Raw genomic sequence first — 230,686 nt, 5'->3', positions numbered from 1 at the left:
GGGCAGACCGCGATGATGCTTGTTCCGGAGATTTCCTTGACGCCTCAAACCGTTACCCGTTTTAAACGCCGTTTCGGCTCGCAGGTGGCTGTTTTACACAGTGGGTTATCACAGGGTGAAAAGTATGATGAATGGCGTAAGATAGAGCGGAAAGAGGCTCGTGTTGTCGTTGGGGCACGATCGGCTGTTTTTGCTCCATTAGAGAATATTGGTTTGATTATCGTAGATGAAGAGCATGAATCAAGTTATAAACAGGATGAGAGTCCACGCTATCACGCACGCGATATTGCCATTTGGCGTGCAAATTATCATCATTGTCCAGTAATTTTGGGAAGTGCAACACCTTCCTTAGAATCACGGGCACGCGCGCAAAAAAAGGTCTATCAGTTATTGTTACTTAAAGAACGAGCAGTTAAAAATGCTGTTTTACCAACAGTCGAGATTATCGATATGAAAAAAGCAGGGCAACACTCTTTAACTTTTTCTGATTCGTTACTTGAAAAACTGAACTCACGGTTAGAAAAAGGGGAGCAGTCCGTCTTAATGTTAAATCGTCGAGGTTTTTCTTCTTTTATTATGTGTCGGGATTGTGGCTTTGTTTTGCCTTGTCCTAATTGTGATATTTCTCTGACGCTTCATATGGATACTAAAACAATGAAGTGTCACTATTGCGGGCATGAAGAACGAATTCCTTATCGTTGCCCTAGTTGTGATGGGGATAAAATTAGATATTATGGCACAGGGACACAAAAAGTAGAAATGGAATTGCAAGAATTATTACCGGAAGCTAGAGTGTTGAGAATGGATGTTGATACAACGAGGCGTAAAGGAAGTCATCAAGGATTACTTGAAAAATTTGAAACACAGCAAGCGGATATTTTATTAGGAACACAAATGATAGCTAAAGGTTTGGATTTTCCTAATGTCACATTAGTGGGCGTTTTGAATGCTGATACGGCTTTAAACTTGCCTGATTTCCGTTCAAGTGAACGAACCTTTCAGTTATTAACTCAAGTTAGTGGTCGTGCTGGTCGAGGAGATAAGCCTGGGGAAGTGATAATTCAAACGTTTAATCCTGATCATTATTCTATTGAGCTAGTCAAAGAACAAAATTATGAAGCCTTTTATCAAAAAGAGATGCAACTTCGTCATCGAGGGGGCTATCCACCCTATTTCTTTACCATTCAAATTGTAGTGAGTCATGAAGATGAATATTTAGCAGCTAAAAAAATATTTGAAATCGTAACGGAATTAAAGCGTTATTTGACACCAAACGCTATTGTTTTAGGGCCGACCCCAAAATCAATTGCCCGAGTGAATAAACGTTACTTTTATCAAGTCGTGATAAAATACCGATGGGAACCGAAGTTAGAAGAAGCTTTAAATCAATTATTATTTGATTCTCAGAAAGAGATGCGTCAAGGACTAAAAATTATCATTGATGTGGAACCACAACATTTTATTTAAGAAAGGCTTTTTATGCAGAAAATAAGAATTTACCCAGATCCTATTTTAACAACTCCGACTAAGAAAGCGACACGCCTTTCGCAAGAAGTATTACAATTAATAGACGATTTGGTCGAAGTGATGGACGCTTCTGATGGAATAGGACTCGCTGCGAATCAATTAGGTTCTACTTGGCGAGTTGCTGTTGTTGAAGTAGATGAAGAAACAGGTCTTTTTGAGATGATTAATCCAGAGATTGTTACTGTTGGTTCTAAAAAGAACAGTAAAGTAGAAGGCTGTCTCAGTTTTCCAGATATTTATGGAAAAGTTGAACGGTTCGATGAAGTGACGGTTCGTTATGTTGACCGAGAGGGTTACGAAGTCGAAGTGGATACATCTGCTGAATTAGCTCGTGCGATGCAACACGAAATCGATCATTTAGATGGTATACTATTTATTGATAAAATAATCGAAAGAATAAAACCAGAAGAGTTAGAACTGTATAGGGAGGAAGAAAGTAATGACTAAAATTGTATTCATGGGAACACCCGCTTTTTCTGTTCCGATTTTGGAAAGTTTAGTGGCAAAAGGTTATGATGTTCAAGCGGTAGTGACACAACCTGATCGCCCTGTAGGTCGAAAAAAACTCTTAACGCCTCCTCCTGTCAAAGAAGCGGCGGTAAGGTTAGGGTTACCCGTTTTACAACCCGAAAAAATCACCGGTTCTCAAGAGATGGAGAAAATTATAGAATTAAAGCCTGATTTAATTGTTACAGCAGCGTTTGGTCAGTTTTTACCAGATAATTTATTAGAGGCACCCAGTTTAGGAGCGATAAATGTTCATGCCTCATTGTTGCCTAAATATCGTGGAGGGGCTCCTGTTCATTACGCAGTGATGAATGGAGATGAACGGGCTGGAGTGACAATCATGGAAATGGTTAGTCGGATGGATGCCGGGGATATGTTGGCTCAAGTCGACCTCCCGATTGAAAAAACAGATGATGTGGGTTCGATGTTTGATAAATTAAGTTTCGCTGGTCGTGACTTATTGTTAGAAACGATACCAAAACTAATAGCTAACGAGTTAAAGGCGATACCTCAAGATGAGAACTTAGTTAGTTATTCACCGAATATTTCTCGTGAGGAAGAAGAAATTGATTGGCAAAAAACGGCAGTGCAAGTGGATTGTAAAATTCGTGGTTTAAGACCGTGGCCAGTAGCGTACACTATGTATCATGGCATCCGTTGGAAACTATGGGATGTTGAGGCTAGTGATGAAAAAACGCAAGAAGTACCAGGCACAATTGTTGGAATCAATAAAAAAGATTTTTTAGTTGCATGTGGTGAAGGAACGGTTTTAAAAATAAAAGAATTACAACCTGCAGGTAAAGGAAAATTAAAAGCCGTTGAGTTTTTAAATGGAATTGGCCGCAAATTAGGAGTGGGAGATCAAGTTGGATAAAATAAAAAGTAAGAAAATACCCCAAAAGATTAGTCAAATGCCTCGTTTTGTTGCATTGGAATTATTAGAAAAGGTAACAAATCAACAAAGTTATTCCAATCTTTTAGTTAATGATGGAATAAAAAAACACAAATTAGATAGTAAAGATGCTGGTTTAATGACAGAAATTGTTTATGGAACGATAAGTCGTCGTTTAACCTTGGAATTTTATTTAGCCCCGTTTATTAAAAAAGCCAAAAAAGTTGAAGCATGGGTGAAAGAGTTATTGTTACTTTCTATTTACCAAATGGAATATCTGGATAAAGTTCCAGCTTACGGAATTTTAAATGATGCCGTTGAAATTGCTAAAGCGAAAGGAAATCCAGGGACAGGTAAGTTTGTGAACGGTGTTTTAAGAACGATTCAGCGTCAAGGAGTTCCGGATTTTAATGATATTTCAGATGAAGTCGCTCGTTTGTCGGTTGAAATTAGTTTGCCTTTATGGTTAACAGAAAAGTTAATCGGACAAATTGGTTTAGCTGAGACTAGAAAACTAGGTTTATCTGTATTGAAACCAAGTAAAGCCAGTGCTAGAATCGATACTCGTTTTATGGCAATATCGGACGCTTTGGATGAATTATCTGCTCAAGGAATTAAGGCTCATGAGAGTAAAGTTTCTCGTTTTGGCGTTGTTGCGGGCAAAGGCTTTTTAGCAGGAACAAAACTTTTTAAACAAGGACACTTAACGGTTCAAGATGAAACGTCGATGCTGGTAGCGCCAAGCATGCAAATCAAACCAGATCATCTGGTTCTAGATGCTTGTGCTGCACCTGGCGGTAAGACAACACACATTGCGACTTTTTTACAGGCTTCTCAAGGTGGAAAAGTTGTAGCGTTGGATATTCATCCTCATAAAATAAAATTAATTGAAGAAAATGCTAAACGATTACATGTGGAGGATGTTATTGAAACAAAAGTTTTAGATGCTCGCCAAGTAGCTGCCGTTTTTCCTGATGAGGTCTTTGATCGTGTTTTAGTGGATGCTCCTTGTTCAGGATTAGGTTTATTACGTCGTAAACCTGATATAAAATATCATAAAACAGAAGAAGATTTCATGAAATTACAACAAATCCAATTAGAAATTTTAGAAAGTATTGTTCAAAAAGTTAAAGTATGGGGTATAATAACCTATAGTACTTGTACAATTACACCAGAAGAGAATCAAGAAGTTGTGCGTTTGTTCTTAGAAAGAAATCCTAATTACGAGTTGATTGATATTAAAGGTGTCTCTCATTTAACTAAAAGCTATCATGATAAACAATTACAAATTTATCCTCATCAATATCAGACCGATGGATTTTTTATCAGTTGCCTAAGAAGAAAAGCGTGAATAGAAGCGTAAGGGAGTGTAACCAATGCAAATAGAATTTCAAACAAATGTTGGACGTAAACGTAAAAGTAACCAAGATACCGTAGGGGTTTTTACAAATCAAGCTGGTATCGTACTAGCACTTGTTGCAGATGGAATGGGGGGACATCTCGCTGGAGATAAAGCGAGTCAAATCGCTGTCGCTGGAATAGGGGAAGTTTGGCAGGCAACTCATCTAGTAAATTTAGAAGAAATTGCACGCTGGTTAACTGAAAAAATCCAAGAGGAAAATGATGTGATTTATGCAGAGGGAAATCGCAATCCTGAGATGTTTGGAATGGGAACAACGATTGTAGCTGCTGCGTTTGTTGCCCACCAAATGCTTTTGGCACATGTGGGTGATAGTCGTGCGTATTTGGTTAAAGATAATCGTATTAAACAGTTAACAGATGATCATTCATTAGTGAATGAATTAGTGAAAACAGGGGAAATTACAACTGAGATGGCTGAAAACCATCCGAAAAAAAATATATTAATCCGTTCAGTGGGTGTCCCAGGTCAAATAAGTATCGATCGTACGATTATTGATTTATCAATAAATGATTATGTTTTATTGTGTTCAGATGGATTAACCAATATGTTGTCAGATGTTCATATTGGTCAGATTATCAATTCCGAACGACCGTTATTCGACAAAGTCACACAATTAATTGAAGATGCAAATTTAGCTGGAGGTACAGATAATATTACTGTTTTGTTGATTAAGTTAACGAAAGATAGAGAGGGGGGAATGATGGATGATCGGAGTGGGGAGTAAAATTGGTGAACGTTATGAAGTGATTGGAAATATTGGTAGCGGGGGAATGGCTAATGTATATTTAGCTCAAGATTTAATCCTTAATCGTGAGGTAGCGATTAAGGTCTTGCGCTTTGACTTTCAAGATGATCAAGATGCGATCCGTCGTTTTCAAAGAGAAGCATTAGCAGCAACTGAAATGGTTCATCCAAATATCGTAACTGTTTATGATGTGGGTGAAGAAAATGGCATGCAATATATTGTGATGGAATATGTCAAAGGAACGGATTTAAAAAAATACATCCGTGACCATTCGCCGATTCCGTTGGAAACGGTTGTTAATATTATGGAGCAGGTACTGGCTGCGATTTCAGTGGCACATCAACACCGTATTATTCACCGTGATTTAAAGCCACAAAATATTTTGGTGGATGAGGATGGGACGGTAAAGATTACGGATTTTGGGATTGCCATTGCTTTGTCAGAAACATCGATTACGCAAACCAATACGTTGTTGGGATCTGTCCATTACTTATCACCTGAACAAGCACGTGGAGGAATGGCTACACGTCAATCGGATATCTATGCACTAGGAATAATTTTATATGAATTATTAACAGGTGTGGTTCCTTTTGAAGGTGAATCGGCAGTGTCTATTGCTTTAAAACATTTTCAAAATGATATGCCTTCTGTCCGTCGAATTAATCCGAATATTCCACAATCCTTGGAGAATGTTATTCTTCATGCGACAGCAAAAGAGGTCGCTGATCGCTATCAAACGGTCGAAGAAATGTATGCTGATTTGAGAACTTGTCTAGATCCGGGTCGAGCAAATGAGGCTCGATTTGAACCGACCGTTATGTTAGATGAAACGAAACGTTTAAATCCGATTCCGGACGATTATTATCAAGCGGATATGGCATCTCCTGAATCTTCTTTAGATTTAATGGAGGAAGAGGACGAAGACGAGGACGAGGAGCACAAAAAACCGAAAAGCAAGAAAAAATTAATTGCGATTGCAGCTGTTGTTTTGATTGTTATTGTTGGTGCATTGTATGCTCTTGGTGTTGGCAAGGGAGAAGTTGTAATACCTGAAGATATTAAAGGTAAAACTCCTTTTGAAGCAGCTGAAATTTTAAAAGGTAAAAAAATAAAGATAGATAGTAAAGTTGAAGAAATAGCTGACGACTCTATTGAAAAAGGCAGAATTGTTAAAACAAGTCCACCTATCGGAACAAAAGTGAAAGAAAATGGTTCGATTAAACTTTATGTGAGCTCAGGTAGCAAGTCGCAGGTAATGAAAGACTATACTGACATGGATGTGACCGATGCTAAAGATGATTTACTCAGCAAGGGTTTTTTAGATGAGAACATTGAAGTGGTTAAACAATTTTCTGATTCAATCACTGAAAATAATGTCATCAAGCAAACGCCAAAATCTGGTCGTAAAGTATTAGCTGAGGAAACAAAAGTAACGTTAACGATAAGTAAAGGTGGTAAAGCTTTTCGTTTAGAAAATATGTATGGTTATTCACGTAATCGGGCCATGAGTTATTTAGACAGTGTTGGCTTGGTTTATCGTGAAGGAAGTGCTGAATATAGTAATAGCGTAGCTGCTGGTCAAGTTCTTTATACCGTTCCAAGTGGCGGGACAGAAATATCTAAAGGAACCGACGTCACGGTGGTGTTATCAGCAGGTAAGGATCCAAGCACGATACCATCTTCAAGCAGTTCGGTTTCATCTGCTTCAAGTGAAGAAGAAACAAGTGAAACAAGTACAGCGAGCGAAACTGAAACAACAGATGCACAAGAAAATGAAAAACCGAAAGAAGAAATAAAAGAGTAAGCTATCTTAAAATAAAAAAAGATTTATTCGTTTTTTTAAATGAATAAATTTTTTTTGTTTTAATAAGGAAAGTGAGTCTTAGCAAAAGTCTAAAATATGATACAATAAAAGAGTGTATTTTCAATTAAAAAGAACAGGAGGCAGTGTATGTGGCAAGGACAGATTATTAAAGCGCTAAGTGGTTTTTATTACATCGATTATAAAGGCAGTATTTATCAAACACGTGCACGAGGCAATTTTAGAAATAGAAAGATAACGCCTCTTGTAGGTGATTTTGTTGCGTTTGAGAGTACGAACAAAACAGATGGCTATGTTTTAGAAATGTTACCACGTAAAAATGAATTGATTCGCCCTGCGGTAGCTAATATTGATTTAGGTGTGGTGGTTACTAGTTGTGTTGAACCGCTCTTTTCTTTCAACTTACTCGATCGTTTTTTAGTTACATTAGAATCAAAAAAAATAAAACCAGTGATCTATATTACAAAATTGGATTTAGCATCAGCTGAAGTGATAGAAAAAATGGAAAAGATGCGAAGCTATTATGAAAAAATAGGTTATCCTGTTTATTTTTCAAATGAAGAAGGTTCAGAAAAAATACGACGTCTTTTTAAAAATCAACTCACCGTTTTTATGGGACAGTCTGGAGCAGGGAAATCAACCCTTTTAAATGAAATCTTGCCAGAACTTGACTTAGAAGTAGGCGTGATTTCAAATGCTTTGGGACGAGGAAAGCATACGACGCGTCATGTTGAATTACTGACAATTGATGGTGGCTTAGTTGCAGATACTCCAGGGTTTAGCTCGATTGAATTTTTAGAGATGTCGGTGGAAGAACTACCCAAGCAATTTCCAGAATTCGTAAGGGCTGCTGAACACTGTAAATTTAGAGAATGTCAACACCGTAAAGAGCCTAAGTGTCAAGTGAAAGAAGAGGTTTCAACGGGTGAAATATTGGCTAATCGATACGATAATTATCTTCAGTTTTATGAAGAAATATCTAATCGGAAACCAATGTATAATAAAAAAAATAAGTGAGGTAAGAAAAAATGGTAAAAATAGCTCCTTCAATTTTAAGTGCTGATTTTGCAAATTTAGCTCGTGATATCCAATTAGTTGAGAAAAGTGGTGCTGATTATTTACATATTGATGTGATGGATGGCCAGTTTGTCCCGAATATTACCTTTGGACCAAGCATGGTTTCAGCAATTCGCCCAGTGACGGAATTAGTTTTAGATGTCCACTTAATGATCGAGGAACCAGAACGTTTTATTTCAGATTTTATTGAAGCGGGATCTGATATCATAACCATTCATGTTGAAAGTACTCAGCATATCCATCGTGCGTTACAATTGATTAACCAAGGTGGTGCTAAGGCTGGAATTGTGATTAATCCAGGAACACCAGTAACTCATATTGAATCGGTATTGGAATTGGTTGATTTAGTGTTAGTGATGACTGTAAATCCAGGATTTGGTGGTCAAAAATTTATCCCAAGTTGTTTGAAAAAAGTGGAAGAATTAGTAAAATTAAGAGAAATAAATGGGGACACGTTTGAAATTGAAATCGATGGTGGCGTTGATGATCAAACTGCGGTAGCTTGCGTAGCTGCGGGTGCTGATGTTTTAGTCGCAGGTTCTTATGTTTATAATTCGACCAATGTTGCTGAACGAATAGAAAAATTAAAAAAGGCAGCAGCTAATGGTTGATCGAGTCGTTATTATTGCAGGGGGAAATCCGGAATTATGGCCGGATTTGACCAGCTATCAATCGTCAAAAACGGTTTGGATTGGTGTAGATCGTGGTTGTTACTATGGGTTGTCAGCTAAGCTACCTTTGACCTATGCCGTTGGTGATTTTGATTCCGTATCAGCTAGTGAATGGGAATTTATATCAGAACGCATTAAAGATGCGGAGAAATATTTACCTGAAAAAGATAAAACGGATACACAATTAGGATTAGAATTAGCGATTGAACGATATCCTGAAGCGCAAGAGTATCTCTTAATTGGCGTAACAGGAGGCAGATTAGATCATTTTTTAGCTAATTTATGGTTACCTTTTCAAGAAGAAATACAGTCTAATTTAGAAAAAATTGTGTTGCAAGATTGCCAAAATACAATAACGTATTTTAAAAAAGGCGAGTATACAATAAAAAAAGAAAAAGATAAAAAATATCTTGCTTTTGTTTGTTTAACTCCCGTTACTGGGTTAACACTTTATGATGCTAAATATCATCTTGATGATGTGAAAAATGAATTACCTGTTTCTTGGGCCAGTAATGAATTTATTGGTGAAACAAGTCGTTTTTCATTTGATACTGGCTACATGTGTGTGATTCAATCAAAAGATTAGAAAAGCAGTGGTAATTGCTAAGGAGGTCAGTTGATGAAAAAAATGAATTGGAAACGATTAATTAGTTTAGGGCTCTTAAGTGGATATTTTCTGTTTCTTCCAAGTGTTATCCAAGCAGAAGAAGCTGAATCAGAGAACACAACGATACAAAGTGAAGAAGTCAGTTCAACGCTTATCACGACGAGTCAAGAAGTTGGAAAGACAGGAACAATGGTAACGACCGATGAGACAACGAGTCTTCCGAGTTCAACGGTTGAAGAAAAAAAGATATTAGTGAGTTAGAAGCCGCTTTCGTCACTATCACAACTAAAAATCCGGAAATTTGGAAAGATGCTGAAGGAGGGGAGCTTTTAAATTCTTCAATTGATTTTTATTATGGAACTTATCAAGCGAAAGAAAAGTTAGTTTTAACGGATGGTCGTGTTTTATACTCCCTTTATGATTCTAAAAACGAATGCTTAGGTTACGTGGATGAAACTGACGTGACACGTTCAACAGAACAAGGGTTGTGGCAACGAACGAATCAATATTTAGAGATTGGTCATTCTGAAGGTGTGATTTATAATCAAATAGGTCAGAATGTGCGTAAAAAAACCGAAGAGGTACTTTATCAAGTGTATCATGCGACAGGATATTATCGTCATTTTGATGGTCATATCTATTACTCTCTTTATGATGCTAGTGGGGTATGGCAAGGGTACGTTGCTGAGGAATTAGTGAATCACGTTTCATCTACACAGGGGCGTTGGCACTCAGAAAATTTGACAGTTAAGGTAACTAGTAGAAATTATGATGTGTATCGTAATTTTGATTGGCAGAAAAAAGCCTCGGGTTCATCAGTTTTAGGTAAAATTTTTAATGTTAGAGGGTTTTATAAACCAACGGATGGTCAAACGTATTATTCAATTTATGATAATCAAGGGCATTGGCAAGGATATTTAGATGCCCGTGCGGTGACTGAAACGACCGAAGGACAAGGTCCTTGGCGTGCGAAAAAAGCGTATATTAGTATTGTGAATACAGAAGCTAAGTTGTATCAAGGGTTTGATTGGAAGGTCCGTCAACAGGCATCACAAATAGAAAATGAAACGTTAATGGTGAATGGTTATTATCAACACATCAATGGCCAAACCTACTACTCTATTTACAACGAAGCAGGAGCGTGGCAAGGCTATCTGGATAAGAAGGAGACGAAAGAGCTACCACCTCAAGGTAAATACTATTCAGATAAACAAACGGTCATGGTGCGTAATGACTCAGTATCACTGTGGCGAAATTTTAATTGGCAATTAAAAACAAAAGGTAGTCAATTACGAAATGAAAGATTAGAAGTGAGAGGCTATTATCAGCATATCAATGGTTCGAAGTATTATACTGTTTATGATCGAAAAGGGATGTGGCAAGGCTATGTCAATGCGACTAATGTAAAAAAAGCTAATGAAGAAGGTCCGTGGCTAACTAAAAAAGCCTATATCAAACTGAAACGTTCAGAAGCACAATTTTATCGTGGGTTTGATTGGACGATTAAACAAACGGCTCAAAATTTGATGGGTCAAGAGTTAGTAGTGAATGGTTATTATCAACATATCAATGGGCATAATTATTATTCGGTATACGATAAAAATAAGGTGTGGCAAGGTTATCTGAATGCAGCTGATGCAATACTAACCAGTGGTCAAGGTCCGTACCATGCAACCAATCAATATGTGACGATTACTAAGGGTGGTTATAAGATTTGGCAAAACTTTGATTGGAAAGAAAAAAATACGACAAACAAAGTTTTAGAAACGACCTATCAGGTCAAAGGTTATTATGATCATATCAATGGTGAACGATACTATTCACTTTATGATGGTAAGGGAAACTGGCAAGGTTATCTGAACGCTACGGGTGCGACCGTGGCTAGTGGCCCCCAAGGAACGTGGTTGAGTGATTATCGTCAAGTGACCGTTAATAAACGAGGGTATACTTTTTATCAAGGATTCGATTGGCAAGTGAGAGGAACTTCTGATAATAAGGTGAATCAAACCTTCCAATTACGAGGACGTTATCATCATTTGAATGGCTCTGTTTATTATTCACTCTATGATGGTAAAGGAAATTGGCAAGGGTATGTTAATTCAGGTGCAACGGCACCTACGCGAAGTGTTTCTAGCTTTATGGGAGTTTCGCGCGCGAATTTAGTTCAAGATTTAAAAAATCATGAACATGACCGTTTTTACATAGGAACACCTTATAAGAGTTTAACAACTTCAGTTAATCCGAATAGCAGTCAATTTATGAGTCCTAATGGAGCACCTAATTATTTTGGTCCAGGATTTAATTGTACCGGGTTTGTCGCTTATGTCGTTAGAAAAGCAGGTGGAGATCTGAATAGAATTACTCAGACTGCGAATGCTTATGGTGGCGTTACGAATGTTTATAATTGGCGCGATGCGTTAAAAACGCATACGAATTATAAAACGTATTCTTCGGTGAATGCTTTATTATCAAGTGGGCAAGCTAAAAAAGGCGATTTAATTTATTTTGAACCTGATTATAGCAAACCCGTTTATGATGGTCATATTGGAGTTTTCTGGGGAAATACAGGGCGTGAGAATAAAATTTATCATACGGTTTATCCGTCAACGAAGATTAGTCAATTATATGCTTACTATGGCTATTCTAAAGTTTACTTATTTTCATTAGATTAAATGATATTAAACAAATGACAAAGGAAAACTAAAAAGAGGTAAAACCGAATTTTTTCGGTTTTACCTCTTTTTCTTTGAAAAAAATTGAGTATAAAAAAAACCAACGCACAAATATAAGTTGTAAGTTAGTTTGATTTATTATTTAATTAAACGCGCTCAACTTTTCCAGATTTCAAAGCACGAGCAGAAACCCAAACTTTTTTAGGCTTTCCGTCAACTAAAATACGGACTTTTTGCAAGTTTGCTTTCCAAGTACGTTTAGATGCGTTCATTGCGTGTGAGCGATTGTTTCCTGATCTTGCTTTACGCCCAGTTATATAACATTCTTTTGCCATGATATTCCCTCCTTTGCTTTGAATAAATCATCTGATTTTCTGTAATCATACCAGATTAATTTAACACATCACGAAAAAAAAAGCAAGGGAAAAATGAAAAGAGTCAGAAAGATAATCTTTAGAATGGGGAGGAAACAATTTTTCTTTTATATTAAAGTGGTGTATGATAAACTTAAGAATGATAATGGATGATACTGACTTTAAGGAGGTAAAAAAATGGCTGTAACAATTAAAACACAAGCAGGAACCATTGAGATTTCAAATGAGGTTATTGCAACCGTAGTAGGTGGAGCTGCAACAGACATCTATGGCATTATCGGTATGGCAAGTAAAAATCAAATTAAAGACAATTTAAATGACATTTTGCGTAAGGAAAATTATTCTCGTGGTGTTGTCGTGAGACAAGAAGAAGAGGGTGTCGCCGTAGATGTTTATATTATTGTAAGCTATGGGACAAAAATTTCAGAAGTAAGTCGTAATGTCCAAGAAAAAGTAAAATATAACTTAGAGACAATGCTTGGCGTGGTGGCTAACTCTGTTAATATCTTTATCCAAGGAGTTCGGGTACAACCAGAATAAAAGAGACGAGAAACAAGGAGGAACTTTTTAGTGGAAGTAAAAGCAATTAACGGAGGGCAGTTTCAAGCGATGGTTCAAGCAGGAACCAATCGTTTGAATCAAAATGCTGAATTTGTCAATTCATTGAATGTCTTTCCTGTGCCAGATGGCGATACAGGAACAAATATGGATTTGTCAATGACAAGTGGTGCCAAAGCCGTCAGAGAAGCAACAACGCAACACGTCGGTGAATTAGCCGGTATTTTATCTAAAGGTTTATTGATGGGAGCTCGCGGAAATTCGGGAGTGATCCTTTCACAAATTTTTCGTGGTTTTTCAAAAAATATTGTCGCTGAAGAAACGCTATCTGCTCAAAACTTAGCAGATGCTTTTAAAAATGGTGTGGAGACTGCTTATAAAGCGGTAATGAAGCCTGTTGAAGGAACTATTTTGACTGTTTCTCGTGGAGCTGCAATTGCTGCAGAGAAAAAAGCGAAAGAAACAGAGGATTGTATTGAAGTATTAGAAGCGGCTTTAAATGGTGCAAACAAAGCACTAGCTAAAACACCTGATCTGTTACCAGTACTGAAAGAAGTTGGTGTTGTCGATAGTGGTGGTCAAGGTTTAGTTTATATTTACGAAGGTTTTTATGAATCACTATCTGGTAAAGTCGTTGAAAGTGAAGTACACCAACCATCAATTGCACAAATGGATGAAATGGTGAATGCAGAGCATCATCGTAGTGTTCAAAGTCAGTTAGCGACAGAAGATATCACTTTTGGTTATTGTACTGAAATTATGGTTCGTATAGGTGAAGGTCCAACGGTTGATAGTGAATTTGATTATGACGTATTTCGTAATTACTTAGATGGCATTGGTGACTCATTATTAGTTGTTGCTGATGAAGAAATCATTAAAGTCCATGTTCATACAGAACGACCAGGAGAAGTTATGAATTATGGTCAAAAATTTGGGGCTTTAATTAAAGTCAAAGTTGATAACATGCGTTTACAACATGAAACGATTTTAGGTCATGATCATCAAGCAGTCGTACCAAGCCAACCGAAAGAAAAAGTGCCTTATGGTGTGATTTCAGTAGCGGCAGGCCAAGGTGTTCAAAACTTGTTCAAGAGTATGGGGGCTAACTACGTGATTAGTGGTGGCCAAACAATGAATCCAAGTACAGAGGATATTGTTAAGGCGATTGAGGCTGTGAATGCTGAAAAAGTTATCATTTTACCAAACAATAAAAATATTTTCATGGCAGCTGATCAAGCAGCTGAGGTTAGTGATGTCCCTGCGATTGTGATTCCGACTAAAACTGTTTCACAAGGAATGACGGCATTGTTAGGCTTCAATGATCAAGCGACTTTAGAAGAGAATAAAGAAAGCATGATGGATATGATTGCTGATGTTGTTAGTGGTCAAGTAACGACAGCGGTAAGAGATACTTCGATTGATGGTATTGAAATACATAAAGATGAGTTTATTGGGATGGTAGAAGGAAAGATTATTGTTTCAAAACCCTCTTGCTTAGATGCATCGATTGCTATTTTAGAAAAAATGATTCAAGAAGATACTGAAATTGTGACGATTCTCATTGGTGAAGATGGTTCCAAAGAAGAAGCAAGTCAATTTGAAGCTATTTTACTTGAATGGAATGACGAATTAGAAGTTGAAATCCATCAAGGAGACCAACCCGTTTATCCTTATTTATTCGCAACTGAATAATTAAGGGATTTATAAATAAAGAAAGAGTGGCCTGTAATAAAACGATGGCGTTTTATTATGGGCCTTTTTAAAATAGGCAGGCTGAAAAAGGAAAAGGAGTGGTTTGATTGTATCCAATCGAACAACCGGTTTCGGTATTAAAAGGGGTCGGGCCGAAACGAGTTGACGTTTTAAATGGATTAGGCATTAAAACAATAAGTGATTTATTAACCTATTATCCTTTTCGCTATGACGATATTAGTGAAAAAAATCTGATGGAGATTAATGATCAAGAAAAAGTTGTTTTAAAGGGTTTTCCATTATCAGAAGCCATCGTCAATTATTATGGCTTTAAAAAAAATCGTCTCACCTTTCGAATGATGGTTGATCAAGCGGTGGTGAGTGTGACGTTTTTTAATCAAGCTTTTTTAAAAGATAAAATAAAGACATCGGAAGAATTAGCAATTTATGGTAAATGGGATGCTAAACGAAAAGCATTAACAGGTTTAAAAATTATCGCAACAAGCGAAGGAGAACAAGACTTTTCTCCAATTTATCATGTCAATAAACAAATACGGCAGACCACATTAGTTGATTTAATCCGGCAAGCTTGGGAACTTTATGGTCAGGAATTTTCAGAAACACTTCCGGATTGGTTACTCACAAAATATCGTTTAATGCCCCTAAGACAGGCCGTTAAAGCGATGCATTTTCCAGCTTCGGTCGAAGAGAGTCGTTTAGCTCGCCGTCGAATAGCCTTTGAAGAGTTTTTTATTTTTCAAATGAAAATGATTGAGTTGAAACGTTCTGAACAAAAAGAAGAGGTTGGTTTAGCGATTAATTATGATTTGGTTCAACTTAAACAGTTTATCAAAACACTCCCCTTTGAATTAACAAAGGCTCAAAAAAAAGTGGTGAATGAAATTTGTGCGGATTTAAAAAGTCCTAAACACATGCACCGTTTGCTTCAAGGAGATGTTGGGAGTGGGAAGACGATTGTTGCAGCCATCGCCTTGTATGCGGCAGTAACGGCAGGTTTTCAAGGAGCTTTGATGGTACCTACAGAAATCTTAGCTGAACAGCATCTGGAAAGCTTTCAAACGCTCTTTGAACCATTTGATGTCAAAGTTGCTTTATTGACAAGTTCGATTAAAACGGTAGCAAAACGCCAGATTTTAGCTGACTTAGCAACTGGAGAGTTACAGATAATTGTTGGAACCCATTCGCTTATTCAAGAAGATGTTCATTTTCATAAATTAGGTTTCGTGATTACGGACGAGCAACACCGTTTTGGTGTGAACCAACGTAAAATTCTACGAGAAAAAGGTATGAATCCGGATGTTCTCTTCATGACAGCTACCCCAATACCACGAACGTTAGCGATTACGGCATATGGTGAAATGGATGTCTCTGTGATTGATGAGTTACCAAGTGGGCGGATTCCGATTGAAACGATGTGGATTTTACCTAAACAAGTGGATCAAGTTTTAATAAAATTACAAGGATTAATGCGCCAAGGCCAGCAAGTTTATGTGATTTGTCCTTTAATAGAAGAATCAGAAACATTAGCCGTTAAGAATGCGACAGAAATCTATGAACATTTAAGTGCTTTTTTTGCTCCAGAATTTGCTGTTGGGTTGCTCCATGGTAAAATGAAAGCACAAGAGAAAGAACAAGTGATGACCGCTTTTAAAGAAAATAAAATTCAAGCCTTAGTTTCAACTACTGTTATTGAAGTTGGGGTTAATGTTCCCAATGCAACGGCGATGATGATTATGGATGCTGATCGTTTCGGTCTAGCGCAATTACATCAGTTACGCGGACGTGTAGGTCGTGGTAGTCTAGCATCTTATTGTATTTTAGTCGCTAATCCTAAAAGTGAGCAGGGGAAAGAGCGAATGAAAATAATGACAGAGACGACAGATGGGTTTAAACTAAGTGAGAAAGATTTAGAGATGCGTGGTCCAGGTGATTTCTTCGGAGCTAAGCAGTCAGGATTACCAGAATTTAAAGTGGCTGATATGATGGCTGATAGTCAAATGCTTGAAATAGCTAGAATAGAAGCTATTTTATTGTGGAGTCAATCGGGGTGGGAAACGTTAGAAGAAAACAAGCCACTACTAGAGGTTTTAAAGCAAGATAAAAAGCAGATGGATTATTTTGATTGAGTGCGTTAGAATAGAAACAGTTTTTTGAAAATGAAAGTGAGGAATAGAAATGAAAATAGCTGTAGATGCTATGGGCGGCGATAATGCACCAAGAGCAATGGTTGAAGGTGTGATGTTAGCTAAACAAGACTTTCCTGAAATTGAATTTATATTATATGGTAAAGAAACAGAAATTAAAAAATATATGACGGATGCAAAGAACGTCACGATTGTTCATACGGATGAAAAAATTACGGGTGATGATGAACCAGTTCGCTCGATTCGTCGTAAAAAACAGGCTTCAATGGTTTTAGCAGCTCAAGCAGTAAAAAAGGGCGAAGCGGATGCGGTGTTTTCTGCTGGGAATACTGGTGCTCTCTTAGCAGCAGGTCTCCTAATAGTCGGGCGTATTAAAAAAATTGAACGACCAGGCTTGATGTCGACGTTACCGACCTTTAATGAAACAGGCCAAACGGGTTTTGATTTTATTGATATGGGAGCGAATGCGGATAATAAACCAGAACATTTGGTAACGTATGCTGTTTTAGCAAGTTATTATGCTAAAAATGTCCGTCAAGTGAAAGAGCCGCGTGTTGCTCTGTTAAATAATGGATCAGAAGAAAGTAAAGGAAGCGAATTAACGAAAGAAGCCTTTAAACGCTTAGCAACAGAACCAAGTATTCATTTTATTGGAAATGTTGAAGCTCGTGATTTATTTAATGGTGTCGCTGATGTTGTTGTTACGGATGGCTTCACAGGTAATGCTGTCTTAAAATCAATTGAAGGTACAGCGGGAGCTTTGATGTCACAATTAAAGCAAAGTATTTTAAGTAGTGGTATTAAAGGTAAATTAGGCGCTGTTTTTATGAAAGACAGTTTAAAAGAGTTAAAAGAGAAGATGGATTATTCAAATCATGGAGGCGCAGTCCTTTTTGGCTTGAGAGCACCTGTAGTTAAAACGCATGGGTCGGCTGAAAAAGAGGCAGTCAGAGCGACCATTCGTCAAATCCATACGATGCTTGAAACGAATGTGGTTGGGGATTTAACAGATTATCTTGAGAAAAATGAAACGTCTGAAGAATAAGAGAGTAAAAAAAGATAGACAAATCTTATGAAAATCAGTAAAATTATAAATATATATGAAATGGTGAAACGTTTTATTTGAAATGGAGGTGCTTATTTTGACACGTGAAGAGGCATTTGAAACAATTAAAGAAATCGTATTAGGACGATTTGAAATTGAAGAAGATAAAGTGACGGAAACAATTAGAATAAAAGAAGATTTAGAAGCTGATTCGATTGCGATTATGGAATTTGTTTTAGAATTAGAAGACGCGTTTGATTCTGAAATTTCAGATGAAGATGCAGAAAAAATTGAAACAATTGGAGCTGCAGTTGATTATGTAATGGCTCATCAATAGTTGAAAGCGGATCGAGAGGATGCTCAAAGTGAGTGTCCTTATTTTTTTTACAAAAGTTTAATGAGAGCATTCTAATAATGCTGTTTTTTTATTTATACATTTAGTGAAAAATGATAAAAAAGATAGAGTCAGAGCGTAACGTTGGTACATTAGGGTTATCTGTTGTTTTAAGTGGAGGTTTAAAAAACGTTAATGGAATTTCAATGTGAAATAACAAATAATTATCATGCTAAATTCATTTTAATAGTGGGTCAACTATTGCGTAATTCTAATTTTTCTAATATAATTATAAGATATATTATAGATATATTGAATGATGAATATAAAAAAAATATGAAGTGTCTGTAAAAAATAAAAAATAAATCAGTATGGGATTAGAAAAGAAAGGAGAATTCGATTGTTTGATGACAAAAAATTGCTAGAAGTAAGAGACCTCCACACAGGTTTTCGTATTAAAGATAATTATTACGATGCGGTCGATGATGTGTCTATTACTTTAGATAAAAATGAAATATTGGCGATTGTTGGTGAATCGGGCTGTGGTAAAAGTACCTTGGCCATGACAATCATGGGGTTACAAGATCCAATTAACACTAAAATCACTGGAGATATTATTTACAATGATTTAAATTTAGTAGGCTTATCTGAAACGCTTTACAATAAAATACGAGGAAATGATATCGGGATGATTTTCCAAGATCCATTGTCAGCGTTAAATCCACTGATGAAAATAGGAGATCAAATTGCCGAAGCCCTCTTTTATCACACAGAAATGTCTGAATCAGAGCGAAACAAACGAGCAGTTGATCTATTGGATCAAGTTGGAATTGTTAACCCAGAACGGGTAGCTAAACAGTTTCCTCATGAGTTATCAGGAGGAATGCGTCAACGTGTCATCATTGCAATTGCGATTTCTTGTAAACCGCCCATCATTATTGCAGATGAGCCGACAACGGCTTTAGATGTGACTATTCAAGCACAGATATTAGATTTGTTGAATGAGTTACAAAAAGAAACAGAAGCAGGGATTATTCTAATCACCCATGATTTAGGTGTGGTTGCAGAAACAGCAGACCGAGTGGCAGTTATGTATGGTGGACAAATCGTCGAAGAAGCAACGGTTGAAGAATTATTCAATAATCCTCAACATCCTTACACGCGTTCATTGCTTAACTCTATTCCACAGGAAGATGCGCATGATTCAGAGCTACATGTTATTGAGGGGGTTGTTCCTTCACTTAAAAATATGAAACGAACAGGTTGTCGTTTTGCAGAACGGATCCCATGGATTACTGAAGATCAACATGAGGAAAATCCAAAACTACATGAAGTTGCACCTGGTCATTTGGTTCGTTGTACATGCTATAAGCATTTTCATTTTAGAGAAGAAGGAGAAGCGTAAATGGGATTAATAGAAATTAAAGACTTAAAAGTACACTATCCTATTCGTGGAGGTTTCTTCAATAAGGTAGTAGACTATGTTTATGCAGTCGATGGTGTTAATTTTGAAATTCAAGCAGGAACAACATATGGCCTAGTAGGTGAATCGGGTTCAGGTAAATCAACGATTGGTAAAACAATTGTTGGTTTAGAAAAAGCAACATCTGGAGAAGTTGTTTTTGAAGGACGTAATGTAAATAAGCGTCGAGCTCGTAAGCAAATTGGCTACAATAAAGATGTTCAAATGATTTTCCAAGATTCAATGTCTAGTTTAAATCCTAAAAAACGTGTCCTGGATATTATCGCGGAACCGATTCGTAACTTTGAACGATTATCGGATCAAGAAGAAAAGAAAAAAGTCCAAGGGTTACTCGATATTGTTGGCATGCCAACAGATGCGTTGTATAAATATCCTCATGAGTTTTCGGGGGGACAGCGTCAGCGTTTAGGTGTAGCTCGAGCAGTTGCAACGAGTCCAAAACTAATTATTGCGGATGAGCCAGTTTCAGCATTGGATTTATCAGTCCAAGCTCAGGTCCTAAACTTTATGAAACATATTCAAGAAGAATATAATTTGAGTTATTTATTTATTTCTCATGATTTAGGTGTGGTTAAACACATGTGTGATAATATAGCGATTATGAATAAAGGCCGCTTTGTTGAAATTGGGACGAGGGAAGATATTTACAATAACCCACAGCATATCTATACGAAACGTCTACTGTCAGCTATTCCTAAGATTGATGTTAACAATCGTGAAAAGCACAAAGAAGAACGTCGTAAGGTCGATCAAGAATTTGAAAAATTATATCATCAGTTTTACGATGATAATGGTCGTGTTTATGATCTACAAACTATTAGTCCGACTCATCAAGCGGCAATTAAGCCTAATGAAAAAGGAGGAGAATAGTTATGTGGAAAACAATATTACGCCGAGTTCTTTTAATGATTCCGCAAATTATAGTGTTAAGTTTATTTATCTTTATTTTAGCGAAAGCGATGCCAGGGGATCCTTTTACAGGTATGATTAATCCAAATACAGATCCTGAGACGATTGAGAAAATGCGCCAAGCAGCTGGCTTAAATGATCCATGGTACGAACAGTATGTACGTTGGGTAACCAATGCTTTCCAAGGCGATTTTGGACAAAGTTTCTTATTTAAACTTCCAGTAACGGATATCATTGGACAACGTGTAGGTAATACAATTTGGTTATCTATTTTAACAGTTATTTTAACGTATGCGATTGCACTACCACTGGGTCTATTCTCAGGTCGTTATCAAAATTCATTATTTGATAAAAGTGTGGTTATCTATAACTTTGTTAGTTTCGCGATTCCAATTTTTATCTTTGCATTGTTAATGCTCTTTATTTTTGGTTATCGTTTAGCATGGTTTCCAACGACAGGTTCAGTTTCTAGTTCAGTAGAACCAGGGACCATTGGCTATGTCGGCAGTCGTTTTTATCACATGATTTTACCGGCAATTTCACAAGCACTTCTTGCGACAACTGTGACGGTTCAATATTTACGTAATGAAGTAATTGATGCAAAACAGCTTGATTTTGTCCGAACGGCTCGTGCTAAAGGTGTTCCAACCAATCGAGTATTTACTCGACATATCTTTAGAAACGCATCATTACCAATTGCCGCTCAATTAAGTTATGAAATTACAGCATTGATTAGTGGTTCTGTTGTTATTGAACAAACCTTTGCTTATCTTGGGATTGGTAAATTGTTCATCGATGCGATTAATGGTCGTGACTACTCCGTTATTACAGCTCTTGTTTTAATTTTAGGGATTGTAACGATTATGGGGAATCTTATCTCAGACATTGTCATGAGTATTGTTGATCCACGTATTCGTATTCAGTAAAACCTAAACTTAAAAGAAAGGAGAATAATAAATGAGTAAAGAAAAACAAAATCAACCAGAAGTAGTTAGTATTCCACCGACTGGTTTTAAGATGATTGCTAGAGAGTTTAAAAAAGATAAAGCAGCGATGTTTTCATTAATATTATTAGTGGTGTTGTTATTAGGTATTTTTATTACTGCTTTGCTTTTAGATAAAGAATCAGTGATGAAGGTCAGTATTTTAGATAAATATAATTCGCCAGGGAATGGTTGGTTATTGGGAGCAGATGAGGGTGGTCGAGATGTTTTCGGTCAGTTAATCATCGGTGCACGTAACTCAATTGTCATTGGGTTTTCAATTACCATTATTACCTCGATTATTGGTGTTGGGTTAGGAATTATAACGGGTTACTATGGTGGTATCATTGATGCAACCATTATGCGAATTGTCGATTTTATTATGATTTTACCAATCATGATGATTATTATCGTATTTGTAACGATTATTCCTAACTATAACGTGTTTAACTTTGTGATGATCATGAGTGCTTTTTATTGGGTAGCTAAAGCACGTCTCTTTAGAGGGAAAACATTATCAGAAGTTCGTCGTGACTATATTAGTGCTTCTAAAACATTAGGAACCAGTGATTTTAAAATTATGTTTGGTGAATTAATGCCAAACCTAAGCTCTTTAATTATCACTAACTTAACAATAAACTTTGCGGGAAACATCGGGATTGAGACAACCATGTCTTACTTAGGATTTGGTTTACCTCCAACAACGCCAAGTTTGGGAACGTTAATCGGATATGCATCCAATGGTGATGTACTATCTAATAAATTATGGATTTGGGCACCAGCGTCAATTCTTATTTTAGTATTGATGTTAAGTATAAATTATGTCGGCCAAGCATTTAAGCGTTCGGCAGATGCACGCCAACGTTTAGGCTAAAAAAAATAGGAGGATTGATTGAAGGATGAAGTATAAAAAACTAATGAGTGTAGTAGCACTCGGAGCCGTTGCAACAGTTGGATTAGCAGCTTGTGGCAACAAAGATAGTGGGAAAAAAGGTGGCAACGACAAGGAGACAGCAACAGAAGACATTAGTAAATTTCCAATTAAAGCTTCTAACGATAAGAAGTCAATTGAAGGCGGAACGCTTGATGTAGCTGTTGTTATGTCAACGCAATTCCCTGGATTATTCAGTGAAATTTTCTATGAAGATGAGAATGATAATCGTTTTATGGAACCATCTCATGAATCATTATTTATGGCTGATGACAACTTTGAAGTGAATGACAAAGGAGTAGCTAAACAAGATCTAGACGTAGATGGTAAAAAAGCTACGATTACTTTAATCAAAGATGCAAAATGGTCAGACGGTAAACCGGTTGTTGCAGATGATATTATTCAACCATACTTAATTGTTGGTAATAAAGATTATGCAGGTATTCGTTATGGTGAAAACTTCCGTAATATCGTAGGTATGGACGAGTATCATGAAGGCAAAGCGGATTCGATTTCAGGAATTAAAAAAATAGACGACAAAACAGTTGAAATTACGTTTAAAGAGATGAACCCAGGAATGACTCAAAATGGTGAAGAAATCTGGCGTTCAGCAGTACCAGCGCATATCTTTAAAGATATTCCGGTAAAAGGAATGGAATCAAGTGATGCTGTTCGTAAAAACATTGTGACATTTGGACCTTATAAGATGAATAAAATTACTCAAGGTGAGAGTGTTGAGTATGTTCCTAACGAACATTATTATGGTGAAAAACCAAAATTAGATAAATTAGTTTTAAAAGTAACACCTGATAAATCAGTAGTAGAAGGTTTGAAATCTAAAAATTATGATATGGTTATTGCAATGCCAACAGATAACTACCCGAACTACAAAGATGTTGAAGGCTATGAAATTTTAGGCCGTCAAGAATTATCTTATAGTTATATTGGTTTCCACATGGGTAAAATGGGCAAAGATAATCAAATTGAATACAACCCAGATTCAAAAATGGCAAATAAACCATTGCGTCAAGCGATGTCATATGCTGTAAATAATAAAACAGTGGCTGATAAATTCTACAATGGTTTACGTTCTGAAGGAACAACTTTAATTCCACCAGTATTTGCTAAGTTCCATGATAAAGACGTTAAAGGTTATTCAGAAGATTTAGATAAAGCAAATAAATTATTAGATGAAGCTGGCTATAAGAAAAAATCAGGCGAAGATTTCCGTCGTGATCCTAAAGGCGAAAAACTAGAAATTAAATTTGCTTCAATGTCAGGTGGCGATACGGCACAACCGTTAGCAGAATACTATATGAATCAATGGAAAGAGATTGGTTTAAATGTAACACTAACAACGGGTCGATTAATTGATCAAAATGCCTTCTATGATAAATTACAAAATGATGATCCAGAAGTAGATGTATACCAAGCGGTATGGGTTACAGGTTCTAATCCATCACCAACTGGACTTTATGGACCTAAAGCTCCCTTTAACTTTACACGTTTTGTGAGTGAAAAAAATACAGAACTACTAAAAAACATCGATTCTAAAGAATCATTTGATGCAGATTATCGTACAAAAGCATTCAAAGAATGGCAAGAATATGCTAAAGAAGAAGCTTTTGCAGTTCCAACACTTTACAGAAATGAAGTTCGTCCGATTAGTGACCGTGTCACAGGATTTGATTGGGCGTATGATACAGCAACTAACCCTTGGGCAGAAATTGGTGTATCTGCAGATTCAAGAAAATAAGTCTTAAATTAAGCTATCAATTTGGGTGACTCTACTCAAATTGATAGTTTTTGTTTTAAATCAGTGGAAAACAAAGTATAATAAAGAGAGTTCGTTTGAATGAAAGGATGAGAGCAAGTGACTCATGAACTACAACAATTAATAAAAGAAAAATATCAAATTGTCTTTAAAAATATCGACCTTTTAAAACAAGCTTTTACCCATTCATCCTATGTGAATGAGCATCGACATTTGGAATTATCAGATAATGAACGTTTAGAATTTTTAGGCGACGCAGTGTTAGAGTTGATTGTTTCAGAATATCTGTATCAACATAATACAAACCTACCTGAAGGAAAATTAACAAAACTTAGAGCAACAATTGTCTGTGAAGATAGTCTGGCAAGTTTTGCTAAGGAATGTGGTTTTGATCAATTTATTCGCTTAGGAAAAGGTGAAGAAAATTCAAACGGTCGCTCCCGTTCATCATTACTCTGTGACCTATTTGAATCTTTTTTAGGGGCATTGTATTTAGACCAAGGGGCAAATGCTGCCCGTGCGTTTATTAATCAAGTGATTATTCCAAAAATTGAAGCAGGTGCTTTTTCACATGAGATGGATCACAAAACAGCTTTGCAAGAAGTGCTCCAAAAAAATGGTGATATTGTCATTTCTTATGAGTTAGTGAAAGAAGAAGGTCCCGCTCATGAGCGTATTTTTTATGTTGAAGTGAGTGCGGATCAACAAGTTTTAGGAACGGGTTCTGGTAAATCTAAAAAAAATGCAGAACAAAAAGCAGCACAAGTTGCTTTGGTAAATTTAAATCAAAAAAAGAAGGTTGTAGATAGAAAGGAGACTTAAATTTCGTGTATTTAAAACGCATAGAAATTGCAGGGTTTAAGTCTTTTGCTGATCGGACAGTAATTGAATTTAATCAGGGATTGACGGCTGTCGTTGGTCCAAATGGTAGTGGGAAAAGTAATATTATTGAAGCCATTCGTTGGGTTTTAGGAGAGCAGTCAGCTAAAAATTTACGTGGAGGAAAGATGCCAGACGTGATTTTTGCTGGCTCTTCTTCACGTTCACCCTTAAATATTGCAGAGGTAACAATGGTTTTGGATAATGAGGATCAATTTTTACCAATTGATTTTAATGAAGTGAGTATCAAAAGACGGTTATCTCGTTCAGGAGATAGTGATTTTTTTATTAATCAATCGGCTTGTCGCTTGAAAGATATTATTCAATTATTTATGGATTCTGGTTTGGGGAAAGAATCGTTTTCGATTATTTCTCAAGGAAAAGTAGAGTCGATTTTTAATAGCAAGCCTGAAGAGCGTCGTGGTATTTTTGAAGAAGCCGCAGGTGTTTTAAAATATAAGACGAAAAAGAAAGAAGCCGAACGTCGTTTATTTGAAACAGAAGATAATTTAAATCGTCTGCAAGATATTATTTTAGAGTTAGAGGGCCAATTAACTCCTTTAAAAGCACAAAGTGACGTCGCGCAAAAATATCTTAATTTAAAAGAGCAGTTAACCACGGTTGATGTAGGGGTAACCGTAGAAGAAATTAAACGGTTTAAGAGTGTTTGGGAAGAGCAGAACACATCGTTATTTAAAGTGAATCAAGAAATAACAAAACTCCAAAACGAAGCGGAATGTCTTGAACTAGAGGCGAAACAATTAAAGGAAAAAAGAGAGCAGTTGAATGAACAAGTTGATGAAGAGCAAACGCGATTGCTTGCCTTAACGACAGATTATGAACAATTAGAAGGTCAAAAAAAGGTATATGATGAACGTCAAAAACATTCGAGTGCAACAAAAGAGCAACATGAAGAAACGTTATTCCGATTAGAAGAGACGATTGCTCAATTAACTGGAGAGATAAAAGAAAGCCGTCATGAACAGCATGAAAAATTGACGATGATTAAAGCGTTAGAAAAACGCTTGGCTCAATTAGAATTTGAATTATCAAAAGTTAGTCGTTCTGTTAAAGAGCAAATGGATGACTTGAGAAGTGACTATGTTGAAGTCATGCAACAGCAATCAAATATCAACAATGATTTACGCTATTTAAATCGTCAATATGAGCAAGAATTAGCACGTAATCAAAAAGACGTTCAACAGCTAGATGCGATTGTTAGTTTAGAAGAAACGAGTGCAAAGGAACAAACGAAACTAGTGAAAGAACAAGAACAGTTATCGTTAGAGCTGGAAGAATTATTAGTTGTTTATCAAAAAAATCAACATTTGATGCAGGAAGTGGAGCAACAAGCTCAAATAACGGAACGACAAATGTATGAGGCTTTAAAAATTTTGCAACAAGCGCAAGCTCGTGAGAAAAGTTTAAAAGAAGTTCAAGAGAATTACGCTCATTTTTATCAAGGAGTTCGTGCAATTTTAAAAGCACGCGAGCAATTTGAAGGCATCGTAGGTGCTGTTGCTGAAGTGATCGCCGTTCCTAAAGATTTAAGTACAGCCATTGAAATAGCTTTAGGTGGGGCAGCACAATCGATTATTGTTGAAAATGAAACAACTGCTCGTTCGGCGATTACATATTTGACACAAAAAAGGGCCGGCCGTGCGACTTTCTTACCTTTGACGGTTATTAAAGGTCGTAAAGTCGCAGCTGCAACTCTAGCGAAAGTAGAAAATGAAGAAGGTTTCTTAGGAGTTGCAAGTGATTTAATCACATATGACACTCGTTATTCTCAAGTGGTAACGAATCTTCTAGGCCTAACGTTGTTAGCCAAAGATTTGAAAACAGCGAATCAATTAGCAAAACAGATTAATTATCAGTATCGTGTCGTATCTTTACAGGGAGATATTATGAATCCTGGTGGCTCCATGACTGGTGGGGCGAATAAACGTGGGACAGGGTCTAATCTTTTTTCACAGGCAAGTGAATTAAAAGAATTAGTTCAACAGATTGCTCAGATGCAACGTTTGTATCAAACGAAAGAACAAGCAGTTGCTAAACTTAAAGCTGAAAGTATGCAGTTAAAAGAAAAGTTAGAAACTGATCGTTCTCATGGCGAGCAACTACGTTTACAGCTACAAACAGTATCCAATCGTTTAGAACAATTAACTGTCGTTTTAAATCAACAGTCGAAAGAGCGTCAAGCTTTTGAGTATGAGAAAAAAGAACTCCAACGCTTTTTAGAGAATTATACCGAAGAAAAAGAACAGCTCGAAGAAGCACTATCAGAATTAACAAAACGTCGGGTTGATTTAGATGAATTGATGAGCCAAACAGGTAATTTAGAAGAAACAAATCAAAAGCGTAAAGAGTTGTTACAAGTTGAAAAATCAGAAAAACAAGCACAGTTAGCGGTGGTCAATGAACAACAACAACACTTACAAGGACGTATTTCTGAAACAGAAATACGCTTAAAAGATGCGCAAGCACAGTATGAACGTTTGACGGAACAAGTGACCAGTGTTAACGATCAACAGTCAATGACGCATACCTATGCGAAAGAGATTATTGATAAAATGATGACCGAACGAAATGAATTAGCTCGTATCAAAGAAAAACTCTTGGTGTTAAAAGAAAACCGAGAAGAACGGTATGCACAGGTTAAGCAATGTGACCAGCAGTTGCTTGAAAAAAACCGGGAATTGCAATTTCTGATTGATAATAAAACATCAATGGAAGTAATGAAGAATCGGGCAAGTGTATCGTTGGATCATTCGTTAGACTATTTAAAAACCGAATACCAACTGACGTATGAAGCAGCAGCCGTTACCTATTCGTTAGACGCGTCATTTGATGAGTCTAAGCAAAAAATTCAGGCGTTGAAAGATGAAATTAGCCAATTAGGGGCAGTCAATACTCAAGCAATCGCTCAATATAGTGAAGTAGCTGAAAGATATGATTTCTTGAAAGCGCAGCGTGATGATTTATTGACAGCGAAAGAAGAACTATTTACGACGATGGATGAAATGGATGCTCTTGTAATTGAGAAATTCCATGATGTTTTTTGTGATATTCGAGAGGAATTTCGTCACGTTTTCCCGGATATGTTTGGTGGAGGCTACGCAGATTTAGAATTAACGGATCCGAGTGATTTACTTAATACGGGTATTGAGATTATTGCTCAACCTCCAGGTAAAAAATTACAACAACTTAGTTTACTTTCTGGGGGCGAACGAGCTTTAACAGCGATTGCTTTATTATTTGCAATCATTCAAGCACGTCCTGTTCCATTTTGTATTTTAGATGAGGTTGAAGCGGCTTTAGACGATGCTAATGTGACTCGTTTTGGTGCTTACTTGAAGAATTTTGGTGAGGAGCGACAGTTTATCGTGATTACCCATCGGAAGGGGACTATGGAAGCAGCAGATCGGTTATACGGGGTAACAATGCAAGAGTCAGGAGTCTCTAAGATGGTTTCTGTTCGTTTAGATGATTTTGTTGAAAAAACTAATTAATTGAGGGAGAACAAGAGAATGATTAAATTAATTGCGATTGATTTAGATGGTACCTTGTTGAAAAATGACAAAACCTTATCTAAGAAAAATATCGACGTTTTACGCCAAGCAAAAGAAAAAGGGGTAAAAATTGTCATTTGTACAGGTCGTCCATTGTTAGCGATACAATCGATACTAGATGAAATTGGTTTAAGAGATGAAGGCGATTATAGTATTACTTTTAATGGAGGCGCTGTTCAAGCCAATCAAACGAAAGATGAATTATTAGCCATTGAATTAACTCGTGAACAGGTTGTAGAAATGCATGACCTGATGACGACGCTAGATTTACCGTTGGATGTGATTTCTAATGAGACTTGCTATCATCTGAAGACTTCTAGTCCTGCTCATGCTTCTATTTATGAATCACTTAATCCTTTGTTAAGTTATCAAACGGTAGAATTGTCAGAATTACCTCAGGATATCGTGTATAATAAAATGGTAGTAGGAATTGAAGCGAATTACCTGGATCAACAAATTGCTAAAATACCAGATGTTTTTTTTGAGAAATTTAATCTGATGAAATCAAGAACTTGCTTGTTAGAGATTCTTCACTTAGAGGTTAGTAAGGCTAATGGGATTCAAAAGTTAGCTAACTATTTAGGGATTAATCAAAAAGAAGTGATGGCTATCGGAGATGAAGAAAATGACCGTTCCATGATTGAGTACGCAGGTCTTGGTGTTGTTATGGAAAATGGAAATACTGAGCTAAAGAAGAAGGCTCAATTTGTAACTAAAGCAAATGAAGAAGATGGCGTTGCTTATGCGATTGAGAAATTTGTTTTAAATATTAATGATTAGGGAGGAGATGAACACATGGGTATTTTTGATAAGATAAAAAAAGCAGTTTTTGGTAATAAGACAGCTGAAGAAGAACTGAAAAAAGATCAGAAGACAGAAGACCAATTACCCAAGCAACCTGAAGAACCAGCGGTCCCAGAACAGATAGAAATACCAAAAGAAGAGCCTAGGACACCTGAGGTTGAAGAAATTAAAGAACCATTGGAGGAAGTAGCTCCGCTTGAGGTCGAAGAAATCAAAGAACCATTGGAGGAAGTAGCTCCGCTTGAGGTTGAAGAAATCAAAGAACCGTTGGAGGAAGTAGCTCCGCTTGAGGTCGAAGAAATCAAAGAACCATTGGAAGAACCAGGGACTCCAGTCGAAGAAGTTTCACCTCTAAAGGTTGAGGTGGTTGAAAAGCCAAAAGAAGAATTGACACCACTTGAGGTTGAGGCGACAGAAGAAATAGTAGAAGTTATTCCTGTTGAAGTTAAGGAAGAGGTCATTGAAACAACAACAGAAAAATACGATAAAGGATTAGCAAAATCTCGTCGAACATTTGGACAATTCATGAATGAATTATTTTCTAATTTTCGTATGGTCGATGATGAATTCTTTGAAGAACTAGAAGAAGCTTTAATTAGTTCAGATGTGGGTTTTGATATGGCGATGTCAATTTCTGATGAATTACAAGAAGAAGTTAAATTACGTAATGTGAAAAAAGCAAAGGATATTGAACGCACTATTGTTGAAAAGTTAGTTGAAAGATATGATGCTGACGGAGAAAATGAAAATAATGAAATTAACCTACAAGCCGACGGACCAACGATTATTCTTTTTGTTGGGGTTAATGGTGTAGGGAAAACAACGAGTATTGGTAAGATGGCTCATCAATATCGCCAAGCTGGGAAAAAAGTATTATTAGCAGCCGCAGATACGTTTAGAGCAGGAGCAATTGATCAGTTAGTTGTTTGGGGAGAACGTGCTGGTGTTGAAGTGGTCTGTCATGCAGCGGGCAGTGATCCGGCAGCTGTTGTTTATGATGCAGTGGAAAAAACTAAAAAAGAAGGATATGATGTTCTTTTAGTGGACACGGCCGGACGACTTCAAAATAAAGTTAATTTGATGAAAGAATTAGAAAAAATGAAGCGTGTGATTGAACGTGAGTACCCATCAGCACCACACGAAGTTTTATTAGTGGTTGATGCAACGACAGGTCAAAATGCTTTAATTCAAGCCAAACAATTTAAAGAAACAACCGATGTAACGGGAATCGTTTTATCGAAATTAGATGGAACGGCTAAGGGGGGAATTGTCTTAGCCATTCGTCATGAGTTAAAACTACCTGTTAAATTAGTTGGAATGGGTGAGGGAATAAATGATTTACATCCCTTTGATCCAGATCAATTTGTTTATGGTCTCTTTAAGGATGTTATTGAAAATTATGAATAAAAATCGTTTTTTAGGGTAGAATGTGAATATGAAATCGAAGAGGCTAACTAAGAAGTAATTTTTTGAATTTAATTACTTAATTAATAAAATTAAATGACCGTGAAATCAATGTTTTGACAAATTGGTTTCACGTTTTTTTGTTTTGATCTTTTCGAAACGGTCTCTTTTTATCTCCTGTTGACTGTTTTTGAATGTTATGTTTTATTTTTGAGTGTTTTTGATTGATTTTTAGAGAGGGATGATTGTATAATGAGTAATAAGAGGGGGATGACCATGTTAACAGAAGAACGTCAAAAGATTATTCTAGATTTGTTAAGAGAGAAAGAAATTGTTAAAAATAGAGAACTCATTCAACTTATGAATGTTTCAGAATCTACCATACGTCGTGATTTACAAGAAATGGAAGAAGACAGTTTGCTTCAGCGGGTTCATGGGGGCGCTCGTCGAATTATTAAACTCGAAGCTGAGCCAACGATGATTGAAAAAGCAAGTAAAAATATAGCAGAAAAAAAACGGATTGCCACTTATGCCGCTTCTTTAGTAAAAGAAGGTGACTATATTTATCTTGATGCTGGAACGACAACTTTTGAAATGCTTTCTTTCTTACAAGGAAAAAAATGTTATATTGTTACGAATTCAGTTGAGCATGCGGTTAAGAGTATTAATCTTGGCCTAACCACCATTATTATTGGTGGTGAAATCAGAGAAAAGACAAAGGCAACGGTGAGTCACTCTAGTGTGGAACAAATCAAACAATATTATTTTGACAAAGCATTCATGGGAACAAATGGTATTCATCCAAAGTATGGTTACACAACGGTTGATTCTTACGAAGCAATCACTAAAAGAGAAGCAATGAATCAAGCCCAAACAGTTTATATGTTAGCTGATTTTGAAAAGTTTGATAAAGTAAATTTTTCAAAAATTGCAGCAATTGAGGCTGCGACGATAATTACAGATAAATTTGAAACACAGTTTAAAAAGGAATTAGAGGATCAAACGATTATTAAGGAGGTTAATTAGATGATTTATACAGTGACTTTAAATCCAGCAGTTGATTATGTTGTTTTTGTTTCAAATTTTCAAGAAGATCAATTAAATAAAACAGAAGCAGAATATCAATTTCCAGGTGGAAAAGGGATTAATGTTTCTCGAATATTAAAAAATTTGGGAACCCCTTCGGTTAATTTAGGCTTTATCGGTGGTTTTACAGGTGAGTTTATAAACAATAATTTAGCAGCGCTTGATTTAAAAACTGATTTTATTTCAGTTGGGGAAGCGACACGGATTAATATTAAGCTAAAAAGCCAAGTCGAAACTGAAATTAATGGGCAAGGACCAACCATTCAACCTAATGAATTACTAGCCTTAAAAAAACAATTAGAAATATTAACATCGACTGATATGGTTGTTTTTTCAGGAAGTGTGCCTAAAGGTTTACCAGCAACGATTTATCAGGAACTGATTGCGACTATTAAGCCAGCAAAAGTTCCCTTTGCAATAGATATCAGTAGCCAGTCACTTTTAGATGTTTTAGCAGATCAACCTCTTTTAATTAAACCAAATCATCACGAATTAGCTGAAATTTTTTCAACTACTTTTTCATCTTTTAAAGAAATGATTCCATATGGAGAAAAATTGGTTGCATTAGGGGCTAAAAATGTTTTAATTTCGATGGGAAAAGAAGGTGCGGCTCTTTTCAATAAGACTGGTGTTTATCGTGCACCAGGACTAAAAGGTCAATTGAAAAACTCTGTTGGCTCTGGAGATTCGATGGTCGCAGGATTTATCTCACAATTAAAAGAAACACAAGATCCTTTAGAAGCTTTTAAATATGGTGTTGCAGCGGGAAGTGCGACAGCTTTTAGTGAAGATTTGGCAAGTGGTGAAGAGATTCAATCATTAGTCGAACAAGTCATTATTGAACAAGTAAAATAGTTGAAGTCAAAGGAGGAACTCAAAAATGAAAATTATTGATTTATTAGATCCCAAAGCAATGATTTTAGAGCTAGAAGCAACAGAAAAAAAAGAAGCAATCACTGAGATGGTACAAAAATTATATGATTCAGGCCGAATAAATAATATAGGACAATTTGAAGAGGGAATACTCGCTCGTGAAGCTCAAACAACAACTGGGTTAGGTGATGGAATTGCGATGCCTCATGCTAAAAATGCTGCCGTCGTAAAACCAACCGTTCTTTTTGCTAAGAGTTCAACGGGTGTTGAATACGAAGCGCTTGATGGTCAGCCAACCTTTTTATTTTTCATGATTGCTGCTCCAGAAGGGGCAAACGATACGCATTTACAAGCTTTAGCAAGTTTATCCCGTTTATTATTAAATCCAGATTTAATTGCAGCCTTAAAAACAGCAGAAACAGCAGAGAACGTGATTCAATTATTTGATGAAGCTGAGCAGGCTTATGAGAAACAGGAGGCTCTAGATCAAGCTAAAGAAGTCGAACTTGAAGAAACAGAAGTTCCTTTTGTGATAGCGGTAACGGCTTGTCCAACGGGGATTGCTCATACTTATATGGCTGAGGATGCCTTGAAAAACAAGGCAAAAGAAATGGGTGTGGCTATTAAGGTTGAAACAAATGGTTCAGAAGGTATCAAGCATCGATTAACAGCAGAGGATATTGCTCGAGCAGATGGTGTAATTATCGCTGCAGACAAAATGGTTGAGATGGCTCGTTTTGATGGAAAGCCTTTAATTAATCGTCCCGTCAGTGATGGCATCAAAAAAGCAGAAGAATTAATTAATTTAGCTAAAGAAGGTAACGCTCCAATTTATCACAGTACAGGAAAAATGACGGATGAAGAAGAGACCAGTGCTTCTGGAAATGTTGGGTCTCAAATTTATAAACATTTGATGAATGGTGTCAGCCACATGTTGCCTTTTGTTATTGGTGGCGGGATTGCCATTGCGTTGGCCTTTCTGATTGACCAGTGGTTAGGAGTTCCCAAAGCCGAGTTAGTAAACTTAGGAAGTTATCACCCAGCTGCCGCTTATTTTAAAGCAATTGGTGGAACGGCTTTTGAATTTATGTTACCTGTACTAGCAGGATTTATTGCCTCAAGTATTGCTGATCGACCGGGCTTAATTGTCGGATTTGCAGCAGGAGCAATGGCTTCCAGTGGATTAGCCTTTGGTCACTTAGAAGATAGCGTGTCTTCTGGTTTCTTAGGCGCTTTAGTAGGTGGTTTCTTAGCAGGTTACGTTATTTTATTCTTAAGAAAAATCTTTAAAAACTTACCTAAATCATTAGATGGTATCAAAACCATTCTTTTCTATCCTGTTTTTGGTTTATTGATTACTGGCTTTTTAATGTTGTTAGTTAATATTCCAATGGGAGCTATTAACAGTGGCTTAAATAACTTTTTAAATAATTTATCGGGTGCAAATGCGGCCCTTTTAGGGGCTTTATTAGGGGGCATGATGTCAGTTGACTTAGGGGGACCGATTAATAAAACAGCGTATGTTTTTGGAACAGGGACGTTAGCAGCCACAGTTGCGACAGGAGGAAGTGTTGTCATGGCTTCCGTCATGGCAGGTGGGATGGTTCCGCCATTAGCAATTGCTATTGCGACATTCTTATATAAAAATAAATTTACCAAAAAAGAACGAGAAGCAGGTTTAACTAACTTGATTATGGGGTTCTCATTTATTACGGAAGGGGCAATTCCATTTGCTGCATCCGATCCACTACGTATGATACCGAGCTTTGTAGTTGGTTCTGCATTAACAGGTGGACTTGTTGGAGCCTTAGGGATTAAACTAATGGCACCACATGGGGGCATATTTGTAATTATGCTAGTTAGTCGACCATTGCTTTATCTATTGTTTATTATTTTGGGCTCAGTTGTGAGTGCGTTGGTACTTGGTATGTTAAAAAAAACACCGGTGGAAAATGAAAAATAAAAAAATAGGAAACTATGATTTGTGCGATTTAGCAACTCATAGTTTTTTTGTATATTGAAACAGGAAAATAGAGATTGCTTTCGGTCAATGCTATAATGAAGCATGAAGTTTTTAATTTAGATAGAAGAGGGAAATAAAAAATGATGGATTTACAAAAACAGTTACAATCAGAAGCAGTAAAACCTTATCTTTATAAAAAACGTATCGGTATTGAAAAAGAAAGTCAGCGTGTGTCGTTGTCAGGTGAGTTGGCAGTCACTGACCATCCTTCTATCTTGGGAAATCGAAGCTTCCATCCGTATATTCAAACAGATTTTAGTGAAACACAGACGGAATTGATTACGCCAGTTTTTGAAGAAGAAGAAGAAGCTATCCGCTTTTTAGATGCGTTGCAGGATGTTACCTTACGTTCAATGAATCGCACGGAAATGCTATGGCCTTTGAGCATGCCGCCAGCATTACCCGATGATGAGTGTAAAATAAAAATAGCGAAGTTAGATAATCAAAATGATGTAAGTTATCGTCGATATTTAGCCAAAGTTTATGGAAAAAGGAAACAAATGGTTAGTGGTATTCACTATAATTTTGAATTCTCCAAAGAACTCATTGAGGCCCTTTATCGAGAACAAACTGAGATTGAAACAATGCAGGAGCTACAAACAGAAGTTTATTTAAAAGTTTCACGCCAATATTTACGTTATCGTTGGTTGGTTACTTATTTATTTGGGGCTTCTCCCTACGCAGAACCTGGGTATTTCACTGATAAAAATACAGAGTTAGAGATGCCTGTTCGTAGTATTCGTAACAGTCATTTTGGTTATACTAATCGTCCAGAAATCCAAGTATCTTATGAGAGTTTAGAAACGTATATTAAGGGAATTGAGCATTTGGTTGATACAGGAGATTTAATCGAGCCTAAGGAGTTTTATTCAGCTGTTCGCTTGCGAGGAAGTAATGATTTGAAACAGTTAAAAGAAAAAGGGATTCGTTATGTTGAATTAAGAAACATTGATTTAGATCCTTTTTCTCCTTATGGAATTTCTGAGAAAACATTAGAAAGCTTGCATCTTTTTGTTTTACTTATGCTTTGGCTACCTGAAGAGAAAAAAGCCTTGTTAGAACGTGAGGCTTTGGGAAATCAAAAAAACGATCAAGTTGCCTTAGAACATCCTTTAGCAAAGACCGAACTTTATGCGGAAGGGCAATGGCTATTAACTGAGATGAAAAAAATGATTGAAACATTGGGCTTATCTAAAAACGCTCAGGATTTAGTTGTAGAAATGTTATATCAGTTAGACCATCCAGAAGCAACGTTATCGGGCCGTTTTGTGACCTATCAAAAAGAAAAAAAATTAACAAATCATGACTTAGCTGTTGAGTTAGGCAATGAATATTGGGAAAAAGCCCATAAAAAACCTTATCAATTAGCAGGCTATCGTCATATGGAATTATCAACTCAGGCGTTGATGTTCGATGCACTTCAACGTGGATTTGAGTTGGAAGTTTTAGATGAGGCGGACCAATTTTTAAAATTAACGTATCAAGACCATTCAGAATATGTAAAAAATGGGAACATGACGAGTCGAGATAATTATATTGTTCCGTTACTAATGGAAAATAAAGTAGTGACTAAAAAAGTTTTAGCCGAAGCTGGTTTTAGTGTGCCAAGAGGGCATGAGTATTTGAATCAAGAAGCTGCATTGGTTGCTTATCCTGAATTTGAGAAAAAAGCATTTGTGGTTAAACCTAAATCGACTAATTTTGGATTAGGAATCTCGATTTTTAGAACAGGAGCCACTTTCGAAATCTACAAACAAGCTGTAACTATGGCTTTTGCAGAAGATAAACAAATTATTGTGGAAGAATTTATTGATGGAACGGAGTATCGCTTCTTTACTTTAAATGGGCAAACGAAAGCTGTTTTATTGAGAGTCCCTGCAAATGTTACTGGGGATGGTCAAAAAACAATCCGTGAATTAGTAGCGCTTAAAAATAAGGACTCCTTAAGAGGCGAAAATCATCGGTCACCACTTGAAAAAATTCAATTAGGCGAAGCCGAGAGACAGGTCTTATCAGAAGAAGGACTAACATTTGAAAGTATTCCTTTAAAAGATCAAGTGATCTATTTAAGAGAAAATTCTAATGTCAGTACGGGTGGTGATTCGGTTGATGTGACTGATTTGATGGATGATAGCTATAAACGGATTGCGGAAGCGGCCGTTGAGGAGTTAGGTGCGGTCGTTTGTGGTTTGGATTTAATTATTCCAGATTTACAAAAAGAAGCGACTCAAGATTCCTCTGCTTATAGCATGATAGAAGCTAATTTTAATCCGATGATGCACATGCACATTTATCCGTTTTCAGGAAAAGGCTATCGTTTAACCCAAGATATTTTATCTCTTTTGTTTCCAGAATATTAAAGGAAAGAGAGAATGAACTGAGAGTTATCAATTTAATAAAAAAGAGGCCATCAATTCAAGTCTAGCGTCTTGAATTGATGGCCTCTTTTTTATTGTACTTAAAGCCATTTACCGAAGAAGGATGGCTTTTTTTTCTTTTCTACTGTTTTTGGCGCTTTTGTTAGATTTTCTTTTTTTAATGAAGTGTTCTCTTCAGGAGTAATCTTATCAAGGTGAACAGCGTCGTCTAGTGCATAAACGACTCCAATAGCGTCACTTGCTTGTTGACTAGAGATGGTCGTATCAACCAATCGAAAAGGAAGATTAGTTTTTTGTGAAAGTGTAATGAAATGTTGTTGACTAGTGGCATCACTACTGACATTGATTAAAAGTTGTCCTCCAGGATAGGTGTTAATTTTTTCTAAGCAAAAAGGATAAAATTTAGTGTTTTTCATTTGTTGCACAGTTAAGGCAAAAACGACACGCTCGCGGAATGTCCCTAAGTATTTGTTTTGTTCATCAGGTTTTAACTGGGGAGAACCGTACATTCCTTTGTCTAAATAGTCATTAATGTCTTTCGATGTCATAGTTTCCCTCCTTAATTATGGAATTAGTTAAAGTATATCATATATTTAAAAAAAGAATTTGTGAAAAAAATCTTGATTAAAAGTGAAACATTCGTTACTATTGTAATTGTGAATGAAAATCATTCTCAATACAAAAATAATTGGAGTGAGTCCAATGAAGAAAATAATACCAATCACTTTATTAGTTTTTGTAGCGGTACTCTCGCTTTTTGTGGGTGTCAAAAGTATTCCAATAAATCACCTTTTTCATTTGACTGAGATGGAAACTCTTGTTCTATGGAGTACAAGAGTACCAAGAACAGTAAGTTTAATTGTTGCAGGGGCAACAAGTAGCGTTTGTGGGTTAATCATGCAGCAGTTAACCCAAAATAAATTTGTGTCACCTTCAACGGCAGGTACAACAGACAGTGCTCGATTAGGGATGTTGGTTGTGATGCTTTTCTTACCAAATGCTTCTTTATTCAGTCGAACATTCGTCGCTTTTATCTTTGCCTTTTTTGGAACTTTTATCTTTTTGAAATTAATTCAAAAAATTCCCGGTAGAAATCAAGTGATGGTTCCCTTAATTGGAGTGATGTTTGGAAATATTGTCGGGTCGATTGTGACTTTTTTCGCTTATCAATTTGACCTCATTCAAAATATGACCTCTTGGTTACAAGGAAACTTTGCAACAGTCATGCGAGGTGACTATGAACTAATCTATTTATCGGTTCCTGTCTTGATAGGGTGTTATTTTTTCGCCTATCAATTCACGGTTGTTGGATTAGGTGAGAGTCTTGCAACAACGATTGGTTTGAATTATGAGCGTACACAACGTTTAGGTTTATTACTGGTTTCACTAGCGAGTAGCGTTGTTTTAGTTACGGTTGGGAGTTTACCTTTCTTAGGCGTTATTGTTCCTAATATTATTTCTTATTATTTTGGTGATCAGTTAAAGAAAACATTAGGAATAACAGCGATTGCAGGAAGTTTATTTTTAGTGATTTGTGATATTTTAGCACGAGTTATTATTAAACCTTATGAGGTGCCTGTCAGTCTAATTGTCGGAATTGTTGGAAGTGTTATTTTTATTTACTTATTAGTGAGGGGGAAGCGATATGAAACTAGTTAATCAGGTTAAGACAAAACTAGTGATTCTTAGTTTCCTAACACTTGCAGCGTTGTTTTTATTTATGACGTATCAGACGTATGGTAATTGGTCTTTTGCTTTAGAAATCCGAGGGAAAAAAGTATTAGCTTTTATGGTTGTCAGTCTTTTAACAGCGACTTCGACGATCAGTTTTCAAACATTAACTCAAAATCAGTTTTTAACACCTAGTATTTTGGGTTTTGATTCGTTGTATGTTTTAATCCAAACCTTACTTTATTTTTTCTTCGGAACATTTTTAGGCCAGTTAGTTGAATTAAAACAACAAATTTTTATTCTGACCGTTATTTTAATGGTTGGTGTTAGCTTAGTTTTATTTAAGTTGTTGTTAACAAAAGAACATCAGAATTTATTTTTACTTTTGATGATTGGTATGATTTTAGGAACCTTATTTAGGAGTTTAAGTACCTTTTTACAAGTAATTATGGATCCTAATGAATATGATAAATTACAAGGAAAATTATTTGCAAATTTTGCAAATATTGATGTTGGTTTGGTTTTAAAAGTGTTACCTATTGTTTTGACACTCGTGGTTCTTTATTTTTGGGCAGCTACCTATCTAGATGTTTTTCATTTGGGTCAAGATCAAGCGTTAAATTTAGGAATCTCTGTTTACCGTTTTCGTTTTTTTATTTTTTTTATTATAAGTGTTTCAGTGGCTGTTTCAACGGCTTTGATTGGTCCAGTTACATTTCTAGGGTTTATTGTTGCTAACGTAACTTATCAGTGGCTAGGAACCTATAAACACAGGGAGCTGTTTTTAGGTGGTACCTTACTTAGCTTTTTCATTTTATTGTTAGGTCAATTTTTAGTTGAACAAGTTTTTCATATGAAAACGACATTAAGTGTCATTATTGAATTCAGTGGCGGTCTTTATTTTGTTTGGAAAGTTTTAAAAGAACGAGGGATAAACTAATGAAAATAGAAAAAGTAACAAAGAATTATGGTCAAAAACAAGTCGTTAAAGAGGTTTCAGGTCAAATTAAAGAAGGTAAATTAACGGCTTTTATTGGGCCAAATGGAGCTGGTAAAAGTACGCTACTCTCAATGATGAGCCGATTGTTAGCGAAAGATCAAGGTGAAATTATTATCGGGAACCAAGAAGTTAGTTTATGGAATCAGACAGAGTTGGCTAAAAAGATATCTATTTTAAAACAAGCTAATGCGGTTCAATTAAAAATAACGGTCCGTGAATTAGTTAGCTTTGGACGATTTCCGTATAGTAAGGGAAGATTAACACGAGAAGATGAAGTTAAAATATCAGAAGCGATTGAGTATTTGAATTTGGGTGAACTATCTGATTTAGAAATAGATACCTTATCTGGAGGGCAATTACAACGCGTTTATATTGCGATGGTATTAGCCCAAGATACCGATTATATCTTTTTAGATGAACCGTTAAATAATCTTGATATGAATCATGCGGTAAGTTTGATGCAAACGATGCAGCGCTTGGTTCAAGAAGAAGGTAAAACCATCGTGATTGTGTTACATGACATTAATTTTGCTGCGAGTTATGCAGATGAGATTATCGCGATGAAAGCTGGTGAAATTTTTAAAGCAGGACCTACAGAAGATGTGATTACGAAAGAAGTTTTAGATGAGCTTTATGAAATGAATATAAAAATTTGTGAATTAGAAGGTAAGCGATTTTGCTTATACTTTAATGGATAAAAGGGGAAAAGAAAATGAAAAAGAAATTTAGTTTTTTAGTTATTTTTGTTGCAATGATGGGCTTGTTAGCCGCGTGTGGAAAGACTGAAAATAAAGTTAGTTCTACAAAAGAAACAAAAGAGACAACAAAAAAAATGGTGAAGGTAACCGATGGTGAAGGGAAAGAAGTTGAAGTTCCTAACCAACCTAAAAAAGTTATTGTTTTTGATTTAGGGTCACTCGATACAATAAGTGCATTAGGCGGAAAAGAAAGTATTGTTGCTTTACCTGAAATCAAGATGCCTGCTTATTTAGAAAAAGAGTTTAAAAAAACTGAAAAAGCCGGAGGGATTAAAGAGCCAGACTTGGAAAAAATTAATGCTCTACAACCCGATTTAATTATTATTTCTGGGCGTCAGCAAGAAGCTCAAGCATCATTAGCAAAAATTGCACCAACGCTATATTTAGGAATTGATAGTGCCAATGCTTGGACATCAACAAAACAAAATATTGAAACATTAGGCACCATTTATGGGAAAGAAGCAGAAGCTAAACAAGCAGTGAATAAGTTAGATAAAAAAGTATTAGAAATCAAAGAAATCGCAGAAAAAAGTGATAAAAAAGCTTTGATGACTTTAGTTAATGAAGGTTCATTATCTGCTTATGGAGCCGGTTCACGTTTTGGGATGGTCTTTTCAGATTTTGGTGTCAAAGCAGCGGATGAAAACATCGAAGTTTCAACACATGGACAAGAAGTATCCTATGAATATGTTTTAGAAAAAAATCCAGATATTTTATATGTTATTGATCGTACGAAAGCGATTGGTGGCGACACAAGTAAAAATAATGTGAATGATAATGAGTTGGTTCAACAAACTAAAGCAGGTAAAACAGATAAAGTTATTTCACTAACACCGGATGTATGGTATTTAGCAAGTGGTGGAATTACGTCAACTCAATTAATGATTGAAGATATTCAAAAAGGTTATAAATAAGTAAAATAGAAAAGTAGAGTTAACTTATTTCTTTAAAAGTTAATTCTATTTTTTATTTATTTTTATTGACAAGTTATGTAAGAATAGTGACAATTTATGAAGATTATAATGAAAATAGGGAGGGGTTCGAATATGATAATATTAATAAATGAAATCCTTTTCATTTTAAAATAATTTAGGGGGAGACAAATGGATAAGAAGAAAAGAATTAAAATAATTGCGCTTTCTATCCTTGGTGTTGTGTTAGTAGGCGGACTTATTGTTGGAAATTATTATGCATCTAAATATTCTCATATTATCACGACGTATTTAGACCATAAGACAACTAAAGTAGTTAAGTCGAAAGATAGTAAGAAATCAAAAGATTATCAGCAAAAATTTAAAACAGAAGCGGCGAGAAAAGAGAATGCAACTAAAATTGGTGCTCAAATTGAAGAAGAAGGCTCTGTTCTTTTAAAGAATACAGGGAAAGCTCTACCTTTAGATGGAAAAGCTAAAGTAAGTTTGTTTAGCCAGTCTTCGATTGATTTTGTATATGGAGGAACGGGAGCAGGTTCTGTAGAATCAAAAGATTTTTCAACGTTGAAAACATCATTTGAAAAATCAGGATTTAAAATCAATCCAACATTGTGGGATTTCTATGAAACAGGCGCAGGTAAAAAATATCGTAAAACACAACCTGATGTTTACGGTAAGGGAGCATTCTCAGTTAATGAAGTTCCTGAAAGCGTTTATACGGATGAAGTCAAAGCTAGTTTTTCAGATTATAATGATGCTGGTATCGTAGTGATCAGTCGTGCTGGTGGGGAAAGCTCGGATTTATCGATGAAAAAACTAGAAAGTGGTTCACACTATTTAGAGCTAGATCGAGATGAAAAAGATATGTTGAAAATGGTGAAGTCGAATTTTAATAAAGTCATTGTTTTGCTAAATACAGTTAATCCAATTGAGTTAGATTTTGTTGACAGCGAAGATGTTGACGCAGCACTTTGGATTGGAGCAGGTGGGGAATCGGGTATCTATAGTATTCCATTATTACTGAATGGAGAAGTTAATCCTTCAGGTAAGTTAGTAGATACTTATGCTTATGATGTTTTAGGAGCTCCAGCAATTAAAAATGCTGGTGATTATACAATTACTAATAGTCAAGAAGTTATGGGCACTAAATTTATGAATTATAGTGAAGGAATTTATGTTGGTTACCGTTATTATGAAACACGTTATGAAGATGTTGTTTTAGGTAATGAAACGAAAGAAAAATTTAACTATGATCAAGAAGTTCAGTATCCATTTGGTTATGGTTTGTCTTATTCAGACTTTAAATTCACAAAATTTGAAAAAACTTCAGATAAAGAAAACTTTATTTTTAAAGTAAAAGTTACAAATACAGGTGATGTTGCTGGTAAAGAAGTCGTACCAATTTATATGCAATCACCTTATACTGATTATGATAAAAAACATGGAATTGAAAAAGCAGCAGTTGAATTAGTTGGTTTTGAGAAGACAAAAGTTTTAAAACCAGGTGAAACAGAAGACATTTCAGTTAGTGTACCGAAAGAAGTAATGAAGAGTTATGATGCAAACAACAAAAAAACATATATTCTTGATTCAGGTGATTATTATTTCACTGTTGGTAAGGATGCACATGATGCTTTAAATAATATTTTAAGTAAAAAAGGTAAGACTGTTAAAGATGGTATGGATTATGATGGAAATGAGAAACTTGTTTCAACAGAAGTTGTGAAATCATTGGATGATTCAATCTACGCTTCTTCGTTATCAACTGGAGTTAAAATAACTAACCAATTTGAGACAGCAAACTTAAACCATTATGAAAAGGATGTCACTTATTTATCTCGAAAAGATTGGCAAGGGACTTATCCAGAAACTTATAAAGAGGGTAACCTTGAAGCTTCAAAAGAAATGTTGGACGATTTAAAAATTCATACTATTAATAAAAAAGATACTTCATTAAAAATGCCGATAATGGGAGCTGAAAATGATCAAAAAATAACAGCTCCAATGTTAAAAGGTATTCCTTATGATGATGAGCGATGGGACACATTATTAGATCAATTGACTTTTGAAGAAATGGAAAAATTGGTGAGAATGGGTGGTTATGCTACAACAGAAATGGCCTCTATTAGTTTGCCAGCAACAGTTAATAAAGATGGTTCTGCTGGTATATCTGGGACATTAGTTGGTGGTAAAAACGGGGCAGCTTTCCCAGTTCCCGTATTATTATCTTCAACATGGAATAAAAAATTGATTGAAGAAATGGGCGAAGCTGTCGGTGAAGATAGTTTAGCATTAGGAGTAGCAGGTTGGTACGCTCCAGGGATCAATTTACACCGAACGCCATTTGGTGGACGTAACTTTGAGTATTTCTCTGAAGATCCATTTTTATCTGGTGCGGTAGCGGCTAATCAGATTAAAGGGGCTCAAAGTAAGGGAACATTTGTTTTTATGAAGCACTATGCTTTAAATGATGTTGAAACAAATCGTATGGGTGGAAGTATCTTCTCAAACGAGCAAGCAATTCGTGAGTTATACTTAAAACCTTTTGAGATGGCAACCAGAGAAGGACAAGCTAAAGGGGTTATGGCCGGAATGAACCGTGTTGGAACTCGTTGGACAGGTGGGCATGAAGGTTTAATGACCAAAACGCTGCGCGACGAATGGGGCTTTAAAGGTATCGCAGTTACAGACCAAGCCTCATTTGATGTTTTTGCTTATGAAGATATTTATGAAGGATTAGAAGCAGGAACAGATCTATGGTTAAATACAGATGCTAAATTATGGGAAATACCAAAAGAAAAATTAACTCCAGAATTAGCAACACAACTTAGAAATGCAAGTCATAATATTATCTATACAGTAGTTAATAGTAATGCAATGAACGGTATTTCAGCGGGTGATAAAGTTGTTAAGATCATGCCTTTATGGAAAAAAGGGCTGCTGGCACTGACGGTCATTTTAGGACTTTTAGTTGTTGGACTGTTTACTTGGGTGATTAAGGAAATTGTTGTTGTTAAAAAAAATAAATAATTTTGATTTCGAGACTGACCTTTTAGGGCAGTCTCGCTTTTTTTAGTTAAAATTTATGGTTGATTAAGCTATTATAAATTTATTTTTTTAATTTTAAAAGGTTAGGCTAGTTTTTCATTAGCACCTTAGAACATCAATTGAAATTGACAAGGTGTCTTCTTTAAACTATATTAAGTTGAGCGTGAAACATTAGGGAGGAGTTTTTTTATGGCGACAATTGAAGATGTTGCAAAACAAGCAGGCGTATCCGTTACGACTGTTTCAAGAGCATTAAATGGTCATCCTTATGTATCTGATAAAACAAAAGAACTTATTTTTGATACAATGAAAGTGATGAATTATACACCAAATATTATTGCACAGCAGTTAAGAGGGAAAAAAACAAAAATGATAGGCGTCATTATTTCAAGAGTGACGAATCCATTTTTTGCTTATTTGGTAGATGCGATTGAACAAATAGCTTTTCAAAAGGGGTACCAAGTAGTTATTCTACAAACCTCAGAAGACTCAGCTCGAGAACTGAATTTTTTGAAATTATTAGATGCGAAGCAGATTGATGGTTTGATTATGACCAATACCGAAAATGATTATCGGACATTAAAAAAATACATAGAAAACAATCAATTGGTGATTTGTAACCGTTATATTTATGAAGATGAAATGCCTGTCATTCGAATAAATGAAGAAAAGGCAGCTTATGAAGGCGTCATTCACTTATTGGAAAAAGGCTATCGTAAGATTGGTTATTGTACAGGCTATGAGATTCATCCTTACGATTATCGTTTAGACGGCTACAAGAAAGCATTGAAAGAATATGAGATTCCTTTTGAAAATGATTTGATTTTTACGAATATTCTGTCTATCGAAGATGGAAAAAATTTAATTAAACAATGGGATAGCTTAAAAATTCAACCAGATGCTATTTTTTCTAATGGTGATGAAGTTGGGGCAGGACTTATCTCTCAAGCAAATGAACAAAAAATTGAAGTACCAAATGAATTAGCTGTTATTGGGTTTGATGATCAACCCTTAGCATCGTTAACATTTCCTAAAATGACGACAATTCATCAACCTATTGATGAGTTAGGTGCCTATGCTGCAGAATTATTAATCTCTAAGCTAGAAAAGGCAGCAGAACCGAAATTACGTGATTTTACAACAGAAGTTATCGTACGACAGTCAACTTAACGGATAGTTTTCTTTTAAAAGAGAGAACTATTTTTTTATATTTTCGTATGAAAACGATTGACATATGAAAACGATTGACATATACTTTATTTATCAAATGAAGACGGTTTCTAATAACGAATAAGGAGAGAGTCAGTGATGAAAAAAAGAATTTTGGGAGCAACTTTGGGGATTTTAGCAATCACAGCTTTGATTAGTGGATGTTCGAGTAAAGGTGCAAAAAAAAGTGACGAGCTTTATATTTTTAACACAAAGAGTGAAATTAGTGAACCTTTAAAAGAATTAGCCAAAGATTATGAGAAAGAAACAGGGATTAAAGTTAAAACATTTTCACCTGGTTCAGGAGCAGATGTTACAGAAACTATGAATACTGAAATGACATCAAAAAATGCACCGGCTATTTTTGCAACAAACAGTTTAATTACATGGGGACCTAAAGAAGGAGACTTCATGTATAATCTTAACGACTCATCGAATGATAAGTTAAAAAAATTAGCTAGTGAAGTACCAGAAAATATGCGATTGAATGTAGATGAAAAAACGAATTTTGGTATCCCCTACACTGTTGAAGGTTATGGATATGTTGTAGATACAAAGGTTTTATCGGATCTTTTCTCAGCAGCAGAAACCCCTGCATTATTAGCTGATTTAAAGAAAACAAATTATGAAGAATTTATAAAATTTACTGATAGTATCAATGCTTTTATTCACGATGGAAAAGCAGCAGAAGTTCAAGTGAATGGCAATAAGTATCAATTAGCGAGTGAAAAAACAGAATTAACAAAAGAATTAACGGGTGTCTTTGTCGAAGCAGGTGCTGAAAAATGGACGTATTCAGATCATATGATTAATGTTCCAATGAATACTGTCTATAGTAGCTATTCAGATGCATTGTATGCTAAGCCGAATAAATTTAAAGAAACCAAAGATTCATTAATTAAGTACATGGAAGTTCTTGAATATAATACAGCACATGCTGCAGGGGAAAAAGAAGGACTGAAACGTGGAACAAACTTTATTAATGGGACAACGGGTAGTTATGATAATTCATTGCAGCTGTTTGCAGATCACAAAGGATTATTTATTAAACAGGGAAATTGGATTTATCCAACGTTAACAAAATTAAATGAACCGATGTTAGCAACGCTAGATATGATACCAATCAAAATGCCTTTTGAGGAAAAAGATATTAAGTTAAAAGGTTGGACACCAGAGGATTATAATCAAACCATTCCGACATTTGTACCTAACTATTGGGTTATTAATAAACAAGCGAATGAAGAACAAATTAAACAAGCCGAAGATTTTATTGTATGGTTATACACCTCTGATCGTGGGTTGAAGTTCTTGACAGATGAAAGTGGTTTTATTCTATTTAATGATTTAGAAAATGCAACATCAACGAATACTCTAAACCGTGCCATTCAATCTTACTTAGGAACAGGTAAAACAATGTCTAATCCATTCAATGCATCACCAGGAAACTTTTTAGAATTTGTCGGTAACGAATTGAAAGAAAATTATATGACAAAAGAGAAGTGGGATGCAGCGAGCTATCCAGATTTTGCGGATGAAATCATCAACAAATGGATTGAACTAAAAAAAGATAGTCAATAAAATTTAGGAATCCTCTGACACCTCTGTGGTAGAGGGTTCCTTCATCTCATTATAGGAGGAAAACCGATGAAAAATGTTTATAAAAAATGGTTCTTACCATTTACGATTCCTGCCCTTGTCTTATTTTCATGTGTTGTTGTGATTCCGTTCATTATTGGTGTGGTCTATTCTTTTTCAGCTTGGCGAGGTGTTTACTTTGCTGGAGGAGACAATGCTTTTGAAGCCTGGGTTGGCTTTGATAATTACATAAAAGCTTTTCAAAATGAAAGTTTTAGATCTGCTTTTATTTATACACTCAAGTTTACGGTTTTAGCAGTTGTTGCTGTTAATGTCGTTGCCCTTGGTTTAGCATTATTAGTTAATAGCATTGCTAAGGCGGTAGGTTTTTTCAGGGCAACCTTCTTTTTACCTAATTTATTAGGGGGGCTTGCATTAGGTTTTATTTGGCTATTTATTTTCGAAAATATTTTTTCAACTATTTTATTTGGACCAGAAGGACTATTACCTATTTCCTTTTTAACGAATATGACTCAAGATAATACCAAGAATCTCTTTGCAATGCTTCTAGTGGTTGTTTGGCAGATGTCGGGTTATATGATGATTATTTATATTACAGGTTTAAATAACATTCCTAGTGAGCTTTATGAAGCAGCTGATATAGATGGTGCGAATGCTTGGCAAAAATTTAAAAATGTAACGGTTCCAATGTTGATGCCATCATTTACGATTGTTTTCTTTTTAGTTTTATCAAATTGTTTTAAATTATTAGATCCAAACGTGGCGTTAACCAATGGTGAATTCAACACACGAATGCTTGCTTTACAAATTTTAAGAGCACCAAAAGATAGCTCCAATAATTATGGACTAGCACAGGCCGAAGCAGTAATCTTCTTTGTTTTAATAGCAATTGTTTCACTGACACAAGTAATGATTACGAAAAGAAAAGAGGTTGAGATGTAATGAAGAATATGATGAAGCGAATGAAAACATGGGGCTTAATTAAATACATTATTTTAACAGTACTCGCATTATATACTTTATTTCCAATCAGCTTCTTGATTATCAATTCATTTAAATCTCAAAGTGAGATTGTTAAAACACCATTAGCATTACCGAAAAGTTTGGATTTTAGTTACATAAAAAATGCAATTGAACAAATCGATTTAATTAAATCAGGTTTATTAACTATTTTTATTACGGTTGTTTCGGTTGGTTTGATTGTTTTAATTTCATCAAGTGTGGCTTGGATGATGGTTCGTTACAAAGGAAAAGTATCTTCGATAATGCTTCTTTTCTTTACCTCTTCAATGTTAATTCCTTTTCAGGCCGTAATGTATCCGTTAATCAGTTTATTTGATAGTGCCGGCTTAAAAAATATGTTTGGTTTAATTTTGATGTACGGTGGCTTTGGTTTAAGCATGTCAATTTTCTTATATCATGGTTTTATGAAGAATGTTCCACTTGCTTTAGAAGAAGCAGCTATTATTGATGGCGCTTCAGTTTTTCAGGTTTATTTTAAAGTGATTATGCCATTGGTACGTCCAACGACGATGACCGTGATTATTTTAAATTCAATGTGGGTTTGGAATGATTATTTATTACCTTTCTTAGTGATTGGAAATGGGGAAGTTAAGACGTTGACGTTATCTGTTTATTTTGCCAAAATTCAATCGGGACAATATGGAAATGCTTGGGATTTAATTTTCCCAGCCGTATTAATAACAATTACACCAATTATTATACTTTTCTTGTTTTTACAAAAAAATATTATTAGTGGTATCTCAGATGGGGCCGTTAAATAGGGGGATATAGAAATGAAAAAGTGGTGGAAAGAGTCTGTCTTTTATCAGATTTATCCTAAAAGTTTTAAAGATAGTAACCAAGACGGGGTTGGGGACTTGCGTGGGATTATTAGTAAATTAGATTATTTAGAAGATTTAGGAATCGACGTTATCTGGATTAGTCCATTTTTCGAATCACCAATGGTTGATAATGGTTACGATATTTCAAACTATTATAAAGTCGATCCAATTTTTGGTAATAATGCCGATTTAGAAGAACTAATTGCAGAAGCGAAAAAGCGTAAGATTAAACTTATTTTTGATTTAGTTGTTAACCATTGTTCCGATCAACATGAGTGGTTTCAAAAAGCCATCACCGATCCAAATTCTGAAGAACGTGATTATTTTGTGATTAAGAAAAAGGAAGAAATCACTAACTGGCGTGCTATTTTTGGTGGTAATAGTTGGACACCATTACCAGGCTCTGAGGAAGACTATTATTTCCATGTTTTCGCGAAAGAACAACCTGACTTAAATTGGGAAAACCCTAAATTAAGAAAAAAAATCTATGAGATGATTAATTATTGGCTGGATAAAGGCGTGGCTGGTTTTAGAGTGGATGCTATTTCTTATCTTAAAAAGAATCAAGAGTTCCCTAACTTTGAACCAGATGGTTTAGATGGTCTTGCCCATGTAGATAAAGGGAGTATCAATCAACCGGGCATCAATGCCTTTTTATCAGAATTAAGAAAAGAAACATTTGATAAATATGATTGCGTCACTGTTGGAGAAGCTTTTGGGGTTCCATTTGAAGACTTAGGTATTTATGTAGGAGATCAGGGCTGTTTCTCGATGATTTTTGAGTTTTCATATGATCACCCCTCTGTTCCAAAAGGTGGCGATTGGCATGAGTATCAAGCGTGGACCGTTGATGAGTGGAAACAACAAATCTTTGAAGCTCAAGCTCAAATTGCTAAGATTGGTTGGTCTCCGAGTCATATCGAAAATCATGATAGTCCAAGAGCTTTAAATAAATTTATTGAAAAAGTTGACCAAGGTTACGGTTCGGCGACCATGTTAGCGACCCTTTATTTCTATTTACGAAGTTCTCCTTTTATTTATCAAGGCCAAGAAATTGGGATGACAAATGTTGACTATGAATCGATTGATGTTTTTGATGATTTATCAACGCACGATCACTTCCAACGAGCGCTTGCTTATGGCCATGAAGAGGCTAAAGCTTTTGAATTAATTTCACCAAGAAGTCGTGACAATGCACGCTCGCCAATGCAATGGAATAATGAGCAATATGCTGGGTTTTCAACGGTTGAACCGTGGTTACCTGTAAAAAAAGATTATCCAGAAATTAATGTCGCTAAGGAATTGAAAACTGAAAATTCAATTTTAAATTTTTATAAAAAAATGATTCGCTTAAGAAAAGAAACAATGTATCAAGAAACATTAGTTTACGGTGAATTTAAACCTCTCTTTGAAACGATTTCTAACTTAGTTGCGTATGAAAGAGTGACCGACAATCAAAAAATATGGGTTTTAAATAACTTCCAAAATGTCCCTCTTGAAGTTGAACTGACTAAGAATTATGAGGTTCTTTTATCAAACTTTGAAGTGTTTGAAACACAGGGCCTTTTCAAATTACAACCTTATCAAAGTTTGGTATTAAAAATCAACGACAAATAAGCTAAGGAGTAAAGAATATGAAAATAAAAAATGAAGTAATGCTGATTACTTATGCCGATAGTCTAGGGAATAATTTGACCGATTTGAATGAAGTCTTAACTAAACATTTAGACCAAGTCATTGGTGGCATTCATCTATTACCTTTTTTCCCTTCAACTGGAGATCGTGGTTTTGCTCCTAGTGATTATACAAAGGTCGATCCTGCTTTTGGCGATTGGTCAGATGTTAAAAAGTTATCAGAAAACTATTATTTAATGTTTGATTTTATGGTGAATCATATATCAAGAGAATCTCTTTATTTTCAAGATTATCAGCAAAATTATTTAGCGTCACCATATAAGGATATGTTTCTTTCGATTGCTGACTTTTATCCTGAAAATCGTCCAACGGAAGAAGACATTGATATTATTTATAAGCGGAAAGACAAAGCTCCTTTTCAAAAAGTGAACTTTGCAACTGGAGAAGAAGGCCTTGTTTGGAATACGTTTGGTGAAGAACAAATTGACTTAGATGTTACTAAAGAAGTCACGAAGCAATTTATCAGACAGACAATCAAAGAAATGGCCGCGGAAGGTTGTTCATTGATCCGTTTAGATGCTTTTGCCTATGCGATAAAAAAACTGGATTCTAATTGTTTTTTTGTAGAACCAGATATTTGGGAATTATTAGACGAGATTCGTTTAGAAGCAGCAAAATATGAGGTTGAATTATTACCAGAAATTCATGAACATTATTCGATTCAAATGAAAATAGCAGAGCATGATTATTATATTTATGATTTTGCTTTGCCGATGGTTCTTTTATATTCACTATATAGCGGGAAAAGTAATCGATTAGTCGATTGGTTAAAAATGAGCCCAATGAAGCAATTTACGACATTAGACACGCATGATGGAATTGGAGTTGTTGATGCTAAAGATTTATTAGCAGAAGCTGAAACAGCGTATACTACGGAAAAATTATATGAAATTGGGGCAAATGTGAAAAAAATCTATTCTTCCGAAGCGTATAATAATTTAGATATTTATCAAATCAATAGTACTTATTATAGTGCATTAGGAGATGATGACCAAAGTTATCTATTAGCACGGGCGATCCAATGTTTTGCTCCTGGTATCCCACAAGTATATTATGTTGGCTTATTAGCAGGTAAGAATGATTTAGATTTGTTAGAGCAAACAAAAGAAGGACGGAATATTAATCGACATTACTATTCACTTGACGAAATTGAGGGTGAGGTTAAGCGTCCTGTTGTTAAACGATTATTTGAAATTTTAACGTATCGAAACGAATCACTTAGTTTTGATTTAGATGGAAAAATAACAGTGGAGGCTCCGAGTGATAATTTATTAGTTATTACTAGGGAAAGTCGAGATGGGGTATATCGCTCCGTATTGGAAGCAAACTTAGTGACAAAAGACTTTGTTATTGCCGATAATGTAGGAAAGCAAATAACGCAGCTCAGAAATAAATAAAAGACTTGGCTTAAAACAATTCTGTTTTAAGCCAAGTCTTTTTATTTAATGACATAGTCTAAAATAGTATCTAAATTTTTGATAAATATTTTTCGGTCTCTGATTTGAATAGCATCCATATCTTTTAATTGTTGGAACATTCGGTTAACACTACTAGCAGAAGTAATGCCACAGAAATGAGCAATTTCCTCATTAGTAATAATGAAGTCAATTAAGTAGCCATTATCCATCGGAATACCAAACAACTCATATAATTCAAAGATTTGAGTACAGACAGCACCAAATTTACCATTCATTAGCATCTGTTGCATTTTTTTGATCGACGTTAACAGACAAACACGATAATAATCTTTGACATACATTTGTAAATCTTTGCTTTTATTGATATCTTGCCAAAATTTGACACGATCAATTTTATAGAGTTCAGCTGTTTCAGATTCAATCCGAATGTTGAAGGGATAGTCTGTAAATTGTGAGTATTCATCACGTAATAAGGAAACAATTTCTAAATCTTTAATATATCGTAAGTTAAATTCACGGCCATCGTGAGAAATAATACTAGTTTTAATAATTCCATTTTTTAAAATATAGGCGTGACAATCTTTTAAACCTTCATAAGTTAAATAACTTTTTCTCTTTTTAGTAATCACGGGAAAAGTATTTTGATTCAAATAGTCTTGTAAAATAGAATGATCCAATGAAATTCCTCCTCAACGGCGTAAATAGTCCTTAGTTTAAAGTGATTATCATTTGTTTACTACCTAATACTAAACTAAAAAATAGATAAAAGTCAATAACAAATGTTAATGATATTTGGTATTACCATATTTTGAAAACAAATCCCTTTTTTTTTATGTTCGATTTCGCTTATAGTAAGGGATGCAGAAAGTTTTCAGAAAAAATAATCTTTAAGCAATTAAAGTTTGCAGGTTCAGAAAGGAAGAACAAAGTAGAATGCAAGAAAAAGAAGTAGAAAAATTATTTAATAAAGGCTTTATCAGTATTACGCTAATTAATTTTGTTGTCTATCTCGTTTATTATTTATTAATGGTTATTATTGCTGTGATTGCAAAGGATGAATTGAATGCAACGATGAGTCAAGCGGGACTGGCTTCAGGTATTTATATTATCGGGACCTTATTGGCTCGTTTATTCATGGGAAAATGGTTAGAGTTAATTGGCAGAAAAGCGGTGTTGCGTTATGGGGCTATTTTTTACTTGATTACAACCATTGCTTACCTACACATGCCTAGTATTGCTATTCTTTTTTTGGTTCGTCTTGTTAATGGTTTTGCCTACGGGACAGTTTCAACAGCGACGAATGCTATCGTGACGTCTTATATACCAAAATCAAAACATGGTGAAGGAATCAACTATTATGGTTTAAGTACCAGTTTAGCAGCAGCTATTGGTCCTTTTATCGGGATGATATTACTGAATAATACAAGCTTCCATACGATTGCTTGGTTCTCAATTATTTTGATTTTATTAACAACGATTGCTTGCTTTATTTTTCCAGTTAAAAATTTAGTTTTAACGAAAGAACATAAAGCGGAGCTATCTAAATGGACTTTTGATAGTTTTATTGAAAAAAAAGTGGGTTTCATTTCATTTATTGGTTTTTTGATGGGCTTATCTTATTCTAGTGTTCTATCATTCTTATCATCTTATGCTAAAGAAATTGATTTAGTCAGTGTGAGCCAATATTTCTTTGTTGTTTATGCACTTGTCGTGACTCTTACTCGTCCAATGACCGGTCGTATTTTTGATAATAAAGGTGAAAACTATGTAATGTATCCAAGCTATATATTTTTAACATTAGGTTTGTTTGCTTTAGGCATGACGAATAGTGCAGGTATGTTATTATTTGCAGGTGCTTTAGTCGGTTTAGGCTATGGAACCTTCATGTCAAATGGTCAAGCTGTTTGTTTGAAAACAGTGGAAACTAAAAGAATAGGTGTGGCTTTATCAACTTATTTTATTGGACTTGATTTAGGTCTAGGTGTCGGTCCTTACGTTTTAGGTGAACTACATGAATTTATCTCGTTCCCAGCTTTATATATGGTCGCTGGAGTGATCCCAATTATTTGTACCATCCTCTATGCTATTTTTTATCGTTCTAATCCAATGGTGAAAAAAATAGTCGTAGATGAAAAAATTTAAGATAAATTAAAAAGACTTGAGAAATCAATGTATTATATTGATTTCTCGAGTCTTTTCTTTGTGCTTCTTCCTTGGTGAAGATAAAGATTTAAATCTTTTAATTCTGTAATGGTGGGGTGCTCAGGTTGATTAGGTAGCATTTCAAAAAGTAAATAAATTAAATTATTTGCAATCTTGTCCAGTGGTTGTACAATTGTCGAAAGTGAGGGTAAAAATTTGCGAATCACTTGTGTCCCGTCGTAGCCAATAATTTTTAAATCGTTAGGAACCTCTCGCCCCATTTGTGCTGAAAGGTCATTACAAAGTAAAGCAATGAGGTCGTTTGTACAAAAGACTCCATCTAATTGCTTGTTTTGTAAGATTGATTTGATGATGGTTTGATCATCATTATTAAAATAAAAATTAGAATGATACTCAAAATAATGAGGTTTTAAATTTTTTTCAGCTAAGGCGCTTAAATAGCCTTCTTTTTTGTGAGAAAGTTGAAAAATAGCATTATTTTTTGGATTGATGAAGCCGATATTTTGACAACCTTGTTCTATAAGATGTTGAGTTGCCATTTTTGCTCCCGAAAAATCATCTACTTTGACTGTTGGAATATCATTTGATAAAAAACGACCAAAAGAGACGATGGGAAGTTTGATTGATTGGTAAGCCAGTATTTTTTTATAATTGGGAGTACAGGTGATAATCCCGTCGACTTGATTCGCTTCAAGCATTTTCAAGTAGTCTTTTTCTTTTTCGATGTTTTCATAGCAATTACAGAGTATCACTTTAAACCCATTTTTGAATAAATCGTCTTCAAGATATCTGACGAGTTCACTAAAAAAAGGATGCTGAATACTGGGAACTAAAAGCCCAATCAAACGAATGCTTTTTCCTTGTAATGCACGTGCAGCTTGATTGGGAATATAATTAAGTTCGAGCATTGCTTTCTTTACTTTTTTAATGGTTTTCTCACTTAGTGAGCCATAATTATTGATAACTCGTGAGACCGTAGTAGAGGATACACCGGCCTTTTTAGCAACATCGGTTAGTTTAACAGCCATATTGATGCTCCTTGTCATTTCTTCTTAGCTTCACAATAGTGTACTTAAATTGAATTGTCAATAATATGAGAATAATTATTAAAGATATTGTTAAACGTTTGACAATTTTTATAAATGCAAGTATTATGATGTTGTAGTTATTACCCAGAATTTTAATTTCTGCTAACTACTAAAATTTAGATATCGTTTGATAAATAATATTTAAAGAGATTTTCCCCCCCCCCAATACCTTAATGAAATCCCCGTTTCATTAAGGTTTTTAAAAAAATAAACCGCAAAGTTTTTATTTTGTGGTTTAATCTTGAGTTTTGGTATACTGGATAAGAAAAATGAATTGGAGTGTTGAAAATGAAGTATTTAGTAGTTGGTAGTGGTTTGTTTGGTTCTGTCTTTGCTCATGAAGCAGCTAAAAAGGGACACCACGTGACCGTAATCGAAAAGCGAGATCACGTTGCTGGAAATATTTATACAAGAAATGAAGACGGAATCAATGTTCATCAGTACGGTGCTCATATCTTCCATACTTCTAACCGTGAAATTTGGGATTATGTGCAACAGTTTACTGAATTTAACCAATTTATCAATGCACCATTAGCCATCAGTCAAGGTGAGTTATATCACTTACCGTTCAATATGAATACGTTCCATGCTTTATGGGGAGTGAAAACACCAAAAGAAGCAGCTAAAAAAATTGCTGAACAACGTTTAACTTTGACGAGATCAGCTGAAAATTTAGAAGAGCAAGCCTTATCACTTGTTGGATCCGATATTTATGAAACTTTGATTAAAGGGTATACTGAAAAGCAATGGGGCCGACCATGTACGGAACTGCCTTCATTTATTATTAATCGATTACCGGTTCGCTTAACTTATGATAATAATTATTTTAATGATCGCTATCAAGGAATTCCAATGGGAGGATATACTCCCATCATCGAAAAAATGTTAACGCATGAAAAGATTCAACTCCATTTAAATACTGATTTTTTTAAAAAGAAAGAAGAGTACTTAGCCAACTATGACAAAATTATCTATACTGGAATGATCGATGAATTTTTCGATTATTGTTATGGAGAATTAGAGTACCGTTCATTAGAATTTGTACATGAGCGTTTAGAAGAAGCGAACTATCAAGGAAATGCTGTGGTGAATTATATTGATAGTGAAATTCCTTATACGCGAATTATTGAACATAAACACTTTGAGTTTGGTAAGGAAAAACATACGGTAATAACTAAAGAATACCCTTGTGAGTGGACAAAAGGTAAAGAACCTTATTATCCAGTAAATAATGCAGATAACAACCGTTTGTATAAGAAATATAAAACATTATCCCAAGAAAAAAGCAACGTTATTTTTGGTGGTCGCTTAGGAATGTATCGCTATTTTGATATGCACCAAGTCATTGAAGCTGCTTTGCAATTGGTTGCTCGTGAAATAAAATAAATCTACAAACTGATGTTAATTAAAAACATCAGTTTGTAGGTTTTTTTGGAATTAAGACCGTTAAAATAAACCAGTTATCTTGATAATTGATTGTCATTGAGCCATTATATTTTTCAGCAAAATACGCGATACTTTTTAAGCCATAGCCATGATAGTCTGTATTTTCTTTCGTTGATTGCGGAAGACCGTCAATCATTTCAGGCTGATTTTCAGTATAATTTTTAACTTGATAAATGATAAAGTTACCTTTTTCAACTGTTTTTAATTGAATTAAGCGTTTTTCTTTTTCAGGTGTTTTTAAAATAGATTCAATCGCATTATCAAGTGAATTTCCGAGGAGGCTACATAAATCCATTGTTTCAATAGGATCAAGAAGTTTTCCATTTGTAAAGCAGGTGAGTGTAATATCATTTTGAATACAAAACATATTTTTTCTCGTGAGAATCGTATCCATAATGGCATTTCCTGTTTTTATTGGGGACTGAAAAAGACGGAGGTCTTCTTTCAAATTTTCAATATAATTTTTTTGTTTTTCTTGGTTGGTTTCTAATTGAATCATCTCTATTTGATGTTTTAAATCGTGAAATTTTCGATGAATTAATTCATTTCCTTCACGGTAATTTTCATATTGTTCATATTGCGATTGAAACATATGTTGAATGGCATTTAATTCTTCTTTGAGCATCATTTCGGAACGAAAATTCTCTTGCATTAAGATAATAAGAAGTCCTGCCAAATTGATTAATGCTCGGAAAGTATAAATCGTTAAACTATCTCCAATCGGAAAATCAGTGTTAGATAAAATAAACCCAACATTACTAACAAAGAAAATCATTAAGGCAGTCAAACAGGAAATAAAGACGTCTCTATGTTGAATTTGTTGAATAAAATGGGCATTAATGGTGAGGCGATTTGAAAAAAAGTAGTAGATTGTAAATAGTAGAAGGTAACAAAAAATGGCGAATAAATAAATAAAAAGAGTCGAGAATTGCCCTAAATTTATCGCCAAATAACAATACAGTTGCCAAGTGAGTGAAGCGGTTAATTCAGCTAAAATGAAACCCTTTGCTACGAGGTAAAGGGTTTGATTGCTCGAATAGTGGGTCGTCCATTTTAAGGTTAAAAACATCCAACCTAAATTGAGCAACATTCCAGGTAACCAAAAAAGTAAAGACCAAGTACCAACGAGTAGTTGTAAAAAAAGTTGCCCGATTCCCATTATGATTAAGTAAAAGGGAATGTTTTTTTTGTGCTGGTTTTTTGGTAATTGTAAAATTAAAATAACGCAAGCAAGCCACTCAGCTAGAGCGGTTAATTCACGCGGAATATTTGGAAGTACCAGCATTTAAAGCACCTCGTTCCCCAAGTAGTTTGTTAAAGCTTGGAGAAACTCTTTTTTTCGAGGTCGACTAATTACAAGTTCATACTTATCAATAAAAACAATGTTTTTATCAATCGCTTTGACATATTTTAAATTAACCAAGTAGCAATTATTACACCTGAAAAAATGGTGTTCTTGTAATCTTTTTTCCATATTCTTCATTGAATCGAGGAGGGTAAAAGAATTTTGTAGAGTATGAAAATGAAGATAATGCCCCTCACTCTCAACATAGACTAAATCATCCAATCTGATTTTACGAAGGCCATTGTTAACTTTAAGCGTTAGTGTGTTACTAGGTGTTGAAGTTAGTTTAGGAACTATTTTTTTAAAGTGTTCAAAAAAATTAAAATAAGTAATGGGCTTCAATAAAAAATCAGTCGCGTGAACGGAGTAACCCTCGATGGCCCATTGAACATAGTTTGTAATAAAAACAATTAAGACATCTGAATCAACATCTCTAATTTTTTTAGCAGCGGTCATTCCATCCATAATTGGCATTTCTACATCAAAATAAATAACATCAAATTGTCCAGAATACTGGTCAACGATTTCAAGACCATCTGTAAAAAGAGAAAGGTGGATCGCCACGTTTTGTTCTTTTTGATATCGTTCAAAACAACGTTTTAAGCGCTCTCTTTCTTCGAGATTATCTTCAACAATCGCAATATTCATAGATGATCGACTTCCTTTCCTTATTTCACTCTTATTATAAAGTTATTTAAAAAAAAAGCAAAAAAGAGAAATGACAGTTTATGATAAAAAAAGCTCAGAATATGAAAGAAAGATATTATACCGCTTACATAGATGATAATCTAATAAAAAAGAGAGTATAGGAGGACACTAGAAATGCTAAAAAATTATAATATTCTTCGCAATCTTTCATTAAAAGAGAAAGCTACCTTACTTTCTGGAAAGAACACATGGGAAACACAAGAGATTAAGGATAGCGTTCCGTCTATTTTTTTATCAGATGGACCACATGGTTTAAGAAAACAGGTTGGAGCCTCAGATCATTTAGGTCTGAATGCTAGTCAACCAGCGACTTGTTTTCCAACAGCTGCAACATTAGCGAATAGTTGGGATGAGCACCTTGTTGAAGAGATTGGGCAAGCACTAGGCAAGGAAGCGGAGGATTTGGATGTTCAAGTTATTTTAGGTCCAGGACTAAATATTAAACGGAATCCAAAATGTGGTCGTAATTTTGAATATTACAGTGAAGATCCTTACTTATCGGGTAAAATGGCAGGAGCCAGTATTCGAGGAATTCAAGCGAATGGCACGATTGCTTGTCCGAAACACTTTGCGGTGAATAGCCAAGAATATCGAAGGATGGCATCCGATTCAATCGTCGATGAACGAACGATGCGTGAAATTTATTTAACAGGGTTTGAAATTGCCATCAAAGAAGGACAGCCAAGAGCGATCATGTCTGCTTATAATAAGATTAATGGAATTTATGCAAATGAACACCCGAAATTATTGCAAGAAATATTAGTGGATGAGTGGGGATTTGAAGGGTTTGTTGTTTCTGATTGGGGAGGAGATAACAATCATGTTGAAGCGATTAAGGCGGGGAGTCATCTAGCAATGCCTTCCTTAGGTGCAGAAGGTGCGCGCGAGGTCGTTAAAGCTGTTCAAGAAGGCAATCTATCAGAAGAAACACTCAATCAACGTGTTGATGAGATTCTCACGGTTATTCTCGATGTACCTGTAAAAAAAGAGGAAAGCCCAACAGATTGGAAAAAACACCATCAATTAGCTAAAGAAGCAGCGATGAAAAGTGCGGTGCTTTTAAAAAATGAAGCGGCTGTTTTACCAATCCAGTCCACACAAAAAGTTGGTTTTATTGGTGAGTTTGCAGAAAGGCCACGTTACCAAGGGGCAGGGTCATCTATGGTTAACGCTCATCAATTAGAGAATGTGGTGGATTTATTAGCCGATTATCCTCTAAATGTTTCTGGTTTTGAATTAGGTTATCGTCGAGGAGCTAATACGGATGATAACTTAATAAAAAAAGCAGTTGAGTTAGCCAATAAAAGTGAAGTAGTAGTTGTCTATGCAGGATTAGACGAAAGTTATGAAAGTGAGGGGATGGATCGAACCCATCTAAGTTTACCTCAAAGTCAGCTTGAGCTGTTAGAAGCTTTAGCAACAACTGAAACAAAAATTGTCGTAGTATTATCAGCAGGTTCGGTCGTAGAGATGCCATGGTTAAAAAATATTTCTGGTTTGATTCATCTCTATTTATCGGGTGAAGCAGGGGCAAGTGCGAGTTTAGAAGTTCTAACAGGCCGTTATAATCCGAGTGGAAAGCTAAGTGAAACTTATCCATTAAGTTATCAAGAGGTTCCTTTTGGTGAAGAGTATCCAGCGATGGGGCCTTATGCTTATTATAAAGAAGGTCCTTTTGTAGGTTATCGCTATTATAATACTAAAAAAAATGAAGTTTTATTTCCTTTTGGCTATGGACTAAGTTATACCGATTTTAAATATAGTCAGTTGCATTTAATGGATGATGGAATTTGTTTTACCTTAACTAATACTGGGCATGTCGCTGGTGAAGAAATTGTTCAAATGTATGTTACTGCGCCGAAAGAAACGAATCTGAGACCCGTTCATGAATTAAAAGGATTTAAAAAAGTTAGTCTGCAGGCACAGGAAAGTTGTAATGTTTTTTTACCATTCGATGATTATACTTTCCGTACTTACAATGTGAAAGAAAAAGAATGGCAGGTTAACACTGGTCTTTATATCATCAATGTTGGTGGTCATTCTCGAGAACTACCACTATCACTAGAAGTGTTTAAAGAAGGTGTAGCCAAAGAAGTTCACGTTCTTTTAAGTGAAAATTATCAAACATTGTCATTGAATCAAATAACAATGAAAGATTTTGAGACTTTATATCAGGAGCCCGTGCCAGTATTTCAAGAACATAAAAGGCAATTATTGCATGAAAATAGTACGCTATCAGACTTACAATATGCACCTGGGTTTTTGGGACGTCAAGTTTATCGAGTCCTTCATCGGTTATTAAAAAGAAGTCAACGAAAAGGAACACCAAATTTAAATTTATTATTTATTTATAATATGCCCTTTCGTGCGATTGGAAAGATGACCAATGGTTTAATTAGTTCTGAAATGAGTCATGAACTTGTACGAATGGGAAATGGTCATGTTATTAAAGGCGGTATACGGTTCATCCAACAATTTTTTGTTAATAAAAAAGAAAATAAACGTTGGAGAAGTAAAGAAGAGGTAATGAAATAATGACAAATTTAATAAAAAACAAAAGCTGGCTCTCAAAATTTAAAGAAAAACATCCAGATATTTATGAATTTATTTTATTTAATCTGATGAGTAATGTTGCAACTATAGTTAACTTTGTAGTATTGTGGATAGGTACAGGTTTTGTTTTTAAAAACTTGAGTACGACCGATTTTCACTGGTTCATTTTTAACTATGATAATAATGAAGGTGGTTTGGGAGGCTTTTTAAGTTTTTTATTGGCTTATATTTGCGCTCAAATTGTTAATTTTATTGTGCAACGAAAAGTAGTTTTTAGTGCAACTGTTGATATAAAAAGTGTTTTACCTTGGTATATTGCAACGGTTACTTTTGCGGGTATCCTATCAATCTGGCTTCCCCCTTATTTAATTAAAGGGTTATCACCATTTGTAGGAGGTTTTGCTGCAACACTGGCTAATATGATTAACATAGTTATTCAAGTAGTTATTAATTATCCAATGATGAAATTTAAAATTATGAGGAAAGAGTAAATAATGAAAAAACTATTAAGTATTATTGTTCCTTGTTATAATTCTGAAGATTATATGGAACATTGTATTGAATCACTATTAATTGGTGGAGAAGCCGTAGAGATTTTATTAGTCAATGATGGATCGAAAGATGGTACACGTAGTATCGCAGATCATTATCAAGAGAAATATCCAACGATTGTTAAAACAATTCATCAAGAAAATGGTGGTCACGGTCAAGCGATTAATTCGGGCCTTTTAGCAGCAACGGGTCTTTATTTGAAAGTTGTGGATAGTGATGACTGGGTGGATGAAGGAGCGTATCGAAAGATATTAACTTTTTTAGATGAACATCAAAAAGAAAATTTAATGGATATGATTATTAGCAATTATGTTTATGAAAAACAAGGAGTTAAACATAAAAAAGTAATGGAATACCGTTCAATATTACCGATAGAAGAAGTTTTTAATTGGTCAGATGTCCACTTTCCAATTGGTAAATATTTGCTAATGCATTCGGTTATTTACCGAACAGAGTTATTAAAAGACATTGGTTTAAAACTACCCAAACATACTTTTTATGTGGATAACTTATATGTTTTCCAACCCTTACCTTTAGTTAAAAAGATGTATTATTTAGATGTTGATTTTTATCGTTATTATATTGGTCGCGAAGATCAATCAGTGAATGAGGCAATTATGATTAGCCGGATTGATCAGCAAATTTTTGTTAATAAAGAGTTAATTCGCTACTTTTCAACGCTCGATCATTCTGATGAGCATTTGACCCTTTATATGCGTCGTTTTTTAGAGATTATTACCGCGGTATCTTCAATACTCTTGCTTAAAGAAGGTTCGCATGAAAATTTAGTTAAAAAAGAAGAATTATGGAATTATATTGAGCAAGAGAATCCTGAACTTTATGGTAAATTAAGGCGTGGAGCTTTTGGTCATGCTTTGCATTTACCAGGTAAGCTTGGTCGTAAAACCGCTGTTCGTATCTATCAAACGGCTCAAAAAATCTATGGTTTTAATTAGGAGTAACTGTAAGCTGAGTTAATTAACTCGCCTTACAGTTGTTTTTTTAGTCTGAATTTGTATATAATGTTAATAAGAAAGCGATTTGAGGTGACTATTTGGTTTGAGAGAAAGAAAAAATCGACCTAGAAAAATAAATCAAAAGAAAATAATGAATCATCAGTCAAAACAAACAAAGAAACAACGTTGGCTAATTTTAGGAGGTAGCCTGTTGTTACTGATTGTATTATTTTTCACGTTTACCAATCGCTATGTCTGGCGCATTGAGGGGACCTCAATGACACCAACACTTTCACCTGGAGAACTCGCATTAGTTCGCCATCAAAAAAAAATTAATCGTTATGACATGGTCGCTTTTAAAGTTAATGAACCGTCTTTAAAAAATATTTATGTTGTTAAACGTGTGATTGGTATGCCGGGTGATTTGGTAGAAATTAATGAGCAACAGGTATTAATTCGGTTTGCTGCACCAGGTGTGAAGAATGATGAAGAAATGTTTAAGAGTCAAGGTCAAATTGAATTTCCGATGACTATCAATACGAAGAAAGTAGAACCAAAAGAATTAATTATTCCTGAGAATAAATATTTTATGGTTGGAGATAATGTAAATGGTTCTTATGATAGTCGTATTTTTGGATTGATTGATAGAGAACAAATAGAGGGGACACTTTTATTTAAATAAGTGTCCTCGAAGCTGAAAATAGAACCAACCAAACCGATTGAAAATGATGGTTTGGTTGGTTCTATTTATTTTGGCTTGTTTTTATCTTTTTCAGTTTCACGAATAATGAAAATAGGTCTTTTTTTAGTTTCTAAAAATATTTTTCCAATATATTTTCCAATAATGCCTAGGCTTAGTAACTGTAACCCTCCCACAAATAGAATAATCACAACTAGTGATGGCCATCCAGATGTTGGATCTCCAAAAATTAAGGCACGAATAATGATGAAAATTAAAGCAATCGCAGATAAAAGGCATGAAAACAAGCCTGTAAAGGCAGCTAAATTGAGAGGAGTATCAGAAAAATTAACAATTCCGTCGATTGAATAACCTAAAAGTTTCCAAAAAGACCATGATGTCTCACCTGCAACACGTTCAACATTTTCATAAGCAAGATAATGCGTATTAAAGCCAACCCAACTAAAGATACCTTTAGAGAAGCGGTTATATTCAGAGAGTTCAAGAATCGCATCAACCATTTGACGTGTCATTAAACGGAAGTCACGTGCGCCATCAACCATTTCAGTATCACTAATTCGATTAATAATGGAATAGAATTTTTTTGAGAAAAAGCTACGAATGACAGGTTCTCCTTTACGTGTCGAACGTCTCGTACCAACGCAATCAATTTCCGGGGACTGAATAATGGTGACCATGTCGGGTAATAATTCTGGAGGATCTTGTAAATCTACATCCATAACAGTAATTAAATCACCAGTGGTATGTTTTAATCCAGCATAAAGAGCCGCTTCTTTACCAAAATTACGCGAAAAAGATAAAAAACGGACAAAATCATAGTGATTAGCAAGATCACGCATTTTTTCTAAACTCGCATCAGTCGAGCCATCATTTACAAAGATATATTCAAAATTATAATGATGTTTTACTCTTATTTTTTCCATTTCTTGAAAAAAGATTGGAATCATTTCTTCCTCATTAAAACAAGGGATAACAATTGAAATAAGCATTTTAAGTCCTACCTACCTTCCTGCATACAGTTACAGCATAAAAGATTATTATAATCATTATCTGTTTCTTTATTATAACAAAAAAGTATCTTTAGATAAATGAGCTGTTTTTTTATCCTTGTTTATTTTGTTTATAAAATATTAGCGGTGTTTAAATAGGTTTGAAAAGATTTATTTGATGAGGGTTTTGTTTTGAGATATGAATTGAAAATGTTAAAATTATTTTGATTAGAGCAAACACTTATGTTTAAAAAATAATAGATAAGGGAGAGGATGAATCATTAAACTAGGAATGGTTGGTATTATTGTGTCAAACATGGAGGCTTCGCTTGATTTTTATGATTGTTTAGGTTTTAAAGTAAAGGAACGCTATAGTGAAAATTATGTTGAACTTGTCAATCAAACCTTAAATCTGTCTTTAAATACTCAAGAGCTGGTTGCTGATGTTTATGGTTTTAAGCCAGAGTTTACGGGTCAGCGAATAGAATTAGCTTTTGTGGTTGATGATTATCATGAATTAGAGAGTATTTGTGCTCGGATTGAAGAACAAGGATATGAATTAATAAAAAAACCGTGGAAGGCAGAATGGGGACAATACTATGCGATTATTAGAGATATCAATGGTCATGTCCTTAGTTTATACACGGAAAATTAAATAACTCTGCTTGGATAATTGTTGGTTGTTATTTAAAAAGGAGTGAATTGGGTGAGGAATTGTTGGTTCGCTGACCTTAGTTAGTTGTTTGTTTTTGGTATAGTCTTAAAGAAAAAGAGTCTTCAAAAAAATAAAACGACTAGCGAGCTTTTTAATCCACTCGCTGGTCGTTATTTTTTTAGTAAGCAGTCCAACCACCATCAGCGACAAGAACATCTCCATTGATGAAACTAGAATCATCTGAAGCTAAGAAAAGTGCCGCTTTGGCTAGTTCTTCAGGTTGCCCTGAGCGAGGCATAATACTCATTCCGAGACCTTGACGAGCCATCCCAAATTCACTGATATTCTTCATGCTACTCGCAATATTAGTTTCAACGCCACCAGGAGCGATTGCATTACAACGAATATTTTTGTCCGCGTACATGAAAGCTGTGTTTAAAGTTAGGCCAACAACGGCAAATTTGCTGGCAGCATAAGCAGCACCGGCACGAGCCCCATGTAAACCACCTACTGAAACAATGTTGACGATAACGCCACCCTCTTTGTTTAAGTATAAGTTAGTTGCTTCGCGCATTGTATGCATGACAGAAGTTGTATTAATCGCAATGATTGAGTCCCAACGGTCATCTTGAATTTCATGAATGGGTTCCATTCCATCCATGATCCCAGCATTATTAATTAAAATATCTAGTGTTTTAAAGTGTTCAATTGTTTGTTTGAACATTTCAATAATTTCCTCTTTGTTTGCTAAATTTATTTGAAAAGCAAAAGCTTGTCCACCTTTTTTTTCAATCGTTTGAGCGACTTCTTGAGCGCCTTCACCATTGATATCAGCAACAACAACTTTAGCTCCTTCTTGAGCGAATAATTCAGCCGTAGAACGACCAATTCCTGAGGCAGCACCTGTTACAATCGCAACTTTATCCTTTAATTTCATATAAAAAAGACCTCCTATTCATTTTGTATAATAACTGTACCATAAAATAATAGCGGTTACAATTGGATTAGCTTTCTTCCTTTTTTTAATCATTTTCTTTCTGTGTGTTTATAAAAAAGAACATTCAATAAAAGTAACCCCTTTCTTTTAGAACTATCCTTTTTGAGGTTCTTGCTTTAGAATGAAGGTATCAGTTATTTTTAGTTAAAATTAGAACGGAGAAAGAAATATGAAAAAACACAAAACGATGGAAGTACTAGCGATTCTATCCTTATCGTTAGTTTTAACATCAACTTTATCAATATCAGGAATCATTCCTGATTTATTGGTTCATTTTGAAAATTATTCACGTTCATCTGTTGAATTGATCGTGTCTGTGACGTCAATTGCAACAACGATTATGGTAGGACTTAACCCGTTTGTCTCAAAATTTTTATCAGAACGAGCGACCATTATTTTAGGATTACTGGTTATTGGTTTCGCAGGAATTATTCCTTTCTTTTTTATGAGTTATCCGATTATTTTACTTTCTCGGATATTTGTAGGGATTGGCGTTGGTTTACTTAATACTCGGGCGATTAGTATTATTGGTGAACGTTTTACCGGAAGTGTCCGGTCCAAGTTGCTTGGTTTTAGAGGGTCTGCGGAGACGTTAGGGCAAACCGTTCTAAATATGATAGCAGGTCAATTGATGGTGATTTCATGGAACAGTTCTTTTTTAATTTATGCAATCGCATTTTTTATTTTAATGATGTATCTTTTATTTGTTCCGAAAGTTGAAACTGAAGAAGCAAAGGAAAGTGAAAAAGAAAGTAAAAAGGGAATCAAGCTGAATGGAAAGCAGTTAGTTATCGTATTGCTACACGCTTTGTTTATTTGTCTTCTGATTTCTATCACAGTTTCAAGTATGTTAAGAATACCAAGTTTAATGGTTGAAACAGGTGTTGGAACAACGCTCCAAGCCAACCGAGTATTGAGTGTTTATATGTTTTCAGGCTTTATTTCAGGCGTTTTATTTGGTCATTTTATTCAAATTTTTAAAGAATATATTTTACCACTTTTTTTGGTTATTACTTCTGTTGGTTTGGCGATGATTGCTTTATCAGCAACGGCATTTTTATTAGGAATAGGGGCCTTTTTAGTTGGTTTTTCTTTAACAATTTGCGTTGTTTGGGTTTTTAATAATTTATCGAATACACTTCCTAGAGAAATATTGAATACCGCTAATTCATTTGTTTTAGTTGGCTCTAATTTAGGAGCAGCAACCGCACCTTTAGTCTTAGGAGGAATTGGTTTAATTAATCCGAGTTTAAAAACGAGTTTTTTAGTTCATGCTTTTCTTTTAATAGTTGTAGCAATAGGCTTATTCTTATTTTATAAAAATGAAAAATAAAGTAAAAAAACGCTCTTAGTTAAAGGGCTGTTTTTTTAGCCTTAAAATTGCTTTTTTTTATAAACAATCGTAAAATGAACATACATTGACCATTTGTTTTGCAAAAAAGGAGGCTATCTTGTGAAAAAATTAAAGTTTAGAAATTTTAATGAACCCGTCTTACTTGATGAAAATGATGATGCTATTTTAGAATTTGCTCCAAGAGCAACGTTACCGACTCGTATCGGTTTCAATATTTATAATCAAGCACAAGAAAAAATTGGAAAAGTTGAACGGATTAGAAGTGATTTTGGTTATTTAAATTTACCACGTTTTCATATTCATATTGGACCAGAAGTAATTGGGATAAAAAAAGAACAAAAAAATTATTCTGATAGATATGAATTTTTTAAGAGTGAGTATGATATTAAAGGGGAGTGGAGCGGACCAGCATTTGAAATCTTAAAAGAAGGTGAAATTGCAGCTTCTGTTAAAGTTAATACTATTGGTGAACCAAATAGATATCATCTTGATTTATTTGACTTAACGTTAGAAGCTCAAATTGCTGGTATTTTATTTGTTATTTGTTGGATTATGGAGGACGAAAGTAATCGTGTTGACCAGACTAAATAAAAAGTAGCCAATGTATCTGCCTCAAAAGCTAAATACATTGGCTGTTTTTTATTCTTTATCAATAAAATAGTGGCTATCTTCTTTATATTTTATAAGCGCTTTTTCCCAAACAGCTTTAGCATTCATGACACAACAGGGGCCATTTAACACGGTGCCACATTTGAAGTCCTCTTCATCTAAAATATCTAGAATGCGGTCATAACGTTGAACATAACCATCGAAATCATGACGTAGAACGTTCATCATGATTTTTTCTTTATTCGATAAGGTAATTTCGTAATCATAATTTGTCGTAAAGAGATAATCAGGTAATATCATTTCTTCAACGCCATGAAGACTGGTATTTCGTGCTAATGGAGCTCCTAACATCACAATCTTACCATTGCGACGATAGACTTCACGAAAGGGTGAATTTGCGCCAACAGGTGTGAAATCTTTATAGTGATCTTGTGTCATCGCATGAGCATCTTTTCCCCAAGCCGTTACACTATGAGTTGGATGGACACTGCGGACTACATTTTCAGATAAGCGCATGAATTCAGGCAAGACACCGATACAGACTGGTGTTTTTTCAACATCGAAAAAGCGGTGATCAAGATCAACGTTTCGATAGCTTAAAGTTGGAAATAACAAGTTCCCTTTTTTTACCGTCTCTTTAAGAGCTGCGATGACAGCAGCCGGTCCCCCCTCAATCTCTTGATCCCCTTTTAAAGCATTGTAAGAAGAATGAACAATAATGGTATCTTCTTCAGTTACCCCCAACTTGCGTAAATCTTCAATGATTTGTTTGGCTTTCATAAATTTAACCCCTTTAACTATTATTTTATCTTTAAGTTTAGCTAGTTTGGTTGAGATATGCAAAGAAAGTAAAAAATAGTGATCCATATTTTAGGCTGGCGTGTTTTTTTTAGGATCTGTTCAAATATATAATAATTGACTTCTGTTATAAGATAGCTGAAAATTAGTAGAGAACGAGGATGGAAGAGGTGAGGAAGATCGAAGATTTAAGACGAAAAAAAATTTATGTTGCGATTATGTTTTTACTTGTTATTGTCACAATGGTTGTTAATGTTTTAGAAGAAAATATGAATAATCTCATTAACTATGTTATTTTATTTCTTTTTTCTTTGGATACTTTTCATGCCTTATGGAAAAGTAAAAATAAAAAGGAATATTTTAAGTATCATTTTCTCGATTTCGTAGCTTTAATTCCGTTTTATCATGGTTTCAGAATGTTAAAATTTATTCCTCTAACCTTACAGCTGATTCGAATTACTTCAATTGGTCAAAGATATTTTTTGCCAGTTGTTTTACGATTACGTGAGATTGGTACGGGTCGACTATTAAATGCTTTTCTACTCATTTTTATATTTTTACCTCTGCCTTTGCTTTGGTTGGAACCTAATATTAAGGATTATGGTGACTTAATTTGGTGGGAGATGCAGACAGTGACGACTGTTGGGTATGGGGATATTGTCATTGAGACTAGTTTTGGTAGAGCAATTGGGATTGTTTTAATGGTTTTAGGTGTTGGTATCATCACGACGTTTACTAGTAGTGTCACTCGGGCGTTAAGTAATCCGAAATCAGTCATTCCAAATAAAAAAACAGAAGAATTAGATGAATTATTAAAAACTAAAAATTTCTCAATGGAAGATTTAGAAATTATTGAAGCCTGGGTTAATTTAGAGAAAAAGAAACGCTTAAAAAAATAAGCACTCATTGAATTTTAACTTTTATCATTGACATCTCATTTTCTTGTTGTTATACTATTTTCAATCAATAAAAAACACGTTGATAAAGAAAGTAAAATAAAGAAAACTTCTAAAGAAACTCTCGGTAGCTGAAAAGAGAGGCTGTTTATTTATTTGAAAATGACTTTTGAGTGGGTAGTTCGACAAGAGAATTTTCTTTAGAATTACACGGCTATTCCCGTTAACAGAATCTCGATATCACATGTTTCGATGATGTTGTATTGAGTTAGAGATAGTTATTTTTATTTAACTATGAATCAAGGTGGTACCATGTATGCTTATACATCCTTAAGAGATATTAATCTCTTGAGGATTTTTTTTATGATTATCATTCAATTAATAATAAGGAGGAATTAGTATGTGTCAAACAGTAACAGCGCATTATGATATTGTAGGTAGTTTTTTACGTCCGGGAAAATTAAAGGACACTCGAGAAAAATGGTTGAGAGGAGAGGTTAGTGAACTTGAATTAAAAAAGATTGAAGACCAAGCGATTCGAGAAGTGATTACGAAACAAATCGGGTTAGGATTACCAATTGTTAGTGATGGTGAATTTCGACGGAGTTATTGGCATCTAGACTTCTTTTGGGGATTTAAAGGAGTTGAACATACTATCATGAAGCAAGGTTATTTATTTCATGGTGAGGAAACAAGAGCCGATTCAGCTAAACTTATCGGTCGAGTTGCTTTTAATCCGGAACATGCCGTTTTTCAAGAATTTACATTTGCTCAGGAGATAGCGAAAGAAGTTGACGTTCGTCAAAGTATACCAGCACCAGCACAATTTTTTGCTGAATTAGTTCGTGATACCAATGCTGATGCCGTCTCTAAAATTTATCCTAAGCTTAATGATTTGTATTTAGATATTGCATCGGCATACCACGAAACCATTTTAAAATTGTATGATTTAGGCTGCCGTCATCTAAAATTAGATGATTGTACTTGGGGAATGCTAGTAGATAGGAACTTTTTGAAAACAATGACTGGGGGTGCTTATCAGCCAGAAGAATTAAAAGAGTTGTACCTGTCACTCAATAATGCAGCAATTCAAAATTTGCCTAGTGATTTATCTTTAACGACGCATATTTGTCGTGGAAACTATCATTCAACATGGGCATCTTCAGGGGGATATGAACCGATTGCAGAAACATTATTTGGTAAAGAAGAAGTTGAATCTTTCTTTTTAGAGTTTGATGATGAACGTTCAGGTGATTTTTCACCTTTACGTTTTGTACCTGAAAATAAAACCGTCGTTTTAGGATTAATCACAAGTAAAGATGGCAAATTGGAGGCGAAAGAGGAAATAATAAAGCGAATTAAAGAGGCCAATCAGTATATTCCCTTAGAGCGACTGCGTCTGAGCCCGCAATGTGGCTTTGCATCAACAGAAGAGGGAAATATTTTAACGGAAGAAGATCAGTGGAATAAAATAAAGTTAATGACAGAGATTGCGAAAGAAGTCTGGGGCTAGTAAATTAATTCGATAAATAAAATAGTTTAAAAAGCACATGTCAACAATAGTAACCTATTGATGATATGTGCTTTTTATCTATTGATGATCTCCATTAATTACCATATCGGAGGAGAATAAGTTTGTTGTGTTAACTTGTTTGTTTGCAATGACAATTCCAATACCAAAAAAACGATAACTTGAATCAAGCATATTTTTATTATGAGGTGGACTGTTTTTCCAACCATTAAAGAGCGCATGACCTACTAATACTCCAGTGTTTAAACTGCTTACACGAGCTAAGTTTTCGCCAGCAGAGCCATAATAAATCCACTTTCCGTTGTTAGCTTGACGAATAGCGGTGTCAAAGTATAAGTTGTTAGGACGAGTATGGCCAAACTTAGTAACGATTTCTTTAGATCTAAGTTTAGAAGCGAGAGTTAATTCATTGTTCCATTTTAAAGTATTTAAATTATGTTCCCTACGATAGTTATTCAACAGTGTAAAGAAAGTTTGTTCGGCGATAGGTATTTGTGCTGGGTCATCGAGGATCAAGGGTGTGCTATCAGAGACCTCAAGGCGTATTTCTTTATTTTCTCCAGGTTGTACGTTACCAGTAAGGATAGACAAGTCTTTCAAGGAATACTGATCACCCAAGCCTAAAGCTGAAAAATCAATCTTATAAAAACCATCCCTAGCATCTACTGTTAATGTGATACTTTTTATAAATCTTGGACTGTAATTAGGTAGATGAACATTTCTGGTATAAATATTAATCGTTAGGGTAGCTTCATTTTTTTGTTGGTCTTTTTTATCGTTTTCTTTTGATAAAATCTTAGCATTTTCAATAATTTTTTGAACTTGTTCTATAGAAGTTGCTAAAGTGATTTCTTTTTCAAAAACATTTTTTTGTTCTTTAAGATTTAAGCTTGCCATTGTTATTAAAGCATGGCTTTTAGCATTTTTTAATTGCTTTTCAGCGTTATCGAGTGCATTATTTTTCTCACTTTCTTTATAAGCTTCAGATAAAACATTTTGAACTTCGTTTTTTGAAATAGCTTTTTTTATTTGATCTAAGAAAGTCGTATTATCCTTTAAGTTAAGTGAATTTAGTTGTTCGATGGCTTCGTTTTTTATCAAAAGTAATTCTTTTTTTTCATTTTCAATCGTTAGAGTGTGTTCTTTTTTAGCTTCATTTAAAAGCTGTTCAACGGCACTTATCGAGGCAGCTTTTTTTATTTTTTCTAAATAATCAGCTGGTTTTTTAAGTTTAAGTTGATTTAATTGCGCACGTGCTTTTTCTTTTGCAAGAAGTAGTTTCTTTTCCTCTTCCTCCTGATTAGTTGAGGTGTTGTTTAAACTTTCTTCTTTAGCTTCATTTAAGATAACTTCTACATTAGCAATGGTTCTGGCTTGTAAGATACGTGTGACATAAGAAATTTTGTCTTTAAGTGTTAATTTTTCCAGTTGCTCAATCGCACTATTTTTCGCTTGTTCTAGTTTTTTACTCGCTTCTAATTCATTGTCTTCCAGTTCATTCTGGAGACTTTCATTTTTGGCTTGTTTTAAAATATCTTGAATGTCTTCTTTTGACTGAGCGGTTAAAATCTGAGAAATATAAAGATGACTATCTTTTAAATTCAAGCGATCAAGTTGAGCGATGGCATCTTCTTTGGCTAAAGCTAAAAGTTTTTCTTCCTCATTATCTCCTTCGTTGGGTTGGTTGATGAGATGTTCTTCCTTCGCAGAGTTAAGAAGCGCCTCAATTTCAGCCAACGATTTGGCTTGTTTGATTTGAGCAACGTAACTTGATTTGTCTTTAAGTGTTAATTTTTCCAGTTGCTCAATCGCGCTGTTTTTCGCTTGTTCCAGTTTTTTACTCGCTTCTAATTCATTGTCTTCCAGTTCATTCTGGAGACTTTCATTTTTGGCTTGTTTTAAAATGTCTTGAATGTCTTCTTTTGACTGAGCAGTTAAAATCTGAGAAATATAAAATTGACTATCTTTTAAATTTAAATTTTTAAGTTGAGCGAATGCGTCGTTTTTCACAAGCGCTAATTGATGCTCTTCTTCATTAATCCCCTCATTCGGTTTATTTGTTGTTTCGTCATCAGAAGGCTTTTCAATTGGCGGTATCACTTCAGGTTTATGATTGTTTTGTAGATTCATTTCATGAATTTCCAAAGCTTCTTGAAGGACTAATTTGATTTCATTAAGTGTATTTGCTTGTCTGATTTTAAGACTAAGTCGTTCTTGTTCTTCACCTAAAATTAAGGTAGTTAACTGTTCTTGAGCTGTTTCTTTTGCTTCAGTTAACTCATCGATATCAGGTTTTTCAGTTTCAAGATCGTCATTAGTTGTGTTTTTAGCCTCATTTAAAAACCCGTCAATTTCTTCAAGGGTAGATGCGGCTGTAATATTAGCGATAAAGGTCTCTTTTTGTTGAAGTGAAAGATCAAGCTGTTGAATCGTAAGGATTGCTTGTTCTTTGGCCTCTTCAAATTGACTGGACGTTTCAAGTAAATCATTATTTTTTTGATGGGCCTCTTTTGCTTGTTCTAGATAAGCTTCAATTTCACTGACGAGAGTCGCATTTGAAATCGCATTTGAGAATAAATCAACCTCATCAGCTAGCAAATGTAAAGTGGTTAACATTTCAAGAGCGGCTAAACGTGTGTCTTCAAGAGTACGTGTATCTTCTGAAACATTATTTTCAAGTTGAGCAATCTTTAGCTTTAGAGCTTCAATTTTTTGTTCTAATTCAGCAATTCTTAGTTCTAACTTCGCAATTTCAGAGACAATTGGATCGGTCGCTTTTTTTGGAATTGCTTGGGTTTGTAATAAAAAAGTATTCGACTGATTAAAGGTTTCAATGGCTTGCTCATATTGCGTTTGTAAAACTAAAACACTTTGTTGAGCGTGTTCGAATTGAAGCTGAAGGCCTTCCGGTAAAACAGGGGTGTCTTCAGAAGGCTCCCATTGCTTGATTTCTAATTGAATAGTATCTAAATCAGCTCGAGAACCTGTTAAGTTTGTTTCAACATTGATCACAGTCTCAGAAGCTGCGGTGACTTGATTTTGAGCAGATAAAATTTTAGTATCTATTTCCAAGTTAAATTGATTGGTTTCATTTAAAGCCTCATTTTTTTCTTCCAAAGTAACCACCGCAAGGGCATGTTCTTCCTCTAATGCCACTAATTCTTCTTTCAAATGAATCAGTTCTTCATCAACTGAAGGTAATGTCGGATAAACAGGTTTGACTGGCTGTTTGATAGTTGGTTTTGTTTGTTTGGGTTTGTGGGGTGTTTGTTCTGGATAGTGACTATTTTGCACGACATTTCCCTCAAAGGCCTCTGGTTCACTTTCTTTGGAAGTATCATCAGAAAGTTGATTCATAAAAGTTTTACTAGGGTCAACTTTTGCTCGATCAGTTAAGACATTTTCATTTTTTATTTCACCATTTGCGTCAGTTACTGTTACTTTACGACCATCAAATTTGATGGTTGTTCCAATAGGGATAGTGTATTCATCGCCTGGGTTAAAACCGTTTAATTTCATGAGGACATTTGCTTTAACGTTAATCGCTCGGCCAATTTCATAGAAAGTATCACCTTCTATAAAAGTGTAGGAGGCATCTTCTTTTTTTATTCTAGCCTTGATGGTTTCAGCACTGTTTGCAATCCAATCAGCTGCTTGGACATCTTGATTAAGAGAGGTTACAGCTCCGGTACCAATTAGAGTTGTATAAATCATACCTTTGACAATCCAACCTTTTTTACCTTTAACCATTCTTGGTTTGTAATCGGTTTGTATTTCTGAGGTTTTTCCATTCATTTATGACTACCTACCTTTTTTCTTTGTGTTGTCTATTAATTATTTATTATAGCAAAAATAATGAATAAAATCTCTGTTTTAGTACATTAAGTGATAAATTAATGAGACTGTTAACGTTATTTTAAAAGATTTTTATTTGATAATAAGACCAATGAGGAAAAAGATAACTAAAGTTATCGATAAATGAATTGTTTGTTTAAAATTAAAAGGATATATTAATGAAATCAGAAATTTAGAAAACCATCGAAAGTATCTAGACCATGATTTTTAAGATGAGCTATCAAAAAAGACAAAAAGGTTTTTTGATAAAAGAAATGGTTGTTAGAAAAAATAAAATCTAAAAAACTTTAGAGCTTAGTGTTTTTTATTATAATACCAGTAATATTTAGAACATTTTAAAAAACAACCAACTATAATTATATAACGGTTGTCATAAAAAAAGTGTGAAGCTATAATGAAAGGATCACTTTGTTTTTTTTAGAAAAAGAAGAAAATTTAATCAAGTGATAAAATAAGGAGGGAAATTTGTGGGGAAAGTAAAACTATTTTTATTAAGTCTTATAATGACATTCGGAATATTTTTATCATTTAATCCTGTTGGTTATGCACAAGATAAAACGATTTCAATTCAAGTCAAAGATGGACAAGACAATCAATTGATGCTTGAAGTTACTAATAATGGCAAGCAGTCATTAGAAAAAATCAAAGGAACAACCATCGTTCCAACTAAACTGAAAGAGGACTTTGAAACGTCTGATTTAAACTGGGAACTTGATTCATTAGAAGCGAGTAAAACAGAGAAACTGTATTTTCAAAAGAAAGGACCGGCTACTGGAGAGCAACAGTTGGTCAATGAAACAAATCAAAAAAATAATAAAAAGCAATCGATTATTCCACAGTTGGGTGAAAAAACACAAAAAGTAATCCTTCAAGTGATGGGGGTAATTCTGCTAACGTTGATGATTTTTTTACTGTATAAAAAGAAACAATCTAGCCTATTATTATTAGTGCTCATTTTTAACTTATTTGGATCTAATGTTGTACAGGCTGTAGAAGACAATATCGAATCTAAGTACTTAGCTAAGAATGGTGAAACGTATCTCTTTAAAACAAAACTAAGTTATTCTGTAAAAAAAGAGTCTGAGGTCACAGAAAAAGATCAAGAAATTCGTATATCAGGGACTGCCAAAGATAATACCGGCAACCTTTTAAAAAATAGTTTACTTATTTTTGAAAATGAAGCAAGTCATATCGAAGTAGAAACAAACCAAGACGGCTATTTTTTCACACATATTAATCAAAATCAAGACTATGCAGTAACAAGTCATGAGAAACTGAAAAGTTCGGTTATGATTAGAGAAATGTTAGATTATACGGTTACGGATGAAGTAGGAACGCTTGATTTGGGGAGAAAGATTGTTAATCCTGAAAATGAAGAGGCTTATGTTAAGTTAGGGGTTAACAGTATTTACTTAGATCCATCAGAAGCAAAATTACTTACGGATGGATCAGTTGAAGTTTTAAAAACTGGGTTTGAACAAGGGGATATCATCGTTGTGGATGCATCCGCAGACCATCCTAACGGTTATCTCTTAAAAGTAGAAAATGTGAAAATAATGGCAGATAAAACAATCCTAACAGGGAGTGAACCGAGTTTAGGGACGGTCTTTGAAGAAATACACACACCTACAACGGGTCCTGTTTTTAACGAACCTGAAGTGACATTCAATGAGGCGCTTGATTGGGAACAAGCACCGAAACGAAGAAGACATCGAGCAATGATGGCACCAAGAGCAATGGACGCTACTCAAAATGAATTCAAAAAAATGGCGAAATTTAAATGGCCTAAGGAAGAGGATAGTCATGCATCTTTAGGGATTGAGCCAACGATTTCTGGTGAAGTTGGGGTTACAGGTGTCTTTACGATGGATTATGCTCCAATGAAAAACAAACAAAATGTAGAGTTTTACGTTTCACCTTATACCAAAATAGATTTAGGCTTACATGGAAAAGGCGTTTTACAGAAGGAATGGGATCATGAGCTAATGAGGGTTAAGGTTCCAACGAGCGTTCCTTTGATTACGTTGAATATTCCAATTAGTTTCAACGTGAACCCAAAAGTTGAAGCAACAATCGGCATGAGTACCGAGTTTAAAGTGGAGCCAAAGCTTGGTTTTAGAGCAGATGAGAACGGTTTTGAAAATCTATCTGGAATCAATAAAGATATATTTTCAATTAATGGAGTTGAATTGAATGGTAAAGCTTCATTGGATGCGACCTTAAAAGCAGAACCTAATCTATACGCTGGTGAAAAAAATCAGTACTTTTCCTTAGGTGCAACTTTGGTTGAAGTGAGTGGAGGTCTTGGTGGAGGTGTATCAAGTGAATTTGGAAAAACACCAACAAGTATAACAAAAGCAGAATCAAGAATTGATGCTAAAACAAATGTAACCATTACCCCCTTCAAAGAGTTAACTGATTTATTTGAAAAAGCAGGATTTACTACAGAAACAGGCCTTGAATCAACGATGAATCTTTTTAAAACAGGTCAATTATCTGTAAATAGAGATGTGGCTGAAGCCAATGGAAATCAAGAAATTGAGGTCCGTAAAGGTGAAACAGTAGTTTTAAAAGTTTTAAATAATGAAGGTCAGCCAGTAACTCCGAAAACTCTCTTTTTATCAGATCATCAAACCGCAACCTTAGATAAAGCAACAATGGAATTAAAAATTAAAGAGGATGCTAAAGTTGGTGATAGCTTTGAAATTACTATGTTGGATTTTGATCAGCCTGTTTGGTTTAAAAATGCGCAAAAAGTGAAAGTGAAAGTAACGAATTTAACTTCTGGTTCACTCGAAGGTTTGATTACGGAAGCTTTAAATGATATGCCCATTGAAAAAGCACATTTAGTTTTCTTTAATGAAAAAAATGAAAAATCAGCTGAAACGATAACGGATGAAAAAGGTAACTATAAAGTCGATTTATCTGCGGGTAAGTATACTGCAGAGGTGACGGCTAAAGGATATATTACCGATAAAAAATATAATATTTTTATAAATAAAAATCAAACGAAGTATAATGCAAAACTTAAATTAGTGGGCTTAGATTATTCTGACGTCGGTGAGGTCTCAGGAATAATTAGGAATGATGTCTCAGGCGAAGGAATTAAAGAAGCCACACTGGTCTTTAGAAGAGGTAGTGACAACCGTGAAGGTGAGGTTATCACTAAAACACTAACTGATTCGTATGGGAATTATGAAGCTAACTTACCTGGTGGAAACTACACGATAGAGATGATTAAAAAAGGTTTTGTTACAGGTTATGCGGATATCATTTCACTAGGTAAAAGAGGAAATACGGATCAAAATGGTTCAATGACACCAGATTTTACCAATTCAGAAAAAGTTAGAATTGTTTTAACTTGGGGAGCTAATCCACGAGATTTAGATTCTCATTTAACTGGAGAAAAAGCGGATGGTAATGGTCGTTTTCATATTTTTTATCAATATCAGCAGTTTAAAGATAGTGAAAATAGTGTGAATTTGGACGTAGATGATCGTTTTTCATATGGTCCAGAAACAGTGACTATTTTAGATAAATTAAATAATGGAACGTATACCTATGCAGTTCACAAATATGCTGGTGAAAGTGAAATTCACTTGTCAGATGCACTAGTGAAAGTCTATATTGATAACCAATTGGTCAATACTTTTGCAGCACCAAATCAAGAAGGTAACTTATGGAAAGTCTTTGAGTTAAAAGATGGCAAAGTGGTACCTGTTAATCAAATGGTGACTACAGATAACACTTCACCTAATACCGATGAATTATTGCCCCAAAGTAATTAGGGGGAGCCGATAATATTTTAAAGACATTAAATTTGAGAGGATTTTCAAATTTAATGTCTTTTTGTTTTTTATAATGTCTAAAGTCAAAAGGAATATCTCTCATAGCCTCAATTTAGGAAGGCTTGACAATTTAAAGTTTCTTATTTACAATGTAAATAAAACCTTACAAAATGAAACGAGTTGATTACATTGATTCGCAATCGTATCAAAGTATTGAGAGCTGAAAAAGAGTGGACTCAAGCTGAGTTGGCCGAACGTATCGGTGTTTCAAGGCAAGCGGTTATTTCAATTGAAAAATATAAATATTTACCATCATTGGAACTAGCTTTTAAAATTGCCTATGTTTTTAACTTGCCGTTAACAGAAGTTTTTTACCCAGAAGAGGAGGAATAAAAAATGACCAGAGAAATAGTGATGATTTTTGTTTTTTTAAGTCTTTCATTGATAGCGAGTTTTTCTGCTTACTTTGAAGATAAAAAAAGAAAAGAATATCAAAATGATGAACGGTGGCAACAAATTACAATGAAAGCTAACACGTTTACTTTATATTTTATTATGTGTCTTTCGTTGGTTATGTTTTTATTGGGGTTATTCGCTTATTTTGGTTTAACAAGTAATTCAAATTTGATTAATCAATGGAATGGTAGTCAATTTGGTGCAACTTTTATGTTAGGTTGGTTAATTAGTCAGCCCTTTATTATTTTTATTACCCGAATTTACCTGTTATTCAAGTACGATAAAGAATTATAAAATAGCAAAACCAAAAATAAAGTGAAAATACAAAGGATAAAAAATTAGATTTTTTTGGAGTAGAGAAGTCTGCTCTATTTTTTTTGTAAAAATGAATCTAATCTTTGATTGAATTTTTTAATGAAGGTATTTGCTTCATTTTAGCTAGAGTTTCTTAATCTTTTTATCTAAGGAAATATAGACTTATAAATCTTTTTAAGATACAATAAAAAACGGAGGTTACGCAAAAAAATGGTTGGGAGGAAAGCAAATGAAAAAGAAAAGAATACTCATAGCTATTATTGGACTCATTCTTATTGTTGGTCTCTCATTTGGCATCATCCATCAAAAAAAAGTTGAAGCAAAACGCATTGCTCAAGAAGAACAGGATGCTAAACTTAAAGAAGAGAAAAAAGTTTTAAATGAAGCTAAAAAAGAGGTAGAGGAAGCTTATAAAACGAGAAAAAAAGAGGATATCAAAGTAGCAGAAATAGCGATTTCTAAATTAAGTGCTACTCAGCAGAAAGATAAGATATCATTAACAGATAGGTTAACTAAATTAACTAAGCTATTAAACCAGCTTGATGACGTCAACAAACAATTATCTAAAATCGAAAAATCAAAATCTCAAGCAGATATTGACGCTACGCAACAACTTATCGACAAACTAACAGATGACTATTTAAAAAAAGATAAAGAGTCGGCACAAAAGAAACTTAACGAGATTAAAACAAAACTGTCAAAAGAAAAAGAACAGGTTGAAAAGGCAAAGAAAGAAGCCCAAATAGCTCAAGAACGTAATGAAGCGACAACCCAAGTGGAAGCGTACGAGTCGGCACAACCACAGTCTCAAGAGCAGTCAGAGTCAGCTTACACACCGCCTGTAAATAGTGGCGCATCAACGGATACACCTCCAGCAACGGGTGGTAGCAACACTGGAAGCGGGACGTCTTCAAATGGAGGTTCACAAGGTGGAGGAGGTAAGGTTCAAACACCACCACCAGTAACAGGACAAGATAATGATATATCTGGTAATGATGCTCCAAATGGTGGGGAAATGGAACCAGGGGGCTGGTAATTATTCGTGATTAGAGGAATTAAAACTATACAAAATAAAAAGTACCAAGTAGTCTATAAAAAACTACTTGGTACTTTTTTTAGTACTCGACTACTCATTTTAACTCAGTTGTGCTTAAGCCAATTTAGCGCATTTCATTACTTTACATTTTGTTTGACTTTGTTCATTTTATTCCCACTCAACTGTTGCAGGTGGTTTACTTGTAATATCATACACGATACGGTTGACATGATCGACTTCATTGACGATGCGGACAGAGATTTTTTGTAGTAAATCCCAATCAATTCGAGCAAAGTCTGCAGTCATTCCGTCAATAGAAGTAATCGCACGGATACCAATTGTGTAGTCATACGTACGACCATCTCCCATAACACCGACAGAACGGATACCAGGTAAGACAGTAAAGTATTGCCAAATATCGCGGTCAAGCCCAGCGTTAGCAATTTCTTCACGTAAAATCGCATCACTTTCACGCACGATTTCTAGTTTATCTTCGGTAATTTCACCAAGGACACGAATCCCTAAACCAGGACCTGGGAAAGGTTGACGCCAGACGATTGAATCAGGCATCCCAAGTTCAGTTCCAACGGCACGGACTTCGTCTTTAAATAAAGTGTTTAAAGGCTCGATTAGAGTAAAGTCCATATCATCAGGTAAGCCTCCCACGTTATGGTGAGATTTGATGACCTCAGCAGTATCTGTTCCACTTTCGATAACATCAGTGTAAAGAGTTCCTTGTGCTAAGAAATCAATACCATCTAATTTAGCGGCTTCATCATCAAACAGATAGATAAATTCATTTCCAATAATTTTACGTTTTTGTTCTGGATCAGAGACGCCTTTTAGTTTATCTAAGAAGCGTTTTTTAGCGTCGACTTTAATGATATTTAAGCCGAATTTTCCGCCTAAACTTTCCATCACTTGTTCCGCTTCTCCTTTGCGTAGTAACCCATGGTCAACGAAAACGCAAGTTAATTGATCACCAATCGCTTTTTGTAACAAGACACCAACCACGCTCGAATCAACCCCACCAGATAAAGCAAGCAGGACTTTTTTATCGCCAACGAGTTGACGGATCTTATTGATTTCAATATCAATGAAGCTTCCCATTGACCAATCACCTGTACAATGACAAATATCAAAGGCAAAGTGACGTAAGACATCATTACCATATTCAGAATGACGGACCTCTGGGTGGAATTGAACAGCGTACATTTTTTTAGCTGTATTTTCCATTGCTGAGATTGGGCAGTTTGGACTTGTCGCTACGACATCAAAGCCAGCAGGGACTTCAGTTACTAAATCACCATGACTCATCCAGACTTGTTGGTGCTCAGGTAAAGCTTTAAATAAATCAGTTTTGCCTGTCACGTCAATCATCGCTTTGCCATATTCTTTTTGGTTAGCGCTAGAAACAGTTCCGCCTAAGTGGTGGGTCATTAATTGCATCCCGTAACAAATTCCTAAGATTGGAATTCCAAGCTCAAAGATTTCAGGGTCAACTGAAAAGCTATCTTCAGCATAAACGCTGTTTGGTCCACCAGAAAAAATAATTCCTTTAGGTGCAATTTCCTTAATTTCTGCAGCGGTAATTTTATGACTGAGTAATTCTGAGAAAACACCAAGTTCTCTGATGCGGCGTGTAATCAATTGGTTATACTGGCTACCAAAATCAAGTACAATAATTTTTTCTAAATCTGTAAAGTCTGACGTTTTAGTCAATGGTTTCACCCTATCTTTCTGTATTTTTAGAACTTACGCAAGAAAATTTCATCGAAGACATGCTGCTCTGTTTTGTGTAAAATCACATCGGCTCTGCTACGAGTTGGTAAAATAAACCGAGTTAAATTTTTAGCATTTACTTTTTGCCAAATGTGTTTAGCGAAATCTTGAGCTTCTTCTTGCGGTCCGTTTGCATAGTTATAATAATAATTAGTTTTATCTTCTTTTGCAAGGTTTAATAAAGAAGAAAAACGTTCTAAGTACCAAGTTTCAATCAAATCTGGATCAGCATCGACATAAATTAAAAAATCGAAAAAGTCACTAATATAGATTTGTTGGTTTTCAGGTAATTGTAACACATTAATCCCTTCAACAATTAAAATATCGGGTTGTGAGATGGTTTCAAATTCATCGGGAACGATATCATACGTTTCATGTGAGTAAACAGGGATTTTGATATTGTCTTCACCATTTTTTACGGCATTGAGAAAGGTCAGTAAGTGTTCCATATCATAACTCTCTGGAAACCCTTTTCGATCTAAAATATCTCGTTCAATTAATTGTTGTGTCGGATAAAGAAAACCATCCGTAGTAATCATTTGAACATGCCGTCTTTTGAGATTGCGAGAAAGCATCATCTGTAATAAACGAGCCGTAGTACTTTTGCCAACAGCGACACTTCCTGCGACGCCGATGATAAAAGGTGCGGGTGGAACAAAACGTTGCATAAAAAGTCCTTTACTGAGATGAAGCGATTCGTATTCTTTCATATAAATGTGAATTAAATGCGTTAAAGGAATATAAATATCCTGGACATCTTGTAGTGAGATTTGATCGTTGACACTTTTTATTTCTTGTAATTCTTTATTGGTTAGTGGAGGGACACCGTTACGATAGAAATTACGCCATTCCTCACGGCTTAGCCGATAAAAATTTGTTTTTTCATCCATTGTTTAACTCCTAAATTAAAATCCTTTTTCATCCATCCAAGGGATAGAAAGTGAAAGGTGTGCGGCCAGCTTTTTGTTTTTATTGAAAGCTGCCAATCGTTCTTTTCGACGGTCCTGATAGCCGTTGGTAATCATTATTTCTTCATGTGTTTCGGGAATAACGTGCGGAACTCCTTGATAATTTTCTTCTGCCTCAACGACAACAAAGGTCATAAAGCAGGTAGCTGCTAGATAACGGTCTCCCGTATCTAAATCTTCACCAATAACTTTAGTAAAAATTTCCATTGATTTTTTGCCAGTCCCCGTAACATAAGCTTCCACGCAAACGGAATGGTTTTCGTACAAAGGATGTAAAAAGTTAAGTTCATCGGTTGAAGCAGTCATAACGGGTCGACGAGCATGACGAGCGGCTGAAATCGATGTTGTATCGTCAATAAATGACATTAATTTGCCTCCGTAAAGGGCTTGAAAAGAATTCAAATCTGCCGGAAAAATACGATGAGTCTGAATAATCCGTGATTCTCGGCATTTTTTTTCTTTAGGTGTTGTAATAAACATATTCAAAACGCTCCAATTCATGATATGATAAATAAGTTGTAACGATTATAGCACATTACAAGCTAAAGTACGAAGGATGGAAAATACAATGAAACGATTGATTTTATTTGGGGATAGTATTACAGCGGGGTATTCTGAAGGTGAAATCACCTTAAAGTTAAATGAACGAATTGCGGCACGTGAACCGAATATTGAAATTATTAATGCAGGCATTCCAGGAGATTCGACAGCGGGTGGGCTTGAACGGGTACAAAACCATGTGATTAGACATCAACCAGACTGGGTCACCGTTTTTTTTGGTGCCAATGATGCTTCGATTGTTTATGATATGCCGATTGAAAAATTTATAAAAAATGTGATTGAAATAGTTTTAGAAATAGGACCAGAACGTGTTATTTTGATTGGGGCGCCCTATGTTTGTCAAACCTTACATGCCATCGATCGACCACTAGTACGGTTAGAACGTTATGCAGAAGCTACTAAAAAAATTGCGGCTAAATTAAAGATACCGTACATTTCCTTGTTAGTGGAAATGCAAAAAAGTGTGAAACCAACGGATTATTTACAAAAGGATGGTTTGCATTTTTCAGATAAGGGCTATGATTTATTGAGTGAATTAATCGTGAAAGAATTAAGAAAGCAGGGGTAGAAACAAATGGGAGAACAACATTATTTTAGTGAACAGCCAGAGATTGCACATGACCGTCATCAATGGTTATTTGAACTTGTCGGTCGAAATTTTAAATTTATAACAGATACCAATGTTTTTTCTAAAAAGACGGTCGACTATGGTTCGCGTGTGTTGATTGAACACTTTGATGATACATCATTACCTGCAGGAGCAATTTTAGATGTGGGGTGTGGTTATGGACCAATTGGCTTGGCACTAGCCGTGAAAACCAATCGTGAGGTTCATATGATTGATGTTAATCAACGAGCATTAGACTTGGCTAAGGAAAATGCCAAATTAAATCAAATTTCAGGGACGACCATTTATCAATCAAATATATACGAATCGGTCATGAAAAAAGATTTTTCAGCCGTGGTGAGTAATCCACCGATACGTGCCGGAAAAGAGGTCGTGCATGCGATTATTTCAGAAGCCTATGATCATTTGAAAAGTGGTGGTAGCTTGACGATTGTCATTCAGAAAAAACAAGGTGCACCGAGTGCTCAGAAAAAAATGACTGAGATTTTTGGGGCAGCGACAATTGTTGCCAAGGACAAAGGCTACTATATTATTGTAAGTGAAAAAGAATAATTGAATAACGAAGAAAAGGGAGACCATTTTGGTTTAATCTTTTCTTTTTTTTTGGACTCTTTTAAAGAGAGGACGCTTCTTTTAGGTTCTGTTTTTGTTGCTAAGTAAAAAAAGCTAGAAATGCTATTGACAAAGTAGTTGTCATACGTTAAAATGATTAGTTGCAGAATGCTTTATGTTTCGGAAGTTAAAGGTTATGAAATATTGTCCATAATCCTTTGATTGATAGGGAAAACAAAAATAGAAAGGTCATAATTAGGAGATCTGGTTCTATTTTTGGTTTTTTTTTACTTAAAAACGACCTTGTAACAAGATTGTAATTTAAGTTTAATATTTGTAACGTAGAGGCTTTTGGAAAAAACTCAGAGGGGTGACTAATTTGGTTGGACACGTAGTAAAATACGGAAAACACCGAGAAAGACGCAGTTATTCTAGGATTAGTGAAGTGCTAGAATTACCAAATTTAATTGAAATTCAGACAGATTCTTACAAGTGGTTTTTAGACGAAGGTTTACGTGAAATGTTTGAAGACATTTTACCAATCACTGATTTTAGTGACAAATTATCTTTAGAATTTGTTGACTATGAAATGAAGACACCAAAGTACACGGTTGAAGAAGCCCGTGCACATGATTCTAACTATTCAGCACCGATTCATGTCACATTACGCTTAGATAACCAAGTTACAGGTGAAATTAAGTCTCAAGAAGTGTTTTTCGGCGATTTTCCTTTAATGACAGAAATGGGAACATTTATTATCAATGGTGCCGAACGAGTGGTTGTATCACAGTTAGTTCGTTCTCCTGGAGTTTACTTTAATCCGAAAAAAGAGAAAAATGGCCAAGAAGGTTTTGGTACAACGATTATTCCTAACCGTGGTGCTTGGTTAGAGCTTGAAACCGATGCAAAAGGATTTTCATATGCTCGTATCGACCGCACACGTAAATTACCTTTAACGGTTGTTGTTAGAGCGTTAGGTTTTGGTTCAGATAGTACAATTTTAGAAATCTTTGGTGAAAGCGAAAGCTTACAAGCTACCATTGAAAAAGATATTCATAAAAACTCCGGTGATTCTCGTACAGAGGAAGGGTTGAAAGATATTTATGACCGTCTTCGTCCGGGTGAACCTAAGACAGCAGAAAGTTCAAGAAACTTATTAAACTCAAGATTCTTTGATCCAAAACGTTATGATTTAGCAGCTGTTGGACGTTATAAAGTCAACAAAAAATTAAATTTAAAAACACGTTTGTTAAATCAAACGTTAGCTGAAACGTTAGTTGACCCTGAAACAGGTGAAATTATCGTTGAAAAAGGAACAGTGATTACACATGCTGTGATGGAAAATCTAAAAGATTATCTTGATGCAGGCATTAATTGTGAAACATTCTATCCAACAGAGGATGGGGTTGTTACCGAACCGATGACAATTCAAGTTATTCGTGTCTTCTCACCTAAAGATCCTGAACGTGTAGTTAATATGATTGGCAATGCCAACTTAGATGCTTCCGTTCGTACCGTTCGCCCAGCTGATATTATTTCAACAATGGGTTACTTCTTCAACTTGCAAGAAGGAATTGGTAAAGTGGATGATATCGACCATTTAGGAAATCGTCGTATCCGTTCAGTTGGTGAGTTGCTACAAAATCAATTCCGTATTGGTTTATCTCGTATGGAACGTGTGGTTCGTGAACGTATGTCTATTCAAGATACGGAAACATTAACGCCACAACAATTAATTAATATTCGTCCTGTTGTTGCTTCAATGAAAGAATTCTTTGGTTCTTCTCAGTTGTCACAATTCATGGACCAAACAAACCCATTAGGTGAGTTGACACACAAACGTCGTCTATCTGCCTTAGGACCTGGTGGTTTGACACGTGACCGTGCCGGTTATGAAGTTCGTGACGTTCACTATTCGCATTATGGTCGTATGTGTCCGATTGAAACGCCTGAGGGCCCGAATATTGGATTAATTAATAGTTTATCAAGTTATGCTAAAGTTAACCGTTATGGTTTTATTGAAACACCTTACCGTCGTGTGGATCGTGCAACGGGTCGTGTGACTGAGCATATTGATTACTTAACAGCTGATGAAGAAGATCATTACATGGTAGCGCAAGCAAACTCTCCTCTTAATGAAGATGGAACATTTGCAGAGGACGTTGTAATGGCTCGTTTGACAAGTGAAAACTTAGAAGTATCAGTATCTAAAGTTGACTACATGGATGTTTCACCTAAACAGGTAGTAGCGGTAGCCACTTCTTGTATTCCTTTCCTGGAAAATGATGACTCTAACCGTGCGTTGATGGGTGCCAACATGCAACGTCAAGCCGTACCGTTAATTCAACCTCGTTCTCCAATTGTAGGAACTGGTATGGAATTCAAGGCAGCCCATGACTCTGGAGCCGCTTTATTATGTAAACATGATGGTATTGTTGAATTTGTTGATGCCAAACAAATCCGTGTTCGTCGTGAAGACGGCACATTGGATAAATATAATGTAATTAAATTCCATCGTTCAAATGCAGGGACAAGTTATAATCAACGCCCAATCGTTCGCAAAAACGAACGTGTTGAAGTTGGTGATACTTTAGCGGATGGCCCATCGATGGAAGAAGGCGAATTAGCTTTAGGTCAAAACGTCTTGGTTGCGTTCATGACTTGGGAAGGTTACAACTATGAAGATGCGATTATCATGAGTCGCCGTCTGGTTAAAGATGATGTTTATACTTCTGTCCATATTGAAGAGTATGAATCAGAAGCTCGTGATACTAAATTAGGACCTGAGGAAATTACCCGTGAATTACCAAACGTTGGTGAAGATGCGCTTAAAGATCTTGACGAAATGGGAATTATTCGAATTGGTGCTGAAGTTAAAGATGGTGATCTTTTAGTTGGTAAAGTGACGCCTAAAGGGGTTACTGAATTATCAGCAGAAGAACGTTTACTCCATGCTATTTTTGGAGAAAAAGCGCGTGAAGTACGTGATACTTCTCTACGTGTCCCACATGGTGGCGGCGGGATTGTTCATGATGTGAAAATCTTTACTCGTGAAGCTGGTGATGAGTTAGCACCCGGCGTTAATATGCTAGTTCGTGTTTATATTGTACAAAAACGTAAAATCAACGAAGGCGATAAGATGGCTGGACGCCATGGTAATAAAGGGGTTGTTTCCCGTATTATGCCTGAGGAAGATATGCCATTCTTACCAGATGGAACACCTGTGGACATCATGTTAAACCCATTAGGGGTACCTTCTCGTATGAACATTGGACAAGTATTAGAGTTACATCTTGGAATGGCTGCTCGTTCATTAAATATTCATGTAGCAACGCCTGTTTTTGACGGTGCTGATGAAGATGATGTGTGGAGTACAGTTGAAGAAGCTGGATTAGCACAAGATGCTAAGACAATTCTTTATGATGGCCGTACAGGAGAACCATTTGATAATCGTGTTTCAGTGGGTGTGATGTACATGCTGAAACTTGCTCACATGGTTGATGACAAACTACATGCTCGTTCAATTGGACCTTACTCATTAGTAACACAACAACCACTAGGTGGTAAAGCTCAATTTGGTGGACAACGTTTCGGTGAGATGGAAGTTTGGGCGCTAGAAGCTTATGGTGCTGCTTATACTTTACAAGAAATCTTGACTTATAAATCAGATGACGTTGTTGGTCGTGTGAAAACTTACGAATCAATCGTTAAGGGTGAACCAATTCAAAAACCTGGTGTGCCTGAATCATTCCGTGTATTAGTTAAAGAATTACAAGCTCTAGGTTTAGATATGCGTGTTCTTGATGCAGAAAACAAAGAAATTGAATTACGCGATATGGATGATGAAGATGATGATTTAATCACAGTAGATGCTTTAGCGAAATTTGCGAAAGAGCAAGCTGAAAAAGAAGCAGAACAATCGTTGAAAGATGCACAAGACAAGTAAAGAATAATTAACGACAAAGCCTGTTATTCTGATAGATAAAGAAACGGAGGGACATCTTTTGATCGATGTAAATAAATTTGAAAGTATGCAAATTGGATTAGCTTCTTCTGAAAAAATTAGAAGCTGGTCGTATGGTGAAGTGAAAAAACCGGAAACTATCAATTACCGTACACTAAAACCTGAACGTGATGGTCTTTTCTGCGAGCGTATTTTCGGTCCTACTAAGGACTGGGAATGCTCTTGTGGTAAATATAAACGTATTCGCTATAAAGGAATCGTATGTGACCGTTGTGGAGTTGAAGTGACTCGTTCTAAAGTTCGTCGTGAACGTATGGGACATATCGAGTTAGCTGCTCCAGTAACTCATATTTGGTATTTTAAAGGGATTCCTAGTCGTATGGGGCTTGTATTAGATATGAGTCCACGTGCACTAGAGGAGATAATCTATTTTGCTTCTTATGTTGTAACGGAAGCAGGAGATACTTCTTTAGAAAAAAAACAATTACTAACAGAACGTGAATATCGTGAAAAACGTCTTCAATATGGTCAAGGTTTCCAAGCGAGTATGGGAGCCGAAGCGATCAAACGCTTATTAGAAGATGTTGAGTTAGAAAAAGAAGTTGCTGGACTTAAAGAAGATTTAAAAACAGCACAAGGTCAAAAAAGAACGCGTGCGATTCGTCGTCTTGATATTTTAGAAGCCTTTAGAACCTCTGGAAATAATCCTGAGTGGATGGTTATGGACGTTGTTCCAATCATTCCTCCTGACTTACGTCCTATGGTTCAATTAGAAGGTGGTCGTTTCGCAACAAGTGATTTGAATGACTTATATCGTCGTGTCATTAACCGTAATAATCGTTTGAAACGTTTATTAGATTTAAATGCACCAGGGATTATTGTTCAAAATGAAAAGCGTATGCTTCAAGAAGCAGTGGATGCGTTAATTGATAATGGTCGTCGTGGCCGTCCAGTTACTGGACCTGGTAACCGTCCGTTGAAATCTCTATCTCATATGTTGAAAGGGAAACAAGGTCGTTTCCGTCAAAACTTATTAGGTAAACGTGTGGATTACTCTGGTCGTTCAGTAATCGTTGTTGGACCTTTCTTAAAAATGTACCAATGTGGTCTGCCAAAAGAAATGGCCATTGAATTATTCAAACCTTTTGTGATGCATGAATTAGTTAAACGCGAAATTGCGAATAACATTAAAAATGCAAAACGCCAAATTGAACGTCAAGAAGATGCAGTTTGGGATGTCTTAGAAGATGTAATCAAAGAACATCCAGTATTACTTAACCGAGCACCTACATTGCATAGACTTGGTATTCAAGCGTTTGAGCCTGTCTTAGTTGAAGGACGCGCGATTCGTCTTCACCCATTAGTTTGTGAGGCTTATAATGCCGATTTTGATGGGGACCAAATGGCCGTTCACGTTCCTTTAAATGAAGAAGCTCAAGCTGAAGCTCGTATGCTAATGCTTGCAGCACAAAATATCCTAAACCCTAAAGATGGAAAACCAGTAGTTACGCCATCTCAAGATATGGTTTTAGGAAACTATTATTTGACAATGGAAGAACCTGGACAAGTTGGCGAAGGAATGATTTTCCGTAATTTAGATGAGATTGTCTTAGCATGGCGTAATGGCTATGTTCACTTACATTCACGTATTGGTCTTTCAACGAGTTCAATGCCTGAAAAACCATTTACAGAATGGCAAAGAGAACGTATGCTCATTACTACAGCTGGTAAAGCAATTTTTAATGAAATTATGCCACCAGAATTCCCATATTTAAATGAACCAACAGATGAAAACTTAACAATTAAAACACCAGATAAATACTTTGTAGAAGCAGGAACAGATATTCCAGCTTATATTAAAGAACAAACACCAATTGGACCATTCAAGAAGAAAAATCTTGGTAATATCATTGCTGAAGTCTTCAAACGATTTAAAATTACAGAAACTTCAAAAATGTTAGATAGAATGAAGGACTTAGGTTATAAGCACTCAACTTATGCAGGGATGACAGTTGGGATTGCGGATATCGTAGTCTTACATGAGAAAAAAGATTTAATTGATAAAGCCCATGAACAAGTGGAAAAAATTACAAAACAGTTCCGTCGTGGTTTAATTACTGATGACGAACGATATGAACGTGTTATTGCTGTTTGGAATTCAACAAAAGATGCTATCCAAATTAAACTGATGGAAAGTTTAGATGATCGTAACCCAATCTTCATGATGAGTGATTCTGGAGCGCGTGGTAACATCTCAAACTTTACTCAATTAGCAGGTATGCGTGGTTTGATGGCAGCTCCAAATGGACGTATCATGGAGTTACCGATTGTTTCTAACTTTCGTGAAGGTTTAACGGTCTTAGAAATGTTCATCTCAACTCACGGTGCGCGTAAAGGTATGACGGATACGGCCCTTAAAACAGCCGATTCAGGTTACTTAACTCGTCGTCTAGTAGACGTTGCTCAAGATGTTATCATTCGTGAAACAGATTGTGGAACAGACCGTGGTTTAGATATTCGTGCGATCAAAGAGGGCAATGAAATCATTGAAACTCTTGAAGAACGTATTTTAGGTCGTTATACTCGTCGATCAATTCTTCACCCTGAAACAGGTGAAATAATCATTGGAAGAAATGAACTCATTACTGAAGATATTTCAAAACAAATTATTGAAGCAGGAATTGAAGAAATAACAATCCGTTCAGTCTTTACATGTAATACAAAACATGGTGTCTGTAAACATTGTTATGGTCGTAACTTAGCGACTGGTTCTGAAGTTGAAGTTGGAGAGGCAGTTGGTACGATTGCTGCTCAATCGATTGGTGAACCAGGTACTCAGTTAACAATGCGTACTTTCCATACGGGTGGGGTTGCCGGAGATGATATTACTCAAGGTTTACCTCGTATCCAAGAAATCTTTGAAGCTCGTAATCCTAAAGGGGTTGCTGTTATTTCTGAAGTAGCGGGAGAAGTTATTGAAGTGACAGAAGATCCAGCAGATCGTACAAAACAAGTGATTGTTAAAGGGAATACCGATACAAGAACTTACGACGTACCATTTACTGCCCGTTTGAAGGTAGCTGAAGGAGATTTGATTGATCGTGGGGCTCCATTAACAGAAGGTTCAATCGATCCAAAACAATTATTAACAGTTAAAGATGTTTTAACAGTTGAGAACTATCTACTGAAAGAAGTCCAAAAAGTATACCGTATGCAAGGGGTAGAAATTGGAGATAAACATATTGAAGTAATGGTTCGTCAAATGTTACGTAAAGTTCGTGTCATGGATCCAGGTGATTCTGATATTTTACCAGGGACGTTAATGGATATTGGAGCCTTTACAGATCGTAACTATGATACATTAGTAAGTGGAGGCTCTCCTGCAACAAGTCGCCCGGTATTATTAGGAATTACAAAAGCATCACTTGAAACAAATAGTTTCTTATCTGCCGCTTCTTTCCAAGAAACAACACGTGTGTTAACGGATGCGGCAATCAGAGGCAAAAAAGACCACTTATTGGGTCTTAAAGAAAATGTTATTATCGGTAAGATTATACCTGCCGGTACGGGTATGCCAAAATACCGTAACATGGAACCTAAAGAAGTTGGCGTGGCGAGTGAAAATGTTTATAGCATTAGTGACATTGAAGCTCAAATGGCTGCAGCCGATGCTTTAAAAGGACAATAAAATAAGATAACTAAAGGTCATGTAATAATGAAAATTATTACATGACTTTTTTTTTCTAAAATAAATAGAAACAAGTACAGATAAACCCAAAAGTCAAAAAAGGAATAAATGGGATTGAATGGGGCATTTTGTGTTGGAATAGTAAAAGAGCAATACTAAAAAGTAAAGCAGTTAATGAGGCGATAAAAGTTATCCACAGTGTTTGTGTAAAACCAAGGATAAAAGCGAAAAAAAGAAGCAATCGAATGTCGCCACCTCCAATTTTTTGTGGATAAAAATAACAATAGATAGAAAAAAATAAAGTCATCAACAAAGGTGGTAAAAAAATGATTAATTTGAAGGGGGAATTCCAAAAGAAAAGAATAGTTATCAACAAGCTAAAAGAATAAAATATTTTGGGTTCAACAAGACCGTAGAGGTAATCAGTTAAACTAAGAGTTAAAAGCATTAAAGTCATTAAAAAATGGAGAAAACTATACCAAGTAAGTATTTGATAATAAAAATAGCAAAAAGTAAGACCAGTAGCTACTTCAAAAAGGGAATGCTCGAGAGAAATCGGTGTTTGGCAATAGCGACATTTGTTTTTATTGTGGATAAGTGAAACTAAAGGAAGTAAATCAAAAAAAGTTAAAAGATGTCCACAGTGATTACAATGTGAACGAGTTAAAAAAATTGGTTGTTTTAACGGAAGGTGTTGGGCTAAAAAAGCTAAAAATGAGCCTAATAAACAGCCAAGATAAAAAATGATAACAGCCATGATGATATCTCTTCTTTCTGTTGTTTTATAATAAACTACGCAAAAAAATAATAATTTTCGTTAAAAAAGAACATAAATTGTTAATTTGTGTTAAATTTAATATATGAAGATAATAGGGAGACAGAGCATGAAAAAATTTAAATCGATAGTTTTAGCATTAGTGTTATTTTTATTGTTTATTTTGGGGGGCTGTCAATCAAAAGAATTAACACCAGAAAAAATTGGGGAAACATTTGTTAATAACTTTATTTATTATGAAGATAGTGGGGAATTTAGAGATTATTTTGTTGATGGTAAAATTTTGGAAAAACAATTACGAGTGAAAATTAATTCTTTTCAAACTCATTTTTCGGATGTGTTTGATCCTGTTGTAGGTGAATTATCAGAAAAAGATAAAGAAAAACTTGCGAGTAGTTTAATGGAAGCAGTCCAAAAAAAATCAGAATATGAATTGCGGATTCAGGAAGAAACAGAAAATGAAATGACTGTTGTTTATGAAATTAGAGGGTTAGATTATGCAAAAGTCATTGAGAATACGCTTGGAAATATTATTGAATTAATGACGGTCAATGAAGGAATTGAAAAAGAGAATAAAGAATCTGAGGAAGCTGTTATAAGTGGGTTCTTATCTGCGTTAAATAAAGCAGAAACTAAAAAAACGGCAGTCACTGTTGAATTGAGTTTTGTTAAACAAAAAGATAAGTGGATGTTAAAATCAAATCAAGATCAAGCAGTTAATGAATTAATGTTGTCTTTCATTTCAGGTGTTAATGATGATGCGTCTTATGATCGAGAAACTGAACAAGCAATCGAACAAGCGATAAAGACAGCTGAAAAAAACTATAGTTGTTTTTGTTTCTTTTTTGAGTGAAAAAGTGTTACTATAAGATTAGAAATCAAAGGAGGAATTGTTAATGAGTAATGTAAAAACTAAAGCAATTTTGAATCAAGCGGTCGCAGATTTGAGCCAATTTTCTGTTGTGATTCACCAAACTCATTGGTTTATGAGAGGACAAGGCTTCTTAGTAATGCATCCCAAAATGGATGAGTATATGGATGGAATCAATGATCAGCTAGATGTTGTAGCAGAGCGTTTGATTACATTAGGTGGTAGTCCGTTTTCAACATTGAAGGAATTCATGGAAAACACTAAAATTGAAGACGCACCTGGAACATATGACAAAACAATGGAAGAACATCTAAATATTTTAATTAGTGGATACCAATATTTACGTGAATTAAGTGCGAAAGCAATCGAAGTGACTGACGAAGAAACAGATCATGTCACACAAGATATCTTTATTGGTATGAAGGGTGAATTCGAAAAAATCTTATGGATGTTATATGCTGAATTGGGTCAAGAACCTAAATTAGGCTAATCATAAATTTAAATTAAAAAAGAGAGCAATCAAATAGTTGATTGCTCTCTTTTTTAATTTAAATCAATACTTTTATCAAACTTTAGTTGGATTGATTGGTCTAATTTTTTAAGACTAAAGTTGAATGGTTGTTAGCTAATAAAATAATTATACTAAGAATAGATTAGAGAATAGGAAAAAGTGAGGAGATTACCCTGGTTTATTTAATTAGTTTATTGACTGTTTTTATTTATTTATTTATTTTTAAAAAAAGGTACGTTTCAGCCGTTGTATTATTTATGGAGTTGTTTGTTAGTCTTTTATCTAACAATGGCTTTATCAGAAATTGTAGGTTTTCCAACTTTATCGGAGCTTCACCGACTCACTCAATTAGGTCAACCATTGTACCAACCTAAACTTAACTTGATTCCTTTCAGTGCGGGCGTTGATTTATCAAGTTTTCAAAATATTTTATTCTTTGTTCCACTGGGGGTTAGTTTACCAGTGATGTGGCAACGATTTCAGCACTTGTTTCCAACGATTATCGCAGGGTTGAGTTTTTCTTTATTCATCGAAGGAGGTCAGTTATTTACACCATATCGCTATACCGATATCAATGATTTGATAATGAATACTTTAGGCGTTATTATTGGTTGGCTATTAGCACGTTTTATTTTTAAATGGCAAATCCAACGAAAACAAGGTGAGAATTTAGATTGGTTATTGTATTTTTTGATTTCACTGGTTGCTAGCTTCTCCTTAAATTAAGGGCGCCAAAAAGTTTGACACTCTTTTTTATCTTCTAAATTATAGTCGATTAGTTCAGTTAGTAGTTCAAATGGAAGTTCTGAGGTTAAGGGGACACGAATCAGTTGTTGTGTGTATGAAAAATGATAGTTTTTAATTTGTTCTTCAAAAAGAAGTATTGTTTTTTTCTCAGGAGCAATGGCTAAATGTTTTTTAGCCACGCTAAACCCGATAATATAGGTTTCATGATGAGTAAACATTGGTTGTTTCCAAGCGATGCGTGGCTCTAACTGCGGAAAATTTAGTGAAATCCATTGTAATAATGTTTCCATTTTTTCTTTTTGCAAAGAATCTGTTAATGTATCAAGATAATTATTAAAAAAACTCAAATTTAAAACCTCCTTTAGTTAATCGTATTATAAAGTAGAAACACATTCTATGCTAAATATAAGCCCTTAAAGCATCAAATTTTATAAAAAAGTAGAAACGCAGAAGTTCAATTAAAACTTCTGCGTTTCTAATTATACTCGTCGTGAACGACGTTGATTTTGAGAGTGTGAAAGAAGCTGATTTTTTCTTTGTTTTTCAGTGTAGTACAGATAAACAATAAAGCTTGTGAGGCCTCCGAAGAAACAAACAACACCGATAATAAAACCAGGCGGTAAATAAGAAAGTTTGATATCATGTTTGCCTTTAGGAACTTCAAAAGTTAAGAAACCATCATGAAAATCTTTTGTTGCGATTTTTTTACCATCAATTGAAACAGACCAGCCTTTGTCAAAAGGAATAGTAGTGAAGAGAACCTGTTTTTCTGGAAGGTTAACATGAGCCGTTGCTTTTCGATTACTTACTTCAAAATCGATTCCTTTATTCTGAATTTGTTTAATAGAAGAAGTGTAACGATTCACATCCATTGTTACCACAGTGGGTTCGATGAGATTAATTTCTTTTGTACCATAGAATTCAAGAGAAAAGCGCACCGTCGAATCTTTTTCAAAATAGCCTAAATCATAATATTGACCCGTGATGCTAAGTTGCGATTTTTGTGTTCGGCCTTGAGTCGTGACACTCACGCTAGAACTTTCAAGCTTTCCAAAATCAGTTGGAAAGATACTGATATAGGCTTGCTGTCCACCAGGGACGAAAACATCAAAAGTTAATGTCTTTCCGATATTGGCTTTTTCTTCTTGATACATTACTTTATTTTTGCCATCAGGAATAATTTTGGTGTTTTCTGTTTTTATCAGATTTGGCTTAATAAAATTATAGTAAGAAGTATTAAAATCAGAGAGTTGATTTAGTAAATTTGTTTGAGCTGTTAAATTATCAGTTTCCGGTAAAGCAACTTTATAAATACCTTTATCGGTTAACATGCCTAAAGGAAGGGCTAACTGATTTTCATAAAGTTTATAATCACCTTTACTTTCAACTAAATCGAATCCATATTTATTAATTTTTTCCTTAGTAATATTATGTTTGATTCCTAGAAGACTGTCCATTAAAAGCATATTATTTTGATAACGGATATTTAAATTTGTTCCTCGAGAGCGAAAACCGAGAGTGCTTAATAATGAGGAAGAGTGTCGATTTCGGATGGATGAAAACATACTAACGCCACTATAGCCATAATTAAAGCCATCGTTAGCTGAGACACCATCAATTGAATCCATTCGATAAAACTTTTCGTTATTTTGCTTTTCAGCACGAGTAACAAGAGCATCGATACTTGGATAAGGTCCAGAATAAAGGCTTCTAGAAGCATAGTTCCAATCATCTAAAATACCATTGAGCATAAAATTAGTATTTAAAAAAGCTTCACCACTCATTAAAAAGAAAAGGAGAATGGCTAGATGTCGAGTTAAAAATTTGTTTTGTTGATATAAACTCATAATTAAGATATAGAGAACTAAGAATAAGATAGAAAGTAAGACCGCTTCATATTTGACGTAATCATAGTTCTCAGGTGGTGTCGTTACTTTAGCAAGGACAAATAAAACGCCTAGAATGACACCGATTCCTATAAAATAAATACCATCTTCTTTAGTAAACTGTTCCCAACCGTAACCAGCAAGCATCAGAACTAAAAAAGAAAATAAAAAGCTGAAACGGAAAAGGAACATGTTAGGAAAATGGAATCCATGCCAGAATAAATTTAATGGATTTAAATAAAAGCTAGCAATAAAGAGTCCTAAAAAAGCACCATAGGCTATTTTATTTTTTAAAGGTATTTTTTTAGTAATGAAATAAAAAATACAAAAAATTAAAGGTAATAATCCAACATAGATAAAGGGAATTGAACCATATTTTGTCGTGTCATAAACACCAATCATATTTTTAATCACTAAATCCCAAAAACCAGTTCCTTCGGTTTTTAGTTTAGCAAGATTACTGAGTGTTTCACCATTGCTTCTTAAATCCAAAACAGAAGGTAGTATCATAATCATTGAACTAATCCCAGCAGCAAAGGCTGTGAAGAAGTAAGGAAAGACGACTTTTTTGAAACTCCCTTTTTCTAATAAACATTTAATGAAGAAGTAGATGACTGAAAAGACACCAATCATAAAACCAAAGTAAAAATTAGAAATGAAAAGAATTAAATAAGAAATAAATAAAACGATTGGTTTTTTTCCTTCAAAAATGCGATTAATCCCTAAAATAATCAAAGGTAGGTAGATAAAAGCGTCCAGCCACATGATGAGTTCAGATTGTGTAGTAATGAAAGACATTAAAGCGTAGCAAATACTTAGTGCTAAAACACTCCATTGTTGGATTTTAAAAGTACTTTTTCCGTAGAACCAAAAAGCAAGTCCTGCTGAACCGATTTTTAAAAGCGTTAATAAATAAAGTACATCGGGTATGTTTTCATTATTGAAAAAGAAAACAATGGGCGTGAAGATACCTCCTAAATAATAAGAAATTAGAGACCAAAAATTAAGTCCTAATGAAGCATTCCAAGAATAAAGAAAGCTTTGTTTTCCATGCATCGCATTGTTGAAAGAGGCATGGAAATTTGAAAATTGGGAAAATGCATCACTGGCTAGAATACTTCGAGCGCTTCCCCAGTAGATTCCTAAACTTAAATAAACAAAGAACATAATAAGTACTGGAATTAAAAAGGCGGCGAGGCCAAATCCCCAAATGGGTTTTTTCTTTTTTCTCCTTGCTTGTCGCATCATAAAATTCCTCCTATAGTAATTAACGTCATTTATTATAACACATTGTATTATTCAAAAGAGACAAGATATTGTTTAAAATGAGTAGCTGTGTTTATGATGTCAATAAAAAGACTAAGACAAATTTATAAATAAGGTGTCGTAGTCTTTTTATTGTCAATATCTTGATGGAAAAAATTAACGTCTGATTTGTCCGTTACCAAGAATAACGTATTTAGTTGAAGTTAATTCATTTAACCCCATAGGTCCGCGAGCATGGAGTTTTTGCGTGCTAATCCCAATTTCTCCGCCAAAACCAAAAACACTTCCATCGGTAAAGCGAGAAGAAGCATTGACATAAACAGCAGCTGCATCCACTTGATTTACAAAGTTCTGCGAAGTGAAGTAGTTATCAGTAACGATGACTTCTGAATGACCAGAACTAAACAATTCAATATGGTTAATCGCTTCATCAAGTGAACCAACCGTTTTAATTGCTAAAATAAAATCTAAAAATTCAGTTTCAAAATCTTCAGTCGTTGCTAAACGACTTGTTTTTAAGTGTTTTTGGGCAGCAACATCAGCTCTGAGTTCCACTTGATAAGAAGTTAAACGTTCTTCTAATAAAGGTAAGAAAGTAGGGGCTATTTTTTCGTGAATAATAAGGGTCTCGATGGCGTTACAGACACTCGGCCGTTGGCATTTTCCATTTTCAACAATCGCTAAAGCCATTTCGATTTGAGCTTCTTGGTCAACGTAAACATGGCAATTACCTGTTCCTGTTTGAATTATCGGCACAGTGGCAGTTTGGACCACTGTTTTAATGAGGTTACCGCCGCCGCGTGGGATAAGAACATCAAGGTATCCGTTGAGTTGCATAAACTCGCGAGCGGTTTCTCTTGAAGTGTCCTGGATTAATTGGATAGCATCGATTGGAAAATCAATACTAGCTAAAGCTTGTTGCATCACAGAAACAAGTGCTTGATTTGAATGAAGTGCTTCTTTTCCACCGCGTAAAATAATAGCATTTCCTGATTTAAAGCAGAGACAAGCTGCATCAGTTGTAACGTTAGGTCGTGACTCATAAATAATTCCAACGACACCAAGAGGTACTCTTTGTTTTCCAATGGTTAAATCATCTTCATTTTTCCAAACCTTATCCATGTTACCAATTGGATCTTCTAAATCAATAATCGTTTGAATGTCTTGTTGCATAGCTTGCAAACGTTCTTTAGTCAGGACCAAGCGGTCAATCATAGGCTCTGTTAGGCCATTTTCTTTTGCTGCATGGATATCTTTCTTGTTAGCTGAGAGGATCATTGCTTCTTCTTTGGCTAAATAGGTAACCATTGTTTGAAGTGCTTTATTTTTTTCTTTAGTGGTGGCAAGACTTAAAAAACGAGCGGCTTTCTTTGCTTTTTTTCCTAAAATAATTAATGGTGACATTTAAATGCTCCTTTTCATTTTATTTTATTTGAAAAAAGTGATCCTATAGTTTTACCTTCAATAATATCAAAGATAATACTTGGTTCTTCCCCATTGGCAAGAACCATTTGACCAGAGTAGTCAAGTATTCGTTGAGCGGCTTTTAGCTTACTAGCCATTCCGCCAGTCCCAAAACGACTCCCTTCACCTCCAGCTGCTTTTTTCAAATCAGCTGTGATTTTGTTAATCTGCGTATAAAGTTTAGCGTCTGGATCAGTTTGAGGGTTATTAGTATAAAAACCATCAATATCTGATAACATAATCAATAAATCCGCTTTGGTCAGCTGTGAAACGATAGCAGAGAGCTGATCGTTGTCACCAAATTTAGTTTGGTGATCTAATTCTTCAACGGCAACACTATCATTTTCATTGACAATGGGAATAATTCCCATCTTTAAAAGTTCATCGAGTGTGTTGATGACATTTTTCCGACTTTCAGGAAAATCGACAACATCCCTTGTCATTAAAACTTGTGCAATTTGTTGATTATAATTTTCAAAGCGTTGTGAATAAGTTTTGATAAGCTCAGATTGTCCAATGGCAGCGATGGCTTGTTGTTTTGCAATCGTTGAGGGGCGACTTGTTAAACCTAGCGACTGTAATCCAGCTCCAATGGCTCCAGAAGAAACTAGAATTACCTCGTAGTCTTGATTAACCAAAGCCGTTAAAACGAAAGCTAATTGGTCGATTGATTTTAAATTAAGTTTGCCATTTTTTAGAACGAGAGAACTTGTTCCAACTTTGACAACAACCCGTTTAACAGTTGATAATGTTTTTCTCACAGTAGTCATCCTTTTTATAAAATTTCTGATAAAGTTCAGCTAGTTCTCATTCTATCATGTTGTGTGAAGCTAATCGATACCTAGATTAGAATGAATGAAAAATCTCTTTTTAAAGGTAAAACCCAAAATATAAAAAAGTTAACTGGATAATATAATAACAAAAGCAATAGCCCTATTATAAAAATAAGCATTTATTAAATAACTGTTTAGTTTGTAATCAAACTGTATTCTTTAAATGACTAGTATTTTTATTGAATCGTTGTATAATTGCTCTTAGCTTTTAGATATCATAAAAAAAAATTAAATATTTTTATGGTCCCTTGTTTTTTATGGTTAAAAAGAGTAGTTGGAGAAAGTGAGAGGGAAGTTATTGTGGAAAGTACAGTAAAAAAATCAAATTTGGATAAATTTACATTAGGGGGAGCACTAATTGCCATGGGGGTTGTCTATGGTGATATAGGAACGAGTCCTCTTTATGTTATGAAAGCGATAATTGAAGGAAATGGTGGCCTAGATCAAATATCGGAAGAATTTATTTTAGGAGCAGTTTCACTGATTTTTTGGACACTGACATTACTCACAACAGTCAAGTATGTGATGATTGCATTAAGCGCAGATAATCATGGTGAAGGTGGTATTTTTTCGCTGTATACTTTGGTAAAAAAAACAAGTAAGTTTTTAGTCTTCCCAGCAATGATTGGTGGAGCAGCCCTTTTGGCAGATGGAGTTTTAACTCCAGCCGTGACTGTGACAACGGCTATCGAAGGCTTACGAGGAATTCCGGCCTTTTATCAACGTTTTGGTAGTAATCAAGAGGTCATTGTTATTATTACGATGATAATTATATTCTCCTTGTTTATGATTCAGCGTTTTGGAACTCAAAAAGTAGGGACTGCATTTGGCCCTATTATGTTTGCTTGGTTTACCTTTTTAGGCGCGGTTGGTTTATTTAATTTTGTGCAAGATATTACCGTTTTACGTGCTCTAAATCCAATCTATGCTTTAAAAATTTTGCTATCAGATGAAAATAAAATGGGTGTTTTTATTTTAGGAAGTGTTTTTTTAGCGACAACTGGAGCAGAGGCCCTCTACTCAGATTTAGGGCATGCCGGTCGAAAAAATATTCGTTTTAGTTGGCCTTACATAAAAATTTGTTTGACTCTTAATTATTTTGGACAAGCGGCTTGGATTATTCGAGTGAAAGGGGATTCTTTTTATCAAGAAATTGAAATGTTGAATCCTTTTTTTAGAATGATGCCTAAATCATTAACCGTTGTTGGTGTTGTTTTTGCGACTGCGGCGGCAGTGATTGCCTCTCAGTCTTTAATTTCAGGTTCGTATACTTTAGTTTCAGAAGCCATCAAATTACGTTTATTACCACGTTTAAGGATTGTTTATCCAACCGATCAAAAGGGACAACTTTATATCCCTGTTGTGAATACTTTGCTTTTAATAGGATGTTTAAGTATAGTAGTGACTTTTAGAACCTCAGCACATATGGAAGCTGCTTATGGTTTAGCGATTACGATTACTATGTTAATGACCACGGTTTTATTACTTTTCTACCTATTACAAAATAAAGCACCAAAAATCGTAGCTTTTGGCATTTTTGTTTTCTTTGCAAGTATTGAAACAATCTTTTTTATTTCGAGTGCGACTAAATTTATGCATGGTGGTTATGTAGCGATTTTAATGGCAGTTATCATTCTGTTGATTATGTTAATTTGGCATCGAGGAAGTATTATTCAAGAAAAAAGTTCTGATCGAGTGTCACTTTGCGATTATGTAGAGCAATTAGGTGCTTTAAGTCAAGATCATAATATTCCACAATACCAAACCAATATCGTTTTTTTAACTTCTAAAATTAAAGGGCATCAAGTAGGCCGAGATATTGTTTATTCTATTCTTGATAAACGACCAAAACGAGCAAAAGTTTATTGGTTTGTGAATGTTTTTGTTACCGATCAACCGTATACGAAAGACTACTATGTCGATATGATGGGGACGGATTACATCGTCAATGTTCAACTGCGTTTAGGTTTTAGAGTAAATCAAGAAGTGAATGTTTATTTAAGGCAAATTGTTCATGATTTAATGGAATCAGGTCAATTACCAAAACAACCTCAACAATACACCATTACACCTGGACGTGAGGTGGGTGATTTTGCATTTGTCCTCATTAAAGAAGAGTTAACTCGAGTGACATCATTAAGTACGTTAGATACTTTGGTCATGCAAATTAAATTAGGGATAAAAAAAATTGCCTTCGATCCTGCAAGATGGTTCGGATTGGAATATAGTGATGTTATCTTTGAACATGTTCCATTGATTGTAGGTAAGGAAAAACGGTTATCTAAATTGACTAAAATTCAAGTGGATAATTTTGAAGAAGACGATGATGATGAAGATGAATAAAGTTAGATTTTGATTACTAAAACAAGATTTTTTGGGTAAGTTTGTTTGAATTAGACAGACTTACTCTTTTTATTTTGCTATAATTAATAAGCTATTACTAAAAAGTAGGGAGACAAAAAAATGTCGAAAATTCGTGGTTTCGAACAAGTAACAACGTTCGATAAAATTAATTTACCGCAGCGTGCAACACATGATGCTGCTGGTTATGATTTTGAAGCAGCTGATGAGGTTGTTATTCCAAGTATTTGGAAAAAAGGGATTGCACTGAGTTTAAAAGCTGTTTTAAAAGGTGAGAAAAGCTTAGTCGATGAGGAATTAAAAAAAGAATTAAAACCGGTTCTTGTCCCAACAGGCGTTAAAGCATATATGCAACCCGAAGAATTTTTACAGTTATGTAATCGTTCTAGTAATCCTTTAAAACGTTTTTTATTACTAGGAAATGGTGTTGGGATTATTGATAGTGACTATTATAATAATGCCTCAAATGAAGGACACATCATGTTTCAATTTATCAACTTCGGTTTAACAGATGTGACGATAAAAAAAGGTGAACGAATTGGTCAGGGGATTTTTCTGCCTTTCTTAAAAGCAGATAATGATGGACCTACAAAGCAAAGAGACGGTGGGTTTGGCTCCTCTGGCAACTAGAAAACGAACATTTATGTTAGAATAAAAGTGTCTTAAACAAAGTGAGGAGATTTTATGGCAAAAAAAGTTAAATCAGAATTTCTTTGTCAATCGTGTGGCTATGTCTCGCCGATGTACTTAGGGAGATGCCCCAACTGTGGTGAATGGAATACATTAGTTGAAGAACTAATTCAAGAGAAAACAACCAGACATAGTCGCGTGAGTTTAAAGGGAGAACGGACGAAACCAGAAAAATTAGGTCAAGTCATTCAGCAGAAAGAAACACGAATTAAAACCGAGCTTGGTGAATTAAACCGAGTCCTTGGTGGTGGGGTTGTTCCAGGTTCACTAGTTTTAATTGGTGGAGATCCTGGGATAGGGAAATCGACCTTGCTCCTGCAAGTTTCGCAACAGTTGAGTAAGCTTGAAGGAACCGTATTATATGTCTCTGGAGAAGAAAGTGCGCAACAAATTAAAATGCGAGCGGAACGTTTGAGCGATAGTGATAATGATTTTTATGTGTATGCAGAAACAGATATGTCGGCAATTAAACAAACGATAGAAAATTTGGCCCCAGACTATGTGATTATTGATTCAATTCAAACGATGATTAATCCAGATTTAAATAGTGCAGCAGGAAGTGTCAGTCAAGTTAGAGAAACAACGGCCGAATTGATGCAAGTCGCTAAGTCAAACCAAGTTGCCATCTTTATTGTGGGGCATGTGACAAAGGAAGGCTCGTTAGCGGGACCGAGGATGTTAGAGCACATGGTGGACACTGTTCTTTATTTTGAAGGTGAACGTCATCATACTTTTAGAATTTTGCGTGCGGTGAAAAATCGCTTTGGTTCGACGAATGAGATTGGGATTTTTGAAATGCGTGAACAAGGTTTAGTTGAAGTTTTAAACCCTTCTGAAGCTTTTTTAGAAGAACGATTAGATGGAGCGACGGGGTCTGCGATTGTCTGTTCAATGGAAGGTACGCGACCGATTTTGGCGGAGGTTCAAGCGTTGATTACGCCATCAATCTTTGGTAATGCTAAACGAACAGCGACAGGATTAGATTATAATCGGGTTTCATTGATTATGGCTGTTTTAGAAAAACGAGCAGGTCTATTATTGCAAAATCAAGATGCATATTTAAAAGCAGCGGGTGGTGTCAAATTAGATGAACCTGCTATTGATTTAGCAATTGCGGTAAGTATCGCTTCTAGCTATAAGGAAAAAGAGACCTCTGTTCATGAATGTTTTGTCGGTGAAATTGGTTTAACAGGAGAAATTAGACGCGTGAATCGAATTGAACAGCGTGTGTCAGAAGCTAAAAAGTTAGGGTTTAAAAAGATGTATGTTCCAAAGAATAATTTACAAGGATGGAACGTGCCGACAGATATTAAAATCATCGGTGTTACTACCGTTTCTGAAGTATTAAAGAAGGTTTTCAAGTAGAAGAGAGGAGGAAAAAGATTGAAAAAAATATATACAATTGTCTTAATGGCTTTAGGATTTAGTTTAGGAGTGGGCTTTTTACCTGTTTTTTTAGAATTAGCTGGATTAGATGACCACTCATTTTTAAGCAATGAAGTTGTCATGGGTATTATCGGTGCCATTATTTTTCTTATTCTATCAAGCCTAACTTACGACTATTTTGCTAAAATATTAAAAAAAATAGAAAAATTTATTAACGAACAGAGTTTATCAGACTTAATTTTTGGTAGTTTGAGTGCTATTGTAGGTTTATTATTGGGTGCGTTGTTATCAATCCCATTATATTCTATTAAGGTTGCTTATTTAAATATTATCTTACCAAGTTTGATGATGGTTGTTTTAGGTTTTATTGGAGCACGAGTTGGAACAACCAAAACAGAGGAGTTTAAAAAAATGTTTGCTCCACGTCCTAAAAAAGGGACTGAGGAAATATTAGAGCGAAAAGCAGGGGAACATTTTAGAAAATATAAAATATTAGATACAAGTGTCATTATTGATGGTCGAATCTATGATGTTGCTCGAACTGGTTTTATTGAAGGAACGCTACTAATCCCTAAATTTGTATTATATGAACTACAATATATTGCGGATTCTGGCGACAGTATGAAACGCGTGAGAGGGCGACGAGGTTTAGATATTTTAAATGAACTTCAAAAAGAACCCTCAATAAGTGTTGAGATGTATGAAGGTGATTTTGATGATATTCAAGAAGTGGATACGAAGTTGGTTAAATTAGCAAAAGTTTTAGATGGGATTGTTGTTACCAATGATTTTAATTTAAATAAAGTTTGTGAGTTCCAAAATGTGCCTGTTTTTAATATTAATGCTCTAGCTAATGCGATTAAACCTGTTGTTATTCCAGGGGAAACGATGGATGTTATTGTAATGAAGGACGGGACGGAACGTCAACAGGGCGTTGCTTATCTTGATGACGGAACCATGGTTGTCGTCGAAGATGGAAAACATTTTATGAATGAAAAAATCAATGTGATTGTGACAAGTGCGCTTCAAACGGCAGCAGGCCGAATGATATTTGCGAAACCGTCCCACTCACAAACAACAATAAATCAATAAAACCAATGACAACCCTTTACTATTCAACAAAATGAATGTAAAATTTAGGATGATACATTAACAACTAGACTATTATATATAAGGAAGGTAATCTCATGACAAAAAAAGTACGTGTTAGATATGCACCAAGTCCAACGGGTCATCTACATATTGGAAATGCCCGGACAGCATTATTCAACTATTTGTTTGCAAGACATCATGGTGGTGACTTCATTATTCGTATTGAAGACACTGATTTAAAACGTAATATCGAAGGCGGAGAAAGAAGCCAGTTAGAAAATTTAGAATGGTTAAATATTGATTGGGATGAGTCTCCAGCTAAACCAGGAAAATATGGCCCTTATCGTCAATCAGAACGTAAAGAAATTTATCAACCCTTGATTGATCAATTATTAGCAAGTAACTTAGCATACAAATGTTACTGTACGGAAGAAGAATTAGAAGCAGATCGTGAAGTTCAACAGGGACGTGGCGAAATCCCTCGTTACTCTGGCAAATGTGCGCATCTTACTCCTGCAGAACAAGCAGAAAAAGAAGCAGCCGGTCTAGTACCAGTTGTTCGCTTCCGAGTTCCAAGAGCAACAGAATATAGTTTTGATGATTTAGTTAAAGGGAAAATAACCTTTGAATCAGACAGTGTTGGTGGCGATTTTGTTATTCAAAAACGTGACGGCATGCCAACGTACAACTTTGCTGTTTCAGTGGATGACCATTTAATGGAAATTACCCATGTTTTACGTGGAGATGATCATATTGCCAATACACCAAAACAATTGATGATTTATGAAGCATTAGGTTGGGTTCCCCCAATTTTTGGTCACATGACGTTGATTATTAACAGTGCAACGGGTAAAAAATTAAGTAAACGTGATGAAACGATTTTACAATTTATTGAACAGTACCGTGATTTAGGTTATCTTCCTGAAGGAATGTTTAACTTTATTTCATTACTTGGTTGGTCTCCAGTAGGAGAAGATGAAATTTTTACTCAACAAGAATTAATCGAGATGTTTGATGCTGATCGTCTAAGCAAGTCACCAGCTGCTTTTGACAGCAAAAAATTAGAATGGGTAAGTAACCAATACCTTAAAAAAATTGAATTGAAAGATTTTACTGAAATGTGTATTCCACATTTAGTTGAAGCTAATTTAATTGAGAAAAACTTGTCGCCAGAGCGTCATACTTGGGTGGAAGAGTTAGTGAGTTTATATCAACCACAAATGAGTTATGCAGCAGAAATTGTTGAATTATCACAACTATTCTTTAACGATACATTAACACTTGATGAAGCAGCTAAAGAAGTCTTGGCAGGTGAAACAGTGCCTGTTGTTTTAGCAGCTTTCACAGAACAAATTAAAGCAATGGAAGATCTAGATGTTCCTAGTATTAAAGCAGCCATTAAAGCGGTTCAGAAAGAAACTGGCGTAAAAGGTAAAAACTTATTTATGCCAATTCGTGTGGCTGTTAGTGGTCAAATGCATGGTCCTGAATTAGCAGAAACCATTTTATTATTAGGAAAAGAAAAAGTCTTAGATCATTTAAATCAATCGAACCAATAAATACATTGATAAGAAAAGTAAGTAAAAAATTAGTTTAAGAGAGTTTACATTTGGTGCAAGTAGACCTAATTTTTTTCTGAAAATGCCTCTTTGAGTAGTTTTGATGAAAGTGGAGTAATCAAAAACGAGTGATAGCCGTTAGACTATCGAAAGGTAACAGATTCTCTGTTATAAACTAAAGTGGAACCACGTAAAGACGTCTTTTGAATTTTATTCAAAGACGCCTTTTTTTATTTTAAATTTTAGGAGGAAACAAGTTATGCAAATTTATAACACATTAACGCGTCGCAAAGAAACATTTCAAACTTTAGAGCCTAATAAAGTTAAAATGTATGTTTGTGGACCGACTGTTTATAATTATATTCATATTGGTAATGCTCGAAGTACGGTGTCATTTGATACTGTTCGTCGTTATTTAGAATTTAGGGGTTATCAAGTTGATTATGTCTCTAACTTTACCGACGTAGATGATAAAATTATTCGAACAGCGAATGAAGAAGGAATTACAACAAAGGAATTAGCAGATAAATATATTGCGGCATTTGAAGAAGATACAGGTAAGTTGAATGTGAAGCCGGCGTGTGTTCATCCAAGAGTCATTGATCACATCGAAGATATTATAAAATTTGTTGCAGATTTAATTGAAAAGGGCTATGCTTATGAGTCGCAAGGTGATGTTTACTACCGTGCTCGAAAATTTAAAAAGTATGGTGAATTGAGTAACAAAAGTTTAGATGAATTAGAAGTAGGTGCTAGCCAACGAACTGGCGCGGAACAAGTAAAAAAAGAAGATCCTTTGGACTTTGCTTTATGGAAAGAAGCTAAGGAAGGTGAGGTTTCGTGGAAGTCACCGTGGGGAATGGGACGCCCAGGTTGGCATATTGAGTGCTCTGTCATGGCAACAAAGCATTTAGGATCAACAATCGACATTCATGGTGGAGGTCAAGATTTGGAATTTCCACATCATGAGAATGAGATTGCTCAAAGTGAGGCGCATACAGGCCAAACTTTTGCAAAGTATTGGATGCATAATGCTTATTTGACAGTAGGTGAGAGTGGTGAAAAAATGAGTAAGTCACTCGGTAATTTTGTGACCGCTCATGATGTGATGCAAAACTTTGAACCAGAAGTCGTTCGTTATGCCTTAGCGACTACTCATTATCGTCGTCCGATGCCATTTAATGAAGTGGTTTTAAAAGAAGCAGAAACGAATCTTTCTAAAATTAAACATAGTTATAAAAATGCTGGTTTTCGATTAGGACAGGCTCAGGATGGCTTAGAAGATGATCGAGAGTATCTTCAAGAAATTACAGAATTTTATGATGAATTTGTGTTAGGAATGGATGATGATTTTAATACAGCGAATGGAATTACCGTGGTTTATCAAATGGTTAAATGGTTAAATTCATATCTGGAAAAAATTCATGTTTCAAAAGTTATTCTTGAAAAAATTCAAAGTCAGTTATTTGAATTTATGCAAGTTTTCGGGATTATTTTAGAGGATGAAACAGATCTGTTAGATGAAGTAATTGAACAATTAATCGAAGAACGAAAACAGGCACGAGAGGCAAAAGACTTTGCTCGTAGCGATGAAATTCGTGACCAATTAAAAGAACAAGGAATTATTCTTGAGGATACTGCTCAAGGGATTAGATGGAGTCGAATTTAATGACAGAAGAAATAAAAGATTATTCATTATTGAGTGGGTTAACACTAGCATATATTGGAGATGCCGTCTATGAAGTTTATATTCGTGATTTTCTAATCCGCTCGGGTCATACAAGACCGAACCAATTACATCATTTAGCGACGCGCTATGTTTCGGCAAAGGCACAACATTACTTAATTGAACAAATGCAAGACCAAGAGATATTAACAGAGGCTGAACTAAGTATTTATAAACGTGGACGTAATGCTAAAAGCCATACGAGTGCTAAAAACACATCAGTAGCTATATATCGCTCGTCTACAGGGTTTGAAGCGTTAATGGGTTATCTCCATATGATGAAGCAAACAGAACGCTTAGAAGAGCTTATTCGATGGTCAATAAAAAGGATAGGTGAAAAAAATGAGACAAGATAAAAGAGAAAAACGTAAACCATTTGACCCTCAAAATGGTCAAGAAGAAGTAAGTTTAGAAGACGTTGCTTTTGGACGTCATGCAACGATTGAAGCGTTGAAAGCCAAACGTGGTAATAAATTATTTTTACAAGAAGATTTAAAAAGTGCCAATATTGAAGAACTAAAACAATTAGCAGCAGAGTATACAGTGGCGGTAAAATGGGTGAAGAAACAGAAACTAGATGAAATGACGAATCATGAAAATCATCAAGGGATTGTGCTAAGAACAACTCCTTTTGAATATTTAACATTGGATGAATTACTTGCGAAAACGGATAAAGAGTCAGAGCGCTTCTTTTTAATGTTAGATAGTGTAATGGATCCTCATAACTTAGGGTCCATGTTTAGAACAGCTGATGCTACTGGAGTTGCTGGAATTATTATTCCAAAACATCGTGCGGTAGGGATTACACCAGTTGTTGTTAAAACGTCAACAGGAGCGGTAGAACATATTCCAGTTGCGAGGGTAACAAACCTTTCGCAAGCAGCTAAAAAATTAAAAGAACATGATTTTTGGTTATTTGGTACAGATATGACTGGAACGAGCTATGAAAAATGGAATGTCGCAGGAAATATTGCTTTAGTTATTGGTAATGAAGGTAAAGGAATGAGTCCTTCTCTTAAAAAAGAAATGGATGAACTAATTACGATCCCCATGACGGGGCATGTCCAAAGTCTGAATGCAAGTGTAGCCGCTGGTTTATTGATGTATGAAGTCTTTAGAAAGCGTCTGACTTAACCATGAAACGCAAAAAGCGCTTAAAGCATCAAGTGTTATTCGTTGACGGTTACAATATGATTGGGTTTTGGCCAGAATTAGCTCAATTGAAAAAACAAGAGAAATTAGCAGATGCGCGTGATTTGTTATTATTTATGCTTTCAGAATTTGCTAAGTACAAGGGAATTGAAGTGATTGTTGTTTTTGATGCTCAATTTGTACCTGGAATCCAAAATAAGTATGATGAATTTGGGCTGACAGTTATCTTTACTAAAGTAGATGAAACAGCAGATACTTATATTGAGCGTGAGGCAAGTTTGAAAATTAATCCATTGACACACGTTAGAGTAGCAACGAGTGATTTAGCTGAACAGTGGATTATTTTTTCAAAAGGAGCCTTACGAGTATCTGCTCGTGAATTATATAAAGCAATTAAAGAATCAGAAAAAAATATTTTAGCCGATACAAAAGAGTATCATTATTCTAATTTCAGGCGTAATTCTCCATGGACAGAAGGTCAGCTTGAAGATTTACAGTTATTTTTTGAAGAAATGGAAGATGAAAAGATGCATTAAGAACAACTGTTCTCTTTTGCGTTTTTTAATTTAGTGGTAATCTATTAACGTAAAGCAAAAGAAAACGCTGCCACCCTCCTTAAAAGGGAGTCAAGTAATGGAAAATAAAGACCTAATAGAAAAAGCGAAAACTGGGGATCCTGAAGCAATGGAGTTGTTATTTAAAAAATATCAACCAATCGTTTTGAAAATGAAGAAAACATTCTTTGTTCGAGATTTAGAACTGGACGATTGGCTACAGGAAGGTCGAATAATCTGTCATAAATCATTACAAAATTATCATTTAGATCAAGGCGTAACCTTTGGAAAATTTTTCAAAATAAATTTTGAACGTCATATTATTGGTTTAATTCGCAAGCAGGAAGCGTTAAAACGGAGAAGTTATCGTTATGCGGAATCATTAGAGGGGCAAGGGGAGCTTACTCTAAATGTACGTGAAGACCGTTCATCAATGATAAGTTTAGATTATGTTTTAATCCGTGATAGCATGCAAGATTTTGGTGAGCAACTGTCTCAGACTGAAAAGGATGTTTTTTCTGATTATGCACGAGGAAAAAGTGAAACAGAAATAGCAACAACCTATCAGTTGGCGAGAAAACAGGTTGTCGGGGCATTAGCACGAGCTAGGCAAAAATTAAAAAGACAATTAAATGATTAATAAATAATCAGGATGGTAGCTTTCTTTTACTTTTTGAATGAGTAAACTATAAAAAAACTATGGTTTCCCTTGAATTGAGTTCTAAATTGTGGTAAAATTTTATTTTTTCTTAATAATGTGATAGAATGATAATGAGGTGAATAAAATGGCCCATAATATTGCATCAATTAAAGAGGGACTTAAGGAACGGGTTGGCAGTCGATTGACACTTACGTCTCAAGTAGGTCGAAAGCGTCAAAGTGAGCATAGCGGTGTTTTAACTGAAACGTATCCAGCAGTTTTTGTGGTGGATCTTGATCAAAGTGATCATGCTGTTGAACGTGTTTCTTATAGTTATGCAGACGTTTTAACACATTCTATCGAACTGGCTTTCGTCGATGAAGAAGAACCATTATTTGGATAATGTAAGAAAGAATTAATCTAAACATAGCGTTAGATTTTTTTCTTTTCTAGGAGGTAAACGAATGAAAAAAGTTTTATTTGTATGTCTAGGAAATATCTGCCGATCGCCAATGGCTGAGGCATTATTTAATCGAAAGATTCAAGAACAAAATTTATCCAAACAGATTTCTTGTGCTTCTGTGGCATTAGGAACGTGGAATTTGGGGAAAGAACCTCATAAAGAAACAAAACAAATTTTGGCACGACATGGCATCAATAGTTCTGGCATGATCTCAACGAAAATAACGCAGAATGACTTTATTGAATTTGATTATATTTTTGGAATGGATGAACAAAATATTAAAGATTTAAAAGAACGGGCTAAAACGCCAGAAGAAGAAGCAAAAATATCTTTTTTACTCGAAGGAGTTCCTAATATAACCAATCAAGAAGTACCTGATCCTTATTATACGGGTAATTTTGAGTTGACATATGAATTGATTGATTCAGCAACAAGTTATTGGCTGGAAAAGATCAAAGCCACACTTTAAAAAAGTTGGACTATTTGAGGTCGTTGAGGAGACAGCTAAATTTTAAAGCTTTACTTTTTTTAATACATCAACAAAAAAATAGGACGGATGAGAATTTTAAATTCTCATCCGTCCTATTTTTAATTATTTAGTTGATTCAGTTGTTTCTTTTTTGTCTTCTTTTTTGCTGTCTTTAGTATCCGCTTTTTTGTCCTCTTTTTTCTCTTCTTTTTGAGGTAAATAAGGAGTTAAGATATCTTTAAATTCAGGGTCATCAATTTTAACTTTTGCTTTTTCTAACTCTTCACCTAATACTTTTTGTTGGAAAGTTGGATCAGCAAGTTTCGTTTCTTTTGTAATTTCAGTTAATTCTTTTTTGAAAGGTTTGTAATCATTACCTTTTTTACTGTTTTTGACCATTTTAACAATATAGAAGCTGTCTGCACCAGTCATTGGGTTTTGAGCTGTAATGACTTCAGAAACTTTACCATCTTCTAATTTATAAGCGGCATCTTTCACTGCATCAGGAAGCATAACGTTTTCTGGTTTCGTTGTTTGAGTTGAGTTGAAAGTTAACTTACCATCGTTATTTTTTGTTGTTTGTTCGACTGATTTTTCTTTTGCAATTTTAGAAAAATCACCACCATCGTTGATTGATTTTAAAATTTCTTTTGCTTCGTCTTCTTTATCAACAGAAATGATTTGAACGTCAACATCTGGGTGGAAAGTTTTCCATGTTTCTTTTAAATCAGCATCTGTAATTTTGATATGAGATTCCATCATTGCTTTTTGAGCTAGATTAGTTTTAATATTTTCTTTGAATGTTTTAACATCCATCCCATATTGTTTTAGAGTTTCTTCTAAAACTTTTTTCCCGCCATATTGTTTTTCTGCTGCTTTATATTCTTTGTCAATTTCTTTTTCACTGACATCTTTACCATAACCATCCAAAGCCACGCGTTTTAAAATCATTCCTGTTAACACTTGTTTTGATTGATCGTCTTTTTTCAACTCGTTGTAAAATTCTTCTTGAGTTACTTTGCCACCTTTCATAGTGACGACATCTTTTCCACCAGCAGATGAACAACCAGTTAAAATTAAGGCACTTAATAAAGTGATGCTAGCTAATTTCCATACTTTTTTCTTCATTTTTTAAAGACACTTCCATTCTATACATTTTTTTAATTTTTATTAAATAAAAATTAATCACGCCTAATACTATAACATAAAAGTAGGTTAAAAAAAATAAGGTTATGCTTTAATTCGATAATTAGTAACAAAATCGCCACATTTATAAATGATAAAAGTATCAACCTCTAGGTTCTGTCGCGTTCATTTTGTCTTTGAAATTCGATAATTCTGAATTTATTTTTACTAATTGTTCTTTAATAATATCAACACGAGGGGTATTGATAAATTGAAATTGCTTGATTTCCTTTTGAACCTCTTCGATAGTGCTAGGAAGTAAATCAGTTGATTGTTGTTTGACATTTTGAAAATTACTTTCAACAGCAGTTAAATTATTTTTAAGTTCAAAGAATAGATCAATCGTTTCATCCAGACGATTATTAATTTTTTGTTGTGTTTCTTTGCCAGAGCGTGGAGCTAGTAAAAGGGCTGCACCGCCACCAATAAAGCTACCAACGATGAATCCTTTTGCAAATTGTTTTCCTGAGAATTTTTTCTTTTTCATGATGTTATTCCTCGTTCTTTCTGATGGCTTCAGCAATTAGGTTCATTTCTTCAGTCGAGTAATTTTTTCCGTTATCCGCAAAAACCAGTTTAAAATCGTCCTCCTTAGAATAACGTGGAATTAAATGAATGTGAGTATGGAAAACAGATTGATAGGCAATTTCTTTATTGTTGTTAATAATATTGAGACCTTGCATCTCGGGAAAAGCTTTTTCCATCGCACGCGCAATTTTGGGAACACGAGAAAAGAGAGACTCAGCTAAACCTTCTTCATATTCAAAAATATCTTGCACATGTTTCTTAGGGATAACTAAGGTATGACCTTTCGTCGTTTGTGTAATATCTAAGAAGGCATAAACCTCATTGTCTTCATAAACAGGATAGCTAGGAATTTCTTTATTGATAATTTTACAAAAAATACAGTCTTTCATAAGTAGAGCCTCCTAAAAGTTTTGTTTTCTCTTCTTTAACATTACCATATAATGATGTAAAAATGGTAGAATATCTTTATGATTATTAAATAGAAGTTGTTTTGTGTATGTTATAATTGAAATAGAGAATAACGGAGGTTTAAAAACAGATGAGTTTAAAAGTTATGCATGTCACGGGCGGTTATGGACACGTGTCGGTGTTAAAAGATGTTAGTTTTGAAGTGAAACCTGGTGAGTTAGTAGGGTTAATTGGCTTAAATGGAGCTGGAAAAAGCACATCAATTAAGCACATTATTGGTTTATTAAATCAAAAAGAGGGTCAGATTACGATTGATGACTTGTCTTTAAAAAAAGAACCAGAGGCCTATCGTAAGAAAATAGGCTATATTCCTGAAAGTCCAGTTCTATATGATGAATTAACATTGAGAGAGCATATTGAAATTACGGCAATGGCTTATGATATTCCATTAGATGAGGCTTTCAAGCGGGCTGACAAATTGTTAAAGACGTTTCGTTTAGAAAATAAATTAGATTGGTTTCCGATTCATTTTTCAAAAGGTATGAAGCAGAAAGTGATGGTACTCTGTGCTTTTTTAGTCCAACCTAGTCTATATATTATTGACGAGCCCTTTTTAGGTTTAGATCCATTAGCTATTAATGCTTTATTAGAGTTAATGCAAGAGATGTGCCGTAATGGGGCGGCGATCTTAATGTCCACTCATATTTTGGCAACAGCTGAAAAATTCTGTGATCGTTTTATCGTTTTACATGATGGTAGAGTCCGAGCGGATGGCTCTATTGAAGAATTACGTACCGATTTTCAATTACCTGAATCGTCCCTGGATGATATTTACATCGCGTTAACGAAAGAAAAGGTGGTTGATTAAATTGATGGCCACTATTTATCAAAAACGTTTAGCTCGATATCAAAAAAAAATGATGAAATATATGAAATATATTTTGAATGATCATTTTCTGATTGTCTGTATGTTTGGGATAGGAGGATTTGGGCTTTATTATTCAGAGTTTATTAAAAACCTCCAACCAACACATTATTTTTGGATTAGGCCTGTTATCTTAGGAATTTGGCTGAGTGCCCTTTTTTTTGGAAATTTCGTAAGTTTGTTATCAGAAGCTGATGAGGTATTTCTATTGGCAAAAGAACGTCAAATGCCAAGCTATTTTAAAAAGGCATTTCGCCATTCTTTACTTTTTCCATGTGCAATGCTTGTTTTAGTAATGGGGATGACGGTTCCAGCTCTTTTGGCAGTCCATCCGATAAAGGGATATGAGTTTCTCTTTTTTCTAGTGGCAGGTTTTTTATTGAAAGCTAGTGAGCTTTTACTTCAATTAAATGGACTATATGCACAGGAAAAAAGAGAAAAAACGTTACTGAAGTTCGGGTGGTTTGTTTTGGCCATTCTTGTTTTTGGGATGGTCTTGTATCTTTCGGCAATAGGTGGTATGATACTTTCTCTTTTGGTATTTCTCTTTTTTCTTCAAAAAAGTAAACGTTCATTTGAAGAAGAACCGTTAAATTGGCATCGTGCGTTACTTTTAGAAAAACGTCGGTTGAAAAATTTGTATCGTTTTATTAATTTATTTGTTGATGTGCCAGATATAACGAGCGAAGTTAAACGTCGTAAATATTTGGATCCCTATTTACAAAGACTACCTAAAACACATGGCAATACTTATAGCTATCTCTATCAGCGTGTTTTTTTTAGAGGGACAGAATATTTAGGCTTGGTTATTCGTTTAACTCTTGTCGGGGCGGTATTGATCGCTTTTACTCACTATTTTTGGTTGAAATTACTGTTTTCACTATTGTTCATTTATTTAATTGCGTTTCAGTTAATTCCGCTTTATCATTCTTTTGATTATATGGTAATGACCAATTTGTACCCAATAAAAGAGAAGGATAAGGAAATCGCAGTTAAAAAATTGATTAGCAAAATGTTAATGGTTGTTGGTACTATTTTTATGCTTGTTGCTATTATTGCTCAACCAAATGTTGTTGAAAATGGTCTTTTACTTATAGCCCTGCTTGTTTTCGGGGGAATTCTTTCGGTGTACTATTTACCGAAACGTATAAAAAAAATCAAAAATTAATCAATTTGAAACGTTGTGAGATACTAGAATATGATATACTAGAATGCGAATCTCGATTGTGAGGTTTTAGGGAAATATTTATAAAGTTTGAGTGTGGCGGAGGAGAAACAAGTGATATTTAAATTTGATAAAAACTGGAATCTCCAACCGTTAAAAGGAGATACAGGTAAGGCTTATAAGGGAGTTAAAGATCAAGAAAAAGTTTTTTTGAAACGTAACTCAACTCCTTTTTTAGCGGCTTTGTCTCGTGAAGGGTTAACGCCAAAGCTATTATGGACACGACGAACAGGAAATGGGGATATTGTTACCGCACAAGAGTGGTTAGATTGTCGTCAGTTATCAGCTGATGAGATGGTAAATAATCAAGATGTGATACGAATTTTATATCACCTCCATCACTCAGAGTCATTAAAATCAATGTTAGAAAGAATGGAAGGTAGTGAAAAATCAGCTTTTGATTTTTTAAGCGAGTATGTTCGCCATTTACCTCAAGAATTAAAAGAAAATCCAACCTTATTAAAAGTTTTTAAATATTTAGAAGATCATTTACCAGCCTATCTTTCACAGCACTATGTGGCTTGTCATGGCGATGTTATTCGTCAAAATTGGCTGATTTCAAATGATGATCATCTCTTTTTAGTTGATTGGGATTATTCGGTACTTTGTGATCCTGCGTTAGATTTAGGAACTATTTTAGGACAATATGTTCCGCTTGATCAATGGTCTGTCTGGCTAGATCATTATAAGGCTGAGATGGCAGAGCATTTGCACGAACGAGTTTACTGGTATGCTGGGATGAGTTTATTAATGCAGACGAAACGCAGCTTTTTAAAAGAAGAGCATAATGAAGTTGCTCGATGTATCAATCGCTTGAACTATGTTTATCAAGATAGATAAAGAATAATGAAAAAGCTCTTTGGCTTCTAAACCCAAGGGGCTTTTTTAAGAGGAGATTAAAGATGAGATTACGGAACAAACCAGGTGCAATGGCAACGATTGAAAATTCACCACAATATATTTTAACTGACGGTAGTGAATGGCGCGGAAAATGGCATGAGCGTTTTGAAAAGCAACAACCGCTTCATATTGAAGTCGGAAGTGGGAAGGGACAATTTATTGTGGGAATGGCTAAGGCAAATCCTACAATAAATTATATTGCGATTGAACTTCAAACAAATGCGATTATTTCTATTTTAGAAAAACAATTACTTGAACCATTACCTAATTTACAATTGTTATTAGTAAATGGGGCTGATTTGGATGATTATTTTGCTGAAGGAGAAGTTGATCAAATTTATTTGAACTTTTCTGACCCTTGGCCTAAAACGCGCCATGAAAAGCGTCGCTTAACGCATCCAAATTTTTTGGCAATTTATGAGAAAATAGCTAAGTCAGAAGCAGAACTGCATTTTAAAACAGATAATCGTGGGTTGTTTGAATACTCATTAGCAAGCCTTTCGCAATATGGAATGCTTCTTCAAGAAGTCTGGTTAGATTTGCATGCGAGTGATTTTGAGGACAATGTGATGACAGAGTATGAAGAAAAATTTTCTCAAAAGGGGCATCCTATTTATCGCTTAGAAGCCCACTTTGTTACAAAAAAATAAAAAGAGTTTGCTTGCCCGAATTTTTGGGTAAGTCAACTCTTTTATTTTCTAAATTTTTAAAGGCGATAAATATCGATAATTGATCCAGTATAGGCATCTGCAATAAATTCGTATTGAACAAGATCACCATCTTCAATTCTAGAAATACCACCTGTGTAGACTTTAGACTTGATTGCGAATTTTTGGGCAGGTTCTTTTTTAAAGTGAATCCAAGAACCTTCAATTGGGCCTTCTTGTAAAAAGTCATTTTTAACTTGTTCTAAAATATCATCTGCTGATAGTGTTTTATTTTTATTATACCAATAAGAAGCAAGGGCACCTCCAGCCAGACCAATGACTAAGCCAATTCCAACACCAGTTGTTAGTCCATCTTGAAAATAAGTTTGTTTTTTTTGTTTGTTTTGAAACATTTTACTTGCCCTCCTTTAGATGTTAATCATCATCATTGTAGCATAAAAAGTCAGAAGGAACATTAAAAAGGAAAGGCTCAATCGAATAAAAAAACAAGGAAGCAAAGAATATGATTTTAAGAGTAAAGGCATCTTGTGTTATAATTAAGATGTAGAAAGTGAGGTGTGTCCACCCTAGGCAAAAAGGGTAGGTAAATATGGACGATAAATTATTTAAACGCATTAAACAATTAACAGAAATTCAAAGTACAAGTGGCAATGAGGACAATATTCGCCAATTGTTAACAAAAGAGATGACACCGCTAGTTGATAAGGTAGAATATGATGGGTTAGGTGGTATTTTTGGAACGAAAAAAAGTTCTGTCGAAGATGCACCTCGTATCATGTTAGCTGCACATATGGATGAGGTTGGCTTTATGGTTTCTCAAATCAAGAAGAATGGTTTGTTTAGCGTGGTCCCGTTAGGAGGTTGGAACCCTTATGTAGTTTCAGCGCAACGTTTTACGCTTCAAACAAAGCAAGGAGATTACCCAATTATCTCTTCCTCAGTTCCTCCACATCTATTGAGAGGAAAATCTGGAGGAGCTTCTTTAAAAGTTACAGATATTCTTTTTGATGCCGGATTTGTTTCAAAAGAAGAAGCTGAAAGTTTTGGTGTTCGTCCAGGCGACACGATTGTACCGGATGTTGAAACAATCGTCACAGCTAACGGAAAACGTATCATTAGTAAAGCGTGGGATAATCGTTACGGCTGCACTTTATTACTCGATGTTTTAGAGCAATTAAAAGAAGTGGAACTACCCAATACTTTAATCGCTGGAGCTAATGTTCAAGAAGAAGTTGGACTTCGTGGAGCTAAGGTATCAACGACTAAATTTAAACCTGATTTATTTTTTGCGATTGATTGTTCACCAGCTAATGATTTAGATGGGAAAGAAGATGCTAACGGACGTTTGGATGGTGGCTTCTTATTAAGGATTTTTGATCCTGGGATGATTATGTTACCTCGCATGCGAGAGTATATTGTTCAAACTGCAGAAGATCATGATATTCCTTATCAAACGTTTATTTCACAAGGTGGAACAGATGCAGGGGCAGCTCATTTAGCTAATAATGGTGTTCCAAGTGCCGTGATTGGTGTTCCGGGCCGTTATATCCATACACACCAAACGATGTTTAGTATTAAAGATTATGAAGCAGCACGTGAAATGATTTTGAAATTAGTGACATCTTTAGATAAAGCAACGGTAGATACAATTATTTATGGAAAGTAGGTTAAAAAAATGATTATTCCGAAAACACTTGAAGAATTAACTCCTTTTATCGAAAAAGGAAGGAGTATCTTATTCTTTACAGCAGATTGGTGTCCTGATTGTGTGGTTATAAAACCTCATATGGCAGTAATTGAAGCTGAATTTCCAGACTATCAATTTATTCAGGTTGATCGTGATGAATTTATGGAGGTCTGTCAAAAATGGGATGTTTTTGGAATCCCGAGTTTTATTATCTTGGATGATGGGAAAGAACTAGGTCGTTTTGTCAGCAAAGACCGTAAGACAAAAGAAGAAATTATTTCATTTATACAATCTGTTTAGAGGAGGATTATTATGTTAGAGACACAAGAATATCAAACAATATTAGTAGGTACAGATGGAAGTGAACAAGCAAAATTAGCATTTGAAAAAGCAGTTGCTGTAGCTAAGCGTAACAATGCAAAAATTATCGTTGCTCACATTATTGAAAACCGTGTATATGGGGGTACTATGGCTTTCTCTACATTTAGTCCAGATATCGTACAAGAAGAAACAGATCATTCAAAAGAATTATTGGAAAAATATAAAAAAGATGCGCATGAATTAGGGTATGATAATGTTGAAGCTGTTTTAGAATTTGGTTCGCCAAAAGTTTTGATGGCAAAAGAATTACCAGAAAAATATCAAGCAGACTTGATTATGGTGGGTCAATCAGGACTGAATGCTGTTGAGCGTTTGGTGATGGGAAGTGTGAGTGACCATATTATAAGAACAGCTCCTTGTGATGTTTTGGTTGTTCGTCCAAACTAACGAACATTGGACATTATTGACAATAGAATGAGAAGATAATTCTGTTTCTTCTTTTTTCATGCTAATATAGAAAGGAAATTTTAAAATGATTGTAAGTTATAATTTAGAAGCAGTTGGAGACGTATTAATTTGTGTCGTGGCCAATGGTGAAGGAAAAGAGGTAACGGCTGAGAGAAAAGGGCAGGTTACTAAAATATCAGATAGTGAATCAAAAGAAGTGCTAGGCTGGAATTTTTTCCAAGCTTCTAATTTAGTTAAAGACTTAGACGGTAAAGGACAAATTTTCCTTTCAGAACAACAGCAAGAAGAGTTACAACAAGCAGTAAAATTAGCGGGATTTAAAGAAGAGTTAACCTTCGATCATGCACCTAAATTTGTTGTTGGTCATGTTAAAACATGTAAAAAGCATCCAGATTCAGACCACTTGCATCTGACTGAAATAGAAGTAGACAATGGTGAAATCATACCGATTGTTTGTGGAGCACCAAATATAAAAGCAGGTTTAAAAGTCGTGGTTGCCAAGGTAGGTGCTATGATGCCAGATGGTTTGATTATTTGGCCAGGTGAGTTACGTGGCGAAAAAAGTTTTGGAATGGTTTGTTCCGCTCGAGAATTAAATTTACCCAACGCACCTGCCAAACGTGGTATTCTAGAATTAGCATTTGATAGTCTTGTTGGTGAGTCTTTTAAATTTTAATGAATAATTAAAATTAATTAGCTATCAATTGTTGTTTATTAAAGATTGCTGTAAAATAAGATTAATTAATAAAAATAGATGGAGGCGATATGCATGAGTTTTACAGATGAAACAGTTCGTTTTGATTTTAACGATAATAATAAAAAAGAAGTCAGTGAAACATTGACGATTGTTTATCAAGCGTTGAAAGAAAAAGGATATAATCCAATCAATCAAATTGTGGGTTATCTTCTATCTGGTGACCCAGCCTATATTCCACGTTATCAAGATGCGCGTAATTTAATTCGCCGTCATGAACGCGATGAAATTATGGAAGAATTAGTGAAAGAATATCTTTCTCATTATGGTATTAATACACTATGAGAAAAATGGGATTAGATGTCGGTTCACGAACCGTTGGCGTCGCTGTTAGTGATCCTTTGGGGTGGACGGCGCAAGGTCTTGAAATAATTAAAATAAATGAAGATTTTGAAGAATTTGGCTTAGACCGTATCGGAGAACTGGTTAAAGATTATAGTGTTACTGAGTTTATTGTAGGATTACCTAAGAATATGAACAATACGATTGGCCCCCGTGCAGAAGCTTCAATGGTTTATGGTGAAATGTTAAAAGAACGTTTCAATCTACCAGTTGTTTATGAAGATGAGCGATTGACAACAGTTCAGGCAGAAAGAATGTTGATAGAGCAGGCTAATGCTTCGCGTGCTAAACGAAAAAAAGTGATTGATAAATTAGCAGCAGTGATGATTTTACAAAACTATCTAGACAAGAAACTTTAATAGCCTTTTTGATAGTTAAACTGTATAATAATAGCAAATACTATTAAAACGCTAAAGAAAAGAGGAAATTGAGATGACTGATAACCATAACCATGATCATGAACACGATCAAGAGGATTTAATCACATTGATTGACGAAGAAGGAAATGAAGTTTTATTCCGCATTCATATGACAATTGATGGACAAGAACAATTTAATAAAGATTATGTTTTATTATATGATGCAAGTACGCCTGAAGGCGAAGAAGTTGAACTTTTAGCTTATGCTTACGTTCAAGAAGAAGGCGAAGCGGAAGGAAACTTATTAGAAGTTGAAACTGAAGCTGAGTGGGACATGATTGAAGAAGTATTTAATGCATTTGAAGCAGAAGAAGAAGAAGAATAGTTTAAATACGAGAGGCTGACCAGAAAAGGTGAGTCTCTTTTTTTTAAATAATTTTTTTATGTAAAATTAGACGAAAGAGATTGTTAAGTTTTCAAGTGGAGTGTACAATAGTGATTATCAACTTTAGATGAGGAGCTTGGCAGATGTTATCGAAAAAAAAACCAAAGGGGATAAAGGTAAGTACAGTTCAATTTATCACTTTGATGTTTTTAGGGATTATTTTATTGGGAGCTTTTTTATTTTGGTTGCCAATCACGCATCAGGAAGGACAAGATGTTAGTTTTATTGATGCGTTATTTGTATCGACGTCATCAGTTTGCGTAACGGGACTGACACCTGTTAATGTTTCTGAAGTCTTTAATCCTTTGGGACACATAATAATGATGCTATTAATTGAAGTCGGTGGCTTAGGGTTTATGACTGTTTTTTTAATGATAGCGATTATGTTAAAAAAACGCCTCTCTTTTCAAGCTCGGTTAATTATGAAAGATATGTTAAATATGGAGAGTCATGGTGGTGTTGTACGATTACTTAGTTTTATATTGAGATTTTCACTTTCAGTTCAATTGATTGGTGCTATTCTTTTAAGTTTTGAGTTTATCCCAGAGTATGGTGTTGCAACGGGGACTTTTTATAGCATCTTTCATGCGATATCAGCTTTTTGTAACGCTGGATTTGATTTGTTTGGTAATAGTTTAATAAGTTACCAAAATAATCCCTATGTTTTAGTCGTTATTTCTTTATTGATTATTTCAGGTGGTTTTGGTTTTATTGTCTGGTATGATTTACTGAACTATCGTAAACATAAAAAATTAACTTTTCATACTCAAGTGGCTTTAACTGTGACTGGTGGCTTGCTTTTGTTAGGAATGGTTGTCTTTTATTTTACAGATGCTCATTTAGCGTCAACCAGTAAACTATCACAATTAGCGAATAGTTTTTTTCTAAGTGTTACGCCGCGTACAGCTGGGTTTGTTTCAATTGACTATAATCAGTTTAGTTATGCAGGTATTTTATTGACCATTGTTTTAATGTTTGTCGGTGGAACTTCTGGTTCAACTGCAGGAGGGATAAAAACGACGACGTTAGGTGTTTTATTTATTCAAGCATTTAGTTTATTTAAAGGTCGTGAAGAGGCCGAAGGGTTTGAAAGAACGGTGCCTAAGGAAACCGTCATTCGTTCATTTGTTTTTGTTTCTTCAGCGACATTGATTTGTTTTGTTAGTTCACTTTTATTGATGATTACTGAAAAAATACCGACGAATTCTGGAATTGAGTATGTGCTATTTGAAGTTGTTTCAGCATTTGCCACAGTTGGGTTAACGATGGGACTGACTCCTGATTTAACGGTATTTGGAAAATTGTTGATTACTTTACTGATGTTTGTTGGTCGAGTCGGTTTATATACAGTAAGCTTTGCATTATTAAAAGGTGAAACCACGCAAATTCATCATTTTAATTATCCTAAAGAAAATATTGTGATCGGTTAATAAGAATAGACAGTTTATCAGTAACCGTATTTATCGGCTGCTGATAAACTTTTTTATTTTTTTATAGCAAATGAATAAACAAATTAAATAAAATATGTTATAATTCTTTTGTGATACAGTTCTATTAACTGTACTATAAGATTTGGCTTTTATCTTTTAATAACAAGGTTATAACAATTTGAAAAAAGGAGTGATACAGATGGGAAAAGAGAATAAAAAAGGTGCTAATATTATAGTGGAAAGTCTAATTAATCATCACGTGGATTATGTTTTTGGAATTCCAGGAGCGAAAATAGATGGTGTTTTTGATGCATTAGAAGACGGAGGCCCAGAATTAATCGTGACGCGACATGAACAAAATGCAGCGTTTATGGCGCAAGCGATTGGTCGTATTACTGGTAATCCGGGTGTTGTCATTGCAACCAGTGGTCCAGGAGCGAGTAATTTAGCAACAGGTTTAGTTACAGCTACTGCTGAAGGTGATCCTGTTTTAGCGATAGCTGGGCAAGTCAAACGCAGTGATTTATTAAAACTAACTCATCAAAGCATGGATAATGCAGCACTTTTTAAACCAATTACAAAATATAGTGTAGAAATTCATGATCCTGAAACAATATCAGAAGTAATGGCTAATGCTTACCGATTGACTAAAAGTGGTAAAAAAGGGGCAAGCTTTATTAGTATTCCTCAAGATGTTGTTGATGCTAATGTGTTTCAAGCAGCAATCAAGCCTTTGAATGAACCTAAATTAGGGTCTGCATCTGTGGATGATATTCGCTACCTTGTTGAGAAAATTAATGAAGCAAAATTACCTGTTTTACTTGTTGGAATGCATGCCTCTGGCACAGCTGAAGTTCAAGCGATACGCAACCTTGTAGCTAAAACTGATTTGCCTGTGGTTGAAACTTTTCAAGCAGCGGGTGTGATTTCTAGGAAATTGGAAAATCATTTTTATGGACGGGTAGGTTTGTTTAGAAATCAACCAGGAGATATGTTATTGAAACGCAGTGATTTAGTTATTACTGTGGGCTATGATCCCATTGAATATGAGGCTAGAAATTGGAATAAAGAAAAAAGTGCCCGCATTATTGTGATGGATAAAATACCTGCAGAAATCGACCCTTTTATGCAGCCGGAGCGTGAATTAATCGGTGATATAGCGGCAACTTTAAATTTATTAACTAGTGCTTTAGAGAAAATAAAGTTAACGTCAGAAGTTGAAACTTACTTAACAACACTGAGAAAGCAATTAACTAGTAGGGATCAAGCGAAAAAAATAACGAAACTAGGGTTACTACATCCGTTAGAAGTTATTAATACATTGCAAGAAAATGTAAATGATAGTATGACAGTAACGGTCGACGTGGGAAGTCATTATATCTGGATGGCACGTCATTTTCGTAGCTATGAGCCTCGCCATTTGTTGTTTAGCAATGGAATGCAAACATTGGGAGTGGCATTACCATGGGCGATAGGTGCGGCTTTAGTGAGACCTAACACACAAATTATTTCGGTTTCAGGTGATGGTGGTTTTCTGTTTTCGGCACAAGATCTAGAAACAGCAGTTAGAAAAAAATTAAAAATTGTTCACTTAATCTGGAACGACGGTCATTATAATATGGTAGAATTTCAAGAGAAAATGAAATATCAACGTTCTTCAGGAGTTGATTTTGGACCAGTTGACTTTGTTAAATATGCAGAAGCTTTTGGAGCTAAGGGTTTACGAGTGACTTCAAAAGAAGGTTTAGCACAAGCTTTAGCTGTGGCTTTTACAATAGATGGTCCTGTTATTATAGATATTCCGATAGATTATCAAGACAATGAAGCGTTGGGTAAAACTATATTACCGGATCAGTTTTATTAAAAGGGAGTGGGAAAAAATGAAAAAATTGTATCAACATGGGACTTTAGGAGCGTTAATGGCAGGACTAATGCATGGAACCACTCAAATAAAAGAAATCTTAAAACAGGGCGATTTGGGAATTGGGACTTTACATGGTCTTGATGGTGAGGTGATTGTTTTAAATGGTGAGGCTTATCAAGGACGTTCGGATGGAGCGTTATTAAAATTAACAGGTGAAGAATGGACCCCATATGCGGCAGTTACGTCATTTAAAGCAGATGAAACTTTTTACATTAGTCATTTAAGTAGTGATTATCAAGTTAAAGAAAAAATAATTCAAACAGCTCAAAGTGAAAATATTTTTTTAGCCATTAAAATGACGGGGATTTTTAAGAACATGCATTTCAGGATTATGCCTAAACAACAAGCGCCATATCGACGATTAGTAGAGGTTTCAAAAGAACAACCTGAATTTTTTAATCAAGAGATTGAAGGAACGATTGTTGGTTTTTATACACCAACGATTTTTCAAGGTGTTTCGGCGGCTGGTTTTCACTGGCATTTTATATCTTCTGATAAAAAACAGGGAGGGCATATATTAGATTTTGAACTATCACATGGTAGTTGTGACATTAGTTATATCGATGAGTTGATTCAAAATTTACCTTTGAATGATCCTGATTTTAGAAAAAAGAAAATAGATTATCAAAATGTTGCGCAAGAAATTGAAATCGCAGAATAATCATAAATCTTAACTTGTTATTTTTAATAAGTTGAGATTTTTTTTATAAATCACGCAAACGGTTGTTTTTGTTGTTAAGATGAGTATTTTGCTAAGATTACAATTTATTAAATTTGAAAATGCGATAGGAATTTATATGAAAATATGTTAAAGTTATTTCGGTAAGTTTTCTGAAAAACTTTATTTTTTTTCGGGGATTGTATGTTTCAATAAGTTTATGGGAGGTTTTTTTTGAAAGGGAAATCATTTGAAGTCTTACAGAAGATAGGTAAGACGTTTATGCTACCGATTGCACTATTACCGGTGGCGGGGCTATTGTTAGGTGTTGGAGCGACGTTTACGGGTGATAATTTTATTAAAATGTATCATTTAGAAAATGTTTTAAATGAACAGACATTTTTATTTAAATTATTATCTGTTTTAAAAGATTGTGGAGATGTTGTTTTTGCTAATTTACCTTTGTTATTTGCCGTTTCGGTTGCTTTAGGAATGGCAAAAGCAGTTAAAGAAGTGGCGGCTTTATCTGCTGTCGTTGGTTATGTGATGATGTATGCATCATTGACTAGTGTGATTCAAAACTTTTTAGATATCAATAAACTACAAGAAACAAATGGTTTAATTGGAAAAGTTTTAGGGTTTGAACAAACGATGAATACAGGTGTATTTGGCGGTATTATCGTAGGTTTGATGGTTGCTTGGCTACATAATAAGTTTTATAAAGTCCAATTTCCAGATGCGCTTTCGTTTTTTAGCGGGACGCGTTTTGTGCCTATTATTTCAGCGCTAGCGGCGGTTGTCTTAGGTTTTGCATTAGCGTTTATCTGGCCAATCGTAGGCGGTGGTATTGCAGCTCTTGGTGTGATGGTTGCTAAGATGGGTGTGGTAGGAACTTTTATTTATGGTTTCCTTTATCGAGCGCTTATTCCATTAGGTTTACACCATGTCTTTTACTTACCTTTTTGGCAAACGTCTCTCGGTGGCGTCGCTGAAATTGGAGGACAGACGGTTGAAGGCGCTCAAAACATTTTATTTGCTCAGTTAGGTGCAGGAATTCCGATTAGTCCAGAATATTCAAAATTCTTTTCTGGAATGTTTCCATTTATGATTTTTGGTTATCCAGCAGCAGCTTATGCGATGTATCGTCAAGCAAAACCTGAGAAGAAAAAGAAAACAAAAGGTTTACTATTCTCGGCTTCATTAACTTCGATTTTTACAGGAATTACTGAGCCTTTAGAATTTTCATTTCTTTTCGCCTCACCATTTCTTTATTTTGGTGTCCATTGTGTGTTAGCGGCACTTTCGTTTGCAATTATGAATTTATTGAAAGTTGGAGTAGGGCTAACGTTTTCTGGAGGATTGCTTGATTTTGTTTTATATGGTGTGCTACCAGGCCAGGAAATGACAAATTGGGTACCCGTTATTTTTGTTGGAATTATCTATGCTTTTGTTTATTATTTTGTATTTACTTTCTTCATTAAAAAGTTTGACATAAAAACACCGGGTCGTGAAGACGATGATCAAGAAACACGATTGCATTCGAAGAAAGATTATCAAGAGAGTAAAACAGGAGTGAAATTAACAAAAGATGAAGAACTTTCATATGATATTGTTCTCGGACTAGGTGGTACAGAAAATTTAGTTGAGATTGATAATTGTGCTACTCGGTTACGAGTGAATGTAAAAGAAGGTTCAAAAGTAGAAAAAGGATTATTAAAAGCGACCGGAGCAGCTGGAGTTGTTGTGAATGGGAATGGTGTTCAGGTAGTTTATGGTCCCAAAGTAGCGAATATTAAAACAAATATAGATGAGTTTTTGGCAAAAGGAATTAAGGTTAAAGCGGTAACTTTGGATGAAACGATGAGTGACGCGGAAGAAGTTGCTATTACTATTGAAAAACAATTGTCTGAAAAAGAAGCGACAGAAAAATTATATGCAGTGTCAGCAGGGCGTGTTATTCCGTTAGCGGCTGTTTGCGATCAAGTTTTTTCTCAAAAAATGATGGGAGACGGATATGCTGTTCTACCAACCTCTGGTGAAATTTATTCACCAGCAAAGGGTGAGATTATGAGTATATTCCCAACGAAGCATGCATTGGGAATTAAGACCGAAACGGGCCTTGAGTTATTACTTCATATGGGATTAGATACGGTCCAACTAGAAGGAAAACCATTTGAAGTGCTAGTAGAAGAAGGTCAAAAAGTTACGCCAGAAACGCAATTGGCGAAAGTAGATTTAGAAGCTATTACAAAAGCTGGAAAAGGGCTGGATATGATTGTTGTTGTGACGAATATGTCAGATAAGATGACAATTGAGTTGACCGGCTTGGGTAGTCAGGCGCCAAGCACTGAAATTGGTCTAGTCGATATTTTCAAATAAAAAGCTTAAAAGACACGTTCTTTGTGAAAAAGAACGTGTCTTTTTTTGATAGTTTTAAAAATGGGCAACAAAAAAAAGCAATCAATTCAAAAAATTGATTGCTTTACGTCGCAGGAGGGATTCGAACCCCCGACCGTTCGCTTAGAAGGCGAATGCTCTATCCAGCTGAGCTACTGCGACTCCTTAATAAAAAATTAAGATGTCTTACTGGAACAACTAATATCATAACTAAAATTTAAACAATAGTCAATACTTTTATTTTAAAAAAATTAAGATTATATAAAATGTTCGAAAATATAACAAAACGAAATTCTCTTTTACTAGACAAAAACATATATATGGTATATAATCCTACGTGTGTGTTCGTGAAATCAGTGTGGGGGATTTCGTGAACAAAAACAAAATTTTTAACATATTATTCCAAGGGGGAAATAGAAAATGGGGAAAATAGATCCTAGAGTCGTAAAAACTCGTAAAAAATTAAGACAGGCATTCTTAGAATTATTAATGTCAAGAACGTTAGGTGAAATGAACATCAAAGATTTAACAAATCAAGCAGGTGTGACTCGGGGGACGTTCTATCTGCATTATAAAGATAAAGAAACTTTTATTGAAACAATTATGGAAGAAATTATAGAAGACTTCTTCACAGATGTTGTTGAATATACTGCTGTTAGTGGCAGCGATGGTAGACAGGTGCCGTATATTGTTTTAGATAAAGTGTTTGAAAATATCGGAAACTCACCAGAATTCTTTATTACGTTATTAAAAGAAAGTGATGCAGAAGATTACCGCATATTGTTCAGTGATAAGTTATATGACTATTTATTAGAACATACTTCATTTAATAATCCAAATCCAGTTCGTAAATTACCTAAAGAGCTGCTAACAAACTATTTAGTATACTCATTATTAGGAATTGCTGAATCTTGGGTATCTGAAGGTAAAATTTATGCTAATCACTATATGGCATCGATCTTCTCGAAATTGATGAAGTCAGAATTATTTGCTGAAGTAGGGCTGAACAGTTTTTTTATTGATATGGCGGGTCAAAGTAAAATCGCCAGTGTAAATTAAATCGATTTACCGAATTGACTTTAGTCATGAAAACTGATAATATAGTAATGTTGTATTTGTGTGCACCACAACTACAACCGCTCGAAGTAAGTTCAAGTACAATTATTGTCGCTTATGCCGGCGAGTCTAAGTAAAGAATAGGAGGTGCGGAAAAGAATGTATGCTATTGTTAAAACAGGTGGAAAACAATTAAAAGTTGAAGTAGGCCAAGCAATCTACGTTGAAAAATTAAACGCAGAAGCTGGTGAAAAAGTTGTCTTTGACGAAGTGATTTTAGTAGGTGGCGAATCAACAAAAGTTGGCTCACCATTCGTTGAAGGAGCAACTGTTGAAGGAATTGTTGAAAAACAAGGAAAACAAAAGAAAGTTGTTACTTACAAATACAAACCTAAAAAAGACTCACATCGTAAACAAGGTCATCGTCAACCTTATACTAAGGTAATGATCGAAGCCATTAACGCTTAAAAAATTAGAAAGTAGGAATTCAAGTGATAGAGGCCTCTTTTAAAAAAAGAGCAGAGGATTTTTTATCTTTTGAGCTCAGCGGTCACGCTGGTTCAGGTCCTTATGGATTTGATATCGTTTGTGCGGCTTGCTCAGTTCTAGCTATCAATACGGTTAATAGCATTGAAGAAATAGCACATTTTACTCCATTAGTGGATGTAGAGGATGGTTACTTATTCATGACATTTCCGGATGATATTGATGAAAAGCAATTTGAAATTACTCAATTGTTAATCCGAAGTTTAGAAATCGGTTTAGACTCTATTGCAGAAGAATATCCTAAGTTTGTGAAAATTAGTTGATAAATTGAGGAGGTGGAACTCATGATGAAAATGAATTTACAATTATTTGCCCATAAAAAAGGTGGCGGTTCAACAACAAACGGCCGTGACTCTCAATCAAAACGTTTAGGAGCTAAACGTGCTGATGGTCAAACTGTATCAGGTGGTTCAATTTTATATCGTCAACGCGGTACTAAAATTTATCCAGGAACTAACGTTGGCCGTGGGGGAGACGATACTTTATATGCTAAAGTAGAAGGTGTGGTTCGTTTCGAACGTAAAGGTCGCGACAAAACACAAGTATCAGTTTACCCAATTGCTAAATAATAAATGAAACTCGGTGCAATTTTGCATCGGGTTTTTTTATTTCAGTTTGAGATATTGTTTTAAATGATAAGACACTTTGTTATAATAGGTACTATATTGTAAATGAAGAGGGGTAATTGTATGATTCAACGTGTTGAAAAATTACGAGTTAAAATGAAAGAGCAAGAAGTATCAGCTATTTTGATTACTAATCCATATAGCTTACGTTATCTTACTGGTTTTACTGGTACAACTGGTTTAGCTGTTATTACGTTAGATGATGCTTTTTTTGTAACGGATTTTAGATATACAGAACAAGCTGCAACTCAATGTGAAGGCTATAAAGTTGTGAAAAATATTGGACCTATTTTTGAAACAGTCGCTGATATTGTTGAAAATGAAGAAATAAGTAACTTAGCGTTTGAGGAAGTCGTAGTCTCATTCAAACAATATGCTGATTTAGAACGATTAATTGAAGTTGATTTGATTCCGATATCAGGGATGGTTGAAGAATTACGAGAAGTTAAAGATTCTTCTGAGGTTGAAATTATTAAAGAAGCTTGTCGAATTGCTGATGCGGCATTCAAACATATTTTAACATTCATTAAACCAGGTGTGACGGAGTTACAAGTTGCCAACGAGTTAGATTTCTATATGCGCTCTCTTGGAGCGAGTGGGGTTTCTTTTGATACGATCGTAGCGAGTGGGTTGCGTTCAGCTATGCCGCATGGTGTTGCTAGTAGTAAAGTGATTGAAACTGGTGATTTTGTAACCATTGATTTTGGTTGTTACTATGAAGGATATGTTTCAGATATGACTCGTACTATTTCGGTTGGCGAGCCTAGCGAGAAATTAAAAGAAATTTATCAAGTAGTATTAGAAGCACAGGAAAAAGTGTTGCTAGAAGCGAAACCTGGGATGACAGGTATCGAGTTGGATGCCGTTGCTCGTGAACATATTGCATCTAAGGGTTACGGAGAAGCTTTTGGTCATTCAACAGGACATGGCATCGGATTGGAAATCCATGAAGGACCAAATGTATCGAAAGTTTCTGAAAAAGCTTTTGTACCTGGAAATGTGATAACTAATGAACCGGGAATATATTTACCGGGTATTGGTGGCGTAAGAATTGAAGATGATATGTTAGTGACAGAAAATGGTGTAGAAAGATTGACACATTCGCCGAAAGAGCTTATCATTTTATAGAAGTCATAGTTAAGAAAAAATAGATTAAATTAGAGAAACATCAAGTTTCGTCTGTCTCTCAAAAATAGTGAAGGAGGAAGACACATGGCTGAAAGTAAGAATTTATTATTAGATAATCAAAATCAAGAAATTAATGGTGAAATTGTTATTGCTCCAGAAGTAGTTGAAGTGATTGTGGGAATTGCGGCTTCAAAGGTTGCAGGTGTTTATGCAATGCGTGGTAATTTAGCAAGTAATGTAGCAGAATTATTTGGTAGTTCAGTACATGACAAAGGTGTTACTTTAAGAAACGCGGATGGTGAGATCAAAATTGATCTTTACTGTTATTTAGAATATGGAGTTTCTGTACCTAAAGTTGCGTTAGATATGCAAGAAGCAGTGAAACAACAAGTCTTATATATGACAGATTTAGGATTGTCAGAAGTAAATGTGCATGTTGTTGGCGTTATACCAGAAAAAACAACCATGCCTAATCTAGATGATTTATTTGGTTCGGAAGAAGAGGAAGTATAAATTGAATTTTACAAGACATCAATTAAGACAGTTAGCGTTTCAAAGTATCTTTATTCGTTTCTTCAATGAAGATTTGACTAGTGAAGATGCAATAAATAATACTTTAGATTTACATCCTTTCGAAAAAGAACTAGAAGATGAGATTCCTCATTATTTGATACAAACGGTAAATGGAGTACAAGAGAATCAGGAACAAATTGATCAGTTGATAACGAAACATTTGAATAAATGGAAAATCGAACGAATTGCTAAAACAGATTTAGCTATTTTGAGATTGACAACTTATGAAATGCTTTGTCAACCTGACATTCCTAATCGAGTAGCGTTAAATGAAGCGCTTGAGTTAGCGAAAGAATTTAGTGATGATGAATCTCGACGCTTTATTAATGGTGTTTTATCATCTATTCTATCTTCTTTAGAAGCAGAAACAAAAGCTTAAGATGGGCTGTAGAAATCGTATAAAACCTAGTTTAACGTTGGGTTTTGTACGATTTTTTTGAAGGTTATATTTTTAAAAGTAATTACAGACAAATAGAAAGTTGGAGGAGTTTTATGTCTTTTAAGTTATTAGATGGAAAAAAAGTAGCTGAAACAATTCAAAAAGATTTAAAAATGAAAATGCTGAAACGTCATCAAGCGGGGAAAAGAATACCAACTTTAGCTGTAATTATTGTTGGGGAAGATTCTGCCAGTCATGTTTATGTTAAAAATAAAGAAAAAGCAGCTGAGTATATTGGGTTTCATTCGATAATCGAGGCATTACCTGTCGAAATAACAGAAGCTGAATTATTAGCTGAAGTGAAGCGACTAAATCATGATGAAACTGTGGATGGCATCTTGGTTCAATTGCCATTACCGAAACATATCGATGAAGAGAAAGTTTTATTTGCAATTGGTCCAGAAAAAGATGTGGATGGTTTTCATCCTTTGAATATGGGAAAATTAATGATTAATCAACCTGATAAGTTACCTTGCACTCCCTATGGTATTATGACATTACTTGATTTTTATGATATTGATTTGTGTGGTTGTCATGCTGTCGTGGTTGGCCGTAGTAATATTGTCGGAAAACCAATTGCTCAGATGTTATTAAATCGTCATGCGACAGTTACGGTGACCCATTCTAGAACTGAGAATTTGAAAGAGTTGACACGGCAAGCAGATGTATTGATTATTGCAATCGGTCAAGCGGAGGCGATTACTGGTGATTATGTTAAAGAAGGGGCGATTGTTATTGATGTTGGAATGAATCGGAATCAGTTAGGTGAATTGGTAGGCGATGTCTTATTTGAGGACGTTGCGCCGAAAACGAGTTTTATCACTCCAGTACCTGGTGGTGTTGGTCCAATGACGATTACAATGTTGATGGAACAAACGATTAAGAATGCTAATGAATAAAGGTGGAGAGGAAATGCAAGAAACTCAATATCTAACGGTGACGGCATTGACGAAATATTTAAAACGAAAGTTTGAAGCTGACCCTTATTTGGAACGTGTTTTTTTAACAGCGGAGATATCAAATTATCGATTGCGAACAAATGCACATCAATATTTTAGTTTAAAAGATGAAAAAGCTAAAATATCAGCAGTGATGTTTAAGCAAAGTTTTCAACAGTTAAAATTTCAACCAGAAGAAGGAATGAAAGTTTTAGTAGTTGGACGGATTTCACTTTATGAAGCGAGTGGAAATTATCAAATTTATGTTGAACACATGGAGCCAGCGGGTGTTGGAGCCTTGTATCAAGCGTATGAAGAACTGAAGAAAAAGTTAACGCAGCAAGGGATGTTTAAAGCAGAGCATAAACAATTATTGCCTAAATATCCTAAAAAAATAGCAGTTGTGACCAGTCCTAGTGGTGCTGTCATTAGGGATATTATAACTACGGTCAAACGTCGCTATCCAATTGCTCAGCTCGTTCTTTTTCCTACTCTTGTACAGGGAGATCGAGCAGCAAATGATATAGTTCGACAGATTAAACGAGTGGAAAGGAGTGGCGAGTACGATGTGATGCTTGTTGCTCGTGGCGGTGGCTCGATTGAGGATTTGTGGCCTTTTAATGAAGAAGGGGTCGCACAGGCTATCTTTGAAGCTAGAACACCGATTATTTCTTCTGTGGGGCATGAAACAGATACGACGATAGCGGATTTGGTTGCAGATGTACGTGCAGCAACCCCAACCGCAGCAGCTGAATTGGCGACCCCTGTTTTAACGGATGAATTATTGAAAATCAAAGAGCGTCAAATGAAATTAGTTCAAGTGATGAGCTATCGTATTCAAAAAGAACAACAGAACGTCGGCCATCTTACACAATCTATTGTTTTTAAACAACCACAAAGATTATATGAACCATATGCGCTAAAAGTTGATGATTTAAAGCGAAAATTACTACATACATTAGAGCGTCGTTTGGTGGAGCAAGAAAAAGAATATCTAGCGTTAAAGCAACGACTACAATTACTTAATTTAACAGAGCGGTTGAATGCTAATCAAGTTACAGTGAATTATCATCAAGAAAAATTAAATCAGTCAATGGAACGTTTAATGAAGAAAAAGAGACAAGATTTTGAGCAACTGATGGGTCATTTGGATTTATTAAGTCCTTTAAAAACGATGACTCGTGGCTATAGTTATGTTTCTTATCAAGATAATATAATAACAGATAGTAAGCAATTGGAAAAGGGCAACCAGTTAACGGTTACATTGGCCAAGGGGAGTATTCGGGCAACTGTTGATGAAACTAACGTAGAAAGCGAGTAAATAAAGATGACAGATAAAAATAAAAGTTTTGAAAGTTCATTAGCTGAATTAGAAGAAATTGTAAAATTGTTAGAAATGGGAGAGGTTCCTTTAGAAGAAGCCTTAGATAAATTTAAACAAGGAATTGAGCTTAGTAAAACATGTCAAAAAACATTAGAAGAGGCTGAAAAAACATTGACCAAAATGATGACGGATGATAATCAAGAAGTTCCGTTTGAAAATGAAGGAGAATAAAAGATGAATCTTTTTAGAGCCTTTAGTTCTAAAGAAAGTCAAATTGTTAATTTTGAAATGAAACAGTTTATTGAGGAAAGTAGTCTTTCTGAAGAATTGACAGAGGCAATGAACTATTCGTTGACTGCAGGTGGTAAAAGATTTCGTCCGCTACTTTTGTTAGCTACAATTAAATCATTTCGTGAGCAAATGAAACCAAGTGATTATCAAGTTGCGGCTGCTTTAGAGATGATTCACTGTTACTCTTTAATTCACGATGATCTACCAGCAATGGATGATGATGATTTGAGACGTGGTAAACCAACGAATCATAAAGTTTTTGGGGAAGCAACAGCGATACTTGCAGGCGATGCTTTGTTAACGGAAGCCTTTCATTTGTTGGCATCAGTTGATCTTGCAGCAGGATTAAAAGTAATTTTATTTGAAAAGTTTGCGAAAGCAGCGGGGGCATCAGGGATGATTGCTGGACAAATGTTGGACATGCAGAGTGAAAAGCAAGTCATTTCAATGGAACAATTACAAAAGATGCATCATAAAAAAACAGGAGCATTGATTGAACTTGCGGTTCTTGCGGGCTGTTTATTGAGTGAGAGCTCGAAGGAAAGTATCCAAAAACTACAAAAATTTGCCTATCATTTAGGGATTGCTTTTCAGATTAAAGATGATTTATTAGATGTTATAGGGGACGAAGCGGTCATTGGTAAAAGGATAGGGATGGATAAGGAACATGATAAAAGTACTTATGTATCATTGTTAGGCGTCCCTGGAGCAAGACAAGCATTTACGGAGCAGTGTGAGTTGAGTCTGATTGCGTTGACGGAAGCGAAGCAACAGACAGAGGTATCGACGATTGTTTTATTAGAAGCTATTTTAAAAGAATTGATGGGAAACTTATGAGTGAAAAAATAAAAAAAGAACGTGTGGATGTATTAGTTTATCAACAAGGACTCGCTGAAACGAGAGAAAAAGCAAAACGCTCGATTATGGCTGGATTGATTTATGATGAAAAAGAGCAACGCTATGATAAACCAGGTGAAAAAATTTTAGAAAATACTGTTTTGAAAATTAAGGGGCAAAGCTTGAGATATGTTTCTCGCGGAGGTCTGAAGTTAGAAAAAGCAAAAGATATATTTGGCATTGATTTTAAAGATAGGATTCTTTTAGATATCGGTTCATCGACAGGTGGTTTTACAGATGTCGCTTTACAAAATGGTGCTAAATCAAGTTATGCTTTAGATGTAGGCTCTAACCAACTCGCTTGGAAATTAAGACAAGATGATCGTGTTAAAGTCATGGAAAAAACCAATTTCAGATACTCTAAATTAGAAGATTTTGATTTGGGACAACCGACAATTGCGACGATTGATGTTTCGTTTATTTCTCTGAAGCTAATATTACCTGTTTTAAAAAATATTTTAGCAGAAGAAGGTGAAGTTGTAGCTTTAATCAAGCCGCAGTTTGAAGCTGGACGTGAGCAAGTGGGAAAAAAAGGTGTTATTCGAGATGCTAAAATTCATTTATCTGTGCTTGAAGAAGTCCTAACTTTTATTTATGGGTTTGGTTATGATGTTCATCATTTAGACTATTCACCTATTACGGGTGGTGATGGTAACATTGAGTTTTTAGCGCATTTAAAACCTAGTCATCAAGTTGGTCGCTATTTAGTTAATGTTACGCCAGTGGAAGTGGTTAAAGCAGCTCATGAACAACTAAAAAAATAAGAAATAGGCTGTTAAAGGAGGTCTCATCAGTATGATTCAGGAATTATCAGTTAAAGATTTTGCGATAATATCGAAATTAAATTTACAATTTAAAGAAGGTATGACGGTTCTAACAGGGGAAACAGGAGCTGGTAAATCAATTATTATTGATGCAATGGGGTTGTTAGTTGGTGGTCGAGGGTCGATTGATTTTATTCGTGAAGGGGCTGAAAAGTGTCGAATTGAGGGTGCTTTTCATATTAATCAAAATTTGCGGTCTATACAGCAACATTTAGTTGAACTAGGCATTGAGTTACCTGATGAGACTTTGATTTTACAGCGAGAGATTTTTAAGTCAGGTCGCAACAGTTGTCGAATTAATGGGCAACTGGTGAATACCAAAATTTTACGCGAAGTGGGTCGCCGTTTAGTTGATATTCATGGGCAAAACGAGCATCAAGAATTAATGGACCCTGCGCACCACTTAATGCTTTTAGATAAATTTGATGAAAATCGCATCCAACCGGCTTTAAAAAAATATCAAATGACTTTTGAAGAATATCAAAAACTTCGTGAAAAAATCGAAACTTATCAAACGCATGAAAAAGAATTTGCTCAACGGATGGATATGTTGCGGTTTCAGTATGCTGAAATTAGTAGCGCTGATTTGGAAGTTGGAGAAGAAGAAGCACTACTTGAAGAGCGTGGAAAATTAATAAATTATCAACGAATTGTTCAAGCGTTATCAAATAGTTATGGTATTTTGGAAGGGGATGAAGAGCAAGTTTTAAATGTTTTGGGGATTGCGATGAATGAATTGGAAACCATTGAGGATTTAGATAAGGAATACCAAGAAGCGTCTGAGTTAGTTAAAACGGCTTATTTTAATTTACAAGAAGTTGCGGGACAACTGTCTGGGTTGTTGGATCAATTAGAGTTAGATGAAACCAGATTGGTTGCGATTGAAGAACGTTTAGATACCATAAGGCAGTTAAAGCGAAAGTATGGAGAAACTGTCGCTGAAGTCTTAGCTTATTTAGATATTATCGAAAAAGAATTGAATTTAACGGAAAATCAAACGGAAGATTTAGAAACGTTAGGAAAAGAATTTGCTAGACTAACAGAGCAGTTGACCCAAGAAAGTCAAACGTTAACCTATCTAAGAGAAGAAGTAGCACAGACACTAGAAACGCAGATTTTATTACAGTTAAAAGGTCTTTATATGGATAAGACACAGTTCAAGGTTGTTTTTGAAAAAAGTAAAGCCGACTTCCGATTGTTAGGTCAGGATAGGATTGAGTTCTATATCTCAACCAACGTAGGTGAATCTTTGAAACCGTTAGTAAAAGTAGCATCTGGTGGGGAGTTATCGAGGATTATGTTGGCATTAAAAACGATATTTTCACAATCTCAAGCAATAACTAGCATTATCTTTGATGAAGTTGATACCGGAGTAAGTGGGCGAGTAGCACAGGCTATTGCTGAAAAAATCCATCAAATTGGATTGAATTCGCAGGTGCTTTGTATTTCACATTTACCTCAAGTAGCAGCTGTCGCGGACACTCAATATTATATTGAAAAGAAAGTAAAAGAAGATCGAACGGAGACATCAGTACGTGAGTTGTCGTTTGAGGAACGAACGCAAGAAGTGGCACGAATGTTATCGGGTAGTGAGATTACAGAGTTAACATTGGAACATGCTCGTGAACTACTAGAACTCGCACATGGAGAATGACAAAAAAATAAAAGGGATTGTCTTTCATTATTATGCAAGACAATCCTTTTTTTATAGTAACCCTAATGCACCAAGAGTACCAATAACTGTTCCACCGATCATTGCAATAATCATAATCCAAACAACAACTCTTGTGATTTTTTCAAATGTGCTTTTTGGTTTTTTGCTCATGTTGAACACGCCTTTCTATAATTCTCTAATAAGTCTACAATGAATAGACCTACTAATTCAAGCATAACCTGTCTTTTTTTTTAAATAAATTAAAAAAATTTGAATGCTTCCTTGTTTTCCCTTATAATATGGAGTAATAATTTGTTTTTTCAGTAAGTTATTTTTATTACAGAAAATAAAAGGATGAGTGTAAATGAATGGATTAATTTTTGTTTGGTATATCTTACCAATAGTAGCGTTCCTTTTGATTCAATTTGTTTTTAATAAAAATGTATTTGGGCAACAAAACAATTTGAGAACGCCAGACTTAGTGACACCTTTTTTAATCGTGAGTGTTCATTTTACCTCTAAAAATGTTCTGGGTGAAAGTTTGTTGCCGTACTTTACTTTAATTATGCTTTTGATAGCGATGTTGATTGCTGTCTTTCATGTCAAATATTTCAAAATAATTGATTATAAACGCTATTTAAAAATGCTTTGGCGAATTGCTTTTTTAGTGATTACGTTATTTTATATTGTTGTTATCTTTTTACAAATAATAGGCAAAACTTACTAATTTAAAGGTTTTATTGTTATTAAACAATAGAGCCTTTTTTGTTTTTAAAAAAGGGTTTGTTTAACGAAAAAAAAGCTTGGATATTGTGGTAGAAAGTGGGGGAATGTGGTAGACTAGTTCTAGTAAGTGGTTGGATGAGGTGAACAACGATGTTTATGGGAGAATTTCAACACAATATTGACTCAAAAGGTCGTTTAATTGTACCTGCCAAATTACGTGAAGGACTTGGAGAAAAATTTATTGTCACGCGTGGAATGGATGGGTGTTTGTTTGGATATCCTTTAACAGAATGGGCACTTCTAGAAGAAAAAATGAAAGACATGCCGTTAGCTAAAAAAGAGGCACGAACGTTTGTCAGATTTTTTTATTCGGCTGCTACTGAATGCGAACTTGATAAACAAGGGCGGATTCATTTACCTACAAACTTAAGAAAATATGCGAATTTAGAAAAAGCTTGTACAATTATAGGTGTATCTAATCGAATCGAGTTTTGGTCTGAAGAACGTTGGCAAGAGTTCTCTTCCGATGCTGAAGAAAACTTTGATGATATTGCAGAAAATATGATTGATTTTGGCTTTTAAACTAGTAAAGGTTGGAGAAAAAAATGTCAGATACTTTTAAACATGTTACTGTGTTATTGAAAGAAACCGTAGATGGTCTTAATATTAAACCTGATGGTCTATATGTAGATTGTACATTGGGTGGCGCAGGGCATAGCCAATATCTGCTATCACAACTGAATGAAAAAGGACATTTGATAGCATTCGATCAAGATATTACAGCGTTAACACATGCAAAAGAATTTTTGAAACCGTATGTCGAAAAAGGCATGGTTACATTTGTTCAAAGTAATTTTAGAAATTTAAAAAGTGAACTTGAAAACTTAAATATTAATAAAGTTGATGGAATTTTATATGATTTAGGTGTATCATCACCTCAGTTAGATGAAGCGTCTAGGGGATTTAGTTATCATCAAGATGCACCGTTAGATATGCGTATGGATTTGTCAGCGCCACTAACAGCACAGGAAGTTATCAATGATTATAGCTACGAACAACTGGTTAAGATTTTTTTCCGATTTGGGGAAGAAAAATTTTCAAAACAGATTGCACGTCGGATTGAAAAAAAACGTGCAGAGATAAAAATTGAAACCACTGGTGAACTAGTGGATTTAATCAAAGAGGCGATACCAGCACCCGCGCGAAGAAAAGGTGGACATCCTGCTAAGCGTGTCTTTCAGGCTATTCGAATTGAAGTGAATAGTGAATTAGATGTGATAGGTGAATCGCTTGAACAAGCAATAGAAATGTTAGATGAGGGTGGCAGAATTAGTGTCATCACATTTCACTCATTGGAAGATAAATTAGTAAAAAATATATTTAGGGAATATAGTCAACCAAATTCTGATTTACCACCAGGTTTACCAATCATACCGATAGAGTATCAACCAATATTAAAGATGATTAATCGTAAACCTATTGTCGCTTCTGATGATGAATTAGAAGTTAACAATCGCTCACGAAGTGCTAAGTTAAGAATTGTTGAAAAGGTTGTTCCAGAAAGGATGGTGTAGTATGTCTTTAGCAGAGCGAAACGAGTATTATCTAAAAGAGCATACTCCAAACAATCCTCAGGAAGAAAAAAAGATTGCATTACAACCAGTTGAGAAAAAAGAACCTGTGAACAAAGTAAGTGTCTTAAGTCGCTTGGAAAAAATTATTGGCGTGAGTTTTGTCGTTGCTTTGCTTGTATTATCAGTAGCAACGATAAAATTAACGACAGCTGTCAATAAAGAGGAAGAAGCGATTAGTTTAAAACAACAAAAAATAGGGACATCAAAAAAAGAAGTGAATCGCTTGGAGCAAGAAAAAAATGAATTGTTAAGACAAGATAGGGTTAAAGAGATTGCTGAAAAATCAGGAATTAAATTACATGAAGATAGTATAAGGACAATTCGCGAATGAAAGATAAAGTTATAACATTTTTTAAGAAAATTCAAAAAAAAATAAAAAGTAAGAACTTAACACCAGAAAAAAACAGGCGGAAAGTTGGTATGATTTTAAGCATTACCTCTGTCATTGTTTTTTTTGTGTTTACTTTTCGTTTTGTTTACATTGTAACAATTGGAAAAGTAGGTTCAGCGAATTTAAATGAGAAAAGGGACAGTCTCTATCAAGGGAGTAGCATAATCAAAGCAAAACGTGGAACCATTTACGATCGTAATGGTTTACCAATTGCTAAAGATGCTACTTCCTATTCGTTATACGCTGAACTAAGTGAAGATTATGTTGGTTCGAATAATAAAGAATTATTTGTTCATAAAAAAGATCAACAACGAATTGCAGAAATTTTAAAACAATACGCTAATGTGCCGGAGGAAACGACGAAAGAGCAATTTGTACCTAAGAAAAATAAAGCTGGTAAGGTGATTAGTACAGTTGAGTTTGGTGATAAAGGAAAAAACTTATCTTTAGAAACTAAAACAAGTATTGAAGAGGCTCTTAAAAAAGAAAAAATAACAGGTATTTATTTTAATGAACATCCTGATCGTATGTATCCCAACGGTGAATTTGCTTCTTACTTAATTGGATATGCTTCACCTACTAAAAATAAAGCAGGTGAAACTATTTCGATTTCTGGCGAAAAGGGAATGGGAATAGAGCAAGCCTATGATGAGGTTTTAAGAGGTCAAGATGGCTATAAACATTATCAAAAAGACAGTAAAGGGAATGAATTACCGGGAACGGCTGTCGTTGAAAAGAAAACGCAGGATGGACAAGATGTTTATACAACGATTGATACCAACCTTCAAGTTAGATTAGAAGATGCGATGGATGAAGTTCAAAAAGAAGCAGAGCCTGTTAATATGACGGCGATGCTGATGAATGCAAAAACAGGTGAGATTTTAGCTGCTTCACAACGACCGACATTTGATCCTCAAACGAAAAGAGGTCTTTATAAAGAAAAAGGCCAACCGGATCCTATTTGGGATAACCTTTTAGTCCAGTCAGCATTTGAACCAGGTTCAACAATGAAGGTCTTTACCGTAGCCGCTGCCCTTGATTCAGGGAAGTTAAATGAGAATGAAACTTTTCAATCGGGACAAATTCAAGTAGCTGATCGAACCATAATGGATTGGAACGGTGGGAAAGGCAAAGGGCCAATGACTTACCGTCAAGCACTGGCTTGGTCAAGTAATGTTGGTATGATCCATTTGGAACAAAAGATGGGGACGACTTGGCAAGCCTATTTACAAAAATTTGGTTTTGGGAAGACCACACATTCTGGATTGCCTTTAGAAGCCGCTGGAAATATTCAAGATGCATCAACAGTCGATACGGCAATGACCTCATTTGGCCAAGCTATCGGGGTCACTAGTTTTCAAATGATGCAAGGTTTCACAGCAATTGCGAACGATGGAAAAATGATGAAACCACAATATTTAAAAAAAGTGACGACAAAAGATGGCAAAGAAAAGATTTATGGACCAGAAATGGTGAGTCAGCCAATTAAACCAGAAACAGCACATACTGTTTTAGATTATATGCAAGATGTTGTGAATGATGAAACTTATGGAATTGGGTTTGGTATTTATGGTATTGATGATTTGAATGTTTCAGCTAAAACAGGAACAGCGCAGATTTTTGACCGAGGGATTTTAATGACAGGACCAACGGACTATCTTTATTCCGTTGTGCAGATAGCACCAACGGAAGATCCGGAGTACATCATGTACGTTACCATGAAACAACCTAAAGTTGGTGATGGTCCAAATCAAATAGCTAAAATTTCAAATAGTGTTCTTGAACATGCTTTTAAAGTCGATGCAGGTAGTACGGAACATGAATAAAAGATAGAACGGATAGGAGAAAAGGTATGTCGAGTTCAGAATTATTGATTCCTATATCATTAGGATTTGCATTTGTATTAATGGTGATGCCCATTTTCATCTTCTTCTTTAGAACAAAAAAAATGGGACAAGCTATACGTGAAGAAGGACCACAAGCCCATCTAGCTAAAACAGGAACACCCACGATGGGTGGCGTTGTTTTTCTAATGAGTATTATATTAGCGTCATTAATAACAGTTATATGGAAAGAGAAAATCACATCATCTTACATTATTTTAATTGTTATTTTAGTCTTATATGGTGGGTTAGGCTTTATCGATGATTTTTTAAAAGTTTTCAAAAAACAGAATTTAGGTTTGAAATCGGGACAGAAATTAATTGGGCAAATTATTGGTGGAGCTATCCTCTATGGTGTGATTAAGATGGAAGGAATCCAAGAAACAGTAACACTTCCTTTAGTAGGTGACCTTCATTTGGGTGTCCTGTATGGAGCATTTTGTATTTTTTGGTTAGTTGGCTTTTCGAATGCGGTTAATTTAACCGATGGTATTGACGGCCTTGTATCGGGATTAGGTATTATATCTTTTGCAACGTACGCCTTTATTTCATGGAAACAACATCAAATCGATATTATGCTAGTTTGTCTTGCAACAGTAGGTGCGTTGTTAGGCTTCCTCGTTTATAATAAAAAACCAGCCAAAATATTTATGGGCGATGTTGGTTCATTAGCTTTAGGTGGTATGTTAGCAACGATTTCTATTCTACTAAAACAAGAATGGACTTTACTTTTAATTGGGTTTGTTTATGTAATTGAAACCGCCAGTGTGATGTTACAAGTTGCTTCATTTAAAATGACAGGAAAAAGAATTTTTAAAATGTCACCTATTCATCATCACTTTGAATTAAGTGGTTGGTCAGAATGGAAAATTGATATTGTTTTTTGGATAGTAGGTTTAATCATGTCAGGATTGACATTAGGAATTTTATACTTATAAAAAGGAGTCTTAAGGATGAAAGCAACAACGAAATATCAAAATAAAAAAATTTTAGTGTTAGGTTTAGCTAAAAGTGGAGTTGCGGCTGCCCGTTTATTACACAAGTTAGGCGCATTTGTGACAGTTAATGATGCTAAGAAATTGGATGATAATCCGGAAGCACAGCATCTACTAGAACAAGGAATGACAGTAATAACGGGTGGGCATCCTGTGGACTTACTTGATGAAGGGTTTGTTTTAATTGTGAAAAACCCAGGGATTCCTTATACTAACCCTATTCTCGAGGAAGCAATGAAAAGAAAGATTCAAATTATTACAGAAGTAGAGTTGGCCTATGATGTTTCAGAGGCTCCCATTATTGGGATTACCGGGACGAATGGTAAAACAACCACTACTACAATGATTTACCAACTCTTAAATGAAGGACGTTTAAGAGGACAAGCTCGTTTAGCTGGAAATATTGGTTACCCTGCATGTGAGATTGCAATGAAAGCGACGAAAGAGGATTGCTTAGTAACTGAATTATCAAGTTTTCAATTATTGGGTATTCAAGAATTTCATCCGTATATTGCTGTCGTTACAAATTTATATGAAGCGCATTTAGACTATCATGGCACAAGAGAAGAATATGTAAAAGCTAAGTGGCACTTGCAAGAAAATATGACGGTATCGGATTACCTTGTTTTAAATTATAATCAAACAGAAGTAAGAGAATTGGCTAAAAAAACAAAAGCGACCGTTATTCCATTCTGTACAGAAGGACTAACGGAAGAGGGAGCTTACCTTAAAGAAGGAAAACTCTTTTATCAAACAGAATTTATTATGTTGGCCGAAGAAGTTGGTGTCCCAGGCGTGCATAATATTGAAAACGCACTGGCTTCGATTGTCGTGGCAAAATTAAACCAAATTTCAAATGAAGTTATTCGTGATGTTTTACTACATTTTTCTGGAGTACCTCATCGTACAGAGTACATTGGTGTTTTTGAAGGAAAAAAGGTCTATAATGATTCGAAAGCAACAAATATTTTGGCTACAGAAAAAGCATTAAGTGGTTTTGATAATAAAAAATTAGTATTGATTGCTGGGGGATTAGATCGAGGCAACGGTTTTGATGATTTAATCCCAATGTTAAAAGACTTAAAAGCAATTGTTTTAATGGGAGAAACTCAAAGTAAATTGTTTGAAACCGCACGTAAAGCAGGTGTTGAAACAATTTATAAGGTTGATAGCATGGAAGAGGCTGTTTTAAACGCATTTTTAGCGAGCGATAGGGGAGATTCTATCTTATTATCACCAGCCTGCGCAAGTTGGGATCAATATGCTAACTTTGAAATCAGAGGAACTGCATTTATTGACGCAACTCAAAAACATTTTAAAGAAAGTAAGTAGGGATAAAATGAAGATATTAGTATCTGGAGGCGGTACAGGTGGACATATTTATCCAGCTGTATCCTTGGTGAAACATATAAAAAAAATAAACCCAGAAGCTGAATTTCTATATATTGGTACTGAAAAAGGCTTAGAAAGTAAGATTGTTCCTGAAAACAAAATTCCTTTTGAAACAATTGAGATTCAAGGATTTCGACGCTCACTTTCACTAGATAACTTAAAGACAGTTTACTTGTTTTTAAAAAGTGTCCGTGCATCGAAAAAAATTATTAGTGAATTTCAACCTGATATCGTAATTGGGACGGGTGGCTATGTTTGCGGGGCAGTGGTCTATGCTGCAAGTAAACTTAAGATACCCACTATTATTCATGAACAAAATAGTGTCGCGGGAGTTACCAATAAGTTTTTATCACGTTATGTGGATAAAATCGGGATTTGTTTTCAAGATGCTGAACAAGATTTTCCTAAAGAAAAAGTGGTTTTAATTGGAAATCCTCGAGGACAAGAAGTGGTAATGACAGAGAAATCAGCTGTTTTAGTTGACTATGGTCTTGATCCTAATGTGCCAACGGTTTTAATTTTTGGCGGGAGCAGAGGTGCACAAAAAATAAATAACGCTGTTTTAGCTAGTTTAATGTTATTTTCTGAGCGAGAATATCAAGTGTTGTATGCATCAGGTAATATTTATTATGAAGAAGTTCAGACTTTTATTGCTGAAAATCAGCTAGATTTACCTAATGTTAAAATTGTGCCTTATATTGAGCAGATGGAACGTGTTTTAGCAAATGTGGATTTAGTAGTTGGTCGCGCGGGAGCAACTTCTCTAGCAGAAATAACAGCTTTAGGGTTACCTTCAATCTTAATACCAAGTCCTAATGTGACTAACGACCATCAAACCAAAAACGCTCAAAGTTTAGTGAAACGTTCAGCAGCAATTTTAATTCCTGATTCTGAATTAGAGGGTCTTCGATTAGTTAAAGAGGTAGATAGTGTTATGGAAGACTCAGAAAAAAGAAATCAAATGGGAATAGCAACAAAAAAAGAAGGTATTCCTGACGCGACGGATCGCTTGTATCGATTAGTTAATAAAATGATTTCATGAGGAGAGGATGACTAAGGTGAGTTCAATCCATTCAAATGAAGAAGAAAAAAAAGTAGATTCTTTATCCAAAGATGTGGTGGATAAAGAGAGAAATACTGATGAAACGACTCCTTCTATATCAGAAAAAAAGATAGGATTTAGAGCTAAGCTAATGAAAGAATTAGTTTTAATTTTAGTCGTTTTAACCGTAGCTGTCTTAATCAATTTATATTTCATATCACCCTTTAGTAAGCTTCAAAAAATTGAACTTTCTGGTCTGTCTATGAGTACATCAGAACAAGTAATAAAAAGTTCGAATTTGAAGATAGGTGAAGGAATTTGGTCACAGTATTTTAGTAAAAATAAAACAGAACAAAAAATCCTTGATAAAAATCCGCGTATAAAATCTGTTAAACTACAATTAGCTTCATTTGATCGCTTTAAAATTAAAGTAAAAGAATATAAAACAATTGGATTTCTAAAAAAAGATAACAAGTTTCATGCTATACTAGAAAATGAAAGAATTCTTAAAGAAGCAACAAATCAAAAAAATGATGATTTACCAACCTTAATTAATTTTAAAGAAGATGAAGTGTTAGCCTCATTTTTAAAGGTCTATCATTCATTTGATGATACGTTAAAATCGAACGTTCTGGAAGTTGAATCGAATGCAACCGATAAGAACCCTTATCGGATTACTTTAAAAATGAAAGATGGTAATCAAGTGATTGCACTTTCGACAACCGTTGCTAGTAAAATTAAATATTACGATAAAATTGTAGCTGAAATGAAAGGTCCTGGTGTGATTGATATGGAAGCCGGAACCAGTGGAATTTTTTCATATGAGAACCAAGAAAATAAAAAGGAAACAGAGCAAACCACTCAAACCACTCAAAATTTAGTTGAAGAATGGAATTAAATCAGAATTTCTGAACATTTAATAGAATATTCTTTATTTAATGGTCTATTTTATGATAGAATGATGTGTGGTATTATGCAATAATAGAGGAAGACTCTGTTAGAAAATAGGAGGGAACACCTTTCATGGCAAAAACAGGAATACATGTGAGTCTCGATGTAGGAACTACGTCTGTTAAAGTAGTAGTTGCTGAGTACATAGAAAATCAAATTAACATTATCGGTGTAGGAAATGCAAAATCAAAAGGATTGGATAGAGGTATTGTCATTGACATTGATAAGGCTGTCCAATCTATTCAACGGGCTATAAAACAAGCGGAAGAAAAATCTGGCGTTCAAATTAGAAGTGTTAGTGTTGGAATTCCTGCCAATTTATTAGAAGTTGAAAAATGTGAAGGAATGATTGCTGTTAATTCAGAATCAAAAGAAATCACATCAAATGACGTTAAAAATGTTGCACAAGCAGCTGTTGTTCGCTCGACTCCTCCAGAACGCCAAGTGATCACTTTGATTCCGCAAGAATTTAAAGTAGATGGTTTTGAAGGAATAAAAGACCCTCGTGGAATGATAGGCGTTCGTCTAGATATGAAAGGCTTATTATTTACAGGACCTAAAACAATTGTTCACAATATTCGTAAATGTGTCGAAAAAGCTGGTTTAGTCGTTGAAGAAATGGTTATCACACCGTTAGCTTTGACAGAATCTATTTTATCTGATGGTGAAAAAGACTTTGGAACAGTTATCATTGACATGGGTGGTGGACAAACAACCACATCTGTGATGTATGAACAAGAACTTAAGTTTTCTCATGTTGAACAAGAAGGTGGCGAATTTGTCACTAAAGATATTTCCGTTGTTTTAAATACGTCATTAACCAATGCGGAAGCTTTAAAAATTAATTATGGTTATGCCTATCCAGAAAAAGCATCATCAAATGAAGATTTCCCAGTAGATGTTATTGGTCAAAATGACCCAATTAAAATTGACGAACGTTACTTATCAGAAATCATCGAAGCTCGTGTTGAGCAAATTTTTTCAAAATCAAAATCAGTTCTGGCTGCCGTAGATGGTTTGAACTTACCAGGTGGCGTTATTTTAACTGGTGGTGCAGCAAGTTTACCAGGTGTTGTCGAATTAGCAGCAGACATTTTTGGAACAAATGTTAAATTATATGTTCCAAATCATATGGGATTAAGAAATCCAGTCTTTGCAAATGCAATTGCGATTGTTGAATATGTTACAGGATTAGATGAAGTCTATCATGTCGCTAAAGAAGCGGTTTATGGTAATCCAAAACAACAAGTTGTATCGACGAAAGATACATATGTGCAACCAAAAGTCGAAACAGTTCCTGCACCAATGCAAGAACCTGTGACTGAAATTCAGTCGGAAGAAGTTGAAAAAGAAGGCATTGGAAGTAAAGTTAAAAACTTCTTTTCAAATATATTCGACTAAACTAATTAGGAGGAAACAAACAATGGAATTTTCTTTAGATAACACGGTCAATGCCGGTGCTGTGATTAAAGTCATTGGTGTTGGTGGAGCCGGTGGAAATGCTGTCAATCGTATGATTGATGAAGGCGTAAAAGGTGTAGAATTTATTGTAGCTAACACAGATGTTCAAGCTTTACAACACTCAAAAGCTGAAACGGTTATTCAATTAGGCCCAAAATTTACAAAAGGTTTGGGTGCAGGATCATTACCAGAAGTTGGAGAAAAAGCAGCTCAAGAAAGCGAAGAATTAATTGCAGAAGCTTTAGCTGGAGCTGATTTAGTTTTCATTACTTCAGGAATGGGTGGCGGTACAGGAACAGGTGCGGCTCCGATTGTAGCTGGAATTGCTAAAGAACAAGGTGCGTTAACCGTTGGTGTCGTAACACGTCCGTTTAGTTTTGAAGGCCCAAAAAGAAGTCGTTTTGCTTCGGAAGGTGTTTCTGCCTTAAAAGAAAACGTGGACACATTGGTTATTATTTCTAATAACCGTTTATTAGAAATTGTAGATAAAAAAACACCGATGTTAGAAGCTTTTAGAGAAGCGGATAATGTATTAAGACAGGGTGTTCAAGGAATTTCAGATTTAATTACATCACCAGGATACGTCAACTTAGACTTTGCAGATGTTAAAACAGTCATGCAAGATCAAGGAACAGCTTTAATGGGAATTGGTGTCGCTAGTGGTGAAGATCGTGTGATTGAAGCAACTCGTAAAGCTATTGCATCACCATTGTTAGAAACTTCAATCGAAGGTGCTGAGCAAGTTCTATTGAACATTACTGGTGGCTTAGACATGACATTATTTGAAGCGCAAGATGCTTCTGAAATTGTTGCGAATGCAACAGGTGGCGATGTGAATATTATTTTAGGAACATCAGTTAATGATAATCTTAATGATGAAATCATCGTAACGGTTATTGCTACTGGAATTGATCCTGGTAAGAAAGAACGTCAATCGACTGGAAGAGTAGTAAATAAAGCACAACAAACAATGGTGCAAAGACCAACAAGACAAGCACCTGCTCAAGAAATAGTAGAACCTCAAGAAACACAACAATCAGGAATGTTTGGTGATTGGGATATTCGTCGTGAACCTAATACGCGAGCTATTCCAGATGAAGCAACCTTCGACTCACTTGAAAAAAAAGATTTAGATAACTTTTCAAATAATCCAGCCAATCAAGATGAAGATGATGAGTTGAGTACACCACCATTCTTTAGAAGAAAAAGATAAGTGAGCGTATAGACTAATGATAAAATCTAATGTATTGGCAATTCGTCAAACGATTGAGGAGACTTGTCAAAAAAGTGGTCGACATTTAGAAGAGGTTCGTTTGATTTGTGTGAGTAAAAGTGTGAATACAGAAAAGACGATACAAGTAATTGAATGTGGTGTTATTGATTTAGCAGAAAACAGAGTAGATAAACTATTGGAAAAGAAGCAAGATTTAAGTGAGTACAATGACTTAAAGTGGCATTTCATAGGGAATTTACAACGACGAAAAGTAAAAGAAATCATTAACGAGATAGACTATTTTCATGCGTTGGATAATATGAAATTAGCAGAAGAAATTCAAAAAAGAGCGAAACAAGAAATAAAATGCTTTGTTCAGATAAATGTTTCAGGTGAAACGTCTAAACAAGGCCTTTCACCTGATGAGTTATTAGAATTTGTTAAAGAACTAGCAGGTTTTGATAAGATAAAAATAGTGGGATTAATGACTATGGCCCCAATTGATGCAACAGAAGAGCAATTACATAATTATTTTTTTAAGATGAAAAGTTTGCAAAATGAAGTGATTAGTAAAAATCTAGAACATGCTCCTTGTTGTGAATTAAGCATGGGGATGAGTCAAGATTATGAGATTGCGGTTGAAGAAGGTGCAACTTTCATTCGTGTGGGGTCAGCTTTTTTTAAGAATTAGTGGAGAGGTGGAAGCTACTTGAAATTATTTAATAAACAATCTTTCTCTGAATTTTTCTTGTTAGGCCAACCAGCAAATGAAGAAAATCAAGTGGATGAAAGGGTAAACACACCCAATGTCAACCCATCTACTAATAAGGCTCAAAAAAATAACAAGTCAAAAATGAAACAAGAAAGAACAAAAAATATGAAACAACAAGCATTAGATGTCTCTCCAAAAAATACTGTGCCTCAAAACAAGAAAGTGGTGCCGATGAATACATTCAAGCAACCTTCTTATTCAGAAGGGACAACTAATGCTAAAAAAATGGTGAACACTAAAGTTGCTGATCGTCAAAGATTAGAAAAAAAAGTAACTGTTTTTGAACCTAATGAGTATAATGAGTGTCGTATGATGGCACAATGTTTATTTAGAAATGAAATTGTTATACTATCTTTTTCTGCTATGGAGGAGTATCAAGCACGTCGAGTGATTGATTTTTTAACAGGTGTGGTTTATGCAGTTGATGGTGATATTCAAAGAATTGGGGAAGAAATATTTATTTGTACCCCTCAAAATGTGGAAGTAACGTCAACAATTGCGAAGAGTTTGGTAGAAGCACATTTGTCAGAAATGTAGGAGAGTGATAGTTAAATGATCATTTTATTGTTAACAATCTTCAGTAAGGCAATTGAAATTTATTTATTTGTTTTGATTGCTTATGCCTTGTTATCTTGGTTTCCAGGTGCCTATCAAACAAAAGTAGGTGAATGGATAATAAAGTTGGCTAGACCGTATCTTAGTCTGTTTGATCGTTTAAATCTATCAGTAGGTCCAATGGATTTTACCGTCTTGGTAGCAATTATTGCTTTACAGTTATCAAGTCAAGCGATAGTAATGATTATAGGCAGATTATTAGTCGCATTTTAAGATGTTTAAGAGAGGGTGTGAGTTTTTGCTGGCTAATGTGTATCAACATTTTCGCAAGGACGAACATCCTTTTATTGATTCTGTACTTGATTGGATTGAACAAGTCAATCTTCAATATGCACCATATATTACTGATTTCTTAAATCCTCGTCAAATTTTTATATTAGAATCTTTAGTTCGTCAAGATTTAGACCTTCATTATCAATTATTTGGAGGGTATGAATCAGCTGAGAGAAAATGTGCGATTATTTATCCAAATTATTATGAACCATCATTAAATGATTACGAAGTAAAAATGTATGAACTTAATTATCCAACTAAATTTTGTGAGTTAAGTCATGGTAAAATTTTAGGGACAATCATTAATAAAGGAATAAAAAGAGAGTGTATTGGAGATATTATAACGGATGGTGAAAAATGGCAACTCTTTTTAAAAGAATCGATTGCTCATTTTATAACGTTACAAACTGAAAAAATAGGTAATGTTAGCATTCGCTTTATTGAAAAAGAATATTCTGAAATTATCCAACCGGTAGAAGATTGGCAAGTAGAAATGCAAACCGTCTCTTCCCTTCGAATTGATAATTTGATATCATCAGTATATAATATATCTAGGCAGCGCTCAAAAAAACTAATTGAAGCTGGTAAAGTTCAGCTGAACTGGGCAGTAGTGGAAAGACCTGATTTTTCTGCAGAATTTCAAGATGTCATTTCTGTTAGAGGGTTTGGAAGAATACAATTAGTAGAGATTCATGGTAAGACAAAAAAAGATAAGATTCGTATCAGTATACGATGCTTAAGAAAATAATTTAAGAGGTGGGAAAATGAGTTTAAAACCAATTGATATTACGAATAAACAATTTACATCAAAATTTAAAGGGTATGACCGTAACGAAGTTGATGATTTCTTAGACCAAGTCGCTCTTGATTACGAAAGATTAGTTCAACAAAACCGTGAACTTGATAAAGATATCAAGCAAGCTGCGGATAAACTAAGTTATTTCAGCGAGTTGAAAGAATCATTAAATCAATCCATTATTGTCGCTCAAGACACAGCAGATAAACTAAAAGAAAATGCAACGAAAGAGTCAGATTTAGCGATTCAACAAGCTCAAGCGCAGTCAGAAGATATTTTAGCTCATGCAAGTAAGATGTCAGAAGAATTGATTACAACTGCAACAGCTAAAGCGAATAAAATTTTAGGTGATGCAAGTGAACGAGCTCGTCAGTTAGCTGTAGAAACAGATGACTTGAAGAAGAAGACACGTGTCTTCCATCGTAATTTATCAGTTCTTTTAGAATCACAACTTCAAATTGTTCAAAGTGATGAATGGGATGAATTACTGAAACCATTTGGTGCTTATGTTGATAATACACACCAAGCATTCAAAGAAGTATTAGATGCTGTTGAAGCAGCGAATGCAGGACCACAAGAAAATGTTAATACTGTTGCTGTTGAAGTGACTCCGACATTTAGTAATGAATCAGGTTCAGGTGAAATACAAGAGAATGAACAACGTGAATTACCTAAAAAGTTAGGAAATAAAGGCGGTCGTCAACATCGTAACCGTTCTTAATAATAAAAAATATGAAACAGAAAAGACGATTTTATTCTTACCAGTGATTTAGGGAAAGTGGAAACCTAAAAAAGCTCTGAAATAGTCTAGATCCTTCATAAAATTGTTACAACTGAAATTTATAGTAAGTGTAACCGGTTAAGCACCGTTAAAACGAAAGAGGATTCATGTTTTTTATGAATCGAACTTGGGTGGTAACGCGAAACTTCGTCCCTTATTGGGATGGAGTTTTTTTATTTTTTTAAAAGAGAAAGGGGTATAACTAGATGAAAACAAAAGAAACGTTACATTTAGGAAAAACAGGATTTCCAATGCGTGGAAATTTACCTGTTAAAGAGGTAGAATGGCAAAAAGATTGGGAAGAAAATCGTATTTATGAACGTCGTCAAGAATTAAATGAAGGTAAACCTACTTTTGTTTTACATGATGGCCCCCCATATGCAAATGGAAATATTCACTTAGGTCATGCGCTTAATAAAATTAGTAAAGATATTATTGTTCGCTTTAAATCAATGTCAGGGTTCCGTTCACCTTACGTTCCTGGTTGGGATACACATGGACTTCCAATTGAACAAGTGTTGACTAATAAAGGGATTAAACGTAAAGAAATGAGTCGTGCAGCATACTTAGAAAAATGTAAAGAGTATGCTTTAACACAAGTCGACAAACAGCGTGAGGATTTTAAACGTTTAGGTGTTGCTGGTGAGTGGGATCACCCTTATATTACATTGACACCAGATTATGAAGCTGCTCAAATCAGAGTCTTTGGTAAAATGGCTGATAAGGGCTATATTTATAAAGGTTTAAAACCAATCTATTGGTCGCCATCAAGTGAATCATCACTAGCTGAGGCTGAAATTGAATATAAAGATGTTAAGTCTGCTTCAATTTTTGTCGCTTTTCCAGTGAATGATGGTCAAGGAGTCTTAGAAGCTGATACAAGTTTTATCATTTGGACAACGACACCATGGACATTACCTGCAAATACAGGTATTTCGGCAAATGCAGAGTTTGACTATGTTTTAGTTGAGACTGAAGGTAAAAAATATGTTTTAGCAAAAGAACTCTTAGAAACGGTTGCAAAAGAAATTGGTTGGGAAGACTATTCAGTTGTCAAAAGTTTTAAAGGAACTGAATTAGAAGGAATGACTGCACACCATCCATTCTATGATCGTGATTCTCGTGTTGTCTTAGGTGATCATGTAACACTTGAAGCGGGTACAGGGTTAGTTCATACAGCTCCTGGGCATGGTGAAGATGACTATATTGTTGGTAAAAAGAATGGTTTAGAAGTTTTATCACCTGTTGATGGTCGTGGTTGCTTTACTGAAGAAGCACCTGGATTTGAAGGTATTTTTTATGATAAAGCGAATCCAATGATTACCGAATTGTTAAAAGAAAAAGGTTTATTACTAAAATTAGATTTCTTTACTCATAGTTATCCACATGATTGGCGAACAAAGAAACCCGTTATTTATCGTGCAACACCACAATGGTTCGCATCAATTGATAAATTTAGAGAAGATGTCCTTTCTGAAGTTGAGAAAGTTGATTGGATTATTCCATGGGGAAGAACACGTCTATATAACATGATTCGCGATCGTGGTGATTGGGTTATTTCTCGTCAACGTCAATGGGGCGTTCCATTACCAATTTTTTATGCTGAAAACGGCGATGCTATTTTAAATAAAGAAGTAACTGATCATGTAGCTGATTTATTTGCTGAACATGGTTCAACGATTTGGTATGAGTGGGATGAAAAAGAACTATTACCAGCAGGTTTTACACATCCAGGTAGTCCTAATGGAACATTTACAAAAGAGACTGATATTATGGATGTTTGGTTTGATTCAGGATCTTCACATGAAGCAGTGCTAAAAGGTCGAGATAATTTAACGTTTCCAGCTGATCTTTATTTAGAAGGATCTGACCAATATCGTGGTTGGTTTAACTCAAGTATCACTACAAGTGTTGCGATTAATGGGGTTTCACCATACAAAGCTGTTTTATCTCAAGGATTCACATTGGATCCTCAAGGTCGTAAGCAAAGTAAATCATTAGGAAATACAATTGAACCGAACAAAGTAATCAATCAAATGGGTGCAGATATTTTACGTCTGTGGGTTGCTAGTGTTGATTATGAATCAGATGTTCGTGTGGATATGAATACATTACAACAAATTTCAGAAGTTTACCGTAAAATTCGTAATACAATGCGTTTCCTATTGGCGAATACTTCTGATTTTGATCCAAAAACTAATCGAGTGGCTTATGATGATTTACGTTCAGTTGATAAATATATGATGATTCGATTGAATCAAGAAGTTAAAGCAATTCGTGAAAAAGGGTATGAAAAATATTCATTTTCAACAGTGTATAAACAACTCGTTAATTTCTGTACGACTGATTTATCAGCTTTCTATTTAGATTTTGCTAAAGATGTTGTCTATATTGAAGCAGCAGACAATGTGGAACGTCGTTCAATGCAAACCGTTTTTTATGACATCTTGGTGACAATTACTAAATTGATGACACCTATTTTACCTCATACATCTGAAGAAATCTGGTCTTATTTGAGTGAGGAAGAAGAGTATGTTCAGTTAACAGAATTACCAGGTTATGTTACTTATACTGATCAAGATGAGTTATTAACAATGTGGACAGAATTTATGACATTACGTGATAATGTTCTGAAAGCACTAGAAGTTGCTCGTAGCGAGAAGTTGATTGGTAAATCATTTGAAGCTAAAGTAACGCTCTATCCAAATCCAATGATTAAGACTTTGTTAACAAGTTTAAATACAAACTTAGCACAAATCTTGATTGTTTCAGATTTAGAAGTAGGGACTTCATTTGAAGCAGCACCTGAATCAGCAATTAAGTTTGACGATCTTGCTGTTTTAGTTGAAAAAGCACCAGGTGAAACATGCCAACGTTGTCGTGCAGTGAAAGAAGATGTGGGAAGTCATGAAACATTTCCAACGTTATGTTCACGCTGTATTAGTATAGTTGAAGAAAACTTTCCAGAAGCAATCAAAGAAGGTTTAGAATAAAAATAAAAAGTTGCCCTAAAACAGAAACTTGTTTTAGGGCAACTTTTTATTTTTTAAAAGGGCACCAAACCCATTGACGACCATCTTTTTCTAATAAATCAAAAGCAGATTGTGGTCCCATAGAACCTGATGAGTAGTTGGGAAAATCAATTGGAGTTTGATCCCAGACATGACGGATAACATCAACAATTTTCCAAGATTGCTCAACTTCACTCCAATGAGTAAAGTTAGTAGCATCTCCTTTAAGACAATCAGAAAGCAATTTTTCATAAGCTTCAGGTGTATTTTCAAGATTTTCAACAGATTGTCGGAACATTAATTTAGTTGGATCAATGTCAAAACCGTTTCCAATCTTTTTCCCGTTTAAAGTTAGCGAAAAACCTTCTGTTGGTTGAATATAAATAGTTAAGATATTTTCAGGTAATTTTTTTGTATTACAGATTGGCTCATCAACTGAACGGAAAATGTTAATCGGCGTTGATTTAAAAACGATATTAATTCGAGTTCCTTTTTCGGCCATATTTTTTCCTGTTCTTACATAAAAAGGAACACCTGTCCAACGGAAGTTATCAATTAAAAATTTTCCAGCAACAAAGGTCTCAGTTACCGAATCAGGTTTAACACCATTTTCTGAACGATAGGCTGGGACTCCTTTTTTATTTGTAAGGCCAGTTCCATATTGTCCACGGACAAAGTTCTCATTCACTTCTTTAGTATCAAAAATACGAACGGCCTTTAGAGCATTGATTTTTTCAGTTCGAATAGCTTCGTCAGAAAAAACAGTTGGAGGTTCCATTGCTAATAGCGCTACGATTTGTAGAATATGATTTTGAACCATATCTTTTAAAGCACCACTTTGATCATAATAACCGCCACGTTCTTCGACACCTAAGCTTTCAGCTAAAGTAATTTGAATGTTATCAATATATTTATAATTCCAAAGCGATTCAAAAATATTATTTCCAAAACGAACAGCAGCAATATTTTGAATCATTTCTTTACCTAAATAATGATCAATTCTAAAAATTTGTTCTTCAGAAAAAACAGCAGAAATTTCATTATTTAATTGTGTCGCTGATTCATGGTCTACACCAAAAGGTTTTTCAATAATCAGACGATTGAAGCCATCTTTTGAAATGATGTTTTCTGATTGGATATGTTTGGAAATGATTCCAAAAAATTGTGGTGCCATAGCAAGATAAAAAATACGATTTCCATTGAGCTGATATTTTTGATCAAGTTCATCGGCAAGTTGTTGTAAGGAAATATATTCCTCGGTGTTTGTAACGTTTAATGGTTGATAGTAGAAGTGTTCAACAAATTCATTCAGTTCTTGTTCGGTCGGATTTAGATCTTGTAGTGATTCAGCTACTACCTTTCTAAAACGATCGTTTGACCAATCACTACGTGCTGTCCCAATGACAGCAAAATGTGAATGGATCATTTTTTTTCGATGGAGACGAAAAAGAGAAGGATATAGCTTTCTCTTAGCTAAATCTCCCGTTGCCCCAAAAATAGTGAACAGGGCATGGTTCTCGTGCGTCATAGCGTTACCAACTTTCTTTGCAATAATCATTAGGTCTAACCCCCCAATATTCTCTATTCTACTTTTAAACTCTGAACAAATCAATCCTTTAGAGCGGAATGGATTTTAGTTAATTTGACTTTAATAAATAAATGGGGTTATAAAAAAAATTATGCTATACTATCTAAGTAATTAAACAAATAGGAGCGAAATAGCATGGGAAAAGAATATTCAGAAAAACATATCATTCCTTTTTATGAGTGTGATGTCACTAAAAGAATCACATTACCATCTTTATTAAAATTAGTTGTTGCAACTTCAACAAGTCAAAGTGAAGTACTTGGTGTGAGTGAAAAAAAAGTGGCTGAGTTTGGTTTAGGATGGATTATAACGCATTATGAAATTGACATTAATCGACTGCCTGAACAGGGAGAAACGATTACAATTAAAACAGAGGCGGAATCCTATAATAAGTTTTTCTGTTATCGAAATTTTTGGATTTTAGATGAAAATGGAGAAGAATTAGTCTATATGCAGTCTGTATTTGCTTTGATGGATACTCAGAAGCGTAAAATAACAAGTGTAAAAAAAGAGATTATAGCTCCCTTTGCCTCTGAAAAAATTAAAACAATTAAACGACCAGCTCCACAAGCTGAGTTCAAAGAGAGTGCAGCTACTAAAAATTATGTTGTGCGCTATTTTGATTTGGATGCCAACCAACATGTTAATAACGCCATTTATTTTATTTGGTTATTTGATGTTTTACCCATTGAATTTCTTAGAGAAAACACACCAAAACGTATTTTGGTTAATTTTAATAAAGAAGTACTTTATGGCGATGCTGTTGTTAGTCAATATTCAACGGTCTCTTCTGATGAGACCGTGATAACTGCTCATAAAGTGACGGTTGATGAGCAATTATCATGCGAAGCTACGATTTATTGGTAAAATAATCAATAAGTTTTTTATAAAGCACTTGTCATTTTACTATCAACGCAGTAAATTTAAAAAATACATCTTATATTTGCGGGGGAAATTCTATGAAATTTTATGAAAAATCATCCAAGTTAGAACATGTGAGTTATGATGTTCGTGGACCTGTTTTAGAAGAAGCTGATCGTATGGAAGCTCAGGGAATCCATGTTTTAAAACTAAATACTGGTAATCCAGCTACCTTTGGCTTTAAAGCACCCAATGAGATTATCTATGATTTGATAACCAATGCTCGCCAATCAGAAGGCTATTCTGATTCAAAGGGAATTTTTGCTGCTAGAAAAGCAATTCAGCAATACTGTCAACTTAAAGGATTGCCAGAAGTTTCAATCAATGATATTTATACTGGAAATGGTGTAAGTGAGCTAATTATGATGTCGATGCAGGGATTGATTGATAATGGTGATGAGATGTTAGTGCCAATGCCTGATTATCCACTGTGGACGGCGGCAGTTACACTATCGGGTGGTCATGCGGTTCATTATGTCTGTGATGAATCAGCTGACTGGTTCCCCGACATTGACGATATAAAAAGTAAAATCACACCTCGGACAAAAGGGATTGTTTTAATTAATCCAAATAATCCAACAGGAGCTCTTTATTCTAAAGAATTACTTGAAGAAATTGTTCAAGTGGCTAGAGAAAATCAATTGATTATTTTTTCTGATGAAATTTATGATCGTTTAGTAATGGATGGTTTAGAACATATCTCAATTGGTAGCTTAGCACCAGATTTATGTGTCGTGACTTTTAATGGTTTATCTAAATCACATCGAGTTGCTGGTTTTAGGTGTGGTTGGATGGTTTTAAGTGGTGAAAAAAAACATGTTAAAGGCTATATTGAAGGTTTAAACATGTTAGCTTCGATGCGTTTATGTTCGAACGTCTTGTCACAACAAGTTATTCAAACTGCTCTTGGAGGTTATCAGAGCGTTGATGAATTACTGTTGCCTGGAGGACGAATCTATGAGCAGCGTGAATTTATAACAAAAGCGCTAAGTGATATTCCTGGTATTGAAGTGGTTAAACCAAAAGCGGCTTTTTATATTTTTCCTAAAATAGATGTTCAACGTTTTAATATTCGTGATGATGAAAAATTTGTTCTTGATTTTTTACATGAACATCATATTTTGTTGGTTCATGGAAAAGGGTTTAATATGAATACACCAGATCACTTTAGAATTGTGTATCTACCAGAAGTTGAAGATTTAAAAATGACAACAACGGCATTACAAACATTTTTAGAAACGTATCGTCAAAAATAAAAAAGAAGAGTGTCTTTACTAATTAGTAAGCACTCTTCTTTATTTTAGGCATTTACCGAAGAAAGTTGACAAGCTTTTTTACTAACGACAACTCGTCCCAAATATTTATCTAATAATTCTGAGTTGGGATTACTGACACTGATTAAAAAAGAATGTTCGTATTCTTTTTCGATAAAGCCTTCGAATTGTTGACCTTGCCAATCAAACTGAATCTTATTCTCTTTTTGCATGCGACACTCACTCCTCATCTATCAATAAAAAATTAAAAAAATGGTACGAATTTCATAGTGTTTCCATATTATAACATAATAAATATAAAAGTGAAGTTAAAATTTAAAGAAAGCGCATTCTTAGTCTTTTGTCTGATAGTTTGTCATTTAGTTTCGTTTTTAGATACAATTTGGAGTAAAATGTTATTTTTAGAGAAAACCTAGACGCTTACGAAAGATACTCGTATAATGTAATTTAAGAACGAATGAAAGGAATGATTTGATTGAATAACATAAGAATGAATAAAATCTTAGTAGAGATGAAGGTACGGAAACTGCCACAACTACTAGTATCTGATCCAGCAACCATTTATTATTTAACGGGAGTTTCTGTTGATCCAGGTGAACGCTTATTAACGTTAGTTTTAAAAGAGAATGGCGAACATGTAGCGGTGATTAATCGCTTATTTCCTATTGCTGAAAAAGATTTAGGAATGCCTATCGTTTCAGTTGATGATACAGATGAAGGATTTGGGATGCTGAATTTAATTAATCAGTTAGATGTTAATCAAAAAATAGCTGTGGATAAAAGCTGGGCGGCACATTTCTTATTGGATTTAATGAAACGTGTGGATAAACCTGTGGATAACTTTGACTTAAGTTCTAACATCACAGATGATATTCGCAGTGTTAAATCTGTTGAAGAAATAAAATTGATGAAGGATGTTTCTAAAGATAACGATGAGGCCGTTAATCGTTTACAAGCTCTAATTCCTCAAAAATTAACAGAATTAGAAATGACAAAGAAATTAGCAGCTATTTATCATGACCTAGGTAATTCAGGCTTTTCATTTGATCCAATTGTTGCTTATGGTGCGAATGGAGCCGATCCTCATCATATGAATGATGATTCAATAGTTAAGGCAGGAGACAGCATTATTCTAGACATTGGTGGCATTAAAAATGGGTATTGTTCAGATATGACGAGAACCTTTTTCTATCAAGAGGTTTCAGATAAAAGTCGCGACGTTTATGAAACGGTTCTAGAAGCTAATCTACGTGCGATTGCTAAGGTAAAACCGGGTGTTAAATTCAGTGAGATTGACGCTGCAGCCCGTGACTACATTACTGAAAAAGGGTATGGTGAGTACTTTACTCATAGAACAGGTCACTTTATTGGGATTGAGTGCCATGAAGCTGGCGATGTTTCAGCGGCAAATCATACTGAAGTTAAACCAGGCATGATTTTTTCAATTGAACCAGGTATTTATTTGCCAGGTGAAGTAGGAGTAAGAATTGAAGACTTAGTTGTAGCAACGGAAACGGGCTGTGATGTTTTAAACCATTATCCTAAAGAATTAACAATTATTGCTTAAATAATAAAAACAAATAATAGTAAGATTTTAAAATTACTATTATTTGTTTTTTTTTGTGTTTAAACAGTAGGAACTATCTTTGAAAGCGATTGCTAAATAATTTTTAATATGTTAATATACCAAGTGTAATAAGTCATTTTTATTTTATTATAAATTAAGCAGTAAGACAAGGAGAACAAAGTATGACTTTAGCCTATTTTGAAGAGTGCCAACGTTTAGCAAAAATTTTAGAAGAGAAAGAAAGTCAAAATATGTCGAAAGCGGCAGCAATCATTGCCAAGGGGATTATGAACGGTGGGATTATTCAATCGTTTGGTAGTGGACACTCTTATGCCGCCGCGTTAGAGGTTAGCGGACGAGCAGGAGGCTTAATACCTTCTAAGGTTATTTTAGATCCAGCCAATGGTTTGTATGAAAGAAGTCAAGGTGTTGGTAAAATACTAACACATCGCTTAATGATTGAACCGAATGATATTTTTGTTTTGATTTCAAATTCTGGTCGTAATCCAATGAGTATTGAGATTGCAGCGTGGGTCAAAGAGCATGGTAATCCTTTAATTGTTGTTACTGCATTAGAAAGTTCAAAACTATCTTCATCTCGTCATCCAAGTGGTAAATTATTGTATGAGTTTGCAGATGTTGTTTTAGATAATCATTCGACATTTGGTGATTCGGCATTAGAGGTAGAGGGACTGGACTCAAAAGTATGTGGCACGTCTTCTTTTTCTGCTACTTTGTTGTTACAACAGACAATGTATGAAGCCTTTGAATTAATGTCAAAACAGGGATTTGAACCCCCGATTTATAAGAGCGCCAATGTTGATGGTGGCCCAGAATACAACGAAGAAATAGAAAAAAAATATGCAAATCGTATTTTTCATATTTAATAAAAAATAAAAGCCTAATTTCCAACGAATCCTGTTGAAAATTAGGCTTTTTCTTGCTATTTCTTTTTTGCGATAAAAGTAAAGAGAGAAGCTTGTTCATTTTTATGATAGCCTCGAATGACTTGAGTAGTTTCAAAACCAAAAGATGTCATCAATTGTTTTAATTCATTAATCCCATACCAGTACAAAATAAAATGAGAAAGTTCACTATTTTTTAAAATTCCTTTTTCAAAATATTCGTAGCGATGGAGATAACTGATTTTTTGGTTAACCCAATCTATTGATTGACTGTGACTTGTAAATAAAATACCTGTTTCTTTAGTGAGAGGAAAAGAATATGTTTCTTGCTGATTTTCTTTAAAATCGACAGGTAGTTCAATATCAAAGATAAGTTCTCCTCCTGTTTCGAGATGCCCTGAAAAACGTTGAAAGACCTGTCCAATCTTTTCTTTTGGAAGTAAACAAAAACTACCTGTTGGCATAATAATGGTTTCATAGGTTGTTTCTAGGTTTAAATCTAAAAGGTTTTGGTGGAATAGGGGAGTAGTCAGTTGCTGTTTTTTTAAATTTATTTCACATTGTGTTAACATTTCTTTCGATAAATCAACTCCCTCGATGAGCAGCCCTTTTTCCAAAAAGGGAATTAACATGCGACCTGTTCCAACGCCAGCTTCGAGTGTTTTTCCTTTTTTATTTTTTAGTAAATGATAATAAAATTCAATATCTCCATCGATTGAGTGATTAATTGGCTTAGTTATTTCATATACTTTAGTACTTAATTCACCATATTCAATAAACATACTTAACGACTCCTTTAAGTGTTTGATAGTTATTAGTATACAAGATATTTTCTGAGTTTGTCAGACTAAATGATAATAGGAGTGTCAGACTAGCGCCCTATGTAAAAAAATCTTAATTTGATAAGATAAATCTAAGAGAGAAAAAGAAAGTGGGCGTTAGGATGTTAACAATTAAAAATGTATCTAAAATATATAATGAAGGTGTAACTTATCAAGCATTAAAATCAATTGATTTAGAAATTGAAGCCGGTGAATTTGTGGGGATTATGGGGCCTTCAGGTAGTGGAAAGTCAACCCTATTAAATTTAATTGGAACGATTGATCAGCCTACCTCGGGAGCAATTTATTTAAATGGAAAAGAACCAGCAAAATTAAAGTCCGAAGAGTTAGCGAAATTTAGAAGAAATGAATTAGGCTTTATTTTTCAAAATTTTAATTTAATGCCAACCTTAACCGTTGAAGAAAACATCATTTTACCTTTAACCTTAGAAGGTGAAAAAATCAGTGTAATGAAAAAAAAATTAAAGATGATTGCAATCGAGTTAGGGATTGATTCATTACTCAAAAAAAAGATTGCTACAATTTCAGGTGGCCAAGCACAACGAGTTGCGATTGCACGGGCGATGATCCATGAACCAAAACTTATTTTGGCTGATGAGCCAACAGGAAATTTAGATACGAGAGCTTCAGCTGATGTTATGGAACTTTTAGAACGGTTGAATCAGCAAAAGGAATCCACTGTTTTAATGGTTACTCACGATCCTGTTGCAGCAAGTTATTGTAAAAAAATTGTATTTATCAAAGATGGTGAACTAGTAAAACAACTAAATCGCCAAGTAGAACGAGACGTTTTTTATGATTCGATTTTAGAAACGCTGCGTGAAATAGAAGGTGTTCATCATGAATTTTAATCAATTTGTCTTGAAAAATACTTTACGAAATAAAAGTTTATACTCTGCATATTTTTTAAGTGTTTTATCAACCGTTATGAGTTTTTTTACTTTTGCGAGCTTTGCTTTACATCCACAATTGGGAACTGATTTACATACTGCAGTTAAAGTTGGGATGGCAACGTCAGCTATTATTATTTATTTGTTTTCATTTTTCTTTGTTTGGAACTCTGTGGCTATTTTTATTCAATCAAGGAAACGAGAATTTGGGGTTCTGCTAATTCAAGGAATGTCACCGAAGCAATTAAAAAAAATGATAGTGAGAGAGAACCTGTTAGTCGGCTTTTTTGCCACTTTATTTGGAATAATGGTAGGGCTTCTTTTTTCTCAGTTATTACTTTTTTTGAGTCGTAAATTTTTAGAAGTAGACTTTGCTTTTTATTTACCATTAAAAGCAATGGGGATTACCTTTCTTTCCTTTCTTTTATTATTTTTAGTTATTTCGTTTTTAGTTCAATTTAAAATACCTAGATTGGAGATTCAAACCTTACTTAAGAGTCAAGAATTGGGTCGTGGACAACTAAAACCATCAAAAACAAAAGTTCTTTTAGCTGTTTTATTAATTGGGATTGGATATCTAGTAGCCCTGATGGCAAAAGGACCACAAGTTGTGATGGCAATGATACCCGTCATTTTTGTTGTAATTTTAGGAACCTATTTCTTTTTTAATCAATTTAGTGTTTTTATGGTGAATCGTCTACAAGGTAATGAAAAATGGTTTTGGAAAAAAACAAATTTATTACTATTTTCAGACTTGGCTTTTCGAATGAAAGATAATGCAAAGGCTTTTTATCTCGTAACAGTGATTTCGACGGTTGCTTTTTCAGCTATTGGAACGTTAGTCGGATTTAAAGAGATGACTTTTTCAGGAATAGATAGTGATCCTTATGCAATCACACTCTTTCAATCAACGGAAGAAACACCAGAAAAATCAAACGAAAATATTGAATTAATCGAGAAATCTTTAGCTCGTGAAAAAGTGACAAGTAAAGCAATAGAATTAGAAACGATAACAACTCAAGCCAGTCCAGAATCAGTTGAAGCAGTGACTTTGATAAGTCAAAAGATGTATCATTATTTAGCTCAACAGCTTGAATTGGATGAGTTTAAGACTAAAAAGTTGCCTGTAGTATTAAGTAATCCAAGTGAAGAACTAACACAAACTAAAAAGAAAATGCCTCTTTCTTTTGTTCAATTCAAGGGTGAAACCAAAGAAAAAGTGACTCCCGTAAAAACAGACTATCGTTTAACTTCAAACTTTAATCCGATAGTTGTTGTTAGCAATCAAACGTATCAAAAACAAAAAGACAATAAAGATAATGGGATTAATCTTTCCTATCATTGGTTTGCCAAAGCAGAGGAAGATAAAAAACTTGTTAAAATAGGAGAGAAATTAGAAGGGAATCCAGATATTCAAATCAAGCCTTATCTGAAAAAGAAGATTAATTATTTTTATTCACCTATTTTATTTATTGGTTTCTTTATTGGTATTATTTTCTTTATTTCTGCTGGAAGTTTTCTTTACTTTAGGTTGTATAGTGACATCGCGCTTGACCGTGAAAAGTTTTTGATGGTTTATAAGCTAGGATTTAGCAAGTTAGAGATGAAAAAAGTCGTTTACCAACAAATTGGGATCCTCTTCTTTACGCCGATGATTGTTTCATTAGGTCATGGTTTAGTGGCATTAACTGCCATGTATGCTTTGTTTAATCAAAGCTTACAACCGATGGCTTTGATTGTTCTTGCGACTTTTTTAGGAATTCAAATCCTTTATTATTTAATTGCTCGTTCTTTTTATTTCAATAAATTATATCGAGAAATTACTAGAATTGCTTAATTATGATTAGAAGAAAAGGCTTTAAAAAATAAGACTAAAAAACTTTGACGTGTTGTGTCAAAGTTTTTTATGTTGACAATTAATTTTTTTTGCCTCAAAATAGTTAGGTAGCGAACTATTTAATAAAAAGAAGGGAGTTGTCAAATGCGTAGTGTAGGTTTAGAAATAAAAAATTTGTCGAATGAGTTTTTTCGTTATTCGAATCGCTATCTGATGTCACGGTTTCCAGAGCAGCATTCCCCAATGCAAACTTTTTTTATTCACTATATCGGTAAGCAAAAAGAAGCCGTTTATCAGAAAGATTTAGAGTTTTATTTTAATATCCGTCGTTCAACGGCAAGTGGGATTTTGCAACAAATGGAAAAATTACAGCTAATTACACGGAAATCTAATGATATAGATGGTCGTTTGAAAGATATTAAATTGACTTCGTCGGGACAAGCTTATTTTTTGAAAACACTTCAAGCATTTAAAGAAATGAATCAACAATTAGCCAATGATATTTCAGCTGAAGAAATTGTAACTTTTTTAGCTGTTGTTGATAAAATTAAAAATAATATCAAAGAGGAGGAACATATGTGATAAAAACCATTTTAGGTCAGGTAAAAGAATTTAAAAAAACGAGCTTAATTGTTCCTTTATTGGTAGCATTAGAGGTCGCGCTCGATATTGTGATTCCATTAGTAATGGCAATGTTAATTGACCAAGGAATCGAAGCAGGTAATATGAAAAAAATCTTAGTGATTGGTGCTATTTTGATTGTATTAGCTATTATTGCTTTATTTTTTGGAACACTATCAGGAAAATATGCAGCGATTGCTTCAGCTGGTTTAGCCAAAAATTTAAGGTTAACTTTGTTTAGCCATGTACAAGAATTATCATTTTCAAATATTGATAAATTTTCAACTTCCAGTCTGATAACAAGGTTAACAACGGATGTAACAAACGTCCAAAACGCTTATCAAATGATTATTAGAATCCTTATTCGAAGCCCATTAATGTTTATTTTTTCATTGATTATGGCTTTTCGGATTAATTCAACATTAGCGATGACCTTTATTTATATTACCCCCGTCTTAGCGATTGGTTTATTCTTAATGATTCGTTTTGCTTTTCCTGTATTTGATCGAGTTTTCAAGATGTATGATCGTATGAATAAGGTCGTTCAGGAAAACTTACAAGGCATTCGTGTGGTTAAATCTTTCGTTCGTGAAAAACATGAGAAGGAAAAATTTGGATCTGTCTCTGAAGATATGTATCGTAATTTTTCATTAGCCCAACGAATAGTAGCGATGAATGGTCCTTTGATGCAATTTAGTATGTATACAGCCATGTTACTTATTTCATGGGTAGGAGCAAAATTAATTGTTAATTCTCAAATGACAACGGGTGAGTTAGTGAGTATGTTTACTTACTCAGGTCAAATTTTAATGAGTTTGAATATGTTATCAATGGTTTTTGTGATGCTTATTATTTCAAGAACATCCGCTCGTAGAATTAAAGAAGTTCTTGATGAAGAAAGCTCACTTAAAAACCCAGCCAATCCTGTAATGAGCATTCAAGATGGATCGGTTGCTTTTAAAAATGTTAGTTTCAGTTATGTTAATCGTAACGAAAAATATGTTATTAAAGATGTTTCTTTTGATATCAAACCTGGAGAGGTTGTTGGTGTGATTGGTGGAACGGGGAGTGCTAAATCAACCTTGGTACAGTTGATACCTCGTCTTTATGATGTGACAAAAGGCTCGATTGAAGTCGGAGGTCTAGACGTTCGTAAGTATGATATTGAGTCTTTACGAGATGAAGTAGCAATGGTATTACAACAAAATGTGTTGTTTTCAGGCACCATTAAAGAAAATTTACGTTGGGGTAATGCAGAAGCAACAGATGAGGAATTAGTCCGTGTTGCTAAAATTGCTCAAGCAGATGACTTTATTCAAGAGCTACCAGATAAGTACGACACAGTTTTAACACAAGGTGGAACGAACGTTTCTGGAGGTCAAAAACAACGTTTAACGATTGCTCGAGCACTTTTAAAACGCCCAAAGATTTTAATCATGGACGATTCAACAAGTGCAGTTGATACTAAGACGGATCATTTTATTCGCGAAGGTTTAAAACGAGAAATTCCAGGAACGACGACCTTTATTATTGCTCAACGTATCAGTTCTATTCAAGATGCGGATAAAATTATTGTTTTAGATAAAGGTGAAATTCATGGTTTGGGCACTCATGATGCGTTATTGTTAGAAAACGAAATTTATCAAGAAGTACATGCTTCGCAACAGAAAGGATTTGGTCAACATGGCGAATAAACGTAAAAGTAAAAATCCTTTTAAAACAATTCAACGAATTCTAAAATTAATGTTATCTGAATACCGTTGGCGCTTCTTTTTAGTTGTCTTATTAATATTGGTTACATCGTTAGCTAATGTTAAAGGCTCGCTGTTTTTACAAGTTGTTATCGATGATCACATTACACCGATGCTTCAAACACATCAAAAAGATTTTAGCAGTTTATTAAAAGCTGTCGTGTCGATGGCATTGATTTATGGTGTTGGGATTATTGCCTCACTAAGTTATAATTTAATCATGGTAACCGTCAGTGAAGGTACCCAAAAAAATATTAGAAATGATTTATTTAGTCAAATGGAAAAACTGCCAATTCGTTACTTTGACCAACATCCTTTTGGGGATATTATGAGTCATTACACGAATGATATTGATACTTTACGTCAGATGATTTCACAAAGTATTCCAAGTTTATTAGCTGCTGTCGTCAGTTTTGTAAGTACGATTATTGCAATGCTTACGATCAGTATTCCTTTAACGCTTTTTGTGATTGTTTCGATTAGTTTGATGATGTTGACGATTCGCTTTATTGCTGGCCGAAGTGGTAAGTATTTTGGAAAACAACAAAAAGATATAGCCAATGTGAACGGATATATTGAAGAAATGATGAATGGTCAAAAAATTGTTAAAGTTTTTAACCATGAAGCAGTTGTTATTGAAGAATTTAGTGACAAAAATGAAACACTGCGTCAAAGTGCAACGAAAGCGAATATTTATGCGAATACTTTAATGCCAATTATGATGAATCTACTTAATATTCAGTATGTTTTAATCGCTGTTGTTGGTGGGTTATTCTCAGTGTATGGGATTAGTGGAATGACTGTCGGAATGATTGCTTCATTCTTACAATTAAGTCGCTCATTAAATATGCCGATTAGCCAAATCTCACAACAAATTAATTTTGTGATTATGGCCTTAGCGGGTGCCGAGCGCATTTTTGATTTGATGGATGAGACACCGGAAACTGATAATGGAACCATCACTTTAGTAAACGCTAAAAAAGTAGCAGGTCAATTAATTGAAGTTCCAGAAAGAACACACATGTGGGCTTGGAAAGAAGAGTTAGCGAATGGGGAGGTAAGTTATCGAGAAGTTGTCGGGAATGTGGTCTTTGATGATGTCAATTTCTCTTATACTAAAGAAAAACAGATTCTCCATGATATTAGTCTTTATGCAAAACCAGGTGAGAAAGTTGCTTTTGTTGGAGCAACGGGAGCTGGGAAAACGACGATTACTAACTTGATTAATCGCTTTTATGATATTCAAAGTGGTGAAATATTATATGATGATATTGATATCAAACGAATTAAAAAATCATCCTTGCGTCGCTCTTTGGGGATTGTTTTACAAGATACTCATCTTTTTACAGGAACCATTAGAGAAAATATTCGTTATGGTAAGTTAGATGCGACTGATGAAGAAGTCATCGAAGCGGCTCGTTTAGCCAATGCAGAAGACTTTATTGAGAAATTACCAGAAGGATACGATACAATTATTTCTGGTGATGGTGGCAGTTTATCACAAGGACAATGTCAACTACTAGCCATTGCTCGAGCGGCTCTTGCAGATCCTCCAGTAATGATTCTAGATGAAGCAACATCTAGTATTGATACACGGACAGAAAGTATTGTTCAAAGCGGAATGGATCAATTAATGCATGGAAGAACTGTTTTCGTTATTGCTCACCGTTTATCAACGATTAAAAATTCGGATGTGATTATGGTGATGGATCACGGTCGAATTATTGAACGCGGTGACCACGATTCGCTCTTAGCGAAAAAAGGGATGTATTATCAGTTATACACAGGTGCAATAGAATTAGGTTAAGCATATGCTCAATAGAAGAGTTGTTTTTGCTTTTGAGTGACAAAAGAGGGAGGGCTAGAAGCCACTCTCTTTTTTTATTATTAAAACAATTTTGATTATTTTTTCTAGTGAAAGCCATTAATTTAGTCAAGTTGAACAAAAAAATGGTCAGATTTAACAAAAATAAGAGCTGTTTTTTTTAAATATTTGGAATTATAAATGAGAGTGTTATAATGAAAATATAGCATTCATGCTATGACTTGAATATGAAAGAAGAGGGATCATCATGACAAACGAAACAAAACGTGTCGCATTTGTAACAGGTGGAGCGCAAGGAATTGGAAAGGCTATTTGTGAACGACTAGCAAATGATGGCTTGAAAATTGCAGTAGCCGATTTTAATTTAGAAGCAGCTAAAGAAGTTGCCGAAGAAATTAAAAATCAAGGTGGCGAAGCGATTGCTGTTAAAGTCGATGTCTCCGATCGTGATGCAGTTTTTGCAGCTGTGGATACAACCGTTAAAGAATTAGGCGGCTTTGATGTTATTGTTAATAATGCAGGCTTAGGACCACAAACACCACTCGAAGATATTACATATGAAACATATCGTAAAGTCTACGATGTCAACGTTGGTGGAACTTATTGGGGAATTCAAGCAGCTATTAAAGCTTTCAAAGAATTAGGACATGGTGGTAAAATTATTAATGCATCATCTCAAGCTGGTCAAGTCGGTAACCCTGGTTTAGCAGTTTATGGTGGTACTAAATTTGCTATTCGTGGAATTACTCAAACTGCAGCTAAAGATTTAGCGCCATTAGGAATTACAGTTAATGCTTATTGCCCTGGTATTGTAAAAACACCAATGATGAATGGTATCGCTCAACAAACAGCAGATGAAGCTGGTAAATCATTTGAATGGGGTATGGAACAATTTGCTCAAAATATTGCTTTAAAACGTTTGTCAGAACCAGAAGATGTGGCAGCTTGTGTTTCTTACTTAGCTAGCCATGACTCAGATTATATGACGGGTCAAGCACTTATCATCGATGGTGGTATGGTTTTTAACTAAAAATAGAACGAAATAGTAGCGTGAGACTGACCTTTTTGGTTAGTCTTTTTTTATTTAAAATGAGGAGATAATAAGCGTCAGCTCATTTTAATTTAATGTAAAGACAAAAAAGCCTTTACATTCTCATTTAATTGTAGTAGTTTATTAAGTGTTAAGTAAAAAAGCAAAATGAAAGAAAGGAGAATGTCAAATGTTGACAATCAAAAGAAACTTTAAAAATCAAAAACTAAATAGTTTATCTCCTTTCATGGTGTCATTGATAATGTGAATGTTATTTTTATAGTCCCTTTTATTTTTTGAGGGGGAAGTTTAATTCTTATTCTAGATAACAAGCCTATTGATTGTGGATAAAATTTTATTCAGCAGTTGATAGGTTTTTTTTGCGCTTTTTTACGAAAAAAATAGACCTAAAGTCTATTCAGAAAGTAGGGAAATACGGAAATGTTAAAAACGTTTTGGAAATATATCATGAAACATCCTCTGATTTATGGTTTAGTCACATTTTTTGCTATTCTTTCATCAGGGTTAACGTTAATACCAAATTATATTATTCAGAAATTTATAGATGCGATTGTTGGTCGGTCGTTAACACAAGGTAATTTATGGTTTTATTTAACTCTTTTTTTAATCAGTATTCTTTTGATTTATCTTGTTGATGTTATTTGGGTGATGACGTTGTTTGGTCAATCCTATCGGTATCAATCAGAGTTACGTCGAACGGTCTATCAAAAATTACTGAATTTGAGAACGCCATTTTATGAACGATTTAGATCTGGGGATTTAATGACTAGAATGACTAGTGATATTGATTATTTAGGTGATACCATCGGTTATGGTTTTATGCTGATTGTTTCTAATGTCACGTGGACAGTTAGTATCTTAACAATTATGATAGCAACGACGTCATGGAAAGCAGCAATTTTGAGTGTTTTACCATTAATTTTATTCGGTTATCTTGTTTTTCGATTATGGAAAAAAATCGATGTGCTTTATGAAGATAATCGAGACACAGTAGCTAAGCTAAGTAATGAGGTTTTGGAGGTTGTTGATGGCATCCGTGTGATGCGGGCGTATGGGAAAAAAGAATTAGAGCAAGTTCGTTTTCAAAAACGAACTCAAGCTGTATTACAAAAAGCGAATAATTTAGTTGTTTATAATGGCTCAATTGGTCAAATTGCTAAGTTATTAACTGGACTTAGTACTGCAATTGGTTTGACTTATAGTGGTTATTTAGTGAGTCAGAACCAAATGACAATTGGTCAGTTGATTTCATTTCAAATTTATTTAGGGATGCTGAGTGGGGCTATCTGGGGCTTATCGGATATTGTATTAGTGTATCAACAAGGAAATGTTTCTTTTCGAAAAATTCAAGAAGTATTAGAAGCAGAAGATACATTAGAAAAAGAAGGACATGAAGCGATTGAGCAAATTGAAGCTATCGAGTTTCAGACCTATAGTTTTACTTATCCAACCAATGATCAGCCGACTTTGAAAAACCTCTCCTTTAAAATTAAAAAAGGTGAAACATTAGGTATTGTAGGAAAGACAGGAAGTGGTAAGACGACTTTAATCCGTCAATTATTACGTCAATATCCATTAAGTTCGCTAGGTCGAGTTAAAGTAAATGAGGAATTAATTCAAAAATATGCGATTCCAAAATTAGAAGCTTTAATTGGTTATGTTCCGCAAGAACATATTTTATTTTCTAAAACAGTCGGACATAATATTCGTTTTGGTAATCGTCAAGCAGACGAACGAGCGATTGAGCAAGCCATAGAATCAGCCGATTTTAAAAAAGATATTGGTCGGATGGCAGATGGCTTAGAAACGTTGATTGGTGAAAAAGGTGTTTCTATTTCAGGTGGTCAAAAACAGCGAGTGTCCATTGCTAGAGCAGTGATAAGAGAACCTGAGTTATTGATTTTAGATGATTCATTGTCTGCAGTAGATGTGAAAACGGAACGAGCAATTATAGAAAATATTCAAAAAGTCCGACAAGACAAAACGAATATCATTGTGACTCATCGTTTGTCAGCGGTATCTGAAGCTGATCAAGTCATTGTTTTGGAAGATGGAGCGATGATTGAAAAAGGCTCACCTGAGGAGTTGCTCCAGAAAAAAGGCTGGTTTTATGAGCAGTATATGAATCAACAAATGGAGGTGAAAGCAGATGAAAACATTTAAACGTTTATTGTCCTATTTTCGTTATGAAATGAAATTTTATATCATTGGTATTCTATTTTCTGTTTTATCAGCGGGAACATCAATTTATGCACCTATTATTGGTAAACAGCTGATTGATTATGTTTCAGAACAAATAGCGGTAGGTTCCCCTGTTATTTTGGCGGTATTGATTCAAAAGTTTGGTTGGTTTATGTTGATTACTTTGACGAGTGCAATCTGTGGTTACATCAGTTATCTTTTATTAGCTTATGCTTCAAATCGAGTGAGTAAAATTTTACGCGATGATGCCTATGAGCATATGCAAAAATTACCGATTTCTTACTTTGATGATAAACCCGCTGGTAAAATATCAGCCCGAATTGTAAATGATGTTGAGTTGTTACGGAATAATTTTTATTTGAATTTTAGTAATATGGTAATTATTAATCTCTTAACAGTTCTTGCGATTTATATTGCACTCTTTACCGTGACGCCTAGGATTGGCTTAGCTTTGCTTGGTTTGTTGCCCTTTTTTGCGCTTTGGCAGTGGCTGTATATAAAAAAGGCAGCACCAATCAACAAAAAATGGCGTGAATCTGTTAGTGAGCTTAATAGTCAAACGGCAGAAATTGTACAAGGGGTGTCGATTGTTCAGTTATATCAGCAACAGGACAGCATGTTAGCGGAGTTTGAGGCAACGAATCAAACTTGGTTAGGAACAAGATTAGCTGGGATTCGCTTAGATTCAATTTTATCTTGGGATTTTTCAACTTTTATTAAAAACATAGTGATGTTTTTGACCTTAATGTATTTGGGAACTCAGTTTATTGATGGGGTTATGGGGTACTCGATTGGTACAATCTATGTCATCATTAATTATATTTCAAGATTATTTGACCCAATATTAACGCTTGTGCGAATCATGTCAACTCTTCAACAAGCGCTATCTGGTGGAAAAAGGGTGTTCGAGCTATTAGATGAACCGATTGAAGCAGATAGTGAAGTTCCTTTGGTATTTAGCAAAGGCGATGTTGAATTTGAAGGGGTAACATTTGGGTATAATCCAGAGCAACCTATTTTAAAAAACATTGAGTTTTCTGCTAAAAAGGGTGAAACAATCGGTTTAGTGGGGCACACGGGTTCGGGGAAAAGCTCAATTATTAATTTGCTTTTTCGTTTTTATGACCCTCAAAAAGGTCAAGTCATGATTGATGGTCAACCCTTAGTTAATTATAATCGTGAAAGTATTCGTGAACAAATGGGGATTGTATTACAAGAGCCCTATTTATTTAGTGGGACAATTGCAACCAATATTAGTATGAACGACCCAAAAATTACGGATGAAATGGTATTAGAGGCTCTTCAAAAAGTCGGGGGTCAAGATTTACTAGCGAAACTACCTCTCGGAATTCATGAACCTGTTGTTGAAAAAGGGCAATCATTATCATCGGGAGAACGTCAATTGATTGCATTTGCCCGGACGTTGGCAAGTAATCCTAATATCTTGATTTTAGATGAAGCGACGTCACACATTGATACTGAAACAGAAGAGATTATCCAACATGCGATGGAGGTTGTAAAAAAAGGGCGGACGACATTTATTGTAGCGCATCGCTTATCAACGATTCAAAATGCAGACCAAATCTTAGTTTTGGATAATGGTATAATCAAAGAAAGAGGAGATCATCAGAGTTTATTAGCCTTTAATCAGCAATATGCTGAAATGTATCGTTTGCAAGCTAAGGTTGCTGTGAATTAAAAAATAAAAACACGTTACTTTTTTAGTAAGTCAACGTGTTTTTTTAAATTAATGATAGGCAATTTTCTTAGCTTTTTCAGTATTAGCAAAGTGTAACTTAGCATATTTTTGTAATAAAGGTAAACCGCCTATTTTTAAAAGCTTGGCGGCAGCTTGGTCTGAAGCTGCTCCAGCACCGGAAGGGATTTTAAAGCCAACCTTTTTTGTCGCTTTATCAAGTTCATCAAGAAAAGCAGCTCGACAAATAATAGAAGCGGCTGCAACAGAGAGATGGTATTGTTCTCCTTTTGTGATAAAGTAGAGAGAATCAGTGACGGGGTGCTGTTCTTGTTTTAAATAGTTTCGATAATTTGTTTCACTTGTAAATTGGTCAATTAAAATCGCTTGTGGTTTTTCAGGCGCTATTTTTTCAAGTAATAAATAAATGGCTTGATTATGTAAGGCGACTTTCATTCGAGTGGCATTATATTTAGGTTGAATTTGGTTATATTTTTCAGGAGTAACAATTAGTTTGTGATGCGGTAAAAAGAGAAGTAGTTCTTTAGCGATGGAACGAATCATTGGATCCGTTAACATTTTAGAATCTTTAACCCCAAGTTCTCTGAGTAGTGGAAGTTGCTCTGTAGTAGCATAGGCCGCACAAACAACAAGTGGCCCTAAGTAACTACCATTACCAACTTCATCGCTTCCTAGGACAGACCAATGAACGAATCCCTTTGGTAAAGCTGTTGATGCCTTTTCTTTTATCCTTGATTTTTCAGTTGGTGTTGTGATGACTCCCCAATGACTAGCTTCAGCCGTGGCATTGCTCCCCTGAAAAAGAACTTTTCCTGATTGATAAGCGGTCACAGTAACGCCCGGTAATTTTGCAGAGAAAACAGCATAGGGAGGTGTCTTTGTAGTACTCCCTTGATAATGCTGTTGCATTTGATTAATTTTTTCTTTATTTAATTTAAGTGTGATTGCTTGTGACATTGAAACGCCCCCATTTGAATAAAATTGATAGATTTAGTATAGCAGTTTTAAGAGAAATTCTAAAGAATCCCAGATAGAATTGTCAATTGAGGAAAAGTTTTATATAATTAGAGTGATTGATTTTGCCCTAATGAGAAAAATAAGGGGGATTAGTGGAGTGGAACAAAAAAAACGTTTCAAATTAAAAATAAAAAATGAAGAGTATATTATTATTGGTACAGAAGATTCGGCACACATGAATTTAGTGAGTGATTTGGTAAATGATCATTTGACCATCATCAATGAGCATACATCAACCTTAACGAAGGAGCAGGCAGCCACATTATTAGCAATTAACACCGTTTCGCTTCAAGTTAAGCAACAAGAAGAAATAATGAAGCTTGAGGAAGAACTCAAAGCAGCTCAAGAAAAAATTGCTCAGCTAAACGAATTGGAACTACGCTTAAATGAAATCAGTGGACGTGAGCGAGAAAAATCAAAAGAAATTATTCAAAACAATGGAAATCTTTCGGAAAAAGAATTACAAAATCAAATTGAAATTCAAAAATTAATGAATCAACAAGTAACTGAGAAAATTAAGACTAAAAATCAACAAAAAAATAAAAATAAGTAAGGTTTGAATTTATGTTAACATTATTGATTTTATTAACTTTAATAATAGGTGTGTATGTGGGATATCAAAGAGGCATAACGTTACAATTAGTCTATACTTTAGGTTATTGGGTATCGTTTTTAGTCGCGCAGCATAACTATAAAGCATTAGGTAAAAAGATAGAGTTGCTCATCCCTTATCCATCTCCAACCATTGGAACAAAATTTACTTTGTTTGATTCAGCATGGACTTTTGATATGGATCGTGCTTTTTATGCAGGGTTTGCTTTTGTCTTAATTTTACTTATGGGATGGTTGGTCACGCGTTTTTTAGGAATGTTAAGTTATGGTTTAACATTTACGCCACTTTTAAGAAAAGGGAATGATTGGTTAGGGGCAATTTTAGGAGGCTTAGTTTCTTTAATTGGGTTAGTGATTGTCTTAACTTTAGTCGCAATGATACCGATTAGTTTTATTCAAAATATGTTTGAGAAGAGTGGGTTGGCAAGAGTCTTAGTTTCTAAAACACCAGTGATTTCAGCGTTGTTACATGAATTGTGGATTAATAAGATTATTTTATAAAGAATCTAGGAACCGATTTTAGAAGGTTCTTTTTCTTTAGGGAATTAATTAAGGAGTTTAAAAATGAATAAAAAAATTATTCAAACATTAGAGTTTAATAAAATCAAAAAAATGGTGCAAAACTATATTGTGACTGAAGCAGGGTACGAGATGGTTGAAGCTTTGCATCCGTTTAGTGAATTAGAAAAAGTGAAAGATAGTTTGCTAGAAACAGAAGATGGTTATGATATTTTAAGATTAAGAGGCGGATTACCAGTTGCGAAATTAGAAAATATTAAACCTCATATGAAACGAATTGAAATAGGTGCCGTTTTGAATGGAGTTGAGCTTGCACAAGTAGGCCGATTACTCAAGACAGTTAATGAAATTCAACGTTTTTTTGAAAAACTAGAATCAGAAGAAGTCGAACTACACGTTTTATACGAATGGAATGAAAAATTAATTGCTATACCAGAAGTTACTAAAGCTATTCGTTTAGCGATTGATGAAGACGGTCACGTGACGGATGATGCGTCATCTGAATTAAAAACGCTGCGCTTAAAAATCCGCCGACAAGAGCAGAATATTAAAGAGTTACTTGATGGTTTTGTTCGTGGGAAAAATAGTAAATACTTGAGTGATACCATTATAACGATGCGGAATGATCGTTATGTTATTCCAGTAAAAAGTGAATATCGTAGTTTGTTTGGTGGTGTTGTTCATGATCAAAGTGCTTCAGGACAAACTGTTTTTGTCGAACCTCGTCAAGCGGTTGAACTTAACAATAAGTTACGTCAACATCAAATTGCGGAGCGTCAAGAGATTGAAAAAATATTGGCTGATTTATCAAATGAATTAGCACCCTATCGTTTAGATATATTACAAAATGCGTACGTTGTAGGACGTTTGGATTTTGTTAATGCGAAAGCAACTTTAGGAAAAGCTTTAAGAGCAATTGTTCCGAGCGTGAGTGACGTTAATCACGTTAATCTAAAACAAGCTCGTCACCCGTTAATTGATGATTCTTTTGTGGTTGCCAATGATATCTATATTGGTGAGAAACATAAAACAGTTGTTATTACTGGCCCGAATACAGGAGGTAAAACGATCACGTTAAAGACTTTAGGATTATTACAACTGATGGGACAAGCTGGATTACCAATTTTAGCAGATGAGGGAAGTACCATTGGCGTTTTTTCTGAAGTTTTTGCAGATATTGGGGATGAACAATCAATTGAGCAAAATTTAAGTACTTTTTCTTCTCATATGACAAATATTGTCGATATCTTGCGTCATTTAGATGAAAATAGCTTGGTATTATTTGATGAATTAGGGGCAGGAACTGATCCGCAAGAAGGGGCAGCATTAGCGATTTCTATCCTCGATGAAGTAGGAGCGATTGGTTCTTATGTTATGGCGACCACTCATTATCCGGAATTAAAAATATATGCCTATAATCGCCCAGGAACGATTAATGCAAGCATGGAGTTTGATATTGATACTTTGAGTCCAACGTACCATTTATTGATGGGAATTCCAGGACGTAGTAATGCTTTTGATATTTCACAACGCTTGGGTTTATCAACGATGGTAATTGATCGTGCTAAACAAATTATTGATGGAGAAAGCCAAGAGTTAAATGATATGATTTTAGATTTAGAAAATCAACGCAAAATGACTGAAACTGAATATTTAGAAGCAAGAGAATACATGGTTGAAGCTGATAAACTTTATCACGATTTAAAAGAAGCTTATGAATATTTCTTTGAAGAACGTGAGCGAGAATTAAACAAAGCTAAACTACAAGCGAATGATTTAGTTGAAAAGGCAGAAGATCAGGCAGAGGATATCATTCACGACATTAGAGAATTACAGTTAAGAAGTCAACAATCAACAAAAGTGAAAGAGCATGAATTGATTGATGTTAAAACTAAATTATCTAATCTCAGACATGAGGAGCCAACGCATCTTGCTAAAAATAAAATTCTAAAAAAAGCGAAAGAGAAGAAAGAATTAAAAGCAGGCGATGATGTACTGGTTGAATCGTTTGGGCAACGTGGCGTTTTAGTTGGGAAATTAGGTAATAAAGAGTGGCAAGTTCAAATGGGTATTTTAAAAATGAATATTAAAGAAGAAGAATTAACTAAAATAGCACCGGAAAAAGAAGAAAAAGTTCGAATAACTGGGTTGAAAAGTGACAGTGGCGGGGGACGTCGAACCGTCACCTCACAATTAGATTTACGAGGGAAACGTTATGAAGATGCCGTTTCTGATTTAGATCAGTATATTGATGCTGCTCTTTTAAATGGCTACCCACAGGTAACGATTGTTCATGGACGTGGAACGGGTGCATTAAAACAAGGGGTTCAGGAGTATTTAAAGCGTCATTCTCAAGTTAAAAAATATGAATATGCACCAAGTAATCAAGGGGGCGACGGAGCGACAATAGCCACCTTTAAGTAGTAAGCAGAATATTCGCAGTCTGCATCATCCTTTGCTATAATTTAAACATAAAGTAATCACTTAAATGTAGAAAGGTAGCGAATTAAAAATGGTACAAGCAATTACAGATAATAACTTTGAAACAGAAACAAATGAGGGGTTAGTATTAATTGATTTTTGGGCACCTTGGTGTGGACCTTGTCGTATGCAAACTCCTATTTTAGAAGGTCTTGAAAAAGAGTACGAAGACCGTGTTAAAATCGTTAAAATGAATGTGGATGACAATCCAGCTACATCTCAAGCTTTTGGAATTATGAGTATTCCAACTTTATTATTAAAAAAAGAGGGTCAAGTTGTTGAGACTTTGATTGGAGTTCACCAAAAAGCACAATTAGAACAAGTTTTTAATAAACATTTATAAAATAGTTCTTTTAAAAAAATCCTTTATTTTTTATTAGGTATTTGAAAAAGAGGGCCCTTCTAGGGCTTCTTTTTTTTGACATCATGTTATACTATGAGCATGGGGAGTGAGTGACGAGAGTGAATGAAAGAATTAAGAATAAGCTAACCTTGTTACCAGATCAACCTGGTTGTTATTTGATGAAAGATCGACAAGGGACCATTATTTATATTGGAAAAGCCAAAATATTGAAGAATAGAGTTCGATCTTATTTTACTGGAAGCCATGATACAAAAACAGAACGTTTGGTAAGTGAAATTGTTGATTTTGAGTATATTGTTACAGAATCAAATACTGAAGCTTTATTGTTAGAAATTAATTTAATTCAGAAAAATATGCCCAAATATAATATCATGTTAAAAGATGATAAATCATATCCTTTTATAAAAATTACGAATGAAAAGGCACCCAGATTAATGATTACACGAAAAGTTTTGAAAGACAAAGCTCATTATTTTGGACCTTATCCCAATGTACGCGCTGCAAATGAAACAAAACGTTTACTCGATCGAATTTATCCGCTACGAAAATGTAAAAATTTACCTAATGATGTTTGCTTATATTATCATATGGGGCAATGTCTCGGACCGTGTATCAACCCTATTGTGGAAGAACAATATAAACAAGTCGTTGAAGAGGTTAAACGCTTCTTAAATGGAGGGTACACAGACGTTCAACAACAGATTGAAGCTAAAATGAATCAAGCAGCTGAATCTCTTAATTTTGAACAAGCGGCAGAATATCGTGACCAAATTGAAGCAATACAGACAGTAATGACGAAGCAAAAAATGACAAATGCTGATTTTATCGATCGAGATGTGTTTGGTTATGCGGTGGATAAGGGATGGATGTGCGTTCAGGTTTTCTTTGTTCGCCAAGGGAAATTAATCGAGCGTCGAACGTTTGATTTTCCTTTTTATAATGAAGCAGAATTAGATTTTCTAACTTTTATCGCTCAATTCTATCAAAAAACTGAGCATTTTATCCCCAATGAGATTTTGATACCGCAAAGCATAGAACTAGAGCAAGTCAAAGCTATTGTGACTACGAAAGTCTTGCAACCACAACGGGGTGAAAAGAAAAAATTGGTCGAGTTAGCCAATAAAAATGCGCAAATTTATTTAACCGAACAATTTGATTTGATTGAAAGAAAAGAAGAGCGAACGGTTGGTGCGATTGAAAAATTAGGACAGGCTTTAGGAATTGCAACACCGATACGTATTGAGGCTTTTGATAATTCAAACATCATGGGGACAAACCCAGTTTCAGCAATGGTGGTCTATATTGATGGTAAGCCAATGAAGAAAGAGTATCGAAAGTTTAAAATACAAACGGTTAATGGACCAGATGATTATGCATCGATGCGAGAAGTTATTTATCGTCGTTACTCACGAGTAATCAAGGAAAACCTTCCTTTACCGGACTTGATTTTGATTGATGGGGGAAAAGGTCAAGTAAATGTCGCACAGGATGTGTTGCTCAATCAATTGGGTCTAGATGTACCTATTGCAGGGTTAGCTAAGAACGACAAACATAAAACAAGTGAACTGTTGTATGGGGATGATTTATCGGTTGTTCCCCTGAAAAGAAATTCACCAGAGTTTTTCTTGTTGCAGTGCATACAAGACGAGGTCCATCGTTTTGCGATTACTTTTCATCGTGCAACACGAAGTAAAACCAGTTTTGCCTCACAATTGGATGGTATTTCAGGGTTAGGTCCGAAACGCAAACAGCGATTATTGAAAGAGTTTCGTTCAATAAAAGCAATAAAAGAAGCCACTCTTACTGAGTTACAAGAAAAGGGAATTCCTCAAGCTGTTGCTCAAAGTATAATCGCTCATTTTAAAGAGACTCAGTGATAGTCAATTTTTAAATAAAATGTTACAATTCCAAAGAGGAAAATCTAAAAGTCGAGGAGCATCAACATGCGATTAGTATTAAATGTAGTTTCAATTGTTATTATTTTTGTAAGTGTCTTTTATTATTTTCGAAAGACATTACGTTATCGAGAAGATAGTTTTGGCCTTAAAGTTCTAGCCAATGCTAGTCAGATAACGATGAGTTGTTATTTATTAGGATTAGCTATTCTTCTAATTGAATTAAATGCTTTTGGACTATCTCGGGGTAAATTTGTGAACCATTTACTTATTTATGGGGCTTTTGTTAGTCTCGTTAATTCTGGTAGTTTATGGTATTTTGGTCGTGTTTTGAAAGATAAATAAATTTTAAGCATTTAGTTGACTTTGTTTGACAATATTGTGAAAAAAATCTATAGTAATCAATGATGAAAATCTTGGAGGGAATTAAAGATGAGCAAACAAAAAGTTGTCGTTTTAGGTGCAGGCTATGCCGGTCTAAAAGTTGTAAAACAGTTACAAAAGAAAAATTTAGATTTAGATATTATTTTAGTCAATAAAAATAACTATCATTATGAATCAACTCAATTACATGAAGTAGCTGCAGGAACTGAACCAGCAAGAAAGATTTGTTTTGATGTTGAAACAGTAGCAGATAAAGATAAAGTAATGTTTATCCAAGATACGGTAACTAAAATTAACCGTGAGGAACAAACAGTAGTATTAGAAAAAAATGATCCAATAAAATATGATTATTTAGTCGTTGCTTTAGGTTTTGTTTCTGAGACTTTTGGAATACCAGGCGTAGATGAATTTTCATATCCATTGGTAAATATTACTACTGCAGAAATTGCAAAATCTCATTTAGATGAAACGTTAAGAAATTACAAGGAATCAAAAGATAAAAATGATTTATCAATTGTTGTTTGTGGTGCTGGTTTTACGAGTATTGAATATCTAGGTGAAATTACGAATCGCATTCCTAAAATGGCTGCAGAATTTGGGTTTCCAGAATCTGACGTCAAAATTACGTGTATTGAAGCCATGCCTAAACTATTACCAATGTTTTCAGAAAAATTAAGTAAATATGGAATTGATATCTTAAAAAAACGTGGTGTTGATTTCAAAGTAGGAACACCGATTAAAGAGATTAAAAAAGGCATCGTTGTTTATGAGGAAAACGGTGAACTTAAAGAAATAAAAGCAAACACAATTATTTGGACAACAGGTGTTAAAGGTAGTCCAGTTATTGGTGAGTCAGGATTTGAAGAACGTCGTGGTCGTGTAATGGTTGAACCGGACTTGACGGTTAAAGAATATCCTAATATTTATATGATTGGTGATGTAAGTGCGGTAATGGATAAAGATTCAGGTCGTCCATTCCCAACAACAGCTCAAATTGCATTGAAACAAGGTGAGTATGTCGCTGATAATATTGAAAACCGTGTGTTGGATAAACCAATCACTCCTTTTGAATTTAAATCACTTGGAACGGTTGCGTCAATAGGCAATAACTCAGGAATTGGTAATGTAATGGGGAAAGAAGTTAAGGGTTACATTGGCTCAATTATGAAGAAAAGTATCATAAATAAATCACTATTAACCGTTGGTAATACAAAAACCTTACTTAAAAAAGGTCGTTTTGACTATTATCGTTAAATTTGAAACCAAAGACTATGCGTTTAGTTGTTAAACTAAATGCATAGTCTTTTTTTGTTATTGACATTTTAAAAATAATTGGTTAATATATCATTGAGTGATAGTTAGATGAGGAGGGAGATTAAGGCTATGGAGCCACTAACCGATCTAAATTATTTGATTTTGTTAACACTTTTAGAGCCCAAGCATGGTTATGCCATAATGCAGGATGTTAGTGACTTAACCCAAGATGAAGTAACAATCGGTCCAGCCAGCATGTATACAATTTTAAAAAAATTAGAAAAAGCAAATGATATCCAGTTAGAAACAACAGTGGAAAGAAAAAAAACATATTTAATTACAGCTCAAGGGCATGAAAAATTAATCGCTGATGTTAAGCGTCGTGAACGATTAACAAGGTTAGGTAAAAAGTTATTGTCGAGAGAGGAGGCTGACTCATGAAAATAGGGAAAAGTAAATATTTATTGTCTAGAGGTTTGGGATTTTATTCTGAATATGAAGCGAATCGGATTAAAAAAGAAGCGGTGAAAGGTTGGCGATTACGCAAAATCTCTCGAACTGGATTTTTAATTTTCAAAGAAGAAGAGCCAGTCGCTATTGATGTCACGATTGACTTTTATTCGGGAAAAAAGAAGGAAATTACTGAGTATTTAGAACTTTATGAGGCGAGTGGTTGGAATGTTGCCTCTTCTTATCGTAATCGTTACTTTATTTTCGAAGCACCGATTGATACCTTATCAGCATATACTGATCCAGATAGTTATGAAGAAAAAATAAAAAAAGAAAATAAATGGTTAATTAAACAATTTTTTATTCCCTCTGTCTTTAGTCTATTTTTACTATTAGTGATGAGGTTGGATAGTGTCAATTTGTGGTTACAGCAATTCTCGCTATCTATAGTTCGCTTGATAAACATAATATTAGTAGTCTATTTACTTTATCCAGTGATAGGATTGTCATTAATCTATTATTTTAAACCGATTTATCCTAAGCGGAAAGAATATTATCAAAATATGGCTGGATTTGCAAAGCGTCAATATTTTTGGCGCGACATGTTATTAGCAACTTTGATAGGTGGAGTTATTGGTGGCATCGCTGGTTTTATCGCTGGCTATTTTAATTTAATGTAAGAGGATGGAGGAATTTTAATGTTAGAAGTCAATAATTTAACAAAGACATTCGGTGAGATGACTGCTGTTGATAATGTGTCGTTTCGTATTCCGAATGGTAAAATATTAGGATTAATTGGTCAAAATGGTGCTGGTAAATCAACGACCTTTCGCTTGATTTTAAATTTCATTGATTCCGATAGTGGAACGATTTTATGGAATGGAAAACCGTTAACAGAAAAAGATTATAATATTATTGGTTATTTGCCTGAAGAACGTGGGCTTTATCCTAGAGATACGATTGAAGATCAATTAATTTATTTTGCGCGATTACGTGGGAAAAGTAAAAAAGAAACGCAACCATTGATTGATTATTGGATGGAAAAATTCCAAGTAAAAGGTAAAAAAACAGATAAAGTTAAATCATTGTCTAAAGGAAATCAGCAAAAAGTTCAGTTGATCGCGACGCTAATTCATGAACCTCAACTAGTCATTTTAGACGAACCGTTCAGTGGATTAGATCCAGTGAATGCAGAACTTTTAAAAGAAGGAATTATGGAATTGAAAAGTAAAGGCTCAAGTGTTATTTTTTCAAGTCATAATATGGAAAATGTGGAAAAAATATGTGATCATTTAATTATGTTAAGAGATGGTGAAATTGTTTTAGATGGTAGTGTTCATACGATTCGAGAACAATTTGGTCGAACAAAATTAGAGGTTGAAACAACGGTCACTTCAGAAGAATTATCAGAAATAGAGGGTGTTGATGAAGTTCTCGAAATTCGTGATAATACTTTTCACGTTTTATTATCAGAGGCAAGTGTCGGAAAAAATGTTTTTGAACAGGTGGTAGCGCAAGATCAATATGTGCCTGTCTTTAATCAACAGCCACCAACTTTAGAAGAAATATTTAAAATGAAAGTCGGTGAGGGACATGAATAAATTTTGGGTTGTTGCATTAGAAACTTATAAAAAACATGTTAAAACAGTTAGTTTTATTACGATGGTACTGGCTCCATTTCTTTTAATCGCAATCTCGCTTGGTGGTGGTTACTTTGCTTCTAAATTAGCGAGTACAGATTCATTGGCAGTTGTCAGTGAGTTACCAGAGATTCGTGAAGGTTTTATGGCACAAGGGAAAAATGACTTTGACTTTGATAAGAAAATTAATACAATTGAAACGGCTCAGAAGGCTTTGAAAGAGGATGATATTGATGGTTATCTATCGATAAAAAAAGAAGGGGATGTCTTAGTTTCAGAATTTGTTAGTAAGGATTCCCTGGGGATGGATGACCAACAAAAATTTCAAAGTTATTTAAATAATATGCAAATTTCACTTAATAGTGCCAAACTAGATTTAAGTTCAGCAGAAGTCGCAACGTTATTTAAAACTGCAACAATCAAAGATCGACAAGTCAATTTTGAAAATAATAAGATGACAAATAAAAAATCAAATCGAATGGCAATGACGATGGTTGGCTTCTTTGTTGTTTTAGCGATGTATATGATTGTTATTTTGTATTCTTCCATTACAGCGCAAGAAGTAGCTTCAGAAAAAGGAACACGGATCATGGAAGTCATTTTATCAAGTACCACAGCCGCTAAGCATTTTTATGGGAAAATTGTTGGGATTTCTTTGGTCATTTTAACGCAAGTTAGTATTTATTTGATTGCAGGAATTGGTGCTTATCTGTTTGCGAAAGATACAGACTTTGTAAGTTCGATGTTAAAAGATTTACCATTAGGTGACTTAGTCAAAGGCTTATTGGGTTACAATTTATTATTTTTATTATTTGGGGTTCTAATCTATACAATATTATCAGCCTTTATGGGATCTTTAGTCACTCGTTCTGAAGATGCACCAAAAGCAGCAGCCCCTGTTACTTACTTAATTATGGTTGCGTCTCTTCCTGTTTTAATGCTAGGAACGGCTCAGCCAGATCATCTTTTAATTAAAATATTTTCATATATTCCTTTTTTCTCATCTTTTTCAATGCCTATCAGAATTGCGAATGATAGTGTCATGCAATGGGAAATAGTCTTATCACTAGGTTTATTAATTGTAGCAATTGCTATTTTATTAAAAGTTGCAGCACGAGTTTATAAATCAACGGTTTTAATTTACAGTGATAAAGGCATGTTCCAAGTCTTTAAAGAAGCGGTCAGAATAGGAAAATAGAAATCAAAAAGTGAAACAATAAAAAAGGAACTCAACCAAATTGTGGTGGTTGAGTTCCTTTTTACTTCTTATTTTTTGGGTAATAAAGCTTCAACTTCTTGGTGTGGACGTGGAATAACGTGTGTTGATACTACTTCGCCAACATTGCTTGCTGCAGCGACACCAGCATCTGTTGCTGCTTTTACAGCACCGACATCTCCACGAACTAAAACTGAAACTAATCCAGAACCAATTTTTTCTGTTCCGATTAAGTTAACGTTTGCAGCCTTAACCATTGCATCTGCTGCTTCAATTGCAGCGACATATCCTCTTGTTTCGATCATTCCTAAAGCATCTGAATTCATTATTTTTCCTCCTTAAAATTTTAAGTTAAATATATGATGGTTGTGAGTTAGTTGGCTCATCACCCATCGTACTAAGTAATTTAATACCAACTTCTCGAGCTGAAATAACAGCTTGACGGACAGCACCTGAATCACCAGAGATTAAAAGAATGGTCTCATTAGAATAACTTGTTCCATGAGCAGGTGTCGCATAACCAACAACTTCGACGTTCGCCGCTTTTAATGCAGTATCAGCCATTACGACTCCGATGGCTGCAGGAGAACCAACGCATACACCAAAGGCTTTTCCAATTGGAGCACCCCAAGCCGTATTACAAGCATAGCTTGCTCGAGCAGTATATTGCATTTCAATATGTCCAGCATCATTTCCATAAACATCACCAAAAGTACGAGTATTGACTTCATTTAAAGCAACTTCGACGGCACGCTTAACGTCAGAAACATCTTCACCACCAAAAATGATTAAAGATCCATGACCACCGCCACCTTTAGTATCACGAGGCAGTTCAATTGAAACGATTTCTGTGTTTGTAGCTTTAACTGCTTCATCAGCAGCCATAATATGTGGTCCAGCCCCTGTTCTTGCACCCAGGATACCGATTGAGCGATATTTTTTCTCTAAATTCATTGTTTCTAAAAGTGAAGAATCGACATTAGCAATGGCTAATCCAATTGTATCACCAACTGTTGTTGACCCAACAAATTCAGTTACATTACATTGATTGTTAATCATAGTATCATTTGTTCCTTTCTCTTGTATATCTGGTAAATCAATAGTTTTATTTAATTCTGCCATGACTTTTTTTAAAAGTTCATCTTGCATAGAAGTACCTCCTTAATTTTTAACCACCAATCAGACAATTAAAGCCATTATTAATGACAATTTCTTGAAGATGGAGTAAATCTTCTTTATGTAATGGTTTGACATCTGCTAATTCATATTCTCTATTAAGAAGTTTATACTTATTTTCACCAAAATTAGTATAAGGGAGAAGATGGATTGTCTTGACTTTAGTTAATTTTTTTGTAAAGTCACAAATGTCTTGTATTTGTTTTTCATCATAATTGAAACCAGGGACAACAGGAATTCTTACAACGATATCTTGTGCTAACTCATTAATTAATAGAGCGTTTTCGAGTATTTTACGATTGCTAACACCAGTACCTTCGATATGGACATCGTCTGAAATAGCTTTAATATCTAAAAGAACATGATCAATTAAAGGAATAATTCGTTGAATAACTTCTTTAGAAGCAAAACCAGTTGTTTCGATAGCAGTAGTTAACCCACCCAATTGACAGGCTAAACAAAGGTTTTCTAAAAAATCAGGTTGAGTGAGAGCTTCACCACCTGAGAAAGTAATACCTCCACCAGAACGTCGATAAGTACCTTGATCCTTTTTTATTTCATTGAACACTTCTTGGACAGTCATCAACTGTCCAAAGTGTTCTGTTGGTAAGGGGTTTTGTGATTCTGGGTTAAAACACCATTTGCATTTTAAAGGACATCCTTTAATGAAAACAATCGTTCTTATGCCGGGTCCATCATGTATTGAAAAACGTTGAATATTAAAAACACATGCTTGATTTTCATAATCAACTTTTTTCATAATTATCCATCCTTTTTATTTAAAAAATTAGAATTCTTCAAATTCAGTACGTGCAATAATATCATCTTGAACTGTTTTATCAAGAGAGATAAAGAGAGCAGAGTATCCAGCAACACGAACAATTAAATCTTTATAATTTTCTGGATTCTTTTGAGCATCTAAAAGGATAGAGCGATCCATCACGTTAAATTGAACGTGACCTCCTTTTTTATCAAAGAAACTTCTGATAAGTGAAACTAGATTGCGTAAACCAGTTGTTCCTGCAACAGCAGAAGGGCTAAATTTCATATTATATAAAGTTCCGTTTGAAGCGATAAAGTGATCTAATTTAGCTACTGAGTTTGCCGCAGCAGTAGGACCATTAACATCTGTTCCTCTTGTTGGAGAAACACCATCAGCAATAGTTTCACCATCATAACGACCATCAGGAGTTGCGCCGATGAATGAACCGAAAAGAACGTTTCCTGAAACTGGATAAAGGCCAGCATTAAAGATACCACCACGTGGTGTTGAATATTTTTCTAACTCTTCACAATAAACACGAGAACCAAAGCGAGCTAAGTAGTCGACTTCATCTTTATCGTTACCAAATTTATCAACAGCCATAATCATTTCGTGAACTTTTTCGTATTTACTTTTTTCTTGATTAGAAGGTTCTGAAGTTAATTGACTAGCCTCTTTAGTAAGAGAGTCTAAATCAAGTTTAGAAATATCAAAATTAGAATTTTCACTTAAAACTTTCTTAACAGCATTAACAATTGAGTCGTAAGCAACATCTGATGAAACCTCAGTAAGAGCGGTTTTGTTTTCAGTTCCAGCAGGTTTGCCAAAGTTATTATCAATCGCCTCTTTTAATTCCTTCATGCTTAATGATTTTTCATCAAAGACTAATTTTTTAACAGCCATTAAAGCATTACCGATATTAGCAGAACCAATTCCTTGAGGACCTGTAAAGTTATAAATCGCGCCACCTTTTTCAAGAGTGCGACCACGACCGATACAGTCATCGATTAGAGTTGATACGAAAGCTAATTGTCCTAGTTCACGGTGAGCAATATCAACAGCATTGTCAGCACGAACTAATAAATTAACAAAGAATTTCATTTGTTCTGTATAAGCATTGATAAACTCATCAAAAGTTTTAAAGTCTTCTAATTCGCCGGTTTGAGGTCCAAAAGGTTCACCATTTAAACGACCGTTATTCATGGCAACTTCTAAAACTTTAGGCAAGTTGAATAATGCAGCATCACACCAGCTATATTCTTTACCTTGACAAGCAGGTTCAACACAACCGATAACCGCATAGTCACGAGCATCTTCTAACGTAAGACCGCGATTAATTTTGGCAGGAATAATTTCTTCATCATTATAGAAGGCAGGTTGACCACCACCTAAACGTGCTAGTTCACAAGATTTCATTAAGAATTCATCTGGAGAGTCGTTAAAGACACGAATAGATAAAGAAGGCATAGCCATCATAATATGTGCCATTGATTCAATTTCCATATAAGACATTGCGTTTGTTGCATCTAAACCTTCTCTTGTTTGACCACCACAGTTAATGTTTTGCCATAATTGGTAGCCAGCGAATGCTGTTGCAGTGCCAATATCTCTTAATTTATTTAAATCATTAAATTTAACGAATAAGCAATCTAATAATTCTTGTGCTTCTTCTTGTGTTACCGTTTGATCCTCATTATAGAATGGGAACATATATTGATCGAAGCGTCCAGGTGAGATTGAGTGTCCAGAACCTTCAATTTGAATAATTAATTGAATAAACCAGAAGGATTGAAGCGCTTCATGGAAGTTTGAAGCCGGATATTCTGGAACCTTAGAACAAATTGTAGCTAATGTTTCAAGTTCGGCTTTTCGAGTAGGGTCAGAACAAACATTAGCAAGTTCGCGAGCTTTATCAGCGTAACGATTTGCAAAATTAACAACGGCATTTAATGTAATTAATACAGCTTGATAGTATTGCTCTTTTTCAATCCACTCAGGTTCATTTTTATCTGCTTTTTCCATTGCAGTAATAACTTCAGTGATAATTCCACGAATCCCTTTTGTTAGTACTTTTCCATAATCGACCGCTATATGTCCAATTCCACCTTGATGGTAGTTACCAACGGTCATTACTCCTTTAGCTAAAGCTGTTTTAGCATCTGCAGACATTAGAGAAGAGGCTAATTCACTAGTCGTTCTACCTTTCCAATAGGTAAATACTTCTTTCAACTGTCCTTTGACTTCTTCTGAGATAGCAAATGGGTCGGCTGAACGAGTAGCAACAGTTTCCCATTCTTCATCTAATCCTTGAGGACCAAATTCTGGGAACATTTGACATGAACGTGATTCAACAGTTGCCGTACCAACAATTAGCTCTTGGTCACGGATCACGATGGGAAGATGATTTAAGATATTCTCTAAGCCTTTCGCATGTTTTAAAACAACAGGAAGTGCTTCGTTCTGTTTATAGGCTTCAGTGATTAAGATGGCACGGTCAGCTTCAATTCGAGGAGTTGCATCCAAAATTGACTGTTTTAGATCTAAAATTCTTTGCGTTGGTTTAGAAAAACCAGGGTTAATAGTATACGTTTTCATAAAAGATAAATCCTTTCTAATAAAAAATTTTGTTTCTAACCATAGTATAGTCATATGTCTCTCAATACTTAGAATAAAGATTTGAACCAATTAATGTAATTTTTAATCACTTCATTTAATTGATTAAGTACTCAACTAATTTTTTAGCGATTAAATCATCATCTTTAGGCGATTTAGCACCACTGACACCTACTGCTCCAAGTAAAGTTTGCTTAGATTGAATAAGGACACCGCCACCAAAGGTAACAATTTGCCCTGAATTAGCTGTTTCCAGTTGATAAAGGGGTTGTCCTGGTAAAGTTAAATCTTTTAAATTATAAGTGTCTTCTAATAAGGCGTAAGCGGTGTGAGCTTTTTTAGGGGCAAGATCTAAAGAAATTAAAATGGCTTTGGGATCTCGATAAAAATAAGCTAAGCGTCCTTGATAATCAAGGATAGCGATTGAAATAAAGATTTCTTTAGCACGAGCAAAATTAATTGTTTTATCAACAGCTGTGGCTAAAGCTTCATGTTTGAAATGATAAGGTAAAAAATTTTTTAATAAATTAAACTCTCCGTTTCTATCCATAGATAACCTCTCTTTTTTATTTTTGTATTAGTGTTTAAACGTTTTGTAGCAGACTTACATCTAAAGTATAGCTTTTTATTTAGAAATAAAAGGTAGAAATATGAACAAAAGCAAGTAATAAAATGTAATCGTTACCAAAAAAGAAGCAGATAGAGGTTAAAAAAATACACGGAAATGACCTCTTTATTGATAATGCTGTGTAGTAGAGATGGTTTATCATTAAAGATGAGAATGTGGGAATAAGGAGGTAACGTTAGTTGATTAAGAAAATAATGAATGGCAATGAAGCAGCAACTTATTGTGCTTATGCCCTAAGTGAAGCATCCGTTGTCTATCCAATAACACCCTCGACATCAATGGGGGAGCTGACAGAAAAGTGGAGTGCTGAAAATAAAGAAAATTGTTATGGGCAGCCAGTCCAAGTCACAACGATGCAATCTGAAAAAGGTGTAGGCGGTTTGATGCATGGACTTTTACGTTCAGGTGTTTTAGCAACGACTTTTACCTGTTCACAAGGGTTGCTATTACTTATGCCAAGTTTATATAAGTTGTCAGGTGAATTGCTACCGGGTGTCATCCATGTAGCTGCTCGCTCATTATCGACTGGTAATTTGAGTATTTATGGGGACCACAGCGATGTAATGGCTGTTCGTTCAAGTGGAGTACTAATCTTAGCATCGTCAACGGTTCAAGAGGTAGCTGTTTTTTCTCTATTAGCCCATCTCTTAAGTTTAAAAGCTAGTTTACCGACCATTCATTTTTTTGATGGGTTTGATACAAGTCATGAAGTTCAAGCGATTACTGTTCCATCTCTAAAAGAAATAAAAGGATTGATGGATAGTCTAGCTCTGAATGATTTTAAAAAAAGAGCACTTCGGACGGATCAACCACGCCTTTACGGGGCCGCTCAAACAGATGACCTCTATTTTCAGCAGCAAGAAGCAACAAATCAAAATTATTTTGAAGTAGAAGAGCTAGCCACAAAAGAGCTGAAAAAAATTACTAGCCTCTTTAATCTTTCTATTGATTTAGTTGATTACTATGGTGCTGAAGAGGCAACCATTGTGATGATTTCTATGGGATCAATTCAAGGGACTATTCGAGAAGTTGTTGATGAACAGAATCGATTAGGTAAAAAATATGGTGTTTTAGATATTCACTTATTTCGACCGTTTCCAACCAAGAGCTTTTTAGCTAAATTACCCAAAACAGTTAAAAAAATAGTCGTTTTAGATCGAACACGTGAAATAACAGCGTCTTCAGAACCTCTTTTAACCGATATAAAATTACTTTGTTTTGATCATCGACCGCATGTCAAAGTTATTGGTGGACGCTATGGTTTAAGCTCGAAAAATACGGCACCTAATCAGATTAGAGCTGCTTTTTTTGAAGTAGAAAAACCGAATTCTCTGCCTAGATTTACAATCGGAATTAAGGATAATTGGACAAAATTATCGTTAAGAAATAGAGGGTTACCCAATATAGAACATCAGGAAATGATTGAAATGAAAGTTTGGGGGCGTGGTTCGGAAGGATCTGTGAGTAGTAACCGATTGGCTTTAGAAGTGATTGGAGAAACCTTTAATAAAGAAATCCAAGCCAAATTTTGGTTTGATCCTAGAAAAGCTAATAATTTAACGTCATCGGAAATTCGTTTTTCAAATGAAAAAATTGAAAAAAGTTATCGGATTTATCAAGCTGATTTTGGCTGTTGTTTTCATTTTCAAGATTTAAAAAGGTATCCTCTCGTGAATACAATAAAAGAAGGAGGAACTTTAGTTTTAAATGCTTACTGTGATATCGATAGGCTTGATAAATATTTAACAGATGATATTAAGAGTTTGATAGCTAACAAAAAAATTAAGCTATATTTGCTAGATGCTAAAAAAATAGCTAGAAAATACCGACTGGGGCAGTATATAAATTTAGTAATGCAAGCAGTTTGTTTCTATTTACTATTCCCAGATAATTATGAAATCTTGTTAGAAAATTTTATTAAAAAAATTAAAGCTCGCTATAAAATGACAAATGAATTAGTCAGCATTTATCAAGCCGCAATGGCAGAGGCTATCCAAGCTTTATCATTAGTTTCTTTACCATCGAGTTGGGCTCAAGTTATTTGTCAGGAAAATTGTCAAATGGAGTCGGAAACTGTTAAGGAAATTATTCAAGAAGAACGTCAAGATGGCTCTTGTTTTTTAGGGATGACAAAAACTGAGAAGATAGGTGGTTCTTCTATTGTCCCACACTGGGATTCTGCAGAATGTATCCAATGTAATTTATGTTCGTTGGTTTGTCCTCATGCGGCCATTCGACCTTTTGTTTATGATGAAACAGATTTACCTAATGTAGAGAGTTTAGAGTCCAAACAGTTTCCAGGTAAAAAATATCGAATGCAAGTTTCCCCTCTCGATTGTACAGGTTGTAGCATTTGTGCGGATATTTGTCCTAAAAATAGTATCACACGTACCCCTTTAGTAGAAGCTAATGAAGAAATAAAAAATTGGGAAACTCTTATTGAAACTCATCAAACCGTGTTACATAGAGAAGAAATAAAAAACAGTACTCTCTCTCAGTATCAACAACCTTTACTCGAGTTTTCGGGTGCTTGTTCTGGATGTGGAGAGACCGCTTATGTCAAATTATTGACGCAATTATATGGGGTGAATTTGGTGATTTCAAATGCTACAGGGTGTTCATCAATTTGGGGAGCGACCTATCCTCATATACCTTATACGACGAATAAGCAAGGAGAGGGACCTGCTTGGGGAACTTCTCTACTTGAAAATAATGCAGAATATGGTGCGGGAGTTGCTTCAGGATTAGATTATAATTATGAACAATTGACTCGAAAACTTAAAGAAGTCAATGAGTTATCAACGATTAGTTCTTATCTTAAAAAGTTAATTTCAGCTTGGCTACATGAGGAAAATTCAAAACAAAAGGAACGTTTAACAAGTAAGTTAATTTTAGCTTTAGCTAATGAACGACAATCGCATCCCTTGATGGATGATATTTTTAAACAACGACATTTCTTAACTGATAAAGTAAATTGGATTATTGGTGGAGATGGTTGGGCCTATGATATTGATAGTGATGGTATCGACTATCTTATTTCACAAGGAGTTAACGTGAATATTTTAGTCTTGGATAATGGTAGTTATGCTAATACGGGTGGCCAACAAACGACGGCAACACCCAATGGATCAAAAGTAAAATATGCAACCAAAGGAAAGAAACAACAGCGAAAAGAGTTAGCTTATCTCACGATGATGAGAGGAAATGCTTATGTTGCTCAAGTTTGCTTAGGAGCAAGTCCAGAACAATGTTTACGTGCTTTCAAGGAAGCAGTTGCTTTTGATGGTCCGTCATTAGTTATTGCATATAGTCCCTGTTTATTACAAGGAATATATAAAAATAGTTATGTGATTGAACAAAAAAAAGTTGTTGAATCAGGTTTTTGGCCTTTGTTCAGATTTTTACCAGAGACAAAAAAAGGATTTAAATTAGAATCACCTCAACCAAATAAAGAAAAATTAATAGAGTTTTTTGAGGGTGAACAACGCTTTAACAATAAATATCATACGGATCACCAAGAACAAATGATTGAGTATATTATGCAACGATATAAAAAATTTAAACAGTATCGAAAGTTTATGAATGATTAATTTAACCATAATTTGTTCAGATAATTACTAATGTGTTGCGGTAATTTTAGATACAGTTAAGAGTGTATCAGTGTTTAGTGTTTTAATTTAAAAATGAAGGAGGTGGAGGATGGATTGGATGAGTCAGAAAAAATAAAACAATTAATTAATCAAATCGTTTCGGAGCTTTTAAAACAGAAAAAAGAACAACCAGTATCTGTCATAAAAAAAGCAAAGAGAGTTTTAATTATCGAAAGTGAGAAAACACCACTTAATAAATTTTCAAATCAATTTGAGCAAAGTCTAGCTCAGAAATATGAATTAATTAAAAAAAATCAAGAACAATTACAGGAAACAGAAATTGATGAACTAATCCTAGAAATAGATCAAGTCATTTTGACAAATGCATCTCTTTCTTTACAAAGTAAACTAGCATTAGGGCTGGGAGATTGTCCACTTAGTCTTTTATTACAAGAAGCTTTAGTTCATGGAATACCGACGATTATCTTAGCGGATTATTTAGTAGAAACTTCACAAATCCAATCAGATTCTTATCAGAGATTATTTATAAAATATCAAAGAATAATAAAGGAACACGGTATTGTCATAAAAAAAAGCAAAGAACTTTTCAATGGCTTGGTTAACAAAAAGCAGTGGATTACAGCAAATGAAATTGCTTTACTCAATGAAAGGCAACACTTAGTAATTGGTCAAAATGATCATCTTAGTTATAGTGCGAAAGAGCAATTAAAACAAAAGAAAATACAAGTAATAAAAACAAGGGGTGACTAACATGAATCAAGCATTAGGAATGGTTGAAGTGAAAGGATTAGTTGCGGCTATTCAAGTAGCGGATACAATGGCGAAAGTAGCAGCCGTTCATATTGAAAAAGCAGTTAAAACAAAAGGTGCGGGCTGGATGACGGTCTTAATTACAGGAGATGTTGGAGCGGTTCAAGCAGCGGTTCAAGCAGGTGAACTTGTTGCTCGAGAAAAAGGATTACTAGTTTCTGTAAAAGTTATTCCAAGAGTAGCAGACGGTGTGATGGATGTGTTTTTAGGTAATAATGAGGAAGAAATCAAAGAAGAAAAACTTGAAAAGGCTGAAGAAATCGTAATTGAAGCAGTCGAAGAAAAAGAAGTTAAAGAAATAGTCGAAATCGAAGCAGCAGTAGTCGAAAAAGAGGTTGAAAAAAAAGAAGCAACAGAAACTAAAAAAATGAAAAAGAATGAAGCTAAAAAAGAGCAAAGTAAAAAAAATAAAAATAAAAAGGACTGACCAATATGAATGGTGCATTAGGAATGATTGAAACAAAAGGATACGTAGCAGCAATCGAAGCAGCAGATGCCATGGTTAAAGCAGCTAACGTTAAATTAATTAAAACAGAGAGAATCGGTTCAGGATTAGTAACAGTTCTTGTTTCTGGAGATGTTGGAGCAGTCAAGGCAGCGACCGATGCAGGATCTGCGGCAGCTAGTCGTGTAGGTGAAGTTGTCTCAACGCATGTTATACCAAGACTTCATTCTGAAGTAGAACAAATAATTTTAGATTAAGTGAAAATAAGGTGATAAAAAATGAAATCAAAAACAGAAGCTAAAGAAGTATTATCGATTTTAGCTAATTTAAAAAAATATGTCAAAATACCAATTGGCATTTCTAATAAACATATTCATTTAAGTAAAAAAGATTTTAATCTTTTATTTCCTAATCAATCTTTGAATTGTTTAAAAGAACTAAAGCAAACGGGTGAATTTGCTTCTGATAAGGTAGTAACGGTAATTGGGCCGAAAGGTAATTTGGAAAAGGTTAGGATTTTGGGACCTTTTCGTCAAGAAACCCAAGTTGAGTTAGCACTAACAGATACGAGACAAATAGGAATTAATGCGCCAATTAGGATGTCTGGTCAGCTCGAAGGGACACCTGGAGTTACATTAAAAAGTTCTTTTGGGGAAGTTGAGTTAGTACGTGGCGCCATCGTTGCAAAACGCCATATTCATATACCTAAAGAAGAAGCAGCGTTTTTAAATATTAAAAACAATGAAATAGTAAAAATTAAAATAGAGACGCCTGAACGACCTCTTGTTTTTGAAAATTGTGTGGTGAGAGTGGGCGAAAATTTTGTGTTAGAAATGCACATTGATACAGATGAAGCAAATTCAGCTGGCATTAAATCAGAAACATTCGGTAAGATGATTTAAAAAGAGGAGGATACTTTTGGAAAAGGAACTAAAGAAAATTAATCAGAAAATGGCGATTATTTATTCTCAAATTAATGAAAAACCTGAGTTTAAGAAAAAATGGGATGCTCCTTTTTATGTAGGGGTAGATTTAGGAACCTCTTCCATTGTATTAATTATTATTGATAAAGAAGGTCGTCCTATCTATAGTGCTTCACAGAGAGCCGATGTTGTTAGAGATGGTTTGGTCGTTAATTATTCGGAAGCGGTTGCGATTGTTAAACAATTGAAAAAAAAAGCGGAGGAAGTATTAGGGATAGAAATTGTCGAAGCGGCAGGAGCAATACCTCCAGGGACGATTGGTAATAATAAACAGGTTGTAGGTCATATTATTGAAAGTGCAGAGATGGAAGTAACGACAATCGTTGATGAACCCACAGCAGCTGCTTTGGCATTAGGCATTACATCAGGAGCCGTTGTAGATGTAGGGGGTGGAACCACAGGAATTAGTGTTTTTAAAGATGAAGAAGTTGTTTTTTGTGCGGATGAAGCTACCGGGGGGACTCAAATGACTTTAGTCTTATCCGGTGCATTGGGGCTTTCGATTGAAGAAGGCGAAAATGAAAAAAGGAAACAAAAGAAAGAACATTTTTACATGATACGACCTGTAATAGAAAAAATGGCATTAATAACACAAGATTTTTTACAGCAATACAATGATAAAGTAGAACAAATTTACTTAGTAGGAGGAGCGACTTGTTTTCCAAACTTTGAATCCGTCTTTTTAAAAACGCTTTCTAAAGAATGCATTCATCCTGATTATCCTGAATTTGTTACGCCCTTAGGTATTGCATTAGCTTCAAGAAAAGAGGTCATAGAATGATTTTAGGAAAAGTAATTCAAAATGTCGTTTCTACCAAAAAAGATGATTCTTTAATTGGAACAAAATTAATGATAGTTGAAGTGATGAATGGTACAGAACGGGGAAAACAATTTGTATCAGTTGATCTTGTTGGTGCTGGTAATGGAGAGTATGTGATTACAGTTAATGGCAGTGCAGCGAGATGGGCATTGAGACAGAAAGAGTTACCCATAGATTCGGTTATTATTGGAATTGTTGATAATTATAGTGAGATAGGTGAGGTTGAATGAAACAGATAGATATTGAAAATTTAATTAGAGAGATTGTAAAAAGTCAAAATATTTCACAAGTAGAAAATAAGAAAAGTGAAATAAAAGAAAAGGCAGGATTAGGAATCTTTGCAACAGTAGATGCAGCCATTTCTGCGGCTGGAATCGCACAGGAGCGATTATTTAACACGTCATTAGCTCGAAGAAAAACAATCATTCACCATTTAGTTGAGAAATTGCTCCCTATGGTTGAAGAAATGAGCGAACGTGCAGTAGAAGAAACAGGGATGGGTAATGTTGAGGATAAGATCAAAAAAAATGAGTTAGCGATAACTAATACTCCCGGAGTTGAAGATTTAACACAAGCTGCTCAGGTTTTAACAGGTGATAATGGGATGACTTTATATGAGTATTGTCCTTATGGTGTTATTGGAGCCATTACTCCAAGTACCAATCCAACAGAAACGTTGATTTGTAATACGATAGGTATGATTGCAGCAGGTAATGCTGTTTACTTTAGTGTTCACCCAGGAGCTAGAAAAACATCTATCTGGTTAATTGAAAAAATGAATTTTATTATTAAAGAAGCCAGCGGTATTGAAAACCTGGTTGTAACGATTGAGCACCCTTCGATTGATGCAGCTAAAGAAATGATGGTTCATCCAGGAGTTGCATTACTAGTTGTTACAGGTGGTCCGGGAGTTGTTCATCAAGCGATGACGTCAGGTAAAAAAGTGATTGGAGCAGGAGCAGGTAATCCGCCAGCCATTGTTGATGAAACAGCTAAAATAGAACAAGCTGCGAAAGACATCGTATCAGGAGCGTCATTTGATCACAATATCCCATGTATTGCTGAAAAAAATATTGTCGTTGTTGATGAAGTAGCAGAGTTTTTATTATTTAATTTACAAAAAAATGGAGCGATTTATGTTTCTGAACTAGAAGAAATTCAAAGGCTTGAGGCTGTTGTCTTAAATGATAAAAAGAAACCAAATAAAGCCTTTATTGGAAAATCAGCTGAAACTATTTTACAAGCTGCTCACATTTCATATACTGGAAAACCTAAATTAGTTGTCGTTGAGGCAGACCCGGGGATGCCTTTTGCCATTGAAGAAATGTTAATGCCTGTTGTTCCTTTTATCAGAGTACCAGATTTTGAATGTGCTCTTGATGTCGCAATTGGGATCGAAGCAGGTTTACACCACACGGCAACGATTCATTCACAAAATGTTTCACGTTTAAACAAAGCTGCACGAGAGTTACAAACTTCTATTTTTGTGAAGAATGGTCCATCTTATGAAGGAATTGGTTTTGGAATGGAAGGACCTACAACTTTTACCATTGCAACGCCAACAGGTGAAGGTACCACGACCGCACGTCATTTTGCACGTACTCGTAGATGTGTATTGACAGATGCGTTCACAATTAAATAGTGAAGGTGTGTTTGAAGAATGGGACAATTTGTAAATCCAACCCAAATTTATTGGGGAGAGGATATTCAAAAGAGACTTCAACAATTTCAATATAAAAAAGTGATGATTGTTTGTGATGGTTTCTTACTTGAAAGTTCTCAATTTAGAAAATATTTAGAAGTATTAGAAAAAACGAATACACTTGAGCTTTTCTCAGAGATTGTACCCGATCCACCATTAGAAAAAGTAATGCTTGGTGCTAAAAATTATCTTAAATTTTTACCAGAGGTAGTGATAGCTATTGGTGGCGGCTCAGCGTTGGATACAGCTAAAGCCATCTGCTATTTTTCTCAACACATAAAAGAGCAAGAAAAAATTCCTTTTATTGCTGTCCCAACAACGAGTGGAACTGGATCAGAAGTAACAGGTGTAGCCGTTGTAACTGACTTAGAAAAAGGAATGAAATATCCAATAGTAAGTTCTGAAATCATTCCAAATGAGGCATGGTTAGATGTTGAGTTTGTCAAGAGCTGTCCGAAACAAGTAATTGCTCATAGTGGTTTAGATGTCTTGACACATGCACTAGAAGCGTTGGTTGCACAACAAGCGACTTCATTTACGGATAGTTTAGCGATTCAGGCGATTGGCATGGTTTTTGATTATTTGGTAAAAACGTATCAAGATAAAAATGATGTTGAAAGTTTTATAAAGATGCAAGAAGCATCTTGTTTAGCAGGAATGGCTTTTCAACAAGCGGGATTAGGAATTTGTCATGCGATTTCACACCAGTTAGGTGGATTGTATCATCTTCCACATGGTCTGTTGAACAGCTTATTACTACCTAAAGTAATTCAGTTAAATAGTCAAGATACAGTGGCTTTTGATAAATATACACGTTGTACAAAGCAATTAGGTTTAGCAAATCAATCAGATAATCAAGAAGAAACACTTCAACGTTTGCTTCAAAAAATAGCTGATTTAATTTTGGCTTTAGAATGTGATACAAGTCTAGAAAAACTGGGTATTAATAAAAAGAACTTAATTGAAAATTTACCTCTAATCATTGAACGAACACAAGCTGATTTTACCTTTAGTGGTAATCCATTAAAGCCAAAAGTGGAAGAATTGATAGAGATAGTATTGACAATTAAATAAAGAGGAGAAAATAAGATGGATCAAGTTGTTTTAGGAGAATTTATAGGTACCTTTGTTTTAACATTTTTTGGTTGTGGAGTAGGTTGTAGTATTAACTTGAAGAAAACTTTAGCGAATGCAGTCGGGAAAAACTGGGTAATGGTGGCTTTAGGTTGGGGAGTAGCGGTGATGTTAGGTGTTTATTCAGCAGGTTATTTTGGTGCGCCTGGACATTTAAATCCAGCTTTATCACTTGCTTTTGCGATAGGTGGTTTGATGACTTGGGACTTGGTTGTTCCTTTTATCATTGCTCAAATGTTAGGTGGTTTTTTAGGAGCACTTATAGTAGCTATTCACTTCTTACCGCATTTTAAAGCAACAGGACCAGACGAAGGAAATACAGTTGGTATTTTTGCAACAGCACCAGCGATTAATTCACCTATTAATAATCTAATCAGTGAGATAATAGCAACTTTCGCTTTTGTCTTTACCTTGCTATTATTACCAGCTGAAGATTTTGCTGGAGGATTACAACCTTTAGTTTTCTTATTTATTTTAATCGGTATTTCATTTTCATTTGGTTCAACAACGGGATATGCTATTAATCCGGCGAGAGATTTAGCGCCAAGATTGATGTATACATTGGTTCCGTTACCAAATAAAAATAAAGATTATAACTGGAAGTATGCATGGGTTCCTTTGTTTGGCCCTATTATTGGTGCAACTCTAGCTGTCTTGATTGTAAAAGTACTTTAAATTGTAGCTGGAGGTAAATTAGAGTGAATAAAAAAGTTATGGCAATTAATTCGGGAAGTTCTTCATTAAAATTCCAACTTTTTGAAATGCCTACTGAAAAATTATTAGTGAAAGGCCAGTTTGAAAGAATTGGTAGCAAGCAAGAAAGTTTATTCTCATTTGTGGGTCACCAAAAATCAGACCATAAAAAAATAAAAATCGATAACCATAAAGAAGCGGTCGAATACTTATTAACTTTTTTAATAGAGGCAGCTTTTATTAGAGAGTTAAGTGAATTAGCAGGGATTGGTCATCGTGTCGCACATGGTGGAGAATTATTTAAAAAACCAGTGATTGTTCGTAATAAAGAGTATGAACAAATTAAAGAATTATCAGCACTGGCCCCTTTGCATAATCCTGTTAATTTAATGGGAATTAATATCTTTAAAGAAGAGTTACCGGAGTGTCAACAAATAGCGGTCTTCGATACTTCTTATCATCAATCAATAGCAAAAGAAAATTATATTTATCCGATACCTTATAAATACTATCAAGATTTTAAAATCAGAAGATACGGATTTCATGGGATTAGTCATCAGTATATCGCTGAAACAATCGCTAATAAAAATGCGGCATTAGAAAAAATAGTCAGTTGTCATATTGGTAATGGTGCTAGTATTTGTGCTATTGATAAAGGAAAATCAAAATTAACCTCGATGGGTTTCACCCCGTTATCAGGATTAATGATGGGGACGAGATGCGGTGATATTGATCCTGCGATAGTTACTTATTTACAAAAAAATGAAAACATGGACAGTGACAAACTCAATAAGTTAATGAATGAAGAATCGGGTTTATTGGGTGTTTCAGAGATAAGTAATGATAGTCGTGATTTGATAGAGGCTGCGAATCAACAGAATGAAAAAGCGAAATTAGCCTTAGCCATCTATGTAAGTAAGATTAGGCAAACGATAGGCGCCTACATAGCGGAGTTGGGTGGAATTGATGCACTTGTCTTTACAGCAGGTGTAGGTGAGAATTCCTCATTAATACGTGAAAAAGTGTGTGAGAACATGGAGTATCTAGGAATAAAATTAGACTTAGAAAACAATGGAAAAAATAGAGAAGTTTTGAATGTTGAAAAAACGCCAGTTTCTATTTTTAAAATTGAAACAAATGAAGAAGTGATGATTGCAAGAGATACTTACTCTTTGATCTAGTTCAGTAATGAACAAATTCTTAAAAATAGCTTTCTTTGTGACTCAAGTATACGTTTTTTTGTTATACTTGAGTTATAAGAAAGTTTTTTTAGAGGAGGGAAAACTGTGCTGGATTTATCAAAAAACACTTCATTTTTAGTCGATATGACCGTCAATCAGAAAAAAGAAAAGATGACTAAGAAAATACTATCAAGTATTAACTTGAAAAATTTAGTTAATCTAGAAACGTTGCAACAAATACAAAATAATCTAGTCAATGTTACTGGAATAGCGATGGTTACGGTAGATTATCGTGGTGTACCAATTACTGAGGAAACCAGTTTTACCAGTTTTTGTAAAGCGAGAAGAGAGATTAGTCAGGGGAAAGTCAATTGTTTTTTTTCAGATGCATACGGATCATTAAAAGCGGCTATGACGAATACGCCTTATGTTTATCGTTGTCCGATGGGATTAGTCGATTGTGCGGTACCAATTATAGTTGAGGGGACTCATCTTGGAGGCGTACTGTTAGGGCAAGTTCGTTGTGATGAAGAGATTGAGTTAGAGTCGATAGAAAATTTAGTTCAAAATGAGATTAGTTTGGAAGACTATCCACAACTTAAAGAAAAATATTATGAAACTAAAATTGTGAAATTGTCTGAAATTGAACATACAGGCCAGCTAGTAAAGTATTTGGTAAGTGATATGGTTGAAAAACAAGTGGCACTTATCGTTCAAGAAGAACTTTATAATGAGATGGAACGATTACAAACAAAAATAAAATTGTTGGAATCGGAGTTGAAACTTGAAGCGAACGATAAAAATAATTTGTTTCAAGGAACAAGTCAATTTATGTTGAGTACTTTGACGATTATAAATTCGATGGCCATAATTGATGATTCAAGTAGCATTAGTGATGTCGTGAGTAATTACGCTAAATTATTGAAAGACGTCTATGAAATAGGAAATGACTTAATTGCCTTTTCTATTGAGCTTGATTTTATGAAAAAAACGATTGAAATAATGGAAAAATATTTTGAGAAAAAGATTGATTTTATTGTAGAAACGAATTGTCCAGTTAATGATTATCGCATCCCTCCTTTTATTTTATATACATTTATTGAAAACGCTATTTTACATGGCATCCTCCCGTCAAATAAACCTGGTAAAATTAAATTAAAAATTAATCAAAAACAAAAGTTTCTGATTATTGAAATTATTGATAATGGAATAGGAATCGATTTTAATTATCAAAACAATAAAAAAAATAAAAAATTAGAAAACTATGATCAAAATATTTTAAGCTCTTTAGATATAAATATGGCTAAAAAACGATTAGAAGATACTTATGGTGTTGAAAATGTTGTCATTAAGATTGAACAAAATGTGAAGGGATCAGGAACGACGAGTACCTTGACTGTTCCAGTTCTATAAAAATGAGGTGAAAGGATTGAAAATTTTAGTTATCGATGCTGATTATCTAACGCAGATAGTTTTAACCAAAATTTTTAATGAATCAACAAAAGCGCAATTGTTATTTTTTTCTAGTCAACAAGAAGAGTTTTATAATATTGTTCAAAAAGAGAATATCCGTGTTGTGATCATTAATTTTAAAAAAGGGAAACAACATAAATTTTCTATTTTAGAATATTTTAGAAAAAGAGATAAAAATATTGGAATGATTGTTATAGGAGAACCTTCTCATCGTTATTTTTTAGGACAAACGGTTGGAATTGGAAAAGTGGGTTATTTAACAAAGCCTTTTAGTAAAGATGAAATCATTCAATTAGTCTCTAAATACTTATTAGAAAATGAAATAAATCCATTTGAAGAATCAGCACAAGAACTTATTCTAAAAAAAGATTTTATGTTGGTTTATCAAAGTTTAGAAAAGTTCCAAGAAAGAATACAAGAAAGTTATTTTAAAGATTCTTTAGAAACGAAGTCACAATTAAATACGATGTGTGATACAATGTTAACGATGATGAACTGTACAGATGAAAAATATCGAAAAAAATATAAAACTAAAATGTTTTTTTCTGATAAAATAATCAAAGATAAGTTTTTATTACAGTTCATGTTATTTGATTTGTTTAAAGAAATTTATCGACAACGAAGTATTCAAAAAAGACCTCAACTTTATCAATTATTTGATTATATCGATCAATCAATCTATCAAGAATTATCATTAAGTGAAGCTTCTAGGTGTTGCGATGTTAGTCAAAGTTATTTAAGTCGGGTTTTAAAAGAAAACTATGGTTTAGGCTTCAATAATTATATTCATATCGAAAAAATGATCTTAGCCAAGAGAGCTTTTTATTATAATGATGATAAAATTATTGATGTTTCTTTCCAACTTGCCTATGGAGAACCAAGTTATTTTTGTAAGGTCTTTAAACGAATTGAAGGACAGACACCAACTTTAGTTAAGGAAGAAATGGATAAAGAAAGAAATTTACAAAGATAGTAGGGAAAAAATATGGTAAATTACATTACGTCGGAATCTGTGACAAAGGGACATCCTGATAAAGTATGCGACATTATCTCAGATTCAATTTTAGATGAGTATTTAAGAAGAGATAAAAAGGCTCACGTAGCGGTTGAAACAATGATTTTTAATGATCGAGTCGTTGTTTCAGGTCAAGTGACATCAAGTAGCCATGTCGACATTGAGAAAGTAGTTAGGAAGGCAATCATCTCATGTGGATATGATAGCAAGTTAACTGGTTTTGATGGAGCAACGTGTCATTTTGATAGCTATATAACAGAGCAGTCGGAAGAAATTAATCAGGCTGTCTTAGCGACAGAGGAAAAAGAGTTAGGGGCAGGAGATCAAGGTTTAATGTATGGTTATGCCACTAGTGAGACGCCAGCGTATCTTCCAACGTCATTGTATTATGCCCATCGTTTGGCTGAGGGACTCTCTTTATTACGTGAGAATAATTATCTTAAATATTTATACCCAGATGGTAAAACGCAAGTAACCGTTGCAGTTGATGATGATGGTAATGTTCTAGGTATTGATAGTCTTGTTGTTTCAACACAACATAGTCAAGAAGTGACACAAGAACAACTGAAATTGGATATCGAAACGCTGTTGATTAGAAAATTAATTCCCGAAGAATTGTTATCAGCGGAAACAAAAATCTATATAAATCCGTCGGGAAGCTTTAATATCGGAGGTCCTGTTGCAGATACCGGGTTAACGGGACGAAAAATTATTGTAGATACTTATGGTGGAATTATTCCGCATGGAGGAGGAGCTTTCTCTGGAAAGGATCCGACGAAAGTCGATCGTTCAGCTGCCTATATGGCTCGTTATGCAGCTAAACAGATTGTTGCTGCTGGTTTAGCAAAGAGATGTCAAGTGAATGTAGCCTATGCCATTGGTATGGCGGAACCTATCGGTATTTCTTTGGAAACATTTGGGACTGAAAAAGTAAGCAAGCGAATTATTGAAGAATTGATTAAACAATATTTTGATTTTAGACCGAATGAAATTATTAAAAAATTGAACTTACAACAACCAATCTATCAAGAAACGGCTTGTTATGGTCATTTTAAAGCCAGTCCAAGTAAGTTACCTTGGGAACAATTAGATGATAAATTAGAGTCTTTTAAAAATATGTTTTAGAATAAAAAAAGATATCGCATGAAATCAATGGTTTAATCAATTGATTTCATGCGATATTTTGTCTAATGATAGGGTTGAATTCGTTTATTAAAAAAAGCCACCATACCTAAAGTATAGTAGCTTTGATGAATAAAAAATCTTATAGTAATTTGTTGTAGAATTCAACTACGAATGCTTCATCAACTTCTTGTGATAATTCATCTCTTTCAGGTAAGCGAGTTAAGCTTCCTTCAAATTTTTCAGTATCAAAGCTGATAAATGCAGGGCGACCTAAAGTAGATTCAACAGCTTCTTTGATGAATACTAAATCTTTAGATTTTTCACGAACAGAGATAACTTGTCCAACTTCAACTTCGTAAGAAGGAATATCGACACGTTTACCATCAACTAAAATATGACCATGGTTTACAAATTGACGAGCTTGACGACGAGTACTTGCTAATCCTAAACGGAAAACAACGTTGTCTAGACGACGTTCTAATAATACCATGAAGTTAACACCGTGTTTGCCTTCTTTAATTTTTCCGGCTCTAACGAATAAGTTACGGAATTGACGTTCATTTAAACCGTACATATGACGTAATTTTTGTTTTTCAGTTAATTGTAAACCGTATTCAGATTTGTTTCTTCTTTGGTTAGGTCCGTGTTGACCTGGTGCATAAGGGCGACGAGCTAATTCTTTACCAGAACCTGATAAAGAGATACCTAAACGTCTTGAAATTTTCCAACTTGGTCCAGTATATCTTGACATTAAAAATTCCTCCAATAATATAGTTTGTTTTTGGAGTAAAATAATTCTTGAAAATATTAACATTCGGTTAGTTCCTCTTTCAATCTTCACCTTTGCAGCCGTGGTTACACAATTGAACCCTTTTAAAAAGGCAGAAGAACTAATAGACGAGCTGTTTATTTCCTAGCTGCTTATTTTACACATTTTCTATTGTACTATTTATGTATGAATATTGCAATAAGAAAAATGAAAATATAAAAAACGCAGGCTATTTATTGAAAAAGATTGATTTTTATGCCGAGACTACGCTATATTGAATGTGAACTATTATACTAAAACTAATTTGGGAGAGAAAAAAATGAGTCAAGGATCAGAATTAATGGATAAAATTGATTATTCCATTATGAAAAAAGATGATCTCATACGTACTAGTTTTTGGAAGTATGCCTTACGTTCAGTACTGGCTACTCTTTATCTAGGGTTGGGATCTGCTATTGCTTTAGGATTAGGTTTAAAATTTGATGGAGCAACGGGAAAAGCTCTATACGCTGTATCATTTGGATTGGGACTAGCATTAATTATCTTTTTAAACGCAGAGTTAGGTACTTCTAATATGATGTATATGACAGTTGCTAGCTATCGTAAAAAATTAAAAGTATCGCAAGCATTTAAGATATTAATGGTTTGTGTGCTGTTTAATTTGGTAGGTGCTTTATTGATTGGTTTCTTTTTAGCACAAACAGGTGCATTTAAAGGGTTACCTACAGAAAACTTTTTAACACACATTGTTTCAGGGAAATTTGATAAAGGAATAATGCAAACGATTATTGAAGGTATATTTGCTAATATCATCGTTAATCTGGCTGTTTTAATGTCAATGAAAATGAAAGATGATGTTGGTCGTTTCTTTGGGATTATTTTTGTTATTTTTATTTTTACATTTCTTGGATTCGAACACGTTATCGCCAATTTTATTTACTTCCCATTAGCTTATTTTTCAAGTGGTGGAGTGGTTGCAGGAATGACAGCAACAGCGGTATTGACAAATATTGTCTTTACTTTCATTGGTAACTGGATTGGTGGAGGCGTTGTGATTGGTTTAAGTTATGCATGGTTAAACAAAGATGAAACCGTGAAATATTTAGACTAAGAGTTTAAAAGACAGAAAAAGACTGTTACGAAATGAATAAGTTTTACCCATCACTCAGAGTTAGATTGAGGGAGTTGAGGAGGACTTAGTCAAAAAAGTAACAGTCTTTTTATTGTGTTTAGTTTAATTAATTAATAAAACATCATCAGGAGCAAAGAAGGGTTCTTTATCATTAATATGATCATAGAACATGATACCATTAAGATGATCGAGTTCATGCTGCACGACAATGGCCGCATAATTTTTTAAGCGAATTTTATGCTGCGTCCCCTGAGCATCTTGATAAGTTAATGTAATTCTTGCTTGTCTCACAACGTAACCAGGAACAGGTCGATCCACAGATAGGCAACCTTCTCCTTCTTCTAAACAAGCTTGTTGAACAGAGTGGCTTACTAATTTGGGATTATACATGACGGCACTAAGAAGAGGCTTGCCATTTTCTTCCTCCATATTTGGAATTTCGACAGCTATGATTCGTTTTGAAAAATTAAGTTGAGGCGCAGCTAGGCCAACACCACCTCTTAATTCATATTTTTTAGCTAATACAGGATCTTGACTATTTTTCAAAAAATCATGCATATCCTGTCCTAACTTAATCATGTCATCTGATAAAGGGAATACGACTTCTTCAGCTACAGCTCTTAGTGTGGGATGCCCTTCACGAATAATATCTTTCATTGTCAGCATGACTAGCTAGACACATCCTTCCTATTTTCTTATATGCTACATTCTAACACATGAAAGCTTGAAGTGTATCAGTTTTTGACTGATAAAAGAGAAAAAAGAATTCCCACTCTAAAAAACTTTAGTATTTTGGAAGAGTTCACCTTGCAATTAGTAGTAAAATTGTGTAAAGTACTACTGTATGGTATCAAGCTATACCACCTATTTCTAGGTTTTTCGATTCACCAACGATTTACTTAGTTTTAGGAATAAAAAATTTAGAGGTGAAAGAAATGGCAATTACAAAAGAACGTAAAAATGAAATTATCAAAGAATATGCACGTAAAGAAGGGGATACAGGTTCTCCTGAAGTACAAATCGCTGTTTTAACTGCAGAAATTAATGCACTTAACGACCACGCACATGTACATAAAAAAGATCACCATTCATATCGTGGTTTGATGAAAAAAGTTGGACACCGTCGTAACTTATTAGCATACTTACGTAAAAAAGATGTTCAACGTTACCGTGAATTAATTCTGAGCTTAGGCTTACGTCGTTAATTATTTGTAAAATTAAGAGAAGTGAGGTCTTACGATCTCGCTTTTCTTTTAATAAAAAGCAGAAACGTTGGATGTAACTACTATCCAAATGTGAGTTTTTAACATAAATACTTAAAAGTTGACATTTGTTTAGTAGAATTCTTCGTTTTTTGCTAACCTAAAGGAGAGAAAAATATGAGTTCTGAAAAACGTGTATTTAAGACAACTTGGGGCGGACGTCCGTTGTCTGTCGAAGTAGGACAATTAGCAAAACAAGCAAATGGTGCTGTTTTAGTTCGTTATGGAGATACTGTTGTGTTATCAGCGGCAGTCGCTTCAAAAAAAGCAAAAGATGTTGATTTTTTCCCATTAACAGTAAATTATGAAGAAAAAATGTATGCTGTTGGTAAAGTACCAGGAGGTTTTATTAAACGTGAAGGTCGTCCAAGTGAAACGGCTACTTTAACCGCTCGTTTAATTGATCGCCCGATTCGTCCGATGTTTGCTGATGGCTTCCGTAATGAAGTTCAAATCACAAATGTGGTAATGAGTGTTGAACAAGATTGCTCCCCAGAGATGGCAGCAATGTTAGGTTCATCATTGGCATTATCAATTTCGGATATTCCTTTCAATGGACCAATTGCAGGCGTTGATGTTGGTCGTGTGGAGGGTGAGTATTTAATCAACCCAACAACTGAGCAAGTAGAAGCATCAGATATTCATTTAACCGTAGCAGGAACGAAAGACGCTATTAATATGGTAGAAAGTGGCGCTGAAGAAGTTTCAGAAGAAGATATGTTAGGGGCTCTTTTATTCGGACATGCAGAGATTAAACGTCTGGTTGAATTTCAAACAGCAATTGTGAATGAAATTGGCAAAGAGAAGATTGAAATTGAGTTGTTAGAAATTGATGCAGACTTAAATAAAGAAATTACAGAAACTTATAAAAAGCATATGGTAACCGCTATTCAAACTGAAGAAAAATTAGCACGTGAAGCTAATATTGATGCTTTAAAAGCTGAAATCACAGCACTTTATGAAGAAAAATTAGCTGAAGAGGCAGAATTATCTAAGTTAATGAAGGAAGTTCGCCAAATTATCGAAAATATGGAAAAAACAGAAGTTCGTCGTTTGATTACGATTGAAAAAGTTCGTCCTGATGGTCGTAAAATTGACGAGATTCGTCCGCTTGCTTCAGAAGTTGCTTTGTTACCACGAGTACATGGTTCAGGACTATTCACGCGTGGTCAAACACAAGCGATGACAGCCTGTACTTTAGCACCATTAGGCGAGCGTCAAATTATTGATGGCTTAGGTGTTGAAGAAAGCAAACGTTTCATTCATCATTATAATTTTCCACAATTTAGTGTGGGTTCAACAGGACCAACTAGAGGACCAGGTCGACGTGAAATTGGTCATGGTGCTTTAGGTGAAAGAGCCTTAGCTCAGGTTATCCCAAGCGAGGAAGATTTCCCTTACATGATTCGTTTAGTTTCAGAAGTATTAGAATCAAATGGTTCATCTTCTCAAGCAAGTATTTGTGCGGGAACGTTAGCTTTGATGGATGCAGGTGTTCCAATTAAAGCACCAGTAGCAGGAATTGCAATGGGACTTGTAATGGACGATGAAAATTATACTATTTTGACAGATATTCAAGGGATGGAAGATCATCTTGGCGATATGGACTTTAAAGTAGCTGGAACAGCTGCAGGGATTACTGCACTACAAATGGATATTAAAATTGAAGGAATTACAGAAGCAATTCTTACTGAAGCGTTGGCTCAAGCAAAAGAAGCGCGTATGCAAATTTTAGATAATATTACGGCTATCATTAGTGCGCCACGTGAAGAATTAAGTCAATATGCACCTAAGATTGAAATGATCCAAATCAAACCAGAAAAAATTAAAGATGTGATTGGTAAAGGTGGCGACACAATCAATAAGATTATTGAAGAAACGGGTGTTAAAATCGATATTGATCAAGAGGGTAATGTAAGTATTGCTCACTCTGATTCTGAAATGATTAAAAAAGCAATTAAGATCATCGAAGAACTGGTCCGTGAAGTTCAAGTTGGTGAAACGTACTTAGCAACTGTTGTTCGAATTGAAAAATTTGGCGCTTTTGTTAACCTATTCAAAGGAAAAGATGCATTAGTTCACATCTCACAATTAGCACACGAACGTGTAAATAAAGTAGAAGATGTCGTTAAGATGAACGATCAAATCTTAGTTAAAGTCACTGAGGTTGATAAACAAGGTCGTGCTAATGCCTCTAGAAAAATTCTAATTGAAAAACCAAAAGAAGAGAAAAAAGATTAAACTAAAATCACTTAACGTTTAAAAACGTTAGGTGTTTTTTTATTTCTTTACCGTATTTTTACTTGTCTTTAACGTAATCTTTTCTTTTAACTGTTAAATTGAATTTAGGCGTTAATAAATTGCTTTTAATTCTAAGGATTTGATTAAAAATTAATGTAATACGGTTACAATTGTTTTATACTCTAATCAGAGTAAAAAAATATATATTATAAAAGGAGAGCGTTATCGTGTCAACTAAGATGAAAAAAATGCTTTTAAGCATTGGGGTAACATTAAGTGCAGTAACATTATTAGCTGGATGTTCAGCTGGGGATTCTAAAAAGGATGAAGGAAAAGACTCAGGTAAAACAATTGATGAACTAAGTATTATGTTTGTACCTTCAAAAAATCCAGATGACATTGTAACAGCAACAGAGCCTTTGAGTGACTTAATGAAAGAAGAAATGAAAAAAGAAGGCTATACAGTAAAAGATGTTAAAATTACTGTAGGAACCAATTATGAAGCTGTAGGTGAGGCACTAGCATCAGGAACAGCCGATGTTGGATTTGGAGTACCTGGTGGAACATATGCATTGTATAAAGATGATACAGATGTATTGTTAACAGCAACGCGTGCTGGATTAAATAAAGATAGCGAAGATGCTAAAGAATGGAACGATGGGAAACCAACAGAACCAACGGATAAACAAGCAACATCATATCGTTCACTAATTTTAGCTGGCCCATCTGAAAAAGGTCAAGAATTGACTAAAAAAGTAAATGCTGGTGAAAAATTAACATGGGAAGATTTAAATAGTGCTAAATGGGGCTTATCTTCAACAACTTCTTCAGCGGGCTATATTTATCCATCACTATGGTTGAATGAAAATGTTGATAAAAATATTTCTGATTTAAAAACGACCGTTCAAAATGATTCTTATGGTTCTGGATTTGCTCGTTTAGCATCAGGCCAAGTTGATGCAATGCCTGTTTATGCTGATGCTCGTCGTGATTTTGAAGAAGCTTGGAAAACTGAATATGGCAAAGAAGATATTTGGAAAGAAGTAAGCGTGATTGGTGTGACGCCAGCGATTTACAATGATGCTGTTTTAGTATCAAAACAATCAAAAAATATGGATGATGCAACTAAAAAAGCATTACAAAATGCTTTAATCAATATGGCTAAAACAGAAAAAGGTAAAAAAGCAATCGAAGTTTACTCACATGAAGGTTATAAAAAAGCAACAGACGATGACTATGCATCTGAAATTAAAGCGCAAGAATTAATTAAGAAAGCGTCAAATTAAGCATAAGCATTAAAAAACAATCGTGATAGACAAAAGAGGGCTGAGAAAACATTTCTCAGCCTCCTCTTTTGTTATCTTTTAAATTATTGGAAGAGGAAAGGCTAAATACTTATGATTAAATTTGAGAATGTATCAAAAATTTATCCAAACGGTACGAAAGGTTTGGATAATATTAATTTAGAAATAAAGCAAGGTGAATTTGTTGCAATTATTGGAGCAAGTGGAGCAGGAAAATCAACATTAATTCGTGCGATTAATCGTCTATTAGATATTAGTGAAGGGTCACTAACTGTTAATGATATTGATGTTTCAAAACTAAAAGGAAAAGAGTTAAGACAATTTAGACGTTCGGTTGGTATGATTTTTCAATCATATAACTTGGTTCCTCGTGTTTCGGTAATTCGTAATGTAATGAGTGCTTTAGTTCCAGAAATGCCCTTTTCACGCGTTTTATTAGGTTTGTTTTCTAAAGAAGAGAAAATGACAGCACTTCGTTCACTTGAGCGTGTTGGGATTGCGGATAAGGCATTTATTCGTACAGACCAATTATCTGGAGGACAACAACAACGTGTTTCCTTGGCACGAACGTTGGCACAAAATCCAGATGTTTTATTAGCAGATGAACCTGTTGCGGCATTAGATCCTGTAACTGCTGAACGAGTTATGGAAGATTTCAAACAAATCAATGAGGAATTGAATAAAACAGTTTTAATCAATATCCATCATGTTGAATTGGCTTTGAAATATGCTGATCGAATTATTGCTGTTAAAAAAGGCCGCGTTGTCTTTGATGGTCCAGTTGCGGATGTGACAAATGATGTTTTAGATGGGATTTATAGTAAGGAAGAGGGAGTGTCTCATGAAACTGTTTAAATCAACCCCTTGGACATTGGACGATGGAACAGTCATTGAAGAAAAGAAAAGTAAAACACCGATTTATGTCTTAATTGGGCTTGTAATTGTTTATTTTTCTATTAGAATGACACAATTTGATTTTCAACGAGTTGCTGAAAATAATCATCAGTTTTGGACTGTTCTGTTTCAAATGTTTCCGCCAAATGTAGGATATACCAAAACAATCGTATCACCATTGTTAGATACGATTAAAATGAGTTTTATCGGTTCTTTTTTAGGAAGTCTTTTAGCGATTCCTTTTGCAATCTTAGCGGCTGAAAATATTACAAAAAATAAAGTGGTCGTTCAAGTAGTACGTTTCATTTTTACCTTATTACGAACATTACCAACCCTAGTAACGGCGTTAATTGCAACTTATATTTGGGGGTTGGGAACCTTTGCCGGAACAGTTGCTATTTTTATCTTTTCTTTTAGTTATATTGGAAAGCAATTATTCGAACAAATTGAGACAGCAGACATGGGGGCATTTGAAGCACTTGAAGCATTGGGAAGTAGTAAAAGTAAGGCTTTCATCATGACGATTGTACCACAATTGCTACCAATTTATTTATCAACAGTTTTATTTAACTTTGAAGGAAATGTGCGGTATGCAGCCATTCTTGGTTATGTCGGTGCTGGTGGTATTGGTATGATTCTAAATGAAAATATCGGTTGGCGTGAATATCCCAAAGTCGGGATGATTTTAATCATTCTTTTAATAACGGTCATTCTGATTGAGTCAATAAGTAAATATATTAGAAAACGTTTAACTTAATTTTGCTAAAATAAAAGAGGAAGTGAATGGAATGGATGAAAAAATGTTAACAGCAGAATTGAGTAAAGAACCGAATAAAAAAGCGTATTATCTTGGTTTAACCTTATTAATTCTAGCTATTTTCGTATGGAGCTCGACTGTAATTGAAGTGCAACCGATGTCAAATGAGGGAGTAACGATTGCAAAAAATATATTTAAGGGAATATTTAATCCGGAATTAGATTTCTTATTTGGTTTAACGGCTAAAGGCGTTCCTTATTTACTCTTAGAAACAATTGCGATTGCTGTTTTAGGAACGATTGTGGGCGCAATTTTAGCAGTGCCATTGTCTTTTTTATCAGCAACTAACATTGTTCCGAGTTGGATAGCCGTCTTTTTCCGGTTTATCATAATGGCTATTCGAACGGTTCCACCGTTTGTTTATGGTTTAATGTTTATTCGTGTGACAGGACCAGGGGCTTCAGCGGGTGTTTTGACTTTAGCTGTTGCGTCGATTGGTATGATTTCAAAAATGTTTACTGAAACAATTGAAGATTTAGATCAAGGAATCGTTGAATCTATGGAAGCGGCAGGGAGTACTTTATTTCAAAAAATTCGTTTTGGAATTATCCCTCAATTAAAGGCAGATTTTTTCTCAATCTTACTTTATCGTTTTGATATGAATTTACGAGATGCTACGATTTTAGGTTTAGTCGGTGCAGGTGGTATTGGTGCTCCGTTAATCTTTGCGATGAATGCTTATCGTTGGCGTGAGGTGGGCGCGATTTTAATTGGGCTGTTCATTTTAATTGTTATCGTCGAAAATGTATCTTCAAAAATTCGTAATAAATTATTGAAAGGACAATAATATATGGACTTAAAAATTTATTATACGTCAGATGTACATGGTTATCTTCTTCCAACAGATTACAGTGATTCTAAAATAAAGCCAATTGGTTTATTGTCGGCATCAGAGCAATTTGAACGCGATGAAAACACTCTTTTGATTGATGGAGGGGATATGTTTCAAGGCTCTCCTTTTGTTAATTATTTTCAAAAAAAAGAACAACGAGCGACAGGTGTCATTGAAGCCATTAATCAAATTGGATACGATGTCGTGACATTGGGAAATCATGATTTTAATTATGGGTTTGAACGTCTGGCTCAAGAGTTAAACGATTTACAAGCAACAGTAACATGTGTCAATGTTTTGGACCAACAGGGCCACCTTTTATTCCCAGAGTTAATTAAAGTCATGCCTAATGGTTTGAAAGTTGGGATTGTCGGTATCACCACAGAATATATTAATGTTTGGGAAAAACCTGAACATCTAAAAGAAATTCAAATTGTGAATCCTTTTCAAGCAGCTAAAGAAGCTTTAGAACGATTAGAAGGTCAAGTTGATTTTTCTATTTGTCTTTATCATGGTGGCTTTGAAATAGATATTGATAGTAAAGAATTAATTTCTAAGACGAAAGAAAATATTGGTTATCAATTAGCTAAAAACTTATCATTTGATTTACTTTTAACAGGTCATCAACATCAAACGATTGAAGGTCAAGATTTGGAAGGGACTTTTATCGTCCAGCCAACTAACATGGCACGTAATTTTTTTGAAATCGAAGTTGAGACGAGCAAAAAAGAAATTAAAGCAAATTTATTAGAACCTACTGGCTATTTTAATACTGAAAAATTTGATAATTATGTGTCAATGAATGCTGAAGTAGAAGAATACTTAGATCAAGCCATTGGTGAACTACCAGAGGCCATCGTTTCAAAAGACCATCTAGCCTTAGCTCAAACTGGGAATGAGTGGATACGTTTAATTGCGAATGTAGAACAAAGAATAGCACAAACGGATATTGCGATTGTTAGTTCCTTTAATTCGTTGTATCCAATGAATAAAGAGTTATCAATTCGAGATGTTCTAGTCAATTATCCTTATGAAAATCTACTGTGTAAAGTTGAGCTGACTGGTAAGCAATTAAAAGAAATGATGGAAAAAACAGCAACTTATTTTGTAAAAGAGAATGAAAAAATTATTATTAATCCAACGTGGCTTTCACCGAAATTGGAGCATTATAACTATGACTTTTATTACGGATTAGACTATGTAATGGATATTGGTCAACCAGTGGGGGAACGAATCACCCGTCTGAATTTAAAGGGAAAACCAATCGAAGAAGATCAAGTGGTAAGTATCGCACTTAATGATTACCGAGCAAGTGGTGGTGGAGAGTACATCGCTTACCAGGAAGCGCTTCTGAATGATAATTTAGGGGTTGATATTCAACAATTACTGATTGACGCGGTTAGTGATGGTGATATCACTACCTTACCGATTGATTTACACTTAGAAGTAATCTAGTCAATTAAAATAGTAAGAAGATGGCGAAAAAAGCTATCTTCTTTTTTTTATTTTAAAAATGAAAAAGAAGGACTTGCATTGTGGACATCAAAAGTCTATAATAGCTTTTTGTAAGCAAGTGAAAGTGAGTGAAAAAGTCATGAAATTAACCAATGCAACAGAACAAGCATTAGCAATAATGGCCATTTTAACAACACAGACGCAAGGGATACCAGCGTCATCTATGACGTTATATCAAAAACTTGAGATGTCGCCTTCTTATATTCAAAAGTTACTTCGAAAGCTAGTTGTCGCTAAGATTATTGAAGGGGTCTCTGGAAATAGTGGAGGTTTTTATCTTAAGAAAGAAATTAAAGATATTACATTATTAGATGTTGTTGAAGCGATTGAAGGACCGTTGAAATCATTGCCAGATTGTGGTTTTTTAGAAAGAGCCTTTACTGATTTTAATAAAATCGCCCAAAATGGTGATGTTATCATCTCTGACTACTTTAGAAAAGCCGATCAGGCATGGAATAAAGAATTAGCAGAGATAAAAGTTGAAGAAATAATCAACAAAATTTTTATTAATTATCAAGAGATTCCAAAACATAACTGGAATCAATTAGTTGGGGAGGGATAAGCAGTGGAAAAGTTAAAAAAAGTTGCTGAATTATACGCATTAGATTGGCGTCGGATTTTTAAAAATAAGATCACCTTTATATTAATGATTGCTTTAATGATTATACCTTCATTATATGCATGGTTTAATATTGAAGCATTGTGGGATCCCTATTCTAATACAGGTGATTTGAAAATTGCGGTGTATTCGGATGATCAAGAAGCTAAAGTAATGGATCAAAAAGTTTTAATTGGTGATCAAGTTCTCGATAATTTAAAAGAAAATGAGTCCTTAGATTGGCAATTTGTTGATAGTAAAGAAACGCTTGATCGTGGGGTTAAAAGTGGAAAATATTATGCTGGGATCTATTTACCTAGTGATTTTTCAAAGAATTTAGTTAGTTTTGTCACAGGAGATATCAAACATCCTAAAATTGTTTATAGTGTAAATGAAAAAATTAATGCTATTGCCCCTAAGATATCAGATAAAGGAGCAGGAACACTACAAGAAACGATTACGAGTGAATTTATTGGAACAGCAAGTAAAACATTGCTAACGGTTTTAAATGAGATTGGTTTTAATTTAGATGCTAATTTACCATCAATAAAAAAAATGACCAGTAAAATTTTAGCATTGGATGATAATCTTGATGTCATTGATGGTTATACGAAAGAAGTTTTAACGTTAAATCAAAAAATGCCAGAAATTAATAAAAAATTGGCGATGGCAAATGAATTTGTAGACTATTTACCAGAAGTTAATCAAATGGGGCAAAAAGTAGTTACTTTAAATCAAAAGGTGCCAGAAATTGAAAAAATGGGTGGATTAGTTGGTGCGACACAAGCTAAAATACCGCAGATAAAAAATGCAGGTCAACAAGTTGCTATGATTGATAATGATTTTGATTCAGTAGTTAATACGATGGATCGTGCGATTGTTGACGCAAAGAACGGCTTAACGATCATTCAAGATGCGCAAAAAGTATTACCACAAGTAAATGAGTTAGCGAATTCAGCTAATACACTGATTCCTCAAGTTCAAGAAAGTATGAATCAGATTCAAGCTGCTTTACCAAATATTGCTTCAGGGGTAGAGTCAGGCTTAACAATTGTAATCATTGTTTCTCAAGAAACAGCAGAACTTACAAGTAATTTAGCAGGAATGATTGATGAAAATAATTTATCACAAGCGTCTTTAGATGCGATCCACGCACATTTAGTTAGAGTTTCTGAACGTTTGAGTTTTCAAGCAAGTATGATTAATGGTCAAATTGACGTTTTAAATCAACTAAAAGAAACGACAGGAACACAAGCTTTAGATGGTGTGATTCAACGTTTAAATGGATTGTTGAGTGTTGTACAGGATGCAGAACAAAAAGTAGACAATGTGTTAGCCAATTGGGAGAATTTAATTAATAAACCTTCTGAATTATCAGCCGCTTTAAATCAAATTAGTCAACTAGCTGCAACTATCAATCAGGAGGCCGCAAGTATTCCCGTTGGGGCGATAACGCAAGCGGTCAATGAGACCATTAGTGAAGCTCAACAAATGTTGACAATTGCTGGAAATGTAACAGGTTCAATTGTTAATCAACAATTAATAAATCGTGTTGAGCAGTTAATGGGTAGTACGAGTGAAACCGTTCAAACAGCGATTAGTTTTTTAGAAAAATACCGTAAAGAAATGCCAGCTGTCAAAGATGAAATTCATTCTGTCAATGAATTATTGAATGGCAATATGAATTTAATAATAGCTAGCATCAATGGAGGAGCTAACTTCTTCCAAGAAGATTTTCCAGTTTTAAAGAACAAGTTGAATCGAGCGTCTAATTTTATTCAACAAGATTTGCCTGGGATAGAAACCGATGTCACGAAAACTTTGAAACTTGCGAATGAAAAAGCACCTAAATTAGAGGAAGCTTTGACAATGGCAACAGGCTTGATTCAAAATGACTGGCCAAATATTAAAAAAAGTATCAGCAAAGCGAGTGATTTAATTCGTAAGGGTGAAAAAGATGTTGACTTGAGTGAAATTATCAAGTTACTTAAATCAGATTCAAAAGCAGAAAGTGATTTTTTATCTAGTCCTGTTCAACTTGAGACTAAACAAATTTATAAGATACCCAATTATGGTTCTGCAAGCACGCCTTTCTATACAGCTTTATGTTTATGGGTTGGTGCTATTCTATTCTCAAGTATTGCCAGTACTAAATTTAGTTTAGATTTAGAGCAAGAAAAACGTTATTCTAAACGTCAACAATTTTTGGCAAGAATGTTAACGTTCATCACTGTTGGAATTGGCCAAACGGTGATTGTCGTATTAGGAAATCAATTTATGTTGGGTGCATATACTAAAAACCCGATTTGGAATATGCTTTTTGCTTTATTGATCAGTTTTAGTTTTATGATGATTGTTTATGTACTAGTTGCTTTATTTGGTAATTTAGGTAAAGGTATTGCGATTATTATTCTGGTATTATCCATCTCTGCAGGAGCGGGAAACTTTCCAATAGAGATGTCAGGTCCATTCTTCCGAGCGATTAATCCTTATATTCCTTTTACGCATGCAGTTAATTTATTACGTGAATCGGTCGGTGGGATTTATTGGCCATCAGCGATTAAAGCTATCGTAATTTTAATTAGTGTAACAATTGTGTTCTTTGTTGGAGGTCTACTTTGTTATCCTAAAGCAGATAAATTATTTAGTCATTTAAATACTGAACTAAAAAAAGGAAAAATATTGCATTAATAAAAAGCAGTTTAGGTTATTTAACCTAAACTGCTTTTTTGTGTTTCTTGATAGAAGTAAACTTGAATAATCGTGATTAGAAAATCAGAAATGTCATCAACTGATCTTTGGCAACCATCAAGGATCCAACCTTTAATGATTCCAGTTGTTCCTAATGAATAGAAATAAGCATATTGTTCAATCGTGATTTTTTTTCTGTTTTTACTAAGTTGCTCGTTAAAAACTTAACTAAAACTTCTTTAGTATGCTGTTGGAAAAATTGATCAAAAGAGTTTTGCTCATTAAGGATTAATATTTTTTGATAAAAAAGTTTGTTTTTTTTAAAGTAGTGTAAAATACGTGGTAAAACTTTGGTCCAATGCTCATAATCTAAAAAGTGCCAAACATTTTCAGTAAATTCCTGGTTGTAAATCCAAGCTAACAGATCATATTTATCTGTAAAATAATCATAAAATGTTTGACGACGTAAGTCAGCATGAGCCATGATCTCTGTAATTGAAATTTTATGAAAATCTTTATTCTTCATTAAGTCTTTAAAAGAATAAGCGATAATTTTCTTAGTGATTAAAGCTTCCCCTATAGTCATATCGTGCCGATACCTCTCTAAAATAAATGTCCTATTAACAGATTTAGAATAACAGTTTTTTTAGAATTTAACAATCGAAAATAGCTAAAGGACAAAACAAAGAAATTGTCCGTATGCAAGAAAGCCCTTTCATAGTATAATAAATATATCAGATAGGTTAGAAAAAATAATCTATCTGATAGAGAATGATACTGAATGATTGAGTATTATCTAGTTAATTAATTGTCACAACTAGCGTATTTTTGAATTAAATAGATTGAAATCATAGTGTTATCCGTTTAAACAAAAGGCTATCCCCCATGATAGTTAAACGCGTATCCCCATTATTATTGGTTCCCCGCTAATAATAAGTAAAACAGAGATTTCATATCTAAAATTAAAAAAGGTATTGCTAAAATTAGTAAGTTATGGAAAGCTAGTTATCAACTAGATAAAGGAAGAACATCGAGTATCCCCGCAATGAGTAAATCATTTTATTCTTTTGTTTCTTTCTTTTAAAAAAACTACTTGATAGCCCTAGCTTATCCATTACGTGACAATTCGTCAATTGCGTTTTGAGTAAAATGAAAATTGATAAAGCTTGGATGACATAAATCCATGCTTTTTTTATTGTGTGAGGTGGAAAATGATTATTATTAATGATAGGAAACATGTTGTTTCACAAATACTAGATGGCATTATTTTTTTATACGCGGATCAACTTAAACGAATATCAGAAACAAATATTATTACTCAAAAAGAAGTGTTAAAAAATCAAGTTTGTTTACTTAGTGGGAGTGGTAGTGGACACGAACCAGCAGATTTTGGGTATATTGGTGAAGGGATGCTAAGTGCTTCTGTCAGTGGCGAATTATTTAGTTCACCTAAACAGGCTGAAATTCTAAATGCTATTCGTATACTAGCTTGTGAAAAAGGTGTCTTGTTAATTGTTAAAAATTTTGAAGAAGATGTTCGAGAATTTTTGGCAGCAGAAAAAGAAGCACGAGCAGAAGGTATATTAGTAGAACACGTGATTGTGAACGATGATTGTTCTGTTGAAAAATTTAGTTTAAAGAAACGAAGACGTGGTGTTGCGGGGACCGTTTTGGTTCATAAAATATTAGGGAGTGCAGCTAAGCGTGGTTTAAACTTACAAGAGTTGAAAAAATTAGGTGAACGAGTAGTAATGGCAATGAATACCTTAGGCGTTGCGACGTCGAGTGCAACTTTACTTGGAACAAATGATAAACCACTCTTTGTATTACCGAAGGATCATGTGTCTTATGGTGTTGGTATCCATGGAGAAGCAGGTTATCGAACCGAAAAAATTAAATCCAGTGAAAACTTAGCAAATGAGTTATTAAATAAATTGTTTGCTAGATATTCTTCTTTAACAAAGTATCCTTTTGCTATCTTAATTAATAATCTAGGGAATACGACAGCATTAGAACTATCAGTATTTGCTAATGATGTCTCCCGCCTACTAAAACTAAATGAAGTTAATGTAGCAATGGTTAAATCCGGAAATTTTTTGACCTCGATTAATATGTCTGGTATCTCATTGACTTTATTAGAATTAAGAGAAGATGAATGGATTGATTATTTAAAAGCTGAAACAACCGCTTTTGGCTGGTCTTGAGTTAACAATTGAATAAATAGTATGAAACTGATGAAATCAATCATAATCATCAGTTTTTATTTTCTTTGTTTTTAAATTATGAGATAATGAATTAAAGGAGTGAACGAGAAGATGCAAGAAGAAAAAAAAGTAGTTTATGTTAATGGTTATTTAGCGTTAGTTGTTTTAGTTGTCCTGATTTTAATATCAGCTTATCTTGGGTTAACAGGCCTTGCTTTTGAGCAACCTGTGAAGCTTGTTTTAGGTATTATCTTATTTTTAGTGTCTTTCTTATTTTTGAATTCAATGACCATTGTGGGGCCTAATCAAGCTAAAGCGATTTTGTTTTTTGGAAAATACTTGGGAACTATTAAAGAAAATGGGTTGTTTGTTACCGTTCCTTTATCTCAAAAGTCAGAAATATCATTACGAGTACGTAACTTTAATAGCTCTGTGTTAAAAGTCAATGATTTTGATGGAAACCCTGTTGAAATTTCAGCAGTAGTAGTTTTTAAGGTTGTTGATACCTCCAAAGCTTTATTTGGGGTTGATAACTATCTTGATTTTATTGAAATTCAAAGTGAAACAGCTATTCGCCATATCGCTTCAGAATATCCCTACGATACTTTTGAAGATGAAGATATTACGTTACGTGGTAATACCGCCGAGGTTTCTGAAAAATTAGCCATAGAACTCCAAGAACGATTAGCAGTTGCGGGTGTTCAAATTATTGAAACAAGATTAAACCATTTAGCATATGCGACTGAGATTGCGAGTGCAATGTTACAAAGACAACAAGCAAAAGCAATTCTTTCTGCCCGCCAAACAATTGTTCAGGGAGCTGTTTCGATGACGCAAATGGCCTTAGAACAAATTGAAGAGGGACAGGAAATTAACTTTACAGATGACCGTAAAATTCAATTGATTAATAATCTGCTCGTTTCAATTATTACTGATAAAGGTACTCAACCTGTTATTAATACTGGTGAACTGAAGGATCGTTAAACTAAATAGTTTGAAGAAAGAGAAAATGATTTTATCATTTTCTTTTTTTGTTATAAAAAGGGTAGCTAGTTAAGGGGATGTTATGTTAAAATGAATGCGGTTACAAACGTGAAAAAAGAGGAGAGAGAACATGAAGAAAAAGCTACAATCAGGTTCGTTGGTATTAATTTTTTTATTATTTAGTCAAGCAGTGTTGCCAATAGTTGAAGTTGCTGCAGTTGAAGGGCAAACGGGGGAAATGTCACAACCAAAGCAAGAAGTACAACAAAATTCAAACACTCAAACATCTGTTTTATCTGAAAGTAAAACGTTAAACTCAGAAAAAACAAGTGAAACGACAACCAATAATAAAAAAGAGGAAAAGATTAAGCAAGCCTCAGAAAAAAAAGAAAAAGAGAAAGTTGAAAAAGCGACTGTGCCATTGCAATTACTTGGGGTCAATGATTTTCATGGTGCACTAAATACAACTGGGACAGCATATTTAAATGGTACAGTCATTAAAGGCGCGGGTACGGCTGCCAATTTATCGGCTCATCTTAATATTGCTAATTTATCTTTTAAAACGAAGACCAATTCTGATAATACGGAAAGAATTCAAGCCGGTGATATGGTTGGGGCTAGTCCTGCCAATTCGGCACTATTACAGGATGAGCCAACCGTTAAAACCTTTAAACACATGAATTTTACGATTGGAACATTAGGTAATCATGAATTTGATAAAGGATTAGCTGAATTTAATCGAATTATGACAGGTCAAGCTCCTGTAGAGGGACAGTTTGAAGAACCTTTGGCTAGTGTGATTGGGAATTATCCGCGAGAAGCTTCTGGACAAAAAATGATTATTAGTAATTTAGAAAATAAAACAACAGGAGTGCATGGTCAAGTAGGTGAAATTCCTTTTGGTTATCAACCCTATGTTGTTAAGGAATATGAAAAAGAGGGAGAAAAAGTAAAAGTAGGTTATATTGGGGTAATAACTTCAGAATTTACTAATCTGGTTTTGGCTCAGCACACGAAAGATTTTAACGTTTTGGACGAAGCAGAATCGATTAGCCGATATTCAAAAGAGTTAAGAAATCAAGGAGTTCATGCGATTGTCGTAGTCTCTCATATTGGAGCGACAAGTAGTGGTGATCAAGTAGGGGGCGATATTGTTCCGATACTAGATAAGTTAGATGGACTTGATCCTGATCATAGTGTGGATGTTGTTTTTGCGGCTCATAATCATCAATATACCAATGGTTTATATAAAGGAAATAAAAATGAAGTCCGTGTCGTACAAGCGACATCTCAAGGAAAAGCATACGTTGATTTACAGGGTGAATTAGATGCAAAAACGCAAGATTTTGTGGAAACTCCGAAGGCTGAAATCAAAGGGACGGCACCTGGAGTGGCTACAATTGACAGTAACGTTCAAGCAATCGTTGACGATGCAAGTCAGCGGATTGAAAATATTACGACTTCAACGATTGGTCAGTTAGATGCATCTAAATTAAGTGAAGCGACTGATGGTAAAAAGATGGTGAGTCGAGAAGTCAATGAACATAATGAGTCACCGCTAGGCAACCTAATAACGGATGCTCAATTACAATTAGCGAATGAAGAAAAGTTAACCGACAGTACAGGTAAAGTGATAGATGTTGATTTTGCGATGACCAACAATGGTGGGATACGCGCTGATTTATTGGCAGATACTCAAGGTAATGTTAATTGGGGACAAGCCCAAGCTGTTCAACCATTTGGTAATATTTTACAAGTTGTTGCACTTAAAGGACAAGATGTGGTAAATGTATTGAATGAACAGATGAAAAATGGTAAGACAGGTTATTTCTTACAAGTAGCGGGTTTAAGCTATACTTATACTGGAAAAGGTGAAACCTTTAAAGTTAAAGAAGTTTTAGATTCTAGTGGTAAAAAACTTGATAAAGAAGCAACGTATCATGTTGTGATAAATGATTTTCTCTTTGGTGGTGGTGATGGCTTTAAGAGCTTTACCAAGGGTCAGTTAGTAACAGCAATGGATACGGATACGAATACCTTCGTTGCTTATTTTGAAAAAATGAAAAAAGCAGGGAAAGTTATCCCGGTTCCAAAAGTTAATCGTAAAAAAATAGCTGAAATTAAAGAAACGAATTATGTTCCTGTCCAATTGTTGGGAATTAATGATTTTCATGGAGCAATTGATACGTCTGGATCAGCATATATTGAAGGCATCAAACATGCAGGTGCAGGCAAAGCTGCTAATTTGGCAACGCATTTAAATCGTGCAGAGGCAGAGTTTAAAGAGGATGAACAAAGCGGAGTGACTGAAAGGATTCAGGCAGGGGACTTAGTCGGAGCTAGTCCAGCAAATTCAGCATTATTACGAGATGAGCCGACGATAAAAATTGCGAATGCGATGAATTTCACAATTGGAACATTAGGCAATCATGAGTTTGATAAAGGGTTGGGTGAGTTCAAACGCATCATGGATGGCCGTCAGCCAACTCGAGAAGAACTAGGTCAAGTCAGTGATAATTTGTGGCAAGCTATTTCTAATTATCCAAGAGAAAAAAGTAAACAGGAAATCGTGATTGCTAACCTTGAAAATAAAACAACAGGAATGCAAGGTAAAAAAGGTGAGATCCCTTTTGGTTATCAACCGTATACTGTTAAGGAATATGGCCAAGAGGATAAAAAAGTTAAAGTTGGTTATATTGGTGTGATAACGAAAGAATTTCCAAATCTTGTTTTAGCGCAACATACTAAAGATTTTAATGTCTTGGATGAAGCGACATCTATTGCGAAGTACACTAAAATTTTAAGAGAAAAAGAAAAAGTAAATGCCATTGTTGTTGTTTCACATATTGCAGCAACAAGCAATAAAGAAAAAGTGTCTGGAGATATTGTGCCAATCTTAACGGAAGTTGATAAATTAGATCCTAAAAATAGTATTGATGTTGTCTTTACAGGGCACAATCATCAATTTACGAATGGTGTAATTGAAAGAAAAGATAAGTCAAAAGTGCGTGTTGTTCAAAGTACTTCACAAGGAAAAGCTTATATTGATGTTCAAGGAGAATTAGATCTTAAGACAAAAGATTTTAAAGCAATACCAAAAGCGTCAGTTAAACCTACAACTGAGCTACCAGAGAGCGAACAAGACCAAGTAGTGAAAGCATTGGTAACGGAAGCAGATACTGTCATTTTACCATTAACAACAGCAACCGTAGCTAAGGCTGATTTATCAACATTAACAAAGGATGATAAAGGTAATTTCGTAGTATCAAAAAACACCAATGAGCATGATGAATCAGCGATTGGTAATTTGATAACAGATGCGCAACTTTATATGGCACAACAAACAGAGTTGAAAAATAGTCAAGGGAAAGTGATAAAACCAGATTTTGCAATGACCAATAATGGCGGGATTCGTTCGGACTTATTAGTTGCTCCTGATACAGGGAATATTACTTGGGGATCAGTTCAACAAGTTCAGCCATTCGGTAATATTTTGCAAGTTGTTGAGATGAAAGGAAAAGATATCAAGACCGTTTTAGAAGAACAATATTCAAATGGAAAAACAAATTATTTCTTGCAAGTTGCGGGTCTAACTTATCATTATGAAGGAAGCCCAGAAAAAGGAATTAAAGTAACTGATTTGAAAGATCATAATGGTAAAAAAGTGAAAGAAAATGAAACTTTTTACATTGTCATCAATGATTTCCTATTTGGTGGGGGTGACGGTTTCAAGAGTTTTACTAAAGGTAAGTTAGTGACGGCAATGGATACGGATACAACAACAAAACCGTCAAGCGAAACAACGGATACGACAACAAAACCGTCAAGCGAAA

At 34.8% G+C, this 230,686-nt stretch carries 204 protein-coding genes, 1 tRNA gene, 2 pseudogenes and 3 other annotated features (1 of these 210 only partly in view); of the genes and pseudogenes, 170 read left to right on the top strand and 37 right to left on the bottom strand.

From position 1 onward, the window contains the following. The 11 genes from priA to ACTJFD_RS01650 all read left to right on the top strand — a co-directional run. A protein-coding gene (gene priA, locus ACTJFD_RS01700) for a primosomal protein N' (protein WP_442259306.1) crosses the window boundary here: on the top strand, window positions 1–1,467 show its 3' portion. 951 nt of this gene lie to the left of the window's left edge; 1,467 of the gene's 2,418 nt are visible here — the last part of the coding sequence; its start codon lies off the left edge, out of view; its stop codon occupies window positions 1,465–1,467. A 12-nt stretch (window positions 1,468–1,479) separates the two neighbouring features. Further along, window positions 1,480–1,974, top strand: coding sequence for a peptide deformylase (def, locus tag ACTJFD_RS01695; RefSeq protein ID WP_442259305.1), 495 nt, complete (start codon window positions 1,480–1,482; stop codon window positions 1,972–1,974). Next, complete coding sequence (gene fmt, locus ACTJFD_RS01690) at window positions 1,967–2,908, top strand: methionyl-tRNA formyltransferase (protein ID WP_442259304.1); 942 nt, start codon at window positions 1,967–1,969, stop codon at window positions 2,906–2,908. The genes def (ACTJFD_RS01695) and fmt overlap by 8 nt, the downstream gene beginning before the upstream one ends. Window positions 2,909–2,945: 37 nt before the next feature. Next, window positions 2,946–4,277: a 16S rRNA (cytosine(967)-C(5))-methyltransferase RsmB gene (rsmB, locus tag ACTJFD_RS01685; protein WP_442259376.1), complete on the top strand. Its 1,332-nt coding sequence runs from the start codon at window positions 2,946–2,948 to the stop codon at window positions 4,275–4,277. Between the two features lie 25 nt (window positions 4,278–4,302). Next, on the top strand, window positions 4,303–5,073 hold the full coding sequence (locus ACTJFD_RS01680; RefSeq protein WP_442259303.1) for a Stp1/IreP family PP2C-type Ser/Thr phosphatase: 771 nt from the start codon (window positions 4,303–4,305) through the stop codon (window positions 5,071–5,073). Continuing rightward, a complete protein-coding gene (gene pknB / locus ACTJFD_RS01675; protein ID WP_442259302.1) occupies window positions 5,054–6,898 on the top strand; it encodes a Stk1 family PASTA domain-containing Ser/Thr kinase in 1,845 nt (614 codons plus the stop codon). The genes ACTJFD_RS01680 and pknB overlap by 20 nt, the downstream gene beginning before the upstream one ends. A gap of 147 nt (window positions 6,899–7,045) precedes the next feature. Then, window positions 7,046–7,933 (top strand): ribosome small subunit-dependent GTPase A, encoded by an 888-nt coding sequence (gene rsgA / locus ACTJFD_RS01670; protein WP_442259301.1) that lies wholly within the window; start codon window positions 7,046–7,048, stop codon window positions 7,931–7,933. An 11-nt stretch (window positions 7,934–7,944) separates the two neighbouring features. Further along, window positions 7,945–8,604, top strand: coding sequence for a ribulose-phosphate 3-epimerase (gene rpe, locus ACTJFD_RS01665; protein WP_442259300.1), 660 nt, complete (start codon window positions 7,945–7,947; stop codon window positions 8,602–8,604). Beyond that, on the top strand, window positions 8,597–9,250 hold the full coding sequence (locus ACTJFD_RS01660) for a thiamine diphosphokinase (RefSeq protein WP_442259299.1): 654 nt from the start codon (window positions 8,597–8,599) through the stop codon (window positions 9,248–9,250). The genes rpe and ACTJFD_RS01660 overlap by 8 nt, the downstream gene beginning before the upstream one ends. A gap of 33 nt (window positions 9,251–9,283) precedes the next feature. Beyond that, window positions 9,284–9,532, top strand: coding sequence for a hypothetical protein (locus ACTJFD_RS01655; protein WP_442259298.1), 249 nt, complete (start codon window positions 9,284–9,286; stop codon window positions 9,530–9,532). A gap of 200 nt (window positions 9,533–9,732) precedes the next feature. Then, window positions 9,733–11,943, top strand: a complete 2,211-nt coding sequence (locus ACTJFD_RS01650) for an NlpC/P60 family protein (RefSeq protein WP_442259297.1) — start codon at window positions 9,733–9,735, stop codon at window positions 11,941–11,943. Between the two features lie 146 nt (window positions 11,944–12,089). Here the strand turns inward: ACTJFD_RS01650 and rpmB are convergent, their stop codons facing one another. Further along, a complete protein-coding gene (gene rpmB / locus ACTJFD_RS01645) occupies window positions 12,090–12,278 on the bottom strand; it encodes a 50S ribosomal protein L28 (protein ID WP_442259296.1) in 189 nt (62 codons plus the stop codon). Window positions 12,279–12,494: 216 nt separating this feature from the next. On the opposite strand from rpmB, the gene ACTJFD_RS01640 reads away from it, so the two are divergent. The 18 genes from ACTJFD_RS01640 to gshAB all read left to right on the top strand — a co-directional run bounded on the left by ACTJFD_RS01640 (window position 12,495) and on the right by gshAB (window position 37,192). Further along, the gene (locus tag ACTJFD_RS01640) at window positions 12,495–12,857 is read left to right on the top strand and encodes an Asp23/Gls24 family envelope stress response protein (protein WP_442259294.1); all 363 of its coding nucleotides are present in this window, start codon (window positions 12,495–12,497) and stop codon (window positions 12,855–12,857) included. A gap of 30 nt (window positions 12,858–12,887) precedes the next feature. Beyond that, entirely contained in the window at window positions 12,888–14,567 is a 1,680-nt protein-coding gene (locus ACTJFD_RS01635; RefSeq protein ID WP_442259292.1) for a DAK2 domain-containing protein, read from the top strand. 107 nt (window positions 14,568–14,674) lie between these two features. Then, complete coding sequence (gene recG / locus ACTJFD_RS01630) at window positions 14,675–16,714, top strand: ATP-dependent DNA helicase RecG (protein WP_442259291.1); 2,040 nt, start codon at window positions 14,675–14,677, stop codon at window positions 16,712–16,714. 49 nt (window positions 16,715–16,763) lie between these two features. Beyond that, entirely contained in the window at window positions 16,764–17,777 is a 1,014-nt protein-coding gene (gene plsX, locus ACTJFD_RS01625) for a phosphate acyltransferase PlsX (RefSeq protein ID WP_442259290.1), read from the top strand. A gap of 97 nt (window positions 17,778–17,874) precedes the next feature. Next, on the top strand, window positions 17,875–18,114 hold the full coding sequence (gene acpP, locus ACTJFD_RS01620) for an acyl carrier protein (RefSeq protein WP_442259289.1): 240 nt from the start codon (window positions 17,875–17,877) through the stop codon (window positions 18,112–18,114). Between the two features lie 397 nt (window positions 18,115–18,511). Continuing rightward, the gene (locus ACTJFD_RS01615; protein ID WP_442259288.1) at window positions 18,512–19,516 is read left to right on the top strand and encodes an ABC transporter ATP-binding protein; all 1,005 of its coding nucleotides are present in this window, start codon (window positions 18,512–18,514) and stop codon (window positions 19,514–19,516) included. Beyond that, window positions 19,517–20,464, top strand: coding sequence for an ATP-binding cassette domain-containing protein (locus tag ACTJFD_RS01610; RefSeq protein ID WP_442259287.1), 948 nt, complete (start codon window positions 19,517–19,519; stop codon window positions 20,462–20,464). It abuts the gene before it with no gap. 2 nt (window positions 20,465–20,466) lie between these two features. Then, entirely contained in the window at window positions 20,467–21,429 is a 963-nt protein-coding gene (gene opp4B / locus ACTJFD_RS01605) for an oligopeptide ABC transporter permease (RefSeq protein WP_442259286.1), read from the top strand. Between the two features lie 31 nt (window positions 21,430–21,460). Continuing rightward, window positions 21,461–22,360, top strand: a complete 900-nt coding sequence (locus ACTJFD_RS01600; protein WP_442259285.1) for an ABC transporter permease — start codon at window positions 21,461–21,463, stop codon at window positions 22,358–22,360. 25 nt (window positions 22,361–22,385) lie between these two features. Next, window positions 22,386–24,173, top strand: coding sequence for an oligopeptide ABC transporter substrate-binding protein (locus tag ACTJFD_RS01595; protein WP_442259284.1), 1,788 nt, complete (start codon window positions 22,386–22,388; stop codon window positions 24,171–24,173). Between the two features lie 117 nt (window positions 24,174–24,290). Further along, on the top strand, window positions 24,291–25,013 hold the full coding sequence (gene rnc / locus ACTJFD_RS01590; protein ID WP_442259283.1) for a ribonuclease III: 723 nt from the start codon (window positions 24,291–24,293) through the stop codon (window positions 25,011–25,013). A gap of 5 nt (window positions 25,014–25,018) precedes the next feature. Continuing rightward, window positions 25,019–28,582 (top strand): chromosome segregation protein SMC, encoded by a 3,564-nt coding sequence (smc, locus tag ACTJFD_RS01585; RefSeq protein WP_442259282.1) that lies wholly within the window; start codon window positions 25,019–25,021, stop codon window positions 28,580–28,582. Window positions 28,583–28,600: 18 nt separating this feature from the next. Continuing rightward, the gene (locus tag ACTJFD_RS01580) at window positions 28,601–29,422 is read left to right on the top strand and encodes a Cof-type HAD-IIB family hydrolase (protein ID WP_442259281.1); all 822 of its coding nucleotides are present in this window, start codon (window positions 28,601–28,603) and stop codon (window positions 29,420–29,422) included. Window positions 29,423–29,437: 15 nt separating this feature from the next. Further along, on the top strand, window positions 29,438–30,853 hold the full coding sequence (ftsY, locus tag ACTJFD_RS01575; RefSeq protein WP_442259280.1) for a signal recognition particle-docking protein FtsY: 1,416 nt from the start codon (window positions 29,438–29,440) through the stop codon (window positions 30,851–30,853). A gap of 249 nt (window positions 30,854–31,102) precedes the next feature. Continuing rightward, window positions 31,103–31,876: a DeoR/GlpR family DNA-binding transcription regulator gene (locus ACTJFD_RS01570; protein WP_442259279.1), complete on the top strand. Its 774-nt coding sequence runs from the start codon at window positions 31,103–31,105 to the stop codon at window positions 31,874–31,876. Beyond that, window positions 31,877–32,791: a 1-phosphofructokinase gene (pfkB, locus tag ACTJFD_RS01565; RefSeq protein WP_442259278.1), complete on the top strand. Its 915-nt coding sequence runs from the start codon at window positions 31,877–31,879 to the stop codon at window positions 32,789–32,791. A gap of 25 nt (window positions 32,792–32,816) precedes the next feature. After that, entirely contained in the window at window positions 32,817–34,772 is a 1,956-nt protein-coding gene (locus ACTJFD_RS01560) for a PTS fructose transporter subunit IIABC (RefSeq protein WP_442259277.1), read from the top strand. A gap of 140 nt (window positions 34,773–34,912) precedes the next feature. After that, complete coding sequence (gene gshAB / locus ACTJFD_RS01555; protein ID WP_442259276.1) at window positions 34,913–37,192, top strand: bifunctional glutamate--cysteine ligase GshA/glutathione synthetase GshB; 2,280 nt, start codon at window positions 34,913–34,915, stop codon at window positions 37,190–37,192. Between the two features lie 98 nt (window positions 37,193–37,290). On the opposite strand, the gene ACTJFD_RS01550 is transcribed toward gshAB, so the two are convergent. Further along, window positions 37,291–37,758, bottom strand: a complete 468-nt coding sequence (locus ACTJFD_RS01550; RefSeq protein ID WP_442259275.1) for a DUF1694 domain-containing protein — start codon at window positions 37,756–37,758, stop codon at window positions 37,291–37,293. Between the two features lie 154 nt (window positions 37,759–37,912). On the opposite strand from ACTJFD_RS01550, the gene ACTJFD_RS01545 reads away from it, so the two are divergent. From ACTJFD_RS01545 to gtfA, 11 genes are all read left to right on the top strand, one after another. Next, on the top strand, window positions 37,913–38,869 hold the full coding sequence (locus ACTJFD_RS01545) for an ABC transporter permease (protein ID WP_442259274.1): 957 nt from the start codon (window positions 37,913–37,915) through the stop codon (window positions 38,867–38,869). Then, the gene (locus ACTJFD_RS01540) at window positions 38,856–39,821 is read left to right on the top strand and encodes an iron chelate uptake ABC transporter family permease subunit (RefSeq protein WP_442259273.1); all 966 of its coding nucleotides are present in this window, start codon (window positions 38,856–38,858) and stop codon (window positions 39,819–39,821) included. Before ACTJFD_RS01545 ends, ACTJFD_RS01540 begins: the two co-directional genes overlap by 14 nt. Further along, on the top strand, window positions 39,821–40,579 hold the full coding sequence (locus ACTJFD_RS01535; protein ID WP_442259272.1) for an iron ABC transporter ATP-binding protein: 759 nt from the start codon (window positions 39,821–39,823) through the stop codon (window positions 40,577–40,579). Before ACTJFD_RS01540 ends, ACTJFD_RS01535 begins: the two co-directional genes overlap by 1 nt. 14 nt (window positions 40,580–40,593) lie before the next feature. Then, the gene (locus ACTJFD_RS01530; protein WP_442259271.1) at window positions 40,594–41,553 is read left to right on the top strand and encodes a siderophore ABC transporter substrate-binding protein; all 960 of its coding nucleotides are present in this window, start codon (window positions 40,594–40,596) and stop codon (window positions 41,551–41,553) included. A gap of 189 nt (window positions 41,554–41,742) precedes the next feature. Then, window positions 41,743–44,601 (top strand): glycoside hydrolase family 3 N-terminal domain-containing protein, encoded by a 2,859-nt coding sequence (locus ACTJFD_RS01525; protein WP_442259270.1) that lies wholly within the window; start codon window positions 41,743–41,745, stop codon window positions 44,599–44,601. A 207-nt stretch (window positions 44,602–44,808) separates the two neighbouring features. Next, the gene (locus tag ACTJFD_RS01520; protein WP_442259269.1) at window positions 44,809–45,789 is read left to right on the top strand and encodes a LacI family DNA-binding transcriptional regulator; all 981 of its coding nucleotides are present in this window, start codon (window positions 44,809–44,811) and stop codon (window positions 45,787–45,789) included. Between the two features lie 138 nt (window positions 45,790–45,927). Continuing rightward, the gene (locus ACTJFD_RS01515; RefSeq protein ID WP_442259268.1) at window positions 45,928–47,406 is read left to right on the top strand and encodes an extracellular solute-binding protein; all 1,479 of its coding nucleotides are present in this window, start codon (window positions 45,928–45,930) and stop codon (window positions 47,404–47,406) included. A gap of 66 nt (window positions 47,407–47,472) precedes the next feature. Next, window positions 47,473–48,366 (top strand): carbohydrate ABC transporter permease, encoded by an 894-nt coding sequence (locus tag ACTJFD_RS01510; protein WP_442259267.1) that lies wholly within the window; start codon window positions 47,473–47,475, stop codon window positions 48,364–48,366. Continuing rightward, window positions 48,366–49,208 (top strand): carbohydrate ABC transporter permease, encoded by an 843-nt coding sequence (locus ACTJFD_RS01505; RefSeq protein WP_442259266.1) that lies wholly within the window; start codon window positions 48,366–48,368, stop codon window positions 49,206–49,208. The genes ACTJFD_RS01510 and ACTJFD_RS01505 overlap by 1 nt, the downstream gene beginning before the upstream one ends. Window positions 49,209–49,220: 12 nt before the next feature. Continuing rightward, window positions 49,221–50,885, top strand: coding sequence for an alpha-glucosidase (locus ACTJFD_RS01500; protein WP_442259265.1), 1,665 nt, complete (start codon window positions 49,221–49,223; stop codon window positions 50,883–50,885). A gap of 17 nt (window positions 50,886–50,902) precedes the next feature. After that, the gene (gtfA, locus tag ACTJFD_RS01495; protein WP_442259264.1) at window positions 50,903–52,360 is read left to right on the top strand and encodes a sucrose phosphorylase; all 1,458 of its coding nucleotides are present in this window, start codon (window positions 50,903–50,905) and stop codon (window positions 52,358–52,360) included. Between the two features lie 41 nt (window positions 52,361–52,401). Here the strand turns inward: gtfA and ACTJFD_RS01490 are convergent, their stop codons facing one another. After that, on the bottom strand, window positions 52,402–53,058 hold the full coding sequence (locus ACTJFD_RS01490; protein WP_442259263.1) for a Crp/Fnr family transcriptional regulator: 657 nt from the start codon (window positions 53,056–53,058) through the stop codon (window positions 52,402–52,404). 256 nt (window positions 53,059–53,314) lie between these two features. Here ACTJFD_RS01490 and ACTJFD_RS01485 point away from each other — a divergent pair, with 256 nt between their 5' ends. Continuing rightward, a complete protein-coding gene (locus ACTJFD_RS01485) occupies window positions 53,315–54,523 on the top strand; it encodes an MFS transporter (RefSeq protein WP_442259262.1) in 1,209 nt (402 codons plus the stop codon). A 32-nt stretch (window positions 54,524–54,555) separates the two neighbouring features. Here the strand turns inward: ACTJFD_RS01485 and ACTJFD_RS01480 are convergent, their stop codons facing one another. Further along, window positions 54,556–55,572: a LacI family DNA-binding transcriptional regulator gene (locus tag ACTJFD_RS01480; protein ID WP_442259261.1), complete on the bottom strand. Its 1,017-nt coding sequence runs from the start codon at window positions 55,570–55,572 to the stop codon at window positions 54,556–54,558. A gap of 339 nt (window positions 55,573–55,911) precedes the next feature. Between ACTJFD_RS01480 and glf the strand changes: the two genes are divergently transcribed. Continuing rightward, complete coding sequence (gene glf, locus ACTJFD_RS01475) at window positions 55,912–57,018, top strand: UDP-galactopyranose mutase (protein ID WP_442259260.1); 1,107 nt, start codon at window positions 55,912–55,914, stop codon at window positions 57,016–57,018. Between the two features lie 28 nt (window positions 57,019–57,046). On the opposite strand, the gene ACTJFD_RS01470 is transcribed toward glf, so the two are convergent. Both ACTJFD_RS01470 and ACTJFD_RS01465 read right to left on the bottom strand, forming a co-directional pair. Continuing rightward, window positions 57,047–58,363 (bottom strand): GHKL domain-containing protein, encoded by a 1,317-nt coding sequence (locus ACTJFD_RS01470; protein WP_442259259.1) that lies wholly within the window; start codon window positions 58,361–58,363, stop codon window positions 57,047–57,049. Next, complete coding sequence (locus tag ACTJFD_RS01465; RefSeq protein WP_442259258.1) at window positions 58,364–59,071, bottom strand: LytR/AlgR family response regulator transcription factor; 708 nt, start codon at window positions 59,069–59,071, stop codon at window positions 58,364–58,366. A 174-nt stretch (window positions 59,072–59,245) separates the two neighbouring features. On the opposite strand from ACTJFD_RS01465, the gene ACTJFD_RS01460 reads away from it, so the two are divergent. The 4 genes from ACTJFD_RS01460 to lepB all read left to right on the top strand — a co-directional run bounded on the left by ACTJFD_RS01460 (window position 59,246) and on the right by lepB (window position 63,874). Beyond that, window positions 59,246–61,666, top strand: a complete 2,421-nt coding sequence (locus ACTJFD_RS01460; RefSeq protein WP_442259257.1) for a glycoside hydrolase family 3 C-terminal domain-containing protein — start codon at window positions 59,246–59,248, stop codon at window positions 61,664–61,666. Further along, a complete protein-coding gene (locus tag ACTJFD_RS01455) occupies window positions 61,666–62,175 on the top strand; it encodes a hypothetical protein (protein WP_442259256.1) in 510 nt (169 codons plus the stop codon). Before ACTJFD_RS01460 ends, ACTJFD_RS01455 begins: the two co-directional genes overlap by 1 nt. Window positions 62,176–62,178: 3 nt before the next feature. Continuing rightward, entirely contained in the window at window positions 62,179–63,192 is a 1,014-nt protein-coding gene (locus tag ACTJFD_RS01450) for a glycosyltransferase family 2 protein (protein WP_442259255.1), read from the top strand. Between the two features lie 103 nt (window positions 63,193–63,295). Beyond that, window positions 63,296–63,874 (top strand): signal peptidase I, encoded by a 579-nt coding sequence (lepB, locus tag ACTJFD_RS01445; RefSeq protein WP_442259254.1) that lies wholly within the window; start codon window positions 63,296–63,298, stop codon window positions 63,872–63,874. A gap of 65 nt (window positions 63,875–63,939) precedes the next feature. On the opposite strand, the gene ACTJFD_RS01440 is transcribed toward lepB, so the two are convergent. Next, entirely contained in the window at window positions 63,940–64,881 is a 942-nt protein-coding gene (locus ACTJFD_RS01440; RefSeq protein WP_442259253.1) for a glycosyltransferase family 2 protein, read from the bottom strand. 292 nt (window positions 64,882–65,173) lie between these two features. Between ACTJFD_RS01440 and ACTJFD_RS01435 the strand changes: the two genes are divergently transcribed. Further along, the gene (locus tag ACTJFD_RS01435; RefSeq protein ID WP_442259252.1) at window positions 65,174–65,536 is read left to right on the top strand and encodes a VOC family protein; all 363 of its coding nucleotides are present in this window, start codon (window positions 65,174–65,176) and stop codon (window positions 65,534–65,536) included. A gap of 178 nt (window positions 65,537–65,714) precedes the next feature. On the opposite strand, the gene ACTJFD_RS01430 is transcribed toward ACTJFD_RS01435, so the two are convergent. Beyond that, window positions 65,715–66,473, bottom strand: a complete 759-nt coding sequence (locus ACTJFD_RS01430) for a glucose 1-dehydrogenase (RefSeq protein ID WP_442259251.1) — start codon at window positions 66,471–66,473, stop codon at window positions 65,715–65,717. A gap of 229 nt (window positions 66,474–66,702) precedes the next feature. On the opposite strand from ACTJFD_RS01430, the gene ACTJFD_RS01425 reads away from it, so the two are divergent. Continuing rightward, entirely contained in the window at window positions 66,703–67,866 is a 1,164-nt protein-coding gene (locus ACTJFD_RS01425) for an MFS transporter (RefSeq protein ID WP_442259250.1), read from the top strand. Between the two features lie 120 nt (window positions 67,867–67,986). Then, complete coding sequence (locus ACTJFD_RS01420) at window positions 67,987–68,478, top strand: hypothetical protein (protein WP_442259249.1); 492 nt, start codon at window positions 67,987–67,989, stop codon at window positions 68,476–68,478. Between the two features lie 48 nt (window positions 68,479–68,526). Here the strand turns inward: ACTJFD_RS01420 and ACTJFD_RS01415 are convergent, their stop codons facing one another. Next, on the bottom strand, window positions 68,527–69,276 hold the full coding sequence (locus ACTJFD_RS01415) for an AAC(3) family N-acetyltransferase (RefSeq protein ID WP_442259248.1): 750 nt from the start codon (window positions 69,274–69,276) through the stop codon (window positions 68,527–68,529). A gap of 188 nt (window positions 69,277–69,464) precedes the next feature. Here ACTJFD_RS01415 and ACTJFD_RS01410 point away from each other — a divergent pair, with 188 nt between their 5' ends. Together ACTJFD_RS01410 and ACTJFD_RS01405 are read left to right on the top strand one after the other, a co-directional pair. Further along, window positions 69,465–70,193, top strand: coding sequence for a potassium channel family protein (locus tag ACTJFD_RS01410; protein WP_442259247.1), 729 nt, complete (start codon window positions 69,465–69,467; stop codon window positions 70,191–70,193). A 70-nt stretch (window positions 70,194–70,263) separates the two neighbouring features. Beyond that, window positions 70,264–70,525 (top strand) — a binding site (T-box leader). Between the two features lie 65 nt (window positions 70,526–70,590). Continuing rightward, entirely contained in the window at window positions 70,591–71,703 is a 1,113-nt protein-coding gene (locus ACTJFD_RS01405; RefSeq protein ID WP_442259246.1) for a 5-methyltetrahydropteroyltriglutamate--homocysteine S-methyltransferase, read from the top strand. A gap of 78 nt (window positions 71,704–71,781) precedes the next feature. On the opposite strand, the gene ACTJFD_RS01400 is transcribed toward ACTJFD_RS01405, so the two are convergent. Then, window positions 71,782–75,516: a CAP domain-containing protein gene (locus ACTJFD_RS01400; RefSeq protein WP_442259245.1), complete on the bottom strand. Its 3,735-nt coding sequence runs from the start codon at window positions 75,514–75,516 to the stop codon at window positions 71,782–71,784. Window positions 75,517–76,043: 527 nt separating this feature from the next. Between ACTJFD_RS01400 and ACTJFD_RS01395 the strand changes: the two genes are divergently transcribed. From ACTJFD_RS01395 to ACTJFD_RS01380, 4 genes are all read left to right on the top strand, one after another. Beyond that, the gene (locus ACTJFD_RS01395; RefSeq protein ID WP_442259244.1) at window positions 76,044–79,364 is read left to right on the top strand and encodes a carboxypeptidase regulatory-like domain-containing protein; all 3,321 of its coding nucleotides are present in this window, start codon (window positions 76,044–76,046) and stop codon (window positions 79,362–79,364) included. Between the two features lie 192 nt (window positions 79,365–79,556). Beyond that, window positions 79,557–79,757 (top strand): helix-turn-helix transcriptional regulator, encoded by a 201-nt coding sequence (locus tag ACTJFD_RS01390; RefSeq protein ID WP_442259375.1) that lies wholly within the window; start codon window positions 79,557–79,559, stop codon window positions 79,755–79,757. Window positions 79,758–79,760: 3 nt separating this feature from the next. Next, window positions 79,761–80,114, top strand: coding sequence for a hypothetical protein (locus ACTJFD_RS01385; RefSeq protein WP_442259243.1), 354 nt, complete (start codon window positions 79,761–79,763; stop codon window positions 80,112–80,114). Window positions 80,115–80,364: 250 nt separating this feature from the next. Then, on the top strand, window positions 80,365–81,171 hold the full coding sequence (locus ACTJFD_RS01380) for a hypothetical protein (protein WP_442259242.1): 807 nt from the start codon (window positions 80,365–80,367) through the stop codon (window positions 81,169–81,171). Window positions 81,172–81,339: 168 nt separating this feature from the next. On the opposite strand, the gene guaA is transcribed toward ACTJFD_RS01380, so the two are convergent. From guaA to ACTJFD_RS01365, 3 genes are read right to left on the bottom strand one after another with little or no spacing between them, the layout of a single operon-like run. Further along, entirely contained in the window at window positions 81,340–82,893 is a 1,554-nt protein-coding gene (gene guaA, locus ACTJFD_RS01375; RefSeq protein ID WP_442259241.1) for a glutamine-hydrolyzing GMP synthase, read from the bottom strand. Window positions 82,894–82,919: 26 nt separating this feature from the next. Beyond that, window positions 82,920–83,843, bottom strand: a complete 924-nt coding sequence (gene coaA / locus ACTJFD_RS01370) for a type I pantothenate kinase (RefSeq protein WP_442259240.1) — start codon at window positions 83,841–83,843, stop codon at window positions 82,920–82,922. 15 nt (window positions 83,844–83,858) lie between these two features. After that, complete coding sequence (locus ACTJFD_RS01365) at window positions 83,859–84,401, bottom strand: acyl-CoA thioesterase (RefSeq protein ID WP_442259239.1); 543 nt, start codon at window positions 84,399–84,401, stop codon at window positions 83,859–83,861. 88 nt (window positions 84,402–84,489) lie between these two features. Here ACTJFD_RS01365 and ACTJFD_RS01360 point away from each other — a divergent pair, with 88 nt between their 5' ends. From ACTJFD_RS01360 to rpoC, 4 genes are all read left to right on the top strand, one after another. After that, complete coding sequence (locus tag ACTJFD_RS01360; protein WP_442259238.1) at window positions 84,490–85,050, top strand: SGNH/GDSL hydrolase family protein; 561 nt, start codon at window positions 84,490–84,492, stop codon at window positions 85,048–85,050. Window positions 85,051–85,056: 6 nt separating this feature from the next. Further along, window positions 85,057–85,662: a class I SAM-dependent methyltransferase gene (locus ACTJFD_RS01355; RefSeq protein WP_442259237.1), complete on the top strand. Its 606-nt coding sequence runs from the start codon at window positions 85,057–85,059 to the stop codon at window positions 85,660–85,662. 379 nt (window positions 85,663–86,041) lie between these two features. Continuing rightward, the gene (gene rpoB, locus ACTJFD_RS01350) at window positions 86,042–89,608 is read left to right on the top strand and encodes a DNA-directed RNA polymerase subunit beta (protein ID WP_442259236.1); all 3,567 of its coding nucleotides are present in this window, start codon (window positions 86,042–86,044) and stop codon (window positions 89,606–89,608) included. Window positions 89,609–89,666: 58 nt separating this feature from the next. Then, entirely contained in the window at window positions 89,667–93,314 is a 3,648-nt protein-coding gene (gene rpoC / locus ACTJFD_RS01345; RefSeq protein ID WP_442259235.1) for a DNA-directed RNA polymerase subunit beta', read from the top strand. A 55-nt stretch (window positions 93,315–93,369) separates the two neighbouring features. Here the strand turns inward: rpoC and ACTJFD_RS01340 are convergent, their stop codons facing one another. Continuing rightward, on the bottom strand, window positions 93,370–94,071 hold the full coding sequence (locus ACTJFD_RS01340) for a prepilin peptidase (protein ID WP_442259234.1): 702 nt from the start codon (window positions 94,069–94,071) through the stop codon (window positions 93,370–93,372). A 127-nt stretch (window positions 94,072–94,198) separates the two neighbouring features. On the opposite strand from ACTJFD_RS01340, the gene ACTJFD_RS01335 reads away from it, so the two are divergent. From ACTJFD_RS01335 to ACTJFD_RS01325, 3 genes are all read left to right on the top strand, one after another. Continuing rightward, the gene (locus ACTJFD_RS01335) at window positions 94,199–94,942 is read left to right on the top strand and encodes a DUF5105 domain-containing protein (RefSeq protein ID WP_442259233.1); all 744 of its coding nucleotides are present in this window, start codon (window positions 94,199–94,201) and stop codon (window positions 94,940–94,942) included. Window positions 94,943–94,985: 43 nt separating this feature from the next. Further along, window positions 94,986–95,450 carry a Dps family protein gene (locus ACTJFD_RS01330; RefSeq protein ID WP_442259232.1) on the top strand — a complete coding sequence of 155 codons (465 nt, stop codon included), beginning with the start codon at window positions 94,986–94,988 and terminating at the stop codon, window positions 95,448–95,450. 267 nt (window positions 95,451–95,717) lie between these two features. Further along, window positions 95,718–96,197 (top strand): VanZ family protein, encoded by a 480-nt coding sequence (locus ACTJFD_RS01325; protein WP_442259231.1) that lies wholly within the window; start codon window positions 95,718–95,720, stop codon window positions 96,195–96,197. Here ACTJFD_RS01325 and ACTJFD_RS01320 read toward each other — a convergent pair. From ACTJFD_RS01320 to proB, 4 genes are all read right to left on the bottom strand, one after another. Further along, the gene (locus tag ACTJFD_RS01320; RefSeq protein ID WP_442259230.1) at window positions 96,194–96,565 is read right to left on the bottom strand and encodes an iron chaperone; all 372 of its coding nucleotides are present in this window, start codon (window positions 96,563–96,565) and stop codon (window positions 96,194–96,196) included. The two genes, ACTJFD_RS01325 and ACTJFD_RS01320, sit on opposite strands and share 4 nt — an antisense overlap. Window positions 96,566–96,697: 132 nt before the next feature. Beyond that, window positions 96,698–99,349: a YfhO family protein gene (locus tag ACTJFD_RS01315; RefSeq protein ID WP_442259374.1), complete on the bottom strand. Its 2,652-nt coding sequence runs from the start codon at window positions 99,347–99,349 to the stop codon at window positions 96,698–96,700. A 177-nt stretch (window positions 99,350–99,526) separates the two neighbouring features. Then, a complete protein-coding gene (locus tag ACTJFD_RS01310) occupies window positions 99,527–100,774 on the bottom strand; it encodes a glutamate-5-semialdehyde dehydrogenase (RefSeq protein WP_442259229.1) in 1,248 nt (415 codons plus the stop codon). Window positions 100,775–100,788: 14 nt separating this feature from the next. Then, window positions 100,789–101,595, bottom strand: coding sequence for a glutamate 5-kinase (gene proB / locus ACTJFD_RS01305; protein WP_442259228.1), 807 nt, complete (start codon window positions 101,593–101,595; stop codon window positions 100,789–100,791). Between the two features lie 435 nt (window positions 101,596–102,030). Between proB and ACTJFD_RS01300 the strand changes: the two genes are divergently transcribed. From ACTJFD_RS01300 to ACTJFD_RS01245, 12 genes are all read left to right on the top strand, one after another. Beyond that, window positions 102,031–104,010, top strand: a complete 1,980-nt coding sequence (locus tag ACTJFD_RS01300) for a KUP/HAK/KT family potassium transporter (RefSeq protein WP_442259373.1) — start codon at window positions 102,031–102,033, stop codon at window positions 104,008–104,010. 120 nt (window positions 104,011–104,130) lie between these two features. Continuing rightward, complete coding sequence (locus ACTJFD_RS01295; RefSeq protein WP_442259227.1) at window positions 104,131–104,658, top strand: dUTP diphosphatase; 528 nt, start codon at window positions 104,131–104,133, stop codon at window positions 104,656–104,658. A gap of 54 nt (window positions 104,659–104,712) precedes the next feature. Beyond that, window positions 104,713–106,083: a DNA repair protein RadA gene (radA, locus tag ACTJFD_RS01290; protein WP_442259226.1), complete on the top strand. Its 1,371-nt coding sequence runs from the start codon at window positions 104,713–104,715 to the stop codon at window positions 106,081–106,083. Between the two features lie 45 nt (window positions 106,084–106,128). Next, the gene (locus ACTJFD_RS01285) at window positions 106,129–107,196 is read left to right on the top strand and encodes a PIN/TRAM domain-containing protein (protein WP_442259372.1); all 1,068 of its coding nucleotides are present in this window, start codon (window positions 106,129–106,131) and stop codon (window positions 107,194–107,196) included. A gap of 95 nt (window positions 107,197–107,291) precedes the next feature. After that, window positions 107,292–108,755 carry a glutamate--tRNA ligase gene (gene gltX, locus ACTJFD_RS01280; RefSeq protein ID WP_442259225.1) on the top strand — a complete coding sequence of 488 codons (1,464 nt, stop codon included), beginning with the start codon at window positions 107,292–107,294 and terminating at the stop codon, window positions 108,753–108,755. Further along, window positions 108,752–108,962: a binding site (T-box leader), on the top strand. (Overlaps the previous gene by 4 nt.) Window positions 108,963–109,014: 52 nt before the next feature. Further along, window positions 109,015–110,424 carry a cysteine--tRNA ligase gene (gene cysS, locus ACTJFD_RS01275; protein ID WP_442259224.1) on the top strand — a complete coding sequence of 470 codons (1,410 nt, stop codon included), beginning with the start codon at window positions 109,015–109,017 and terminating at the stop codon, window positions 110,422–110,424. An 11-nt stretch (window positions 110,425–110,435) separates the two neighbouring features. Beyond that, the gene (locus ACTJFD_RS01270) at window positions 110,436–110,837 is read left to right on the top strand and encodes a Mini-ribonuclease 3 (protein WP_442259371.1); all 402 of its coding nucleotides are present in this window, start codon (window positions 110,436–110,438) and stop codon (window positions 110,835–110,837) included. Continuing rightward, the gene (rlmB, locus tag ACTJFD_RS01265; protein ID WP_442259223.1) at window positions 110,824–111,615 is read left to right on the top strand and encodes a 23S rRNA (guanosine(2251)-2'-O)-methyltransferase RlmB; all 792 of its coding nucleotides are present in this window, start codon (window positions 110,824–110,826) and stop codon (window positions 111,613–111,615) included. Before ACTJFD_RS01270 ends, rlmB begins: the two co-directional genes overlap by 14 nt. Before the next feature lie 2 nt (window positions 111,616–111,617). Next, on the top strand, window positions 111,618–112,169 hold the full coding sequence (locus ACTJFD_RS01260; protein WP_442259222.1) for an NYN domain-containing protein: 552 nt from the start codon (window positions 111,618–111,620) through the stop codon (window positions 112,167–112,169). 97 nt (window positions 112,170–112,266) lie between these two features. Beyond that, window positions 112,267–112,827, top strand: coding sequence for a sigma-70 family RNA polymerase sigma factor (locus ACTJFD_RS01255; protein WP_442259221.1), 561 nt, complete (start codon window positions 112,267–112,269; stop codon window positions 112,825–112,827). Between the two features lie 145 nt (window positions 112,828–112,972). Then, window positions 112,973–113,230 (top strand): Veg family protein, encoded by a 258-nt coding sequence (locus tag ACTJFD_RS01250; protein ID WP_442259220.1) that lies wholly within the window; start codon window positions 112,973–112,975, stop codon window positions 113,228–113,230. A gap of 61 nt (window positions 113,231–113,291) precedes the next feature. Further along, window positions 113,292–113,759, top strand: coding sequence for a low molecular weight protein-tyrosine-phosphatase (locus ACTJFD_RS01245; RefSeq protein ID WP_442259219.1), 468 nt, complete (start codon window positions 113,292–113,294; stop codon window positions 113,757–113,759). A 123-nt stretch (window positions 113,760–113,882) separates the two neighbouring features. Here ACTJFD_RS01245 and ACTJFD_RS01240 read toward each other — a convergent pair whose 3' ends face one another. The 3 genes from ACTJFD_RS01240 to ACTJFD_RS01230 form a co-directional block, all read right to left on the bottom strand. Further along, window positions 113,883–114,887: a peptidylprolyl isomerase gene (locus tag ACTJFD_RS01240; protein WP_442259218.1), complete on the bottom strand. Its 1,005-nt coding sequence runs from the start codon at window positions 114,885–114,887 to the stop codon at window positions 113,883–113,885. A 160-nt stretch (window positions 114,888–115,047) separates the two neighbouring features. Next, the gene (locus tag ACTJFD_RS01235) at window positions 115,048–115,431 is read right to left on the bottom strand and encodes a YtxH domain-containing protein (protein WP_442259217.1); all 384 of its coding nucleotides are present in this window, start codon (window positions 115,429–115,431) and stop codon (window positions 115,048–115,050) included. 4 nt (window positions 115,432–115,435) lie between these two features. Then, the gene (locus ACTJFD_RS01230) at window positions 115,436–115,861 is read right to left on the bottom strand and encodes an HIT family protein (RefSeq protein WP_442259216.1); all 426 of its coding nucleotides are present in this window, start codon (window positions 115,859–115,861) and stop codon (window positions 115,436–115,438) included. A gap of 149 nt (window positions 115,862–116,010) precedes the next feature. Here ACTJFD_RS01230 and ACTJFD_RS01225 point away from each other — a divergent pair, with 149 nt between their 5' ends. The 4 genes from ACTJFD_RS01225 (at window position 116,011) to trmB (ending at window position 119,580) form a co-directional block, all read left to right on the top strand. Beyond that, window positions 116,011–116,748, top strand: a complete 738-nt coding sequence (locus tag ACTJFD_RS01225) for an ABC transporter ATP-binding protein (RefSeq protein WP_442259215.1) — start codon at window positions 116,011–116,013, stop codon at window positions 116,746–116,748. Between the two features lie 4 nt (window positions 116,749–116,752). Further along, complete coding sequence (locus ACTJFD_RS01220; RefSeq protein ID WP_442259370.1) at window positions 116,753–117,973, top strand: ABC transporter permease; 1,221 nt, start codon at window positions 116,753–116,755, stop codon at window positions 117,971–117,973. Window positions 117,974–118,084: 111 nt separating this feature from the next. Continuing rightward, window positions 118,085–118,870 (top strand): phosphotransferase family protein, encoded by a 786-nt coding sequence (locus tag ACTJFD_RS01215; RefSeq protein ID WP_442259214.1) that lies wholly within the window; start codon window positions 118,085–118,087, stop codon window positions 118,868–118,870. A gap of 62 nt (window positions 118,871–118,932) precedes the next feature. Continuing rightward, entirely contained in the window at window positions 118,933–119,580 is a 648-nt protein-coding gene (gene trmB, locus ACTJFD_RS01210) for a tRNA (guanosine(46)-N7)-methyltransferase TrmB (protein ID WP_442259213.1), read from the top strand. Window positions 119,581–119,636: 56 nt separating this feature from the next. On the opposite strand, the gene ACTJFD_RS01205 is transcribed toward trmB, so the two are convergent. After that, on the bottom strand, window positions 119,637–119,990 hold the full coding sequence (locus ACTJFD_RS01205) for a PepSY domain-containing protein (RefSeq protein WP_442259212.1): 354 nt from the start codon (window positions 119,988–119,990) through the stop codon (window positions 119,637–119,639). Window positions 119,991–120,187: 197 nt separating this feature from the next. Between ACTJFD_RS01205 and pepA the strand changes: the two genes are divergently transcribed. The 11 genes from pepA (at window position 120,188) to ACTJFD_RS01150 (ending at window position 130,365) form a co-directional block, all read left to right on the top strand. Continuing rightward, window positions 120,188–121,264 (top strand): glutamyl aminopeptidase, encoded by a 1,077-nt coding sequence (gene pepA, locus ACTJFD_RS01200; protein WP_442259211.1) that lies wholly within the window; start codon window positions 120,188–120,190, stop codon window positions 121,262–121,264. Between the two features lie 9 nt (window positions 121,265–121,273). Next, entirely contained in the window at window positions 121,274–121,585 is a 312-nt protein-coding gene (locus ACTJFD_RS01195; RefSeq protein ID WP_442259210.1) for a thioredoxin family protein, read from the top strand. 12 nt (window positions 121,586–121,597) lie between these two features. Beyond that, window positions 121,598–122,053 (top strand): universal stress protein, encoded by a 456-nt coding sequence (locus ACTJFD_RS01190; protein ID WP_442259209.1) that lies wholly within the window; start codon window positions 121,598–121,600, stop codon window positions 122,051–122,053. Window positions 122,054–122,138: 85 nt separating this feature from the next. After that, window positions 122,139–122,750 (top strand): YtpR family tRNA-binding protein, encoded by a 612-nt coding sequence (ytpR, locus tag ACTJFD_RS01185; RefSeq protein WP_442259208.1) that lies wholly within the window; start codon window positions 122,139–122,141, stop codon window positions 122,748–122,750. Between the two features lie 93 nt (window positions 122,751–122,843). Next, on the top strand, window positions 122,844–123,113 hold the full coding sequence (locus ACTJFD_RS01180) for an IreB family regulatory phosphoprotein (protein ID WP_442259207.1): 270 nt from the start codon (window positions 122,844–122,846) through the stop codon (window positions 123,111–123,113). Continuing rightward, window positions 123,110–123,529 (top strand): Holliday junction resolvase RuvX, encoded by a 420-nt coding sequence (ruvX, locus tag ACTJFD_RS01175; protein WP_442259206.1) that lies wholly within the window; start codon window positions 123,110–123,112, stop codon window positions 123,527–123,529. The genes ACTJFD_RS01180 and ruvX overlap by 4 nt, the downstream gene beginning before the upstream one ends. Before the next feature lie 73 nt (window positions 123,530–123,602). Continuing rightward, window positions 123,603–123,914 (top strand): DUF1292 domain-containing protein, encoded by a 312-nt coding sequence (locus ACTJFD_RS01170; protein ID WP_442259205.1) that lies wholly within the window; start codon window positions 123,603–123,605, stop codon window positions 123,912–123,914. Between the two features lie 143 nt (window positions 123,915–124,057). Further along, window positions 124,058–125,404 (top strand): TrkH family potassium uptake protein, encoded by a 1,347-nt coding sequence (locus ACTJFD_RS01165; protein WP_442259204.1) that lies wholly within the window; start codon window positions 124,058–124,060, stop codon window positions 125,402–125,404. Window positions 125,405–125,603: 199 nt separating this feature from the next. After that, window positions 125,604–127,268, top strand: coding sequence for an acetolactate synthase AlsS (gene alsS / locus ACTJFD_RS01160; protein ID WP_442259203.1), 1,665 nt, complete (start codon window positions 125,604–125,606; stop codon window positions 127,266–127,268). A gap of 16 nt (window positions 127,269–127,284) precedes the next feature. Continuing rightward, the gene (gene budA, locus ACTJFD_RS01155) at window positions 127,285–127,989 is read left to right on the top strand and encodes an acetolactate decarboxylase (protein WP_442259202.1); all 705 of its coding nucleotides are present in this window, start codon (window positions 127,285–127,287) and stop codon (window positions 127,987–127,989) included. 231 nt (window positions 127,990–128,220) lie between these two features. Beyond that, window positions 128,221–130,365, top strand: a complete 2,145-nt coding sequence (locus ACTJFD_RS01150) for a glucose PTS transporter subunit IIA (protein ID WP_442259201.1) — start codon at window positions 128,221–128,223, stop codon at window positions 130,363–130,365. 106 nt (window positions 130,366–130,471) lie between these two features. Here the strand turns inward: ACTJFD_RS01150 and ACTJFD_RS01145 are convergent. After that, window positions 130,472–130,545 (bottom strand) — tRNA-Arg (locus ACTJFD_RS01145). A gap of 258 nt (window positions 130,546–130,803) precedes the next feature. On the opposite strand from ACTJFD_RS01145, the gene ACTJFD_RS01140 reads away from it, so the two are divergent. The 13 genes from ACTJFD_RS01140 to recN all read left to right on the top strand — a co-directional run bounded on the left by ACTJFD_RS01140 (window position 130,804) and on the right by recN (window position 140,679). Then, the gene (locus ACTJFD_RS01140) at window positions 130,804–131,442 is read left to right on the top strand and encodes a TetR/AcrR family transcriptional regulator (protein ID WP_442259200.1); all 639 of its coding nucleotides are present in this window, start codon (window positions 130,804–130,806) and stop codon (window positions 131,440–131,442) included. 65 nt (window positions 131,443–131,507) lie between these two features. Further along, window positions 131,508–131,580 (top strand) — a sequence feature (ribosomal protein L21 leader region). Between the two features lie 18 nt (window positions 131,581–131,598). Further along, window positions 131,599–131,907, top strand: a complete 309-nt coding sequence (gene rplU, locus ACTJFD_RS01135) for a 50S ribosomal protein L21 (protein ID WP_442259199.1) — start codon at window positions 131,599–131,601, stop codon at window positions 131,905–131,907. A gap of 23 nt (window positions 131,908–131,930) precedes the next feature. Further along, on the top strand, window positions 131,931–132,248 hold the full coding sequence (locus ACTJFD_RS01130; RefSeq protein ID WP_442259198.1) for a ribosomal-processing cysteine protease Prp: 318 nt from the start codon (window positions 131,931–131,933) through the stop codon (window positions 132,246–132,248). Window positions 132,249–132,269: 21 nt separating this feature from the next. Continuing rightward, window positions 132,270–132,554 carry a 50S ribosomal protein L27 gene (rpmA, locus tag ACTJFD_RS01125; protein WP_442259197.1) on the top strand — a complete coding sequence of 95 codons (285 nt, stop codon included), beginning with the start codon at window positions 132,270–132,272 and terminating at the stop codon, window positions 132,552–132,554. Window positions 132,555–132,674: 120 nt separating this feature from the next. Beyond that, window positions 132,675–133,739, top strand: a complete 1,065-nt coding sequence (locus tag ACTJFD_RS01120; RefSeq protein ID WP_442259196.1) for a M24 family metallopeptidase — start codon at window positions 132,675–132,677, stop codon at window positions 133,737–133,739. Window positions 133,740–133,823: 84 nt separating this feature from the next. After that, window positions 133,824–134,252, top strand: a complete 429-nt coding sequence (locus ACTJFD_RS01115) for an Asp23/Gls24 family envelope stress response protein (RefSeq protein ID WP_442259195.1) — start codon at window positions 133,824–133,826, stop codon at window positions 134,250–134,252. A gap of 1 nt (window position 134,253) precedes the next feature. Further along, window positions 134,254–134,691 carry a transcription antitermination factor NusB gene (gene nusB, locus ACTJFD_RS01110; RefSeq protein ID WP_442259194.1) on the top strand — a complete coding sequence of 146 codons (438 nt, stop codon included), beginning with the start codon at window positions 134,254–134,256 and terminating at the stop codon, window positions 134,689–134,691. Between the two features lie 113 nt (window positions 134,692–134,804). After that, window positions 134,805–135,650: a bifunctional methylenetetrahydrofolate dehydrogenase/methenyltetrahydrofolate cyclohydrolase FolD gene (gene folD, locus ACTJFD_RS01105; protein ID WP_442259193.1), complete on the top strand. Its 846-nt coding sequence runs from the start codon at window positions 134,805–134,807 to the stop codon at window positions 135,648–135,650. Window positions 135,651–135,663: 13 nt separating this feature from the next. Beyond that, the gene (gene xseA, locus ACTJFD_RS01100; RefSeq protein ID WP_442259192.1) at window positions 135,664–137,010 is read left to right on the top strand and encodes an exodeoxyribonuclease VII large subunit; all 1,347 of its coding nucleotides are present in this window, start codon (window positions 135,664–135,666) and stop codon (window positions 137,008–137,010) included. A gap of 6 nt (window positions 137,011–137,016) precedes the next feature. Next, a complete protein-coding gene (locus ACTJFD_RS01095; protein ID WP_442259191.1) occupies window positions 137,017–137,244 on the top strand; it encodes an exodeoxyribonuclease VII small subunit in 228 nt (75 codons plus the stop codon). A 3-nt stretch (window positions 137,245–137,247) separates the two neighbouring features. After that, entirely contained in the window at window positions 137,248–138,141 is an 894-nt protein-coding gene (locus ACTJFD_RS01090; RefSeq protein ID WP_442259190.1) for a polyprenyl synthetase family protein, read from the top strand. Window positions 138,142–138,149: 8 nt separating this feature from the next. Further along, a complete protein-coding gene (locus ACTJFD_RS01085) occupies window positions 138,150–138,965 on the top strand; it encodes a TlyA family RNA methyltransferase (protein ID WP_442259369.1) in 816 nt (271 codons plus the stop codon). A gap of 31 nt (window positions 138,966–138,996) precedes the next feature. Continuing rightward, window positions 138,997–140,679 carry a DNA repair protein RecN gene (recN, locus tag ACTJFD_RS01080; protein WP_442259189.1) on the top strand — a complete coding sequence of 561 codons (1,683 nt, stop codon included), beginning with the start codon at window positions 138,997–138,999 and terminating at the stop codon, window positions 140,677–140,679. 51 nt (window positions 140,680–140,730) lie between these two features. Here recN and ACTJFD_RS01075 read toward each other — a convergent pair whose 3' ends face one another. Then, window positions 140,731–140,850, bottom strand: coding sequence for a DUF4044 domain-containing protein (locus ACTJFD_RS01075; protein ID WP_442259188.1), 120 nt, complete (start codon window positions 140,848–140,850; stop codon window positions 140,731–140,733). A 193-nt stretch (window positions 140,851–141,043) separates the two neighbouring features. Here ACTJFD_RS01075 and ACTJFD_RS01070 point away from each other — a divergent pair, with 193 nt between their 5' ends. The 18 genes and pseudogenes from ACTJFD_RS01070 to ileS all read left to right on the top strand — a co-directional run bounded on the left by ACTJFD_RS01070 (window position 141,044) and on the right by ileS (window position 158,597). Next, window positions 141,044–141,406: a DUF3397 domain-containing protein gene (locus ACTJFD_RS01070; RefSeq protein WP_442259187.1), complete on the top strand. Its 363-nt coding sequence runs from the start codon at window positions 141,044–141,046 to the stop codon at window positions 141,404–141,406. Between the two features lie 149 nt (window positions 141,407–141,555). Continuing rightward, window positions 141,556–141,987 carry a division/cell wall cluster transcriptional repressor MraZ gene (gene mraZ / locus ACTJFD_RS01065; RefSeq protein ID WP_442259186.1) on the top strand — a complete coding sequence of 144 codons (432 nt, stop codon included), beginning with the start codon at window positions 141,556–141,558 and terminating at the stop codon, window positions 141,985–141,987. Window positions 141,988–142,010: 23 nt separating this feature from the next. Further along, window positions 142,011–142,979: a 16S rRNA (cytosine(1402)-N(4))-methyltransferase RsmH gene (gene rsmH / locus ACTJFD_RS01060; RefSeq protein WP_442259185.1), complete on the top strand. Its 969-nt coding sequence runs from the start codon at window positions 142,011–142,013 to the stop codon at window positions 142,977–142,979. 1 nt (window position 142,980) lies between these two features. Continuing rightward, complete coding sequence (locus ACTJFD_RS01055; protein WP_442259184.1) at window positions 142,981–143,370, top strand: cell division protein FtsL; 390 nt, start codon at window positions 142,981–142,983, stop codon at window positions 143,368–143,370. After that, a complete protein-coding gene (locus ACTJFD_RS01050) occupies window positions 143,367–145,256 on the top strand; it encodes a peptidoglycan D,D-transpeptidase FtsI family protein (RefSeq protein ID WP_442259183.1) in 1,890 nt (629 codons plus the stop codon). Before ACTJFD_RS01055 ends, ACTJFD_RS01050 begins: the two co-directional genes overlap by 4 nt. A 26-nt stretch (window positions 145,257–145,282) precedes the next feature. Beyond that, on the top strand, window positions 145,283–146,251 hold the full coding sequence (gene mraY / locus ACTJFD_RS01045; protein ID WP_442259182.1) for a phospho-N-acetylmuramoyl-pentapeptide-transferase: 969 nt from the start codon (window positions 145,283–145,285) through the stop codon (window positions 146,249–146,251). A gap of 15 nt (window positions 146,252–146,266) precedes the next feature. Then, on the top strand, window positions 146,267–147,640 hold the full coding sequence (gene murD, locus ACTJFD_RS01040; protein ID WP_442259181.1) for a UDP-N-acetylmuramoyl-L-alanine--D-glutamate ligase: 1,374 nt from the start codon (window positions 146,267–146,269) through the stop codon (window positions 147,638–147,640). A 7-nt stretch (window positions 147,641–147,647) separates the two neighbouring features. Next, the gene (gene murG / locus ACTJFD_RS01035; protein WP_442259180.1) at window positions 147,648–148,742 is read left to right on the top strand and encodes an undecaprenyldiphospho-muramoylpentapeptide beta-N-acetylglucosaminyltransferase; all 1,095 of its coding nucleotides are present in this window, start codon (window positions 147,648–147,650) and stop codon (window positions 148,740–148,742) included. A gap of 16 nt (window positions 148,743–148,758) precedes the next feature. Then, window positions 148,759–149,640 carry a cell division protein FtsQ/DivIB gene (locus tag ACTJFD_RS01030; RefSeq protein ID WP_442259179.1) on the top strand — a complete coding sequence of 294 codons (882 nt, stop codon included), beginning with the start codon at window positions 148,759–148,761 and terminating at the stop codon, window positions 149,638–149,640. 125 nt (window positions 149,641–149,765) lie between these two features. Then, a pseudogene (ftsA, locus tag ACTJFD_RS01025) lies at window positions 149,766–150,918 on the top strand (cell division protein FtsA); the annotation flags it as partial. 35 nt (window positions 150,919–150,953) lie between these two features. Next, a pseudogene (locus ACTJFD_RS01020) lies at window positions 150,954–151,094 on the top strand (cell division protein FtsA C-terminal domain-containing protein); the annotation flags it as partial. Window positions 151,095–151,116: 22 nt separating this feature from the next. Then, on the top strand, window positions 151,117–152,367 hold the full coding sequence (ftsZ, locus tag ACTJFD_RS01015; RefSeq protein WP_442259178.1) for a cell division protein FtsZ: 1,251 nt from the start codon (window positions 151,117–151,119) through the stop codon (window positions 152,365–152,367). A 16-nt stretch (window positions 152,368–152,383) separates the two neighbouring features. Continuing rightward, window positions 152,384–153,058, top strand: coding sequence for a YggS family pyridoxal phosphate-dependent enzyme (locus ACTJFD_RS01010; protein WP_442259177.1), 675 nt, complete (start codon window positions 152,384–152,386; stop codon window positions 153,056–153,058). An 18-nt stretch (window positions 153,059–153,076) separates the two neighbouring features. Then, window positions 153,077–153,676: a cell division protein SepF gene (locus tag ACTJFD_RS01005; RefSeq protein ID WP_442259176.1), complete on the top strand. Its 600-nt coding sequence runs from the start codon at window positions 153,077–153,079 to the stop codon at window positions 153,674–153,676. 15 nt (window positions 153,677–153,691) lie between these two features. After that, window positions 153,692–153,967 (top strand): YggT family protein, encoded by a 276-nt coding sequence (locus ACTJFD_RS01000; RefSeq protein ID WP_442259175.1) that lies wholly within the window; start codon window positions 153,692–153,694, stop codon window positions 153,965–153,967. Between the two features lie 25 nt (window positions 153,968–153,992). Then, the gene (locus tag ACTJFD_RS00995) at window positions 153,993–154,775 is read left to right on the top strand and encodes an RNA-binding protein (RefSeq protein WP_442259174.1); all 783 of its coding nucleotides are present in this window, start codon (window positions 153,993–153,995) and stop codon (window positions 154,773–154,775) included. A 16-nt stretch (window positions 154,776–154,791) separates the two neighbouring features. After that, window positions 154,792–155,544, top strand: a complete 753-nt coding sequence (locus ACTJFD_RS00990; protein ID WP_442259173.1) for a DivIVA domain-containing protein — start codon at window positions 154,792–154,794, stop codon at window positions 155,542–155,544. A gap of 266 nt (window positions 155,545–155,810) precedes the next feature. Then, complete coding sequence (gene ileS, locus ACTJFD_RS00985) at window positions 155,811–158,597, top strand: isoleucine--tRNA ligase (protein WP_442259172.1); 2,787 nt, start codon at window positions 155,811–155,813, stop codon at window positions 158,595–158,597. Window positions 158,598–158,643: 46 nt separating this feature from the next. Here the strand turns inward: ileS and zwf are convergent, their stop codons facing one another. Further along, the gene (gene zwf / locus ACTJFD_RS00980; RefSeq protein WP_442259368.1) at window positions 158,644–160,143 is read right to left on the bottom strand and encodes a glucose-6-phosphate dehydrogenase; all 1,500 of its coding nucleotides are present in this window, start codon (window positions 160,141–160,143) and stop codon (window positions 158,644–158,646) included. A gap of 195 nt (window positions 160,144–160,338) precedes the next feature. On the opposite strand from zwf, the gene ACTJFD_RS00975 reads away from it, so the two are divergent. Together ACTJFD_RS00975 and ACTJFD_RS00970 are read left to right on the top strand one after the other, a co-directional pair. Beyond that, the gene (locus ACTJFD_RS00975; protein WP_442259171.1) at window positions 160,339–161,070 is read left to right on the top strand and encodes an acyl-[acyl-carrier-protein] thioesterase; all 732 of its coding nucleotides are present in this window, start codon (window positions 160,339–160,341) and stop codon (window positions 161,068–161,070) included. Window positions 161,071–161,162: 92 nt separating this feature from the next. Beyond that, window positions 161,163–162,380, top strand: a complete 1,218-nt coding sequence (locus tag ACTJFD_RS00970) for a pyridoxal phosphate-dependent aminotransferase (protein WP_442259170.1) — start codon at window positions 161,163–161,165, stop codon at window positions 162,378–162,380. A 44-nt stretch (window positions 162,381–162,424) separates the two neighbouring features. Here the strand turns inward: ACTJFD_RS00970 and ACTJFD_RS00965 are convergent, their stop codons facing one another. Continuing rightward, on the bottom strand, window positions 162,425–162,610 hold the full coding sequence (locus ACTJFD_RS00965) for a DUF2187 domain-containing protein (RefSeq protein ID WP_442259169.1): 186 nt from the start codon (window positions 162,608–162,610) through the stop codon (window positions 162,425–162,427). A gap of 263 nt (window positions 162,611–162,873) precedes the next feature. On the opposite strand from ACTJFD_RS00965, the gene ACTJFD_RS00960 reads away from it, so the two are divergent. Together ACTJFD_RS00960 and ACTJFD_RS00955 are read left to right on the top strand one after the other, a co-directional pair. Then, window positions 162,874–163,965: a M24 family metallopeptidase gene (locus ACTJFD_RS00960; RefSeq protein ID WP_442259168.1), complete on the top strand. Its 1,092-nt coding sequence runs from the start codon at window positions 162,874–162,876 to the stop codon at window positions 163,963–163,965. 182 nt (window positions 163,966–164,147) lie between these two features. Further along, complete coding sequence (locus ACTJFD_RS00955; protein ID WP_442259167.1) at window positions 164,148–164,852, top strand: SIS domain-containing protein; 705 nt, start codon at window positions 164,148–164,150, stop codon at window positions 164,850–164,852. Window positions 164,853–164,908: 56 nt separating this feature from the next. On the opposite strand, the gene ACTJFD_RS00950 is transcribed toward ACTJFD_RS00955, so the two are convergent. After that, window positions 164,909–165,652, bottom strand: a complete 744-nt coding sequence (locus ACTJFD_RS00950) for a class I SAM-dependent DNA methyltransferase (RefSeq protein WP_442259166.1) — start codon at window positions 165,650–165,652, stop codon at window positions 164,909–164,911. A 161-nt stretch (window positions 165,653–165,813) separates the two neighbouring features. Here ACTJFD_RS00950 and ACTJFD_RS00945 point away from each other — a divergent pair, with 161 nt between their 5' ends. The 8 genes from ACTJFD_RS00945 to ACTJFD_RS00910 all read left to right on the top strand — a co-directional run bounded on the left by ACTJFD_RS00945 (window position 165,814) and on the right by ACTJFD_RS00910 (window position 177,588). Further along, the gene (locus ACTJFD_RS00945; RefSeq protein WP_442259165.1) at window positions 165,814–166,563 is read left to right on the top strand and encodes an ABC transporter ATP-binding protein; all 750 of its coding nucleotides are present in this window, start codon (window positions 165,814–165,816) and stop codon (window positions 166,561–166,563) included. Continuing rightward, a complete protein-coding gene (locus tag ACTJFD_RS00940) occupies window positions 166,553–168,439 on the top strand; it encodes an FtsX-like permease family protein (RefSeq protein WP_442259164.1) in 1,887 nt (628 codons plus the stop codon). Before ACTJFD_RS00945 ends, ACTJFD_RS00940 begins: the two co-directional genes overlap by 11 nt. 144 nt (window positions 168,440–168,583) lie before the next feature. Continuing rightward, entirely contained in the window at window positions 168,584–169,021 is a 438-nt protein-coding gene (locus tag ACTJFD_RS00935) for a MarR family winged helix-turn-helix transcriptional regulator (protein ID WP_442259163.1), read from the top strand. Next, the gene (locus ACTJFD_RS00930; RefSeq protein ID WP_442259162.1) at window positions 169,018–170,754 is read left to right on the top strand and encodes an ABC transporter ATP-binding protein; all 1,737 of its coding nucleotides are present in this window, start codon (window positions 169,018–169,020) and stop codon (window positions 170,752–170,754) included. The genes ACTJFD_RS00935 and ACTJFD_RS00930 overlap by 4 nt, the downstream gene beginning before the upstream one ends. After that, complete coding sequence (locus tag ACTJFD_RS00925; protein ID WP_442259161.1) at window positions 170,744–172,618, top strand: ABC transporter ATP-binding protein; 1,875 nt, start codon at window positions 170,744–170,746, stop codon at window positions 172,616–172,618. Before ACTJFD_RS00930 ends, ACTJFD_RS00925 begins: the two co-directional genes overlap by 11 nt. A gap of 265 nt (window positions 172,619–172,883) precedes the next feature. Continuing rightward, complete coding sequence (locus ACTJFD_RS00920; protein WP_442259160.1) at window positions 172,884–173,666, top strand: (S)-acetoin forming diacetyl reductase; 783 nt, start codon at window positions 172,884–172,886, stop codon at window positions 173,664–173,666. A gap of 441 nt (window positions 173,667–174,107) precedes the next feature. Further along, complete coding sequence (locus tag ACTJFD_RS00915) at window positions 174,108–175,850, top strand: ABC transporter ATP-binding protein (RefSeq protein WP_442259159.1); 1,743 nt, start codon at window positions 174,108–174,110, stop codon at window positions 175,848–175,850. Continuing rightward, window positions 175,837–177,588 carry an ABC transporter ATP-binding protein gene (locus tag ACTJFD_RS00910; RefSeq protein WP_442259158.1) on the top strand — a complete coding sequence of 584 codons (1,752 nt, stop codon included), beginning with the start codon at window positions 175,837–175,839 and terminating at the stop codon, window positions 177,586–177,588. The genes ACTJFD_RS00915 and ACTJFD_RS00910 overlap by 14 nt, the downstream gene beginning before the upstream one ends. 48 nt (window positions 177,589–177,636) lie before the next feature. On the opposite strand, the gene rnhC is transcribed toward ACTJFD_RS00910, so the two are convergent. Then, window positions 177,637–178,563: a ribonuclease HIII gene (rnhC, locus tag ACTJFD_RS00905; RefSeq protein WP_442259157.1), complete on the bottom strand. Its 927-nt coding sequence runs from the start codon at window positions 178,561–178,563 to the stop codon at window positions 177,637–177,639. 157 nt (window positions 178,564–178,720) lie between these two features. Here rnhC and zapA point away from each other — a divergent pair, with 157 nt between their 5' ends. The 11 genes from zapA (at window position 178,721) to ACTJFD_RS00850 (ending at window position 189,420) form a co-directional block, all read left to right on the top strand. After that, entirely contained in the window at window positions 178,721–179,176 is a 456-nt protein-coding gene (gene zapA, locus ACTJFD_RS00900) for a cell division protein ZapA (protein ID WP_442259156.1), read from the top strand. Between the two features lie 11 nt (window positions 179,177–179,187). Continuing rightward, a complete protein-coding gene (locus ACTJFD_RS00895; protein WP_442259155.1) occupies window positions 179,188–179,736 on the top strand; it encodes a CvpA family protein in 549 nt (182 codons plus the stop codon). A gap of 63 nt (window positions 179,737–179,799) precedes the next feature. After that, window positions 179,800–182,178 carry an endonuclease MutS2 gene (locus tag ACTJFD_RS00890; protein WP_442259154.1) on the top strand — a complete coding sequence of 793 codons (2,379 nt, stop codon included), beginning with the start codon at window positions 179,800–179,802 and terminating at the stop codon, window positions 182,176–182,178. A gap of 88 nt (window positions 182,179–182,266) precedes the next feature. After that, window positions 182,267–182,578 (top strand): thioredoxin, encoded by a 312-nt coding sequence (gene trxA, locus ACTJFD_RS00885; RefSeq protein WP_442259153.1) that lies wholly within the window; start codon window positions 182,267–182,269, stop codon window positions 182,576–182,578. A 119-nt stretch (window positions 182,579–182,697) separates the two neighbouring features. Beyond that, on the top strand, window positions 182,698–184,476 hold the full coding sequence (uvrC, locus tag ACTJFD_RS00880; RefSeq protein ID WP_442259152.1) for an excinuclease ABC subunit UvrC: 1,779 nt from the start codon (window positions 182,698–182,700) through the stop codon (window positions 184,474–184,476). A gap of 66 nt (window positions 184,477–184,542) precedes the next feature. Beyond that, the gene (locus ACTJFD_RS00875; RefSeq protein WP_442259151.1) at window positions 184,543–184,839 is read left to right on the top strand and encodes a hypothetical protein; all 297 of its coding nucleotides are present in this window, start codon (window positions 184,543–184,545) and stop codon (window positions 184,837–184,839) included. A gap of 87 nt (window positions 184,840–184,926) precedes the next feature. Continuing rightward, on the top strand, window positions 184,927–186,132 hold the full coding sequence (locus ACTJFD_RS00870) for an NAD(P)/FAD-dependent oxidoreductase (RefSeq protein ID WP_442259150.1): 1,206 nt from the start codon (window positions 184,927–184,929) through the stop codon (window positions 186,130–186,132). Between the two features lie 129 nt (window positions 186,133–186,261). Next, window positions 186,262–186,573, top strand: a complete 312-nt coding sequence (locus tag ACTJFD_RS00865) for a PadR family transcriptional regulator (protein ID WP_442259149.1) — start codon at window positions 186,262–186,264, stop codon at window positions 186,571–186,573. Beyond that, a complete protein-coding gene (locus ACTJFD_RS00860) occupies window positions 186,570–187,262 on the top strand; it encodes a DUF2812 domain-containing protein (RefSeq protein ID WP_442259148.1) in 693 nt (230 codons plus the stop codon). The genes ACTJFD_RS00865 and ACTJFD_RS00860 overlap by 4 nt, the downstream gene beginning before the upstream one ends. An 18-nt stretch (window positions 187,263–187,280) precedes the next feature. Beyond that, window positions 187,281–188,183, top strand: a complete 903-nt coding sequence (locus ACTJFD_RS00855) for an ABC transporter ATP-binding protein (protein WP_442259147.1) — start codon at window positions 187,281–187,283, stop codon at window positions 188,181–188,183. Beyond that, on the top strand, window positions 188,176–189,420 hold the full coding sequence (locus ACTJFD_RS00850; protein ID WP_442259146.1) for an ABC transporter permease: 1,245 nt from the start codon (window positions 188,176–188,178) through the stop codon (window positions 189,418–189,420). Before ACTJFD_RS00855 ends, ACTJFD_RS00850 begins: the two co-directional genes overlap by 8 nt. A gap of 68 nt (window positions 189,421–189,488) precedes the next feature. Here ACTJFD_RS00850 and ACTJFD_RS00845 read toward each other — a convergent pair whose 3' ends face one another. The 5 genes from ACTJFD_RS00845 to ACTJFD_RS00825 form a co-directional block, all read right to left on the bottom strand. After that, window positions 189,489–189,764 carry a BMC domain-containing protein gene (locus ACTJFD_RS00845; RefSeq protein ID WP_442259145.1) on the bottom strand — a complete coding sequence of 92 codons (276 nt, stop codon included), beginning with the start codon at window positions 189,762–189,764 and terminating at the stop codon, window positions 189,489–189,491. A 25-nt stretch (window positions 189,765–189,789) separates the two neighbouring features. Beyond that, entirely contained in the window at window positions 189,790–190,587 is a 798-nt protein-coding gene (gene pduB / locus ACTJFD_RS00840; protein ID WP_442259144.1) for a propanediol utilization microcompartment protein PduB, read from the bottom strand. Window positions 190,588–190,606: 19 nt separating this feature from the next. Next, window positions 190,607–191,374 carry a glycyl-radical enzyme activating protein gene (locus ACTJFD_RS00835; protein ID WP_442259143.1) on the bottom strand — a complete coding sequence of 256 codons (768 nt, stop codon included), beginning with the start codon at window positions 191,372–191,374 and terminating at the stop codon, window positions 190,607–190,609. A gap of 27 nt (window positions 191,375–191,401) precedes the next feature. Continuing rightward, on the bottom strand, window positions 191,402–193,972 hold the full coding sequence (locus ACTJFD_RS00830; protein WP_442259142.1) for a glycyl radical protein: 2,571 nt from the start codon (window positions 193,970–193,972) through the stop codon (window positions 191,402–191,404). Between the two features lie 115 nt (window positions 193,973–194,087). Further along, window positions 194,088–194,540 carry a GlcG/HbpS family heme-binding protein gene (locus tag ACTJFD_RS00825; protein WP_442259141.1) on the bottom strand — a complete coding sequence of 151 codons (453 nt, stop codon included), beginning with the start codon at window positions 194,538–194,540 and terminating at the stop codon, window positions 194,088–194,090. A 257-nt stretch (window positions 194,541–194,797) separates the two neighbouring features. Here ACTJFD_RS00825 and nifJ point away from each other — a divergent pair, with 257 nt between their 5' ends. The 14 genes from nifJ (at window position 194,798) to metK (ending at window position 209,610) form a co-directional block, all read left to right on the top strand. Further along, window positions 194,798–198,208: a pyruvate:ferredoxin (flavodoxin) oxidoreductase gene (gene nifJ / locus ACTJFD_RS00820; protein WP_442259140.1), complete on the top strand. Its 3,411-nt coding sequence runs from the start codon at window positions 194,798–194,800 to the stop codon at window positions 198,206–198,208. A 114-nt stretch (window positions 198,209–198,322) separates the two neighbouring features. After that, window positions 198,323–198,979 (top strand): hypothetical protein, encoded by a 657-nt coding sequence (locus tag ACTJFD_RS00815; RefSeq protein WP_442259139.1) that lies wholly within the window; start codon window positions 198,323–198,325, stop codon window positions 198,977–198,979. A 1-nt stretch (window position 198,980) separates the two neighbouring features. Next, entirely contained in the window at window positions 198,981–199,466 is a 486-nt protein-coding gene (locus ACTJFD_RS00810; RefSeq protein WP_442259138.1) for a BMC domain-containing protein, read from the top strand. A gap of 5 nt (window positions 199,467–199,471) precedes the next feature. Further along, a complete protein-coding gene (locus ACTJFD_RS00805) occupies window positions 199,472–199,741 on the top strand; it encodes a BMC domain-containing protein (protein WP_442259137.1) in 270 nt (89 codons plus the stop codon). A gap of 21 nt (window positions 199,742–199,762) precedes the next feature. Beyond that, complete coding sequence (gene pduL, locus ACTJFD_RS00800; protein ID WP_442259136.1) at window positions 199,763–200,386, top strand: phosphate propanoyltransferase; 624 nt, start codon at window positions 199,763–199,765, stop codon at window positions 200,384–200,386. A 16-nt stretch (window positions 200,387–200,402) separates the two neighbouring features. Continuing rightward, window positions 200,403–201,248: an ethanolamine utilization protein EutJ gene (gene eutJ / locus ACTJFD_RS00795; RefSeq protein WP_442259135.1), complete on the top strand. Its 846-nt coding sequence runs from the start codon at window positions 200,403–200,405 to the stop codon at window positions 201,246–201,248. After that, on the top strand, window positions 201,245–201,517 hold the full coding sequence (locus ACTJFD_RS00790; RefSeq protein ID WP_442259134.1) for a EutN/CcmL family microcompartment protein: 273 nt from the start codon (window positions 201,245–201,247) through the stop codon (window positions 201,515–201,517). The genes eutJ and ACTJFD_RS00790 overlap by 4 nt, the downstream gene beginning before the upstream one ends. After that, entirely contained in the window at window positions 201,514–202,929 is a 1,416-nt protein-coding gene (locus ACTJFD_RS00785; protein ID WP_442259133.1) for an aldehyde dehydrogenase family protein, read from the top strand. The genes ACTJFD_RS00790 and ACTJFD_RS00785 overlap by 4 nt, the downstream gene beginning before the upstream one ends. 18 nt (window positions 202,930–202,947) lie before the next feature. Then, complete coding sequence (locus ACTJFD_RS00780) at window positions 202,948–204,063, top strand: iron-containing alcohol dehydrogenase (RefSeq protein WP_442259132.1); 1,116 nt, start codon at window positions 202,948–202,950, stop codon at window positions 204,061–204,063. Between the two features lie 15 nt (window positions 204,064–204,078). Continuing rightward, on the top strand, window positions 204,079–204,798 hold the full coding sequence (locus ACTJFD_RS00775; RefSeq protein WP_442259131.1) for an MIP/aquaporin family protein: 720 nt from the start codon (window positions 204,079–204,081) through the stop codon (window positions 204,796–204,798). 23 nt (window positions 204,799–204,821) lie between these two features. Then, complete coding sequence (locus ACTJFD_RS00770) at window positions 204,822–205,997, top strand: acetate/propionate family kinase (RefSeq protein ID WP_442259130.1); 1,176 nt, start codon at window positions 204,822–204,824, stop codon at window positions 205,995–205,997. A gap of 105 nt (window positions 205,998–206,102) precedes the next feature. Continuing rightward, window positions 206,103–207,410: a PocR ligand-binding domain-containing protein gene (locus ACTJFD_RS00765; RefSeq protein ID WP_442259129.1), complete on the top strand. Its 1,308-nt coding sequence runs from the start codon at window positions 206,103–206,105 to the stop codon at window positions 207,408–207,410. Window positions 207,411–207,426: 16 nt separating this feature from the next. Beyond that, complete coding sequence (locus tag ACTJFD_RS00760) at window positions 207,427–208,443, top strand: helix-turn-helix domain-containing protein (RefSeq protein ID WP_442259128.1); 1,017 nt, start codon at window positions 207,427–207,429, stop codon at window positions 208,441–208,443. Between the two features lie 12 nt (window positions 208,444–208,455). Further along, entirely contained in the window at window positions 208,456–209,610 is a 1,155-nt protein-coding gene (gene metK / locus ACTJFD_RS00755; RefSeq protein ID WP_442259127.1) for a methionine adenosyltransferase, read from the top strand. Between the two features lie 139 nt (window positions 209,611–209,749). Here the strand turns inward: metK and rpsD are convergent, their stop codons facing one another. Further along, entirely contained in the window at window positions 209,750–210,361 is a 612-nt protein-coding gene (rpsD, locus tag ACTJFD_RS00750; protein WP_442259126.1) for a 30S ribosomal protein S4, read from the bottom strand. A 337-nt stretch (window positions 210,362–210,698) separates the two neighbouring features. On the opposite strand from rpsD, the gene ACTJFD_RS00745 reads away from it, so the two are divergent. Continuing rightward, window positions 210,699–211,490, top strand: coding sequence for a formate/nitrite transporter family protein (locus tag ACTJFD_RS00745; protein ID WP_442259125.1), 792 nt, complete (start codon window positions 210,699–210,701; stop codon window positions 211,488–211,490). Window positions 211,491–211,613: 123 nt separating this feature from the next. Here the strand turns inward: ACTJFD_RS00745 and def (ACTJFD_RS00740) are convergent, their stop codons facing one another. Next, entirely contained in the window at window positions 211,614–212,177 is a 564-nt protein-coding gene (gene def / locus ACTJFD_RS00740) for a peptide deformylase (protein WP_442259124.1), read from the bottom strand. A gap of 269 nt (window positions 212,178–212,446) precedes the next feature. Here def (ACTJFD_RS00740) and rpsO point away from each other — a divergent pair, with 269 nt between their 5' ends. The 9 genes from rpsO to ACTJFD_RS00695 all read left to right on the top strand — a co-directional run bounded on the left by rpsO (window position 212,447) and on the right by ACTJFD_RS00695 (window position 223,665). Beyond that, on the top strand, window positions 212,447–212,716 hold the full coding sequence (gene rpsO / locus ACTJFD_RS00735; protein WP_442259123.1) for a 30S ribosomal protein S15: 270 nt from the start codon (window positions 212,447–212,449) through the stop codon (window positions 212,714–212,716). A gap of 174 nt (window positions 212,717–212,890) precedes the next feature. Next, window positions 212,891–215,014 (top strand): polyribonucleotide nucleotidyltransferase, encoded by a 2,124-nt coding sequence (pnp, locus tag ACTJFD_RS00730; protein ID WP_442259122.1) that lies wholly within the window; start codon window positions 212,891–212,893, stop codon window positions 215,012–215,014. Between the two features lie 239 nt (window positions 215,015–215,253). Further along, the gene (locus ACTJFD_RS00725; RefSeq protein ID WP_442259367.1) at window positions 215,254–216,300 is read left to right on the top strand and encodes a phosphate/phosphite/phosphonate ABC transporter substrate-binding protein; all 1,047 of its coding nucleotides are present in this window, start codon (window positions 215,254–215,256) and stop codon (window positions 216,298–216,300) included. A gap of 111 nt (window positions 216,301–216,411) precedes the next feature. After that, window positions 216,412–217,173, top strand: a complete 762-nt coding sequence (gene phnC / locus ACTJFD_RS00720; protein WP_442259121.1) for a phosphonate ABC transporter ATP-binding protein — start codon at window positions 216,412–216,414, stop codon at window positions 217,171–217,173. Continuing rightward, window positions 217,160–217,969, top strand: coding sequence for a phosphonate ABC transporter, permease protein PhnE (gene phnE / locus ACTJFD_RS00715; RefSeq protein ID WP_442259120.1), 810 nt, complete (start codon window positions 217,160–217,162; stop codon window positions 217,967–217,969). Before phnC ends, phnE (ACTJFD_RS00715) begins: the two co-directional genes overlap by 14 nt. Window positions 217,970–218,000: 31 nt before the next feature. Then, a complete protein-coding gene (gene phnE, locus ACTJFD_RS00710; RefSeq protein ID WP_442259119.1) occupies window positions 218,001–218,816 on the top strand; it encodes a phosphonate ABC transporter, permease protein PhnE in 816 nt (271 codons plus the stop codon). A gap of 3 nt (window positions 218,817–218,819) precedes the next feature. After that, complete coding sequence (locus ACTJFD_RS00705) at window positions 218,820–220,316, top strand: bifunctional metallophosphatase/5'-nucleotidase (RefSeq protein WP_442259118.1); 1,497 nt, start codon at window positions 218,820–218,822, stop codon at window positions 220,314–220,316. A 139-nt stretch (window positions 220,317–220,455) separates the two neighbouring features. After that, complete coding sequence (locus tag ACTJFD_RS00700) at window positions 220,456–220,938, top strand: Rrf2 family transcriptional regulator (RefSeq protein ID WP_442259117.1); 483 nt, start codon at window positions 220,456–220,458, stop codon at window positions 220,936–220,938. A gap of 3 nt (window positions 220,939–220,941) precedes the next feature. Beyond that, window positions 220,942–223,665: a YhgE/Pip family protein gene (locus tag ACTJFD_RS00695; protein WP_442259116.1), complete on the top strand. Its 2,724-nt coding sequence runs from the start codon at window positions 220,942–220,944 to the stop codon at window positions 223,663–223,665. Window positions 223,666–223,685: 20 nt separating this feature from the next. Here the strand turns inward: ACTJFD_RS00695 and ACTJFD_RS00690 are convergent, their stop codons facing one another. Both ACTJFD_RS00690 and dhaS read right to left on the bottom strand, forming a co-directional pair. After that, entirely contained in the window at window positions 223,686–223,847 is a 162-nt protein-coding gene (locus ACTJFD_RS00690) for a TetR-like C-terminal domain-containing protein (RefSeq protein ID WP_442259366.1), read from the bottom strand. Then, window positions 223,817–224,251: a dihydroxyacetone kinase transcriptional activator DhaS gene (gene dhaS, locus ACTJFD_RS00685; protein WP_442259115.1), complete on the bottom strand. Its 435-nt coding sequence runs from the start codon at window positions 224,249–224,251 to the stop codon at window positions 223,817–223,819. The genes ACTJFD_RS00690 and dhaS overlap by 31 nt, the downstream gene beginning before the upstream one ends. 625 nt (window positions 224,252–224,876) lie before the next feature. Between dhaS and ACTJFD_RS00680 the strand changes: the two genes are divergently transcribed. The 3 genes from ACTJFD_RS00680 to ACTJFD_RS00670 all read left to right on the top strand — a co-directional run. Then, the gene (locus tag ACTJFD_RS00680; protein ID WP_442259114.1) at window positions 224,877–225,869 is read left to right on the top strand and encodes a dihydroxyacetone kinase subunit DhaK; all 993 of its coding nucleotides are present in this window, start codon (window positions 224,877–224,879) and stop codon (window positions 225,867–225,869) included. A gap of 111 nt (window positions 225,870–225,980) precedes the next feature. Continuing rightward, a complete protein-coding gene (locus ACTJFD_RS00675) occupies window positions 225,981–226,853 on the top strand; it encodes an SPFH domain-containing protein (protein ID WP_442259113.1) in 873 nt (290 codons plus the stop codon). A 130-nt stretch (window positions 226,854–226,983) separates the two neighbouring features. Then, window positions 226,984–230,686: bifunctional metallophosphatase/5'-nucleotidase (locus tag ACTJFD_RS00670; protein ID WP_442259112.1), on the top strand; the 3,703-nt coding region annotated here is incomplete at its 3' end.

This window comes from Vagococcus sp., from assembly GCF_052102835.1.
Taxonomy (GTDB): domain Bacteria; phylum Bacillota; class Bacilli; order Lactobacillales; family Vagococcaceae; genus Vagococcus.
The sequence above is the reverse complement of the archived record's forward strand: the minus strand, read 5'-3'. Positions and strand labels throughout refer to the sequence as shown.

Bases quoted from the DNA above. Each gene is read 5' to 3' on its own strand.
- ACTJFD_RS01535 (WP_442259272.1), top strand. From the start codon at position 39,821: ATGAAAATAGAAAAAGTAACAAAGAATTATGGTCAAAAACAAGTCGTT.
- ACTJFD_RS01460 (WP_442259257.1), top strand. From the start codon at position 59,246: ATGCTAAAAAATTATAATATTCTTCGCAATCTTTCATTAAAAGAGAAA.
- ACTJFD_RS01010 (WP_442259177.1), top strand. From the start codon at position 152,384: ATGATAAAATCTAATGTATTGGCAATTCGTCAAACGATTGAGGAGACT.
- ACTJFD_RS00945 (WP_442259165.1), top strand. From the start codon at position 165,814: ATGTTAACAATTAAAAATGTATCTAAAATATATAATGAAGGTGTAACT.
- ACTJFD_RS01505 (WP_442259266.1), top strand. From the start codon at position 48,366: ATGAAGAATATGATGAAGCGAATGAAAACATGGGGCTTAATTAAATAC.
- ACTJFD_RS01570 (WP_442259279.1), top strand. From the start codon at position 31,103: ATGAGTAATAAGAGGGGGATGACCATGTTAACAGAAGAACGTCAAAAG.
- ACTJFD_RS01315 (WP_442259374.1), bottom strand. From the start codon at position 99,349: ATGCGACAAGCAAGGAGAAAAAAGAAAAAACCCATTTGGGGATTTGGC.
- ACTJFD_RS00775 (WP_442259131.1), top strand. From the start codon at position 204,079: ATGGATCAAGTTGTTTTAGGAGAATTTATAGGTACCTTTGTTTTAACA.
- ACTJFD_RS01660 (WP_442259299.1), top strand. From the start codon at position 8,597: ATGGTTGATCGAGTCGTTATTATTGCAGGGGGAAATCCGGAATTATGG.
- fmt (WP_442259304.1), top strand. From the start codon at position 1,967: ATGACTAAAATTGTATTCATGGGAACACCCGCTTTTTCTGTTCCGATT.
- ACTJFD_RS01455 (WP_442259256.1), top strand. From the start codon at position 61,666: ATGACAAATTTAATAAAAAACAAAAGCTGGCTCTCAAAATTTAAAGAA.
- pfkB (WP_442259278.1), top strand. From the start codon at position 31,877: ATGATTTATACAGTGACTTTAAATCCAGCAGTTGATTATGTTGTTTTT.
- ACTJFD_RS01580 (WP_442259281.1), top strand. From the start codon at position 28,601: ATGATTAAATTAATTGCGATTGATTTAGATGGTACCTTGTTGAAAAAT.
- gltX (WP_442259225.1), top strand. From the start codon at position 107,292: ATGACAAAAAAAGTACGTGTTAGATATGCACCAAGTCCAACGGGTCAT.
- ACTJFD_RS01170 (WP_442259205.1), top strand. From the start codon at position 123,603: ATGACTGATAACCATAACCATGATCATGAACACGATCAAGAGGATTTA.
- ACTJFD_RS01260 (WP_442259222.1), top strand. From the start codon at position 111,618: ATGAAACGCAAAAAGCGCTTAAAGCATCAAGTGTTATTCGTTGACGGT.
- ACTJFD_RS00835 (WP_442259143.1), bottom strand. From the start codon at position 191,374: ATGAAAAAAGTTGATTATGAAAATCAAGCATGTGTTTTTAATATTCAA.
- metK (WP_442259127.1), top strand. From the start codon at position 208,456: ATGGTAAATTACATTACGTCGGAATCTGTGACAAAGGGACATCCTGAT.
- ACTJFD_RS01480 (WP_442259261.1), bottom strand. From the start codon at position 55,572: ATGGCTGTTAAACTAACCGATGTTGCTAAAAAGGCCGGTGTATCCTCT.
- rpe (WP_442259300.1), top strand. From the start codon at position 7,945: ATGGTAAAAATAGCTCCTTCAATTTTAAGTGCTGATTTTGCAAATTTA.
- rsmH (WP_442259185.1), top strand. From the start codon at position 142,011: ATGTCAGATACTTTTAAACATGTTACTGTGTTATTGAAAGAAACCGTA.
- rnhC (WP_442259157.1), bottom strand. From the start codon at position 178,563: ATGTCACAAGCAATCACACTTAAATTAAATAAAGAAAAAATTAATCAA.
- ytpR (WP_442259208.1), top strand. From the start codon at position 122,139: ATGATTGTAAGTTATAATTTAGAAGCAGTTGGAGACGTATTAATTTGT.
- rpmA (WP_442259197.1), top strand. From the start codon at position 132,270: ATGATGAAAATGAATTTACAATTATTTGCCCATAAAAAAGGTGGCGGT.
- alsS (WP_442259203.1), top strand. From the start codon at position 125,604: ATGGGAAAAGAGAATAAAAAAGGTGCTAATATTATAGTGGAAAGTCTA.
- murD (WP_442259181.1), top strand. From the start codon at position 146,267: ATGAAAGCAACAACGAAATATCAAAATAAAAAAATTTTAGTGTTAGGT.
- trxA (WP_442259153.1), top strand. From the start codon at position 182,267: ATGGTACAAGCAATTACAGATAATAACTTTGAAACAGAAACAAATGAG.
- rpsO (WP_442259123.1), top strand. From the start codon at position 212,447: ATGGCAATTACAAAAGAACGTAAAAATGAAATTATCAAAGAATATGCA.
- ACTJFD_RS01450 (WP_442259255.1), top strand. From the start codon at position 62,179: ATGAAAAAACTATTAAGTATTATTGTTCCTTGTTATAATTCTGAAGAT.
- ACTJFD_RS01300 (WP_442259373.1), top strand. From the start codon at position 102,031: ATGGGGGTTGTCTATGGTGATATAGGAACGAGTCCTCTTTATGTTATG.
- ACTJFD_RS01285 (WP_442259372.1), top strand. From the start codon at position 106,129: ATGGCTTTAGGATTTAGTTTAGGAGTGGGCTTTTTACCTGTTTTTTTA.
- ACTJFD_RS00700 (WP_442259117.1), top strand. From the start codon at position 220,456: ATGAAATTAACCAATGCAACAGAACAAGCATTAGCAATAATGGCCATT.
- ACTJFD_RS01195 (WP_442259210.1), top strand. From the start codon at position 121,274: ATGATTATTCCGAAAACACTTGAAGAATTAACTCCTTTTATCGAAAAA.
- ACTJFD_RS00890 (WP_442259154.1), top strand. From the start codon at position 179,800: ATGAATAAAAAAATTATTCAAACATTAGAGTTTAATAAAATCAAAAAA.
- plsX (WP_442259290.1), top strand. From the start codon at position 16,764: ATGAAAATAGCTGTAGATGCTATGGGCGGCGATAATGCACCAAGAGCA.
- ACTJFD_RS00955 (WP_442259167.1), top strand. From the start codon at position 164,148: ATGACTTTAGCCTATTTTGAAGAGTGCCAACGTTTAGCAAAAATTTTA.
- ACTJFD_RS01240 (WP_442259218.1), bottom strand. From the start codon at position 114,887: ATGAAGAAAAAAGTATGGAAATTAGCTAGCATCACTTTATTAAGTGCC.
- rsmB (WP_442259376.1), top strand. From the start codon at position 2,946: ATGCCTCGTTTTGTTGCATTGGAATTATTAGAAAAGGTAACAAATCAA.
- ACTJFD_RS01180 (WP_442259207.1), top strand. From the start codon at position 122,844: ATGAGTTTTACAGATGAAACAGTTCGTTTTGATTTTAACGATAATAAT.
- ACTJFD_RS00940 (WP_442259164.1), top strand. From the start codon at position 166,553: ATGAATTTTAATCAATTTGTCTTGAAAAATACTTTACGAAATAAAAGT.
- ACTJFD_RS01640 (WP_442259294.1), top strand. From the start codon at position 12,495: ATGGCTGTAACAATTAAAACACAAGCAGGAACCATTGAGATTTCAAAT.
- ACTJFD_RS01075 (WP_442259188.1), bottom strand. From the start codon at position 140,850: ATGAGCAAAAAACCAAAAAGCACATTTGAAAAAATCACAAGAGTTGTT.
- ACTJFD_RS00725 (WP_442259367.1), top strand. From the start codon at position 215,254: ATGAAAAAAATGCTTTTAAGCATTGGGGTAACATTAAGTGCAGTAACA.
- pduL (WP_442259136.1), top strand. From the start codon at position 199,763: ATGAAATCAAAAACAGAAGCTAAAGAAGTATTATCGATTTTAGCTAAT.
- ACTJFD_RS00935 (WP_442259163.1), top strand. From the start codon at position 168,584: ATGCGTAGTGTAGGTTTAGAAATAAAAAATTTGTCGAATGAGTTTTTT.
- ACTJFD_RS01360 (WP_442259238.1), top strand. From the start codon at position 84,490: ATGAAACGATTGATTTTATTTGGGGATAGTATTACAGCGGGGTATTCT.
- ACTJFD_RS01055 (WP_442259184.1), top strand. From the start codon at position 142,981: ATGTCTTTAGCAGAGCGAAACGAGTATTATCTAAAAGAGCATACTCCA.
- ACTJFD_RS00875 (WP_442259151.1), top strand. From the start codon at position 184,543: ATGCGATTAGTATTAAATGTAGTTTCAATTGTTATTATTTTTGTAAGT.
- ACTJFD_RS00915 (WP_442259159.1), top strand. From the start codon at position 174,108: ATGTTAAAAACGTTTTGGAAATATATCATGAAACATCCTCTGATTTAT.
- ACTJFD_RS01415 (WP_442259248.1), bottom strand. From the start codon at position 69,276: ATGAAAGCCAAACAAATCATTGAAGATTTACGCAAGTTGGGGGTAACT.
- radA (WP_442259226.1), top strand. From the start codon at position 104,713: ATGGCAAAAAAAGTTAAATCAGAATTTCTTTGTCAATCGTGTGGCTAT.
- ACTJFD_RS01440 (WP_442259253.1), bottom strand. From the start codon at position 64,881: ATGCTTATTTCAATTGTTATCCCTTGTTTTAATGAGGAAGAAATGATT.
- ACTJFD_RS00970 (WP_442259170.1), top strand. From the start codon at position 161,163: ATGAAATTTTATGAAAAATCATCCAAGTTAGAACATGTGAGTTATGAT.
- ACTJFD_RS01510 (WP_442259267.1), top strand. From the start codon at position 47,473: ATGAAAAATGTTTATAAAAAATGGTTCTTACCATTTACGATTCCTGCC.
- ACTJFD_RS00790 (WP_442259134.1), top strand. From the start codon at position 201,245: ATGATTTTAGGAAAAGTAATTCAAAATGTCGTTTCTACCAAAAAAGAT.
- ACTJFD_RS01525 (WP_442259270.1), top strand. From the start codon at position 41,743: ATGGATAAGAAGAAAAGAATTAAAATAATTGCGCTTTCTATCCTTGGT.
- pknB (WP_442259302.1), top strand. From the start codon at position 5,054: ATGATCGGAGTGGGGAGTAAAATTGGTGAACGTTATGAAGTGATTGGA.
- ACTJFD_RS01225 (WP_442259215.1), top strand. From the start codon at position 116,011: ATGAGTTTAAAAGTTATGCATGTCACGGGCGGTTATGGACACGTGTCG.
- ACTJFD_RS01655 (WP_442259298.1), top strand. From the start codon at position 9,284: ATGAAAAAAATGAATTGGAAACGATTAATTAGTTTAGGGCTCTTAAGT.
- ACTJFD_RS01540 (WP_442259273.1), top strand. From the start codon at position 38,856: ATGAAACTAGTTAATCAGGTTAAGACAAAACTAGTGATTCTTAGTTTC.
- phnE (WP_442259119.1), top strand. From the start codon at position 218,001: ATGGATGAAAAAATGTTAACAGCAGAATTGAGTAAAGAACCGAATAAA.
- ACTJFD_RS00850 (WP_442259146.1), top strand. From the start codon at position 188,176: ATGAATAAATTTTGGGTTGTTGCATTAGAAACTTATAAAAAACATGTT.
- gtfA (WP_442259264.1), top strand. From the start codon at position 50,903: ATGAAAATAAAAAATGAAGTAATGCTGATTACTTATGCCGATAGTCTA.
- ACTJFD_RS00805 (WP_442259137.1), top strand. From the start codon at position 199,472: ATGAATGGTGCATTAGGAATGATTGAAACAAAAGGATACGTAGCAGCA.
- ACTJFD_RS01365 (WP_442259239.1), bottom strand. From the start codon at position 84,401: ATGTTTATTACAACACCTAAAGAAAAAAAATGCCGAGAATCACGGATT.
- ACTJFD_RS01485 (WP_442259262.1), top strand. From the start codon at position 53,315: ATGCAAGAAAAAGAAGTAGAAAAATTATTTAATAAAGGCTTTATCAGT.
- rpsD (WP_442259126.1), bottom strand. From the start codon at position 210,361: ATGTCAAGATATACTGGACCAAGTTGGAAAATTTCAAGACGTTTAGGT.
- ACTJFD_RS00910 (WP_442259158.1), top strand. From the start codon at position 175,837: ATGAAAACATTTAAACGTTTATTGTCCTATTTTCGTTATGAAATGAAA.
- ACTJFD_RS01070 (WP_442259187.1), top strand. From the start codon at position 141,044: ATGAATGGATTAATTTTTGTTTGGTATATCTTACCAATAGTAGCGTTC.
- coaA (WP_442259240.1), bottom strand. From the start codon at position 83,843: ATGGATGAAAAAACAAATTTTTATCGGCTAAGCCGTGAGGAATGGCGT.
- ACTJFD_RS00680 (WP_442259114.1), top strand. From the start codon at position 224,877: ATGATTATTATTAATGATAGGAAACATGTTGTTTCACAAATACTAGAT.
- ACTJFD_RS00865 (WP_442259149.1), top strand. From the start codon at position 186,262: ATGGAGCCACTAACCGATCTAAATTATTTGATTTTGTTAACACTTTTA.
- ACTJFD_RS01405 (WP_442259246.1), top strand. From the start codon at position 70,591: ATGTGTCAAACAGTAACAGCGCATTATGATATTGTAGGTAGTTTTTTA.
- ACTJFD_RS01595 (WP_442259284.1), top strand. From the start codon at position 22,386: ATGAAGTATAAAAAACTAATGAGTGTAGTAGCACTCGGAGCCGTTGCA.
- ACTJFD_RS01515 (WP_442259268.1), top strand. From the start codon at position 45,928: ATGAAAAAAAGAATTTTGGGAGCAACTTTGGGGATTTTAGCAATCACA.
- ACTJFD_RS00870 (WP_442259150.1), top strand. From the start codon at position 184,927: ATGAGCAAACAAAAAGTTGTCGTTTTAGGTGCAGGCTATGCCGGTCTA.
- ACTJFD_RS01295 (WP_442259227.1), top strand. From the start codon at position 104,131: ATGTCGAAAATTCGTGGTTTCGAACAAGTAACAACGTTCGATAAAATT.
- gshAB (WP_442259276.1), top strand. From the start codon at position 34,913: ATGATGGATTTACAAAAACAGTTACAATCAGAAGCAGTAAAACCTTAT.
- ACTJFD_RS01680 (WP_442259303.1), top strand. From the start codon at position 4,303: ATGCAAATAGAATTTCAAACAAATGTTGGACGTAAACGTAAAAGTAAC.
- budA (WP_442259202.1), top strand. From the start codon at position 127,285: ATGAAAAAATTGTATCAACATGGGACTTTAGGAGCGTTAATGGCAGGA.
- ACTJFD_RS00830 (WP_442259142.1), bottom strand. From the start codon at position 193,972: ATGAAAACGTATACTATTAACCCTGGTTTTTCTAAACCAACGCAAAGA.
- ACTJFD_RS00950 (WP_442259166.1), bottom strand. From the start codon at position 165,652: ATGTTTATTGAATATGGTGAATTAAGTACTAAAGTATATGAAATAACT.
- pnp (WP_442259122.1), top strand. From the start codon at position 212,891: ATGAGTTCTGAAAAACGTGTATTTAAGACAACTTGGGGCGGACGTCCG.
- ACTJFD_RS01090 (WP_442259190.1), top strand. From the start codon at position 137,248: ATGAATCTTTTTAGAGCCTTTAGTTCTAAAGAAAGTCAAATTGTTAAT.
- ACTJFD_RS01115 (WP_442259195.1), top strand. From the start codon at position 133,824: ATGGCTGAAAGTAAGAATTTATTATTAGATAATCAAAATCAAGAAATT.
- ACTJFD_RS01190 (WP_442259209.1), top strand. From the start codon at position 121,598: ATGTTAGAGACACAAGAATATCAAACAATATTAGTAGGTACAGATGGA.
- ACTJFD_RS01050 (WP_442259183.1), top strand. From the start codon at position 143,367: ATGAAAGATAAAGTTATAACATTTTTTAAGAAAATTCAAAAAAAAATA.
- ACTJFD_RS01550 (WP_442259275.1), bottom strand. From the start codon at position 37,758: ATGACATCGAAAGACATTAATGACTATTTAGACAAAGGAATGTACGGT.
- ACTJFD_RS01335 (WP_442259233.1), top strand. From the start codon at position 94,199: ATGAAAAAATTTAAATCGATAGTTTTAGCATTAGTGTTATTTTTATTG.
- ACTJFD_RS00925 (WP_442259161.1), top strand. From the start codon at position 170,744: ATGGCGAATAAACGTAAAAGTAAAAATCCTTTTAAAACAATTCAACGA.
- ACTJFD_RS01435 (WP_442259252.1), top strand. From the start codon at position 65,174: ATGGTTGGTATTATTGTGTCAAACATGGAGGCTTCGCTTGATTTTTAT.
- mraY (WP_442259182.1), top strand. From the start codon at position 145,283: ATGTCGAGTTCAGAATTATTGATTCCTATATCATTAGGATTTGCATTT.
- folD (WP_442259193.1), top strand. From the start codon at position 134,805: ATGTCTTTTAAGTTATTAGATGGAAAAAAAGTAGCTGAAACAATTCAA.
- ACTJFD_RS00705 (WP_442259118.1), top strand. From the start codon at position 218,820: ATGGACTTAAAAATTTATTATACGTCAGATGTACATGGTTATCTTCTT.
- opp4B (WP_442259286.1), top strand. From the start codon at position 20,467: ATGTGGAAAACAATATTACGCCGAGTTCTTTTAATGATTCCGCAAATT.
- ACTJFD_RS00810 (WP_442259138.1), top strand. From the start codon at position 198,981: ATGAATCAAGCATTAGGAATGGTTGAAGTGAAAGGATTAGTTGCGGCT.
- rsgA (WP_442259301.1), top strand. From the start codon at position 7,046: ATGTGGCAAGGACAGATTATTAAAGCGCTAAGTGGTTTTTATTACATC.
- ACTJFD_RS01330 (WP_442259232.1), top strand. From the start codon at position 94,986: ATGAGTAATGTAAAAACTAAAGCAATTTTGAATCAAGCGGTCGCAGAT.
- cysS (WP_442259224.1), top strand. From the start codon at position 109,015: ATGCAAATTTATAACACATTAACGCGTCGCAAAGAAACATTTCAAACT.
- ftsY (WP_442259280.1), top strand. From the start codon at position 29,438: ATGGGTATTTTTGATAAGATAAAAAAAGCAGTTTTTGGTAATAAGACA.
- ACTJFD_RS01430 (WP_442259251.1), bottom strand. From the start codon at position 66,473: ATGAAATTAAAGGATAAAGTTGCGATTGTAACAGGTGCTGCCTCAGGA.
- murG (WP_442259180.1), top strand. From the start codon at position 147,648: ATGAAGATATTAGTATCTGGAGGCGGTACAGGTGGACATATTTATCCA.
- ACTJFD_RS01095 (WP_442259191.1), top strand. From the start codon at position 137,017: ATGACAGATAAAAATAAAAGTTTTGAAAGTTCATTAGCTGAATTAGAA.
- ACTJFD_RS00780 (WP_442259132.1), top strand. From the start codon at position 202,948: ATGGGACAATTTGTAAATCCAACCCAAATTTATTGGGGAGAGGATATT.
- rpmB (WP_442259296.1), bottom strand. From the start codon at position 12,278: ATGGCAAAAGAATGTTATATAACTGGGCGTAAAGCAAGATCAGGAAAC.
- ileS (WP_442259172.1), top strand. From the start codon at position 155,811: ATGAAAACAAAAGAAACGTTACATTTAGGAAAAACAGGATTTCCAATG.
- pduB (WP_442259144.1), bottom strand. From the start codon at position 190,587: ATGCAAGATGAACTTTTAAAAAAAGTCATGGCAGAATTAAATAAAACT.
- ACTJFD_RS01600 (WP_442259285.1), top strand. From the start codon at position 21,461: ATGAGTAAAGAAAAACAAAATCAACCAGAAGTAGTTAGTATTCCACCG.
- ACTJFD_RS01220 (WP_442259370.1), top strand. From the start codon at position 116,753: ATGGCCACTATTTATCAAAAACGTTTAGCTCGATATCAAAAAAAAATG.
- ACTJFD_RS01610 (WP_442259287.1), top strand. From the start codon at position 19,517: ATGGGATTAATAGAAATTAAAGACTTAAAAGTACACTATCCTATTCGT.
- ACTJFD_RS01520 (WP_442259269.1), top strand. From the start codon at position 44,809: ATGGCGACAATTGAAGATGTTGCAAAACAAGCAGGCGTATCCGTTACG.
- ACTJFD_RS01400 (WP_442259245.1), bottom strand. From the start codon at position 75,516: ATGAATGGAAAAACCTCAGAAATACAAACCGATTACAAACCAAGAATG.
- ACTJFD_RS01140 (WP_442259200.1), top strand. From the start codon at position 130,804: ATGGGGAAAATAGATCCTAGAGTCGTAAAAACTCGTAAAAAATTAAGA.
- ACTJFD_RS00990 (WP_442259173.1), top strand. From the start codon at position 154,792: ATGAGTTTAAAACCAATTGATATTACGAATAAACAATTTACATCAAAA.
- zwf (WP_442259368.1), bottom strand. From the start codon at position 160,143: ATGACGCACGAGAACCATGCCCTGTTCACTATTTTTGGGGCAACGGGA.
- ACTJFD_RS01310 (WP_442259229.1), bottom strand. From the start codon at position 100,774: ATGTCACCATTAATTATTTTAGGAAAAAAAGCAAAGAAAGCCGCTCGT.
- ACTJFD_RS01000 (WP_442259175.1), top strand. From the start codon at position 153,692: ATGATCATTTTATTGTTAACAATCTTCAGTAAGGCAATTGAAATTTAT.
- ACTJFD_RS01500 (WP_442259265.1), top strand. From the start codon at position 49,221: ATGAAAAAGTGGTGGAAAGAGTCTGTCTTTTATCAGATTTATCCTAAA.
- recN (WP_442259189.1), top strand. From the start codon at position 138,997: ATGATTCAGGAATTATCAGTTAAAGATTTTGCGATAATATCGAAATTA.
- ACTJFD_RS00825 (WP_442259141.1), bottom strand. From the start codon at position 194,540: ATGGATAGAAACGGAGAGTTTAATTTATTAAAAAATTTTTTACCTTAT.
- rplU (WP_442259199.1), top strand. From the start codon at position 131,599: ATGTATGCTATTGTTAAAACAGGTGGAAAACAATTAAAAGTTGAAGTA.
- ACTJFD_RS01255 (WP_442259221.1), top strand. From the start codon at position 112,267: ATGGAAAATAAAGACCTAATAGAAAAAGCGAAAACTGGGGATCCTGAA.
- ACTJFD_RS01560 (WP_442259277.1), top strand. From the start codon at position 32,817: ATGAAAATTATTGATTTATTAGATCCCAAAGCAATGATTTTAGAGCTA.
- ACTJFD_RS00745 (WP_442259125.1), top strand. From the start codon at position 210,699: ATGAGTCAAGGATCAGAATTAATGGATAAAATTGATTATTCCATTATG.
- def (WP_442259124.1), bottom strand. From the start codon at position 212,177: ATGCTGACAATGAAAGATATTATTCGTGAAGGGCATCCCACACTAAGA.
- ACTJFD_RS01425 (WP_442259250.1), top strand. From the start codon at position 66,703: ATGAAAAAACACAAAACGATGGAAGTACTAGCGATTCTATCCTTATCG.
- phnE (WP_442259120.1), top strand. From the start codon at position 217,160: ATGAAACTGTTTAAATCAACCCCTTGGACATTGGACGATGGAACAGTC.
- ACTJFD_RS00785 (WP_442259133.1), top strand. From the start codon at position 201,514: ATGAAACAGATAGATATTGAAAATTTAATTAGAGAGATTGTAAAAAGT.
- ACTJFD_RS01235 (WP_442259217.1), bottom strand. From the start codon at position 115,431: ATGAAAAAGAAAAAATTCTCAGGAAAACAATTTGCAAAAGGATTCATC.
- ACTJFD_RS01355 (WP_442259237.1), top strand. From the start codon at position 85,057: ATGGGAGAACAACATTATTTTAGTGAACAGCCAGAGATTGCACATGAC.
- ACTJFD_RS00965 (WP_442259169.1), bottom strand. From the start codon at position 162,610: ATGCAAAAAGAGAATAAGATTCAGTTTGATTGGCAAGGTCAACAATTC.
- ACTJFD_RS00975 (WP_442259171.1), top strand. From the start codon at position 160,339: ATGGGAAAAGAATATTCAGAAAAACATATCATTCCTTTTTATGAGTGT.
- ACTJFD_RS01465 (WP_442259258.1), bottom strand. From the start codon at position 59,071: ATGAATATTGCGATTGTTGAAGATAATCTCGAAGAAAGAGAGCGCTTA.
- ACTJFD_RS00860 (WP_442259148.1), top strand. From the start codon at position 186,570: ATGAAAATAGGGAAAAGTAAATATTTATTGTCTAGAGGTTTGGGATTT.
- ACTJFD_RS01545 (WP_442259274.1), top strand. From the start codon at position 37,913: ATGAAGAAAATAATACCAATCACTTTATTAGTTTTTGTAGCGGTACTC.
- ACTJFD_RS01245 (WP_442259219.1), top strand. From the start codon at position 113,292: ATGAAAAAAGTTTTATTTGTATGTCTAGGAAATATCTGCCGATCGCCA.
- ACTJFD_RS00895 (WP_442259155.1), top strand. From the start codon at position 179,188: ATGTTAACATTATTGATTTTATTAACTTTAATAATAGGTGTGTATGTG.
- ACTJFD_RS01250 (WP_442259220.1), top strand. From the start codon at position 112,973: ATGGCCCATAATATTGCATCAATTAAAGAGGGACTTAAGGAACGGGTT.
- ACTJFD_RS01205 (WP_442259212.1), bottom strand. From the start codon at position 119,990: ATGTTTCAAAACAAACAAAAAAAACAAACTTATTTTCAAGATGGACTA.
- ACTJFD_RS00920 (WP_442259160.1), top strand. From the start codon at position 172,884: ATGACAAACGAAACAAAACGTGTCGCATTTGTAACAGGTGGAGCGCAA.
- ACTJFD_RS01380 (WP_442259242.1), top strand. From the start codon at position 80,365: ATGAAAAAGAAAAGAATACTCATAGCTATTATTGGACTCATTCTTATT.
- ACTJFD_RS01385 (WP_442259243.1), top strand. From the start codon at position 79,761: ATGACCAGAGAAATAGTGATGATTTTTGTTTTTTTAAGTCTTTCATTG.
- mraZ (WP_442259186.1), top strand. From the start codon at position 141,556: ATGTTTATGGGAGAATTTCAACACAATATTGACTCAAAAGGTCGTTTA.
- ACTJFD_RS00675 (WP_442259113.1), top strand. From the start codon at position 225,981: ATGCAAGAAGAAAAAAAAGTAGTTTATGTTAATGGTTATTTAGCGTTA.
- ACTJFD_RS00855 (WP_442259147.1), top strand. From the start codon at position 187,281: ATGTTAGAAGTCAATAATTTAACAAAGACATTCGGTGAGATGACTGCT.
- phnC (WP_442259121.1), top strand. From the start codon at position 216,412: ATGATTAAATTTGAGAATGTATCAAAAATTTATCCAAACGGTACGAAA.
- ftsZ (WP_442259178.1), top strand. From the start codon at position 151,117: ATGGAATTTTCTTTAGATAACACGGTCAATGCCGGTGCTGTGATTAAA.
- ruvX (WP_442259206.1), top strand. From the start codon at position 123,110: ATGAGAAAAATGGGATTAGATGTCGGTTCACGAACCGTTGGCGTCGCT.
- xseA (WP_442259192.1), top strand. From the start codon at position 135,664: ATGCAAGAAACTCAATATCTAACGGTGACGGCATTGACGAAATATTTA.
- ACTJFD_RS00845 (WP_442259145.1), bottom strand. From the start codon at position 189,764: ATGAATTCAGATGCTTTAGGAATGATCGAAACAAGAGGATATGTCGCT.
- ACTJFD_RS01340 (WP_442259234.1), bottom strand. From the start codon at position 94,071: ATGGCTGTTATCATTTTTTATCTTGGCTGTTTATTAGGCTCATTTTTA.
- ACTJFD_RS01470 (WP_442259259.1), bottom strand. From the start codon at position 58,363: ATGCTGGTACTTCCAAATATTCCGCGTGAATTAACCGCTCTAGCTGAG.
- rlmB (WP_442259223.1), top strand. From the start codon at position 110,824: ATGAGACAAGATAAAAGAGAAAAACGTAAACCATTTGACCCTCAAAAT.
- trmB (WP_442259213.1), top strand. From the start codon at position 118,933: ATGAGATTACGGAACAAACCAGGTGCAATGGCAACGATTGAAAATTCA.
- dhaS (WP_442259115.1), bottom strand. From the start codon at position 224,251: ATGACTATAGGGGAAGCTTTAATCACTAAGAAAATTATCGCTTATTCT.
- ACTJFD_RS01230 (WP_442259216.1), bottom strand. From the start codon at position 115,861: ATGAAAGACTGTATTTTTTGTAAAATTATCAATAAAGAAATTCCTAGC.
- ACTJFD_RS01530 (WP_442259271.1), top strand. From the start codon at position 40,594: ATGAAAAAGAAATTTAGTTTTTTAGTTATTTTTGTTGCAATGATGGGC.
- ACTJFD_RS01120 (WP_442259196.1), top strand. From the start codon at position 132,675: ATGATTCAACGTGTTGAAAAATTACGAGTTAAAATGAAAGAGCAAGAA.
- pepA (WP_442259211.1), top strand. From the start codon at position 120,188: ATGGACGATAAATTATTTAAACGCATTAAACAATTAACAGAAATTCAA.
- def (WP_442259305.1), top strand. From the start codon at position 1,480: ATGCAGAAAATAAGAATTTACCCAGATCCTATTTTAACAACTCCGACT.
- ACTJFD_RS01165 (WP_442259204.1), top strand. From the start codon at position 124,058: ATGTTATCGAAAAAAAAACCAAAGGGGATAAAGGTAAGTACAGTTCAA.